At 73.1% G+C, this 222729-nt stretch carries 208 protein-coding genes, 4 tRNA genes, 1 other RNA gene and 1 pseudogene (2 of these 214 cut by a window edge); 108 read left to right on the forward strand and 106 right to left on the reverse strand.

The genetic code is table 11. The features are described 5' to 3' along the window. Window positions 1–883, reverse strand: the 5' portion of a protein-coding gene (locus ACZ6Z8_RS06555) for a PP2C family protein-serine/threonine phosphatase (RefSeq protein WP_465606923.1). Its footprint begins 251 nt before the window's first position; only the first 883 of its 1134 coding nucleotides appear in the window; the start codon lies at window positions 881–883; the stop codon falls past the left edge of the window. A gap of 172 nt (window positions 884–1055) precedes the next feature. Beyond that, entirely contained in the window at window positions 1056–2273 is a 1218-nt protein-coding gene (locus ACZ6Z8_RS06560) for a cytochrome P450 (protein ID WP_465606925.1), read from the reverse strand. Between the two features lie 140 nt (window positions 2274–2413). Between ACZ6Z8_RS06560 and ACZ6Z8_RS06565 the strand changes: the two genes are divergently transcribed. Next, window positions 2414–2770: an arsenate reductase family protein gene (locus ACZ6Z8_RS06565; RefSeq protein ID WP_465606927.1), complete on the forward strand. Its 357-nt coding sequence runs from the start codon at window positions 2414–2416 to the stop codon at window positions 2768–2770. 60 nt (window positions 2771–2830) lie between these two features. On the opposite strand, the gene ACZ6Z8_RS06570 is transcribed toward ACZ6Z8_RS06565, so the two are convergent. Continuing rightward, window positions 2831–3301, reverse strand: coding sequence for a pyridoxamine 5'-phosphate oxidase family protein (locus tag ACZ6Z8_RS06570; RefSeq protein ID WP_465606929.1), 471 nt, complete (start codon window positions 3299–3301; stop codon window positions 2831–2833). A 139-nt stretch (window positions 3302–3440) separates the two neighbouring features. On the opposite strand from ACZ6Z8_RS06570, the gene ACZ6Z8_RS06575 reads away from it, so the two are divergent. Together ACZ6Z8_RS06575 and ACZ6Z8_RS06580 are read left to right on the forward strand one after the other, a co-directional pair. After that, window positions 3441–3989: a DUF1697 domain-containing protein gene (locus ACZ6Z8_RS06575; RefSeq protein ID WP_465606931.1), complete on the forward strand. Its 549-nt coding sequence runs from the start codon at window positions 3441–3443 to the stop codon at window positions 3987–3989. 148 nt (window positions 3990–4137) lie between these two features. Then, on the forward strand, window positions 4138–4683 hold the full coding sequence (locus ACZ6Z8_RS06580; RefSeq protein ID WP_465606932.1) for an FHA domain-containing protein: 546 nt from the start codon (window positions 4138–4140) through the stop codon (window positions 4681–4683). A gap of 14 nt (window positions 4684–4697) precedes the next feature. Here ACZ6Z8_RS06580 and ACZ6Z8_RS06585 read toward each other — a convergent pair whose 3' ends face one another. Then, on the reverse strand, window positions 4698–5660 hold the full coding sequence (locus ACZ6Z8_RS06585) for a DUF1152 domain-containing protein (RefSeq protein WP_465606933.1): 963 nt from the start codon (window positions 5658–5660) through the stop codon (window positions 4698–4700). 69 nt (window positions 5661–5729) lie between these two features. On the opposite strand from ACZ6Z8_RS06585, the gene ACZ6Z8_RS06590 reads away from it, so the two are divergent. Beyond that, the gene (locus ACZ6Z8_RS06590) at window positions 5730–6365 is read left to right on the forward strand and encodes a DUF6891 domain-containing protein (protein WP_465606935.1); all 636 of its coding nucleotides are present in this window, start codon (window positions 5730–5732) and stop codon (window positions 6363–6365) included. A gap of 89 nt (window positions 6366–6454) precedes the next feature. On the opposite strand, the gene ACZ6Z8_RS06595 is transcribed toward ACZ6Z8_RS06590, so the two are convergent. Next, window positions 6455–7252, reverse strand: a complete 798-nt coding sequence (locus tag ACZ6Z8_RS06595; RefSeq protein WP_465606937.1) for a hemerythrin domain-containing protein — start codon at window positions 7250–7252, stop codon at window positions 6455–6457. Between the two features lie 174 nt (window positions 7253–7426). After that, window positions 7427–8488 (reverse strand): alpha/beta hydrolase, encoded by a 1062-nt coding sequence (locus tag ACZ6Z8_RS06600; protein WP_465606939.1) that lies wholly within the window; start codon window positions 8486–8488, stop codon window positions 7427–7429. A gap of 432 nt (window positions 8489–8920) precedes the next feature. On the opposite strand from ACZ6Z8_RS06600, the gene ACZ6Z8_RS06605 reads away from it, so the two are divergent. Beyond that, a complete protein-coding gene (locus ACZ6Z8_RS06605) occupies window positions 8921–9673 on the forward strand; it encodes an SDR family oxidoreductase (protein WP_465606941.1) in 753 nt (250 codons plus the stop codon). A gap of 82 nt (window positions 9674–9755) precedes the next feature. On the opposite strand, the gene ACZ6Z8_RS06610 is transcribed toward ACZ6Z8_RS06605, so the two are convergent. The 4 genes from ACZ6Z8_RS06610 to pulA all read right to left on the reverse strand — a co-directional run bounded on the left by ACZ6Z8_RS06610 (window position 9756) and on the right by pulA (window position 20548). Beyond that, window positions 9756–9980: a hypothetical protein gene (locus ACZ6Z8_RS06610; protein ID WP_465606943.1), complete on the reverse strand. Its 225-nt coding sequence runs from the start codon at window positions 9978–9980 to the stop codon at window positions 9756–9758. Between the two features lie 112 nt (window positions 9981–10092). Continuing rightward, a complete protein-coding gene (locus ACZ6Z8_RS06615; protein ID WP_465606945.1) occupies window positions 10093–11841 on the reverse strand; it encodes a carbohydrate-binding module family 20 domain-containing protein in 1749 nt (582 codons plus the stop codon). A gap of 247 nt (window positions 11842–12088) precedes the next feature. Continuing rightward, complete coding sequence (locus ACZ6Z8_RS06620; protein WP_465606947.1) at window positions 12089–14419, reverse strand: M4 family metallopeptidase; 2331 nt, start codon at window positions 14417–14419, stop codon at window positions 12089–12091. Window positions 14420–14992: 573 nt separating this feature from the next. Then, entirely contained in the window at window positions 14993–20548 is a 5556-nt protein-coding gene (gene pulA / locus ACZ6Z8_RS06625) for a pullulanase-type alpha-1,6-glucosidase (RefSeq protein ID WP_465606949.1), read from the reverse strand. 317 nt (window positions 20549–20865) lie between these two features. Between pulA and ACZ6Z8_RS06630 the strand changes: the two genes are divergently transcribed. Beyond that, window positions 20866–21831 (forward strand): phosphatase PAP2 family protein, encoded by a 966-nt coding sequence (locus tag ACZ6Z8_RS06630; RefSeq protein ID WP_465606951.1) that lies wholly within the window; start codon window positions 20866–20868, stop codon window positions 21829–21831. Between the two features lie 89 nt (window positions 21832–21920). On the opposite strand, the gene ACZ6Z8_RS06635 is transcribed toward ACZ6Z8_RS06630, so the two are convergent. Together ACZ6Z8_RS06635 and ACZ6Z8_RS06640 are read right to left on the reverse strand one after the other, a co-directional pair. Continuing rightward, window positions 21921–24947 (reverse strand): bifunctional [glutamine synthetase] adenylyltransferase/[glutamine synthetase]-adenylyl-L-tyrosine phosphorylase, encoded by a 3027-nt coding sequence (locus ACZ6Z8_RS06635; protein ID WP_465606953.1) that lies wholly within the window; start codon window positions 24945–24947, stop codon window positions 21921–21923. 112 nt (window positions 24948–25059) lie between these two features. Next, window positions 25060–26301 carry a glycosyltransferase family 2 protein gene (locus tag ACZ6Z8_RS06640; RefSeq protein ID WP_465606955.1) on the reverse strand — a complete coding sequence of 414 codons (1242 nt, stop codon included), beginning with the start codon at window positions 26299–26301 and terminating at the stop codon, window positions 25060–25062. Window positions 26302–26621: 320 nt separating this feature from the next. Between ACZ6Z8_RS06640 and ACZ6Z8_RS06645 the strand changes: the two genes are divergently transcribed. Beyond that, window positions 26622–27413 (forward strand): LamG domain-containing protein, encoded by a 792-nt coding sequence (locus ACZ6Z8_RS06645; protein ID WP_465606957.1) that lies wholly within the window; start codon window positions 26622–26624, stop codon window positions 27411–27413. Window positions 27414–27446: 33 nt separating this feature from the next. Here ACZ6Z8_RS06645 and ACZ6Z8_RS06650 read toward each other — a convergent pair whose 3' ends face one another. Continuing rightward, window positions 27447–28154: a class E sortase gene (locus ACZ6Z8_RS06650; protein WP_465606959.1), complete on the reverse strand. Its 708-nt coding sequence runs from the start codon at window positions 28152–28154 to the stop codon at window positions 27447–27449. A gap of 179 nt (window positions 28155–28333) precedes the next feature. Continuing rightward, on the reverse strand, window positions 28334–29695 hold the full coding sequence (glnA, locus tag ACZ6Z8_RS06655; RefSeq protein WP_380419757.1) for a type I glutamate--ammonia ligase: 1362 nt from the start codon (window positions 29693–29695) through the stop codon (window positions 28334–28336). A gap of 176 nt (window positions 29696–29871) precedes the next feature. Between glnA and ACZ6Z8_RS06660 the strand changes: the two genes are divergently transcribed. After that, window positions 29872–31626 carry an NAD+ synthase gene (locus ACZ6Z8_RS06660; protein ID WP_465606961.1) on the forward strand — a complete coding sequence of 585 codons (1755 nt, stop codon included), beginning with the start codon at window positions 29872–29874 and terminating at the stop codon, window positions 31624–31626. 1 nt (window position 31627) lies between these two features. On the opposite strand, the gene ACZ6Z8_RS06665 is transcribed toward ACZ6Z8_RS06660, so the two are convergent. From ACZ6Z8_RS06665 to ACZ6Z8_RS06675, 3 genes are all read right to left on the reverse strand, one after another. Continuing rightward, the gene (locus ACZ6Z8_RS06665) at window positions 31628–32674 is read right to left on the reverse strand and encodes an endonuclease/exonuclease/phosphatase family protein (protein ID WP_465606963.1); all 1047 of its coding nucleotides are present in this window, start codon (window positions 32672–32674) and stop codon (window positions 31628–31630) included. A 228-nt stretch (window positions 32675–32902) separates the two neighbouring features. Further along, complete coding sequence (locus ACZ6Z8_RS06670; RefSeq protein WP_465606965.1) at window positions 32903–33532, reverse strand: TetR/AcrR family transcriptional regulator; 630 nt, start codon at window positions 33530–33532, stop codon at window positions 32903–32905. Window positions 33533–33761: 229 nt separating this feature from the next. Continuing rightward, complete coding sequence (locus ACZ6Z8_RS06675) at window positions 33762–35384, reverse strand: DHA2 family efflux MFS transporter permease subunit (RefSeq protein WP_465606967.1); 1623 nt, start codon at window positions 35382–35384, stop codon at window positions 33762–33764. 278 nt (window positions 35385–35662) lie between these two features. Here ACZ6Z8_RS06675 and panB point away from each other — a divergent pair, with 278 nt between their 5' ends. The 3 genes from panB (at window position 35663) to ACZ6Z8_RS06690 (ending at window position 38528) form a co-directional block, all read left to right on the forward strand. Continuing rightward, complete coding sequence (panB, locus tag ACZ6Z8_RS06680) at window positions 35663–36532, forward strand: 3-methyl-2-oxobutanoate hydroxymethyltransferase (protein WP_391489652.1); 870 nt, start codon at window positions 35663–35665, stop codon at window positions 36530–36532. Window positions 36533–36684: 152 nt separating this feature from the next. Next, window positions 36685–37710 (forward strand): ATP-binding cassette domain-containing protein, encoded by a 1026-nt coding sequence (locus ACZ6Z8_RS06685; RefSeq protein ID WP_465606970.1) that lies wholly within the window; start codon window positions 36685–36687, stop codon window positions 37708–37710. Then, window positions 37707–38528: an ABC transporter permease gene (locus ACZ6Z8_RS06690; protein ID WP_465606972.1), complete on the forward strand. Its 822-nt coding sequence runs from the start codon at window positions 37707–37709 to the stop codon at window positions 38526–38528. Before ACZ6Z8_RS06685 ends, ACZ6Z8_RS06690 begins: the two co-directional genes overlap by 4 nt. Window positions 38529–38647: 119 nt before the next feature. Here the strand turns inward: ACZ6Z8_RS06690 and ACZ6Z8_RS06695 are convergent, their stop codons facing one another. Next, entirely contained in the window at window positions 38648–42040 is a 3393-nt protein-coding gene (locus ACZ6Z8_RS06695; RefSeq protein ID WP_465606974.1) for an AfsR/SARP family transcriptional regulator, read from the reverse strand. Window positions 42041–42257: 217 nt separating this feature from the next. On the opposite strand from ACZ6Z8_RS06695, the gene ACZ6Z8_RS06700 reads away from it, so the two are divergent. Beyond that, the gene (locus ACZ6Z8_RS06700; protein WP_465606976.1) at window positions 42258–43073 is read left to right on the forward strand and encodes a site-2 protease family protein; all 816 of its coding nucleotides are present in this window, start codon (window positions 42258–42260) and stop codon (window positions 43071–43073) included. 7 nt (window positions 43074–43080) lie between these two features. Here the strand turns inward: ACZ6Z8_RS06700 and ACZ6Z8_RS06705 are convergent, their stop codons facing one another. Both ACZ6Z8_RS06705 and npdG read right to left on the reverse strand, forming a co-directional pair. Next, complete coding sequence (locus ACZ6Z8_RS06705; RefSeq protein ID WP_030282548.1) at window positions 43081–43263, reverse strand: hypothetical protein; 183 nt, start codon at window positions 43261–43263, stop codon at window positions 43081–43083. Window positions 43264–43376: 113 nt separating this feature from the next. After that, the gene (gene npdG, locus ACZ6Z8_RS06710) at window positions 43377–44069 is read right to left on the reverse strand and encodes an NADPH-dependent F420 reductase (RefSeq protein ID WP_465606978.1); all 693 of its coding nucleotides are present in this window, start codon (window positions 44067–44069) and stop codon (window positions 43377–43379) included. Between the two features lie 47 nt (window positions 44070–44116). On the opposite strand from npdG, the gene ACZ6Z8_RS06715 reads away from it, so the two are divergent. Continuing rightward, a complete protein-coding gene (locus ACZ6Z8_RS06715) occupies window positions 44117–44737 on the forward strand; it encodes a hypothetical protein (protein ID WP_465606979.1) in 621 nt (206 codons plus the stop codon). 198 nt (window positions 44738–44935) lie between these two features. Here the strand turns inward: ACZ6Z8_RS06715 and ACZ6Z8_RS06720 are convergent, their stop codons facing one another. Next, a complete protein-coding gene (locus ACZ6Z8_RS06720; protein WP_465606981.1) occupies window positions 44936–45169 on the reverse strand; it encodes a hypothetical protein in 234 nt (77 codons plus the stop codon). A gap of 104 nt (window positions 45170–45273) precedes the next feature. Here ACZ6Z8_RS06720 and map point away from each other — a divergent pair, with 104 nt between their 5' ends. Then, the gene (gene map, locus ACZ6Z8_RS06725; RefSeq protein ID WP_465606983.1) at window positions 45274–46119 is read left to right on the forward strand and encodes a type I methionyl aminopeptidase; all 846 of its coding nucleotides are present in this window, start codon (window positions 45274–45276) and stop codon (window positions 46117–46119) included. Between the two features lie 45 nt (window positions 46120–46164). Here the strand turns inward: map and ACZ6Z8_RS06730 are convergent, their stop codons facing one another. After that, on the reverse strand, window positions 46165–46863 hold the full coding sequence (locus ACZ6Z8_RS06730; protein ID WP_465606984.1) for a bifunctional DNA primase/polymerase: 699 nt from the start codon (window positions 46861–46863) through the stop codon (window positions 46165–46167). Window positions 46864–47293: 430 nt separating this feature from the next. On the opposite strand from ACZ6Z8_RS06730, the gene ACZ6Z8_RS06735 reads away from it, so the two are divergent. Continuing rightward, entirely contained in the window at window positions 47294–47512 is a 219-nt protein-coding gene (locus tag ACZ6Z8_RS06735) for a hypothetical protein (protein ID WP_402815906.1), read from the forward strand. A 44-nt stretch (window positions 47513–47556) separates the two neighbouring features. Then, window positions 47557–47766, forward strand: a complete 210-nt coding sequence (locus ACZ6Z8_RS06740; protein ID WP_402815907.1) for a hypothetical protein — start codon at window positions 47557–47559, stop codon at window positions 47764–47766. A gap of 57 nt (window positions 47767–47823) precedes the next feature. On the opposite strand, the gene ACZ6Z8_RS06745 is transcribed toward ACZ6Z8_RS06740, so the two are convergent. Then, window positions 47824–48501 (reverse strand): PadR family transcriptional regulator, encoded by a 678-nt coding sequence (locus ACZ6Z8_RS06745; RefSeq protein WP_465606986.1) that lies wholly within the window; start codon window positions 48499–48501, stop codon window positions 47824–47826. A 156-nt stretch (window positions 48502–48657) separates the two neighbouring features. On the opposite strand from ACZ6Z8_RS06745, the gene ACZ6Z8_RS06750 reads away from it, so the two are divergent. Together ACZ6Z8_RS06750 and ACZ6Z8_RS06755 are read left to right on the forward strand one after the other, a co-directional pair. Further along, window positions 48658–49056, forward strand: a complete 399-nt coding sequence (locus tag ACZ6Z8_RS06750) for an ACT domain-containing protein (RefSeq protein ID WP_402815909.1) — start codon at window positions 48658–48660, stop codon at window positions 49054–49056. A gap of 120 nt (window positions 49057–49176) precedes the next feature. Then, entirely contained in the window at window positions 49177–49434 is a 258-nt protein-coding gene (locus tag ACZ6Z8_RS06755) for a Prokaryotic metallothionein (RefSeq protein ID WP_465606989.1), read from the forward strand. Window positions 49435–50137: 703 nt separating this feature from the next. On the opposite strand, the gene ACZ6Z8_RS06760 is transcribed toward ACZ6Z8_RS06755, so the two are convergent. Genes ACZ6Z8_RS06760 through ACZ6Z8_RS06770 form a run of 3 tightly spaced genes read right to left on the reverse strand, consistent with a single transcriptional unit; the run spans window position 50138 to window position 52811 of the window. Next, window positions 50138–50572 (reverse strand): NUDIX hydrolase, encoded by a 435-nt coding sequence (locus ACZ6Z8_RS06760; RefSeq protein WP_465606991.1) that lies wholly within the window; start codon window positions 50570–50572, stop codon window positions 50138–50140. Beyond that, window positions 50569–51822 (reverse strand): DegT/DnrJ/EryC1/StrS family aminotransferase, encoded by a 1254-nt coding sequence (locus ACZ6Z8_RS06765; protein ID WP_465606992.1) that lies wholly within the window; start codon window positions 51820–51822, stop codon window positions 50569–50571. The genes ACZ6Z8_RS06760 and ACZ6Z8_RS06765 overlap by 4 nt, the downstream gene beginning before the upstream one ends. Further along, window positions 51819–52811 carry a Gfo/Idh/MocA family protein gene (locus tag ACZ6Z8_RS06770; protein WP_465606994.1) on the reverse strand — a complete coding sequence of 331 codons (993 nt, stop codon included), beginning with the start codon at window positions 52809–52811 and terminating at the stop codon, window positions 51819–51821. Before ACZ6Z8_RS06770 ends, ACZ6Z8_RS06765 begins: the two co-directional genes overlap by 4 nt. A 155-nt stretch (window positions 52812–52966) precedes the next feature. On the opposite strand from ACZ6Z8_RS06770, the gene ACZ6Z8_RS06775 reads away from it, so the two are divergent. Next, the gene (locus ACZ6Z8_RS06775) at window positions 52967–54292 is read left to right on the forward strand and encodes a helix-turn-helix transcriptional regulator (RefSeq protein WP_465606996.1); all 1326 of its coding nucleotides are present in this window, start codon (window positions 52967–52969) and stop codon (window positions 54290–54292) included. A gap of 599 nt (window positions 54293–54891) precedes the next feature. On the opposite strand, the gene rnpB is transcribed toward ACZ6Z8_RS06775, so the two are convergent. The 4 genes from rnpB to ACZ6Z8_RS06795 all read right to left on the reverse strand — a co-directional run bounded on the left by rnpB (window position 54892) and on the right by ACZ6Z8_RS06795 (window position 58831). Further along, window positions 54892–55289: RNase P RNA component class A (gene rnpB / locus ACZ6Z8_RS06780), an RNA gene on the reverse strand. A gap of 13 nt (window positions 55290–55302) precedes the next feature. Further along, the gene (locus ACZ6Z8_RS06785; RefSeq protein ID WP_465606998.1) at window positions 55303–56811 is read right to left on the reverse strand and encodes an MFS transporter; all 1509 of its coding nucleotides are present in this window, start codon (window positions 56809–56811) and stop codon (window positions 55303–55305) included. A 127-nt stretch (window positions 56812–56938) separates the two neighbouring features. Next, on the reverse strand, window positions 56939–58417 hold the full coding sequence (locus ACZ6Z8_RS06790) for an RNB domain-containing ribonuclease (RefSeq protein WP_465607000.1): 1479 nt from the start codon (window positions 58415–58417) through the stop codon (window positions 56939–56941). A gap of 78 nt (window positions 58418–58495) precedes the next feature. After that, window positions 58496–58831, reverse strand: a complete 336-nt coding sequence (locus ACZ6Z8_RS06795; protein WP_465607002.1) for a type II toxin-antitoxin system death-on-curing family toxin — start codon at window positions 58829–58831, stop codon at window positions 58496–58498. A gap of 94 nt (window positions 58832–58925) precedes the next feature. On the opposite strand from ACZ6Z8_RS06795, the gene yaaA reads away from it, so the two are divergent. Next, the gene (yaaA, locus tag ACZ6Z8_RS06800) at window positions 58926–59711 is read left to right on the forward strand and encodes a peroxide stress protein YaaA (RefSeq protein ID WP_465607004.1); all 786 of its coding nucleotides are present in this window, start codon (window positions 58926–58928) and stop codon (window positions 59709–59711) included. A gap of 31 nt (window positions 59712–59742) precedes the next feature. Here yaaA and ACZ6Z8_RS06805 read toward each other — a convergent pair whose 3' ends face one another. The 3 genes from ACZ6Z8_RS06805 to ACZ6Z8_RS06815 are packed head-to-tail and all read right to left on the reverse strand — an operon-like array spanning window position 59743 to window position 62511. Next, a complete protein-coding gene (locus tag ACZ6Z8_RS06805) occupies window positions 59743–60903 on the reverse strand; it encodes a bifunctional RNase H/acid phosphatase (RefSeq protein ID WP_465607006.1) in 1161 nt (386 codons plus the stop codon). Between the two features lie 4 nt (window positions 60904–60907). Further along, window positions 60908–61651 carry a zinc ribbon domain-containing protein gene (locus ACZ6Z8_RS06810; RefSeq protein WP_465607008.1) on the reverse strand — a complete coding sequence of 248 codons (744 nt, stop codon included), beginning with the start codon at window positions 61649–61651 and terminating at the stop codon, window positions 60908–60910. 23 nt (window positions 61652–61674) lie between these two features. Next, complete coding sequence (locus tag ACZ6Z8_RS06815) at window positions 61675–62511, reverse strand: Nif3-like dinuclear metal center hexameric protein (RefSeq protein WP_465607010.1); 837 nt, start codon at window positions 62509–62511, stop codon at window positions 61675–61677. Between the two features lie 412 nt (window positions 62512–62923). On the opposite strand from ACZ6Z8_RS06815, the gene ACZ6Z8_RS06820 reads away from it, so the two are divergent. Both ACZ6Z8_RS06820 and ACZ6Z8_RS06825 read left to right on the forward strand, forming a co-directional pair. Continuing rightward, complete coding sequence (locus tag ACZ6Z8_RS06820) at window positions 62924–64915, forward strand: alpha/beta hydrolase family protein (RefSeq protein ID WP_465607012.1); 1992 nt, start codon at window positions 62924–62926, stop codon at window positions 64913–64915. Window positions 64916–65118: 203 nt separating this feature from the next. Then, window positions 65119–65292 (forward strand): hypothetical protein, encoded by a 174-nt coding sequence (locus ACZ6Z8_RS06825; RefSeq protein ID WP_465607014.1) that lies wholly within the window; start codon window positions 65119–65121, stop codon window positions 65290–65292. A gap of 76 nt (window positions 65293–65368) precedes the next feature. Here the strand turns inward: ACZ6Z8_RS06825 and ACZ6Z8_RS06830 are convergent, their stop codons facing one another. Next, window positions 65369–66451: an alcohol dehydrogenase catalytic domain-containing protein gene (locus ACZ6Z8_RS06830; protein WP_465607016.1), complete on the reverse strand. Its 1083-nt coding sequence runs from the start codon at window positions 66449–66451 to the stop codon at window positions 65369–65371. A gap of 173 nt (window positions 66452–66624) precedes the next feature. On the opposite strand from ACZ6Z8_RS06830, the gene ACZ6Z8_RS06835 reads away from it, so the two are divergent. The 4 genes from ACZ6Z8_RS06835 to ACZ6Z8_RS06850 all read left to right on the forward strand — a co-directional run bounded on the left by ACZ6Z8_RS06835 (window position 66625) and on the right by ACZ6Z8_RS06850 (window position 70828). Further along, entirely contained in the window at window positions 66625–67278 is a 654-nt protein-coding gene (locus ACZ6Z8_RS06835) for a class I SAM-dependent methyltransferase (RefSeq protein WP_465607018.1), read from the forward strand. A 178-nt stretch (window positions 67279–67456) separates the two neighbouring features. After that, entirely contained in the window at window positions 67457–68734 is a 1278-nt protein-coding gene (locus tag ACZ6Z8_RS06840; RefSeq protein ID WP_465607020.1) for a hypothetical protein, read from the forward strand. A 7-nt stretch (window positions 68735–68741) separates the two neighbouring features. Beyond that, window positions 68742–69710, forward strand: coding sequence for an N-acetylmuramoyl-L-alanine amidase (locus ACZ6Z8_RS06845; protein WP_465607022.1), 969 nt, complete (start codon window positions 68742–68744; stop codon window positions 69708–69710). Between the two features lie 209 nt (window positions 69711–69919). Then, the gene (locus tag ACZ6Z8_RS06850; RefSeq protein WP_465607024.1) at window positions 69920–70828 is read left to right on the forward strand and encodes a hypothetical protein; all 909 of its coding nucleotides are present in this window, start codon (window positions 69920–69922) and stop codon (window positions 70826–70828) included. Window positions 70829–70925: 97 nt separating this feature from the next. Here ACZ6Z8_RS06850 and ACZ6Z8_RS06855 read toward each other — a convergent pair whose 3' ends face one another. The 3 genes from ACZ6Z8_RS06855 to ACZ6Z8_RS06865 all read right to left on the reverse strand — a co-directional run bounded on the left by ACZ6Z8_RS06855 (window position 70926) and on the right by ACZ6Z8_RS06865 (window position 74164). After that, window positions 70926–71987: a prenyltransferase/squalene oxidase repeat-containing protein gene (locus ACZ6Z8_RS06855; RefSeq protein ID WP_465607026.1), complete on the reverse strand. Its 1062-nt coding sequence runs from the start codon at window positions 71985–71987 to the stop codon at window positions 70926–70928. Continuing rightward, window positions 71984–72733 (reverse strand): class I SAM-dependent methyltransferase, encoded by a 750-nt coding sequence (locus tag ACZ6Z8_RS06860; RefSeq protein WP_465607028.1) that lies wholly within the window; start codon window positions 72731–72733, stop codon window positions 71984–71986. The genes ACZ6Z8_RS06855 and ACZ6Z8_RS06860 overlap by 4 nt, the downstream gene beginning before the upstream one ends. Before the next feature lie 120 nt (window positions 72734–72853). Then, on the reverse strand, window positions 72854–74164 hold the full coding sequence (locus tag ACZ6Z8_RS06865; protein WP_465607030.1) for a glycosyltransferase family 4 protein: 1311 nt from the start codon (window positions 74162–74164) through the stop codon (window positions 72854–72856). 273 nt (window positions 74165–74437) lie between these two features. Between ACZ6Z8_RS06865 and ACZ6Z8_RS06870 the strand changes: the two genes are divergently transcribed. The 8 genes from ACZ6Z8_RS06870 to ACZ6Z8_RS06905 all read left to right on the forward strand — a co-directional run bounded on the left by ACZ6Z8_RS06870 (window position 74438) and on the right by ACZ6Z8_RS06905 (window position 84792). Then, window positions 74438–75073, forward strand: coding sequence for a TetR family transcriptional regulator (locus ACZ6Z8_RS06870; protein ID WP_465607494.1), 636 nt, complete (start codon window positions 74438–74440; stop codon window positions 75071–75073). 118 nt (window positions 75074–75191) lie between these two features. After that, complete coding sequence (locus tag ACZ6Z8_RS06875; protein ID WP_465607031.1) at window positions 75192–76454, forward strand: prenyltransferase/squalene oxidase repeat-containing protein; 1263 nt, start codon at window positions 75192–75194, stop codon at window positions 76452–76454. Next, window positions 76454–77179, forward strand: a complete 726-nt coding sequence (locus tag ACZ6Z8_RS06880; RefSeq protein WP_465607033.1) for an SCO2322 family protein — start codon at window positions 76454–76456, stop codon at window positions 77177–77179. The genes ACZ6Z8_RS06875 and ACZ6Z8_RS06880 overlap by 1 nt, the downstream gene beginning before the upstream one ends. Next, the gene (locus tag ACZ6Z8_RS06885; RefSeq protein ID WP_465607035.1) at window positions 77160–78260 is read left to right on the forward strand and encodes an energy-coupling factor transporter transmembrane component T; all 1101 of its coding nucleotides are present in this window, start codon (window positions 77160–77162) and stop codon (window positions 78258–78260) included. The genes ACZ6Z8_RS06880 and ACZ6Z8_RS06885 overlap by 20 nt, the downstream gene beginning before the upstream one ends. Next, window positions 78257–79858 (forward strand): ABC transporter ATP-binding protein, encoded by a 1602-nt coding sequence (locus ACZ6Z8_RS06890; RefSeq protein WP_465607037.1) that lies wholly within the window; start codon window positions 78257–78259, stop codon window positions 79856–79858. The genes ACZ6Z8_RS06885 and ACZ6Z8_RS06890 overlap by 4 nt, the downstream gene beginning before the upstream one ends. Next, window positions 79855–80712, forward strand: coding sequence for an ECF transporter S component (locus tag ACZ6Z8_RS06895; protein ID WP_465607039.1), 858 nt, complete (start codon window positions 79855–79857; stop codon window positions 80710–80712). The genes ACZ6Z8_RS06890 and ACZ6Z8_RS06895 overlap by 4 nt, the downstream gene beginning before the upstream one ends. Window positions 80713–80795: 83 nt before the next feature. Beyond that, a complete protein-coding gene (locus tag ACZ6Z8_RS06900; protein ID WP_465607041.1) occupies window positions 80796–81470 on the forward strand; it encodes a hypothetical protein in 675 nt (224 codons plus the stop codon). A 451-nt stretch (window positions 81471–81921) separates the two neighbouring features. Beyond that, a complete protein-coding gene (locus tag ACZ6Z8_RS06905; RefSeq protein ID WP_465607043.1) occupies window positions 81922–84792 on the forward strand; it encodes a glycoside hydrolase family 3 C-terminal domain-containing protein in 2871 nt (956 codons plus the stop codon). Between the two features lie 569 nt (window positions 84793–85361). Here ACZ6Z8_RS06905 and ACZ6Z8_RS06910 read toward each other — a convergent pair. Next, window positions 85362–85784 (reverse strand): putative T7SS-secreted protein, encoded by a 423-nt coding sequence (locus tag ACZ6Z8_RS06910; protein WP_465607496.1) that lies wholly within the window; start codon window positions 85782–85784, stop codon window positions 85362–85364. Window positions 85785–85935: 151 nt separating this feature from the next. On the opposite strand from ACZ6Z8_RS06910, the gene ACZ6Z8_RS06915 reads away from it, so the two are divergent. Further along, entirely contained in the window at window positions 85936–86598 is a 663-nt protein-coding gene (locus tag ACZ6Z8_RS06915; protein ID WP_465607497.1) for a creatininase family protein, read from the forward strand. 95 nt (window positions 86599–86693) lie between these two features. Here the strand turns inward: ACZ6Z8_RS06915 and ACZ6Z8_RS06920 are convergent, their stop codons facing one another. Both ACZ6Z8_RS06920 and ACZ6Z8_RS06925 read right to left on the reverse strand, forming a co-directional pair. Then, window positions 86694–87278 carry a hypothetical protein gene (locus ACZ6Z8_RS06920; protein WP_465607045.1) on the reverse strand — a complete coding sequence of 195 codons (585 nt, stop codon included), beginning with the start codon at window positions 87276–87278 and terminating at the stop codon, window positions 86694–86696. Continuing rightward, window positions 87275–88126: an alpha/beta hydrolase gene (locus tag ACZ6Z8_RS06925; RefSeq protein ID WP_465607047.1), complete on the reverse strand. Its 852-nt coding sequence runs from the start codon at window positions 88124–88126 to the stop codon at window positions 87275–87277. The genes ACZ6Z8_RS06920 and ACZ6Z8_RS06925 overlap by 4 nt, the downstream gene beginning before the upstream one ends. Here ACZ6Z8_RS06925 and ACZ6Z8_RS06930 point away from each other — a divergent pair. Beyond that, window positions 88115–88285 (forward strand): hypothetical protein, encoded by a 171-nt coding sequence (locus ACZ6Z8_RS06930; protein ID WP_465607049.1) that lies wholly within the window; start codon window positions 88115–88117, stop codon window positions 88283–88285. The genes ACZ6Z8_RS06925 and ACZ6Z8_RS06930 overlap by 12 nt on opposite strands. A 59-nt stretch (window positions 88286–88344) precedes the next feature. Here the strand turns inward: ACZ6Z8_RS06930 and ACZ6Z8_RS06935 are convergent, their stop codons facing one another. Further along, the gene (locus ACZ6Z8_RS06935; RefSeq protein WP_465607051.1) at window positions 88345–88662 is read right to left on the reverse strand and encodes a hypothetical protein; all 318 of its coding nucleotides are present in this window, start codon (window positions 88660–88662) and stop codon (window positions 88345–88347) included. Window positions 88663–88725: 63 nt separating this feature from the next. Between ACZ6Z8_RS06935 and ACZ6Z8_RS06940 the strand changes: the two genes are divergently transcribed. Further along, window positions 88726–89385 carry a creatininase family protein gene (locus tag ACZ6Z8_RS06940; protein WP_465607053.1) on the forward strand — a complete coding sequence of 220 codons (660 nt, stop codon included), beginning with the start codon at window positions 88726–88728 and terminating at the stop codon, window positions 89383–89385. 142 nt (window positions 89386–89527) lie between these two features. On the opposite strand, the gene ACZ6Z8_RS06945 is transcribed toward ACZ6Z8_RS06940, so the two are convergent. After that, a complete protein-coding gene (locus ACZ6Z8_RS06945; RefSeq protein ID WP_465607055.1) occupies window positions 89528–89857 on the reverse strand; it encodes an antibiotic biosynthesis monooxygenase family protein in 330 nt (109 codons plus the stop codon). Window positions 89858–89942: 85 nt separating this feature from the next. After that, window positions 89943–90353, reverse strand: coding sequence for a cupin domain-containing protein (locus ACZ6Z8_RS06950; protein WP_465607057.1), 411 nt, complete (start codon window positions 90351–90353; stop codon window positions 89943–89945). Window positions 90354–90415: 62 nt separating this feature from the next. Here ACZ6Z8_RS06950 and ACZ6Z8_RS06955 point away from each other — a divergent pair, with 62 nt between their 5' ends. Beyond that, a complete protein-coding gene (locus ACZ6Z8_RS06955; RefSeq protein WP_465607059.1) occupies window positions 90416–90892 on the forward strand; it encodes a MarR family winged helix-turn-helix transcriptional regulator in 477 nt (158 codons plus the stop codon). A gap of 40 nt (window positions 90893–90932) precedes the next feature. Continuing rightward, window positions 90933–91304 carry a hypothetical protein gene (locus ACZ6Z8_RS06960; RefSeq protein WP_465607061.1) on the forward strand — a complete coding sequence of 124 codons (372 nt, stop codon included), beginning with the start codon at window positions 90933–90935 and terminating at the stop codon, window positions 91302–91304. Here ACZ6Z8_RS06960 and ACZ6Z8_RS06965 read toward each other — a convergent pair. Further along, complete coding sequence (locus ACZ6Z8_RS06965; RefSeq protein WP_465607063.1) at window positions 91301–93403, reverse strand: MDR family MFS transporter; 2103 nt, start codon at window positions 93401–93403, stop codon at window positions 91301–91303. The two genes, ACZ6Z8_RS06960 and ACZ6Z8_RS06965, sit on opposite strands and share 4 nt — an antisense overlap. Before the next feature lie 286 nt (window positions 93404–93689). Here ACZ6Z8_RS06965 and ACZ6Z8_RS06970 point away from each other — a divergent pair, with 286 nt between their 5' ends. After that, window positions 93690–94793 (forward strand): peptidoglycan-binding domain-containing protein, encoded by a 1104-nt coding sequence (locus tag ACZ6Z8_RS06970; RefSeq protein WP_465607065.1) that lies wholly within the window; start codon window positions 93690–93692, stop codon window positions 94791–94793. A gap of 30 nt (window positions 94794–94823) precedes the next feature. Here ACZ6Z8_RS06970 and ACZ6Z8_RS06975 read toward each other — a convergent pair whose 3' ends face one another. The 3 genes from ACZ6Z8_RS06975 to ACZ6Z8_RS06985 form a co-directional block, all read right to left on the reverse strand. Next, window positions 94824–95408 carry a TMEM165/GDT1 family protein gene (locus ACZ6Z8_RS06975; RefSeq protein ID WP_465607067.1) on the reverse strand — a complete coding sequence of 195 codons (585 nt, stop codon included), beginning with the start codon at window positions 95406–95408 and terminating at the stop codon, window positions 94824–94826. A 234-nt stretch (window positions 95409–95642) separates the two neighbouring features. Further along, window positions 95643–97271: a dolichyl-phosphate-mannose--protein mannosyltransferase gene (locus ACZ6Z8_RS06980; protein ID WP_465607069.1), complete on the reverse strand. Its 1629-nt coding sequence runs from the start codon at window positions 97269–97271 to the stop codon at window positions 95643–95645. Between the two features lie 184 nt (window positions 97272–97455). Continuing rightward, complete coding sequence (locus ACZ6Z8_RS06985; RefSeq protein WP_465607071.1) at window positions 97456–98763, reverse strand: MFS transporter; 1308 nt, start codon at window positions 98761–98763, stop codon at window positions 97456–97458. A 143-nt stretch (window positions 98764–98906) separates the two neighbouring features. Between ACZ6Z8_RS06985 and ACZ6Z8_RS06990 the strand changes: the two genes are divergently transcribed. Then, on the forward strand, window positions 98907–99491 hold the full coding sequence (locus ACZ6Z8_RS06990; RefSeq protein ID WP_465607073.1) for a MarR family winged helix-turn-helix transcriptional regulator: 585 nt from the start codon (window positions 98907–98909) through the stop codon (window positions 99489–99491). 161 nt (window positions 99492–99652) lie between these two features. On the opposite strand, the gene ACZ6Z8_RS06995 is transcribed toward ACZ6Z8_RS06990, so the two are convergent. The 3 genes from ACZ6Z8_RS06995 to ACZ6Z8_RS07005 form a co-directional block, all read right to left on the reverse strand. After that, entirely contained in the window at window positions 99653–101470 is a 1818-nt protein-coding gene (locus ACZ6Z8_RS06995; RefSeq protein ID WP_465607075.1) for a glycosyl hydrolase family 18 protein, read from the reverse strand. A 322-nt stretch (window positions 101471–101792) separates the two neighbouring features. Further along, the gene (locus tag ACZ6Z8_RS07000) at window positions 101793–102386 is read right to left on the reverse strand and encodes an FxLYD domain-containing protein (RefSeq protein ID WP_465607077.1); all 594 of its coding nucleotides are present in this window, start codon (window positions 102384–102386) and stop codon (window positions 101793–101795) included. A 121-nt stretch (window positions 102387–102507) separates the two neighbouring features. Continuing rightward, window positions 102508–103068, reverse strand: coding sequence for a DoxX family protein (locus ACZ6Z8_RS07005; protein ID WP_465607078.1), 561 nt, complete (start codon window positions 103066–103068; stop codon window positions 102508–102510). 218 nt (window positions 103069–103286) lie between these two features. Here ACZ6Z8_RS07005 and ACZ6Z8_RS07010 point away from each other — a divergent pair, with 218 nt between their 5' ends. After that, on the forward strand, window positions 103287–103919 hold the full coding sequence (locus tag ACZ6Z8_RS07010) for a MarC family protein (protein WP_465607080.1): 633 nt from the start codon (window positions 103287–103289) through the stop codon (window positions 103917–103919). Window positions 103920–103932: 13 nt separating this feature from the next. Here the strand turns inward: ACZ6Z8_RS07010 and ACZ6Z8_RS07015 are convergent, their stop codons facing one another. Beyond that, on the reverse strand, window positions 103933–104472 hold the full coding sequence (locus ACZ6Z8_RS07015) for an NADPH-dependent FMN reductase (protein WP_465607082.1): 540 nt from the start codon (window positions 104470–104472) through the stop codon (window positions 103933–103935). Window positions 104473–104535: 63 nt separating this feature from the next. Next, entirely contained in the window at window positions 104536–104970 is a 435-nt protein-coding gene (locus ACZ6Z8_RS07020) for an Lrp/AsnC family transcriptional regulator (protein ID WP_465607084.1), read from the reverse strand. A 230-nt stretch (window positions 104971–105200) separates the two neighbouring features. Between ACZ6Z8_RS07020 and ACZ6Z8_RS07025 the strand changes: the two genes are divergently transcribed. Then, window positions 105201–106031 (forward strand): tryptophan 2,3-dioxygenase, encoded by an 831-nt coding sequence (locus ACZ6Z8_RS07025; protein ID WP_465607086.1) that lies wholly within the window; start codon window positions 105201–105203, stop codon window positions 106029–106031. 29 nt (window positions 106032–106060) lie between these two features. Further along, window positions 106061–107287: a kynureninase gene (kynU, locus tag ACZ6Z8_RS07030; protein ID WP_465607088.1), complete on the forward strand. Its 1227-nt coding sequence runs from the start codon at window positions 106061–106063 to the stop codon at window positions 107285–107287. A gap of 231 nt (window positions 107288–107518) precedes the next feature. On the opposite strand, the gene ACZ6Z8_RS07035 is transcribed toward kynU, so the two are convergent. Beyond that, a complete protein-coding gene (locus tag ACZ6Z8_RS07035) occupies window positions 107519–108469 on the reverse strand; it encodes a hypothetical protein (protein ID WP_465607089.1) in 951 nt (316 codons plus the stop codon). A 76-nt stretch (window positions 108470–108545) separates the two neighbouring features. Between ACZ6Z8_RS07035 and ACZ6Z8_RS07040 the strand changes: the two genes are divergently transcribed. Then, the gene (locus tag ACZ6Z8_RS07040) at window positions 108546–109175 is read left to right on the forward strand and encodes a TetR family transcriptional regulator (RefSeq protein ID WP_465607091.1); all 630 of its coding nucleotides are present in this window, start codon (window positions 108546–108548) and stop codon (window positions 109173–109175) included. 183 nt (window positions 109176–109358) lie between these two features. Here ACZ6Z8_RS07040 and ACZ6Z8_RS07045 read toward each other — a convergent pair whose 3' ends face one another. Beyond that, entirely contained in the window at window positions 109359–110741 is a 1383-nt protein-coding gene (locus ACZ6Z8_RS07045; protein WP_465607093.1) for a choice-of-anchor A family protein, read from the reverse strand. Between the two features lie 338 nt (window positions 110742–111079). Between ACZ6Z8_RS07045 and ACZ6Z8_RS07050 the strand changes: the two genes are divergently transcribed. The 3 genes from ACZ6Z8_RS07050 (at window position 111080) to ACZ6Z8_RS07060 (ending at window position 113488) form a co-directional block, all read left to right on the forward strand. Next, the gene (locus tag ACZ6Z8_RS07050; RefSeq protein WP_465607095.1) at window positions 111080–111787 is read left to right on the forward strand and encodes a 4'-phosphopantetheinyl transferase family protein; all 708 of its coding nucleotides are present in this window, start codon (window positions 111080–111082) and stop codon (window positions 111785–111787) included. A gap of 227 nt (window positions 111788–112014) precedes the next feature. Next, on the forward strand, window positions 112015–112497 hold the full coding sequence (locus tag ACZ6Z8_RS07055) for a DUF2269 family protein (protein ID WP_402815959.1): 483 nt from the start codon (window positions 112015–112017) through the stop codon (window positions 112495–112497). 166 nt (window positions 112498–112663) lie between these two features. Continuing rightward, window positions 112664–113488: a helix-turn-helix domain-containing protein gene (locus ACZ6Z8_RS07060; protein WP_465607097.1), complete on the forward strand. Its 825-nt coding sequence runs from the start codon at window positions 112664–112666 to the stop codon at window positions 113486–113488. Window positions 113489–113515: 27 nt separating this feature from the next. Here ACZ6Z8_RS07060 and ACZ6Z8_RS07065 read toward each other — a convergent pair whose 3' ends face one another. Next, window positions 113516–114505, reverse strand: coding sequence for an Lrp/AsnC family transcriptional regulator (locus ACZ6Z8_RS07065; protein WP_465607099.1), 990 nt, complete (start codon window positions 114503–114505; stop codon window positions 113516–113518). A gap of 131 nt (window positions 114506–114636) precedes the next feature. Here ACZ6Z8_RS07065 and ACZ6Z8_RS07070 point away from each other — a divergent pair, with 131 nt between their 5' ends. After that, window positions 114637–115512, forward strand: coding sequence for an inositol monophosphatase family protein (locus ACZ6Z8_RS07070; protein ID WP_465607100.1), 876 nt, complete (start codon window positions 114637–114639; stop codon window positions 115510–115512). An 80-nt stretch (window positions 115513–115592) separates the two neighbouring features. Here ACZ6Z8_RS07070 and ACZ6Z8_RS07075 read toward each other — a convergent pair whose 3' ends face one another. The 6 genes from ACZ6Z8_RS07075 to ACZ6Z8_RS07100 all read right to left on the reverse strand — a co-directional run bounded on the left by ACZ6Z8_RS07075 (window position 115593) and on the right by ACZ6Z8_RS07100 (window position 122372). Then, window positions 115593–116474, reverse strand: coding sequence for an amidohydrolase family protein (locus tag ACZ6Z8_RS07075; protein WP_465607102.1), 882 nt, complete (start codon window positions 116472–116474; stop codon window positions 115593–115595). Further along, entirely contained in the window at window positions 116471–118105 is a 1635-nt protein-coding gene (locus tag ACZ6Z8_RS07080) for an acyl-CoA dehydrogenase family protein (RefSeq protein WP_465607104.1), read from the reverse strand. The genes ACZ6Z8_RS07075 and ACZ6Z8_RS07080 overlap by 4 nt, the downstream gene beginning before the upstream one ends. Further along, window positions 118089–118715: a TetR/AcrR family transcriptional regulator gene (locus ACZ6Z8_RS07085; protein WP_465607106.1), complete on the reverse strand. Its 627-nt coding sequence runs from the start codon at window positions 118713–118715 to the stop codon at window positions 118089–118091. Before ACZ6Z8_RS07085 ends, ACZ6Z8_RS07080 begins: the two co-directional genes overlap by 17 nt. Window positions 118716–118894: 179 nt before the next feature. Next, the gene (locus tag ACZ6Z8_RS07090) at window positions 118895–120388 is read right to left on the reverse strand and encodes a S28 family serine protease (protein WP_465607108.1); all 1494 of its coding nucleotides are present in this window, start codon (window positions 120386–120388) and stop codon (window positions 118895–118897) included. A 314-nt stretch (window positions 120389–120702) separates the two neighbouring features. After that, a complete protein-coding gene (locus ACZ6Z8_RS07095; protein WP_465607110.1) occupies window positions 120703–121614 on the reverse strand; it encodes a S1 family peptidase in 912 nt (303 codons plus the stop codon). 128 nt (window positions 121615–121742) lie between these two features. Beyond that, a complete protein-coding gene (locus ACZ6Z8_RS07100; RefSeq protein ID WP_465607112.1) occupies window positions 121743–122372 on the reverse strand; it encodes a TetR family transcriptional regulator in 630 nt (209 codons plus the stop codon). Between the two features lie 120 nt (window positions 122373–122492). On the opposite strand from ACZ6Z8_RS07100, the gene ACZ6Z8_RS07105 reads away from it, so the two are divergent. The 3 genes from ACZ6Z8_RS07105 (at window position 122493) to ACZ6Z8_RS07115 (ending at window position 124061) form a co-directional block, all read left to right on the forward strand. Continuing rightward, window positions 122493–122648 (forward strand): hypothetical protein, encoded by a 156-nt coding sequence (locus ACZ6Z8_RS07105; protein WP_270151505.1) that lies wholly within the window; start codon window positions 122493–122495, stop codon window positions 122646–122648. 47 nt (window positions 122649–122695) lie between these two features. After that, window positions 122696–122974: a DUF4190 domain-containing protein gene (locus ACZ6Z8_RS07110; protein WP_465607114.1), complete on the forward strand. Its 279-nt coding sequence runs from the start codon at window positions 122696–122698 to the stop codon at window positions 122972–122974. 196 nt (window positions 122975–123170) lie between these two features. Then, window positions 123171–124061, forward strand: a complete 891-nt coding sequence (locus ACZ6Z8_RS07115; RefSeq protein WP_465607116.1) for a metallophosphoesterase family protein — start codon at window positions 123171–123173, stop codon at window positions 124059–124061. A gap of 80 nt (window positions 124062–124141) precedes the next feature. On the opposite strand, the gene ACZ6Z8_RS07120 is transcribed toward ACZ6Z8_RS07115, so the two are convergent. The 8 genes from ACZ6Z8_RS07120 to ACZ6Z8_RS07155 form a co-directional block, all read right to left on the reverse strand. Next, window positions 124142–126715, reverse strand: a complete 2574-nt coding sequence (locus ACZ6Z8_RS07120) for an ABC transporter permease (protein WP_465607118.1) — start codon at window positions 126713–126715, stop codon at window positions 124142–124144. After that, window positions 126712–127467, reverse strand: a complete 756-nt coding sequence (locus tag ACZ6Z8_RS07125) for an ABC transporter ATP-binding protein (RefSeq protein ID WP_465607120.1) — start codon at window positions 127465–127467, stop codon at window positions 126712–126714. The genes ACZ6Z8_RS07120 and ACZ6Z8_RS07125 overlap by 4 nt, the downstream gene beginning before the upstream one ends. Continuing rightward, the gene (locus ACZ6Z8_RS07130; protein ID WP_465607121.1) at window positions 127464–127778 is read right to left on the reverse strand and encodes an SHOCT domain-containing protein; all 315 of its coding nucleotides are present in this window, start codon (window positions 127776–127778) and stop codon (window positions 127464–127466) included. Before ACZ6Z8_RS07130 ends, ACZ6Z8_RS07125 begins: the two co-directional genes overlap by 4 nt. A 286-nt stretch (window positions 127779–128064) precedes the next feature. After that, window positions 128065–128742 (reverse strand): response regulator, encoded by a 678-nt coding sequence (locus ACZ6Z8_RS07135; RefSeq protein ID WP_465607123.1) that lies wholly within the window; start codon window positions 128740–128742, stop codon window positions 128065–128067. Next, window positions 128739–129905 (reverse strand): sensor histidine kinase, encoded by a 1167-nt coding sequence (locus ACZ6Z8_RS07140; RefSeq protein WP_465607125.1) that lies wholly within the window; start codon window positions 129903–129905, stop codon window positions 128739–128741. Before ACZ6Z8_RS07140 ends, ACZ6Z8_RS07135 begins: the two co-directional genes overlap by 4 nt. Window positions 129906–130203: 298 nt before the next feature. Further along, window positions 130204–132750: an ATP-dependent Clp protease ATP-binding subunit gene (locus tag ACZ6Z8_RS07145; RefSeq protein WP_465607126.1), complete on the reverse strand. Its 2547-nt coding sequence runs from the start codon at window positions 132748–132750 to the stop codon at window positions 130204–130206. A gap of 183 nt (window positions 132751–132933) precedes the next feature. Further along, window positions 132934–133638 (reverse strand): VIT1/CCC1 transporter family protein, encoded by a 705-nt coding sequence (locus ACZ6Z8_RS07150; RefSeq protein ID WP_465607128.1) that lies wholly within the window; start codon window positions 133636–133638, stop codon window positions 132934–132936. A gap of 15 nt (window positions 133639–133653) precedes the next feature. Then, window positions 133654–134223 (reverse strand): MarR family winged helix-turn-helix transcriptional regulator, encoded by a 570-nt coding sequence (locus ACZ6Z8_RS07155; RefSeq protein WP_465607129.1) that lies wholly within the window; start codon window positions 134221–134223, stop codon window positions 133654–133656. Window positions 134224–134276: 53 nt separating this feature from the next. Between ACZ6Z8_RS07155 and ACZ6Z8_RS07160 the strand changes: the two genes are divergently transcribed. After that, the gene (locus ACZ6Z8_RS07160) at window positions 134277–134993 is read left to right on the forward strand and encodes an SDR family NAD(P)-dependent oxidoreductase (protein ID WP_465607130.1); all 717 of its coding nucleotides are present in this window, start codon (window positions 134277–134279) and stop codon (window positions 134991–134993) included. 362 nt (window positions 134994–135355) lie between these two features. Here ACZ6Z8_RS07160 and ACZ6Z8_RS07165 read toward each other — a convergent pair whose 3' ends face one another. Together ACZ6Z8_RS07165 and ACZ6Z8_RS07170 are read right to left on the reverse strand one after the other, a co-directional pair. Continuing rightward, the gene (locus ACZ6Z8_RS07165; protein WP_465607131.1) at window positions 135356–135496 is read right to left on the reverse strand and encodes a hypothetical protein; all 141 of its coding nucleotides are present in this window, start codon (window positions 135494–135496) and stop codon (window positions 135356–135358) included. Between the two features lie 564 nt (window positions 135497–136060). Then, window positions 136061–137173: an MrcB family domain-containing protein gene (locus ACZ6Z8_RS07170; protein ID WP_465607133.1), complete on the reverse strand. Its 1113-nt coding sequence runs from the start codon at window positions 137171–137173 to the stop codon at window positions 136061–136063. A gap of 193 nt (window positions 137174–137366) precedes the next feature. On the opposite strand from ACZ6Z8_RS07170, the gene ACZ6Z8_RS07175 reads away from it, so the two are divergent. The 3 genes from ACZ6Z8_RS07175 to ACZ6Z8_RS07185 all read left to right on the forward strand — a co-directional run bounded on the left by ACZ6Z8_RS07175 (window position 137367) and on the right by ACZ6Z8_RS07185 (window position 140203). Then, a complete protein-coding gene (locus ACZ6Z8_RS07175) occupies window positions 137367–138254 on the forward strand; it encodes a hypothetical protein (RefSeq protein WP_465607135.1) in 888 nt (295 codons plus the stop codon). Between the two features lie 444 nt (window positions 138255–138698). Further along, window positions 138699–139358 carry an HAD family hydrolase gene (locus ACZ6Z8_RS07180; RefSeq protein WP_465607137.1) on the forward strand — a complete coding sequence of 220 codons (660 nt, stop codon included), beginning with the start codon at window positions 138699–138701 and terminating at the stop codon, window positions 139356–139358. Then, complete coding sequence (locus tag ACZ6Z8_RS07185) at window positions 139355–140203, forward strand: NAD(P)-dependent oxidoreductase (RefSeq protein WP_465607138.1); 849 nt, start codon at window positions 139355–139357, stop codon at window positions 140201–140203. The genes ACZ6Z8_RS07180 and ACZ6Z8_RS07185 overlap by 4 nt, the downstream gene beginning before the upstream one ends. 10 nt (window positions 140204–140213) lie before the next feature. Here the strand turns inward: ACZ6Z8_RS07185 and ACZ6Z8_RS07190 are convergent, their stop codons facing one another. The 3 genes from ACZ6Z8_RS07190 to ACZ6Z8_RS07200 all read right to left on the reverse strand — a co-directional run bounded on the left by ACZ6Z8_RS07190 (window position 140214) and on the right by ACZ6Z8_RS07200 (window position 142393). Continuing rightward, window positions 140214–140780 (reverse strand): phosphotransferase-like protein, encoded by a 567-nt coding sequence (locus ACZ6Z8_RS07190; protein WP_465607140.1) that lies wholly within the window; start codon window positions 140778–140780, stop codon window positions 140214–140216. Further along, window positions 140777–141781 (reverse strand): P-loop nucleotide/nucleoside kinase family protein, encoded by a 1005-nt coding sequence (locus tag ACZ6Z8_RS07195; RefSeq protein WP_465607142.1) that lies wholly within the window; start codon window positions 141779–141781, stop codon window positions 140777–140779. Before ACZ6Z8_RS07195 ends, ACZ6Z8_RS07190 begins: the two co-directional genes overlap by 4 nt. A 261-nt stretch (window positions 141782–142042) precedes the next feature. Then, window positions 142043–142393 carry a winged helix-turn-helix domain-containing protein gene (locus tag ACZ6Z8_RS07200; RefSeq protein WP_465607499.1) on the reverse strand — a complete coding sequence of 117 codons (351 nt, stop codon included), beginning with the start codon at window positions 142391–142393 and terminating at the stop codon, window positions 142043–142045. Between the two features lie 685 nt (window positions 142394–143078). Here ACZ6Z8_RS07200 and ACZ6Z8_RS07205 point away from each other — a divergent pair. The 23 genes and pseudogenes from ACZ6Z8_RS07205 (at window position 143079) to ACZ6Z8_RS07315 (ending at window position 158211) form a co-directional block, all read left to right on the forward strand. Further along, complete coding sequence (locus ACZ6Z8_RS07205; RefSeq protein WP_465607144.1) at window positions 143079–143327, forward strand: hypothetical protein; 249 nt, start codon at window positions 143079–143081, stop codon at window positions 143325–143327. Then, window positions 143327–143725 (forward strand): WhiB family transcriptional regulator, encoded by a 399-nt coding sequence (locus ACZ6Z8_RS07210; RefSeq protein WP_465607146.1) that lies wholly within the window; start codon window positions 143327–143329, stop codon window positions 143723–143725. Before ACZ6Z8_RS07205 ends, ACZ6Z8_RS07210 begins: the two co-directional genes overlap by 1 nt. Then, on the forward strand, window positions 143722–144756 hold the full coding sequence (locus ACZ6Z8_RS07215; RefSeq protein WP_465607147.1) for a hypothetical protein: 1035 nt from the start codon (window positions 143722–143724) through the stop codon (window positions 144754–144756). The genes ACZ6Z8_RS07210 and ACZ6Z8_RS07215 overlap by 4 nt, the downstream gene beginning before the upstream one ends. Window positions 144757–144776: 20 nt before the next feature. Further along, window positions 144777–144986 carry a hypothetical protein gene (locus ACZ6Z8_RS07220; RefSeq protein ID WP_465607149.1) on the forward strand — a complete coding sequence of 70 codons (210 nt, stop codon included), beginning with the start codon at window positions 144777–144779 and terminating at the stop codon, window positions 144984–144986. A 17-nt stretch (window positions 144987–145003) separates the two neighbouring features. After that, the gene (locus ACZ6Z8_RS07225) at window positions 145004–145393 is read left to right on the forward strand and encodes a RapZ C-terminal domain-containing protein (RefSeq protein WP_465607150.1); all 390 of its coding nucleotides are present in this window, start codon (window positions 145004–145006) and stop codon (window positions 145391–145393) included. 13 nt (window positions 145394–145406) lie between these two features. Beyond that, window positions 145407–145835 (forward strand): hypothetical protein, encoded by a 429-nt coding sequence (locus ACZ6Z8_RS07230; RefSeq protein WP_465607151.1) that lies wholly within the window; start codon window positions 145407–145409, stop codon window positions 145833–145835. A 30-nt stretch (window positions 145836–145865) separates the two neighbouring features. Beyond that, entirely contained in the window at window positions 145866–146111 is a 246-nt protein-coding gene (locus ACZ6Z8_RS07235; RefSeq protein WP_465607152.1) for a hypothetical protein, read from the forward strand. Between the two features lie 91 nt (window positions 146112–146202). Continuing rightward, the gene (locus tag ACZ6Z8_RS07240) at window positions 146203–147951 is read left to right on the forward strand and encodes a hypothetical protein (protein ID WP_465607154.1); all 1749 of its coding nucleotides are present in this window, start codon (window positions 146203–146205) and stop codon (window positions 147949–147951) included. A gap of 89 nt (window positions 147952–148040) precedes the next feature. Next, entirely contained in the window at window positions 148041–150170 is a 2130-nt protein-coding gene (locus ACZ6Z8_RS07245) for a hypothetical protein (RefSeq protein ID WP_465607156.1), read from the forward strand. 231 nt (window positions 150171–150401) lie between these two features. Continuing rightward, window positions 150402–150590, forward strand: a complete 189-nt coding sequence (locus tag ACZ6Z8_RS07250) for a hypothetical protein (protein ID WP_465607158.1) — start codon at window positions 150402–150404, stop codon at window positions 150588–150590. A gap of 27 nt (window positions 150591–150617) precedes the next feature. Next, a complete protein-coding gene (locus tag ACZ6Z8_RS07255; RefSeq protein WP_465607159.1) occupies window positions 150618–151052 on the forward strand; it encodes a hypothetical protein in 435 nt (144 codons plus the stop codon). Window positions 151053–151061: 9 nt separating this feature from the next. Beyond that, a complete protein-coding gene (locus ACZ6Z8_RS07260) occupies window positions 151062–151244 on the forward strand; it encodes a hypothetical protein (RefSeq protein WP_465607161.1) in 183 nt (60 codons plus the stop codon). 10 nt (window positions 151245–151254) lie between these two features. Next, the gene (locus ACZ6Z8_RS07265) at window positions 151255–151566 is read left to right on the forward strand and encodes a hypothetical protein (protein ID WP_465607163.1); all 312 of its coding nucleotides are present in this window, start codon (window positions 151255–151257) and stop codon (window positions 151564–151566) included. 118 nt (window positions 151567–151684) lie between these two features. After that, complete coding sequence (locus tag ACZ6Z8_RS07270; RefSeq protein WP_465607164.1) at window positions 151685–152167, forward strand: single-stranded DNA-binding protein; 483 nt, start codon at window positions 151685–151687, stop codon at window positions 152165–152167. Window positions 152168–152280: 113 nt separating this feature from the next. After that, entirely contained in the window at window positions 152281–152871 is a 591-nt protein-coding gene (locus ACZ6Z8_RS07275) for a hypothetical protein (protein ID WP_465607166.1), read from the forward strand. A gap of 47 nt (window positions 152872–152918) precedes the next feature. Then, window positions 152919–153374 (forward strand): annotated as a pseudogene (locus tag ACZ6Z8_RS07280) (DNA cytosine methyltransferase); the annotation flags it as partial. Between the two features lie 142 nt (window positions 153375–153516). Next, window positions 153517–153915, forward strand: coding sequence for a hypothetical protein (locus tag ACZ6Z8_RS07285; RefSeq protein ID WP_465607521.1), 399 nt, complete (start codon window positions 153517–153519; stop codon window positions 153913–153915). A 23-nt stretch (window positions 153916–153938) separates the two neighbouring features. Then, window positions 153939–154100: a hypothetical protein gene (locus ACZ6Z8_RS07290; RefSeq protein ID WP_465607523.1), complete on the forward strand. Its 162-nt coding sequence runs from the start codon at window positions 153939–153941 to the stop codon at window positions 154098–154100. Continuing rightward, on the forward strand, window positions 154097–154453 hold the full coding sequence (locus ACZ6Z8_RS07295) for a hypothetical protein (protein WP_465607168.1): 357 nt from the start codon (window positions 154097–154099) through the stop codon (window positions 154451–154453). The genes ACZ6Z8_RS07290 and ACZ6Z8_RS07295 overlap by 4 nt, the downstream gene beginning before the upstream one ends. 57 nt (window positions 154454–154510) lie before the next feature. Continuing rightward, complete coding sequence (locus ACZ6Z8_RS07300; protein WP_465607170.1) at window positions 154511–155380, forward strand: bifunctional DNA primase/polymerase; 870 nt, start codon at window positions 154511–154513, stop codon at window positions 155378–155380. Between the two features lie 83 nt (window positions 155381–155463). Next, the gene (locus tag ACZ6Z8_RS07305) at window positions 155464–156723 is read left to right on the forward strand and encodes a DUF3631 domain-containing protein (protein ID WP_465607172.1); all 1260 of its coding nucleotides are present in this window, start codon (window positions 155464–155466) and stop codon (window positions 156721–156723) included. 154 nt (window positions 156724–156877) lie between these two features. Beyond that, the gene (locus ACZ6Z8_RS07310) at window positions 156878–157069 is read left to right on the forward strand and encodes a helix-turn-helix domain-containing protein (protein ID WP_465607174.1); all 192 of its coding nucleotides are present in this window, start codon (window positions 156878–156880) and stop codon (window positions 157067–157069) included. Next, window positions 157069–158211 (forward strand): tyrosine-type recombinase/integrase, encoded by a 1143-nt coding sequence (locus ACZ6Z8_RS07315; protein ID WP_465607176.1) that lies wholly within the window; start codon window positions 157069–157071, stop codon window positions 158209–158211. The genes ACZ6Z8_RS07310 and ACZ6Z8_RS07315 overlap by 1 nt, the downstream gene beginning before the upstream one ends. 68 nt (window positions 158212–158279) lie before the next feature. Here ACZ6Z8_RS07315 and ACZ6Z8_RS07320 read toward each other — a convergent pair. After that, window positions 158280–158354: transfer RNA gene (locus ACZ6Z8_RS07320), tRNA-Val, on the reverse strand. Window positions 158355–158508: 154 nt separating this feature from the next. On the opposite strand from ACZ6Z8_RS07320, the gene ACZ6Z8_RS07325 reads away from it, so the two are divergent. Together ACZ6Z8_RS07325 and ACZ6Z8_RS07330 are read left to right on the forward strand one after the other, a co-directional pair. Continuing rightward, window positions 158509–159876, forward strand: a complete 1368-nt coding sequence (locus tag ACZ6Z8_RS07325) for a hypothetical protein (protein WP_465607501.1) — start codon at window positions 158509–158511, stop codon at window positions 159874–159876. Between the two features lie 22 nt (window positions 159877–159898). Then, window positions 159899–160114: an FmdB family zinc ribbon protein gene (locus ACZ6Z8_RS07330; protein WP_402815981.1), complete on the forward strand. Its 216-nt coding sequence runs from the start codon at window positions 159899–159901 to the stop codon at window positions 160112–160114. 130 nt (window positions 160115–160244) lie between these two features. Here the strand turns inward: ACZ6Z8_RS07330 and ACZ6Z8_RS07335 are convergent, their stop codons facing one another. The 3 genes from ACZ6Z8_RS07335 to ACZ6Z8_RS07345 all read right to left on the reverse strand — a co-directional run bounded on the left by ACZ6Z8_RS07335 (window position 160245) and on the right by ACZ6Z8_RS07345 (window position 165025). After that, the gene (locus ACZ6Z8_RS07335) at window positions 160245–161063 is read right to left on the reverse strand and encodes an HAD family hydrolase (RefSeq protein ID WP_465607178.1); all 819 of its coding nucleotides are present in this window, start codon (window positions 161061–161063) and stop codon (window positions 160245–160247) included. Then, window positions 161063–163627 (reverse strand): phosphoribosyltransferase, encoded by a 2565-nt coding sequence (locus ACZ6Z8_RS07340; RefSeq protein ID WP_465607180.1) that lies wholly within the window; start codon window positions 163625–163627, stop codon window positions 161063–161065. Before ACZ6Z8_RS07340 ends, ACZ6Z8_RS07335 begins: the two co-directional genes overlap by 1 nt. Before the next feature lie 204 nt (window positions 163628–163831). Next, on the reverse strand, window positions 163832–165025 hold the full coding sequence (locus ACZ6Z8_RS07345) for an HpcH/HpaI aldolase/citrate lyase family protein (protein WP_465607181.1): 1194 nt from the start codon (window positions 165023–165025) through the stop codon (window positions 163832–163834). 319 nt (window positions 165026–165344) lie between these two features. On the opposite strand from ACZ6Z8_RS07345, the gene ACZ6Z8_RS07350 reads away from it, so the two are divergent. Next, window positions 165345–166607, forward strand: a complete 1263-nt coding sequence (locus tag ACZ6Z8_RS07350; RefSeq protein ID WP_465607183.1) for a TerD family protein — start codon at window positions 165345–165347, stop codon at window positions 166605–166607. Between the two features lie 86 nt (window positions 166608–166693). On the opposite strand, the gene ACZ6Z8_RS07355 is transcribed toward ACZ6Z8_RS07350, so the two are convergent. Continuing rightward, window positions 166694–167470 carry a Tellurium resistance gene (locus ACZ6Z8_RS07355; RefSeq protein ID WP_465607185.1) on the reverse strand — a complete coding sequence of 259 codons (777 nt, stop codon included), beginning with the start codon at window positions 167468–167470 and terminating at the stop codon, window positions 166694–166696. Between the two features lie 417 nt (window positions 167471–167887). On the opposite strand from ACZ6Z8_RS07355, the gene ACZ6Z8_RS07360 reads away from it, so the two are divergent. Next, the gene (locus ACZ6Z8_RS07360) at window positions 167888–169063 is read left to right on the forward strand and encodes a DUF2637 domain-containing protein (protein WP_465607187.1); all 1176 of its coding nucleotides are present in this window, start codon (window positions 167888–167890) and stop codon (window positions 169061–169063) included. Window positions 169064–169153: 90 nt separating this feature from the next. On the opposite strand, the gene ACZ6Z8_RS07365 is transcribed toward ACZ6Z8_RS07360, so the two are convergent. From ACZ6Z8_RS07365 to ACZ6Z8_RS07385, 5 genes are all read right to left on the reverse strand, one after another. After that, window positions 169154–170248, reverse strand: coding sequence for a DUF475 domain-containing protein (locus ACZ6Z8_RS07365; protein WP_465607189.1), 1095 nt, complete (start codon window positions 170246–170248; stop codon window positions 169154–169156). 167 nt (window positions 170249–170415) lie between these two features. Next, on the reverse strand, window positions 170416–170994 hold the full coding sequence (locus tag ACZ6Z8_RS07370) for a TerD family protein (RefSeq protein WP_396236129.1): 579 nt from the start codon (window positions 170992–170994) through the stop codon (window positions 170416–170418). Window positions 170995–171201: 207 nt separating this feature from the next. Beyond that, window positions 171202–171777 (reverse strand): TerD family protein, encoded by a 576-nt coding sequence (locus tag ACZ6Z8_RS07375; protein ID WP_402815989.1) that lies wholly within the window; start codon window positions 171775–171777, stop codon window positions 171202–171204. 188 nt (window positions 171778–171965) lie between these two features. Beyond that, the gene (locus ACZ6Z8_RS07380; protein ID WP_465607190.1) at window positions 171966–172424 is read right to left on the reverse strand and encodes a peroxiredoxin; all 459 of its coding nucleotides are present in this window, start codon (window positions 172422–172424) and stop codon (window positions 171966–171968) included. Window positions 172425–172695: 271 nt separating this feature from the next. Beyond that, complete coding sequence (locus ACZ6Z8_RS07385; protein WP_465607192.1) at window positions 172696–173133, reverse strand: DUF3052 domain-containing protein; 438 nt, start codon at window positions 173131–173133, stop codon at window positions 172696–172698. Between the two features lie 517 nt (window positions 173134–173650). On the opposite strand from ACZ6Z8_RS07385, the gene aceE reads away from it, so the two are divergent. Then, window positions 173651–176401, forward strand: a complete 2751-nt coding sequence (gene aceE, locus ACZ6Z8_RS07390) for a pyruvate dehydrogenase (acetyl-transferring), homodimeric type (protein ID WP_465607194.1) — start codon at window positions 173651–173653, stop codon at window positions 176399–176401. A 71-nt stretch (window positions 176402–176472) separates the two neighbouring features. Here the strand turns inward: aceE and ACZ6Z8_RS07395 are convergent, their stop codons facing one another. Continuing rightward, window positions 176473–178077, reverse strand: coding sequence for an MFS transporter (locus ACZ6Z8_RS07395; protein ID WP_465607196.1), 1605 nt, complete (start codon window positions 178075–178077; stop codon window positions 176473–176475). A gap of 218 nt (window positions 178078–178295) precedes the next feature. On the opposite strand from ACZ6Z8_RS07395, the gene ACZ6Z8_RS07400 reads away from it, so the two are divergent. The 7 genes from ACZ6Z8_RS07400 (at window position 178296) to ACZ6Z8_RS07430 (ending at window position 185448) form a co-directional block, all read left to right on the forward strand. Next, a complete protein-coding gene (locus tag ACZ6Z8_RS07400; RefSeq protein WP_465607198.1) occupies window positions 178296–178976 on the forward strand; it encodes a TetR/AcrR family transcriptional regulator in 681 nt (226 codons plus the stop codon). 84 nt (window positions 178977–179060) lie between these two features. Beyond that, a complete protein-coding gene (locus ACZ6Z8_RS07405) occupies window positions 179061–180362 on the forward strand; it encodes a sensor histidine kinase (RefSeq protein ID WP_465607200.1) in 1302 nt (433 codons plus the stop codon). Continuing rightward, entirely contained in the window at window positions 180359–181033 is a 675-nt protein-coding gene (locus ACZ6Z8_RS07410) for a response regulator (protein ID WP_465607201.1), read from the forward strand. The genes ACZ6Z8_RS07405 and ACZ6Z8_RS07410 overlap by 4 nt, the downstream gene beginning before the upstream one ends. A 143-nt stretch (window positions 181034–181176) precedes the next feature. After that, window positions 181177–182298, forward strand: coding sequence for an alpha/beta hydrolase (locus tag ACZ6Z8_RS07415; protein WP_465607203.1), 1122 nt, complete (start codon window positions 181177–181179; stop codon window positions 182296–182298). Window positions 182299–182358: 60 nt separating this feature from the next. Then, window positions 182359–183588: an acyltransferase family protein gene (locus ACZ6Z8_RS07420; protein ID WP_465607205.1), complete on the forward strand. Its 1230-nt coding sequence runs from the start codon at window positions 182359–182361 to the stop codon at window positions 183586–183588. Between the two features lie 113 nt (window positions 183589–183701). Next, entirely contained in the window at window positions 183702–184049 is a 348-nt protein-coding gene (locus ACZ6Z8_RS07425) for an MmcQ/YjbR family DNA-binding protein (RefSeq protein WP_465607207.1), read from the forward strand. Window positions 184050–184233: 184 nt separating this feature from the next. Then, window positions 184234–185448 (forward strand): alpha/beta hydrolase, encoded by a 1215-nt coding sequence (locus ACZ6Z8_RS07430; protein ID WP_465607208.1) that lies wholly within the window; start codon window positions 184234–184236, stop codon window positions 185446–185448. Here ACZ6Z8_RS07430 and ACZ6Z8_RS07435 read toward each other — a convergent pair. After that, window positions 185433–186434, reverse strand: a complete 1002-nt coding sequence (locus ACZ6Z8_RS07435; protein WP_465607210.1) for a helix-turn-helix transcriptional regulator — start codon at window positions 186432–186434, stop codon at window positions 185433–185435. The genes ACZ6Z8_RS07430 and ACZ6Z8_RS07435 overlap by 16 nt on opposite strands. Window positions 186435–186547: 113 nt before the next feature. Between ACZ6Z8_RS07435 and ACZ6Z8_RS07440 the strand changes: the two genes are divergently transcribed. Continuing rightward, window positions 186548–187126 carry a TIGR03086 family metal-binding protein gene (locus tag ACZ6Z8_RS07440; RefSeq protein ID WP_465607212.1) on the forward strand — a complete coding sequence of 193 codons (579 nt, stop codon included), beginning with the start codon at window positions 186548–186550 and terminating at the stop codon, window positions 187124–187126. A 239-nt stretch (window positions 187127–187365) separates the two neighbouring features. On the opposite strand, the gene ACZ6Z8_RS07445 is transcribed toward ACZ6Z8_RS07440, so the two are convergent. Continuing rightward, window positions 187366–188379 carry an aldo/keto reductase gene (locus ACZ6Z8_RS07445; RefSeq protein WP_465607214.1) on the reverse strand — a complete coding sequence of 338 codons (1014 nt, stop codon included), beginning with the start codon at window positions 188377–188379 and terminating at the stop codon, window positions 187366–187368. Then, the gene (locus ACZ6Z8_RS07450; protein ID WP_465607215.1) at window positions 188376–188879 is read right to left on the reverse strand and encodes a MerR family transcriptional regulator; all 504 of its coding nucleotides are present in this window, start codon (window positions 188877–188879) and stop codon (window positions 188376–188378) included. The genes ACZ6Z8_RS07445 and ACZ6Z8_RS07450 overlap by 4 nt, the downstream gene beginning before the upstream one ends. 118 nt (window positions 188880–188997) lie before the next feature. Between ACZ6Z8_RS07450 and ACZ6Z8_RS07455 the strand changes: the two genes are divergently transcribed. Continuing rightward, entirely contained in the window at window positions 188998–189831 is an 834-nt protein-coding gene (locus ACZ6Z8_RS07455; RefSeq protein WP_465607216.1) for a serine hydrolase domain-containing protein, read from the forward strand. Window positions 189832–189845: 14 nt separating this feature from the next. Here ACZ6Z8_RS07455 and ACZ6Z8_RS07460 read toward each other — a convergent pair whose 3' ends face one another. Then, complete coding sequence (locus tag ACZ6Z8_RS07460; RefSeq protein WP_465607218.1) at window positions 189846–190622, reverse strand: pirin family protein; 777 nt, start codon at window positions 190620–190622, stop codon at window positions 189846–189848. Window positions 190623–190829: 207 nt separating this feature from the next. Between ACZ6Z8_RS07460 and ACZ6Z8_RS07465 the strand changes: the two genes are divergently transcribed. The 5 genes from ACZ6Z8_RS07465 to fabF all read left to right on the forward strand — a co-directional run bounded on the left by ACZ6Z8_RS07465 (window position 190830) and on the right by fabF (window position 195870). Then, a complete protein-coding gene (locus ACZ6Z8_RS07465; RefSeq protein ID WP_465607503.1) occupies window positions 190830–192038 on the forward strand; it encodes a PucR family transcriptional regulator in 1209 nt (402 codons plus the stop codon). Window positions 192039–192117: 79 nt separating this feature from the next. Further along, window positions 192118–193068: an ACP S-malonyltransferase gene (locus ACZ6Z8_RS07470; RefSeq protein ID WP_465607220.1), complete on the forward strand. Its 951-nt coding sequence runs from the start codon at window positions 192118–192120 to the stop codon at window positions 193066–193068. Next, on the forward strand, window positions 193065–194096 hold the full coding sequence (locus ACZ6Z8_RS07475; protein ID WP_465607222.1) for a beta-ketoacyl-ACP synthase III: 1032 nt from the start codon (window positions 193065–193067) through the stop codon (window positions 194094–194096). The genes ACZ6Z8_RS07470 and ACZ6Z8_RS07475 overlap by 4 nt, the downstream gene beginning before the upstream one ends. Before the next feature lie 80 nt (window positions 194097–194176). After that, on the forward strand, window positions 194177–194425 hold the full coding sequence (locus tag ACZ6Z8_RS07480; protein ID WP_465607224.1) for an acyl carrier protein: 249 nt from the start codon (window positions 194177–194179) through the stop codon (window positions 194423–194425). Window positions 194426–194607: 182 nt separating this feature from the next. Further along, window positions 194608–195870, forward strand: coding sequence for a beta-ketoacyl-ACP synthase II (gene fabF / locus ACZ6Z8_RS07485; protein WP_465607226.1), 1263 nt, complete (start codon window positions 194608–194610; stop codon window positions 195868–195870). A gap of 107 nt (window positions 195871–195977) precedes the next feature. Here fabF and ACZ6Z8_RS07490 read toward each other — a convergent pair whose 3' ends face one another. Both ACZ6Z8_RS07490 and ACZ6Z8_RS07495 read right to left on the reverse strand, forming a co-directional pair. Next, window positions 195978–196472, reverse strand: a complete 495-nt coding sequence (locus ACZ6Z8_RS07490) for a DUF3145 domain-containing protein (RefSeq protein WP_218197899.1) — start codon at window positions 196470–196472, stop codon at window positions 195978–195980. A gap of 354 nt (window positions 196473–196826) precedes the next feature. Beyond that, window positions 196827–197852 (reverse strand): NADP-dependent oxidoreductase, encoded by a 1026-nt coding sequence (locus ACZ6Z8_RS07495; protein ID WP_465607227.1) that lies wholly within the window; start codon window positions 197850–197852, stop codon window positions 196827–196829. A gap of 106 nt (window positions 197853–197958) precedes the next feature. Here ACZ6Z8_RS07495 and ACZ6Z8_RS07500 point away from each other — a divergent pair, with 106 nt between their 5' ends. Together ACZ6Z8_RS07500 and ACZ6Z8_RS07505 are read left to right on the forward strand one after the other, a co-directional pair. Continuing rightward, complete coding sequence (locus tag ACZ6Z8_RS07500) at window positions 197959–198423, forward strand: MarR family winged helix-turn-helix transcriptional regulator (RefSeq protein ID WP_465607229.1); 465 nt, start codon at window positions 197959–197961, stop codon at window positions 198421–198423. A gap of 118 nt (window positions 198424–198541) precedes the next feature. After that, window positions 198542–200044: an LCP family protein gene (locus tag ACZ6Z8_RS07505; RefSeq protein WP_465607231.1), complete on the forward strand. Its 1503-nt coding sequence runs from the start codon at window positions 198542–198544 to the stop codon at window positions 200042–200044. A 7-nt stretch (window positions 200045–200051) separates the two neighbouring features. On the opposite strand, the gene ACZ6Z8_RS07510 is transcribed toward ACZ6Z8_RS07505, so the two are convergent. From ACZ6Z8_RS07510 to ACZ6Z8_RS07530, 5 genes are all read right to left on the reverse strand, one after another. Beyond that, window positions 200052–200960, reverse strand: a complete 909-nt coding sequence (locus ACZ6Z8_RS07510; RefSeq protein WP_465607232.1) for a 1-aminocyclopropane-1-carboxylate deaminase/D-cysteine desulfhydrase — start codon at window positions 200958–200960, stop codon at window positions 200052–200054. A gap of 124 nt (window positions 200961–201084) precedes the next feature. Next, window positions 201085–201753: a GOLPH3/VPS74 family protein gene (locus ACZ6Z8_RS07515; RefSeq protein WP_465607234.1), complete on the reverse strand. Its 669-nt coding sequence runs from the start codon at window positions 201751–201753 to the stop codon at window positions 201085–201087. 60 nt (window positions 201754–201813) lie between these two features. After that, window positions 201814–202047, reverse strand: a complete 234-nt coding sequence (locus tag ACZ6Z8_RS07520) for a type II toxin-antitoxin system antitoxin (protein ID WP_465607236.1) — start codon at window positions 202045–202047, stop codon at window positions 201814–201816. Between the two features lie 4 nt (window positions 202048–202051). Further along, window positions 202052–202999: an SPFH domain-containing protein gene (locus ACZ6Z8_RS07525; RefSeq protein ID WP_465607238.1), complete on the reverse strand. Its 948-nt coding sequence runs from the start codon at window positions 202997–202999 to the stop codon at window positions 202052–202054. 288 nt (window positions 203000–203287) lie between these two features. Further along, window positions 203288–203361, reverse strand: a tRNA-Ile gene (locus tag ACZ6Z8_RS07530). A gap of 189 nt (window positions 203362–203550) precedes the next feature. Here ACZ6Z8_RS07530 and ACZ6Z8_RS07535 point away from each other — a divergent pair. After that, on the forward strand, window positions 203551–204399 hold the full coding sequence (locus ACZ6Z8_RS07535; protein ID WP_465607239.1) for a trypsin-like serine peptidase: 849 nt from the start codon (window positions 203551–203553) through the stop codon (window positions 204397–204399). Window positions 204400–204536: 137 nt separating this feature from the next. Further along, entirely contained in the window at window positions 204537–205286 is a 750-nt protein-coding gene (locus ACZ6Z8_RS07540) for a trypsin-like serine peptidase (RefSeq protein ID WP_465607240.1), read from the forward strand. Between the two features lie 158 nt (window positions 205287–205444). Here the strand turns inward: ACZ6Z8_RS07540 and ACZ6Z8_RS07545 are convergent. Both ACZ6Z8_RS07545 and ACZ6Z8_RS07550 read right to left on the reverse strand, forming a co-directional pair. Continuing rightward, a tRNA-Asn gene (locus tag ACZ6Z8_RS07545) sits at window positions 205445–205517 on the reverse strand. A gap of 63 nt (window positions 205518–205580) precedes the next feature. Next, a tRNA-Asn gene (locus tag ACZ6Z8_RS07550) sits at window positions 205581–205653 on the reverse strand. 243 nt (window positions 205654–205896) lie between these two features. On the opposite strand from ACZ6Z8_RS07550, the gene ACZ6Z8_RS07555 reads away from it, so the two are divergent. The 4 genes from ACZ6Z8_RS07555 (at window position 205897) to ACZ6Z8_RS07570 (ending at window position 210848) form a co-directional block, all read left to right on the forward strand. Then, the gene (locus tag ACZ6Z8_RS07555; RefSeq protein ID WP_465607242.1) at window positions 205897–206190 is read left to right on the forward strand and encodes a hypothetical protein; all 294 of its coding nucleotides are present in this window, start codon (window positions 205897–205899) and stop codon (window positions 206188–206190) included. A 126-nt stretch (window positions 206191–206316) separates the two neighbouring features. Beyond that, window positions 206317–207753: an FGGY family carbohydrate kinase gene (locus ACZ6Z8_RS07560; RefSeq protein WP_465607244.1), complete on the forward strand. Its 1437-nt coding sequence runs from the start codon at window positions 206317–206319 to the stop codon at window positions 207751–207753. 140 nt (window positions 207754–207893) lie between these two features. Continuing rightward, the gene (locus ACZ6Z8_RS07565; RefSeq protein ID WP_465607245.1) at window positions 207894–209297 is read left to right on the forward strand and encodes a glutamate decarboxylase; all 1404 of its coding nucleotides are present in this window, start codon (window positions 207894–207896) and stop codon (window positions 209295–209297) included. Window positions 209298–209714: 417 nt separating this feature from the next. Next, window positions 209715–210848, forward strand: coding sequence for a helix-turn-helix domain-containing protein (locus ACZ6Z8_RS07570; RefSeq protein ID WP_465607247.1), 1134 nt, complete (start codon window positions 209715–209717; stop codon window positions 210846–210848). A gap of 7 nt (window positions 210849–210855) precedes the next feature. On the opposite strand, the gene ACZ6Z8_RS07575 is transcribed toward ACZ6Z8_RS07570, so the two are convergent. From ACZ6Z8_RS07575 to ACZ6Z8_RS07595, 5 genes are all read right to left on the reverse strand, one after another. Next, entirely contained in the window at window positions 210856–212004 is a 1149-nt protein-coding gene (locus tag ACZ6Z8_RS07575) for an RNA polymerase sigma factor (RefSeq protein WP_465607249.1), read from the reverse strand. Window positions 212005–212158: 154 nt separating this feature from the next. Then, window positions 212159–214075 carry a DNA primase gene (gene dnaG, locus ACZ6Z8_RS07580; protein ID WP_465607250.1) on the reverse strand — a complete coding sequence of 639 codons (1917 nt, stop codon included), beginning with the start codon at window positions 214073–214075 and terminating at the stop codon, window positions 212159–212161. Window positions 214076–214152: 77 nt separating this feature from the next. Next, a complete protein-coding gene (locus tag ACZ6Z8_RS07585) occupies window positions 214153–215463 on the reverse strand; it encodes a deoxyguanosinetriphosphate triphosphohydrolase (RefSeq protein ID WP_465607252.1) in 1311 nt (436 codons plus the stop codon). Between the two features lie 159 nt (window positions 215464–215622). Next, complete coding sequence (locus tag ACZ6Z8_RS07590; RefSeq protein WP_465607254.1) at window positions 215623–216624, reverse strand: SGNH/GDSL hydrolase family protein; 1002 nt, start codon at window positions 216622–216624, stop codon at window positions 215623–215625. 133 nt (window positions 216625–216757) lie between these two features. Next, window positions 216758–217702 carry a PAC2 family protein gene (locus ACZ6Z8_RS07595; protein WP_402816108.1) on the reverse strand — a complete coding sequence of 315 codons (945 nt, stop codon included), beginning with the start codon at window positions 217700–217702 and terminating at the stop codon, window positions 216758–216760. Between the two features lie 676 nt (window positions 217703–218378). On the opposite strand from ACZ6Z8_RS07595, the gene ACZ6Z8_RS07600 reads away from it, so the two are divergent. Next, the gene (locus tag ACZ6Z8_RS07600; RefSeq protein ID WP_465607256.1) at window positions 218379–219113 is read left to right on the forward strand and encodes a GNAT family N-acetyltransferase; all 735 of its coding nucleotides are present in this window, start codon (window positions 218379–218381) and stop codon (window positions 219111–219113) included. Here the strand turns inward: ACZ6Z8_RS07600 and ACZ6Z8_RS07605 are convergent. Next, on the reverse strand, window positions 219103–220374 hold the full coding sequence (locus ACZ6Z8_RS07605; RefSeq protein ID WP_465607257.1) for an ADP-ribosylglycohydrolase family protein: 1272 nt from the start codon (window positions 220372–220374) through the stop codon (window positions 219103–219105). The genes ACZ6Z8_RS07600 and ACZ6Z8_RS07605 overlap by 11 nt on opposite strands. Window positions 220375–220498: 124 nt before the next feature. Between ACZ6Z8_RS07605 and ACZ6Z8_RS07610 the strand changes: the two genes are divergently transcribed. Then, window positions 220499–221494, forward strand: coding sequence for a hypothetical protein (locus tag ACZ6Z8_RS07610; protein WP_465607259.1), 996 nt, complete (start codon window positions 220499–220501; stop codon window positions 221492–221494). 121 nt (window positions 221495–221615) lie between these two features. On the opposite strand, the gene ACZ6Z8_RS07615 is transcribed toward ACZ6Z8_RS07610, so the two are convergent. Next, the gene (locus ACZ6Z8_RS07615; RefSeq protein WP_465607261.1) at window positions 221616–222137 is read right to left on the reverse strand and encodes a ribonuclease; all 522 of its coding nucleotides are present in this window, start codon (window positions 222135–222137) and stop codon (window positions 221616–221618) included. A 220-nt stretch (window positions 222138–222357) separates the two neighbouring features. Then, on the reverse strand, window positions 222358–222729 hold the 3' end of the coding sequence (gene ppdK, locus ACZ6Z8_RS07620) for a pyruvate, phosphate dikinase (protein WP_465607263.1). The gene runs 2337 nt beyond the window's last position; 372 of the gene's 2709 nt are visible here — the last part of the coding sequence; the start codon falls outside the window, past its right edge — the gene reads right to left on this strand; the stop codon is at window positions 222358–222360.

A 222729-nucleotide genomic window follows, 5' to 3' on the forward strand; every position in this document is an offset into this window, starting at 1 on the left:
GCAGGGCGACGGTGGTCGGCTTGGCGGGCGCGTCGTCGGGGCCGAGGTGGCCGAGGCCGAGCGGGAGTTCGTCGGCGCAGGCCACCGGCGTGATGGTGCCCCCGGAGAGCAGCAGCGGGGTGGTGTGGCCGCGGTTGACGACCTCCACGCAGTCGGCGCCCGGGCGGTACTGGAGCAGGACGGCGGTGGCGAAGAGCTCGTCGTCGCCGCGGTCGGCGGCGTCCCGCAGCACCGCGCGGTCCAGCTGGTCGGCCAGCTCGACCAGGCCCGGCGTGTCATGGGCGGCCGCCCGGAAGGCGCCGAGCACGTCGGCGACGGTGCGGACCGCGGCGAGGCCCTTGCCGCGGACGTCGCCGAGCAGCACCCGGACGCCGAAGCGGGTGTCGCACACCTCGTACAGGTCCCCGCCGACCAGCACGTCCGCCTGGGCCGGGCGGTAGAGCCCGGCGACCCGCAGGCCGCCGGCGTGTTCGGGCACCGGCCGCAGCACCGTGCGCTGGAGGGTCTCGGCGACCGTACGGGCCTGCAGCAGGTTGTGGTTCTGCCGGGTGCGCTGCCAGGACAGGGCGGTGCCCATCGCTCCGGAGAGCAGGGTGGCGATGTACACCCACACATGGTGCTGCTCGTTGATGTGGCCCGCGCGCAGGGCCAGCAGCAGCTGGAGGCCCAGGGCGCCGCCGGTGGCCCCGGCGGTCAGCACCGGACCGTAGCTGAACGCGGCCACCACGGGCAGGGCGGTCAACAGGAAGCCGGCGGCGACCACGTCCGGGACGACGGCCTCGGCGACCAGGTCCAGGACCAGCAGGATGACCGGCAACCAGGGCACCCAGCGCGGCACCCTGGGCTTCGCGACCGCGAGCTGCGGCGGGCGGGGTGCTGACATTTCGGCGGGGACCTCCTGGCTCACCGGACTGGGCGATTCGCGAGGAATGACCGGATTCGCCCCTCCATGCTCCCCCACGGAGGGCGCGGTCATGAAGGCCGAACGTCCCGGGTTCCGCGGCAGCGACAGCGACAGCGACAGCGACAGCGACAGCGACACGGAACAGCCGGTCTCATCGGACGGTCACCGGGAGCGTCTCGTAGCCGCGCAGCACCAGGCGGTCACGCCGGGTCGGAACACCGCCCTGGGCGAGCCGGGGGAAACGGTCCAGCAGGGCGGCCACCGCGACCTCGCCCTCCATCCGGGCCAGCTGGGAGCCCAGGCAGAAGTGGGTGCCGCCGCCGAAGCTGAGCGGCTGGCTGTCGGTTCGGGTCGGGTCGAACGCTCCGGGCCGCTCGTACCGGTCCGGGTCGTGGTTGGCCGCGCCGATCAGCAGGGTCAGCCCGCTGTCGGCCGGGACGGGCAGGCCCTCGATCGACAGGCCGTCCGCCAGCGCGACCCGGGCGGTGGCCTGGACCGGGGAGTCGAAGCGCAGCACCTCGTCGGTGAACCCGGCCGGGCCGAGTGCGCCGCTGCGCAGCCCGGCGGCCGCCTCGGGGTGGCGGAACAGCAGGGCGAGGCCGTTGCCGAGCAGGTTGGTGGTGGTCTCGAAGCCGGCCACCAGCAGGAGCACCAGGTTGGCCAGCAGCTCCTGGCCGGAGAGCCGCCCGCCGCCGTCGACCGCGATCCGGGCGAGGTCGCTGACCAGGTCGTCCTGCGGACGGGCCAGCCGCTCGGCGACCAGCTCGGTGAAGTACCCGGACAGCTCGTCGGCGGCCCGGTCGGCCTCGTCCAGGCCGTCGAGGCCCTGGACGATCTCCAGGGCGACGGTCAGGTCGGAGGCGAGGCCGCGGAAGCGGTAGCGGTCCCGCTCGGGAACGCCGAGCAGTTCGCAGATCACCCCGACCGGCAGCCGGAAGGCGAAGGCGTCCATGAAATCCACCGGGGAGCCCTCGGAGCCCTGCTCGGCCATCTCGTCCAGCAGCCGGCCGACCGCCGCCTCCACGGCCGGGCGCAGCGCGGCGACCCGGCGGGCGGTGAACACCGAGGCGATCAGCGAGCGGACCCGCGGCTGGTCGGGGGCGTTGCGCTGGAGGATCGAGCGGCCGAACAGGGCGAGCGAGGAGTGCTCGGCGAACTCGGGGGCGAGGCCGGCCATCATGTCGGCGGTCGCCACGCCGAAGGCGGACGTGCGCAGCACCTTGTTGACCGCCGCGTAGCCGTTCACCACGAACATCCCGTCCCCGGCCGGGAGCACCGGGCCGAGTTCGTGCGCCCTGGCGTAGAGGGGGTACGGGTCGGTCCTGACCTCGGTGGTCATCAACTGCTCGATGATCGCAGCGCCGTCCATGCGGTGCTCCCCTTCCGACGTGCCGACGTGACGGGCTCGCGACGCACCGACGTCCCGGCTCCCGGTTCGTGAACCACCGGTGGGCCCGGCGGAGTTCCCGCTACCGGGGAGCCCGCCGGAGCACCGATAGGCTGGCCGGCATGGAGATCTGGATCAATCCGCGCTGCGGCAAGTGCCGGACCGCGCTCACCGAACTGGACGCCGCCGGGGCCACGTACACCGTGCGGCGCTACCTGGAGGACACGCCGACCGCGGCCGAGCTGGAGCAGGTGCTGGAGCGGCTGGGCCTGGAACCCTGGGACATCACCCGCACCGACGAGCAGGTCGCGAAGGAGCTGGGGATGAAGGAGTGGCCGCGGGAGGCGGGCGACCGGGCGCGCTGGATCGCGGCGATGGCCGAGCACCCCGTGCTGATCCAGCGCCCGATCATCACCGCGGACGACGGGCACGCCGTCGTGGCCCGGACTCCCGAGGCGCTCAAGTCCGTTCTGCCGTAAGGCACGTCAGGCCAGTGGGGCCAGAACGGCCGACTCGACCCTTGCGGCCCGGCCGGCCGGTCAGTGGAGCTGGATCTTCTCCACCGGCCGGCCCGGGTGCCAGTTGAGGACCCACAGGGCATCCCCCTCCAGGGCGGTGTGGACCACCTGCTGGAGGTCCAGCCGGAACAGGTGGAACGGGGTGGGCGGCGGCTCGGGCAGGTCGGCCGCGAAGGCGGCGAGCTCGGCCTCGTCGGTCACCTCCACCGCGCGGCCGGAGAGCTTGGAGTCCCCGCCGGCCATGGTCTCGTCCGCCGGATGGGCGTGCAGCGCGAAGCGGCCGTCCCGCTGGAGGTCGCGTGCCTTGACCGCGCCGTACATCGACCCGAGCCAGGCGTCGGCGCCGACGAAGTCGACCTCCGTGCCGCTCACCCGGGGTGAACCGTCCCTGCGCAGCGTCGCCAGGACGTGGTGCTTCTCGGCCTCGAACCGGGCCCGTACCAGGGCCGCGAGTTCGGGTTCCTGCTGCTCGAAATCCTGCCAGGTAGCCATGGCGCCAGTCTGGCATCCGGCACCGACAACCGCCGGGCACGAACGGCGGCGTGCGCCGGGCGTCCCCGGCGGCCGGCCGACGGGCGCTGTCGGCGGCCGGCCGACGGGCGTTGTCGGCGGCCGGTGCCACACTGGCGGGGTGACCACCACGACCACGTACATCGCCTTCCTGCGAGCCATCAACGTCGGCGGCCGGACGGTGAGGATGGAGCGGCTGCGGGCGCACTTCGCCGAACTGGGGCTGGGGAACGTCCGCTCGTACATCCAGAGCGGGAACGTCTTCTTCACCACGGACGAACCGGACCGCGCCGCGCTGACGGCGCGGATCGAGGAGCACCTGGAGCGCTCGCTCGGCTACCAGGTGCCGGTGCTGCTGCGGACCGTCGACGAGGTGGCCGAACTGCTCGCCGCCGAGCCGTTCCGGGGCGTCGAGGTGACGCCGGACGTCCGGCTGTTGATCGCCTTCCTCTCCGAGCCGCTGCCGGCCGAACTCGCTCTCCCGCACCGCTCGGTGAAGGGCGACGTCGAGGTGCTCGGCGCCGATCCGGGGGCCGCGTACATCGTGGTGCACCTCCGGGACGGCAAGTGGGTCACCAAGGAGATGTTCGGCGGGAAGTACCGGGGCGCCGTGACCTCACGGTTCCTGCACACCACGGAGAAGATCCTGGCGGCCGCCCGGAAGGCCTGACGGCCTGTCCGCCGCGCCGGGAGGGTGATCGGCGGGTGCTGGAACCGCGCGGGCGGGGCGCGCGTCTGTCGCTCAGTGACGTACGAACCGTGCGCCGGACCGCGGCGTGATCTGGACAGTCCGAGCCGGTCGATCCGACAATCGGGCCATGACGCAGCCTGAGGTCCCCACCGGCGCTGTCCGGCCCTCCGACGCCGAACGGGACCAGGCGCTCGGGGTGCTGCGGGACGGCGCCGGCAGCGGCCGGCTGTCGCACGACACCTTCCTCGGCCGGATGGACATCGTCCTGCAGGCCACCAGCCGCGGCGAGTTGGACGCGGCGGTGGCCGGGCTGCCCACCGGCGGGCCGGTCGAGCGGTTCGTGCTGCGGACGGTCGGCCGGGTGTCCGCCTTCGGGGACCGGCTGAACCGGGCCTGGCGCAGCGAGCGGCTGCCGGGGCTGAGCCTGCCGCAGGCCGGGGCGGAGCTGTTGACGATCGGACGGATCCCCGGCTCGGGGCTGCGACTGCACGACGCCTCGGTCTCCCGGCACCACGCCGAGCTGCGGCGCGAGAACGGCGGTTGGGTGCTGTACGACCTCGGGTCGACCAACGGCACCCATGTGAACGGGCGGCGGATCGCGGGCGGGATCCCGGTGCGGCCGGGCGACCAGGTGCGGTTCGGCAACCTGGAGTTCCGGCTCGCCCCGCACTGACCTGCCGGGCCCCGTCAGTGCGGGAACTGCCGGGGCGGGCGCTGCCGGGGAAGCTCGTCCCGGAACTCCTCGATCACGGTGCTGATCTGCCGGGTCAGCACGGTGTGCTCCAGCCGGTCCAGGTAGCGGTTCTCGGCGGCCAGGGCCTCGACCGTGACGCCGAAGTAGAGCGTCATCAGCGGATTGACGAAGAGCTGGCCGCCCTTGGTCCGCTCGGTGAACTGCACGTCGCCGAACTCGCCGCGCAGCGCCGCCGCCACCGAGCCGTTGACGATGCTGGGGTGCTGCGGGAAGGCGGCCCGAGCGTGCTCGACGGCGTCCAGGTAGAGCGCCCCCTCCCGGCTGCCGCGCGGGATGGAGAAGGCGCCGAGGTAGCCGCCGGCCCGGTCGATCGCGGCGAGGTTCTCCAGCACCAGGGCGTGGTTGACGCCGTGGTGGGCGTCGATGCCGAAACCCAGGCAGGCGACCAGCCGTTCGGGCACCTCCGTCAGGCCCGCCACCGCGGCCAGGCTGGCCATGTCCTCCTCGGGGGTGCCCAGGCCGGCCTCGTCGCCGCGCATCAGGATGTCGGTGCCGCCGTCCACCAGGAGGATCGCGTCCACGCCCAGGTGGTCGACGAGTCTTCGGTAGGCCTCGCGCAGCAGTTTGACGCCGACCGTCGGGAAGGCCCACACGGTGTCGGGCATCCCGTGCAGCCGCAGCCAGCGGGCCAGCGTGCGTTCCGGGAAGTAGCCCTCGGGGGCGGCGGTGTCCGGCCGGATCCTGGCCACGTCGGGCTCCTGCCAGACCTCGCCGGGCAGGCCGTAGAGGTGGGTGAAGGAGAGGTTGGCCAGGTGCACCTCCTTGCCCGCGGCGCGCAGGGCGAGGGCGATCGGGAGTCCGGCGTACACGTCGAACCCGCCGCCGGCTCCGGCGACCAGAATGCGTTCGGCGGCCAGCAGCCTGGTGATCAGCGGGGGTTGCAGCAGAGAGGTCACCGGCGGACGGTAGCGCACCGGCGGGGCCCGCGGGTCCGAACTGTCAGTGGCGGGTGCGAGGATCCGGGCATGACCCAGGACACGGACCCGGCGCTCTCCCCCGACGTGCTGCTCGAAGCCCAGGAGCGGGCCCGCGAGCTGATCCGGTGCGGCTTCCAGGAGCCGGACGAGATAGCCGAGTCCCTGGTCGAGGTCCTCGACGACCAGGGACTGACGCAGGAGGAGGCGGAGCGGATCGTCGCTCCGCTGTGGGCCGAGCGGCTGGCCGAGCAGGCCGACTGGCCGGAGACCACGGACGTGGACCGGCTGGTGGACGCCTTCGACCTGCTGGAGGATCAGGGCATCGTCGCAGCGATGGACTTCACCTGCTGCGCAGGCTGCGGCTACGCGGAGATCGGCGGCGAGGCCGACGAGGACTCGCGGGGCTTCGTCTTCTTCCACCAGCAGGACACCGAGGCCGCCGCGGCCGGACGCGGACTGATGCTGCGCTACGGCACCTTCCGCAGCGCGGAGGAGCCGAGCGGGGGACCGGGCGAGGAGTCGGACGAGGAGCCGGAGGAGGACGCGGGGCGGCGGACGGCGGAGGTCGGCCGGGCCGTGGTGGCCGCGCTGGAGGCGGTGGGCCTTCCGGTGGAGTGGAACGGCTCGCCGCGGACGGCGATCCGGGTCGCTCCGCTGGAGTGGCTCAACCGCCTGCCGGAGTAGCGGAACCGCGGACAGCGGAAAGGGTCGGAGCCGGCAGCCGCGGCGAGCGGCGCCGGGCGGCTGACGGCTGACGCATAAGCGCCCGTCGCTCAGTCGACGAGGCTCCCCAGGCTGCCCTCGCTCGCACCGCCGTCCGACGGCCCCCACAGCGGCGCCGTGCAGCGCTGGTAGGTCGCCTGCCAGTGCGGCCAGTTGCGGGCCACGTCGTCGTCGCACTCGGCGAGCAGCCGCTCGACCTGCACCGGGTCGACCCCGTCCAGCAGCCAGGCCAGCGCGTCCGCCGTGCCCGGGCCGTCGGCCGAGCGCAGCACGTCGAGCAGTTCGCCGAGGCCGCCGAGCCGGGAGCTGTCGGTGACCACCCGCTCCATCCGGGGCAGCAACTGCCGCTCCTCGATCCGCAGGTGGGTCTCCAGCCGGGCCGCCAGGTCCTCCATCGCGTACGCGACCGGCCAGGCGCTGCCGGTGTCCCGGCTGGCGATCCGGACCAGCGTGGTGACCCGGGTGAACGAGTGGTCGAGGTTGTGGTGGTCGGCCTCCAGCCAGTTGAGCAGCAGCCGCAGTTCGGGCGCGAAGCGCCGCACGATCGGCCAGATCCGGGTGTCCTGCTGCTCGTGGTGGCAGGTCAGCATCGCGGTCATGAAGGTCCAGTGCCGAAGCAGCGCCTCGCCCTTCTCCTCCTCGTCGGGCTGGAGCAGCCGCAGGGCGTTGGGCAGCCGGGCGAGGTCCCGGCGCAGCGCGGCGTGCACCAGCCGCAGTCCGGCGAACCGGGCGGTGAACGGCTCCTCGCCGGAGGCCGGCCCGTACGCGTCCGCGCCCCGGGAGTCGGCCCCGGGCCCCGCCTGCGCGGGGACGGAGGGGGCGGGCTGGGGCAGCAGACGGATCGGCATGACACTCTTTTCACGACGTGGTGAGGCGGACGGGGCGGCCGGTGAGAACCGCCCCATCCAAGGTGCTCGCAGTCGATCAGAAGCGAATCAATGTCCGATTGACGCGCAGGTCACGGGCCTGCGCGCGGGCTCCGGGCCATCCGCCGGAGGACGGGAACCCGGTGCCGTTCCGGGTCAGTCCGAGGCCGGACCCGCCAGGTTGGCGCTGAGCCACTGCAGCGTGTCCGGGATCATCTTCTTGAAGTCCGAGGTCAGGTGCTTGCCACCGGGCTGCTCGTAGTACTGGATCGAGACCGGGGGGACGGCCTTGGCCACCCAGCTCTTGACCACTTCCTTCTCGTAGCCGTTGGCGCCGCCCGCGGTGACGTACATCTTCACGTCGGCCTTGCCCTGGGTGACCAGCAGGTTGGGGTTGTTGGCGGCCTTCTCGGCGTCGTGGCCCTTCCACAGCCCGGAGTCCGGGATGAAGTAGCCGTCGATCGGCACCGCGGCCTTGTAGACGTTCGGGTACTGCAGCGCGAGCTTGGCGCTGCAGAAGCCGCCGGTGGAGGCGCCCATGACGCCCCAGCTGTCGCGGCCCTGGAGGGTGCGGAAGTTGGCGCGCACCCAGGCCGGGATGTCCTCGGCCATCCAGGTGCCCATCTTGGGCTGGCCCGGGATGTCGGAGCAGTCCAGCGCGTTCTTCTCGTCGCTGTTGAAGTTCTGCACCGGCATGATCATGATGAACGGATGGGCCTTGCCCTGCTTGACCAGCTGCTCGTCCGCCTCCTGGATCGGCAGCTGGTTGTCGGTCCAGGTGTTGTAGCCGTTGCTCTGGCCGCCCGCGTAGAGGGTGAGCACGGGGAAGCCGGTCTTGGCGAACTTGGGGTCGTTGTACTCGGGCGGCAGCCAGACCCAGACCTGGCCGGTGACGCCGGACTTCGCGCCGGTCACCTTGGTCATCATGATCGGGCCGGCGGCGGTGTCCCGGACCTTGTTCAGGCTGGCCGCCGGGCCGGTCGGCATCAGCACCTTCCCGTTGGCCGGGGTGGGCTGCTCGGCGGGGGGCGTGCCCGGGGCCGAGCTGCCCGAGGCGGCCGGAGTGCCCGAGTCGGCGGTCGCCGCCGGGGTGCCGTCGGCCGAGGAGCTCTTGCCCTTGCCGTCGTCGGACCCCCCGCAGGCCGCCAGCGAGGCGGCCAGGGTGAGCACGGCGGCGCCGGTCAGGACGGCACGGGAACGGGACGACTGCCTAAGCACGGTGAGGACTCTCCGACCGAATGTCGCGCCCGGTCCGTCGGACCGGGCGGCGGCCCCCCGGTGGGGCCGGACAGGCCCGGGAGCGCGGGGCTGTGCGGCCCCCGGAACGTCGGCGCGCCGTCCCTCGCGGTGGGCGCACCTTCCTGCGATCTTATGACGTGGGCCGGGGTCGGCCGGTTGCGAGGCGGCCACCGGAAATCCAATGTTTGTTCGCGATCAGGTAAAGCCCTTCACCGCTCCCGTCGGACGGCGGGGGCCGGTCGGCGGGGTCCACGGCCACCGGCCCGCCCGGCCATCCGGTTTTTGGGTGCTTTGACCAGTGACGGCGGCCCGCCGCATCCGGAACGATCTCCTCGACACGCCTCCGGTGCCGGGCGGGAAGAGCGTGACCGTACCGGTACCGGGCCACCGCACCGACCCCAGGAGAGCGCCATGATCGAGCAGGTCGCCGTCGTCACCGGAGCCGGGAGCGGCGTCGGCCGGGCCGTCGCGGTCGAACTGGCCGCGGCCGGCTGGCGGCTGGTGCTGGCCGGACGCCGGGCCGAGCAGCTGCGGGAGACGGCCGGGGCGTTCCCCGCGGGTGCCCTGCCCGCCGAGGTGGTCCCCACCGACGTCACCGACCCGGCCGCGGTGGACGCGCTGTTCGCCACCGCGGCCGAGCGCCACGGCCGGGTGGACCTGCTGTTCAACAACGCCGGCACCTTCGGCCCGGCCGTCCCGGTGGAGGAGCTGGCGGTCGAGGACTGGCGGGCGGTGGTCGACCTCAACCTGACCGGCGCCTTCCTCTGCGCCCGCGCAGCCTTCCGGCAGATGAAGGGCCAGGACCCGCAGGGCGGCCGGATCATCAACAACGGCTCGGTCTCCGCACACGTCCCGCGCCCGCACTCGACCGCGTACACCGCGACCAAGCACGCGGTCACCGGCCTGACCAAGTCACTGTCACTGGACGGCCGGCCGTACCGGATCGCCTGCGGGCAGATCGACATCGGCAACGCGGCGACCGACATGACGGCCGCGATGGGCGCGGGGGTGCGGCAGGCGGACGGCCGGATCGCGCCCGAGCCGACCATGGACGTGGCGGACGTGGCGCGCACCGTCCGGCACATGGCCGCGCTGCCGCTGGAGGCCAACGTCCAGTTCGCCATGGTGATGGCGACGGCCATGCCGTACATCGGGCGGGGCTGACGGAAACGGCCCGGACCGGAACGGAGCGGAACGAATCGGAGCGGCCCCGGATCGGAGCGGCCCGGTCCGGTCCGGACGGTGCTCACTCGTCGTGGGAGTACCGGTACCTCAGCCCGGCGCCGTTCTCCTCGTCCAGCCGGTAGACGCTGGTGGTCGGCCAGTACTCGCCGTTCTCCGCGACGGGCAGTTCGGCGCGCAGCACCATCCGCAGCGCGGGCGGCGGCGCGGCGGCGTTGACGCGCTTGCGGTGGCCGTCCCAACGGCCGCCGCAGAGTTCGAGGTCCAGGACGAGAGGGGTGGTTCCCATCCCGTGATGGTGGCAGCGCCGCCCCCTTCCGGGGGGTTTGAAACGGCGCGGCCACTCCCACGGGTGACCCCCGTCAGTCCAGGGCTGACGGGGGTCACCGGGGCGGCGGGACCTACGGCCGCCAGGTGTCGTTCAGCGTGACGTTCCCCGAGGCCGGTGCGGTCGCCGTCCGGTTGGCACCGGACTCCCAGGTCACCGTCCCGCTCGCGTCCTTGATGACGTACTTGTACTGGAAGGACGTACCGCCCGGCAGCGAGAGCGCGAGCGACCAGACCGGGTAGCCGGCCGAGGACAGCGGCAGCGCCTTGGCCGGGTCCCAGCCGCCGAGCGCCGGGACGTCGCCGACCACGTAGACGTTCTGCCCGTACGCGGTGGTCGCGTTGACGTTGAAGGAGGCGCCCGAGACGGTCGCGCCCGGCTGGACGTACAGCGCGACCGCGTCGCCCGCGCCGACCGTCGCGGTGAACTGCCCGTTGGCGCCGACCTGGTACGTCGGGCCGGTGCAGCCGCCGCCCGGCTGCGGGTCGCCGTGCTGGACGTCGCAGTACGTCCCGGCCGGCAGTCCGGTCTGGAAGGTCCGGGTGATCGCGCCGCCCTCGTGGTTGATCGCGACGTAGCCCCGGTCGCCCCGGCCGAAGGCGATCGCGTTGTTGCCGTCGGACCACCAGTCGGTCACCCCGGTGCCCGCGACGGCGTTGCGGAAGCCGACCATGTTGGCGATCTGCCGCCAGGCGTGGGTGCAGTTCCAGCCGTCCTGGTAGCAGGCGTTGACGGTGCCGCCGTTCGGCGGGCCGTCGTCGTTGCTGGTGAAGCTGTAGCCGGAGTAGATGTTGGGCGAGCCGTAGGTCGAGGCCAGCAGGAAGACGTTGGCCAGCGTGTAGGTGTTGCCGTAGGTGTAGTTGAGGGTGGAGCCGTTGCGCTCGGTGTCCCAGTTGTCGACGAAGCTGCGCGCCTGGTTGCTCGGCAGGTAGCCCCAGGAGGCGCCCCAGTTGCTGAGGTTGGCGAGCTTGTCGCTGGTGAAGACGCGCTTGAGGTCGGTGCCGACCCGGAACTCGTCGACGTCGCCGTTGCCGGTGTACTCGGTGGGCTGGATCGGTTCGCCGGCGCCGTAGATGACCTCCTGCACCCAGTAGGCGTTGGGGTTGGCCATCCTGGCCTTGATGGCGGCGAGGTCGGTGGCGGCGATGTGCTTGGCGGCGTCGATCCGGTAGCCGTCGACGCCGAGCGAGCCGAGGTCGTCCAGGTAGTGGGCGATGGTGGTCTGGACGGAGGCGCTGCCGGTGTCCAGGTCCGCGAGGTTGACCAGTTCGCAGTTCTGCACGTTGGTGCGGTCCTGGTAGTTGGTGATCGGCTGGCGGCAGGTGTGGAAGTCCGCGTCCTGGTAGGTGCCGGGGTAGTTGTACTTGGTGTACACCGTGCCGCCGGTGCCGGTGCCGGAACCGGCCGACATGTGGTTGATCACCGCGTCGGCGATCACCTTGACCCCGGCCGCGTGGCAGGTGTCGACCATGTTCTTGAACGAGGTGCGGTCGCCGAGCCGCCCGGCGATCCGGTAGCTGACCGGCTGGTAGGAGGTCCACCACTGCGGGCCCTGGATGTGCTCCTGGGGCGGCGAGACCTCGACGAAGCCGTAGCCCTTCGGGCCGAGGGTCGTGGTGCAGGCCTGGGCGACCGAGTCGAAGCGCCACTCGAAGAGGGTGGCGGTGACGTCCTTGCCGTTGTTCGCGGGCGGGGAGGCCTGGGCGGCGGGGGCGCCGAGGCTCCCGGTGAGCGAGAGCGCGAGCGCCGCCGAGGCGGCGAGCGCACCGCCGGCGCGGGCGGACCGGCGGGCGGGCCGGCGGGTGGGGGCGGTGGTGACCACGTTGTCTCCTGGGGTGGCTGGGGTGGGGCAGCCGGGGTGAAACCTGCAGGAAGTTTCTGTAACTTGCCGGAAACTTGCAGCGCTGAACCTAGGGCGCCCTGGAGGGGCCGTCAAGGCTCCGGACTGAACGTTTCTGCAACACGTTCCGCACCGCCCGCGCCCGGGAGCACGGCAAGGGCCCGGCAGCCGTAGCCACCGGGCCCCTCACCTGTCCTGGTTCACCGGTCCCTCAGGAGCCGGTAAGGCCTCAGCCGGTCTGGACCGAGGTGTCGTCGATCACGAAGCTGGTCTGCAGCGAGGAGTCCTCGGTGCCGGTGAACTTCACGGTGACCGTCTGGCCCGCGTAGGCCGAGAGGTCGAAGGTGCGCTGCTGGTAGCCGGCCGCGGCGTCCACGTTGGAGTAGGTCTTCAGCGTGGTGCCGTTCACCGAGACGGTCAGCTTGTCGTACGCGGTCGAGCCGGTCTCGGCGGTGTCGATGTGCAGCCAGAAGCTCAGCGTCGCTTTGCAGCCCGCCGGGATGGTCACCGTCTGGGACAGCGTGTCGGTGTGGCTGCTGCCGTAGCCGTCCAGCCAGGCCTTCCAGCTGCCCCCGTGCGCCGCCTGCGAGGAGCTGTTGTCGACCACCCCGCTGGACGTGGTCCACGGCGCCGCCGAACCCGTCTCGAAGCCCGGGTTGCCGAGCAGCTGCGCCGGGGTGCAGGAACCGCCGCCACCGCCGGTGACCGTCCAGGTGAAGCTGGTGGAGCCGGTCTTGCCGGCCGAGTCCTTCACCGTGACCGTCACGTTGGAGCTGCCCGCGGTGGTCGGGGAGCCGGTGATCACGCCGGTGCCGGCGTTGATGGCCAGGCCGGCCGGCAGCCCGCTGGCCGAGTAGGACAGCGGGGCCGTCCCGCCCGAGGCCTTGATCTGCAGGTTGACCGAGCCGCCCACCGCGGTGGACTGGTTGCCCGGGTTGGTGACGCTGACCCCGCCCGGGTTGGGCAGCGAGCCGACGTTGACGGCGGCCCAGGCGGTGGCGACCGCGTTGTACTCGGCGCTGTTGGCGCCGTACAGGTCGGTGGCCGCGTTCAGGGTCGCGGTGCGGGCGGCGGCGTAGTCGGTGGTGGAGGTCATGTAGGCGGTGAGCGCCTTGTACCAGACCTGCAGCGCCTTGTCGCGGCCGATGCCGGTGACGGTGATGTTGTTGACCGTCGGGCTGTTGTAGTTGAAGCCGTTGATGGTCTTCGCGCCGCTGCCCTCGGACAGCAGGTAGAAGAAGTGGTTGGCCACGCCGGACGAGTAGTGGACGTCCAGGTTGCCGACGCCCGAGTACCAGGAGTCGGCCGAGGTGCCGTCCTTGGAGGGCTTGTCCATGTAGCGCAGCGGCGTGCCGTTGCCGTTCAGGTTGATCAGCTCGCCGATCCAGTAGTTCGGCGGGTTGGAGGGCAGGTTGGCGTAGAACTCGACGCCGGTGCCCATGATGTCGGAGGTCGCCTCGTTGAGGCCGCCGGACTCCCCCGAGTAGTTCAGGTTGGCGGTGGCCGAGGTGACGCCGTGGCTCATCTCGTGGCCGGAGACGTCGATCTCGGTGAGCGGGTGGGTGTCGCTCTGGCCATCGCCGTAGGTCATGCAGAAGCAGCTGTCGTCCCAGAAGGCGTTGACGTAGCCGGTGTCGTAGTGGACCCGGCTCATCGCGCCGACGCCGTCGTTCTTGATGCCGCTGCGGCCGAAGGTGTTCTTGTAGTAGTCCCAGGTGGCGGCGGCGCCGTACTGGGCGTCGACGGCGGCCGACTCGCGGTTGCTGGCCTGGCCGTTGCCCCAGGTGTCCGAGGACTTGGTGAACAGCGTGCCGTTGCCGGACGTGCCGTTGGCCATGTCGGTGGTGTACTGGCCGCCGCGGCTGCCGTCCTTGAGCTGGTACTGCGAGCCGCTCTGGGTGGTGGTCAGCGGGACGGTGCCGACGAACACGCCGGTGCCGGTGCCGCGCTTGATGCCGTCGGCCTTGCTGAGCACGGCACCGGTCTTGGCGTCGGTGACGACGTGCAGCTTGCTCGGGGTGCCGTCGGACTCGCGGCCGTCGATCACGGTCTCGTAGGCGAGCTTCGGGGTGCCGTCGGCGGCCCAGACGACCAGCCGGGGCGCGCCGTCGACGGAGCCCTGCTCGGCGGCGAGGGCGGCCTCCTGGGCCTTCGGCGCGGCCACGGCGGGGGTGGTGTCCACGCCCGTGAGGTTGGCCTCGCTGGCCTTGGTCACGCTCTTGGTGGCGCCGGCCGCGTCCTGGTGGACGATCAGGTCGCCGCCGAGGACCGGGAGCCCGGCGTAGGTGCGCTCGTAGCGCAGGTGGCGTCCGCCGTTGGCGTCCTGGACGACGTCCTTGGTGACCAGCTTCTCCTTGCCGTCCAGGCCGAGGGCCTGGGCGAGGGAGGCGGTCTGCTGGTTCGCCGAGGCGATCAGCGCGGCCCGGGTGGCCTGCTGGGAGGCGACGGCGGTCGGCGCGTCGGGAGCGGCCTGCGCGATGACCGGTATGCCGGTGACCAGCAGCGCGGTGGTGGCGGCCATGACAACGGCTGCCTTCCGGGCGTGAGCGTGACGTGACATGCGGACTCCTTATCCGACCGGCGCGCCGAGGGATCAACTCGACGTGCCCGGTGGAGAGAACCTGGGCCGCGGGGTTGCGGCGCAGTGGGGGCCCCCGCCGGGTGCAACGGGGGTGCGGGTTGCGGTGCTCACAAGTCGTGCAGGGATTCGTTGCAGGTCTGGACGCGCTGCACCTGAACTTGAGCAGCTGCACCGGGAGGTGGGGCCCCCTCGTCTGCAGCCGGAGGAATCGTGGCAGCAAACACGCCGTTAATGACAGATGCATGCCACCGATTGGCCGATTCATTACCGAAACCGTATGCACGACGGTTAGTCAGTTGTGTTACGGCATGACGAAGTCTTGAACACGGTTTTCATGCCACTCCTGAAGTTCGATCACCACCGGAGGTGACTGACCAGCGCTCAGACGCGGAGCCCGCCCGGCCGGGCCCCGGGCAGCGCCGCGCCGGAGCGGCACGTCACACTTCCGGCCGTGCCACCACCGGTTTCCGGCCATTCCCCGGCCGGAACGGAACCGGGTCCCGCACCGCCTCGACGGCGGTACGGGACCCGGGAATCGGATGTCGGCGGAAATCAGCCCTGCACGAACACCGCGACGGTACGGCCCGGCACGGTGAAGGTGCCGGTCGCGGCGTCGAAGCCGGACCGCTTCACCACCTGGTCCACCCCGCCCGCCTGGACCGGGTGCAGCGCCTGGTTCGTCCCCTTCAGGGCCGCCAGGGTCTGGGTCTGCGCGGTGGGCGTGGCGTTGAAGACCACGGTGATGCCCTTCTCCGCGCCGGCCAGCCCGGTGCCGTCCAGGTGCAGGGTGATCACCCCGGGCGTCTCACCGGGCGTGCCGGAGAGCGGGTACGACAACCGCTTCTGGACGTCGGCCAGGGTGGGCAGCGAGAACAGCGGCGAGGACTGCTTGATCCGCAGGAAGTCCTGGTACTGCGCGGCCGTCGCCCGGATGTCGGCCGCGCCCACGGTCAGCTTCGGGTCGGCCAGCAGGGACCGGGCCGTCGGCCAGAGCTCCTGGTTGTCCTTCGCCATCGGCAGGCCGCGGCCCCAGCCGTTGCCGTCGGAAGGGTTCCAGTGGATCGCGTTGAACCAGTCGCCCGAGTCGTAGGAGTTGGAGTCGAGCGACTTGGAGCGCAGCAGGTCGCTGCCGGCCTGGGCGAAGCCCGCGCCCTGGGTGAGCGCGGTCAGCGACAGCCCGAGCGCCTGCATCCGGGCCCGGTCGGCGGGCGCGGTGCCGGTGGGCAGCTTGTACGCCAGCGCGTCGAACAGGTCGGTGTTGTCGTGGGCGTCCACGTACTCCACCGCCTCGCCCGGCGCGGCCGCGTACCCCGTCGGGGAGCCGTTGTAGTCGACCTGGGCGCCGGTGACGGCCTTCCCCGAGCTGTCGGTGAAGGAGTAGCCGGCCAGGTTCCCGGCCAGCCCGACCTTCAGCTGGTCCATCTGGTGCAGCAGCCGGGCCTTCTGCTCCTGCGGACCGCCGTTCGCCGCCGAGCCGTTGGGGTCGGTGTACAGGCCCGAGGCGAAGCCCTGCTGGGGTGCGGAGCTCAGCATGAAGTTGCCGCCGCGCGCGGCGTCGCGGAGCCGGTCGTCGAAGGTGGCGATGCCGGTGCCGGCCATGTTGGCCTGGGTGGCCTGCACGAACCGGGCGTTGTTCGCGACGGTGCCGAAGTTCCAGCCCTCGCCGTAGAGGAAGACGTTCTTGCCGTCCACCCCGTCGGAGTCCGGTGTCATCTTCCGCAGCGCGGCCTGCACGTCCAGCATGGTGGACTTCGGGTCCAGGCCCATCAGGTCGAAGCGGAAGCCGTCGACCCGGTACTCCCGGGCCCACAGCGTCACCGAGTCGACCACCAGCCGGTTCATCATGGCGTGCTCGGGCGCGGTGTCGGCGCAGCAGCTGTCCGTCGTGACCTTGCCGTCCGCGTCCAGCCGCTGGTAGTAGCCGGGCACCACCTTGTCCAGCACCGAGTTGTCGGCCTGGCCGCTGGCGGCGGTGTGGTTGTAGACCACGTCCAGCACCACCCGCAGCCCGGCCGCGTGCATCGCCTGGACCATCTGCCGGAACTGCACGGTACGGGCGGTCCCTCCCCCAGCCTCCGGCCGGGAGGTGCCCCCAGGGTCCGTCGCAGCGGCATAAGAGCCCTCCGGCACGTTGTAGTGCAGCGGGTCGTAGCCCCAGTTGTACGCGTCGTCGGCGGCGACGGCCGCCACGCACTCCTGCTGCTTCGGCCCGTTCGGCGGAAGGGACTTGAGGTCGCAGGACGGCAGCTTCTGGTCCGCCCGGTTCTCGTGGACGGTGGCGATGTCGAAGGTCGGCAGCAGGTGGACGGTGGTGATCCCGGCCTTGGCGAGGTCCCGCAGGTGCCGCATCCCGGCCGAGCCGGACTCGGTGAACGCCAGGTAGGTGCCGCGCTCGGCGGCCGGGACGCCGGTGTCCTCCACCGAGAAGTCCCGGACGTGCAGTTCCTGGATCTGCTCCTTCCCGGGCGGTACGGCCGCCGGGTGCGGCTGGTCGTCCCAGCCCGCCGGCTTGAGCTCCTTGGCGTCCAGGTCCGCGACCAGGCTGCGCCTGGAGTCGGTGGACAGAGCCACCGAGTACGGGTCGGTGACGGTGTTGACCACCAGCCGCTGCACCGAGGGCGCCCAGACCTTCACCTGGTACAGGTAGTACTTGCCGTCCAACTCCTTCTTGTCGCGGACGAGTTCCCACACGCCGGTCTCGTCGTCCAGCGTCAGCGGCAGCGTCTTCGGGTCGCCCCCGGTGGCGCTGTCGAAGACCTGGACGGACACCTGCTGCGCGGTCGGCGCCCAGAGCGAGAGGGCGACCTTGCCGTCGTAGTAGGCCGGGCCGAAGTCCACCTTGCCGGTGCGGCCGGCGTACAGGTCGTCCAGCGCGCCCGGGGTCTGCACCCCGGTGGCGGCCAACGCCGCGCCGCTGGGCAGGTGTTCGGTGAACAGCAGCTGGCTGCGCAGCGCGGCCGGGACGCGCGCGGTGTCCCGGGCGTCCACGGTGAAGGCCCGGTAGCCCGCCAGGTGCGGGTACTTGGCCTTCTGGGCGCCGGTCAGCCCGCCCGCGACGGGGGTGAGCCGGATCCACTTGCCCGGCCCGGTCAGCACGCCCTTGTCGGCGCGGATGCCGCCCTCGGGATCGTAGACCAGCTGGGCGCTGGTGCCGCCGGCCAGGGCCTGGTCGGTGGCGCCGTAGTTCGCCGGGACGACGACGGTCCTGGCGTCGATCCACTGGGCCTTGGCGCTGCCCGGGTCCAACTGCGAGGAGGCGGCGGGGTTCTGCGGCAGCAGGTAGCCCTCACGGCCGCCGAGGATCCACACCTCCTTGCCGTCGACGGCGAAGTCCAGCGACTGGTCGGCGGGCAGGTCCTTGTCGTTGCCGTTGTGCAGGATGTAGCTCAGGCTGGTCGCCCCAGGGGCGAGCGGCACCTCGAAGACGGCGCCGAAGGCGTCGCGGCGCACCGGCATCAGCGGCTTGCCCCAGTCGGTGGGGGTGGCCGCGCCGGTCCAGTCGTGCAGGCCCCAGCCGTCGTAGTTGCCGTCGGCCCGGTTGTAGTGGATGACGGCGGTGTTCGCCTGCGGGGTGTTCGCCGGGCCGGGGTTCACCGTTGCGACGGCGGCGTCGCCCTGCTTGAGCCAGACCTCCCCGGTGGCCCCGACGTCGATGTGGCGGTCGGCGTCCACGTCCTTGACGCCGTTCTTCTCCACGATGAAGCCGACGTCCGAGGCGCCGGGCTTGAGCCGCACGTACGCGAAGGCGCCGTACGCGTCCCGCCCGCTGAAGGGGTGCCCGGCGGGCCACTGGGTGCCCTCGCCGTCGGCGAGGTCGCCCCAGGCGTAGAGGTTCCAGCCGTCGTAGTCGCCGTCCGGCCGGTTGTAGTGGACGACGGCGTACGGGCGGGCGCCGGCGGTGGGCACCGGCTTGGGCGCGGGGGCGCCGGTGGTGAAGCTCGCGGTGGCCGAGCGCAGGTGGCCGCTGGAGTCCTGCAGGACGGCCTTGTAGCGCACGACCGTGCCGGGGGCGACCGCACTCAGGTCCTGGGTGACCGCGTACTTCCCGGTGTCGGCCGTCCCCAGCGTCTGCCAGGGTCCGTTGCCGACCTGGGCGGCGAAGCCGACCCGGTTGAATCCGCCGTCCGCCTCGGCGCCGACCGTGACCAGCCCGGTGGACCCGTCCGCGGGCGGCCGCACCGAGAGCTGCGGCGCGGCCGCGACCGGGGCGAGCCTGCCGGCGGCCTTGAACACCACGGAGGACAGCGCCGGGACGGTGACGGTCACCTTGCGGTCGCCACCGCTGGTGATCCGCTCCCCCGCCGACGGGTAGATCCGGTCGAAGCCCATGCCCGCCGAGAAGGTGTCCAGGGTGACGGTCTTCGCCTCGGTGGCGTTGTTGACCGCCACCAGGTACTCGACCTGCTGGCCCGCGTCGATCCGGGAGAAGGCGTACACGCCCGCGCCGTCGGCGGCGTAGCGCTCGATCTGCGCGCCGTCGGCCAGCGCCGGGTTGTCGCGGCGCAGCTCGGCCAGGCCCGCGATGCCCCGGTAGAGCTCGCCGCCCTGCCCGTACCGGTCGGCCGGTCCGGAGGGGCCGCCGAGCACCCGGTCGCTGTTGTAGGAGGCGGTCCTGGAGGCGAACACGTCCTGCCGGGCGTCCTTGTCGCCGCCCGCGCCGGTGAAGCCCTGCTCGTCGCCGTAGTAGACGACGGGCTGGCCGCGGGTGAGGAACTGGAGCTCGCTGCCGAGCCGGTCCTTCTTCAGCAGGGTCGCGTCGTCGGCGCCCGGGTTGTCGGCGAGCAGGAAGGAGCCGAAGCGGCCCATGTCGTGGTTGCCGAGGAAGGTCGGCAGCTCGTACGCGTCGGTGTCGGCGCTGGTGTAGCGGTAGTCCTGGCCGTAGAGGTCGGCGAGGTTCTTCGCCGAGCCGCCCTGGGAGACGTAGGAGCGGGCCGCGCCCTGGAACGGGAAGTCCAGGGTGGCCTGCAGCCTGCCCTTGGTGACGTAGGGCGAGGTGACGGCCGGGTCGCCGGAGTAGACCTCGCCGAACATGAAGAACTTCTTGTTGCCCTGCTTGGCGGCGAAGTCCTTGAGCGCGGGAGCCCACTGCTGCCAGAAGGCCATGTCGACGTGCTTGACGGTGTCGATCCGGAAACCGTCCACCCCGGTGTCCTTGACCCACTGCTGGTAGACCTGCTCGAAGCCCTTGACCACCCGGGGGTTCTGGGTGTCGAGGTCGTCCAGGCCGTTGAAGTCGCCCTCGGTGGCGGACTCGCCGACGAAGGTCGAGTCGCCCCGGTTGTGGTAGAGCGCCGGGTCGTTGAGCCAGGAGGGGTTCTTGGCCTTGGCGTCGGCCGGATTTCGGAAGACCGGGGTGTAGGGGAAGGAGTTCTTGGTGATCTTCGGCCAGGGCGCCTTAGCGTCGGCGACCGCGGTCTCGTCGACCGGGTTGCCGTCCGCGTCGAGCGTCGGGTAGGCGCCGGTCGAGCGGTAGCCGTGCTGCTGCTCGGCATCGTCGATGATGTCGGCGGTGTGGTTGGTGATGACGTCGAAGAAGACCTTGATGCCGCGGGCGTGCGCCTTGGCTATCAGCTCCTTGAGCTGCTCGTTGGTGCCGAAGTGCGGGTCGACCTGGGTGAAGTCGGTGATCCAGTACCCGTGGTAGCCGGCCGAAGTGTCGGCTCCGCTGCCCTGCACCGGCTTGTTCTTGAAGATCGGGGCCATCCAGATCGCGGTGGTGCCGAGGTTCTGGATGTAGTCGAGCTTCTGGATGAGGCCGGCCAGGTCGCCGCCGTGGTAGAAGCCCTTGTCGCTCGGGTCGAAGCCGTTGTCGAGCCGCCCGCCGGTGATGCCGCCGGTGTCGTTGGCGGTGTCGCCGTTGGCGAAGCGGTCGGGCAGGACGAAGTAGAACTGCTCCCGGGTGAGGTCATGTCGCCCGGCGGTGGCCGCCAGCGCGGCGTCGGAGGGCGGGGGCGGCGGGGCGGCGGCGAGGGCCGCGGGGGCGCCGCCGAGGGTGGCGGCGGTCAGCGCGGCGGCCAGCAGGACGGCCGTGCGGCCGGGTCTGGTCCGTGCGGCGCGGGCGCCGGGGCGAGGACGGCTCCGTCGGGGGCGGAGCGGCGTATCGGCCACTGAGGGGCTCCCTTAGGGGAAGGGGCGATCGAGTTCCCAGGAAGCTAGCGGCCTGCAATATGTTTCAGCAAGATGCAGAAACGGTTTCGTGGCGGAAAAATCCAGGTCGGCGGGCCCGCCGCCGACCCCGGTTACGTCCCAACGGCGTACGGCGTGACAATGGGACGTATGTCCGCCCCACCGGTAAGCACCAGATCCGCCCGCACCCCCTACCCCGGTGGTATCCGCCCCCTACCCCTGGAGGGGGACAACCGGTGAAGAATCCACTTCCGGAGGATGAGCAGACGGCTACGAGTGGTCTGGCAGACTTCTCGTCCATGGGGGAACCGACCGAGATCCAGCAAGGCGACGCCGCGCGCGCCGACGCGGCCCACGACGGCGGTTCCGAGGCAGCCCGGGCCGGCACGGCCCGGCAGCCCGAAGGAGCCACCCGCGCCGCCCAGTCCCGTACCGCCGCCCTGCGCGACCGCATCCGCGACCAGCGCCGCTCCCCGGCCCGCCCGCGGATCTGGATCGAGCTGGCCCTGATCGGGATCAGCTACTGGCTCTACTCGCTCGTGCGCAACGCCGTCCCCGAGCAGGAGGCGGTGGCGCAGCGGAACGCCCGCTGGATCTGGGACCTGGAGCGCCACCTCGGCATCGCCGTCGAGCGCTCGGTCAACCACGCCATGGACAGCGTCGGGTGGCTCATCACGGGGATGAACTACTACTACGCGACGCTGCACTTCATCATCACCATCGGCGTGCTGGTCTGGCTCTACCGCAGCCACCCGGGCCGCTACGTCGCCGCCCGTACGGTGCTGTTCGTCACCACCGGGATCGCCCTGGTCGGCTTCTACTTCTTCCCGCTGGCCCCGCCCCGGCTGATGACCGACGGCGGCTTCATCGACACCGTCCAGACCCACCACACCTGGGGTTCCTTCGCCTCGGGTCCCGCCGCGCACGTCTCCAACCTGTACGCGGCGATGCCCTCGATGCACATCGGCTGGTCGATGTGGTGCGGTCTGGCGATCTTCTTCCTGGCCCGCCGGACCTGGATCCGGGTGCTCGGCCTGCTGTACCCGCTGGCCACCCTGACGGTCATCATCTCGACCGCCAACCACTTCTGGATGGACGCCGTCGGCGGCGAGATCTGCCTCACCGTGGGCTTCCTCACCGCCCGCTGGCTCTACCACGAGTGGGTCTACAAGCTGCCGCAGGTGCCCGCCCGGGAGACGGCCGACCGGCCGGTCACCGTCCCCGAGCAGTGGAGCGAACCGGCGGTCAGCAGCGCACGGCGCTAGCGACACGAAGACGCGAGAACGCGAGAACGCGAAGACGCGAGGACATGGAAAGGGCCCCTCCCGAGGGGCCCTTTCCCGTGCGCGAGGCCTCAGCCGGCCCCGTAGAACAGCCGGTCCACCACCGCCCGGGCCCGCCGGGTGGTGCGCCGGTAGTCGTCCACCAGCTCCCCGCTGTGCCCGGCACCGTACCCGAGGTAGCGGGCCACCCCGCTCAGCTCCCGGGCGTCCCCGGGGAAACTGTCCCCCGGCCGTCCGCGCACCAGCATCACCGCCGAGCGCACCCGCGAGGCCAGCACCCACGCCGCCTCCAGCACCTCCGCGTCGGCCCGCTCCACCAGCCCGGCCTCGGCGGCGGCCGCCAGCGCGGCCCTGGTCCGGGTGGTGCGCAGGTCGGGCACCTCGTGCCCGTGCTGGAGCTGGAGCAGCTGCACCGTCCACTCGACGTCCGCCAGTCCGCCCCGGCCGATCTTGGTGTGGGTGGTCGGGTCGGCGCCGCGCGGCAGCCGCTCGGCCTCGATCCGCGCCTTGATCCGGCGGATCTCCACCAGGTCCCGCTCCGGCACCCCGGCGCCCGGGTAGCGCAGCGGGTCGATCAGCTGCCGGAACCGGGCGCCCAGCTCCTCGTCCCCGGCCACCGGCTCGGCCCGCAGCAGCGCCTGGCTCTCCCAGGCGTGCGACCAGCGCCGGTAGTACGCCGCGTACGAGGCCAGGGTGCGCACCAGCGGACCGCTGCGCCCCTCCGGCCGCAGGTCGGCGTCGACCAGCAGCGGCGGCTCGGTGGACGGCGCGGCCAGCAGGGTGCGCAGCTCGTTGCAGACCGCCTGGGCCGCCCGGGCCGCCTCCTGCTCCAGCGAGCCGAGCAGCGGCTCGTGGACGAAGAGCACGTCGGCGTCCGAGCCGTAGCCCAGCTCGTGCCCGCCGAAGCGACCCATCGCGATCACCGCGATCCGGGTCGGCAGGTCCCCGTGCTCGGCCTCCCAGCCGGCCGTGCAGGCGCGCAGCGCGCCCTGCAGGGTGGCGGCGTTGAGCGCGGTCAGCGCCTCCCCCGCGGCGTCCAGCGCCTCGGCCGGGTCCTCGCCGAGCCGGCCGAGCACGTCCGCGGCGGCGGTGCGGAACAGCTCCCGGCGGCGCACCGAGCGGGCGGCGGCCACGGCGGCGGAGGCGGACCCGGCCCGGCCGACGGCGGCCAGCACCTCCGACTGCAGGGCCGCCCGGCCGCGCGGCGCCAGGCCCTGCGGGTCGCCCAGCATGGCCACCGCCTCGGGGGCGCGCAGCAGCAGGTCGGGGGCGAGCCGGCCGGCCGACAGCACCCGGGCCAGCTGTTCGGCGGCGGCGCTCTCGTCCCGCAGCAGCCGCAGGTACCAGGGGGTGCGGCCGAGCGCGTCGGAGACCTGGCGGAAGTTGAGCAGCCCGGCGTCCGGGTCGGCGGACTCGGCGAACCAGCCGAGCAGCACGGGCAGCAGGGTGCGCTGGATCGCGGCCTTGCGGCTCACCCCGGAGGCGAGCGCGCTGATGTGCCGCAGGGCAGCGGCCGGGTCCGCGTAGCCGAGCGCCTCCAGCCGGGCCCGGGCCGCGTCCGGGGTCAACCCGGCGGCGCCGGGCGGCAGTTCGGCGACCGCGTCGAGCAGCGGGCGGTAGAACAGCTTCTCGTGCAGCCGCCGGACCTCCACCGCGTGCCGCTTCCACTCCCGCTGCAGCGCGGCCACCGGGTCGGAGCGGGTGTCGTCGTTGATCAGCGCGGCGAGCGAACGGGCGAGGCGGCGCTGGTCCTCCTCGGCGGTGGGCATCAGGTGGGTGCGGCGCAGCCGGTGCAGCTGGATGCGGTGCTCCAGCGAGCGCAGGAAGCGGTACGCGGCGTCCAGCGAGGCGGCGTCCGCCCGGCCGACGTACCCGCCGCGGGAGAGCGCGGCCAGCGCCTCCAGGGTGTTGCCGCTGCGCAGCGCCGGGTCGGTGCGCCCGTGCACCAGCTGGAGCAGCTGGACGGAGAACTCGACGTCGCGCAGCCCGCCGGGGCCCAGCTTGAGCTGGCGGTCCAGTTCGGTGGCCGGAATGGAGTCGATCACCCGGCGGCGCATCTGCTGCACGTCGGCGACGAAGTTCTCCCGGGCGGCGGCCTGCCAGACCATCGGGGCGAGCGCCTCGACGTACGCGGCGCCGAGCTCGGCGTCCCCGGCGACCGGGCGGGCCTTGAGCAGCGCCTGGAACTCCCAGGTCTTGGCCCAGCGCTGGTAGTAGGCGAGGTGGCTGGCCAGGGTGCGCACCAGCGGGCCGTTGCGGCCCTCGGGGCGCAGGTTGGCGTCCACCGGCCAGATGGTGCCCTCGCCGGTGGTGTCCGAGCAGAGCCGGGTGAGCGCGGCGGCCAGCCGGGTGGCGGCCTTGACCGCCTCGTGCTCGTCCACGCCCTCGCGCGGCTCGGCGACGAAGATGACGTCCACGTCCGAGACGTAGTTGAGTTCGCGGCCGCCGCACTTGCCCATGCCGATCACCGCGAGCCGACAGGCCGCGGCGGCCTCCGGGTCCTGCTCGGCGGCGAGGTCCAGGGCGGTCTGCAGGGTGGCGCCGGCCAGGTCGGCGAGTTCGGCGGCGGTCTGGGCGAGGTCGGTGGTGCCGGTGAGGTCGCGGGCGGCGATCGCCAGCAGGCAGCGGCGGTAGGCGACCCGCAGCGCGTTGGCCGGACCGAGGGCGTCGTCCTTGACGCCCTCGGCGAGGGCGCGGCGGAAGTCCTGCGGGCCGGGGTGCATGTCGCGCAGTTCGAAGGTGACCAGCGCGTGCCAGTCGTGGGGGTACCGGGCCAGGTGGTCGCCGAGCGCGGTGGAGACGCCGAGCACCCCGAGCAGCCGGTCGCGCAGCGGCTTGGAGGTGGTGAGGGTGTCGCGCAGGGTGTGCCGCTCGGACTCGTCGGCGGCCTCCAGCAGCCGGGCCAGGCCCAGCAGCGCGAGGTCGGGGTCGGCGGTGGCGCCGAGCGCGTCCAGCAGCACGGGATCGTCGGCCAGGCCCTCCAGGCCGGGCCCGTCCAGCAGCCGCACGGCCTTCGCGGGATCGGTGAACCCGCGCCGGACCAACCTGATCTCGGGCCGGCTGACCCGGCTCCCGGCCCGCTGTTCCTCCACCGCCATCGCTCTCCCGGAACGCCCAGTGGCCCACGCGGTCACGCGGCCCTGGACCTACCTTCCCAGGAGCCGGTCCGCCCGCGCCACGGGGCGCGTGGCGCGGGCGGTGGTTCCGGTGTCAGGCCCGTTCCGGCATCCGGTTCACCAGGTGCCAGAGCAGGGCCGACAGCAGTACCGAACCGGTCGCGGCGGCGCCGATCAGGAAGAGGTACTCCCGGTCGAGAACGCGGCCGGAAAACACGCCGACGAGCCCCGCGCCCGCACCCGTCAGAGCGAGAACGAGCCGCCGCCGCTCCGACATCCGGGTGATCTCCACCCGGCGCCCCTGACGGCCCGTCCAGGAGATCAGATGTCGGCCCAGGACCCATTCCCGGAACATCACCCAGAGGGAGACGACGGTGCCCATGGTGCCCACGACGAGATACGCCGGATAGCAACTGAGCGTCCGCCGGATCCCGATTTGCAGGGCGGCCGTCCCGAAAGTCAGGGCCACCATCATGAGGAACCAAACACCCATCCACCGGAATGCGTCGAAATGGGTGAACCTGGTGGCCAGCTGATAAAGCAGCGAGATGTATCCGGAAGCCATCAGGACGCTGTCCACGAGCATCGCGCCGAATACCCGGGTAAATCCCCAGCTGTGGAGGAACAGACCGCGGTGCTTCTGCAGCGCCTGCGCCCAGCCGGCCGCCCACCGGTGGGTCTGCGCCCAGTAGACGGACCAGCTACCCGGGTCGCGGACGCACACGAACGCGCCGGGCACGAAGCCCGCCTTCAGCCCGGCGCGGTTCATCTTGAGCGCCAGTTCGACGTCCTCGCAGAGGCTGTCGGTGGACCAGCCGCCCACCGCGCGGACCGCCTCGGTGCGGTACACGCCCGCACAGCCGGAGAGCACGGCGACCCAGCCGTGCCACGACTCGACCGTCCGGGACATCCGGTGGGCCGCGGCCCACTCGATCACGCGCGAGCGCTGGAACACGCCCTTCACGCTGTGCGGCGTGACCGACATGCAGACGCCCCCGAATCCCTTGGCGCGCATCCGTTCCAGGCACATCTCCAGCGCCCGGTCGGAGGCGAAGTAGCCGTCCGCGTCGAGCAGGGCGACGAACTCGGTGGTCACCTCCGCGAGGGCGAGGTTGAGCGATTCCGGCTTGCTCCTGCAGTCGACCTCCAGCACCTCGGCGCCGCACCGCCGGGCAATCTCCGCCGTGTCGTCGGTGCAGGAGTCCGCGAGGACCAGCACGGTGCGCGGCCGCACCGTCTGGCCGAAGGCGGACCTCACCGCGTCCGCGATGAAGTCCGCCTCGTCGTGTGCCGGGATCAGCACGGTCAGTGAATCGGTCACCGCCGGGCGAGCCACTTCACGGCCGCGCCGATCGCGGCGGCGGCGCCGCCGGTCGCCAGGAGCGCCAGAGAAGCGACGCCGGTGTGAGCGAGTCCGTACATAACTGTTCCTCACTGACTGTTCCGAATTGCCGATCGGTGAATTCATGCCGAATTCGAGAGAATTCACGGACATCGGGCCACCGCCACAACCCGCATTTCTTCTATCACGAACCCGCCGACCGCCGCCCTTAACACGCCATTACGGGCCCCGCCAGTCGATGCGTCCGACCGGAATTCATCCGGTCGGCTCCGCCCGCGGCGCGGACGCGCCGCCGGGCGTGGATCGTGAACGGCATGGCTATCCGATTGCTGGTGGCGCTGGCGATGGCGGCTACGACCGCCGCGACGTCGGCCGCCGCCCCCGCCGCGGCGGTGGCCGTGGCTCCGCGGTCGCAGCACACCGTCCTCCTGGACCGCTTCACCGCGCTGGACCTGGGACCGGGCCGGCGGTGGGGCTGGCAGACCGCCGCCTACGCCAACTGCACCGACAACCCGCACAGCTGGAAACTCGACCGACTGACCACCGACGCGCTGTCCACGGCCGCCGGACACCTGACCGTCACCGCCCGGCACCGCGCCGACGGCAACTGGGACACCGGACTCCTAACCACCGGCGACTCCTGCAACTCCGGCGGCAGCGGGTTCCAGCTCCGCACCGGCGACCTGGTGGTGGTGCACGTCCGACTGCCCGCCGCGGGCACCGCCGCCTGGCCCTGCCTGTGGACCTGGCGGGACGGCGGCAACGAGCTCGACCTGTTCGAGTGGTACGCCGACCACCCGGACCGGATCGAGTTCGTCAACCACGTGCGCGAGAACAGCACCGTCTACTCCGGCCCGGACATCGGCCCCGAGCAGTGGGTGTACGTGGCCGTCAGGCTCGGCGCCGACGACGACACCTGGTACGTCGGACCGTCCCAGGACCAGCTGACCCCCGTGTGGTCCGACGGGACGGGCGTCGGGCCGGACTTCTCCGCCTACCTGATCCTCAACCTGTCGATCGGCGACGGGACGTTCCACCAACCGCCGACCCGCACCGACCCGGTCACCATGGAGGTCGACCTGCTGAGCGTCGAACGCCCCGGGTAGGAGCCCGGACCGTACGGCCCGGGCGGGCGCCGCTCAGCGCAGTTCCGCCGGCGGCACCCGCCCGGGCGCCATCGCCTCCTCCCGGACCAGGCTCCCCCACACCACCAGCCGGTACAGCGACGTGTACTCCGGGGTGCACGTCGTCAGCGTGATGTAGCGCCCCGGCGAACGGTACGGCGAACCGGTGGGGACGGGCGCGATCACGCCCACGTCGTCCGGGGAGGTCTCCGGCAGGACGCCGTCGACCCGGTAGACGTACCACCGGTTCCTGGTCTCGACCACCACGGCGTCGCCCGGGCCGACCTGGTCCAGGTCGTGGAACTTCGCGCCGTGGCCGTCGCGGTGCGCCGCGAGGGCGAAGTTGCCCTCGCCCTCCCAGGGCGGGACCGCGCGGTACGGCACGGTGTACGCACCGGCCACCCCGTCCGCCAGGGTCTCCTCATCCGTACCGGACCTGATCAGCACCTGGTAGTCCCGGCCCATCGCGGGCACGTGCAGGAAACCGAGGTCACCCCGGCCCAGCCCGGCCACCGGGGAGTCCGCGTCCGCAGCCGGCGGCGCGGCGACCGACCAGCTGTCGCGCAGCCGCCCGGCGGCCCGGTCCGCCGCCCGGTCCGAGACCACGTTGCTCCACCAGAGCACGTACACCGCGAAGAGCGCCACCAGCAGACCGAACGTCAACAGCCCGTCCCCGACCCACCGGGCCACCGCCCGCACCACCACGCCCCGTTCCCGCGCCATCCCGGGCTCCCGTCGCCGCCACCGAACCGGCCGCCACTCCAGCGCCCCGCCCCGCCCGACCGCAAGCGGACACACTCCGGGGCGACGCCCGTCCCCCGAACGCAGTAGTGCCGGGCCGCCTGGAAGGCGAGGAGGCCCGCCCGGCGACCGTCGCCGGGCGGGCCTCCCTCGGCAGTCCCTCAGAGCACCTGGAGGTTCTTCCGCAGCTCGAACGGGGTCACCTCGGAGCGGTACTCCTCCCACTCCTGGCGCTTGTTGCGCAGGAAGAAGTCGAAGACGTGCTCGCCCAGGGTCTCCGCGACCAGTTCGCTGCGCTGCATCAGGTCGATGGCCTCGCCGAGGTTCTGCGGCATCGGCTGGATGCCGAGGGCGCGGCGCTCGGAGTCGGACAGCGCCCACACGTCGTCGTCGGCGCCCGGCGGGAGCTCGTAGCCCTCCTCGATGCCCTTGAGGCCGGCCGCGAGGGTGACGGCGTAGGCGAGGTACGGGTTGCAGCCGGTGTCCAGCGAGCGGACCTCGATCCGGGTGGAGCCCTGCTTGCCCGGCTTGTACATCGGCACCCGGATCAGCGCCGAGCGGTTGTTGTGGCCCCAGCAGATGTAGGAGGGGGCCTCGCCGCCGGCGCCGGCGGTGCGCTGGGAGCCGCCCCAGATGCGCTTGTAGGAGTTCACCCACTGGTTGGTGACGGCGGCCGTCTCGGCGGCGTGCCGCAGCAGGCCGGCGATGAACGACCTGCCGACCTTGGAGAGCTGGTACTCGGCGCCGGACTCGTGGAAGGCGTTGCGGTCGCCCTCGAACAGCGAGACGTGGGTGTGCATGCCGCTGCCGGGGTGCTCGGAGAACGGCTTGGGCATGAAGCTCGCGTGCACGCCCTGCTCCAGCGCGACCTCCTTCATGACCAGCCGGAAGGTCATGATGTTGTCGGCGGTGGACAGCGCGTCGGCGTAGCGCAGGTCGATCTCCTGCTGGCCGGGGGCGCCCTCGTGGTGCGAGAACTCGACCGAGATGCCCATCGACTCCAGCATGGTGATCGCCTGGCGGCGGAAGTCGTGGCCCACCCCGCGCGGGGTGTGGTCGAAGTAGCCGGACTGGTCGGCCGGGATCGGCGCGGTGCCGTCGCCGGGCAGGTTCTTCAGCAGGAAGAACTCGATCTCGGGGTGGGTGTAGAAGGTGAAGCCCAGGTCGGAGGCCTTCTCCAGGGTGCGCTTGAGGACGAACCGGGGGTCGGCGTAGGAGGGCGAGCCGTCCGGCATCAGGATGTCGCAGAACATCCGCGCGGTGCCCGGGGTCTCCGAGCGCCACGGCAGGATCTGGAAGGTGGTCGGATCCGGCTTGGCGATCATGTCGGACTCGTACACCCGGGCGAATCCCTCGATCGCCGAGCCGTCGAACCCGATGCCCTCCTCGAAGGCCTGCTCCAACTCGGCCGGCGCCACCGCGACCGACTTGAGGAACCCGAGCACATCGGTGAACCACAGCCGGACGAACCGGATGTCACGCTCTTCGAGCGTCCGAAGCACGAACTGCTGCTGCTTGCCCATGGGGACAGTCTCACCTCTGCTCTTTACGCTCGTGTTACGCCCGGGAGGACCCCGAGGGACCCCCGCGGAGCGACTGCCCCCATCATGGCCGATCACCGGGCGCCACGGCAGGGCCGACCCCCTCGGGCCTCGCCCTCGCAGCACATTGCGTCAGTTAGACGATTACACTTCGAGACATGCCCAATCTCCGTGTCGCCCTGTGCCAGATCGACCCCTGGGTCGGTGACCTCGCCCGCAACGGCGACGAGGTGGTGCGCTGGACGAAGCAGGCCGTGGAGGCCGGCGCCCAGCTGGTCGCGTTCCCCGAAATGGTCCTGACCGGCTACCCGGTCGAGGACCTCGCACTGCGCCACTCCTTCGTCGAGGCCTCGCGCGGCGCCCTGGTCGAGCTGGCCGGCCGGCTGGCCGCCGACGGGCTGGGCGAGGTGCCGGTGGTGGTCGGCTACCTCGGGCGCTCCGAGCACGCCTCGCCACGCTTCGGCCGGCCCGCCGGGTCACCCCAGAACTGCGCCGCGGTGCTGCACCGGGGCGAGGTGGTCACCCGCTTCGCCAAGCACCACCTGCCCAACTACGGCGTCTTCGACGAGTTCCGCTGGTTCGTCCCCGGCGACCAGCTGCCGGTGCTGCGGCTGCACGGGGTGGACGTCGCGCTGGCGATCTGCGAGGACATCTGGCAGGACGGCGGGCGGGTCACCGCCGCCCGGGAGGCCGGCGCCGGGCTGCTGCTGGTGGTCAACGGCTCGCCGTACGAGCGGAACAAGGACGACCAGCGGCTGGAACTGGTGCGCCGCCGCGCGGTCGAGGCGGGCTGCGCCCTGGCGTACGTCAACATGGTCGGCGGCCAGGACGAGCTGGTCTTCGACGGCGACTCGATCGTGGTCGACGCGGAAGGCCGGGTGCTGGCCCGCTCCCCGCAGTTCGAGGAGCACCTGCTGGTCCTGGACCTCGACCTGCCGGCCGCGAGCAGCGACCACACCGACGGCCTGCTGCTGAGCGACGGGCTGCACCTCGTCCGCACCGAGCTGGGTGACGAACCGTCACCGGCCCCCGCCGACAGGCTCACCGCCGGGATCGCGCCGCGGCTGTCCGACGAGGCGGAGATCTGGGCCGCGCTGGTCTCCGGCACCCGGGCGTACGTCGAGAAGAACGGCTTCCGGTCGGTACTGATCGGCCTCTCCGGCGGCATCGACTCGGCGCTGGTGGCCGCGATCGCGGTGGACGCGGTCGGCGCCGGGAACGTGCACTGCGTCTCGCTGCCGAGCCGCTACTCCTCCCAGCACTCCCGGGACGACGCGGCCGAACTGGCCCGCCGCACCGGGCTGCACTTCCGGACCGTCTCCATCGCCCCGATGTTCGACGCCTACCTGGGCGCCACCGAACTGACCGGGCTGGCCGAGGAGAACCTGCAGTCCCGGCTGCGCGGCACCCTGCTGATGGCGATCTCCAACCAGGAGGGGCACATCGTGCTCGCGCCCGGCAACAAGAGCGAGCTGGCGGTCGGCTACTCGACCCTGTACGGCGACTCGGTGGGCGCGTACGGCCCGATCAAGGACGTCTACAAGTCGCTGGTCTTCCGCCTCGCCCGCTGGCGCAACGAGGAGGCGGAACGGCGCGGCGAGGTGCCGCCGATCCCGGAGAACACCATCAGCAAGCCGCCGTCCGCCGAACTGCGGCCGGACCAGGTGGACACCGACTCGCTGCCGGACTACGACCTGCTGGACAGCGTGCTGGACCGTTACATCGAGGGCGACGAGGGCCGGGACGCGATCGTCGCGGCCGGCTTCGACCCGGCGGTCGTCGACCGGGTGGTCCGGCTGGTCGACACCGCCGAGTACAAGCGGCGCCAGTACCCGCCGGGCCCGAAGATCTCGGTGAAGAACTTCGGCCGGGACCGCCGCCTGCCGATCACCAACCGCTGGCGGCGCGGCTGACCTACGCCGAGTACCGGTAGGTGGCGGCCACCGCGAGGTGGTCGCTGCCGTCCCGGGGCAGGGTGCGGGAGTCCACCGGCTTGAGGCCGCCCTTGCTCATGATCTGGTCGATCCGCGCCATCGGGAACGCCGCGGGCCAGCTGAAGCCGAAGCCGTCCCCGGCGGCGCCCTGGGCCGAGCGCATCTGCGAGGTGACCGGCGCCAGGCTGCGGTCGTTCATGGTGCCGTTGAGGTCGCCGAGCAGCAGGACCTTCTTCACCGGCTCGGCCTGGACGGCGTCGCCGAGCGCCTGCGCGCTGACGTCCCGCTGGTGGACGGTGAAGCCGCTCTCGGCCTTGAGCCGGACGGACGGCAGGTGCGCGACGTACACCGCGACCGGGCCCTGCGGGGTGGCGACCCGGGCCCGGAAGGCCCTGGTCCAGCCGATCTTCAGGTCGACCGGGGAGACATCGCTGATCGGGTACTTCGACCAGAGCCCGACCGTCCCCTCGACCGTGTGGTACGGGTACGCCCCGGCGAGCCCGGTCTCGTACGAGCGCAGCTGGTTCCCGGCCAGCTCCTGCAGGGCCACGATCTGGGCGTCCGAGGCCACCAGGCCGCGGACGGTGGCCGGCACGTCGGTGTTCCCCGCCTCGACGTTGTGGCTGACCACCGTCCAGTCGCCCTTGCCGCCGCTCTTGTCGGACACCAGCCCGCCGAACAGGTTGGCCCACAGCACCGCGGGCACCAGCAGGGCGAGCAGGGCGGTGGCGGAGCGGCGCAGCAGGGCGGGCACCAGCAGCACCGGAACGGCCAGGCCGACCCAGGGCAGGAAGGTCTCCAGCAGGCTGCCGAGGTTGCCGACGCTGTTCGGCACCTCGGCGTGGAAGGCCAGCAGCACGGCGGTGAGCAGGGCCAGCAGGGCGATCACCAGTCCGCGCCGCCAGGTGCTGCTGCCACGGGCGTCCCGGCCCCAGTGCCGCAGGCCGAGGAAGCCGCCGGTCCGGTCGGCGGGCGCGCCCGCACCCCCGGGGACCGCGGTCCGCTCGGTGCTGTCCGCCTGCGCCATGCGTGGCTCCCGTCGCTCGTGCCGTCGCCGGTCCGGTGTCCGGTCCGTGGGCGTACGGGCGCGGCGCCGGACTGGTGCCGGTTTGATCGGATACCCGGCTCAGCCTATGCCGGGACAGACGCACGCCCCCGGGACCGGGTTCCGGCGTGGCCCGGTTTGGTGAGCCAGGCCACGTCGGGCACGAAGCGTGCGCTCCGGCGCGCGGCGGGAGTCCGGGACGACGGACGACTAGCGCGGCGCGACGCCGTCCAGGACGGAGTCGACCAGTCTGCGGGACAGCTCCGGGTCCTCCAGGTCGGAGTCCTCCGACAGGATGCTGCGGTAGAGGATCGGCCCCATCAGCAGGTCGCCGAGCAGTTCCACGTCGAGGTCGTCGCGGATCACGCCCTCGGCGACGGCCTGGCGGATCAGGTGCAGTCCGACCTCCCGGCGCGGCCTGATCACCCGCTCCCGGTAGGCGGTGTACAGCTCGGGCAGGGTCTGCATCTGCCCGAGCGCCGCCTTGAGCACCCAGCGGGTGCGCTTGGCGAGGCCGCGGCGGCGGATGTAGTCGACCATCGCGATCAGGTCCTCGCGGGCGCCGCCGCCGGTGGGGGCCGGGATCGGTTCCTCCAGTCGGCTGACGACGTCGACCAGCAGGGCCTCCTTGTTGGGCCAGCGCCGGTAGATGGTGGCCTTGCCGACGCCGGCGGCGGTGGCGATGCCCTCGATGGTGAGCTCGGACAGCGTGTTGCCGTCCGCCATCAGGTCCTCGACGGCGGTGAAGATGGCCTGCTCGGCGGCCTCGCTGCGGGGCCGGCCGCGGCGTACCGCCGCGCAGGGCTGCCCGGTGTCGGCGCTCGGCGTGTCCGTCCTCATCCCGGCTGTCTCTCCCTCGCTGGGTCCCGGGCCCGCGGGCGCCGTGGTGTGTCGGTCGATCCGGCCCACGGGCGGGGTCGCCCCCCACCCTGGACCGAGGCCCTGCCGACCGGACGCACCGGTCGGCAGGGCCATTGTCGCTCAGTCGACTCGCAGGTCGGTCGACCCGCTGGTCGGCGCCCGTGGGCGGCCTCCGCGGGTCGGGCCCGCGGGTCGGCCGGCCGCGGGGTCACGCCTCCGCGGTCGCGGCCTCCCGGGCCCGGTCCTGCTGCTCGGGGCCACGGCCACCGGGACCGCCCGGGCCGGCCGGGGCCGCGGCGCGGCGCGGCAGCAGGAACCAGGCGACCAGCGCGCCGACCAGCGAGATGCCGACGGACAGCGAGGCCACCACGTGCATGGCGTGGATGAAGGCGTCGTTCGCCGGGGCGACCAGCGCCTTGCCCGCGCCGTTGGGGAGCCGGTCGGCGATGGCCAGGGTGGCCTCCAGCGACTCGCCCGCCTTGTCGCGCAGCCCCTCGGGCAGGTGGGTGAGGGTGTCGGACATCCCGTCGCGGTAGACGGTGGAGAGCACCGCGCCGAGCACCGCGACCCCGAGCGAGCCGCCGACCTGGCGGAAGGTGTTGTTGACGGCCGAGCCGGCGCCGGCCTTCTCGCGGGGCAGCGAGCCCATGATCGCGACGGTGACCGGCGGCATGACGTGCGCCATGCCCGTCCCCATCACCAGACCGAGCACGATCAGCACCCAGATCGGGCTGGTCGCGGTCAGCACGGTGTAGCCGACGAAGCCGAGCGCGACCAGCACCATGCCGCCCGCGGCGGTGGCGGCGACGCCGAGGCGCTCGACCACCAGCCGGGCCCGGGGGGCGAACAGCAGCTGGGCGACGGCCAGCGGCAGCATCAGCAGACCGGCCTGGAGCGCGCTGTAGCCGCGCACGCTCTGGATGTAGAAGACGCCGAAGAAGGAGACGCCCATCAGCGCGAAGAAGATCACGCCGACCACGACCACGGAGGCGCTGAACACCTTGTTGCGGAACCAGGTGACGTCCAGCGCGGGGAACGGGATGCGGCGCTCGTAGACGACGAACGCGGCCAGCGCGACCACGCCGAGCAGGGTCGGCCCCCAGGCGGCGAAGGCGGTGAAGTCGGCCAGCTCGCCGCCCTTGATGATGCCGTAGATCAGCGCGACCAGGCCGATGATCGACAGCAGCACGCCGACCGGGTCGAGCGCGCCCGGGTTGGGGTCCTTGGACTCGGGCACCAGGATCGCCATCGCGATCACCGCGACGATCACGATCGGGACGTTGATCAGGAAGACCGAGCCCCACCAGAAGTGCTCGATCAGCAGGCCGCCGGTGATCGGGCCGATGGCGATGGCCAGACCGACCGCGCCGGCCCAGATGCCGATCGCCTTGGGCTGCTCCTCGCGCTCGAAGACGTTCATGATGATCGCCAGCGTGGCGGGCATCGCGAGCGCGGCGCCGACGCCCATCAGGCCGCGGTAGCCGATGAGTTCACCCGGCGAACCGGACATCGAGGACAGCAGCGAGGCGATGCCGAAGACCACCATGCCGGTCAGCAGCGCGAGCTTGCGGCCGAAGCGGTCGCCGAGCAGGCCCGAGGTGAAGAGCAGCCCGGCGAACACCAGGGTGTAGGAGTTGATCGCCCATTCCAGGTCGCTCTGGGTGGCGCCCAGTCCGACCGGGGCGGGGGTCGCGATGGTCTTCATCGCGACGTTGAGGATCGAGTTGTCGAGCACGACGACGAGCAGGGCGAGCACCAGGGTGCACAGGATCGCCCAGCGCCTGCGGTGGATGGCTTCCGGCACACGGGGTGGCGCGGCTGCGGTGGTCATTGGTCTTCCCGTCCGTGTTGGCGTGGCACTGGCGGGCATTTGCGAGTCGCGGACGTCTCGTAACCCCCCGGAACAGAGTAGCGCGCAATACGATACGAGACGAGCCCGTTTCGTAACGATGCGGCAAAGCCCGGCGCGCGCGCCGGGGCCGGTGTGGCGTGGATCGCACCCCGCCGACGGCACCCCTCTTTGCGCTCACGCCGGGGCGTGCAAGCATGGAGGTGATCCGGGGACGCCGTACGGCGCCACGAGACGACAACCCTTCAGGAGTCCGTTCGATGAACGCTTCTTCGCCTTCGCCTGCCCAGAACCAGGCGGCGAACGCCACCCTCTACGGCGGGGTCACCAACCGCCGCGTCACCGTCCGCGACCTCGCCGCCGCCAAGCAGCGCGGCGAGAAGTGGGCGATGCTCACCGCCTACGACGCCCTCACCGCGGGCGTGTTCGACGAGGCCGGGATCCCCGTCCTGCTGGTCGGCGACTCGGCCGGCAACTGCCACCTCGGCTACGAGACCACCGTGCCGGTGACCATGGATCAGATGGTGATGCTCTCCGCCGCCGTCGTCCGCGGCACCCAGCGCGCCATGATCGTCGCCGACCTGCCCTTCGGCTCCTACCAGGAGTCGCCCGCGCAGGCCATGCGCAACGCGGCCCGGCTGATGAAGGAGGCCGGGGTCGGCGCGGTCAAGCTGGAGGGCGGCGAGCGCAGCGCCCGCTCGATCGAGCTGCTGGTCGAGGCCGGCATCCCGGTGATGGCCCACATCGGCCTCACCCCGCAGTCGGTGCACGCCTTCGGCGGCTACCCGGTCCAGGGCCGCGGCGACGAGGCGGCCCACCAGCTGCTGCGCGACGCCAAGGCCGTGCAGCAGGCCGGCGCCTTCTCGGTGGTGCTGGAGGCCGTCCCGGCCGAACTCGCCGCCCAGGTCACCGAGCAGCTGGCGATCCCGACCGTCGGCATCGGCGGCGGCCCGGAGACCGACGCCCAGGTGCTGGTCTGGACCGACATGGCCGGCATGACGGCCGGCCGGGTGCCCAAGTTCGTCAAGAAGTACGCCGACCTGCGCGGCGTCCTCGGCGAGGCCGCCCGCGAGTTCGCGGCCGACGTCCGCACCGGCGCCTTCCCGGCGGCGGAGCACAGCTTCCACTGACGCCCGCCACCGCCCGCGAGTGAGCGGACAGCGGCCCCGTTCCCCGGTGGGAGCGGGGCCGCTGTCATGTCCGGACGGGCGGTGACAGCGGGCTGACAGCGGTGGCGGGCGGGCGACAGGGAGCTGACAGCCGGGGCGGACAACCTGGGGGCATGACAGGAATCGCCACCGCCCCGAACACGCGGGGAGCAGCCGGGAACGCCGTCGAGGTGCACGGCATCGTCAAGCACTACGGCACCACCAAGGCCCTCGACGGCGTGGACCTCACCGTCCGCGAGGGCACCGTCCTCGCCCTGCTCGGTCCCAACGGCGCCGGGAAGACCACGCTGGTCCGCGTCCTCTCCACGCTGATCAAGCCGGACGCCGGCAGCGCGTTCGTCGGCGGCTACGACGTCCTGCGCCAGCCCAAGCAACTGCGCCGCACCATCGGCCTGACCGGCCAGTACGCCTCCGTGGACGAGCTGCTCTCCGGCTACGAGAACCTCTACCTGATCGGCCGGCTGCTCGACCTCTCCAGCCGCGAGGCCAAGGCCCGGGCCGCCGAACTGCTGGAGCGCTTCTCGCTCACCGAGGCCGCCAAGCGGACCGCCAAGACCTACTCCGGCGGCATGCGCCGCCGCCTCGACCTGGCCGCCAGCATGATGGGCCGCCCCCGGGTGCTCTACCTGGACGAGCCCACCACCGGCCTGGACCCGCGCACCCGCAACGAGGTCTGGGACGAGGTGCAGCGGATGGTCGCCGAGGGCAGCACCGTGCTGCTGACCACCCAGTACATGGAGGAGGCCGAGCAGCTCGCCGACGAACTGACCGTCATCGACCGGGGCAAGGTGATCGCCAACGGCGGCGTCACCGAGCTCAAGGCCAAGGTCGGCGGCCAGATCCTCCAGGTCCGCCCCGCCCACCCGGCCGAACTGCCGGAGATGGCCCGCTGCCTGCACGAGAGCGGGATCGCCTCCGCCACCATCTCCCCCGACGACGGACTGCTCGCGGTGCCGCTGGTCGACGAGGAGCAGCTCACCGCCGTGATCGGGGTGCTCGGCGGACGCGGCTTCGCCATCGCCGCCATCGACACCAAGGTGCCCAGCCTGGACGAGGTCTTCCTCGCCATCACCGGCAAGCCCACCGCCGACGCGGCCACCGCGCCCGCCGACGTCCTCGTCAAGGAGCCCGTCGCATGACCACCGCCACGCTCACCCCTGCCCGGGTCGACTCCGGGGCCGACACCCGGATCGGGCTGGCCGGCACCCTGCGCCACATCGGCGCGCTGACCCGCCGCAACCTGATGCGGATCAAGGCCGACCCGGAGTCGATGTTCGACGCCGTGCTGATGCCGATCGTCTTCACCCTGCTGTTCGTCTACGTCTTCGGCGGCGCGATCGCGGGCGGTCAGGACGCCTACGTCCAACGCCTGGTCCCCGGTCTGCTCGGGCAGACCGGCATGACGCTGGCGCTGGCCGTCGGCACCGGCCTGAACAGCGACTTCCAGACCGGGGTGATGGACCGCTTCCGCACCCTGCCGATCGGACGGGCCTCGGTGCTGCTGTCCAAGCTCGCGGCGGAGTCGCTGCGGGCGCTGCTCTCCTCCGCGATCCTGCTGGGCTTCGCGTTCGTCCTCGGCTTCGAGCTGAAGACCGGCCTGCCTGAGCTGCTGGCCGCGGTCGGCCTGTCGCTGATGTTCGGCATGTCGATCGTCTGGATCTCGATGCTGCTGGGCATGTCGCTGCGCAGCGCCCAGGCCGTCCAGGGCGTCTCCATGCTGGTCCTGATGCCGATGCAGTTCGGCAGCTCGATCTTCGCGCCGACCGACACCATGCCGGGCTGGCTGCAGTCCTTCACCAAGGTCAACCCGCTGTCCGCGCTGGCCGACGCCTCCCGCGGACTGCTCAACGGCGAGGGGGCGGTGGCCCACCCGGTGATGATCGTGCTGATCTGGTCCGCCGTCTCGACCGCGGTCTTCGCCCCGCTCGCGGTGGCCCGCTTCCGCAAGCGGACCTGAGCGAGCCGGGGTGGGGCCGGCCGACGGCCAGGGACAGGACGCCGGCCGGGGTACGGGCCGGTCGGGCGGTGACCAGGGGACGGGCACCGGCCGACCGGCCCGAAGCCGCGATCCGACGGCTAGTCGAGCAACTCCGAGAGCACGGCCTGGATCTGTTCCCTGGTCATCTCCGCGCCGACCGCGTGGGCCGCCTCGTAGGCCTCGTCCCCCAGCAGCGCCCGCAGCGCGACGGCCGACCGTTCGCGCTCCACCCGTTCCAGGAAGCCGCCCTTCGGGCCGCTCAGCCCCTTGTGCGCCCCGAGCAGCACCGCCGCCCGCCGGGCGCGCTCCAGGTCCCCGTCCCGCTCCGCGAAGGCGCGCAGCACGCCGACCACGGCGGGCACCACCATGACCGTCATCTGCTCGGCGAAACCGCTCGCGGCCGTCATCTCCACCAGCCGGCGGCGGCCCTCGCGCATCAGGGCGAGACCCTGCTCGGGCTCACCGGACCGGGCCGTCACCCAGCCGCGGGTGCTGAGCAGCAGCCCGCTGACGATGCCCGGCACGAACCCGCCCTCGGTGATCGCGTCGAGCTCGTCCAGCCCGGCCAGGGCCTCCTGGTAGTCACCGCGGTGGGCCTGCAGGCCACAGAGCGTCAGGTGGCCGATCAGCACGGCACCGGTGGTGGCCTGGTTGAGCGCCGGGGAGTCGATGGCCGCCAGCGCCTCCCGGACGACCCGCTCACCGCGTTCCATGTCCCGCTCCAGCAGGACACTGCCGAGGTTCACCTTCAGCATCGGCACCTCGTGCGGCGCGCCCAGTTCCTCGGCCAGTCCGATCGCCCGCTCGTACGCGGCGGCGGCGCCCTCGGTGTCGCCCCGGTTGGCCAGCGACTCGCCCCAGGCCGACAGCGCCTGGGACACCCCCCAGAGGTCCCCGGCCTGCTCGAACAGCTCCAGGGAGCGCCGGCCGTCCCGCAGGCTCTGCTCCTCGCCCTCCGGCCAGTCGTTCAGCATCCTGGCCCGGACCTGCAGGGCGAACGCCAGGTCGTTGGCGCCGCCGTGCCGCTCGCAGCCGCGGACGGCGTCGTCCATCAGGTCCTTCATCAGCTCCAGGCGGCCGGCCAGGAAGGCGCTGAACACCCGCATCAGCGCCGGGAACCGGTAGGACTGCGGCAGATCCTCGGTGTAGACGTCCAGCAGTCGTTCGGCGACCCTGACCGCCTCCGGGTTGCCGAGCACGTCCAGGTTCCCCTCGAACAGCCCGATCAGCCGGAATATCGCGACCAGCCGGCGGGCCTCCTCGACCACGCCCTCGGGCATCGGCAGGCCGTACGCCAGCACGTTGCGCTCCAGCGGCACCGGCGGCGGGGCGTCCGGGCGGAACGGGTCCGGGCCGAGCGCCGCGATCGCGGTGAACCAGCCGCGCGCCTCCATGCTGTAGCCGCGCACCGACCAGTACCAGCCCATCCCGAGGGCGAGGACCAGCGCCTGCTCCTCGTCCGCGAGGTCGATCGCGCGGCGCAGCGCGGTCCGGATGTTGTCCTGCTCCCGCTCCAGCACGGCCAGCCAGTGCAGTTGCCGGGGGCCGTGGATGTTCAGGTCCGCGGTGGCCACCAGCGCGCGGAAGTGCGCCAGGTGGCGGGCCTCGGTGGCGTCGCGCTCGGCGGGGGACTCGGCGAGGCGCTCGGTGGCGTACTCGTGGATGGTCTCCAGCATCCGGTAGCGCGGCTGGCCGCCGTCGTCGGCCAGGTCGGCCACCAGCAGGGACTTGTCGACCAGGGAGAGCAGCAGGTCGGCGACCTCCGCGCCGACCACCTCGGTGCCGTCGGCGCAGACCGCCTCGGCGTCCTCCAGCTGCCAGCCGCCCGCGAACACCGAGAGCCGGCGCAGTACCGCCCGTTCCCGCTTGCCCAGGAGGTCCCAGCTCCAGTCGACCACCGCGCGCAGGGTCTGCTGACGCGGCAGCAGGGTGCGGCTTCCCGCGGTGAGCAGCGCGAACCGGCCGTCCAGGCGGTCGGCGATCTGACGGGCCGTCATCACCCGCAGCCGGGCGGCGGCCAGTTCGATGGCCAGCGGCAGGCCGTCCAGGCGACGGCAGATCTCGGTGCAGGCCTGCGGGTCGCTCCGCGGGTCGAAGCCGGGACGGGCGGCGGCGGCGCGCTCGGTGAACAGGCGCACGGCCACCGGATCGGGCAGCGGCTCGACCGGCAGCACCGTCTCGCCGGGCACGCCGAGCGGCTCGCGGCTGGTGGCGAGCACGGTCAGCCCGGGGCATTCGGCGAGCAGGGTGTCGACCAGGTCGGCTGCGGCCTGCACCAGGTGCTCGCAGTTGTCGAGGACGAGCAGCATCCGGCGGTGGGCGCAGTGTTCGACCAGCCGGCGCACCGGATCCTCGGCGCGCTTCTCGATCACCTCGGCGACCATGCTCTTGCTGTGCAGCACGAGCTCGCGCATGCCGAGCGCGGAGACCACGGCGGCGGGGACGGCCTCCGGACTCTCCAGCGGGGCGAGTTCGGCCAGCCAGACGCCGTCCGGCCAGTGCCCGGTGGACTGCTCGGCGCGGCCGGCCTCGACCGACAGCCGGGTCTTGCCGGAGCCGCCGGGGCCGGTCAGGGTGACCAGCCGGCGGTCCGCCACCAGGAGGCGGCGCAGGGTGGCGAGATCGTCCTCCCGGCCGACGAAGCTGGTCAGCCGGCCGCGCAGGTTCCCTACGGCGCGCGGGAGGTGGGGGGCGGGGGTGGCCGGGCCGGCGGCGACCGGCGGCGCCGGCTCGGGCTTCACCCCCGGCTCCGCGGGTTCCGGCGCCGCCTGCGGCTCGGTGGACCTGAGCAACTCGGCGTGGAACGCCTGGAGTTGTCGGCCGGGATCGGCACCGAGCTCGTCCGCCAGGGCACGCCTGGTGCGCTCGTAGTGGCGCAGCGCCTCGGCCGTGCGGCCGCTCTCGTGCAGGGCCCGCAGCATCAGCAGCTGCAGGGGCTCGTCCAGCGGCTGGTGTTCGCACAACTCGGCCAGCTCGGCGACCAGGTCGGCGGCCCGCCCGAGTCCGAGGTCGGCGGTGATCCGGTGCCGGCGGGCCTCGTCCCGCTGGGCCTCCAGCCGGGCGGCCGGGCCGGCCCGGTCGGGCAGGTCGGCCAGGGCGGGGCCGCGCCACAGCGCCAGCGCGGCGCGGAGCCGGTCGGCGGCCAGCGCGTGGTCGCCGGCGTCGAGGGCGCGGCGGCCGTCGGCGCTCAGCCGCTGGAAGTCGGCCAGGTCGGTGGCCGGGCCGGTCAGCCAGTACCCGGCCGGTCCGGAGCCGATCCGCTCCCGGCCGATGGTGCGGCGCAGCCGGCCGACCAGGGTCTGCAGCGCCGCGGAGGAGTCCTGCGGCGGCTCGGCCTCCCACACCTCGTCCACCAGCAGGTCGGCCGGGACGGGCCGGCCCTGCCGCAGGGCGAGCGCGGTGAGCAGCGCCCGCAGCCGGGCACCGCCGAGCGGGACCGGCGTGCCGTCGTCGTGGTGGGCCGTGGTGGTCCCGAGGATGCCGTAGTGCACCGGTCCATTCTGGTCGATCGGCAGGAGTCCGGGCGCACAATTGTTCCGGGGGCGACCCCGCCCGCTGTTCCGGCGGCCACCCGCCCGTACACCCGACGGAACCGGGCGGCGCCCCTCGGACGTTCACCCGGAGCGGCTTGTCCGGTCACCGGCCCGCCCGGCATGATCGACCCCAGCCCGTGAGCACCCCCTTCCTCTGGACCCGGAGCACCCACAGATGACCTTCGCCGCCACGCCGCGCTCCCGCAGCGAGGACCGCCGGATCAGCCCGGTGTTCTGGGTGCTCCTCGCCACCCTGGGCACCTCCGCCTGGGCCGTGTACTCGGGCTACGGCAACGCCCGGTTCGGGGTGTTCCTGTTCGTGGTGTCGGGCTGGATGGTCTCCCTCTGCCTGCACGAGTACGCGCACGCGCGCACCGCGCTGCACGGCGGTGACATCACCGTCGGCGCCAAGGGGTACCTCACGCTCAACCCGCTGAAGTACACCAACGTGCTGCTCAGCTTCGTCCTGCCGATCGTCTTCGTGATCCTCGGTGGCATCGGCCTGCCCGGCGGCTCGGTGTGGATCGAGCGCCACCGGATCCAGGGGCGGCTCAAGCACAGTCTGATCTCGGCGGCCGGGCCGCTGGTGAACCTGGTGTTCGCGGCGGCGCTGCTGGTCCCGGTCGGCGCCGGCTGGCTGGACGGCTCGGACCTGCACGCCACCTTCTACGGCTACGACCTGAACGTCTCGCCGTTCGCCTGCGCCCTCGGCTTCCTCGGCCTGCTCCAGCTCAGCGCGGCCCTGCTGAACCTGCTGCCGGTGCCCGGCCTGGACGGCTACGGGATCATCGAGCCCTGGCTCTCCGCCAAGACCCGGCGCTCGGTCGAGCCGTTCGCCCCGTACGGGATGCTCGCGGTGTTCGCGCTGCTGTGGCAGCCCGAGGTGAACTCGTTCTTCTTCGGGATCGTCCACGACCTGATGGGCCTGTTCGGCGTGGACACCGACTACGCGACGGTCGGCCGGTACCTGTTCAGCTTCTGGAAGAGCTAGGCGGGAACTAGGCCTGCTCGGCGGCCTCCGCCAGCTTGGCCCGGCGCCGGTTCATCCACAGCACGTTGCTGGCCACCCCGGCCAGCGGCAGCCAGATCAGTCCGAGCCAGAAACCCTGGACCACCGAGACCACGGCGGCCGCCAGCGCGAGGACGACGACGAGCAGGGCGAAGAGGGACGTGCGAGGCATGGCGCGGGGCTCCTAGGACCGGGTACGGACGGCCGGGTGGCGGCCGCCCCCCATTGTCGCCGACCTCACCTCCGGACGGGTTCCAGGGGTGAGGTCGGCGCGGCGCTCCCGGGTCACACGTCGGTGACCCGCAGGCCCGCGTGGGCCTTGTAACGGCGGTTGACCGAGATCAGGTTGGCCACCAGAGCCTCCACCTGGTGGGCGTTGCGCAGCCGGCCGGAGTAGATGCCGCGCATGCCGGGGATCAGGCTCGCCAGCGCCCGCACCACGTCGGTGGCGGCCCGGTCGTCGCCGAGCACCATGACGTCGGTGTCGATCCGCTCCACCGACTCGTCCTGCAGCAGCACCGCCGAGAGGTGGTGGAAGGCGGCGGTGACCCGGGAGTCCGGCAGCAGCGCGGCGGCCTGCTGGGCGGCGCTGCCCTCCTCCGGCTTCAGCGCGTACGCGCCCTGCTTGTCGAAGCCGAGCGGGTTGACGCAGTCGACGACGATCTTTCCGGCCAGTTCCTCGCGCAGTGCGGTCAGGGTGGCGGCGTGGCCCTCCCACGGCACCGCGATGATCACCACGTCGCTCTCCCGGGCGACGGTGGCGTTGTCGGCACCGCGCACGCCGACGCCCAGCTCGGCGGCCGAGGCCTCGGCCCGGGCGCCGTCGCGGGAGCCGATGATCACCTGCTGGCCGGCCTTGGCCAGCCGCAGGGCGAGCCCGCGCCCCTGGTCACCGGTGCCGCCGAGGACGCCGACCACCAGCTGCGAGACGTCCGGCAGCTCGTGGGCCGGGTTTGTCGCTGAATCGAGGGAAGTCATGGGCCGATCTTCCCAAACCGGAGACCGGGCGCGACATCCTGGCCCGCATGGACGCTGTGAGAGTTTCGGCACTCCGGGAGCGGCTCGCGGGCACCGGCTGGCTGGAGGCGGTCGGCGGCTTCGCCGGTTCGCTGCGGCGCTCGGTGGAACGGCGCGGGGCGGGCGAGCTGCTGCTGGTCGGCACCGAGGCGTACGAGCCCTGGCATCTGGCCGCCCACCTGGAGGATGAGGCCGCCTGGTCGGCCGTCCCCCGGCTGGCCCCCACCCTGCTGCGGCACCGCCCGCCCACCGCCGCCCCGGCCCACCTGGCGCACGGCCTGCGACGGCTCACCGAGGCCGGGCGCGGCGCCACCGTGCTGGTGGTGTCCCCGGGGGCGGCGGGCGCCCCGCTGCTGGAGCGGGTGCGGGACGCCCGCCGGCACGGCGCGACCGTGCTCGCGCTGGACGGCGCCCTCGCCGATCCCACCGACCTCGCCGCCCCCACCGACCTCGCCGACCTCGCGCACGAGCGCCTCGCGGTCGGCACCGCCGCCGAGGAGCCCTTCGACCTCGCCCAGCACCTGGTCAGCGCCGCCGCCGGGCAGCCGGTCGGCCGCCGCTCCACCCTGGACCGGCTGGCGGAGCTCGCCGGGCGGCTGACCTCGGCGCCCTCGCTCAGCCGCTGGTGAATGACCCGTTGCGGGGAGTCGAGCAGCCGACCCAGGATGGTCGTTCGTGAACGACGACGAACCACCGCGATAGCGAAGGCCGCCCGTACCCCCAAGAGGGACGGACGGCTTGGCGTTTCGTCAGGTGCTGCAGAGCCCCGCGCCCGCGGTATGACGCCGGGGCGGGGCGGGCGCCGAGCGCAGGGGCACTGCGGCGGGCTACTCGGGAGGGCCGTCGTTCTCGGGCTTGTCGCTCCAGCGGGGGTCGTTCTGCCACTCGCGGTTGCGTTCGTCGGCGGTCTGGAGGGCGTGGGCGGCCTCGTCGGGGGTGGCGTAGGGGCCGAGTCGGTCCTTGGCGGGGCACTCGGGGCCCTCCTCGACCTTGCCGTGCTTGATGCAGTAGAACCACTCGCCCGGCCGGCCGGTCGGCTTGCGGTGGAATCCGAGGGGCATGGCGCTCTCCCGTCCAGAGATAGGGTCGGTACCGATCATTCCCCGGGTCGGGCCGGTCCGCACACCACCCGGGACGGCGGGGCCCGGCGGCTAGACTCGCCGCCATGGCTCTCGTACCCGGCATCCAGTCCCCCACCCGCAAGGTCCCGGCGCACATCGCGCGCCCCGAGTACGTCGGCAAGCCCGCGCCGACGCCGTACACCGGGCCCGAGGTGCAGACCGCCGAGACGATCGAGAAGATGCGGATCGCGGGCGGGATCGCCGCCCGGGCGATGGAGGAGGCCGCGAAGCTGATCGCCCCCGGCGTCACCACGGACGCGCTGGACGCCGTCGCCCACGCGTACATGTGCGACCACGGCGCCTACCCGTCCGACCTGGGCTACCGCGGCTTCCCCAAGTCCGTCTGCACCTCGATCAACGAGGTGATCTGCCACGGCATCCCGGACTCGACGGTGCTTCAGGACGGCGACATCGTCAACATCGACGCCACCGCGTACATCCACGGGGTGCACGGCGACCTCAACGCCACCTACCTGGTCGGCGACGTGGACGAGGAGTCCCGGCTGCTGGTCGAGCGCACCCGGGAGTCGCTCAACCGGGCGATCAAGGCGGTCAAGCCGGGCCGCCAGATCAACGTCATCGGACGGGTCATCGAGTCCTACGCCAAGCGCTTCGGTTACGGCGTGGTGCGGGACTTCACCGGACACGGCATCAACACGTCGTTCCACTCCGGCCTGATCATCCCGCACTACGACAGCGAGCGGGCCACCGAGGTCATCAAGCCCGGCATGACCTTCACCATCGAGCCGATGCTCACCCTGGGCACCTACGACTACGAGATCTGGCCGGACGGCTGGACGGTCGTCACCAAGGACCGCAAGCGCACCGCCCAGTTCGAGCACACCCTGGTGGTCACGGCGGACGGCGCGGAGATCCTCACCCTGCCGTGAGCCCTGCCGTGATCCCTGCCGGGACCGCGGCCGAAGGGGCAGCCGTCAGCCGATGAGCCACTGCTCCTCGGCGACGGCGCCCACCTCGGTACAGGCGTCGGTGAGCACGTCCAGCACCCGCAGCGGGTCCGGCAGCGGCAGTTCGGGCCCGCGCAGCCACCGCACCCGGGAGCCGTCCGGCAGCGCGGCCGGCGGGAGCAGGGTGTACGAGCCGCGGCAGTGCCACCGCAGACCGGGGTGCTCGGACATGGTGTCCGGGGTCGAGTCGAGCGCGCTGTCCCACCACTCGTCCTCGTCCTGCGGAGTGCCGCGGGTGGCGGTGAAGAACAGGTAGCGGTCCTCGCCGACGGCGGCGACCGGGCCCTCGACGCCCAGCGCGGTCAGCCGCTCCAGAGCCAGCCGGCCGGCCTCGGCCGGGACGTCCAGCACGTCGTGCACCCGCCCGGTGGCGGTGACGAAGTTGGCCCGGGGATCGCGGGAGAGCCAGCGGGAGAGCTGTTCGGGGTCGGTGGTGGCCTGGGTCTGCCAGGCGAAGGAAACCGGGTGCTGGGCCGGAGCCGGACAGGCCACCCGGTCGCACGAGCAGCGGTAGCCGGCCGGGTGGGCGGCGGGCGCGACGGGGAACCCGGCGCGCACGGCGCCGAGCAGCTGGTCCAGTCTGGCGGTCGGGTCCGCACCGTCGGGGCGGGCCCGCTGTCGGTCACGCTTCTGCCACCAGGTGGTCCACCTGCTGCCGGCTTCCATCGGGCCCCTTCCGCGCAACTGCCGTGCCTGGTGCGACACAGCGTTCGACGTACCACTCCGACGCAACGCACAGCGCCCCCCGCTGCTTCCCGGGGCGGTGCTCGGCCCTGCTGTCCGCGCCCTGCCGACCGCGGCCCGGGATCACCGGACGGCCGACGCCCGGGTCTCGGTACGCCTGTCGCGGCAGCAACGCTGTCCGCGCCGGTGACGGCCGGAGGGCACGCTGACTCGCGCCTCGCCCGGCCCGTACGGGGCCCGCTGACCCGGGGTGGAACCCGAGGGCGTAACAGGAAGGATAAGGGTGCGCGGGGCCTCCCGATGACCGGGGGCGGTGCCTCTCCGGTCACACTCCGGACACCCCGTGCTCACCTGGCCTCCGCCGCGGGGTGGTCCCGGCGTGGCCGCCGCGTGGAGGTGAGACCCTGGAGGGGTGAAGAGCGCGGACACCGAATTCGTCGGCGGCCCCCTGGACGGGACGGTCCTCCCGATCCCGCTGGGGCCGATGCTCGGCGTGCCCAAGAAGTACAAGGTCCCGGTCCCCGCGCACGGCGACTCCCCCGCGCGCACACTGGTGTACGTCCGGAGCAAGCAGGTGCGGGGGCTCAGCTGGTTCTGGCGCTACGAGTACGACGAGGCGGCCTCCGGCTGACGGCCCGCCCGCCCGTTCCCCCCTCGCCTCCCCGGGAGGTCGGCATGGCCAGGACGGTTCGGCACCCGGTACGGCACCGCAGGAGCCGCGCGCAGGCGGCCGCCCACCACAACCGGCAGGTCGCCGGGGTGACCGCGGCGCTGCTGCTGGTGGTGAGCCTCTACTCCGTGACGATCGGCCCGGACGGCTGGCTCTGGTTCGGCTGGGCGGTGCTGCTGCTCGCCTGCGCGGCCCTGTTCGTGGTCCGCCCCTGAGCGGCCGCACCGCCCGTGTCCACCGGCCCACCGGCGGAACCGGTCCCCCCGGGCCGGTCAGTCATCCTCGGCGAGGACGAGGTACAGCTTCTTGCGGGCCTCGGTCAGCACCGCCAGGCCCTTGGCGCGCTGCGCCTCGGTGCCCGTCCGCATGACCTGCTGGACGGCCTGTTCGACCGCGGCGAGCGCCTGGCCGACCTCCTGGACGGCCTCCCAGTCGACCTCCCGGCCGGCCTCGGCCCACGGCTCCGCGGGCCCGGACTCGGCCTCGGCCCGGCCCGCCTCGGTGAGCGAGACCAGCCGCTTGCCGCCCACCTCCTCCGCGGTGATCAGCCCCTCCTCCTCCAGCAGCTGGAGGTTGGGGTAGATCGAACCCGGGCTGGGCCGCCAGGCCCCGTTGGTCCGCTCGGTGATCTCGGCGATCATCTCGTAGCCGTGCATCGGCCGTTCCTTGAGCAGCGCCAGCAGCGAGGCCCGGACGTCACCGCGCCGGGCCCGGCCGCCGCGCCGCCCGTGCGGACCGCCGCGCCGACCGCCGTGCCCGCCGAAGCCGTGCCCGAACGGGCCGCCCATCGGCCGGCCGGGGCCGCCGCCGCCGAACGGCGGGCCGAAGCCGCCGAAGGCCGGCCGCCCCTCGAAGCCCTCCCCGGGCATCCCCCGGAACTCCGGACCCGGCCCGCGGCGTCGTCCGCCGCCGCGCGGGTCCTCTCCTCGAAATCGCATTCCTGAGCGCATGGCGCCCACCTCCTTGAGGTTCCATCCGATTCTCCGAAACAGTCGAGTCACTGTCTCGATAGTTCGACGATATATCGGTGACTGTCGCTCGTCAACGGATTCCGACACGGCCCCGGCGGACGGCATGACCGCGGGCGAGCGGATACGGTGACGGGCATGGCCGGTGAACGAGACCTTGCGACCCTGCTGCGCGGGATGCGCCCGCAGCTCAACCCGGGGCGGTACGTCTACTGCACCCTCCCCGCGAAGGTGCCCGCCGGGATGCGGCCGGTGGTGACCGTCGCCGAACCCGAAGGGGTCACGGTGGTCGTCGCCCAGGAGGAGGCGGACGCCCTCGGGCTGCGCTACGAGTACGTGGCGGCCTGGATCACCCTGCAGATCCACTCCGCGCTGGAGGCCGTCGGACTGACCGCGGCGGTGGCCGGGCGGCTCGCCGAGGAGGGGATCAGCTGCAACGTGGTGGCCGGCTTCCACCACGACCACCTGTTCGTCGCCGCCGACGACGCCGAGCGCGCCGTCCGGGCCCTGGAAGAGCTCTCCGCCCGCTCCGCCTGACCGGCCCCGTCCGGGCACTCCGCCCGACGGTCCCGCCGGGTGGCCGCCGCCGACCGACCCTTCGACACTGGAAGGGAGCCGCCCCGCCAGGGCCGGCCCCACCGGAAGGAGACGGCCGCCATGGCCATCTGCGTCACCTGCGGCAACGACTACTGGCTCGCCTTCGAGATCAAGACGGTCACCGGCGACACCTACACCTTCGACAGCTTCGAGTGCGCGATGGAGAAGCTCGCCCCCCGCTGCGAACAGTGCCACGTCCGCATCGTCGGCCACGGCGTCGAGGTGGCCGGAATGTTCTTCTGCTGCGCCAACTGCGCCCGCGTCAACGGCGGCCTCGGCGAACAGATCCGCGACGCCGTCGGCGCCCACCCGGCCTAGGAGGGCGTTCCCCGCCCCGCCTGACCAGCACGAAGCAGGAGGCGTCCGAGGTCGAGACCTACCGGCTCGACCTCACTGACGACGAGCAGACGGACTTCCTCGCCGACCCCGGGGTCCACCTGCGCTCCATCCCCCTCGACCCCCGTGACCGGGGGCGGGGCCACCGGCCGCCCACCCGTCCGGCCCCCGAACGCACGAAGGCCCCCCGGCCCGCGCCGTTCGAGCGCGGACCGGAGGGCCTCCTGCTGCACAGGGACGGAAGAGTCGCCCTGTACGCCGGGAACAGTCTCCGCACCAGCAGCCACCTGCGGAAACGCTCCTCCCGGCGGTCCGATCGCCACTTCATCGCCATACCCTCGGCGACCGCCACTCAGCTGCCGAAGGACACCTTGCGTCACATGACTCGCAGCATGGAGATCGTGGTCTTCGATTCGTTGCAGTTCGATCGGCGCTTGTCAGGCCGCAATCGGCACTTCGCTCACGGCCACGGTCTCCGGTGTTCGGCCGGATGAGTTGCCGGTACTACCAGGTTCCGATCGCGGCGGCACTTCAGTACGCGCACGCCTCAACAAGGTCACCCTCAGCTACGCGGGGCAAGCGAACAACTCCTGGCTGGAGGACGTGGCCACCGAGCGGCCGGCGTCGCGACCGTAGTGCGGCGGGGCCCTCGGGGAATCCGAGGGCCCCGCCACACTCGACCACCTCAGCGGGCGATTAGCTTGCGGACCGCGTCGCTCACCTCGGGCAACTCGCCGGGGAGTGCCCACTGGTGGGCGTCGTGCTCGGTGAGGACGACCGGTTCGGTCTTCTCCACCCTGACGGCGAAGTTGAACTGGCGGGTCGTACCGCCGCGGCTGTTCTGGTAGTCGAAGTGACCGATGTAGTCGGTGACCTGGTTGACGGTCAGGCCGGTCTCCTCAGCGGTCTCCCGGTAGAGGGCGTCCAGGATCGTCTCCCCGGTTTCGACCGTGCCGGAGGGGATCTCCCACATCCCGCCCATGTAGTCGTCGGGGTTGCGCCGTACGAGCAGGGTGCGGCCGTCGTGGTTGATCACGGCGGCGGCGACGAAGCCGGTGATGCCGGCGGCTTCGGCGTCGGCCGCCAGGCCGGCCACGAACTCGGGGGAGGTGACGATCATTGCAGCTCCTTGTGATGGTCGCTGATCTTGATGGCCGCGCGGACGTACTGCTCGGCCAGTTCGAGATCCTGCTCACGATGCCAGACGGGGAGCTTGATCGTGTGGGCGTGGGCGTGCTCGGCGACGGGGAAGTCCCCGGCCTGGTACCGGCGGTGGGAGTGCGGGTGGCCGGGGAACAGCGGGGTGGGCTGCTGGTACAGCGGCAGCTGGTTCATCGGGCAGGTGGAGCCGGGCCGGTCGAACTCGGTGGCGCCCTCCGCGATCAGCGCCTGGTGGAACCGCTCGATCGGCAGGCCGCCGAGCTCGTCGGGCCGGTAGGTGACCGTCAACCCGTACCAGGAAGGGACCACCCCTTCGGGCATGGCGGTGACCTCCAGGCCGGGTATCCCGCCCAGCTGGCCGGTGAGGTAGCGGGCGATCTCGGCCCGGCCGGCGAGGTAGCCGTCGAGGCGGGCGAGCTGGTCGTGGGCGATGGCGGCGGCGAGGGGGTGGATGCGGAGCTTGAGGCCGGCCCCGGTGACCGCGTACCGCGCGAGCGGATGGCCTTCCGGGATCTCGGTCTTGGCCCGCTTGTTGTAGTGCGCGAGCGTGATGACCCGGTGGTAGATGTCGTCGTCGTCCGTGAGGACAAAGCCGCCCTCGCCACCGGACAGGGGCTTCGGGCCGTTAAGGGAGAAGGCCGAGGCGAGGCCGAACGTGCCGACCTTCTGCCCGGCGATGCTGGCGCCGTGCGCGTGGGAGCCGTCCTCCAAGACCGTCAGGTCGTAGGCGTTCGCGACGGCCACCAGGTCGGTCATGTCGGCGGGCCTGCCCCACAGGTGGGTGACCATGACAGCGCGGGTGCGGGGGGTGATCAGCTCCTCGATGCGGTTCGGGTCGATGTTGCCGTCCGACCGGGTCTCGCACAGCACGGGCACGGCGCGGAGGTGGAAGAGCGGGGAGGCGGTGGCGTGGAAGGTCCAGGCCGGGACGATGACCTCGTCACCGGGCTTGATCCGGGCGGCCCAGTAGGTGGCGTGCAGGGCGGCGGTGCCGGAGCTGGTGGTGACCGCGTGCCGAACGCCGAAGTAGTCCTGCAGGCCGTCCTCCAGCTCGGCGACGATGCCGGACCGGCCGGGGATGGAGATCGCCTCCTCCAGCTGGGCGGCGACCTTGGCGCGGGTGGTGTCGTCGATCGGCGGCCAGGCGAAGTGCGGGCCTGCGGCGTTGACGGCGGGCTCGCCGCCGAGCAGGGCAAGGGTGCTGGTCACAGCATCTCCTTCGGATCGATGTAGCGCCCCGCTGCCTTGGACTGGTAGCAGGAGGCGATGAAGGCGGCGTGCGCGAGGTGCTGCTTCGGGCCGGAGGTGTTAGGTCGCTCGCCATCCAGGACCCGGCAGAAGTAGTCGATCTGCGCGGTCGCTGCCGAGGCGGGCGCGTGCGGTCGGGTCAGCTCCTCCACCACGGCGCCGTGCAGGTCGAGCCGCTGGACCTGGCCCTTGGCCAGCAGCACCGAGCCGCGGGTGCCGACCACGTGCAGGCGCTCGGTCTTCGGGGCCACCCACCTGGACAGCAGCACCGAGCCGTACAGGTCTGTGTCGTAACCGAGCTGGATGACGGCGGTGTCCTCCGCGTCGTACCCGCCACCGGGGACGGCGGCGGTGGAGAACTCGGCGATGACCCGGCTGGGCAAGCCGAAGTACCACAGCAGCAGGTCGATGAGGTGGTAGCCCATGTCGATGATGCAGCCACCGCCGGCCTGCCGGATGTCCCCGCGCCAGCCGGCGCCGGGGTCGTCGGTGTGGAAGGTGTACTGGCCGTCGATCAGGAACGGGATGCCGATCTGGTCCAGCAGTCCGGCGACACTCGCGTGGATCGGGTTGAAGCGCCGCTGGAGGGTGACCATCAGCTCGACCTGCCCGTCCTGGCAGATCTGGGCGAGATCCCGGGCCTCCCACACGGATGTGGCGAACGGCTTCTCCTTGAGGACGTGGACGCCCCGGGCGGCGCACTCCTGGACGACCTCGCGGCCGGCGTGGTGCGGGACGGCGACGACCACGAAGTCCGGGGCCACGGCGTCCAGCAGCTCACCGGCGCGGGTGAATCCCGGGACCTGGAGCTGTTCCTGCCGCTGCCGCAGGGTGTCGGGGTTGCTGTCGCAGATCGCGACGAGCTCGGCCCTGCTGGAGGCGAGCAGGCCGGGCAGGTGGTCCTCGATCGCCTGGTGACCGAGGCCGATGACCGCAGCGCGTCGTTTCATGCGCGGACTCCTTCCGCTTCGTGAAGGAACTTGCCGGTGCATGACGAGTAGAGCCCAACTCAGGGTCACCATCCAGGCGTTGTCTGTAGTCCCGAGGTTGTCCCGCCATCGCTCGCAGTAGGCTCACGGTCACCGTCGATGATGGGATTGGCCCCGTGGACGACCAGAGCAGGCACCCCCTCGCGTACGCCCGCGCGCTTCGCGGCTGGTCCCAGACCGACCTCGCGGCCCGCATCCACCACGCCGCCAGGAACAGACCCGAGGGTCTTCGCTCCGGTACCGACAAGGCCGCCGTCAGCAGGTGGGAGAACGGGCGCAAGACGCCCAGCATCGAGTCCCAGCTCCTGATCGCCGAAGCCTTCGACGTCCCGATCGCCGACCTGGAAGCCTTCGAGTGGCCTCACTGGCTGCCCGGCCAGGAACAGCCGGTGCCACTCGGATCGGCGTTCACCGTCCTCGCCCTTCGAGATGCACAGAGAGCCGCCATGGACCATCGCCGCCGCACCTTCATGACCTTCAGCGCGCTCGCGCTGGCCGGGCTCTCCACCCAGTGGGCCACCCTCGAACCCGGTCGGCTCACCACCGTCCTGAACGGTAGGCACGTCGATAACGAGCTGGTCGACTGGCTGGAGGACACCAGCGCCAAGCTGACCGCCCTGCCCACCGAACAGCGCCAGCACACAGCGAAGTTGATGGATGCCCAGCTGGACACGGTCACCGACCTCTTGGAACAAGGCCGGTACACCGAACCCATCGGCCGGCGCCTCCACCTGCTGGCCGCGTCCCTGGCCAGCACCTGCGGCTGGCACCGCTTCGACCAGGGCCACCACTTCGCGGCGGGCAAGCTCTGGAACGCGGCCCTGACCAACGCCCACGCCGCCCGCGACCGCGACCTCGGCGCCGGCATTCTCTCCGACTTCGCCTACCAGTCGATCTGGCTCATCCAGCCAGGCGCCGCCGTCGAACCGCTCAGCCAGGCCCTCATTCACACCCAGCACCCCACCGCCCGGTCCCTGCTCCACCTCCGCCGGGCCCGCGCGCACGCTGCCCTCGGAGCCACCGCCGACTGCCACCGCGACCTCGCCGCTGCCGAGGCCGCCCTGCTGACCGACAGCCCCGACCCAGCTCCGGCCTGGTGCCGATGGATGAGCACGGCCGACCTGGCCGTCGACTCCGGCCAGTGCATGCTCGACCTTGGCCGCACCGATGAGGCGCACGCCCGCATCGACGAGGGCATGAGCCTCCTGCCCCGCTCCCGCGACAAGACGCGCGGGATCTTCCTGACCTACGAGGCCCGAAGCCTCCTCCAGGCCCGCGAGGTCGAACACGCCCTCGCCGTCACGAACCAGTCGCTCGACCTCGCGACCCGGATCGGCGCCGTACGGTGCGTCACCCTGGTGCGCGAGCTCGCTCCGGCGTTCAAGCCCTACCGTCAGGTCGACGGTGTCGCCGACCTCATGGACCGCCTCAAGGCGAGCTGACGTTACGGCGGTGACCCCGGTCTTGATGACCACGGGCAGGGGCCTCCGGCGACCTCGATGGGGCCCGACGAGCAGTGGACGACGTGCGGAGTCCGGCGGAGCGCCTGGATGGCGCCGAGGCGGCTGACACCTGGTTCGGCTACCCCGAGCAGAAGCGCTCACGGATTCCGGTCAGTGATGGTGCACGCCCTGCTGGCAGTGGACACCGCCGTATGCCGGCGCGTCGACGGCGACCCGACGGGTGCTGCCGAAATGGCGTCCGGGGTGTTGGGAGCGGCTGCCAGCTGCCTACCGAGAGGGTCTTATCCGATCCCGCGCCGAGACGCTGCATCGCCAGTTCACCGGTCGGCCATACATGCTGCTCGGGGAGTCGCTGGCCAGCTGAGTCGCGCGAGCACAGCGAGCGCTGTCGTGACCGGCGCATGGACCTCGGAGGGTTGTTTCGACAATTCTCACCGCCACGCGATCGCCACAGCACACCCAGAAAGAGACCCGCAACTGACACAAAAAGTTAGCAAGTGGTTGCACGTCTCCGAGACATGGAAAGGCCCCCTGACCTGCTGTTTCGCAGGCCAGGGGGCCTTCCCCCAAGTCGGCGACGGAAGAGTCGACCTGTACGCCGGGTTCTGTCATCCGGGTTGCTTGCGCGGCCCGGAGAGACGGCCATCCATCTAGGGCTGCCGTTGCCGACAGCCTCGTGCGGTCTACCCGCGAGCTCGGGCGAGCAGCCCTCGAACACTCGCGCACGGCGCCCGGAGGCACCGATCTTGACCTTGCTCCAGGTGGGGTTTACCTAGCCGGCCGGGTCACCCCGGTCGCTGGTGGTCTCTTACACCACCGTTTCACCCTTACCCACGCGCCGTAGCGGTGGGCGGTCTGTTTTCTGTGGCACTGTCCCGCGGGTCACCCCGGGTGGGCGTTACCCACCACCCTGCTCTGTGGAGCCCGGACGTTCCTCGGCGGGTCAGGGACCCGTCGCGACCGCCCGGCCGGCTCTTCCGCCGTAGTGGTCATGGTAGCCGCTCGGGCGGGGCCTCCCGAACACCGGACCGGGCCACCGGGGGCTCGGCACCGAGGCGGGCGGCCACCCGGGCGGCGGTGCCGGTGGCCCAGGCACCGGTGGTGAGCAGGCCGAGGACGAGGACGGCGCCGCCCAGGCCGACCAGGATCCACCAGCCGGCGTGGCTGGCCGGGGCGAAGCCGGTGGCCATCGGGCCGACCACGGCCGAGGTGACGACCGTACCGATCACCGCGACGCCCAGGGACTGGCCGACCTGCCGGCTGGTCGAGGCGACGGCGGCGGCCACGCCCGCCTGGGAGCGCGGCATCCCGGAGACGGCGGCGTTGGTGATCGGCGCGTTGACCAGACCGAAGCCGAAGCCGAACAGCGCGTACGCGACCAGCAGCAGCGCGGCCGGGGAGTCCGCGGTCAGCCGGGTGAGCAGCAGGCCGCTGGCGGCCATGCCGAGCCCGGCCACCACCAGCGGCAGACGCGGGCCCCGGCTGCCGACGATCCGTCCGGACAGCGGCGCGCAGACCAGCATCAGCCCGGCCATCGGCAGCGTCCACAGGCCGGCCTCGACCGGGGCGTAGTGCCGGACGTCCTGGAGGTAGAGGGTGTTGAGGAAGAGGAAGCCGCCGAGCCCGGCGAATGCGCAGACCGCGGTGACGGTGGCCCCGGTGAACGGCGCGCTGGCGAAGAACCGCGGGTCCACCAGCGGCTCGGCGACCCGCCGTTCCCAGAGCGGGAAGGCGACCAGCGCGGCCACCGCGGCCGCGGCCAGGGCGAGGATCAGCGGGGAGGTCCAGCCGTTGCCCGGGCCCTCGATGATCGCCGCGGTGCCGCAGCCGAGCAGCACGATCATCAGCAGCTGCCCCACCGGGTCGAGCCGGCGCGGCCGCGGCGCGCGCGACTCGGGGACGTAACGGACGGTCAGCAGTATGGCGAGCAGGGCCACCGGAACGTTGATCAGGAAGATCGAGGGCCAGCCGGCGCCGTCCACCAGGAAGCCGCCGAGCAGCGGGCCGAGCGCCATCGAGATGCCGACCACGCCGCCCCAGACGCCGATCGCCTGGGCCCGTTCCCTCGGGTCGGTGAAGGTGTTGGTGATGATCGACATCGCCACCGGGTTCAGCATCGAGCCGCCCACCGCCTGCAGCGCCCGGAAGGCCACCAGCCACTCCAGGCTCGGCGCCAGGCTGCACAGCAGGGAGCCGAGCGCGAAGCAGGCCAGCCCGATCTGGAACACCCGGCGACGGCCGAAGCGGTCGGCCACCGAGCCGAACAGCATCAGCAGCGAGGCCAGCACCAGGGTGTAGGCGTCGATGATCCATTGCAGGCCGGAGGCCGGGGCGTCCAGGTCCTTCTGGATCACCGGCAGCGCGATGTTCACCACCGTGTTGTCCAGGCCGACGATGAACAGGCTCAGGCAGCAGATCGCGAGGACGAGCAGACGGCGGCGCCGCCCGGTGTCGGGGACACGGACGGCGGCGGGTGCGGAGGACGTGGGATCGGGCACGGACCGATCCTCCCACCCCCGGGCCGGGGGCGGGGTGCAACGACGGACCGTACGGGTGGCCGGCCGGCGGCCTTTCGGCCGGTGGCGGTCGGGCCGCCGGACTCGGGACCGTCCCGCCGACCGCGCGTCAGACGGCGGCGAAGCGGACCGTCCGGGTGGCCGGATCGGCCCTGGTCAGCCGGACGTCGATCACCCGGCCGAGTGGCAACCCGGCGGGGACCGCCCCGGGCGAGCCGTCCGGGGCGGCGGCGTCGCAGCGGGCCCGGACGGCGGGCTCGCGCAGCTGGACGGTGCCCGAGCCGGGGCGCTTCCCGTCCACCTCGACGACCACCGCGGAGAAGTCCTCGCCCTCCCGGCCGACCAGCAGCTCCGCCTCCACCAGGTCCACGCAGGCCCGTTCGACCTCGGACGCCCGCCGGTCCCCGCTCGCCATCAGCGCCGGCAGGTCCGGCAGCGCCTCGCGCGCCCAGTCCGGCACCTCCTCCCCCGCCGCCACCGCCGCGCACACCTCCTGGGCGAAGCGGTCGCCGAGCCTTCGCAGCGGCGCGGTGCAGTGCGCGTACGGGGCGGCCAGCGCGGCGTGCCCCGGATCGGCGGGGGCCGGCAGGCCGCGGGACTCGTCGAAGGCGTGGTACCCGGCGCCGCGGAGCAGTCCGGTGCAGGCGTTGAGGAAGGCGGCGTTCAGCGGCGCCTCCGGATCCAGCGAGCGGATCAGCTCCGGGTACGGGAGGGCCTGCGGCCAGTCGACGTCCAGGGCGGCGGCGATCCGGCGCAGCCGCTCGTACGCGGCGGCGGGAGCGGCGGGCAGGGTGCGCAGCAGGCCGACTCCCGCGTCCAGCATCAGCTCGGCCGCGGCCATGCCGGTGAGCAGCGAGATCTGGGCGTTCCAGCCGTCGGCGGGGCCGGGCGCGCGGTAGCCGAGGACGTAGCCGTGCAGGGTCTCCTCGACCTCCTGCTCGGGCACCGGCAGGCTGATCCCGCCCCGCGCGCGTTCCTGCTCCTCGCGGAGCCGGCCGACGGTGGCGAGCAGGGCGAGCTGCTCGTCGGCGCCGCCGAGGTCCACGGCGCGCTGGACGGCGGCGTAGTCCAGTCGGCGGTGGGAGCGCACCAGGGCGCGGCGCAGGTCGGCCAGCACGACGGCGCCGTCGGCGTCCAGGTCCAGCTGCCAGAGCAGGGCGGGGCGGGTCTCGCCGGGCAGCAGGCTGGCGGCGTCCTCGGAGATCCGGGCGGGGTGCAGCGGGACGCGGTGGTCGGGGAAGTAGATGGTCTCGACCCGGCGGCGGGCCTCGGTGTCGATGGCACCGCCGGGGTGGACGAAGGCGGCGACGTCGGCGATCGCGTAGTGCACCCGGTAGCCGCCGCCGGGGCGGTGGCTGAGGTGCATGGCCTGGTCGAGGTCGCGGGAGCCGGGCGGGTCGACGGTGAACAGCGGCAGGTCGGTGGCGTCGCACTCCGGCAGCCGGGGGCGCTCGGCCGCCTCCTCCGCCTCGGCGAGCACGGCCTCGGGCCACTCGGTGTGGATCTCCAGGCTGGTGCGGAGTTCGGCGAGCTCGGTGTTGATCCTGGCGGAGTCGGCGGCCTTGACGCGTAGTTTTCGGCGAGGCATGCACGCCAGCGTAGGGCGGAATCGGGTGATTCCGGACGGATGACCCGGGCGGACGCGCCGGAGGACCGCGCCCCGGCCTCACCGCCCCAGGAGGGACTTGAGGTCCTTGGCGGCGAGGGCGATCGCGTCGTCGTAGCCACCGGTGGCGAGCCGCAGCACGTAGGCCACGGCGTCGTCCGGCCGCGGGTCGGTGTAGGGCTCGGCGTTGTAGTCCAGGAACAGCAGCATCGCCTCGAAGGCGGTGCGCTTGTTCCGGTCGACCAGCGGGTGGTTGCGGGACAGGCTCTGGCCGAGGGCGGCGGCCTTGGTCCACAGGTCGGGGTAGGCCTCGGAGCCGAACAGGCCGGCCTGCGGACGGGCGATCGCCGAGAGCAGGCCGCCGAGGTCGCGGACGTGACATTGCCGCCGGGGCAACCGGCCCGGGCCCTTCGGAGGGCGGCTCCGGGGGGCGGGACGGGCGCAGTAGGGTTGCGGGGTCCGTCCGCCACAAAGTGTTGAGGAGTCCGCTGTGCTGGTGCTGTTGCCGCCGTCGGAGGGCAAGGCCGCGTCCGGGGACGGCGAGCCGGTCGCGCTGGAGCGGCTGTCGCTGCCGGGGCTGACGGCGGCGCGCGGTGCGGTGCTGGACGCGCTGGTCGGGCTGTGCCGGGGCGACGAGGACACCGCCGCCGAGGTGCTCGGACTCACCCCCGGTCTGCGCGGCGAGATCGCCAAGAACGCCGGCCTGCCCACCGCCGGGGCCCGTCCGGCCGCCGAGGTGTACACCGGGGTGCTGTTCGACAACCTGGGCCTGGCCACCCTGGACGCCGCCGCGTACGACCGCGCCGAGCGCTCGCTGCTGGTGTTCTCCGGGCTGTGGGGCGCGGTGCGGATCTCGGACCGGATCCCGTCCTACCGCTGCTCGATGGGTGTCAAACTGCCCGGGCCGGGGGCGCTCGGCGCGTACTGGCGAAGCGCAACGGCCGCCGTGCTCCCCGAGGTCGCGGACGGGCTGGTGCTGGATCTGCGCAGCTCCGCGTACGCGGCGGCCTGGAAGCCGGCCGGCGAGGTGGCCTCCCGCACCGCGACCGTCCGGGTGCTGCAGGAGCGGGACGGCAGGCGGACGGTGGTCAGCCACTTCAACAAGGCGACCAAGGGTCGGATCGTCCGGGACCTGCTGGTCGCCGGGGCGGAGCCGAAGACGCCCGCCGAGCTGCTGGACGCGCTGCTGGCACTGGGCCACCACGTCGAGCTGGCCGCGGAGGGCACGGCGCGCAAGCCGTGGCAGCTGGACGTGGTGGTCACCGAGGTGCACTGAGCGCCCGGCGCCGACTCCGCCGGAGCCGGGTTCAGCGCAGGTGCGAGCCGTCGTTGAGCAGCCGCAGCGAGGCGTTGCCGTCCGCGTAGTACTGAACGGCGCAGATCGAGGCGGCGGACAGCTCCATCCGGTACATCGAGTCGGGCGGGGCGCCGAGGGCGAGCCGGACCAGCGTCTTGATCGGGCTGACGTGCGAGACCACCAGCACCGTCTTCCCCGGGTACCGGGCGAGGATCTTGTCCCGGGCGACGCCGGCCCGGTGGGTGAGGGTGGTGAAGCTCTCGCTGCTGCCGGTCGGCCTGGCCTTGGCGGAGGCGAGCCAGGCCGACAGGTCGTCGGGGTAGCGTTCCTGCACCTCGGCGAAGGTCAGGCCCTCCCAGGCGCCGAAGTCGACCTCGCGCAGCCCGTCCTCGTACCGGACCTCCAGTCCGAGCCGGGCCGCGACGATCTCGGCGGTCTGCCGGGTCCGGCGCATCGGGGAGGCGACGACCGCCTGGATGCTGCCGCGGGCGGCCAGCGCCTCGGCGGCGCGCTCGGCCTGCCAGCGGCCCTTGTCGGACAGCTCCGGGTCGGTGCCGCCGCTGCCGGAGAAGCGCTTCTCGGGGGTGAGCGGGGTCTCGCCGTGGCGCAGCAGGACGAAGGTGGTCGGGGTGCCGAGGTCGGCGGGGGCGGCCCAGCCGGCCTTGGGGGCGCTCTTCTCCAGCGGCGGCTCGGCCGCGAGGGCCGCGGGGGCCGCGGCGTCGACGGTCCCGGCGGGCTTGCGGGGCTCCCACTGGCGCCCGTCGCGGCCGGCGTCCATCGCCTCGTTGGCCAGCCGGTCGGCGTCCTTGTTCCGGTCGCGCGGGATCCAGGTGTACGTGACCCGGCCGCGCGGGAAGACGGTGCGCGCCTCGGCGGCGAGCGGCTGCATGTCGGGGTGCTTGATCTTCCAGCGCCCGGACATCTGCTCGACGACCAGCTTGGAGTCCATCCGGACGTCCACCGAGGCGTCCGGGTCGAGCTCGCGGGCCGCCCTGAGTCCGGCGATCAGGCCCCGGTACTCGGCCACGTTGTTGGTGGCGTGGCCGATGAACTCGGCGGCCTCCGCGACGAGCTGCCCGGTGTCGCCGTCCCGGACCACCGCGCCGTAGCCGGCCGGCCCCGGGTTGCCCCGGGACCCGCCGTCCGCCTCGACGATGAAGCGCGCCGCCACCGGGTCAGACGCCCGAGTCGGCCGTGCGGACCAGGATGCGCGAGCAGTTCTCGCAGCGGACGACCTTGTCGGCCGGCTCGGCCTTGATGGCGTTCAGCTCGGTGATCGAGAACTCGGTGCGGCAGCCCTCGCAGCGGCGCTGGTAGAGGCGGGCCGCGCCGACGCCGCCCTGGGTCTCGCGCAGCTTGGCGTACACCTTCAGCAGGTCGGCCGGGATGACGGCGGCGACGGTCTCACGGTCGCGCCTGACCTTGTCGGCCTCGGCGTCGATCTCGGCGAAGGCGGCGTCGCGGCGGGCCTCGGCCTCCTTGAGGACCACGGTGGAGTGCTCCAGGCGGGCGCTCAGCTCCTCGACCCGGGAGTTGGCGCTCTCCTGGCGCTCCATGATCTCCAGCACGACCTCCTCCAGGTCGCCCTGGCGCTTGGCCAGCGAGCCGATCTCGTGCTGGAGGTTCTCCAGGTCCTTCGGCGAGGTGATCGCGCCGGAGTCCAGGCGCTGCTGGTTGCGGGCGGCGCGGGCGCGGACCTGCTCGACGTCCTGCTCGGCCTTGGTCAGCTCGCGGGCGGTGTCGCCCCTCTGGGCCTCGGCGGCGACGACGAGGTCCTTGAGCGCGGTGTGGTCGGCGGTGGCCTTCTCGATCTCGGCGTGCTCCGGCAGGCTCCGGCGCCGGTGGGCCAGCTGGTCGAGCTTCGAGTCGATGGCCTGGAGGTCGAGCAGGCGGATCTGGTCGGCGGGCGCGGCGTTCAAGGGGAAAGCTCCTGTGAATCGGGTCAGGCGGTGAAGGACATGGGGGCGTGCGCGGTCCACGGGTCGGTGACCCGGTGGGAGACCTTGGTCTCCACGGCCCAGCCGCGCTGGTCGGCGGCGGCCAGCAGGGCGCGCTCGGCCAGGCCGAGCCAGGGCCACTCGGTGGCCCAGTGGGCGGCGTCGACCAGCGCGACCGGCGCGGCCTCGGTGGCCTCGGAGGCCGGGTGGTGGCGCAGGTCGGCGGTCACGTAGGCGTCCACGCCGGCCGCCCGTGCGTCGGCGAAGAAGCTGTCGCCGGAGCCGCCGCACACCGCGACCCGGCTGATCAGCCGGTCCGGGTCGCCGGAGACGCGCACGCCCGCGGCGGTGGCGGGCAGGCCCTCGGCGACGCGGGCGGCGAAGGCGGACAGCGTCAGCGGGGGCTCCAGCAGGCCGATCCGGCCGGTGCCGCGACGGCCCAGCGGGTCCGTCGGGTCCGGCACGAGCGGGCCGGTGACCCGCAGGCCGACCGCCTCGGCCAGCGCGTCCGAGACACCGGGGTCGGCGTGGTCGGCGTTGGTGTGGGCGACGTGCAGCGCGATGCCGTTGGTGATCAGCGTGTGCACCACCCGGCCCTTGAAGGTGGTGGCGGCGACGCTGGTGGTGCCGCGCAGGTAGAGGGGGTGGTGGGTGACCACGAGGTCGGCGCCCCACTCCACGGCCTCGTCGACGACGGCCTGGACGGGGTCGACGGCGAACAGCACGCGGCCGACCTCGGCCTGAGGGTCCCCGCAGACCAGGCCGACGGCGTCCCAGGACTCCGCCCACTGCGGGGGGTAGACCTCTTCGAGGGCGGTGATGACGTCGGACAGTTTCGGCACCTGTCGAGACTACCGTGCGCGCGGGGGCGGTCGGGCCTCGGCCGATCGGGGGAAGGCCCGGCGCCCGTCCGGACCTCGCGCGGACGCCCGTCCGGGCCCCGGCGCGGTGGCCGTTCGGACGCCGGTGCCGCGGGCGCACGGATGCGCGTCAACCCTCTGCGGAGCGGCGTCAACCCGCACGGGGGCGCCCGTACGGGCCCGCGCGGACCGGGTGCGCCCGCACGCCCGGCGCCCGTGGCGCACAGGGGGCCCCCGAACGAATTCGAAACCGCCCCCTGCTCACCCTTACGGGTGAAGCGAGCGGCCAGGCGTTGGGCCTTCGGTTTTGTCGAAACTAACTTCATCCCTGCGAACGGGAGTTGCCCCGGCAACGGACGAAAGGGATGTGGTGGCGCATGAGGGTGAGCGGGGCGTGAACGCGGCCACCCGGACCACCACCCGGGCACTGCGCCGGCTGGGCTTCGCCTTCGCCGCCGACGGCAGCCACGCGGCCTGCCTGGCCTCGGCCGCCGACAGCGGCTGGTACGCGGAGGGCTGGCGGCTGCCGTCGGACGGCTCACCGGCCGCGCCCGCCGCGCTGCCGCTGTCCGGCAACCGGTCGGAGGACCCGCGCTCCCAGCTGGTCGCGCTGACCGACGGGTCGGTGCTGGTCTGCCGGCACGACGGCGAGCGGCACGACCTGGTCCGCCTCTCCCACGGGGAGGGCGGCACCGTGGAGCAGCCGGTGGCCTCGCTGCGGATGTCCGGGCTGCGGCTGCTGCCGCTCCCGGTGCCGCCCGGCGCCGGCCCGCGCACCCCGGTGGCGCTCGCCCTCGGCACCGACACCCGCCCGACGACCTCGGCCTGGCTGGTCCGGGCGGACGGCGGCGAGCCCGTGCAGGTCGCCGAGATCCCCGGCCTGCACGGCGGCGGCACCTGGCTGGACCGGGCGGGCGCGCTGCTCGCGCTGGACCGGGTGGCCGGCGGGCTGGTCCGCAGTGTGGTGCTGGACCTGCGCAGCGGCAGCGCCACCCCGCTGCTGGAGATCGGCGAGCACAGCAACGACCGGCTGGTGCTGTTCGACCCGGACAGCGGCTTCGCGATGGTGCGCAGCGACGCGCCCGGCACCGACCGGCTCGGCTGGGGCGTGCTGGGCGGCGGGGAGCCGCTGCGGTTCCCGGAGTGCCTGCACGTCACGGGCACGACCCTGCGGCCGGTCGCCCTGCGGCAGGGGCCGGACGGCCCCCGGGTGGCGGTGCAGATCGACCACGGCGCCGGGTCGGCGCTCGCCCTGTGGCGGCCCGCCGTCGGGCGGCTGGACCCGCTGCCGGTGCCGCCCGGACGGCTGGGTGCGGTCGGGCACTGGAGCGGAGCGGGCCTGCGGATCCCCTACTCCTCGCCCGACCAGCCGACGGCGCTGGCCACCCTGGACGTGGACGCCCTGCTGGCGCACGGACCGGCCCCGGCCGGAACCGCCCCGATGCCCTTGCCGCTCCAACTCGCGCCGCTGGGCTCGGGTTTGCCCGGTCCGTGGCGGGACACCGTGCCGCCCTGGCAGCCCGGCGGGCCGCGCGGCGCCCTCGCCCCGCCGGCCGGCTGGCGGCTGGACGGCAGCACCCCGCCCGGCGACGGCGGCCGCTGGCAGCCCGCGCAGAGCCTCGAACTCGCGGGCCCGGCAGGCCCGTTGGAGGCGGTGGTGTACGGCGGTGACGCCTGGCTGAGCAGCCCGCACCTGGTGCTGGCCCTGCACGGCGGGCCGGCGGACGCCTGGCGACTGGAGTTCGACCCGGCGCTGCAGCGGATGGCCGCCGAGGGCCTGGCGGTGGTCGCGCCCAACCAGCGCGGCTCCACCGGCTACGGGGTGCCGCACGCGCTGGCCGTCCGGGGCGCCTGGGGCGGCCCCGACCTGGACGACGTGCTGCACCTCCTGGAGGGCATCGCCCGCCAGCGCGCGGCGCTCGGGCTGGAGCCGCCCGCCCTGTTCGGGGTCAGCTACGGCGCGTTCCTGGCGCTGCTGGCGGCCGCGCACGCCCCGGCCGAGCAGGTCGCCCGCTGCGCGGTGGTCGCGCCGTTCCTGTCCGGTGCCCGGCTGCTGGCCGAAGCGGCGCCGCCGGTACGGGCGTTGACCGCCCGGCTCGGCGGCGGCGAGCCGATCCTGGACGCCCGCGGCCCGCGCGACGTGCTCCAGCTGGCGCACCGGCTGAGCGCGCCGCTGCTGGTGGTGCACGGCAACCGGGACGAGGTGGTGCCGGTGAGCCAGTCCCGGTCGCTGCGGCACGAGTTGCTGCGGATCGGTCGGGTCGAGGGCGCGGACTTCCGGTACGTGGAGGCGGCCGGTTCCGGGCACGAGGTGCTCGCCGAGGAGGGCGCCGCGGTGCTCCACGAGCTGCTGGCCGGCTTCCTGCGGACCGGCCGCCCGGGCTGATCACCGGTCCGCGGGCGGGGCGGGGACTCGCCCCATGAGGTCGATAGGATCTCGTCAGTCCCGGCCGTTATGGTGGCCGGGGCACGGGCCGCGATCACCGGCTGTGGGCGCGTACCGAGCGCCCGATCGGGGACCCGACCGTGTGCCGCAGGCGCCGGACGGGCGCCGATGACCCGCACCCTCCGCACGGAAGACGATTTCTCATGTCCGACACCCTCACCGACACCACCGGACCCGCGATGACCGGGACCGACGCCGACGAGAAGACGGCCGAGGACACCTCGTCGCACGGTCGCCACCGCGGTGGCTCCGCGCCCGACGACACCCCCGGGGCGGACCCGCACGGCCGCCACCGCGCGGCCGGCGCCCGGGGCTGACCCGAGGCAGGAACCGCAGGACCCCGCGAGGGCCCGCCGAGGACGTCCCGGCGGGCCCTCGCGCATGCCGCGGGAGCTATCCGAGCGAGACCACCGTCCGCAGCGCCTCGCCGCTGCGCATCTGCTCGATCGCCCGGTTCACGTCCGCCAGCCCGACCCTGTGGGTGATCATCCCGTCCAGGTCGATCCGCCCGGCCCGCCACAGGTCCACCACCAGGGCGACGGTGCCGGCCACCGGCGCCCCGCCGTACAGCGAGGGCAGCAGCCGCTTCTCGTTGAAGAACAGCTCCCCCATGGTGAACTGCGCGAGGTCGTCCTGCGCGCCCGCGCCGATCACCACGACCGCGCCGCCGCGCCGGGCGGCGTCGTAGCCGGCCCGGACGGTGGCCGCGCGGCCGACCGCCTCGAAGACGTGGTCGAAGCCGCCGCCGGGCAGGCCCTTGGCCGTCGCCTTCAGCTCCTCGGGAGCGATCGCCTCCGTGGCGCCGAAGGCCAGCGCCCGCTCGCGGCGCGAGGCCACCGGGTCGACGACGGTGATCCGGGCGGCGCCGCAGACCCGGGCGCCCTGGACGGCGGCCACCCCGACGCCGCCCGCCCCGATCACCGCGACGGCGGCGCCGGGCTCGACCCGGGCGGTGTTGACGGCGGCGCCGATGCCGGTGGTCACCCCGCAGCCGATCAGGGCGGCGGCCTCGTACGGGAGGTCGGCGGGCACCTTGATGACGGCGTCGGCGGCGACCACCACCTCCTCGGCGAAGGCGCCGGTGCCGTAGAAGCCGGAGGCTTCGGTGCCGCCCTCGGCCAGCCGGAAGCCGGGCGCGCCGAGCCGCCGCAGACTGGCGACGCACAGGTGGCCGCGGCCCCATTCGCAGTGGGCGCAGCGGCCGCAGGGGGCCATCCAGCAGAGCACCACCCGGTCCCCGGGGACGACGCCGGTCACGCCCTCGCCGACCTCGACGACGTCCCCGGCGCCCTCGTGGCCGGGGACGAACGGCGCGGGCTGCGGCAGCACGCCGCTCATCGCGGAGAGGTCGGAGTGGCAGAGGCTGGCGGCGCGCATCCGGACCCGTACGGTGCCCGGTCCGAAGCCGACCGCCGTGACGTCCTCGCGGACGTCGAGGGTGTCCTGGCCGGTCTTGTGCAGGACGGCTGCGCGCATGGGGCTGCTCCCGGTGTGCCTCGGGTCAAGGGTCGGGGCGATTCTGGCACGCCCGCCGGAACCCGACTGGAACGCGTTCCAGAACCGTCCGGCCACCCGCCACCGCCGCCCCGGCTACCTTCGAGTAGGGTCCGAGCACGTCCGCCCGCCGCCCGAACCACGAGGAGCACCGCATGTCCGACCTGCTGGAGGGCGCCCGCCCGGCGCCGGAGGTGCTGGCGGCGTTCGAGGCGGCCACCGGGTTCATGCCGGTGGACGAGGGCCTCGCGCTGTACGCGGCGGCGGTGGCGGCGGCCCGGCGCACCGGGCAGCCGGTGCTGGAGATCGGCACCTACTGCGGCCGCTCGGCGGTCCTGCTGGCGGCCGCGGCCCGGGAGACCGGGACGGTGGCGCTGACCGTGGACCACCACCGCGGCTCGGAGGAGCAGCAGCCCGGGTGGGAGTACCACGACCCGACGCTGGTGGACCCGGAGGTCGGGCGGATGGACACGCTGCCCCGGTTCCGCCGCACCCTGCACGCCGCCGGGCTGGAGGAGCACGTGGTCGCGCTGGTCGGCCGCTCGCCGCAGATCGCCGCGCTGTGGGGACGGCCGCTGGCCCTGGTCTTCATCGACGGCGGGCACACCGACGAGCACGCCACCGGCGACTACGAGGGCTGGGCGCCGCACCTGGCGCCGGAGGGCCTGCTGGTGGTGCACGACGTGTTCCCGGACCCGGCCGACGGCGGCCAGGCCCCGTACCGGGTGTACCTGCGGGCGCTCGCCGAGGGCTTCGAGGAGGTCTCGGTGACCGGCTCGCTGCGCGTCCTGCGCCGGACCGCCGCGTAGGCCTGTCCCCTACTCCCCCGACCACCCCGCTACTCCCCCGACCACCCCGCGAGATCACCCCCACAGCCCCGCCCCGATGCTCTAACGTCGTGCCGGGGCTGTCCGACGGGTGCTCGAACGGTACGGTGTCCGCGCAGCACCAGGCAGAGCATCGGCGGACGGTGGGGGCCAGCGGCACATGACGGACCAGCACAACACCGCTCCGGCGGTCTGGGACCCGACCGCGCGCGGCGGCGCGGGAGGCTGGGTCCGCAATCCGCAGCGCCAGGACGCCGAATCCACCCCCGCCGCAGCGCCGGAGCCCCCCACCGCGGGCGCGGTCGGCGACCAGGGCCCGCCGCTGGGCGCCCGCCCCTACCTGTCCACCGCCCCGGGCTTCGGCCCGCCGCCGGACATGTCGGCGCCGACTCCGGCCCCCGCGCAGCCCCCCGCCCCGACGGCCGCCCAGGATCCGGGCCCCGGGGCGCCCACCGCCGCGCTCCCCCGGATCACCCCGCCGCCCCCGGGCGCCCCGCCCGCGTCCACGCCGTTCCCCTCCCACGCGACCCCGCAGGACCGCGCGTCCCAGGGCGGGCAGCTCCCCGGCCCCGGCTACGTCTACCCGCCGCCGCCCACGGCCGGCCCGTACCAGCAGGGCCCCTACGGGCAGCCCCCGCAGCAGCCCGGGTACGCTGCCCAGCCCTACCCCGCCCAGCCGGACCACCCGAGCGCCCAGGCGCTCGACGACGAGGACGAGCGGGACCGCCCGGCCAACCGCAGGGCCCCGCTGCTGATCGGCTTCGCGCTGCTGCTGGTGGTGGCGGTCGGCGGCGGCCTGCTGTACGCGACCAAGAGCGGCGGCAAGGACGACCGGGCCGCGCCCGCCCCCTCGGCCGTCGGCGCGACCGGCTCCGGAAACCCGCAGCCCGCCCCGGCGCCCACCGGTACGGACGCCGCTCCCGGCACCACGGCCGCCCCCTCCGACACGCCGTCCCCGACCGCGTCCGGCGCCGGCCCCAAGGCCCAGTCCGAGGCCCAGGCGCTGGACGCCCTGCTCACCGAGGGCGGCAACGCCCGGACCCAGATCGGCAACGCGGTGGCCAAGGTGACCAGTTGCCCCGCGAAGACCGACATCGACAGCGCGGCGCAGGTCTTCGACAGCGGCGCCAAACAGCGTGACGGCCTGCTGACCAAGCTGTCCAAGCTGAGCGTCGCGGACCTGCCGGGCGGCGCGGACGCGGTGAACTCGCTCAAGTCCGCCTGGCAGTTGTCCTCCGACATCGACAAGGCGTACGCGAGCTGGGCCCGTGCGGTGGCCGCCCAGGGCTGCTCCGGCACCGCGCCGAACACGGCGGACAAGAAGAAGGCCGACGAACTCAACCCGCAGGCCACCCAGGCGAAGAACGACTTCCTGACCAAGTGGAAGCCGATCGCGAACGCCTACGGTCTCACCGCGCCCACCTCGGACAGGATCTGAACCGACCGTGACCGGCCCGACCTCCCGACCGCCCCGCCGCTCCGCCCTGCTGCGCACCACCACGGTGGTGGCCGCGGTCGTCCCGCTCTGCACGGCGGGCTGGTTCGGCTGGCGGGCCCTGGACCACTCCGACCCGGCGGCCGCCACGGCCGCCGCGACGTCGGGCGCGACGTCCGGCGCGGCGCAGTCCAGCTCCCCGGCGCCCGCCACCCCGCAGGCACCCCCGGCCACCAGTACCCCGACCGGCACTCCCACCGAGACGGCCGCGGCTCCCGCCGGCACGCCGTCCCCCACCGCGGCCGCCGACCTCACCGGCCGCACCGTGGTGCTCGACCCCGGCCACAACCCCGGCAACTTCTCCCACTCCACGGAGATCAACCGTCAGGTGGACGTCGGAAACGGCCACAAGGAGTGCGACACCACCGGCACCGAGACCGACGCCGGCTACACCGAGGCCGACTACACCCTGGACGTCACCCGCCGGGCCCGCGCCCTGCTGACCGCCCGGGGCGCGAAGGTGGTGTTCACCCAGGACGGTGACCGCCCCTGGGGCCCGTGCGTGGACGAGCGCGCCCGGGCGGGCGCCGACGCGCACGCCGACGTCGCGCTCTCGGTGCACGCCGACGGCGGTCCGGCGAGCGGCAGCGGCTTCCACGTGATCATGCCCGCCAAGGTGGTCGCCGGTAAGGCGGACAACTCCGCGATCGTCGAACCCTCGCACCGCCTCGGCCTGCTGCTGCGCGACGCCTTCCACGCCGCGACCGGCGAGCCGTACGCCGACTACATCGCGAACGAGGGCCTCGACACCCGCTCCGACCTGGGCGGCCTCAACCTCTCCGCGGTACCCAAGGTGTTCATCGAGTGCGGTAACATGCGCAACTCCGCGGACGCCCGACGGATGACGGACCCTCAGTGGCGGCAGCAGGCCGCCCAGGGGATCGCCGACGCGCTGACCGCCTTCCTGACCGCGCACTGAGCGGGCCCGGCACGGGAGTTGGGACGCGCGGACCCGGTGGGCGACCAACCACCGCGCCCGCGCGGTTTGCAACGACTTCGACCCGTTCCAGGTCCCGCCGTGCACCGGCAGGACGGTTGGCCCTAGGCTTCTGGTCCGTTCGGGAGTTTCGGCCGGTCAGCCCGACCGCGCGAAGCACCGTCCACGACACGTCAACGAGGGGAACGTAAGTGAATCTGCGCGCTCTCACCAGGGGAGACGCCGCCGTCGCAGGCGCGGCCGTCCTGCTGTTCATCGCCTCCTTCCTGCCTTACTGGACCGTGGACTGCAGCGGCCGGTGCTACCGGGACACCTCGCAGAACGCGTGGAGCACCGAGATGTTCCCCATCCTGCCCTCGGTCTTCCTGCTGGGCATCGCCGCCGCCGTCCTGATCCTGGTGCAGCGCTTCCAGGGCCCCGCCGCCGCCAACCGCCAGGTGCTCGGCCTGCGGCTGGACCAGTGGGGCATCGCGTTCGCCGTCGCGGCGCTCTGGACCTCGCTCTGGGCACTGGGCGGCGGCCCGGCGACCCCCGACTTCGGCCACGGCTTCGGCGCCTGGCTGGCCCTCATCTCGCTGATCGTGCTGGCCGGTGCGGCCGCGGCCGCTCCGCTGGTGCCCGCGCTGAAGGCCCCGCTGGTCACCGACCGCCCGGCCGCCGTCCCGTACCAGGGCGGCTACCCGATGCCGGGTCAGCCCGGTCACCCGGGTGCCCCCGGCCAGCCCGGCCAGTACGGCTACCCGGCCCAGGGCCACGACCCGGCCTTCGGCGCCCAGCCGGTCCCCGGCGGCTACGGCTACCCGGCCGCCGGCCAGCCGCAGCCCGGCCAGCCGGCGCAGCCGCAGGACGCGGGCGCCCCGGCCCCGGCCGCCGCGCAGCAGCCGGCCGCCCCGGCGGCGGACTTCCAGCCGTTCTGGTTCGCCGTCCCGGCCCCGCGCCAGCTGGCCCCGAAGGACAACCCGGCCGGCGCCCCGGTCGGCGAGATCGTGCCGGGCACCTGGTACCTGGCCGTCGAGCAGCGCGGCGCGGCCCTCGTCGCCCAGCTGCCGGACGGCACCCAGGGCGTGCTGGCCGACACCGCGGGCATCCAGCGCGGCTGACACCACCCCCGGCCCGCCGCAGGGCACGGCGAAGGGGCGGGACCGGATCACCGGTCCCGCCCCTTCGCCGTCAGTGGACCACCGTCCCGGACACGCCTCAGCAGCAGTCCTGGACCACCAGCCCGGCGGGCAGCTGCTCCCCGCCGAAGACCGCGACCGTCGCCGGGTCCCCGCCGAGCGCGGCCACCGCGAGCAGCAGCGCCCCGGCCGTCCAGGTGGTGCGCTCCTCGGGCCAGATCGCGTCGTCCTCGAAGACGTACCCGGTCCAGTACGAGCCGTCCTGGTGGCGCAGGTGCCGCTGGATCCAGCGCAGGATGTCCACCGCGCGGTCGGACTGGCCGATCGCCCAGAGCGCGAGGGCCAGTTCGGCGCTCTCGCCGCCGGTCACCCACGGGCGGTCGCTGACGCAGCGCACGCCGAGGCCGGGGACGACGAAGCGCTCCCAGTCCCGCTCGATCCGGGCCAGCGCCGCGTCGCCGCGCAGGCCGGTGCCGAGCACCGGGTAGTACCAGTCCATCGAGTAGCGGCCCTTGTCGAGGAACCGCTCCGGGTGGTGGGCGATGGCGTGCCGCAGCCGGCCGGCCGCGAGCTCCCAGTCGGGCTGGGGCTCCTCCAGGTAGTCGGCGATGGCCAGGCCGCAGCGCAGCGCGTGCAGGATGCTGGACGAGCCGGTGAGCAGCGCCTCCTCGGTGGCGGCGCCGTCCTCGTCGACCCGCCAGGCGATCGGGCCGCCGGGCAGCCGCAGGCGGACGATGAAGTCCAGTGCCCGCCGGACCACCGGCCAGATCCACTCCAGGAAGGCGTCGTCGCCGGCGCTGAGGTGGTGGTGCCAGACGCCGACCGCGATGTACGCGCAGAAGTTGCTCTCCTTGGCGTGGTCGGTGACCACGCCGTCGGTGTACGCGGCGTACCAGGAGCCGTCCGGGTTCTGCTGCGCGGCCAGCCAGCGGTAGGCGGCCTCGGCGGCGGCGTGCTCGCCGGCGGTGTCGAGGGCCATCGCGGCCTCGGTGTGGTCCCACGGGTCCAGGTGGTGGCCGGCGAACCACGGGATGGCGCCGTCGGGGCGCTGCTCGGCCAGGATGCTGCGGACGGTGTCGGCGGCCTGCTCGGCGTCCAGCACACCGTCGAGCAGCAGCACCTCGGGGACGGCGGCGGTCATGCGCCCGCCCGCCGGGGCTCCGCGCGGTTCGGCTTGGACGCGTAGGCGACGAAGCTCTTGCCGATGACCGGGTTGAGCGCCTTCTCGGCGGCCCTGGTGAGCTTGCTAATCACCGGGGTGCCGACGATGTCCCAGACCAGCAGCTGGTGGTAGGCCTTGACCGGCAGCGCCTTGTCGTTGTCCACGCCGACGGCGCACTTGATCCACCAGTACGGCGAGTGCAGCGCGTGCGCGTGGTGGGTGCCGTACGGCTCCAGGCCGGCGTCCTTGAGCTTGCCGAGCAGTTCGTCGCCCCGGTAGATCCGGATGTGGCCGCCCTCGACCTCGTGGTACTCGTCGGACAGCGCCCAGCAGATCTTCTCGGGCAGCCAGCGCGGCACGGTGACGGCGAGCAGGCCGCCCGGCTTGAGGACCCGGAACATCTCGTTGAGCACGCCCTTGTCATCGGGTATGTGCTCCATCACCTCGGAGATGATGATCTTGTCGAAGTAGTCGTCCTCGAACGGCAGCGCCAGTGCGTTGCCCTCCATCGCGACCGCCGACGCGCCCTCGGGGGCCTCACCGGCCAGCTCCATCGCGGCGAACCACTTCTTGACCTCGGCGATCTCCTCGGCGTTCTGGTCGAGGGCGATCACATTGGCACCGCGGCGGTAGCACTCGAACGCGTGCCGGCCCCCGCCGCAGCCCAGGTCGAGCACCCGGTCGCCGGGGGCGAGCGGGAAGCGCGAGAAATCGACGGTCAGCACTGCAGGGCTCCCATTCCTATTGCCACAAGCGTTTCTGACGTCTCGTCAGAACACTTCGCCAGAAAGCTTCGTGAGGTCACTCACCGGCGGCCCGGAGCGCGTCGCTCGCGAGCGCGCCGCTCAGGGCACGTACCGCCAGCCGGGCCCGGAGCGGGCCCGGGCGCCGACGCCGGTGGCGATCGCCGCGCGGTAGGCGTCCGCGGTCAGCTCGGCGGCCCGCTCCCAGGTGAACCGGGCCAGCACCCGCTCCCGGCCGGCCGCGCCGATCTCGGCGCGCAGCCGCGGGTCGTCCAGCAGCCGGCCGAGCGCCGCGGCCAGCGCGTCCGCCTCCCCCGGCGGCACGGCCAGGCAGGTCTCGCCGTCCGGTCCGGCCACCTCGGGGATCGCCCCTCCGGTGGTCGCGACCAGCGGGGTGCCGGTGGCCATCGCCTCGGCGGCGGGCAGCGAGAAGCCCTCGTACAGCGACGGGACGCAGGCCACCTCGGCGGAGCGGTACAGGTCGACCAGCTCGCCGTCGGTCAGGCCGGTGCGGAACTCGATGTGCTCCGCCAGGCCGAAGCGACGCACCGCCTCGGCCACCGGGCCGTCGTCCTTCTGCGGCTTGCCGACGACCACCAGGTGGGCGTCCCGCTCGGTGCGGACCTTGGCCAGCGCCTCGACCAGGAAGACCAGGCCCTTGAGCGGCACGTCCGCGCTGGAGGTGGTGACGATCCGGCCGGGAACCCGGGCGATCCGCTCGGAGGGCGACCAGAGCCGGGTGTCGGCGCCGATCGGCACCACCGAGACCGCGCCGGGGGCGGCGCCCAGGTGCTCGGCGATCTCGCGCTGCGAGGTGCCGGAGACGGTGATCACGTGGTCCAGCCGGGCCGCGACCCGGCGCTGCATCCGGGTGAAGGCGTACCAGCGGCGCAGCGACAGCCGCTTCACCCGCGTGGTGGCCGCGTCCAGCTCCAACCGGCGGTCCACGGTGATCGGGTGATGGATCGTGGTGACCAGCGGGAAGCCGTGCCGGGCCAGGCCCAGCAGGCCGTAGCCGAGGGTCTGGTTGTCGTGCACCACGTCGTAGCGGCCCTTGTGCCGGGCCAGGTACTGACGGGCGCGCAGCGAGAAGGTGAGTGGTTCCGGGAAGCCGCCGGTGCGCATGGTGGCGAACTCCAGCACGTCCACCGGCCCGCGGAACTCACCGCGGGCGGGTGTGCGGAAGGGGTCGTCGGCGCGGTAGAGGTCCAGGCTGGGCAGCTCGACCAGGCGCACCGATCCGGGGCCCTCGACCTCGTCCAGGACGGGGTAGGGCTGGGCGCCGATCACGTCCACGTGGTGGCCGAGCCTGGCCAGCTCCCGGGAGAGGTGCCGTACGTACACTCCCTGACCGCCGCAGAACGGGTCCCCGCGGTAGGACAGCAGGGCAATCCGCAGCGGCTGCGCGGTCATCCTCGGCCCTCATCTCTGGCTGCTATCGGTGCGAGCGGCCCCATCGGTGCCGCCGGTCGCTAAAGTAGATCAGGTTTCAGTGGCTGTGGAACTCGTCGTCGCCCGTGTGAACAATGAGAGACCTCGAAGATACCGGCCCGTAGCTTTCGCTCAGGAGCCAGGGCCGGTGATTCCCGCCACGCCCGCCCCGACCGACCGCGGGTCGCCTTCGGGCCGACCTTTCTGGAGCACGCCGCCACCCACGCGCCCCCGGGAGCACCCTTGCCGTCGCCGATCCCGTCCGTGAGCCCCACCGCGAGCCCCGCCGCCCCGGGCGCCCCGGCCGAGCCGCCGGCCGAGCCGCCGCTGTCCGCGCGCCAGGCCGAGCGGCGCCGCCGGATCCTGCGGGCCGCCACCGCGCTGGCCGCCCGCGGCGGGTACGAGGCGGTGCAGATGCGGGAGGTCGCGGAGAGCGCGCAGGTCGCCCTCGGCACGCTGTACCGGTACTTCCCGTCCAAGGTCCACCTGCTGGTCGCGGTCATGCTGGAGCAGTTGCAGGAGCTCCAGGAGCACATCCGGCGGCACCCGCCGACCGACCGGGAGCCGGCGCCCAGGGTCGCCGACACGCTCACCCGGGCCTTCCACGCGCTCCAGCGCGAGCCGTTGCTGGCCGAGGCGATGGTCCGCGCGATGTGCTTCGCGGACCGCTCGGTCGGCGCCGAGGTGGACCTCGTCAGCGCCGCCACCGGACAGCTCATCCTGGACGCGATCGGCCAGTCCGGCCCACCCAGCGACAGCCAGCGCGCGGCCGTCCGGGTGATCGAGCACACCTGGCACTCGGCCCTGGTCGCCTGGCTGTCCGGCCGCGCCTCGATCGCCGAGGTCCGGGCCGACCTGCACACCGCGGCGCGGCTGCTGGCCCTGCCGTGACGGCCCCGGTCACTGGAACCTGTTCCTGCTCCGGGAGGCCCGCGGGCCGCGGCCCGGCGGTTAGAGTCGAACGGCCCCGCCCGGGCCCCCGCCGCTCACCGAAAGGCACATCCGCACCATGCTGACCGCCGCCCGCCTGGGCGCCGCCGCCCTGTCCGCCGCGCTGCTCGCCGGCGTCGCCGCCGGACCGGCCCTCGCCGACAGCCCGTCGCCCGGCGCGACCGCCACCGCCGTCCCGGACGGCCTGTACGGCAAGGGCGACCCGACCTACGACGGCGTCTGGCGGCAGTCCCTCGCGCTCACCGCGCTGACGGCGGCGAAGGTCACCCCGGCCGACTCCGCGGTGGACTGGCTCACCGGGCAGCAGTGCGCGGACGGCGGCTGGCCCTCCTACCGGGCCGCCGGCGCGGCCTGCGACGCCAGGACCGAGGACAGCAACGCCACCGCCGTCGCCATCCAGGCCCTGGTCGCCCTCGGCGGGCACCAGCCGGCCGTCGACAAGGGCGTGCAGTGGCTCAAGGCCAACCAGAACGCCGACGGCAGCTGGCCGTACAACCCCGGCAACCCGGGCGACGCCAACTCCACCGGGCTCGCCGTCAACGCGCTGTTCGCCGCCCGCACCGACCCGGCCGGCGTCGCCAAGCCGGGCACCGGCGGAGCGGCGGGCAAGAACGCCTTCGACGGCCTCGCCCGCTTCCAGCTCGGCTGCACCGCCCCCGCCGACCAGCGCGGCGCCTTCGCCTACCAGCCGGACCCGGCCGCCGGCACCCTCACCCCCAACACCCTGGCCAGCGCCCAGGCCGCCCTCGCCGCCGCCGGCGGGCACCTGCCGGTCGCCACCTCGGTGCACGCCGACGCGACCCCCAAGGCCCTCGCCTGCGCCGACGGCTCCGCGCCCGCCACCATCCCGCACAACGAGTCCGGCGAGGCCGTCAGCGCCTACCTCGGTGCCCAGCTCTCGGTCGGCGACGAACACCTCACCCTCACCACCCCGGGCGCCGACCCCAAGCCCGACTACACCGCCACCGCCTGGGCCGCCCTCGCCCTGATCCAGAGCGGCCACCCCGAGCAGGCCACCGACGCCGTGGACTGGCTGGAGGGGCAGGGCACCACCTGGACCAAGAACGGCACCGACGCCGCCGCCACCGCCAGCCTCCTGCTGGTCTCCCAGGCCGCCCACCGCTCCACCGCCGACCTCACCGGCCGGCTCACCGCCCTCGGCCCGGCCCCCAAGGCCACCGCCGCCACCCCGGCGGACGCCGCCCCGGCGAAGAAGAGCGACGGCATGGGCCAGTTCTGGCTGATCGTCGTCGGCCTGCTCATCGGCATCGGCGGCGGCCTCCTGCTCAGCCTCCAGCGCAAGCGCAACCCGAACCTCTGATGCGCCCCGCCCCCGCCCCCGGCACCCGGACGGACCGGGCCGCCCTGGCCGCGCTGCTCCTGCCGCTCCTCGGGGCGCTGGTGCTGCTGGCCTCCGCCGCGCCCGCGCAGGCCGCCGGGTACCGGTACTGGTCGTTCTGGCGCGCCGGCGACGGCGGGGCCTGGGCCTACCAGTCGCAGGGGCCCGCGGTCGCCGTGCCGCCGGACGGCGCGGTGGACGGCTGGCGGTTCGCCGTCAGCCCGGACGGCGGGCGGGACGCCGCGAAGCCCCGGACGGCGGCCCCCTTCGACCAGGTCTGCGCCGCCACGCCCGCCCAGGACGGCCGCAAGCGGGTGGCCGTGGTGCTGGACTTCGGCACGGCCGAGGACGCCGGGACGTCCGCCGTACCGCCGCCCGGGCAGCGGACGGCCTGCGCCAGCGTCGCACCGCGGGCCACCTCGGCCGAGGTGCTGGCCGCCGTCGCCCCGCCGCTGCGCTACGACTCCAACGGCCTGCTGTGCGCCATCGCCGGCTACCCGAAGGCGGGCTGCGGCGACCAGGTGGACGCGGCCGGCGGCGCCGGGCCCGCCGAGCCCGCCGCCGACCACGGCAGCGGCCCGGACCTCGGCCCGGTCGCCGGTGGCGCGCTGGTCGCCGTCCTCGCCGGGGGCGCCGTCTGGCAGGCCCGCCGCCGCCGTCACTCCTCACCCTCCCCAGGACAGATCCGTGAGCAGCCCCGCCCGTAGCACCCCCACCGGCCCGCGCCAACTGCACCCCGGCGCCTGGTGGTTGTGGGCGCTCGGGCTGGGCGCGGCGGCGACCCGCACCACCAACCCGCTGGTCCTGCCGCTGCTCGCCGCGACCGCCGGCTACGTGGTCGCGGCGCGCCGCGGCGACGCGCCGTGGTCGCGCTCGTACGGGGCCTTCCTGCGGCTCGGGCTGCTGGTGCTCGGCATCCGGCTGGTCTTCGCGGCGCTGCTCGGCTCGCCGGTCCCCGGCACCCACGTGCTGTTCACCCTGCCCGAACTCCCGCTCCCCGACTGGGCGCAGGGGGTCCGGGTCGGCGGCCGGGTCACCCTCGAAGGCCTGCTGGCGGCGCTGTACGACGGGCTGCGCCTGGCCACCCTGCTGGTCTGCGTCGGCGCCGCCAACTCGCTGGCCAGCCCGGCCAGGCTGCTGCGCGCCCTGCCCGGCGCGCTCTACGAGGCGGGCGTGGCCGTGGTGGTGGCGATGACCTTCGCACCGAACCTGGTCGCCGACGTCCGCCGACTGCGCGCCGCCCGCCGCCTGCGGGGCCGCAACGACCGGGGCGTCGCGGCCGTGCTGAGCGTCGGACTGCCCGTCCTGGAAGGCGCGTTGGAGCGGTCGATCGCCCTGGCGGCGGCGATGGACACCCGCGGCTTCGGCCGGACCGCCGACGTCCCGCGCCGGCTCGCCCGGGTGACCGCGGCACTGACCCTGGCCGGGCTGCTCGGGGTCTGCCTGGCCGCCTACGGGCTGCTGACCGCGGGCGGCGCCGGCTGGGCACCGCCGGTGCTGCTGCTCGGCCTGGCCGCCGCCTTCGCCGGACTGCGGCTCGGCAGCCGACGTACCGTCAGAACGCGCTACCGGCCCGACCCCTGGGGGCTGCCCGAGTGGCTGACCGCCGGTTCCGGTGCCGCCGTCGCCGCCCTGGTCACCTGGCTCGCGTCCGGGGATCCGGCCGCCTTCGCCCCCACCGTCGTCCCGCCGACCGTCCCCGTGCTGCCGCTGGCCGCCGTGCCGGCCGTACTCCTCGGCCTGGTACCGGCGTTCGCCGCCCCGACCCCGCCCCGGAGGGCTTCGTGATCACCTTCGAGCAGGTCTCCGTCCGGTACGCGGACGCGGCCGAACCGGTGCTGAAGGGTGTCGACCTGACCGTCCCCGAGGGCGAACTCTGCCTGCTGGTGGGCCCGTCGGGCTCCGGCAAGTCCACCCTGCTCGGCACCGTCAGCGGCCTGGTGCCGCACTTCACCGGCGGGGTGCTGCACGGCCGGGTCACCGTCGGCGGCCGGGACACCCGCGAGCACCGGCCGCGTGAACTCGCCGACCTCGTCGGCACGGTGGGCCAGGACCCGTCGGCGCGGTTCGTCACCGACACCGTCGAGGACGAACTCGCCTACGGCATGGAGTCCCTGGGCCTGCCGGGCGACGTCATGCGGCGCCGGGTCGAGGAGACCCTCGACCTGCTCGGTCTCGCCGACCTGCGCGACCGCGCCCTCGGCTCCCTCTCCGGCGGTCAGCAACAGCGCGTCGCGATCGGCTCGGTGCTCACCGTGCACCCGCGCGTACTGGTCCTGGACGAGCCCACCTCGGCGCTCGACCCGGGCGCCGCCGAGGAGGTGCTGGCCGTCCTGCAGCGGCTGGTGCACGACCTCGGTACCACCGTGCTGATGGCCGAGCACCGGCTGGAGCGGGTCGTCCAGTACGCCGACCAGGTGCTGCTGCTGACCCCGGGCGCGGAACCGGTGCTGGGCGAACCCGCCGAGGTGATGGCGCACTCCCCCGTGCACCCGCCGGTGGTCGGCCTCGGCCGGCTCGCGGGCTGGCGGCCGCTGCCGCTGTCCGTCCGCGACGCCCGCCGCAAGGCCGCTCCGCTGCGGGCCCAACTGGACGGCCGGGCACCCGCCGCCGCCGGCACCCCGGACGGTGCGCCGATCGCCGCCACCGACCGCCTGGCCGTGCGACGCGGCCCGGTGCAGGCCCTACGCGGGGTCGACCTCACGCTGCGCCCCGGCGAGATCACCGCTCTGATGGGCCGCAACGGCGCCGGCAAGTCCACCCTGCTCGGCGGCCTGGTCGGCCTGCACGCCCCCGCCTCCGGCGGCGTCACCGTCGGCGGCCGCAGCCCGCACCGCACCCGCCCGGCCGAACTGATCCGGCACGTCGGCCTCGTCCCCCAGGACCCGCGCGACCTGCTGTACGGCGAGACCGTCGCCGCCGAGTGCGCCGCCGCGGACACCGACGCGGGCGCCGCCCCCGGCACCTGCCGCGCCCTGGTCGAGCGCCTGCTGCCCGGCATCGCCGACGCCACCCACCCCCGCGACCTCTCCGAGGGCCAGCGGCTCACCCTCGCCCTCGCCGTCGTCCTCACCGCCCGGCCCCCGCTGCTGCTCCTGGACGAGCCGACCCGCGGCCTGGACTACGCCGCCAAGGCCCGGCTGGTGGAGATCCTGCGCTCGCTGGCCACCGAGGGGCACGCCGTGCTGCTGGCGACCCACGACGTCGAGCTGGCCGCCGAGCTGGCACACCGGACGCTGATCCTGGCCGAGGGCGAGCTCGTCGCGGACGGGCCGACGGCCGAGGTCGTGGTCTCCTCCCCGGCCTTCGCGCCGCAGGTCGCCAAGGTGCTGGCACCGGGGCCGTGGCTCACCGTCCAGCAGGTCGCGAAGGCGCTGAGCGCGTGAGCGGCCGCCCCGTCCCGCCCGGGCGCCCCGTCCCGCTCGGGCGCCGGTCCGTCGCGGCGCTGTCCCTGGTATCCCTGGTGGGGGTGACGGCCTTCGGCTGGCCGCTGCTCGCCTCCACCCGGTCCGCCCTGGTCGGCCACTCCACCGACGCGCCCTGGCTGTTCGCCCTGCTGCTCCCGCTGCTCCTCGCGGTCGTCATCGCGCAGATCTCCGAAGGCCGTTCGTCGGGCGGCGGCGCGCCCGGGCTGGACGCCAAGTCCGTCGCCCTGCTGGGCGTGCTGGCGGCGGCCGGTGCGGCGCTGCGGCCGCTCGGGGCGGGGACGGCGGGCCTGGAACCGATGTTCTTCCTGATGGTGCTGTCGGGGCGGGTGCTCGGCCCGGGCTTCGGGTTCGTCCTCGGCTCGCTGTCGATGTTCGCCTCCGCGCTGCTCACCGGCGGGGTGGGGCCCTGGCTGCCGTTCCAGATGCTCGCCATGGGCTGGGTCTGCCTCGGCGCGGGCCTGCTGCCGGGCGCCGCCACGCTGCGCGGCCGCCGCGAACTGCTGCTGCTGGCGGGGTACGGGGCGGGGTCCGCCGTCCTCTACGGCACGGTCATGAACCTCCAGGGCTGGCCGTACATCGGCGGGATGGCCGGCTCCGTCTCCTTCGTCCCGGGCGACCCGCTGCCCGCCAACCTGGTCCGCTTCGCCGCCTACTGCCTCACCACCTCCCTGGGCTGGGACCTCCCGCGCGCGGCGCTGACCGTCGTGCTGTGCCTCACCCTCGGCACGCCCGTGCTGCGCGCCCTGCGCCGCACCACCCGCCGGGCCGCCTTCGACGCGCCGGTCGACTTCCGGCCGCCGCCGGGCGGGTGAACGCCTCCTTCCCGACGCCTCCGGTGGGCGCCCACCACTAGGGTGAACGTTCGATCCGCCAGCCAGAACGGGAGTTCAGCGCAGTGACCGACGAGCCCCTCGACAGCGACCCCGGCATCGACCTCGACGTGGACGTGGACGTGGACGACGAGGACGAGGACGAGGACGAGGACAACCCCTGGATCGTCTCGACCTGCCCGGTCGGTCCCGAACTGGCCGCGCAGATCGCCGGGATGCTGGACGTCGACTGGAAGGACTTCGACGCCGGAGAGCAGGCGATGACCACCGCCGGCTGGCACTCGACCGGCGACTACCTGGGCGAGCTCAACAACAAGGCCCACACGCCGGCCGGCCACTTCGTGTACGGCGACGACTGCCTCGCCATCCCGTTCGCGTACGAGTTCTACGTCCACCCCGACGGGGCGATCGCCGAGGACTTCTGGGCCACCGTCCCCGGCTGGCAGAGCCTCCCCGACCCGCCCACGGGTACCTTCGACGCCCAACTGGAGGCCGTGGTCGACCAGTTCACCACCATCCTCGGACCGCCCGACCACGACCTGACCCACGAACGCCGACCGGCCCTCGACCACCGCTGGCGCTACCGGATCTGGCGCCGGGGCGACAACGTCCTGGTGGTGGCCCCGGGACTGGACGACTTCTCGTACTCCCAGTTCGAGCACGCCTTCGTCCAGATCCGCCCCCTCCCGGCGAACGCACCCCTGCCACCCACCACCGAGCTCCCCGACTTCTTCTGGTGACCGCCGTGCGCCCCGGCCGGGCGGCCGGAGCGCCCGGGCGTGCCGCTCGAAGGCGGCCGGGGCGTCGTCGCGGCGACCGGGCCCGGTCCTGATCGTGGCGATGGCGACGGCGACGGCGACGGCGACGGCGACGGCGACGGCGATGGCGACGGGAACGTCCATGCCGCTCCAGGCCGTGGACCAGTTCCCGGCCTCGGCCCGGCCGCGCGTGGGCAGGTGGTCGAGCGCCGCGCGCAGCGATCGACCGTCCCCCGCCGATGTCTTCGCGATCCGGGAATCGACCCCACAGCTCGACGGGGGCGCCCAGGAGGCCGAGCGCGCTCCGAACGCGCCCGACACGCGCTGTGCACGCCACCTGACAACCCGTGTCCGTACACCGTAAATTTGATGGATCGTCATTTCTTCAGGCCGCCCGGCCAGGTACGACTCCCGTCGATCGGTGGTGGTTGCCATGCGACGTCTCCCCCTGCGGATGCGAATCCTCCGGCTCGGGCTCGGCGGCTGCCTGCTGGCCGCGGCCACGACCGGCAACGCCGCGGCCGCCCCGGCGGTCCCGGCGGCCACGACCGCGCCGAGGAGCGGCCCGAGCCCGTCGGAGCAGCGCGTCGAGAGCCTGCTGGCGCAGCTGACCACCGCCGAGAAGGTCACCCTGCTGCGCGGCCTGGACACCCCGGCCGGCGTGAACTCCGTCGGCTACGTCTCGGGCGTGCCCCGGCTCGGCATCCCACCGCTGCTGCTGTCCGACGGCCCGGCCGGGGTGCGGGACGGCCGGCCCGCGACCGCCCTGCCCGCGCCCGTCTCGCTGGCCGCCGCCTTCGACCCGGCCCTGGCCACCGCCTACGGCGACGTGCTGGGCCGCGAGGCACGGGCGCGCGGCTACCAGGTGCTGTACGCACCGATGGTGAACATCGTCCGGATCCCGCAGGGCGGACGGGACTTCGAGACGCTGGGCGAGGACCCGTACCTCGCCGGGCGGCTCGCCGCCGCCGAGGTGCGCGGCATCCAGGCCCAGCGCGTCGCCGCGCAGGTCAAGCACTACGCCGCCAACAACCAGGAGGACTACCGCGAGTCGTACAGCTCGGAGGTGGACGAGCGCACCCTCGCCGAGATCGAGCTGCCCGCCTTCCGGGCGGCCGTCCGGGACGGCCGGGCCTGGTCGGCGATGTGCGGCTACAACCCGGTCAACGGCATCTGGGCGTGCGAGAACTTCCCGCTGCTGCGCGACGTGCTGAAGGGCCGCTGGGGCTTCGACGGGGTGGTCGGCTCCGACTACCCCGCCACCCACTCCTCGGTCAACGCCGCGGCCGCGGGCCTGGACCAGGAGTTCGGCGGATCGACGTACTTCGCCGACCTGCCCGCCGCCGCGGCCGACGGGCGGCTCGCCCCGGCCGTGCTGGACGACCAGGTCCGGCGGGTGCTGCGGCTGATGGAGCGGACGGGGGCGCTCGACGGCGGCCAACCGCCCGCCTCCGACCCGGCCGCCGGCGCGCGCGACGCCCGCCGGGCCGCCGTTGCCGGAACGGTTCTGCTGCGCAACCAGAACTCCGCCCTCCCGCTCGACGCCACCCGGCTGAAGTCCGTCGCCGTGATCGGCCCGTGGGCGGACCGCGCCTACACCGGCGGGGGCGGCTCCTCCCGCGTCACCCCCTACCCCGACCGGACGGTGACGCCCCGCCAGGGCATCGCGGCGCGGGCCGGCTCGGCCACCGAGGTGCGCTACCACCTCGGCGACGACCCGAACGCGGCGGCCGCGGTGGCCACCGGGGCGGACGCCGCCGTGGTGGTCGTCGGCGACCAGGAGACCGAGGGCGCGGACCGCGGCTCGCTGGACCTCGCCCCGGCGGACGACGCCCTGATCCGGGCCGTCGCCAGGGCCAACCCGCACACCGTCGTGGTGCTGAACACCGGCGGGCCGGTCACCATGCCGTGGCTGGACTCGGTGCCCGCGGTCGTCGAGGCCTGGTACCCGGGTGAGCAGAGCGGCGCCGCGCTCGCCGACGTGCTGTTCGGCGACACCGACCCGGGCGGGCGGCTGCCCGTCACCTTCCCGACCTCGGCGAGCGCGACCCCGATCCAGGACCCGGCCCAGTACCCCGGCACGGACGGCGCCTACCACTACACCGAGCGGCTCGGCACCGGCTACCGCTGGTACGACGCCAGCGGCACCGCCCCGCTGTTCCCCTTCGGCCACGGCCTGTCCTACACGACCTTCGACTACGCCGGCCTCACCGTGACCGGCCCGGACCCGGCCGGCCGAGTGCGGGTCGGCTTCGACCTCACCAACCGCGGCACCCGCACCGGCACCGAGGTGCCCCAGCTGTACCTGACCTTCCCGTCGGCGGCCGGCGAGCCGCCGCAGCAGCTCAAGGCCTTCGACAAGGTCACGCTGGCGCCCGGCGGTTCGACCCATGTGGAACTGCCGCTGGACCGCTCCGCCTTCGCCGTCTGGGACCAGGGTGTCCACGGCTGGGGCGTCCCCGGCGGCCGGTACGGCCTCACCGTCAGCTCCTCCTCCCGCGCACCCCGGCTGCGCGGCACGGTGGATGCGCCGGCCTCCCCCGCCGTCTCCACCTGGTCCGGGCGGATCACCGGCTCCGACGGAACCTGCCTGGACGCCGAGGCCGCCGCGGCCGACCCCAACCAGGCCTTACTGACGGCGAGTTGCGCGGGCACGGCGGCCCAGGACGCCACGGTCGGCTCGGACGGCGGCATCGGCGTCCTCGGCGGCTGCCTCACCCCGGCCGGCTCCGCCGACGGCGCCGCCGTCCTGCTGCGGGACTGCCGCCCGGACCCCCGGGGCACCGAGCAGGTCTGGCGGCCGGGCCCGGACGCCTCGCTGCTGAACCCGGCCTCCAACCGCTGCCTCACCGCCGCCGACGGCCGCCTGCTGCTGCGCGACTGCTCAGGGGGCGCCGGGCAGCACTGGTCGACCCCCCGCCCGAGCGGCCCGCTGACCGGCGTCGCCGGACAGTGCGTGGACATCGCCCGGGCCGCGACGGTCAACGGCAGCGCCGTCCAGCTCTACCACTGCAACTCCACCGGCGCCCAGGACTGGTCCGTCCAACAGGACGGCTCGCTACGGGCCCTCGGCAAGTGCCTCGACGTCACCAACGGCTGGACCGCCGCCGGCACACCCGCCCAGCTCTACGACTGCAACGGCACCGGCGCCCAGCAGTGGCTGTCCCGCCCCGACGGCACCCTCCTCAACCCCGTCTCCAACCGCTGCCTGGACGCCCGGGACGGCAGCAGCGCCGACTGGACCAGGCTCCAGATCTGGGACTGCCAGGCCAGCCCCAACCAGCTCTGGAAACTGCCGGGTTGAGCCGGACGACCGCTCAGCGCCCGACCCGGCGCGCCGCACCAGCACGGCCGACAGCGCCCGCTCAGCGGCGCCACCGCCCTCACCCGCGCGGACCTGCCCGGCCGGCGCCCCCGGGTGAACGCCCCCGCCTGCTCCTCTGGCTCGCGGGCGAACGCCTGCTCGTCCCGCCGCCCCTCCGCCTCCGCCCGGTCCGGCGCGCCGACGGCGAGACCGTCCCCGGCCTGCGCGAGGTCCGCCACGCCGCCCCGGCCCGAAACGCCGCGTGCCCCGGGCTCGCGGAACCCGGGGCACGCCGTCCGACGTACAGGACGTACGGTCCGTCAGGCCTTCGGGCCCGCCGACTGGACGACCTCGAAGGACCACAGCGTCGACCCGGACGCGGCCACCGCCAGCGATGACGCTCAGGCCCGTCGCTGCCGTGCGGTGGCCAGGACGGGCGGCTCCACGGTTTTACCCACCTCCCCGGACACCCGTGGCGTCGAGGGCCGTCCCCAGCGCCTCGCCGCCGACACCGAGGGTCGCAAGTCCGATGCCCCCCAGCACCTCAAGTGTCGCGCCAGGGTCGTGGGTCATGGCGTTGCCGATAGAAGCCAGGTCTTCAACAGCGGTCTTGCCGACGTCCAGCAGGAAGTCGCCGGCGTCGGAGAAGAAGTCGCCGATATCGTCCAGCCAGTCCGGTTCCTCAGGCGCCTTGTCGCGAGCTTTGGCGATCTGTTGGCCGCGTTGTCGCCAGCCGTCTTGAGCTGGCTGCGCGCGTTGTCGAGGGTATTCCGGGCGGCTTCCCGTTTGCTGTCGCCGGGGTCGTTGAACAGTATGGAGTGGCCAGCGTTCTTCTCGGCTTCCTCATGCTCCGTCTTGGCCTTGTCTGTTGCCGTCTGAGCTTCGCTCCACTGCTTGATCGCGTCTGCCGCCTGCCCCTGCGCCCAGGTCAGGGCGTGCTGGTAGGAGGTCAGTGCATTGGCGGCGTCGTGAAAGCAGTCACCGGCCTCCAGCCATTATCCGGGTTCCCCCCTTGAACGCCTTCCGGAACGCTTCACCGGCCGGCCCCGACCAGCCCTCAGCGGTGTCGATCCGCTTCAACCCCATCCCGGCTGAATGAAGGGTGTCGCCGTAACCCTGTCCTGCTCCCACGAGCACGCCCATATGCCAGGCACCGTCAGCATCAGCGCCGCCACGCTCTACGCCGTGATCAACGACATCCGGAAGTCCCTCCAGGCGTCCGGCGTCCCCGACCTACTTATCGTGAACGGCCACGGCGGGAACTACGTCCTCTCGAACGTCGTCCAGGAGGCCAACACCACCGGCCCACAGGTCGCCCTCTTCCCCATCCGTGAGGACTGGCACCAGGCCCGCGAAGCTGCCGGTCTGGAGAGCACCGGCACCGAGGACATGCACGGCGGCGAACTGGAGGTGCCCCTACTTCTCCACGGCGCTCCCCCCTCGTCCGCGACGGCATCGAGGGCGACGACCACGACGCCCCGGAGCGTCCCCACCTCCTCACCCTGGGCATGGCCGGCTACACGCAGAACGGCATCATCGGCCGCCCGTCGCTCGGCCCGGCCGAGAAGGGCAACTCGAAGGTGGACGACTCCGACGAAGGTAACACCGTCCCGACACGCACAGTGCCCTCCCCGGCAGATCCGGGGAGGGCACTGTACTGGGCGAGTGTTGCGCTTCAGGTCGGCACGAGCCTGGTTGCAGGTCCGGGCAGTTGCCTGCTCAGCAGACCTGCCGAAGCGTGACATCCATCGATGCGGCCCAGGTCACGCCATCCGCGCTGAACTCGTCCGAGAGACCGTGAAGTAAGCCACACGGCTGGCTCGCCACGTCACCCACACCGCCGCCCGCTTCTGCTGGCCAGCTCCGCCGGCGACCGTCAGCGGCAGCATCGTCCTGCCGGATCAGTGTGACCAGTACGGGTCCTCGGTCAGCGTCACCGCTTCGGTGGTCGATCCGTCAGGGGCTCCACTTGGGCGGCTGAACGGGGAGAGATGCACATACGGGCCAAGGCTGACGCGCAGGGTTGCGCGCCCGTCCGACGAGATGTCCAGCTGGATCTCGCTGCCGTCCCCAGTCGTGGCCTTGGCAGTGGACGCTCCCTCGGTGGAACGAGTTGTCCGGTAGCCGAGGTGCTTCCATCGGGCCTCGACCTTGTCCGACAACTCGACGGCCTTGGAGGGGGAGATCCGGGTCACGATCTGGCCGGTCTCATTGATGTGATGCTTGTCGACTTCGTCGTTGAGCCCTGTGTCGTACTGTTTGCCCTCGATCGAGCCATAGGCCATCCGGACAGGCGGTTCGACGCCAGCAGTGGTTGCTTCCAGCATTCGGTCGAGCTTCGTCACCCCCTCGCGCATCGGCATGTCCGCGGGTTGACGTACGTCCCACCAGCCGTACGCAAGCCAGGCGACGAACCCCGCCACCACCAGCACACCCACCCCCAGCAGCCGCAGGCACCCGCGGCGCACACCGCCCTCCCCGCTCATCGGGGCGGCACCGTCACGACACGGTCGCCGTGACCGCTCACGACCTGGGCGATGGCCTGCAGGGACTCGTTCGGTTCGATCGTCCCGTCGGGGTGGCGGACAATCACCGAGGTCTTAGTACCGTCCGGGTTGTACGCCTCCACCTCGCGGGCGTCGAAGTAGAGGGAGTGCGCCGGGATGTCACCCCCCGCGGCTCCCCACCACCCCTTGTCCGGCCCGTCCGGAGCGCCGAACCGCTTCGCCCCGAACTCTCCACTGGCCGGATCCGTGCCGAACCACAGCGTGTTGGGGTCGGGGGTCAGGTCGGGGAGCTGCGCCACCCTGTCGTTCTTGGCCGCGGCCGCGAAGACGTGTCCGTCCTGGACACCGAGGTCGGAGGCCTTGTGGAGGTCCATCCCCGGGCTTCCGATGATCACCACGTCGTCGGAGTACAGGCCTCCAGGATGCTTGGACGCCTCGCCGACGGTCAGGGACCCGTAGCTGTGCGCCACCGTCGTGACATGGGCGGGTACCGCGCCCTCGTGCGTGGCGCGCAGGCTCTGCATGAACGCGTTGTACGCCTTGCCGCCCTCCTTCGCGTTGTCGGTCCCCGTGACCTTGAGGTCGTTTGTGGGGTCGTTGCCGTTGACGTTGATCTGGGGCGCGTCGTAGTCGAGCCAGACGATGGACGCGTTCTTCTTCGTGGGGTCGTTCTGGGTGGCCGCGTCGTAGATGTTGCGCGCACGTTGGACGTCGTTGTTGACGAAGTGCCCGTCGAGCATGGTGTTCAGACCTGGCACGTACGCCGACACGTTGTCGGCGGTGTCCGGATTGCCGTAGGAGACGATCGCCCGACCGTGGGACTCCATTGCATCGCCACGTACGAGCCGTCCAGCGAGTTGTTCGTCTGCTTCAGCTTGCTGCTCGCGGCCTTCCCGGCGGTCCCCGACCAGTTGGTGCCGACCCAGCGGGAGGTCTCCTTCACCGCCTCGAAATGGGCGTGGTTGGCCTTCCCGAGGGAGTCGTAGGCGGTGGCGAGAGCGGCCAGATGCGAGGGCTGCGCGTTTTCCAGCTGGTACAGGTCCATCTACCGGCCCCCGTAGACCAGGCTCTTGTGCACGGCCTCGTCCACGCCGTCATAGCCGTCCGCCGCGGTGATCATGTTGTTGCCGTTGTCACCGATGTCCTTGGCGAGTTGGCGCTGCCCCTTCTCCCACGCCTCCGTGCACGCCGTGATCGCGGCGCCGGAGAGCCAACCGCTCAGACCCGCCGCGGCCTCATCCGAGGGCTTATGCACCCGGGCCAACTCGGCCGGCATCTGCTCCGCGATGTCGTGGCACTGCTTTCCGACCTTCTTCAGGCCGTTGGTGTCCACCTTCAGCGCGTCGTCGCTCTTACCGCTCACTCGTCACATCCGGTACGTGTGGGATCGACTGCTCCGTTCGGAGTCGATCGAACCAGGAGCCGAGTGATCGCGCCTGAGTACGAATACTCAACTGCTCATGGCCGCCACCTCCGCAACGAACGCCGGCACGGCGCCAAGATCGCCGTACTGCCGGTCGGCAGCTTCGAGCAGCACGGCGATCACCTGCCCCTGACCACCGACACCATCGTCGCCAGCCTGATCGCCCAACGAATCGCCACCGACTACGACCTGGTCCTCCTACCGCCCATCACGCTCTCCTGCTCGCACGAGCACGCCCACATGCCGGGCACCGTCAGCATCAGCGCCGCCACGCTCTACGCCGTGATCAACGACATCCGGAAATCCCTCCAGGCCTCCGGCATCCCCGCCCTGTTGATCGTGAACGGCCACGGCGGCACCTACGTCCTCTCGAACGTCGTCCAGGAGGCCAACACCGACGGCCCGCGCGTCGCCCTCTTCCCCGTCCGCGAGGACTGGCACCGAGCCCGCGAAGCCGCCGCCCTGCAGAGCCCAGGTGCTGAGGACATGCACGGCGGCGAACTGGAGGTGTCGCTCCTCCTCCACGGCGCTCCGGAGCTCATCCGCGAAGGCATCGACCAGGACGACCACTCCGCCCCCGAGCGCCCCCACCTCCTCACCCCTGGGCATGGCCGGCTACACCCAGAACGGCGTCATCGGCCGCCCGTCGCTCGGAACCGCTGAGAAGGGCAAGGCCGTTCTGGAGAGCCTGTCCAAGTCTGCCGCCGCGCACCTCTCGATCATCGCGGGCAGCTGAGAAACACTTCGGGCCCCGCCCCGTCAGGGGAAGGGCCCGAAGCACGAAAGGGAGAGCAGTGGCAGTGACTTAGGCGTTCTTGGGACCGGCCGACTGGACGACCTCGAAGGACCACAGCGTCGACCCGGACGCGGCCGGCCGCTTCGGCGCCTCGCCGCCCTCGCCGCCACCCTGGTGCGCCGCCTTCATCGGGCCCTCCATCCAGGCCTTGAAGTCCTCCTCGCTGCGCCACCGGGTGTAGACCAGGTACTGGTCGGTCCCCTCGACCGGGCGCAGCAGCTCGAACCACTCGAAGCCGTCGGAGTTCTCCACCGCGCCGGCCCGCGAGGCGAAGCGCTGCTCCAGCACCTCGCGCTGCTCGGCGGGCACCGTCAGTACGTTGATCTTGACGACGGACATGCCGCTCCTCACTGATCCGCCGGGGCCCGTACGGCCGTCGGCTCGGTTGCTCACGAGCAGTCTGCTACACCTCACGCGCCGCGGCTCAGGCGATCCACGCCGGGAGGACGCGTTCGGCGTCGCGCGGGGCGAGGGCGCAGGCGCCGTCGGGGGTGCGGGCGTCGGGGTTGTAGGCGTGGGACGGGGAGGGTGAGGCGACGACGGCGGTGAAGCCTTCGGCGGTGGCGATCCGGCGCGGGGTGTCGGCGGGGAGGACGAGGGTGTCGCCGGCGGCGATCGTGACGGTGTCCCCGGCCAGGTCGACCTCCGCCGAGCCGGTGAGGAAGGTCCAGATCTGCTCGGTGTCCATCGCGTGCAGCGGGCCCCGCCGGTCGGCGGGCATCTCGACGCGCCACTGGGCGAGGGCGGCCGAGCCCTGGGTGGGCGAGGCGTGGGTGGTCATCACGGCGTTCGGGGTCTCGGTGCGGCGGGCGTCGGCGGAACGGATCACGGGCATGGCGGAGGAACCCCCTAAGATGGACAATGACGTTGTCTATATGGTCAATGAGGTTGTCTATCGTGTCAAGCGAACCCGCCCCGCCCGGCTTCGAGCTGCCGCTGCGCCTGCTGCTCGCCTTCCGGACGATCATCGACGAGCTGCACGAGCGCATCGCCCGCGAGGGGCATCCCGACCTGCGGCCGATGCACGGCTTCGTCTTCCAGGCCATCGGCCCGCAGGGCACCACCGCCGTCGAGCTCGGCCGTCGGCTCGGCGTCTCCAAGCAGGCGGCGGGCAAGACCGTCGAGAACCTGGAGCAGCTCGGCTACGTCGAGCGCGGCAGCGACCCGGCCGACGCCCGCCGCAAGGTGGTCCGGCTCACCGAGCGGGGGGTGGACTGCCTGGTCCGCTCGGCGCGGATCTTCGACGAGCTGCGCGCGGAGTGGTCGGAGGCCCTCGGCGAGGAGCAGCTCCGCCGGATCGAGGACGGCCTGCGGCAGCTCGCCCCCGGAGACCCGTTCCGGCTCGACACCCCTCGCTGGTTCGGCGGTCCGTGAGCAAAGATCAGGGCCGGCGCGGATCACCGGAGGAAGGCGGATGAGAGCACGTACGGCCGTCGCGGCGGCCGGCGTTCTGCTGCTCGCGCTGCGCTCCTCGGCGGCTTGCCCGTCGACCGGCTCGGACTCGGGACGGATGTCGCCGGAGGCCCGCAGCTACCTGTCCGAGACGCTGGGCCTGATCCAGCGGCACTCCCTGAACGCCGCGAAGGTGAACTGGCCGACGGTCCGCGGCCAGGCCTTCGCCCAGGCGGCCGCGGCCCGCACCCCGGCCGACACCTACGCCGCGATCCGCACCGCCGTGGCCGCCCTCGGCGACCGGCACAGCCGGTTCTACCCGGCCGGGCAGGCGGCCGGGCTCACTGCCGACCCGGCGACCGTCGACGCCCCGGCGATCGCCCGACTGCCCTAGAACGACCGCCCCTCACCGTGGTAGGGCGGCTGGGGGCCGGCGGGCGGGTCGGGGCGGTCGCGCCGGTCGGCGCAGAGGGCGGCGCTGAGCCGGGTGAGGAGTTCGGCGAGGTCGTCGTACTGCTGCTCGTCCCAGTCGCCGAGCAGTTCCGCCAGCTGGGTGCGCCGGGCGTCGACCAGGCGCAGCGCGGCCTCATGGCCCGGCTCGGTGAGGCGCAGCGGCAGTCCGCCGGTGCGGGCGGCGAGGCCCCGGCTCTCCACCTCTCGGACGGCCTCCTCGACGACCGCGATCGGGACGATCCGCTGCTCGGCGAGTTCGGCGGGCTCCACCGAGCCGTGGTGGTGCATCTGGAGGAGCAGCCAGCTGGAGGCGGGCCGCAGGTCGAGTCCGGCGGTGGCGGTGATCCGCCGGAACAGGTCGCGGCGGGCTTCGCGGGTGCTCAGTACGGACAGCGCGCGGGCGATCTCGTCCAGGGAGGAGCGCTCGACCGGATTGATCCCGATGGACTCGCTCAGGTCGGGCGCGGTCACGGTGGAGCGCAGCTTCTGCTCCCGCAGGAACAGTGACAGCACGAAGGCGACCAGCGTGACGGGCACCGCGTACAGGAACACCCGGGTGATCGACTCGGCGTAGGCGTGGTGGACCCCGGCCTGGGCGGCGGCGGGCAGCTGGGTGATCAGCCGGGGGTCGGCGCCGATCCGGTCGGCCTGGAAGCCCGGCGGCAGCGGCTGCCCGGCCAGGGCGTCGGCGAGCCGGGAGCGCAGGCCGCTGGCGAAGAGAGTCCCGAAGATGGACACGCCGAAGGAGGCGCCGATGGAACGGAAGAAGGTGGCGCCGGCGGTGGCCACGCCGAGGTCCTGGTAGCCGACCGAGTTCTGCACGATCAGCACCAGCACCTGCATCACCAGGCCCAGCCCGAGGCCGAAGACCAGGAAGTAGAGGCTCATCTCGGCCGTGCCGCTGTGCTCGTCCAGCCGGGAGAGCAGCACCAGTCCGATGGTGGTCACGGCCGTCCCGGCGATCGGGAAGACCCGGTAGCGGCCGGTGCGGGCGACGATCTGACCGGAGCCGATCGAGGTGAGCAGCATCCCGAGCACCATCGGCAGCATGTGGATGCCGGACATGGTGGGCGAGACCTGCTGGACGACCTGGAGGAAGGTCGGCAGGTAGGTGAGCGCGCCGAACATCGCGAAACCGACCACGAAGGAGATCGCCGCGACCAGGCTGAAGGTCTGCGAACGGAACAGCCGCAGCGGCAGCACGGGTTCGACGGCCGTCCGTTCCACCTGGACGAAGGCGAGCAGCAGCGCCACCCCGAGCACTCCGAGGCCGGCGACCTGCCAGGAGTCCCAGGCCCAGGTGGTGCCGCCGAGCGAGGTCATCAGCACCAGGCAGGTGGCGACCGAGGCGATCAGCACGGTGCCCAGGTAGTCGATCCGGTGCTCGCGCCGGACCTCCAGTCCGTGCAGCACCGCGGCGATCACCACCAGGGCGACCACGCCGATCGGCAGGTTGACGTAGAAGACCCAGCGCCAGCTGAGGTGGTCGACGAACAGGCCGCCGAGCAGCGGTCCGAGCACGCTGGTCACACCGAAGACGGCGCCGAAGACGCCCTGGTACTTGCCGCGGTCCCGGGGCGCGACGAGGTCGCCGACGATCGCCTGGGAGAGCACCATCAGGCCGCCGCCGCCCAGGCCCTGGAGCGCCCGGAAGGCGATCAGCTCGCCCATGTTCTCGGCGAGTCCGCAGAGCACCGAGCCGATCAGGAAGATCACGATGGAGGCCTGGAAGAACCGCTTCCGGCCGTACATGTCGCCGAGCTTGCCCCACAGCGGGGTGGCGGCGGTGGAGGCCAGCAGATAGGCGGTGACCACCCAGGACAGGTGCTCCAGGCCGCCGAGGTCGCTGACGATGGTGGGCAGCGCGGTGGAGACGATGGTCTGGTCGAGGGCGGCGAGCAGCATCGCCAGCAGCAGGGCGCCGATCGGTACCCAGAGGTTGGGGACGGGGACCTCGGGCGGGCCGGGCTCGGGCGCCGGGGTCCGCCCGGACGCGGCATCGGGTTCCCCCCGGCCGGAGGTTGGGGGAGGGTCCGTCATGGCGTCTCCGTGGGGTCGCGGGGTTGCGGGGCCGGACGACCGGACGCCCGGTGGATGATCACTCCCAGTTCCCCATGCTGGCAGATGTGTCCTGGTTTGCGCCGCTCGGTTGAGCCGAACGTAAGCAACGGGCCCGCCGCGCGCGTTCCGGCGGTTTCCCCGGGGCCCAACCACCACCAACCGGCACAACACCCCCGCCGGGGGCCGGACGCCCCTGTCCACCCTCCGGGACGTCCTGCATAATCAGGCCCGATCGCGAGACCCGAGAACCGAGGAGGACCGGCCGATGCCGGACCAGCACTGCCCGACGTGCGGCACCGCCCGCTCCACCGGGTGCGGCTGCCTCCCCGACCGGAGCCTCGACGACCGGAGCCTCGACGAGACCGCGGTCCTCCCCCACCTGGAGGGCCCGCCGCTGGTGCGCCCGTACGTGCCGCAGGCGCCCGGGCAGGTCGTGGACGAGGCCCCTCCGACCACCGACCCGTTCGCGACCACGGTCCTGCCGCCGGTGCAGTCGGGCCAGCAGGGCCAGCCGGTGCAGTCGGGCCCGCCCCCGCTGGGGCCGGACGCGGACGCCTACGCGACGACCGTGCTGCCGCCCGTCCCCGGCCCGGCGCCGGACGCGTACGCCGCCGGTGCCACCGCCGTGCTCCCAGCGGTCCAGCCGCAGCCGCCCGTCCAGCTCGGCGCCGGGGACGACCTCGGCTACTTCCCGTTCGGCAACGGAGCCGCCGAGCCCGACCCGGCTTCCGCCGGTGGACGGGCCGCCCGGCGGGCCGCCGAACAGACGGAGCGGAGCCCGTTCGCCGGGCGCAAGGCGCTGATCGCGGGCGTCGGTGCCGGCCTGCTGGCACTGACCGTGGGCCTCGCGTACGCCGTGACGCCCTCCTCCGGGCCGACCCGCCAGGCGGAGCCGGTGCCCGTCACCACGCTCGCGCCCGCCCCGGTGGATCCGCCGACCCTGGCCGCTCCGACGACCGGCGCCCCGGCGCCGACCACCGAGGCGCCGAGCCCCACCCCGACCAGGACGGCCAGACCCACACCGACCAGGACGCCCACCCCCACCCCGACCCACTCGGCGGCGCCGACCCCCACCCCGACGCCGACGCCCAGCCCGACGCCCACGCCCACGCCCACCCCGACGCCGACCCCGACCCCGACCCCGCGGCTGCTCCAGCTCGGGATGAGCGGGCCGGACGTCCGGGCGATGCAGCAGCAGTTGGTCAACGCCGAATGCGGATTCGTCGACAGGTCGATCGTCACCGGCACCTTCGACGACTGGACCCGGACGGCGCTGCAGCAGTACCAGCGCGAGAACCGCATCAAGGGCGAGAACGGCGTCTACGGCCCCAGGACCCAGGCCGTGCTCACCGCCGACCCCGGCTGCTGAGCACCGCGCTGCAGGGCGGGACCGCCGCCGTCAGCCGGTGATCGCCCCGAAGATGCTGACCCCGGCGAGCACCACCATGATCGCCGCCGCCACCCGGATGATCAGCTTCATCGGCACGTGCTTGAGCAGCTTCTGCCCGCCCACGATGGCGATCCCGCCGACCGCGCACAGCGCCAGCCAGGAGCCGAGGCCGACGGCCAGCGGATCGTCGTACTTGGCGGCCAGGTTGGCGGTCATGATCTGGGTCAGGTCACCGAACTCGGCGACCGCGACGACCGCGAAACTGGTCCCGGCCACCTTCCAGAAGCGGTTCGAGGACGGCTCCTTGGCCGCGTGCTCGTCCTCGTCCTCGCCGCCGTGGAACAGCAGCATCGCCGCGCCGACCAGGAACAGCGTGCCGGTGATGCCCTCCACCCAGCGGTGCGGCAGCAGCGAGAGCAGGTGTCCGGCGACCAGCGCCAGCACCACCTGGACCAGCATGGCGGCGGCGACGCCCGCGAAGACGTAGCTCGCCCGGTACTTGGTGCCGAGCACCAGGCTGGCCAGCGCGGTCTTGTCCGGCAGCTCCGCCAGGAAGATGATGCCGAACGTCAACGCGGCAATGGTCAGACTCATCGGAGGAAATCCCTCGGTCGGGCTGCCCGGCCTCCGCAGGTCCGTCAGGGGACGCCTCGGCCCGACAGCACTGGAAACGGTCACAGCACTGCGGCCGAAGGTCTCGCCGGCAGCCGCCAACCGAGCGGTGCCCCGGGCGCCGGGCCCGTGGGGGCCAGTATGTCGACGGTCCGGTGGAGGGCTACTCCCCTTCAACGCGCTCCAGAGTACCGGACGCCGCCGGGGGCACCGGCCTCAGATCCAGCTGGTGAACCACATCCGGTCCTGCCAGGAGGACATCGGGATGACCTGCGCCGTGTACAGCGGATAGAAGAAGGCGAAGCAGCCGACGATCGCGAGCACGATCAGCCCGGCCCCGATCGCCCCGTACCGGCGGCGCTCCGGGCTGCACCCCGCCGGGCCGAGGATCGCGCCGAGCATCTGGGCGACGGCCAGGCACAGGAAGGGCACCAGCACGACCATGTAGAAGGAGAAGATCGTCCGTTCCTGGTACTGGAACCAGGGCAGGTAGATCCCGGCCACCGCGCACAGCACGGCGCCCGAGCGCCAGTCCCGGCGGAAGAACCAGCGCCACAGCAGGTAGACCAGCGCGAAGCAGGCCGCCCACCACAGGAACGGGGTGCCGAGGCCCAGGATCTGCGCCGCGCAGCCGCCGGAGGAGGTGCAGCCGCGCGTCCCGGTCGGGATCTGCTCCCAGTACATCGAGACCGGGCGGCCGTCGACCAGCCAGGCGAAGGGGTTGGACTGGTAGGTGTGCGGGGTGCTCAGACCGGTGTTGAAGTCGTACATCTGCGAGTGGTAGTGCCACAGGCTGCGCAGCGCCGCCGGCACCCAGCTCATCGGGACCTGCGGCAGCGGGATGCCGAGGACGTGGTCCGGGGAGAGCCCGGCCCGGCCGTCCGCCCAGTGCCGGTCGTAGCCGCCGTCGCCGTTCGCGCCGCTGGCCAGCCAGCCGCTCCAGGAGCCGACGTACACCACCACGGCGGAGCCGACCATGGCGAGGAAGGCGGGTACGGCGTCCCGGCGCAGCATCGACCGCCAGGGGTGGCGGGCGCCGGCGCCGCGGCGGCCGGACTGGTCCCACAGCACGGTCAGAACGCCGAAGGCGGCGAGGATCGGGGCGCCGTTCCACTTGACCGCGCAGGCGGCGCCGATGAGCACCCCGGCGGCGATCCGCCAGGGGCGCAGCCCGAGCCGCACCGTGTCGCCGTCCTCGCCGGCGTCGACGGCGAGGGCCAGCCGGGCGCGGACGTGGTCGCGGTCGATCAGCAGGGCGCCGAAGGAGGCGAGCACGAAGAACATCTGGATGCCGTCGAGCAGGCCGACCCGGCTCATCACCAGCTGGAGGCCGTCGACGGACATCAGCAGGGCGGCGGTGCAGCCGACCAGCGTGGAGCCGAAGAGCCGGCGGCCGATCCGGGCCAGCATCAGCACGGTGACGGTGCCGAGCAGGGCGGTCATGAACCGCCAGCCGAACGGGTGCAGTCCGAACAGCTGCTCACCGATCGTCATCACCCATTTGCCGAGCGGCGGGTGGGCGATGAACTCGGGCGCCGAACCGAGCGGGACGGACTGGGGGACGGCCAGGATGTCGGTGTTGGCGTGGTCGGGCCAGGTGCCCTCGTAGCCCTGCTGGAGCAGGGACCAGGCGTCCTTGGGGTAGTACGTCTCGTCGAAGACGAAGGCGTTGGGGTACCCGAGGTGCCAGAACCGCAGCAGGCCGGCGAAGATCGCGATGCCGATCGGGCCGAGCCAGCCGGAGTGGTCGGCGGCCCGGCGCAGCAGCCCGCGCGGGGCCGGGGCCGGGTCCGGTTCGGCGGTGGCCGGGGCCGCCGGGGGGTGCGTGAGCGCCGCTTGCGTCATAGCCTCGCCGATTCGCCTGTCTGCGGGGCCCGCGGAGGGTGCCGGGCCCGGGTCCGCTGCCCGGGCCGGGCCGGGCGGTCAACAGCCACTGACACTATGTGGCGGTGCCCGGGGAAGCCAAGCGCGACGGGCGCCGACCAGGTGACCTGGTCGGCGCCCGTCGCGAACACCGTTGCGAGTGCCGTCACGCGGCGGTCTGCAGCTCCCGGACCGGGGCCGGGGTCCGGACCACGGCCGGGGCCGCGTTGTCCTGCTCCGCCGAGAGGTACGGGCGCAGCCGCACCGCCAGCAGGACGATCAGCAGGGTCGAGCCCGCCATGGCCGCGAGGTAGAGCGGCCAGGTGCCGGAGCCGACCAGCAGCACGCCGACGGCCGGGCCGACCGCGATCGCGATCTGCTTCACCAGGGCGTACCCGGCGTTGTAGGTGCCGAGCAGCCGGGCCGGGGCGAGGTCCGCGACGATCGGGCCCATGGTGGGTGCCAGCAGCGACTCACCGACGCCGAACAGCGCGTAGATCGAGACGATCGCGACCGTGGCGGCCATGGTCTCGGTCCGGATCAGGCCGGCCACCAGGGCCATCGCCCAGGCGCCGAGCCAGACCACGCCGGCCGCGGCCATCGCGGTGGTGCGGCGGCGGCGCGCGGTGATCCGCACCATGAACATCTGCAGCACCACGATGGTCACCGCGTTGGCGCCGATCGCGAAGCCCAGGGTGGACGGCGCGGTGCCGACGGTGTCGGTGGCGAAGGCCGCGACACCGGACTCGAACTGGCCGTAGCAGGTGAAGAAGATCAGCCCGGCGAGGATGCTGAGCCGCACCATCGCCTTGTCGGCGAACAGGGCGCGCAGGCCGGTCGGGCCGCCGTTCTTCTCCTGGACGACGCTCAGGTGGGCCTTCGGTATCCGAGCGGTGCCGGTGACCAGGGCCAGGCCGAGGAAGGTGGCCGCCTCGATGGTGAACAGCCGGGTGAGGCTGGCCGGGTCGGCGACGTCGACGATCTGCCCGCCGACCAGCGCGCCGATGCCCATGCCCAGGTTGACCAGGGTGAACTGCAGCGCGAAGGCGTGCGAGCGGGTCGCCGCCGTCGAGCAGCGGACGATCATCGTGGCGAGCGCCGGCTGGCAGGTGGTGACACCCGCGCCGAACAGGAACGAGGAGACCAGCAGGGCCGGCGTGCCGGAGGCGTGGCCGAAGGCGAACGCGCCGGTGGCGGCCAGGCCCGCGCCCGCCAGCAGCACCGGACGGGGACCGTAGCGGTCGATGCCGCGCCCGGTGAACGGGAGGACGGCGAGCGCCGCCAGCGCGAAGACGGTGAACACCATCCCGGCCGCCAACGAACCCAGCCCGCGCACCTGGTCCACGTACACGAACATGTACGGCATCGTGAACCCGCTGCCGAACGCACTGAGCGCGTTGCCGATCTGGACGCGGCGCAGCGGGCCGCCCGCTCCACGCCGCTGCTGCCTCTGCTGCTTCACCGTGCCGGTCACCGTGCACATCCCTTCCTGGTTTCGACTGGAACTCTTGAGCCCAGAAGATTTCAGACCTAAACTCTGACGATATAAAGTCTTAGCACCGGAAGAGTGCGGAGTCAAAGGCTTAAGGAGTGCAGGCCCGTGCGACACTGGTCCGCATGACTACGGACAAGCCGGCGCCGGCTGCCGACAAGCCTCCGCGGGCCACCCCGCTGGAGTTCGGCATCGCCGAGCAAGTGGCCCTGTACCAGCGGGAGTTCCCCACCGTCGACCCACAGGTCGAGACGATCGTGCAGACCCTCAACCGGGTCTCCCGGCGGATGGGCGTGGCGTACGACCGGCAGCTGACTGTGCTCGGAATCACCTCCGCCGAGTGGGAGGTGCTCAAGGCGCTGGTGGTGAGCGGCAGCCCGTACCGGCTGGGGCCGGGCGAGCTGGCCAAGCGGCTGGGGCTCACCCCGGCCGCGATGACCCACCGGATCGACCGGATGCTGGCCGACGGCCTGGTGACCCGGGAGCGGGACGAGTCGAACCGGGTGCGGGTGATCATCGAGCTGACCGAGAACGGCCGCGACAAGTGGCTGGAGTCGATGCGGATGGCAGCGGTGTTCGAGGAGGAGCTGCTGCAGGACCTCGCGGGCGAGGAGCGCGCCGCGCTGTCCGGCCTGCTGGCCCGGATGCTGCGGCGGATCGAGGAGAGCCAGCCGGACGCCCTCGGGCGCACGGCCGACCTGGCGCCGTAGGGCGCGTCCGGGACGCCCGGGCCGGGCGCGTCCGGGACGCCCTGGCGGCCGGGGACGACGGAACGCACGGGTCCGGCCCGCTGGGGGTGCTCCCCCGGCGGGCCGGACCCGTGCGCGTTCAGGTGCCGCGGGGTCCGTCAGGCCCCGGTGCGGTCAGCCGCTCAGCAGGGACCGTTGTCGGCCCACACGCCCCACTGGCCGCTCTGGGACGGGTCCTCGCCCTTGGTCCACCACTTGTTGGTGTAGTAGTGGCCCTTCCACGAGACCTTGGTGCCGCCGGCCGCGTAGGTGGTGTTCGGGTCCCAGCTCGGCGCGGCCGAGCAGGTGGCCGGCGAGGTCGGGGTGCCGGTCGGGGTCCCGGTGGGCGTGCCGGTCGGGGTGCCCGTCGGCGTCCCGGTGGGCGTGCCGGTCGGGGTCTGGGTCGGCGTCGGGGTGCCGGTCGGCGGGGCCGGGCAGCCGGCCGCGGAGCCGTTGGTGGCGTTCACCATCTTGTCGAACAGCGTGGTGTTGGTGCCCAGGTCGTACAGCGAGAAGGCGAAGGAGCCGCCGAGGCCGTTGCAGTGCGCGTAGTCCAGCTTGGCCTGGATGGACCGGGCGTCCTCACCGCTCCAGAAGGTGTTGCCGTCGTAGAAGTAGGTCGCCTTGGCGTCGTCGTCCCAGAAGGTCTTGGACGGGTTGTCGACGAAGCCGGCCAGCTCCTTGTACATCTGGATGCCCGCGACGTTGCCGGACATCGCGGCGCCGGTCGCCGGGGCGGTGGCGGGCTGGAAGAGGCCGTTCCTGCCGTTGTTCTGGACGCCGGTCCAGCCGCGGTAGTAGAACGGCACACCCATGTTGATCTTGTTGGCCGGGAAGCCGCCGGGGATGCCGTACTGCGCGTCGCCGACCGTCCACGCCTTGACGGCGTTGTCGATCGAGTACTTGCCGTTGCCCGGCTTGGCCGGGGACGACGGGTCGTTCGGGCCGGAGTACAGCGGCGCCTGGTGGTTGGTCGGACCCTGCGGGTCCCAACCGCCGTGCATGTCGTAGGTCATGACGTCCATGAACGTCAGGTACTGACCGATCTTGTCGGTCTCGACGTTCATGATCTTGTCCTGGCCGGCCCCGACCGCCGCCGACAGGGCGTAGGTCTTGTTGTCGGCCTTGCCCTGGGCGTCCAGCTGGCTGCGGAACTCCTTGAGCAGCAGGGTGAAGTTCTGCTTGTCGGCCGGGCTGGAGATGTTGCCGGTGTGGCCCCCGCCGCCCGGGTACTCCCAGTCGATGTCGATGCCGTCGAAGATGCCGGCGCCGCTGCCCGGGCCGCCGTAGCCCGCGTCGGACGGCAGGTTGCCCTTGATGAACATGTCGATGCAGGACGACACCAGGTGCTTGCGCGAGGCGTCCGAGGCGGCCGCCGACGAGAAGTACTTGGAGTAGGTCCAACCACCCAGCGAGAGCAGGACCTTGAGGTTGGGGTTCTTCGCCTTCAGCTTCTTCAGCTGGTTGAAGTTGCCCGCGATCGGCTGGTTCCAGACGTCGCCGACGCCGTCCACCGAGATGTCCGCGCCGAAGCTCTTCTGGTAGTCGGCGAACGCGTCGGCCGCGCCGTCACCGGCGTTGGGGTTGTTGTCGTTGGTGTCGGCGGCCTTGGTCGCCTCGAAACAGCCCAGGTCGGTCGGGGAGATGTTGGCGAAGTCGTAGATCAGGTAGTCCAGCTTCCCGGCGACGCCGGTGTCCTGGATCGTCTTCGGGTAGTACGCGTTCGCGTAGATCGACCACTGGTCGTAGTAGGCGACCTTGAGGCCACCGCTGGTGGCGGGCGCGCCGGTGGAGTTGGTGGTCGCGGCGTTGGCCGCACCGCCGCCGGACAGCGCGAGGCCCGCGCCGAGCAGCAGGGAGGCGGCGGTGCCGGCCGCGACGGCGGCCAGGCTCTTCGGGCGGCGCCGGCGGGGCCCGTCCGGAGCCGGGGTCCCGGCCCTTTCAATGCGTGAGCGCAGCATGGGTGCGTGACTCCTGGGTGTGGGGGTTCCGTCGCCCGGTGGGGTCGCACGTCCGGGATGGGGCCGGACGACCGGGACATGACAGATCAGGGGTGGGGATCGAGCGGGCAGGCCTGGAGGGACACTGACGGACACCGGGATGTGCCGAACCGGCGCCCCCGGCACGAGGCCGGTGACGCCGGTTCAGGGGCTCCCTGCACCTGGGCAACAAAATGGACTAGACCAACTCCCCCGTCAAGGGGTGCCGTTGGCCCTTGAGACCCGCTTAAGGTTGCGCGCCCGCCGCCACACCCGCCCGGCACCCGGCCCGAGCTGCGCGGCTTCAGTAGCGGACGGCGTTGGCGACCTCCGCCTTGACCGTGCCCGAGAGGGTCAGGTGGCTTCGCGCGGTGGCCTGGACGCTCTGGCCCGCGGCCAGGTCCTGGACGGTCGTCGCGGTCGCGTCCAGCACCTTGCCGTTCCCGTCGGTGAAGTTCACCTGGATCACGTACCGGTAGGACTGCTCGCCGTGGTTGGTGACGGTCAGTTGCGCCAGCGTCTTGCCGTCCGTCCCGGTGGTCACCGCCCCGACCGTCACGTCCCCCTTCGCGTCCAGGCCGCCCTTGATGCCGGCGACCGCCGAGGAGGCGGCGGAGACCGCCTCCGAGGCCCGGGCCTCCGCCGAGGCGAGCGCCGAGCCCGCCTGGCTCGCCGCCGAGGCCAGCGCGGAGCCGGCGGAGGCGGCGACACTCAGCGCCGAGGAGGCCGAACTGCTCGCACTCTTGCCCGACGACGAGCAGCCCACCAGCACCGACGCGCCGACGACGGCCACCACCAGTGCCCCGGCGACCAGGGATGGTCGACGGCTCTCCGGTGGGTCCTGGCGTCGGGTGACGCGCGGGGCCGGGGTGGCGCGGGTGAGCGGCTGGCGGTCCATGGGGTCCTCGATTCTGGTCGGCGCCGGGCTGCCCGACGCCTTCCCTGCAAACCCTCCGAAGGCTCGGGAGCCGCCGCCAGCAGGGGTGCTGCCTCCGGGTGACGCGACCGTGGGACGTCGGTCAGGACAGCCCTGAGCCCTCCTGCTGTTCCGCCTCGACCGCCGCCCGCTCCTCGCGCAGCCGCACCAGGTGGCGGCGTCGCGCCACCACGCCGTACGCGCCCGCCGCGCTCGCCACGAAGCTCAGCAGGCCGACCCACGACCGGTCGAAGGCGTGCCCGGTCAGATGGTCCAGCGAGTACCGCCCCGGGCCGGCCAGGCCGATCGCCAGACCGGCCGCGCCGAGGAAGGCCGGGTACTCGTAGCCGCCGGACATCGCGAAGAAGCCCGCCGGGGCGTGCACCGCCACCGCGCCCGCCATCGTCCCGGCCACCACCGCGCCGGCCGCCGGGGTGGCCAGCCCGGCCACCAGCAGCGCGCCGCCGCCCGCCTCGCCGACGCCCGCCGCGATCGCGCTCTCCCGGGCCGGGTGGAAGCCCATGTGGTCCATCGCCTGGGTGGTGGCCTCCAGGCCGCCACCGCCGAACCAGCCGAACAGCTTCTGGGTGCCGTGCGCGATCAGCACTCCGCCGACCGCGCTGCGCAGGGCCAGCAGGCCCAGGTCCTTACGGTTCAGGCACATGTCGCATCCTCGTTTCCGCCACGGAGTGGTCGTACCGCCAAGGTGTGGACGTACGTACCTCCATGGCACCCGAGAGCGCCCACCCGTTCGACCCGGGACCGCCATCCGGGCGAATGCAGCGACGGCCGGGAATAACGGGCGGACCGGGGATCAACGCCACGCCCGACAGCGGGGCGTGGCGGACCGGTCGTCCCGGCCACCGCGGCCATGCTGGGCCCATGTTCGTCTTCAACCTGAGCAGTGCCTTCATCACCTTCTTCGCCGTGGTCGGCCCGCCGAAGACCCTGCTGGCCTTCGCCCGGCTGTCCCGCACCCGCAGCGACCGGGAGCTGCGGCGGCTGGCGGCGTGGAGCACGGTGATCTCGGCGCTGATCGGCCTGGTGCTCGGCTTCGGGGCCGACGAGGTCACCACCCTGTTCCACATCAGCGACCAGTCGCTGCGGCTCGCCGGCGGAGCGATCTTCTTCGTCTACGCGGTCGCGCTGGTCCTCGGCATCCACCTCGGCGCCGACGGCGACGACAACGAGCACCTGACGAACCCGCTGGCCGACGGCATCCGCGAACTGCTGCTGCCGTACATCGCCAGCCCGCTCGCGATCAGCGCCGTCCTGGTGGCCTCGCTCAACCGCGACGACTGGACCTGGAAGGCCGCGATCTCCGGCGCCTACGTGGGCGTGGTGGTGCTCAACTACCTCTGCGTGGCCGTGCTCGCGCCGCTGATGCGGCGCACCCACAGCACCTCGCTGGAGGTGCTGTCCCGGCTGCTCGGGCTGCTGCTGGCGGCCGTCGGCGTGGAGCTCTTCCTGGAGGGCCTGGCCGGGCTCGGGGCGCCCGTGCCCTTGGCGCACTGAGCCCCCGGGAACGTCAGGCCGCCGCCAGGCGGGCCAGCACCTCGGCGATCCGCCCGCGCACCAGCGGGTCGGCGACCAGCCCGTCCGCGCCGACCGCGCCGCGCTCCAGCGGGATCCGGACGCAGGCCTCGGCCAGCACGGCCGCCCCGGTGTAGCCGAGGACGGTGCCCAGGGTGGCCTCGGCGCCCTGCCCCCGGCCCGGGGCGGCGCAGTTGATCCAGGCGGCGCGCTTGTCCGAGATCTCGACCCCGCCGACCGTCCAGTCCAGCAGGTTCTTGAACGCGCCCGGCAGCGTCCCGGCGTACTCGGGGGTGCAGAACAGCAGCGCGTCGGCCGCCCCGATCGCCGCCCGCAGCCCGGCCACCGGCTCCGGCAGCGGGTCGGTGTCGTGGTCCGGGTTGAAGTGCGGCAGCTCGGCCAGCCCGGCGTAGTAGGTGGTCCGGACGCCCGGCAGGTCGTCGGCGACCGCGGCGGCGGTGCGCAGCACGGCCTCGTTCGAGGAACCGGCCCGCAGGCTCCCGGGCAGCAGCAGGATGTGGCGCTCGTTCGGCATGACGGGGAACCTACTCCTTGACGTCCGCGTCAAGGCCAGCCGGCGGGCGGTCGGCGGAAGCCGTCAGTTCGGCAGCAGCGGCCGCCAGGGCACCGGGCTGGAGAGGATCATCGAGCTGGCCGGCGGGCCGTACCCGCCGAGCCGGTCGCAGAGCGCCTCGAACTCGGCCATCGTGGCCACCGCGACCAGCAGCACGCAGCAGGCGCCGCCGGTGACCCGGTGCAGCTGGAGCACCTCCGGCCAGGTCGCCACGTCGGGGTCGCGCAGCACGCAGCGCGGGCCGTAGCACTGGACCTGGACCAGCGCGGTGATCGGCAGCCCGGCCCGGGTGGGGTCGACGTGGGCGTGGTAACCGCTGATCACCCCGTCCGCCTCCAGGCGCCGGACCCGTTCGGCCACCGCGGGTGCGGACAGGCTCACCCGGCGGGAGAGTTCGTTGTACGAGAGCCTGGCGTCGGCCTGCAGCTCGGCCAGCAGGCGGCGGTCGACGGCGTCCATGGCGGCTCCCCGGAGCGGTGGTGAACAGCGGATTTCCCGCCACTTTTCGTTCGTAAAGCGGATCGACCGAACGCCTCGCGAACAACAGCTCGAAACGCGGTTGCGGTGCCCGTCGACCATTCAAGCGGGGGGCACCACCGCCGCACAATGGGCACCCCGGTGGAACCAGGACGTCCGTCCGCTCCGCCGGCCCCGGGCGACGCGGCCCGGACGGATCAGGAGGGATCGGGATGGGGCACGACACGGTGGAGACACCCAACCTGTCATTCGGTCGGGGCGGCCAGCCGGGTCGGGGCACCCCGTACGCGCAGTACGCGCGCCTGGAGGAGCTGCACAGCCTCCAGCACCCGCGCAGCAAAGAGCCGGCCGAGCTGTCGTTCATCGTCACCACGCAGGTGATGGAGCTGCTCTTCGACCTGCTGCGGCACGAGTGGACGATCGCCCGGCAGGCGCTGCGCGAGGACGACCTGAACGCCGCGCTGGCCGCGCTGCGCCGCGGCACCCACGTGCAGGACGTGCTGGTGGAGTCCTGGGACCTGCTGGCCACCATGACCCCGGAGGAGTTCAACTCCTTCCGCTCGCTGTTCGGCGAGGCCTCCGGCTTCCAGTCCTCGGCCTTCCTGCACCTGGAGTTCCTGATCGGCAACAAGAACGCCGCGCTGCTGAACATGTACGACGGGATGCCGCAGACCCAGGCCGAGCTGGCCGAGGCGCTGCGCTCCCCCGGCCTGTACGACGAGGCGATCGGCCTGCTGGCCCGGCGCGGCCTGACCGGGCACAAGGAGCCCTCGGAGCAGCGCTACCGGCCCTCCGAGGAGGTCGCGGCGGCCTGGCGCCGGGTCTACACCGAGCCCGAGTTCGCGGACCTGCAGCCGCTCGGCGAGGCGCTGCTGGACGTGGCCGAGCGGGTCACCCGCTGGCGCCAGCGCCACCTGAGCTCGGTCAAGCGGACGATGGGCGCCAAGCCCGGCTCGGGCGGCTCCAGCGGGCTGACCTGGCTGCGCAAGGCGGCCGAGCAGGACGTGTTCCCTGAGCTGTGGACGATCCGGGACGAGCTGTGACCGAGCCGGTGACGGAGGAGAGGACGGGCATGATCACGCGCGAGGAGTGCGCGGCGCTGGACGCCGTCGACCCGCTGGCGGCGTTCCGCAAGGAGTTCGCCCTGCCCGACGGGGTGATCTACCTGGACGGCAACTCGCTGGGCGCGCTGCCGGTGCGCACGCCGGAGCGGGTGGCGCAGGTGGTCGAGCGGGAGTGGGGCCGGGAGCTGATCCGCAGCTGGAACGACGCCGGCTGGTTCGAGCAGCCGTACCGGCTGGGGCGGCGGATCGCGCCGCTGATCGGCGCCGATCCGGCGGAGGTGGTCGTCTGCGACACCACCTCGGTGAACCTGTTCAAGGTGCTCTCGGCGGCGCTGGAGCTCCGCCCGGGGCGGCGGACGGTGCTGGGCGACGCCGAGGCCTTCCCCACCGACCTGTACATCGCCGAGGGCGTGACCGGTCCGGTCGAGGGCGGCCGCAGCGTGCTGATCCGCCCCGAGGAGCTGGACCGGCACCTGGACGGCGACGTCGCCGCCGTGGTGCTGTCGCACGTGGACTACCGCACCGGCGAGCTGCTGGACATGCCCGGGATCACCGCCCGGGTGCAGGCCGCGGGCGCCCTGATGATCTGGGACGTGTGCCACTCGGTGGGCGCGCTGCCGGTCGAACTCGGCGCCGCCGGAGCGGACTTCGCGGTCGGCTGCACCTACAAGTACCTGAACTCGGGCCCCGGCGCTCCGGCCTTCCTGTACGTCGCCGAGCGGCACCTGGCGGCCGGACCGCGGCAGCCGCTGAGCGGCTGGTTCGGGCACGCCCGCCCGTTCGCCTTCGAGCCCGGGTACGACCCGAAGCCGGGCATCGGGCGCTTCCTGACCAGTTCGCCCTCGCTGCTCGGCCAGGCCGCCCTGGACGCCTCGCTGGACATCTGGGAGCGCGCCGACCTGGCCGCCGTACGGGCGAAGAGCCTGGCCCTGACCGACCTGTTCGTCTCCCTGGTCGAGGGCCTGGACGGGGTCGAGGTGGTGACCCCGCGCGAGCACGCCCGGCGGGGCAGCCAGGTCGCGCTGCGGCACGCCGACGGCTACCCGGTGGTGCAGGCGCTGATCGCGCGCGGGGTGATCGGGGACTTCCGCGCGCCGGACCTGATGCGTTTCGGCTTCACGCCGCTGTACCTCTCGTACACCGAGGTGTGGGACGCGGCCCGGCAGCTGGCCGAGGTGCTGGCGAGCGGCGAGTGGCGGGACGAGCGCTTCTCCCGCCGGGGCGAGGTGACGTAACCCGGGCACCGGGGAGGGTGGACGGGGCCGCGGATCTCCGCTCAGGTCAGCCACAGCAGCGGGGTCCGCACCCGGACCCCGCACCCGGCCCCCGCATCCGGACCCCGGCACCCGGCCCCCGGATCCGGGTCACTCGGTGACACGGCACGGCGGCCGGGTGCTCGGCGAACCGGTGTACGCCGTCGCCGCCGAGCGCCGCACGGTGGAGCGCTTCCTCGCGCCACCGCTCGACTAACGGACCGTCAGTTCGGCTACCAGCTCGCGGTAGACGTCGAAGGCGGGCTTGGGCGTCCAGTCGTCCCGCAGCAGACCGAAGTGGTGGAACGGTCCCGGGCCGGCACTGTCCGCGTCCCGGAGGGCGAAGAGAGAGTAGCTCCGGACGCCGAGCCGCCCGGCCAGGCCGGCCACCGTCCGGACCACCCGCTCCACCACCTCGGCCTGCCGCTCCTCGCTGCGCCCCGGACCGGTGGGCCAGCCGTTCTCGCAGATCCGCAGCGGGACGGCCGACCCGATCCCGGCCCGGGGAAGCGCCTCCTCGCGGAATCCGGTGACCACCGCCTCGACCGCGTCGGCGAGTTGACCGTCCGGGACGGGGCGGAAGACGTCCGGAAAGAAGTCCAGGCCGACGTAGTCCAGGGAGCGGTGGAAGCGCTCGTCGGCGAGTTCGCCGAGTTCCGGCCAGAAGGTGTCGGCCGGATCGAAGGACGGCACCGCGTTGAAGCCGACCGCGAGCTGCCGGTAACCGAGGGCCAGTGCCTCCTCCTTGGCCGCGATGACGCCCTCGACCAGCGCCCGGCGCACGTTCGGGATGCTGCCGTCGAGGACGGGGAGGTCCAGGTTGGGTTCCTCGCAGATCTGCAGGACGGCGAGGTGGGGGCCCTCGGTGCGGACGACCTGCCGGACGTAGTCCGTCCAGCCGTCCAACTCGCCGCTGCGCACGCCGAATTGCAGCACCAGGTCGAGCTTCCGCCCGTCCGTCGCGTACTGCTCGGGCCGCTCGGGGGTGCGGTGCTCGTCGGCCGCGTACGAGCGGTAGGCGCGGACCAGGAACTCCGGTGCGCTGCCCTGCAGTTCGCGCAGCGCGGCGGCGATCCGCGCGGGTTCGTCGGGGCGGACGGGCTCGATCAGTCCGGTCTCGTCGCCGAGCGAGCCGCCGGGGTAGATGCCGAAGGTGAAAGTCATGCGGACACCGTAGCGGATATTTTTGGTGTCACTTCAAGTTTTAAGTGACACCATGATCTGGCGGTACGATTCCGCCATGGGACTTCGCGAACTCAAGAAGCAGCAGACCCGGGAGCTCCTCGCCGACACCGCGATGGGCCTGTTCGCCGAGCGCGGCTTCGAGCAGGTCACGGTGGTCGAGGTGGCCCGGGCCGCCGGGGTCTCGCCCAACACGGTCTTCAACTACTTCCCGACCAAGGAGGACCTGTTCTTCGACCGGCAGGACGAGGTGGTCGCCCACCTGGCCGAGGTGGTCCGCCGGCGGCCGGCCGGCAGCTCTGCCGTGGACGCCGTACGGGCCGACCTGCTGGCGGGCGTCGCCGGCGGGGACCCGACGGTCGGACTGAACCCCGAGGTCAGCGCGTTCTGGCGGATCATCGCGGACAGCCCGGCGCTGCGCGCCCGGCTGCTGGAACTCGGCGAGCGCGCCGAAGCCGCGCTGGCGACCGTCCTCGCCGAGGAGTCGGGGGCCGACCCGGAGGACCCGCTCCCCCGGATCGTCGCGGGTGCCGTCGCCGGGGCCCACCGGGCGGTGCTGGGCGAGATCCGGCGGGCCATGGTCGCCGGGGAGCCGGCCGGGGCCGTGCGGGAGCGGATCGAGGCGGCGGTGGAACGGGCCTTCGGGCTGCTCGGCTCGGGGCTCGCGGGATACCCGGCGAGGCGCTGAACCGGCGGGGCGTCCAACGGCGGGCGTCGAACTGCTTGCGTCGAACTGCTTGCGTCGAAACTGCGGGCGGGCGGAGTCGAGACTCGGGAACAGGGCACGGGAACAGGGCTCGAAGCACTTGGCGGACGCGGCGAGGCCGCCCGGGTCGGTGGACCCGGGCGGCCTCGGCCGTCAGTGGAACCGTCAGCTGTGGCGGCCGCGACGGCGGGCGGCCAGGACGGCGAGCGCGCCGAGGCCCACCAGTCCGGCGCCGGCCAGCCCGAAGACCAGCGGGGCACTGCCCGCACCGGTCGACGGCAGCTCACCGCCGCCACCGGGGTGGTGGCCGGTCGGGCGCTTGGACGGGTGGTGGCTGGTCGGGGCGGGGCCGGCGCTCGACGTGGAGGCGCTGGCCGACGGCGAGGAGGCGCTCGCGCTCGGGGACGTCGGTGACGGGGATGTCGGTGACGGGGACGTCGGGCTCGGCAACGTCGGGGAGGGCGAGGTCGGGGAGGGGGAAGTCGGCGACGGAGAGGGCGAGACGGAGGTCGGCGACGGGCTCGGCGTCACCCTGCAGTCCGGCAGGTCCCCGTCGAACGGGTAGCTGTGGATCTCGTAGCCGCCCGTTCCGGTGTGGATCAGGCTGCCCGCGAGGTAGACCCGGCCGTTCATGCCCGCCTGGGCGATGGTCGTGGTGCTGCCCGGGTTGCCGGCCATGACCGAGCCCTGGAACTGGGCGCTGCCGAGGATCCTCGGCGCGGTCGCGGTCGGGAAGTTGTACATCAGCTTCGAGCGCATCGCGGTGGTCTGGTCCCCCGCCAGACCGGTGCCGGTGTAGGTGTTGATGATCGGGCTGTCGCCGAGCATGTTCACCACGACGGTGGCCCCGGCCGGGATGTTCGCGAAGACCAGGCCGATCTGGCCGCCGCTCGGCGAGGCGAGGTCCTGGGAGACGTTGAAGACCTGCTTCGTACTGACGCCGTCGCCGGTGAAGGTGGCCTGACCGGAGGAGATGGCGACGGTACCGGTCGCGGTGGCCCGGCCGACGCAGTCGGAGACCTCCTCGATCCGGGCCAGCACGTCCTGGTACGGCGCGGCCGCGTTCGGGTCCTGGATCGACTTGCCGGTGGGGTCGATGGCGACGGTGCCGGTGACGCCGCCCGCGTGGCGCAGGTTGCCGAAGGCCGTGCCGTGGGAGTCGCTGCCGCCGATCAGGATCGAGTTGCCGGTCCTGACGTCGACGCTGCCGCCGGTGGTGACGAAGTCGCTGCCGTTGGGCGGCACGACGCGCGAGCCGACACCGACGACGCCCATGTTGTAGACGCCGCCGCCGTTCTTGTCGACGGTCAGGTTCCCCAGCGCGACGATCTTGCCCTCGGCCTCGGCCGCGCGGCCGGTCACGGTGTAGTCGCCGCCGGTGAAGACGTTGATCGAGGCGTCCCGCCCGGTGAAGTCGCCGTTGTTGGGCGGCGGCCAGGTCGCGGGGCAGCCGGGACCGGAACAGGCCCCCAGCGGCGGGGCCAGCGGAGCGGCCGAGCCGACCGTCAGCACGGCGACCATCGGCACGGCGGCGACGGCGGTCGCCACGGCGGCCCGGACGGCCCGACGACGCCCGGTGGCGGGCGCTCTCCTCGCCGCGGGCGCTCTCCTTGCGGCGGTCGTTCTGCGATCCGGTGAACCGGTGGCCTGACCCATCGACAATTCCTCCGCACATGGAAAAAGGGCAGGCCCGGATGACCTGCCGCATTCCGTCGTATTTGCTGCTGATCCCACAGATTCGGAACGTCCAAGCGCAAAACAGACTATTCACCCCCTACGCACCCTCAGATCGGATACGACAGTCCTTCGAACAGCGCAAGGACCCGGGCCGCACCCCCGTGGTCCCGGCTCCCCGCCCGGCCACGGGGCGGGCTAGGTTGGACGGCATGACCACCGAGGCCCAGGAGCAGGGCGCGCCGCTCGTCGCCGTCGCGTCCGCCGACGCCGTACTGCGGCACCCCGAGGCGGGCGAGCACCTGCTCACCGAGATCGAGCGGGCGCGCGCCGCACGCTTCCGGCAGGAGTCCGGACGGACCGACTTCGTCGCCGGGCACGTCCTGGTCCGGCTCTGCGCCGCCCGGCTGCTCGGCGTCCCGGCGGCCGGGCTGGTCCTCGCCCAGGAGTGCCCGGACTGTGGCCTGGCCGACCACGGCCGGCCCTACCTGCCGGACCACCCCGGGGTTCAGGTGAGCCTGTCCCACACCCGGGGCGTGGTCGCGGCCGGAGCGGGCTACCGGCCCGTCGGCGTGGACGTCGAACTGGCCGGCCGGGGCGGCTCGCTGGGCGCGGTCGCCCGCCGGGTGCTCGCCCCGGCCGAACTGGCCCTGGTCGAGGCCGCCCCGGAGCCGGACCGGGCCTTCCTGCGGCAGTGGGTGCGCAAGGAGTCGCTGATCAAGATCGGCCGGGCCACCCTGGACACCCTCGGGCGGGTCGACATGTCCGCCCTGCCGCTGGACGTCCTGCCCGGCGCCCCGCTGCACAGCCGGTTCGAGGACCTCCACCTGCTCGACTGGACCGACCCCGAGCACGGCGCCGCCGTCGCGGCCGTCAGCACCGCCCCGCCGCGCATCGTGGAGCTGGTCCCGGCGGGCTGAGCGGAGCCGGGTGCGGCGGCCCGAGCGGAGTCGGGGCGGCGGCCGGCCCGAGCGGGGCCGGTTGCGGCAGGGAGAACGGAACGGCTTGCGGCGGCCCGAGCCGGGCCGGGCGGGGCACCCGAGCGCGGGGCCGGTGAATAAGCGGTGTTAGCGTGCCTGGTCGTGGGCACGCCGACCGCGCACGCCCGCCGACCCCCAGCTGCCCACGGATCAAAGGGTGCCCCGCCATGGCCAAGTTCCTGCTGAGCCTGCACGTCCTCGCCTCGGTCCTGTTCATAGGCCCGGTCGCGGTGGCCGTCAGCATGTTCCCGCGCCGGGCGAAGGCCGCCCTGGCCGGCGGGCCGGACCAGGCCTCGGACGCGGGCGTGCTGCGCGTCCTGCACCGGATCACCCAGGTTTACGCGCTGCTCGGCGTCGCGGTGCCGGTGCTGGGCATCGGCCTGGCCCAGATGATGGACGTGCTCGGCCAGTCCTGGCTGATCGCCTCGATGGTGGTCACCGCCGTGGCCGCGCTCTCGCTGCTGCTCTTCGTCCTGCCCGGCCAGCAGGCCGCGGTGGACGCGCTCGCCCTCGACCCGGAGGACGAGCAGCGCACCAAGGCCGTCGGCGGCCTGCGGATGCTGCCGATGACCGCCGGGGTGTTCAACCTGCTGTGGGCCGTGGTCGTGGTGCTGATGATCGTCCGCCCGGGCTCGACCACCGGCGTCTGAGGACCGCGCGGCTACGACCGCGCCCGACGCCCCGCCCGACACCCCCGCCTGATCGGTACCGCCCGACGCCGACGCCCCCGCCTGATCGGTACCGCCCGACGCCGGCGCCCCCTGATCGGTACCGCCCTCTCCCGCGGGCCGGGCCGTTCGAGTACCGTCCTCGATCATGACGATCATGGCGGGCATGGGCAGCCCGACGGGAACCGGTGTCGGCCCGCTGCTGCGCGGCTGGCGGGAACGGCGACAGCTCAGCCAACAACACCTGGCGCTGCGCGCGGACTGCTCGGCCCGGCACCTCAGCTTCGTCGAGAACAGCCGCTCCCACCCGAGCCGGGAACTGGTGCTGCGGCTGGCCGAACAGCTGGACGTCCCGGTGCGCGAACGCAACACCCTGCTGCTCGCGGCCGGGTACGCCCCGCACTACCCCGAGACGCCGTTGGACGACCCGTCGATGGACGCCCTGCGCGGCGGCATCGAGCGGCTGCTCGCCGCCCACGACCCGTACCCGGCGCTGGTCCTGGACGGGGACTTCCGGGTCCTGGCGGCCAACCGCGCGTTCGCCCTGCTGCTCGACGGCGTCGCCCCGCACCTGCTGCGGCCACCGTTCAACGCCGTCCGGATCGCCCTCCACCCGGACGGGCTGGCGCCGAGGATCCTCAACCACCGGCAGTGGCGCGGGCACCTGCTGGAACGGCTGGACCAGCAGCTGGAGTTGGTCGGCACCGAACAGCTGCGGCGGCTGCGTGAGGAGGTCGGCGGCTACCCCGAGCCGGCCGGCGTGCCGGCGGAGGACCTCACGGAGGGCGGCCGTCCGGTCGCACTGCCGCTGAGGCTCCGGCACGAGGGACAGGTGCTGTCCTTCCTCTCCACGGTCACGACCTTCGGCACCCCGCTGGACGTGACCGTCTCCGAGCTGGCCCTGGAGACCTTCCTGCCGGCCGACGCCGAGACGGACCGCTTCCTGCGGTCCGCGGTGGACCCGGAGCTCTGAGGCCCCCGTACGGCCGGGACCGACGGCTCACGGGCGGCGCGGTCGGTGCAGCAGCACGCCCGCCCGCTTCACCGCGCGGGCGGTGATCGTGGTCTCGGCCCGGGTGACCCCGAGCGGGCCGAGGGTGTCGGTGAGGAAGCGGTAGAGGCCGCCGTGGTCCGGGCAGAACAGCGTGGCCAGCAGGTTGGTCGGGCCGCTGGTGGCGAAGACACCGTGCACCTGCGGGTGGCGGGCCAGTTCGGCGCCGACCTCGGCCAGCCGGCCGGGCGGCACGTCCAGCCAGAGGTTGGCGTCCACGGCCATGCCGAGCAGCCGGGGGTCCACGGTCGCGTGGGTGCGCAGCAGGCCGAGCCGGTCCAGCCGCTGCAGGCGCCTGCGGACGGTCGACTCGGGTGCGTCGACCGCCCCGGCCAGTACGGCGTGCGACTGCCGGGCGTCCTCGCCCAGGCGTTCCAGCAGGGCGCGGTCGAGCTCGTCCAGCGGCGGGGGCGTGGCGGGGCGCGGCACCTGAGGCCTGGCGAGAGCGGCGGCCTCCTGGTCGGTCAGCCAGCCGGCCTGCCACTGGCCGGCGTCGGCGAAGGCGTGCAGCACGGCATGGGTGGTGGTCTCCGTCACGGCGCCGGTCGCGGGCAGCTGGCCGTAGAGCAGGCGGTCGCGGCCCCCGGCATCGCTCATCATCACGGCGCCGACCTCGTGCCCGCCGAGCATCACGTCGACGAAGGGGACGTCGGAACGGTCGGCCAGCGCCTGGGCGATGGCGTCCACCCGGCCGCGCAGCACCCGGACCCGCAGCAGCAGCGCGCCCACGGCGGCGTCCTCGACGTCGGGCATCCGGACCACCCGCAGCACCCCGGCCCGGCGCATCCGGCCGAGCCGGCGGGTGACCGTCCGGGCGGAGACGCCCAGCACCTCGGCGATCCGGCCGGGCTCGGCCCGTCCGTCCACCTGGAGCGCGCAGACCAGACGGCGGTCGAGCGGGTCCAGCACGCTGTCCGGATCGGTCGTGGCGAGGTCCATGGGTGTCCGATCTCCGTCGTTTCCAGCCGTTCGAGCGTCCTGTTCAGCAGCCCTGACGGTACCCCTTGTCCTGTTCGGCCGGAACGGACCGGCCGGCGGACGCGATCGATCGAGTCGAGGAGCACGAGTTGGTGGGGTACGGCACGGCGGGGTACGGCGTGACGCGGCACGGCGCTGCGGGGCACGACGGGGTGGGGTACGACGGGGAGCTCTGGACGCTGGCGGAGGGCGTGGAGGCGGCGGTGCGCGAGATCGGCGCCGGGCTCGCCGCCGGTCGCCCCACCGAGCCCACCCCGGGACGGACGGCCGAGGAGGCAATGGCGCGGTTCGCGGAGCTGGACGGCCCGGCCGCCGCCGCACTGCGCGACCGGCTGGCCGCGCTGCGCCCGCAGGCCGGGTGGGTGCCGGAGGAACTGGACGGACCGGTGCCCGCCGAAGGCGAGTGGTGGGTCTGCGACGCGACCGACGGCGCGGTGCAGTACCTGCTCGGGCAGCCGCACTGGGCGGTGACCGCGACGCTGGTGCGCGACGGCACGGCGGTGCTGGCCGTGGTGCACGCCCCGGAACTGTTCGGTGCGGGCCGGACCTACCGGGCGGTGCTGGGCGGCGGGGCGCAGCTGGACGGTCGGCCGATCGCTCCGCTGGAACGCGAGTTGGCGGCCTCCGTGGCCGCGACCAGCCAGCCGCCCCTGGTGGCCGCCGATCCGGTGGCGGTGCGGCGGGCCGGCGAGTCGCTGTCCGCGATGGTCGGCGCGGTGCTGGCGGTGCGCAATCTCGGCCCGACCGCACTCCAGGTGGCCCAGGTCGGCTCGGGGCACCTGGCGCTGTTCTGGCAGTACGGGCAGGACGCGGGCAACCTGCTGCCCGGGGCGCTGATCGCGAGCGAGGCGGGCGCGGCGGTGACGGACGCCGCCGGAGCGGCCTGGACGGCCACCTCGGACAGCTTCCTGGTCGCCGCGCCCGGCCTGCACGCGGACGCGGTGGGCGTGCTGCGGGCGGTCGGCTGAGGTGCGTGCAGTCCTGGGCGGCTGAGGTGCGAGCGGTGGGCTCAGGTGCGTTCGGTCGCAGTCGGCTGAGGTACGTGCGGTCAGCTGAGGCGGAAGAGGGCGGCCGCGTTGTCGTGGCAGACCGCCCGCAGCCACTCCTCCCCCAGCCCCAGCCCGGCCAACGCCTCCAGCTGGTGGAGGTACCGGTACGGGATGTTGGGGAAGTCGCTGCCCAGCAGGACGCGCTCGCCCAGCTCGCGCAGGCGCGGCAGTTCGTCGCGCGGGAACGGGGTGTCGGCCTCGGCGAAGTCGGTGAACGCGATGGTGGTGTCCAGCCGGACGGCCGGGTGGCGCTCGGCCAGGTCGAGGAAGTCGCGGTACTCGGGCATGCCGAGGTGGGCGACCACCAGGACCAGACCGGGGTGCCGGTCCAGCACCGCGCCGATCGGCCCCGGGCCGGTGAACTTGCCCGCCACCGGCCCGGATCCGCAGTGGGTGACCACCGGCGTGCCGGTATCGGCCAGCAGGCCCCAGACCTCGTCCAGCCGGGCGTCCGCCGGATCGTAGCCGCCGACCTGGAGGTGGGCCTTGAACACCCGGGCGCCGTCCTCGATCGCCCGTGCCACGTAGCCGGCCGCCCCGGGTTCGGGGAAGAAGGTCGCGGTGTGCGGGCAGTCCGGGGTGCGGGCGGCGAAGTCGGCGGCCCAGGCGTTCAGCCAGCTCGCCATGCCCGGCTTGTGCGGGTACAGCATGGACGTGAACGCCCGCACGCCGAAGTCCCGCAGCCGCTGGACGCGTTGCTCCTCGGCCTCGCGGTAGGTGATCGGCCAGGGCCGGTTCACCAGCGGGCCGGCCGCGTCGAAGTACGCCCACACCTTGTCGAGGACGTTCTTCGGCATGAAGTGGGTGTGCACGTCGACCAGCCCGGGCAGGCCCAGGGACTGCCAGAACTCGCGTACGCCCGTGGCCTCTTCGCTCCTCACGCGGACACCGGGCGGGCACGGTCGAGGATCTCCCCGGTGTCGACGCCGGCCGGCAGGGTGCCGAAGGCGGCGCCGTGGTCGCCGCCGAGCCGGCTGGCGCAGAAGGCGTCGGCCACCGCCGGGTTGCCGTACCGGACCAGCAGCGAACCCTGGAAGGCCAGCGCCATCGACTCCACCAGCCGCCGGGTGCGGTACTCCAGGTCGGTCAGGTCGCTGAGCTGCTTGCGCAGTTCGGCGACGGCGGCGTCCAGTCGGCGGTCCGCGCCGGCGGCCGCGTCGAGTTCGCCGAGGAAGGCCTCGACCGTCTCCGGGCGCTTGGCCATGGCGCGCAGGGCGTCCAGGGCGGCGACGTTGCCGGAGCCCTCCCAGATCGACACCAGCGGCGCCTCCCGGTAGAGCCGGGGCATCCCGGACTCCTCGACGTAGCCGTTGCCGCCCAGGCATTCCAGCGCCTCGGCGGAGTGCGCCGGACCGCGCTTGCACACCCAGTACTTGGCCACCGCCAGGCCCAACCGCCGTACCAGCGCCTCGGTTTCGTCCCCGGCGAGGGCGAGGTCGGTGGACTGCGCCAGCCGCATCGCGACCGTGGTGGCCGCCTCGGACTCCACCACCAGGTCGGCCAGCACGTTGCGCATCAGCGGCTGGTCGACCAGCGCCTTGCCGAACGCCCGCCGGTGCAGGGCGTGGTGGACGGCCCTGGTGGTGCCGTAGCGCATGCCGGAGGCGGCACCGATGGTGCAGTCCAGACGGGTCATGTTGACCATCTCGATGATGGTCGGCACGCCCCGGCCCTCCTCGCCGACCAGCAGGCCGACCGCGCCGTCGTACTCCAGCTCGGCGGAGGCGTTGGACTTGTTGCCGAGCTTGTCCTTGAGCCGCATCAGGTGCAGCCGGTTGCGGCTGCCGTCCGGGAGGATGCGCGGCAGGACGAAGCAGCTCAGGCCGCCGGGCGCCTGGGCGAGGGTCAGGAAGAGGTCGGACATCGGCGCCGAGGTGAACCACTTGTGCCCGGTGAGCCGGTAGGTGCCGTCGGCGTGCGGGGCGGCCGTGGTGGTGTTGGTGCGGACGTCCGAGCCGCCCTGCTTCTCGGTCATCGACATGCCGGCGATCAGCCCGCGCTTGGTGCGCGGCTCGCGCAGTCCGAAGTCGTACTCGGTGGCGGCCAGCAGCGGCTCCAACTCGGCGGCGAGGGAGGGGTTCTGGCGCAGGGCGGGGACAGCGGCGTAGGTCATCGAGATCGGACAGGTGTGACCCGCCTCCACCTGGCCCCAGACGAAGAACTTGGCGGCGCGGGCGGAGTGGGCGCCGGGCCGCCCGTCCCGCCAGGGCGCGGCGTGCAGGCCGTACGAGACGGCGGTGCGCATCAGCTCGTGCCAGTAGGGGTGGAACTCGACCTCGTCGATCCGGTGGCCGAAGCGGTCGTGGGTGCGCAGCACCGGCGGGTTCTCGTTGGCCAGCCGGCCCCACTCGGCGGCCTGCTCGGAGCCCGCCAGGCGGCCGAGTTCGCGCAGTTCGGGCTCGGCCCAGCCGGCGCCGGCCCGGTGCAGGGCAGCGAGCAGGGTCGGGTCGGCGGCGGTGTCGTGGCCGTACGGCAGGGGCACCTGGTTGGTGACCTCATGCGTCGCTGTCATCGCGTCCTCCCAGGGCACGCAGGGTGAAGGAGACCAGGGCGGGGACCACCTGCGCGGTGGCCCGCCCGGGATCGGAGGGTTCGGCCGCGAGGGGGCCGGCCAGGGCCTCGCCGACCGCGCCGACCAGGGCGGCGGCGGTCAGCACCGGGTCCTGCTCGGGGAGATCGCCGGCCGCCACGGCGGAGGCGATCTCGGTGGCGATCACGTCCCGGAACGCCCGCCGGAAGACCAGGCGCTCGCCGTCCACCACCGCGTCGGCGGGCTCGACCAGCAGCGCGTAGGCCAGCCGGGGGGCGCGCAGGGCGCGGGCGGCGAAGGTCTCGACCACGGCGGCGATCCGCTCCTGCGGGGCGTCCCGGTGGGCGACGGCGGCGTTCACGGCGGCGATCTCGCGGGTGACCACCCGGCGGAACAGCTCCACCGAGAGCTCGGCCTTGTTGGCGAAGTGCTGGTAGAGGCTGCCGGTGGCGATCCCGGCGCGGTCCGCCACGGCGGCCATGGTGCAGCCGCCGTAGCCGCGCTCGGCGAGCAGGCCGACCGCCGACTGCAGCACCGCCTCGCGCTGGGCGTCCAGGCGGGCTTGGACTGCGGGGGTGCGTCGGTAGGCCATGGAAGCATTGAAGCACTGATTCACTGCTTCGGGGAGGGGTTCGGCGGGGCCAGGCGGGGGCCGGCGGGGGGCGAGCGGGGGCCGGCAGGGCCACCGGGGGACCGGCGGGACCGGGTATGACGACGGGAGGCCGCCCCGGGCGGGGCGGCCTCCTGGTGCTGCGGGACTGCTACCGGCGGTTACAGCGGGCGGCGCTCCTGCTCCAGCCGCTGGCCCTCGACGTCGAGCGGGCCGAACGGCGCACCCACCTGCGGCGACTTGGTGAGCGAGCGGGCGGAGGCGGCCTGGTCGCCCAGTCCGGCCCACTCCAGCACCTTGGCGGTGGCCTCCGCCGACTGGTCGGCCGGCAGCTTGCCGATGTTGGAGCTGTGGTTGCCACCGGGAACGACGTAGACGTAGCTGTCGTCACTGCCCCAACCGAGGTGGAACGGCTTGGCGCGCCACGGGTCGTTGCCGCCGTAGACGAACATGATCCGCTCGCCCTCGCGCTTCACCCAGCGGTCGATGTCGGGCATCGCGTACGGGTTGAAGACGGTCGGGATCTCCTTCGGCACGTAGGAACGGGCCGAGTAGAGCTCCTTGTAGTCGTAGTGCAGCTGGTCCTTCAGGTACGAGACGTCGAAGAACGGCGCACCCAACTCGGTCGCGGCCTGGTAGTAGTACGCGGTGTACTTCGCCAGCGACTGGTCGCTGTTGCCGGTGATGCCCGACTGCGCGTCGTACCAGGCGTACAGCTCGTCGTCGGTCGCGGTGGCGGCCACCGGGACCTTCGCGCAGTCCGACTCCAGGCTGTACTGCCAGAACGCCCAGACCACGTCGAGCGCACCGGCCTCGTAGGCGCGGTCCGGGCTGCCGAGGGTGTTGAAGGTGGAGCCCGCGGCCTTGTTGTCGGCGATGTAGCGGGGCTCCAGGCGGTCGCGGCGCACCAGCAGTTCGCGCTGGGCCGCGTTCAGCTTGGCGCGGCACTCGGGGGTGCCGACCTTGCGGAAGAAGTCGGTGTAGGCCGAGTAGTCGTTGACGTCGGTGTTGTTCGGTGCGACATAGGCGATCGTGCCCGCCACGTCGTCCGGGTAGAACCGGCGGTAGAAGGTGGAGGACATGCCACCCTTGCTGGCGCCCGTGGAGAGCCACTCCTGCTGGTAGATCCGCTTGAGCGCGGTCACCAGCCTGTGCGAGTCGGCGGCCTGCTGGCGGATGCCCGCCTTGGACCAGTCGGCCGGCTCGGGGCGGGACGGGGTGAAGAAGCGGTACTCGATGGAGACCTGGTTGCCGTCCACCAGCCGGGTCGGCTCGGTGCGGGACGGGGCGGTGCCCAGCGTGTAGCCGTTGGTGTAGAAGACGGTCGGGCGGTCGTAGCCGCGGTGCAGCACGCTGAAGCGCTGCTGGAAGGTGCCCAGCCACGGGCGGAAGTGGTCGATCGGCTGGGTGTAGGTGGCCAGGAGGTAGCGGTGGCCGGTGGTGGTGGACTGCTCCTCGGTGATGGTCACCCCGGGGATCGCCGCCAGCCGGTCCTTGATGTCGGCGCTCGGGTCGTCGGCGGGGCTACGGCCGTGCGCGGCCGCGGCCGCCTCGCTCCCCTGCCCGGCGGCTGCGGCCGGGCTGGCCAGGCCGGTGATCGCGAACATCGGTATCAGCAGGACGGAAACCAACAGCCTCTTCAGCTTGGTGGTCATCAACTCTCCATCTGGTCAACGGACATGACAGCTGCCTCGTCGGCATCACTCTGCGGTGCGGGTGGTGCGGCGGCCGCCCGGGGACGGCCGAATGGGCCACCCGCCTGGTGGCGGGTGGCCCATCGGGGGAAGGTGCTGGTCAGTGGGTTGCCTCGGGTTCCGTCGGCTGCTCGGGCGGCCGCCCGCCGAAGGGGGTGCGGTGCGGGCGGGGCCGTTGGTGGGTCGGGGGTGGCTCCGGAAAGGTCGGAGCGGAGCGGGGCGGGTCGGGTCGGGGCGGGTCGGAGCGGGTGGGCCGTGGTCGGCGGTCGGCGACCTTACGGGCGGGGCAGGGTGCAGCCCGCGAGGGTGAGGTCGAGGCGGTTGCCGGGGCCGAAGCAGGCGGGGATGCCGTACGTCTCCTGGGCGTAGCCGATGCCCTGGTGGACCGTGACCGCGCCGCTCTCGTCGACCTCGCACGGGTTGTCGAGGGTGCAGGACTCGCCGTTCTCGTTGATCGTGTTGTTCACCGCGACGAGCTGACCGGTCGAGGTGTCGACCACCGGCGAACCGGAGGTGCCGCCGATGACGTTGCAGCCGGAGGTGTAGCGGACCGAGTCCTTGAAGGTCCAGTCGGCCTCGTTCAACTGGTAGGCGAAGCCGTCGATCGAGCAGGAGTAGATCTTCTTCCAGTAGCCGGAGACGACCCGGATGTCCGCACCCTGGCTGGGGTGGGTGTCGGCGATGGTCAGCGGCGAGATCCCGTACTTCGACTTGATCGAGGCGTAGTTGGTGTTCAGCTGGTAGATCGACACATCGGTGTCGGTCATGGCGCCGTAGACCACCTTGGTCGCCCGTAGCGACGCGAGCCGGCCGCCGGTGGCACTGAGCAGCGTGAAGGTCCGACTGGAGGCCTGGTCGAGCACCACTTCGCCGGGGCCGGGCATGCCGGACTCCAGGCAGTGACCGTTGGAGAGCACCAGGGCCGGGTCGGTCGCGGCCGAGTTCGGCATCCGCACCAGCGAGCCGGAGCAGTTGCTGAGCGCGACCGTCCCGGCGAAGTTGACGGTGACCGCCTTGGCCGCCGCGACGGAGCCCTGGTCCGGGGAGGAGACCTGGGCAGAAGAGGATGCCTGAGCCGGGGAGGAGGCCTGAGCCGGGGAGGAGGCCTGGGCCGGGGCGACCCCGACGAGGGCGGAGGTGCCGGTGGCGAGGAGCGTGGCGAGCACGCCTATGAGCGGCTTCTTCATGAGAGACCTCTCGGTGTGGGGGTCCCTCAAAGCTGTCGCGGACATGACTTACTGTCAAGAGTCAAAATCAGACCAAGAAAACCTCCCTGATCGGGTCGATCGGGCAGCCCGTCACCGACCCGAGGTGCTCAACTCCCCTGCCAGTGACGCCGTCCGAGGCTGATCAGTCGCAGCTGCAGCCGGGCGGTGGCGGCGATCCGCTGCTCGCGGACGGGGTCGGCCTCCTGGGCCTCCAGGAACGCGGAGGCCGTCGACACCATGTGGTCCACGTACAACTCGGCGAGCATCCGCAGGTCCTGCTCGCTCCAGCCGCGCGAGACCGGCTGGAGCGCCAGGGCGGAGCCGACCTCGGCGGCGAAGCGGCCCAGCTCGGCGTCGATCGCCTCGCGGACCTGCCGGACCCCGCCGTGCCGCTCGCGCGCCAGGAAGCGCACATGCGGCCGGTGCTCACGGACGTGCTGCTGGATCACCTCCACCGCACGGTCGATCAGTTCCTCGGCACCGCCGGCCTCGGTGAGCACCGAGCGGATCATGACGTGCAGGCTGGCCAGCGACTCCTCGACCAGTGCCACGCCGAGCGCGGCCAGGTCGGGGAAGTGCCGGTAGAAGGCGGCCGGGGACAGCCCGGCCTCCCGGGTGACCTCGCGGACGCCCAGGCTCGCCAGGTTCTGATCGGCCAGCAGGTGCAGCCCCGCGTCCATCAGGGCCCGGCGACTCTGCTGCTTCTGGGCCTGCCTGGCCCCCACGATGTGATTCACGCCATTCAGTAAACAGTCGTTTGCCGAACTTGGCCAGCCGGCGTACAGTGGGACTCGAAGTCAGTGAACACTTGTCAACCGAAATCGGCGCAGCACCAGCCTCAGCTGAAGGAGCCAGCCGTGATCCTGTTCTCCGCACTGGTCGCCATGGGAGTCCTGATCGGCACCGCCGCCCACCTCCCCCTCCCGGTGTTCCTCGCCGCCTCCGCCGCCATCACCGCGTGGCTGCTCGCCTTCGGCGCCCGCGAGGGCATCGCCCGCCTGCGGCACCGCTGACCCGGGCCGCTGACCCGTCCACTCCTCCTGAGAGGACCACCATCACCATGAGTACCGCCGCCGACCGCGCCGGCACCGACCGCCGGCTCACCACCGAGGCCGACAACCTGGCCATCGCCTCCTTTCTCCTCGGCCTCCCGGGCCTGTTGCTCTTCAACATCGTCCTGGGGCCGATCGCCATCACCCTGGCCACGCTGGCCCTGGTCCGCGGCACCAACCGCCGCGGCCGCGCCTTCCTCGGACTGGCCCTCGGCATCGCCTCGCTGGCCATCCTCGCCGTCACCACCGCCACCTCCCACGGTGTGCTCATCGACGTCAGTTCCTGATCCGAACTCAGCTCACTTCGCCTGCCGACTCCTCGACTCCCGACTCCTGGCCTGCCGACTCCTCGTTCCTCGGATCCTCGACTCCCGCGAGACTCCACGATCCCCGCGTCGAACAGCTGATCGCGTCAACCCGGCCCACGACCCCCGCCCGCCACGTAGGGTGGCCGCATCGACCGGGTGAACCCAGGGGGCAGGAGTGAGTACCGAGATCCGCAGCGACGCAGAGTCGACGCCCAGCGGGGCCAGCGGTGGCGGGCGACTGCTCGCGGTGAGCGATCTGCACATCTCCTACCAGGAGAACCGCGACCTGGTGGAGAAGCTCCAGCCCACCCACCCCGACGACTGGCTGCTCGTCGCCGGGGACGTCGCTGAGCTCACCACCAGCATCGAGTGGGCGCTCGGCCTGCTCGCCGAACGCTTCGCCCGCGTGGTGTGGGCGCCCGGCAACCATGAGCTGTGGACCCACCCCCAGGACCCGGTCCAGCTCCGCGGCGTGGCCCGCTACGACCACCTGGTGGAACTGTGCCGCGCCCTCGGCGTCGTCACCCCCGAGGACCCGTACCCGCTCTGGCAGGGCGCCGGCGGACCGGTCCGGATCGCCCCGCTCTTCCTCCTGTACGACTACTCCTTCCGTGCTCCCGGCACGACCACCAAGGAGGAGTCCCTGGCGGCCGCCTACGAGAGCGGGATCGTGTGCGCGGACGAGCGGATGCTCCACCCGGACCCGTTCCCGGACCTCGACTCCTGGTGCCGCGAGCGCGTCCGGCTGACCGAGCAGCGGCTCGCGGCCTGCGACCCGGACGTCCCGCTCGTCCTGGTCAACCACTACCCGCTGGTCCGCCACCCCACCGAGGTCCTCTGGTACCCCGAGTTCGCCCAGTGGTGCGGCACCGAGCTGACCGCCGACTGGCACCGCCGCTTCAACACCGCCGCGATGATCTACGGCCACCTGCACATCCCGCGCAAGACCAGCTACGACGGCGTCCCGTTCCAGGAGGTCTCGCTCGGCTACCCGCGCGAGTGGCGCAAGCGCGGGCTGCCGGACCCGCTCCTGCGGGAGGTGTTCCCGCAGGCCGTGAGGTCCTGAGCGAAGCGGGTCCGGGTCACCGGGGTCTCCCCCTCCGAGTCCTCCGGGCTCTCCTGCTCCGGGCTGCCCTCCGGTTTCTCCTAGTCGGCCACGATCGCCCGCAGGATGTCCAGCCGCGCCGCCCGGCCCGCCGGGCGGAGCCCGGCCACCGCGCCCGCCAGCAGTCCGGCCAGCAGGACCACGGCCAGCTGCTCAGGCGGTATCGCGAACGATCCCGTCCCGGCGCTGTCCGAGGCCTTCACCAGCGCCCAGCCGAGGAAGGTACCGAGCCCCAGGCCGCCGACCGTCCCGAAGGCCGCCACCAGCACCGACTCCCAGCGGACCATCCCGCGCAGCTGCGCCCTCGTCTGGCCGACCGCCCGCAGCAGCCCGAGTTCCCTGGTCCGCTCGTGCACCGCCAGCGTCAGCGTGTTGGCGATGCCCAGCAGCGCGATCAGCACCGCCAGCGCCAACAGCGCGTAGACCACCGAGAGCATCATGTCGACGCCGGAGGCCGCGCTCTTGGCGTACTCGGCCCGGTCCTGCACCTGGGGATTGCCGAACGGGACCAGCGCCTTGGTCACCGCCGCCTTGCCTGCGCTCAGCGGGACGCCGCCGCGCAGCCCGACCGCGACCATGGTGTCCGCGTCCTGCACCCGGTGCGGGGCCCAGGCCTGCCTGGTTATCAGGTAGTCCCCGGCCAGCCCGCCGCCCTCGTACAGCGCGCGGATGGTGAACGGCCCGCCGGCTCCGTCGGTGAAGCCCACGATGACGGTCTGTCCGAGCTTCCAGCCGTTCTGCTGGGCCTCGCTGCGGGAGACCGCGAGCCCGTCCGTGCCGAGTGCGTCGAGCGAGCCGTCGATCCGGCCGAGGTCGACGATCCCGGACAGCCGGGCCGGGTCGGTGACGTCCAGCGTGCGGCCGTGCCCGTCGATCCGGGCGACACCGCGACCGAGCCCGACCGTCTGCCGCACCTCCGGCAGGGCCGCCAGGGCATCCGCCACCTTGGGGCTGATCCCGCTGCCGCCCGCCCCGAACGAGGCGGTGGTGACGGCCAGATCACCCGCGAAGGACTTACTCACCGTGTCGTCCAGGGTCGCCTTGATCGAGGCGCCGAAGACGGTGAACAGGGTGACCACCGCGACGCCGATCATCAGCGCGCTCGCCGTGGCCGCCGTCCGGCGGGGGTTGCGGCCCGCGTTGCGCCGGGCCAGTACGCCGGACACCCCGCGCAGTCGGGGCAGCGGCGCGCCCAGCGTGCGGACCGCGAGGGCCGCGGCCACCGGGCCGAGCACCACTGTGCCGGCCAGCACCGCCAGCGCCCCGCACGCCGTCAGCAGGACCGACGGACCGTCGGTCGCGCCGAGGACGGCCACCGGCACTCCGCCGGCCAGCAGCACCGTGCCGAGCACCGCCCGGACGACGCCCGCCCTGCCCTGCGCCGCCCGGTCGACCCCCGTCTCCCGCAGGGCGGCCAGCGGAGCCGTCCGCCCGGCCCGGAGGGCCGGCAGCAGCGCCGAGCCGACCGTGACCAGCGTCCCGACCAGCAGCGGCAGGAGTACGGCGGCCGCGCTGATCACCATGCCGCCGGTCGGGAGGGCGAAGCCGAGCGTCGAGAACAGCGCCTTGAGCCCGGTCGCCACCCCGACCCCGCCGAGCAGCCCGCCGAGCGAGGCCAGCAGTCCGACCGCCGAGGCCTCGGCGAGCGTCGCACCCAGCACCTGGCCGCGCACCGCGCCCAGCGCCCGCAGCAGCGCGTTCTCCCTGGTGCGTTGGGCGACCACGATGGCGAAGGTGTTGTGGATGGTGAAGGTCGCCACCAGCAGCGCGATCCCGGCGAAGACCAGCAGCAGCGTGGTGAACATGCTCAGGAAGCGCCCGGACAGCTGCTGGGTGCTCTCCTGGGTGGCCGCCGCACCGGTGATCGCCTGGACGCCGGAGGGCAGTTGCGCGCCGATCCGGTCGGCCAGCTCCCGCTGGGAGACCCCACTCGCCGCGCGGACCTGGACCGAGCTGGCCTGCCCCGCGCCCTTGGGCGTGAGGTGGCGTTCGGCGTCCGCGAAGGTCATCGCGGTGAAGGTGCTCGGCCCCATGCCGTCCGCGCTCGCCCCGAAGGTGGAGATGCCGACGACGGTGACCGGCACCGGGTCGGGGGTGCGCAGCACGGTGGTCGAGCCGAGGTGCAGCCCGCCCGTCTTCGCCGCACCGCGGTTGATCACCACCTCGCCCGGGGCGGCCGGTGCCCGGCCCTCGGCCAGCCGGTACGGGTTCAGCCGGCTGTCGGTCAGCCAGTTGCCCGCCAGGGTGGGCGGGCCCTGGCCGCCGATGGGTTTGCCGTCGCCGCCGACGAGTTGGCCCGCGCCCTGGACGGACGGCTCGGCGGCCGCCACCCCGGGGATCGTGCGCAGCCGGTCGGCGAGCGCGGCGTCGACCGGGGCCCGTACCCCGCCGGCCGTCCCCGGGGAGTCCAGGACGTCGGCGCTGCGGACCACCACATCGGTGCCGGCGTTGGCATCGGCGAACAGGGTGTCGAAGTTGGCCCGCAGGGTGTCCCCGAGCACCATCGTGCCGGTCAGGAAACTGACCCCGAGCAGGATCGAGAGCAGGGTGCCGGCCAGCCGACGCTTGTGGGCACGCAGCGAGCGCAGGCTGAGCCGAAGGGTCACCGACGTCATGGCCGCCCCCGTTCGAGGGCCTTCATCCGGTCCAGCACCGAGGCGACGGTCGGCCGCTCCATCCGGTCCACCAGTCGGCCGTCGGCGAGGAACAGCGCCTCGTCGGCGAAGCCGGCCGCCGTCGGGTCGTGGGTGACCATGACCACGGCCTGCCCCATCTCGTCCACCGCGCGGCGCAGTAGGCCGAGGACCTCGCCGCCGGTGCGGGAGTCGAGGTTGCCGGTCGGCTCGTCGGCGAAGACCACCTGGGGCCGACCGGCCAGCGCCCGGGCCACGGCGACCCGCTGCTGCTGGCCCCCGGAGAGCTCGCTGGGACGGTGCCCCAGCCGGTCGCCGAGGCCGACGACCTCGATCAGCGCTTCCAGCCAGGCCTGGTCGGGGGCGGCCCCGGCGAGGTCCAGCGGGAGGGTGATGTTCTCCCGGACGGTGAGTGTGGGCACCAGGTTGAAGGCCTGGAACACGAAGCCGATCCGCTCCCGTCGCAGCAGGGTGAGCCGCCGGTCGCTCAGCGGGCCGAGTTCGGTGTCGCCGATCCAGGCGCTGCCGGCGGTGAGGGTGTCCAGCCCGGCCGCGCAGTGCATCAGGGTGGACTTGCCCGAGCCGGACGGCCCCATGATCGCGGTGAACCGCCCGGCCGGGAACTCCACCGTCACGTGGTCCAGCGCCCGGACCTCGGTGCCGCCGATGCCGTAGATCTTCACGGCGTCGGCAACCCGGGCGGCGGTGCCGCGCACGACGTCGAGGGTGGTCACTTGGCGCCACCGCCCCCGACGACGTCCCTCGTCGACTCCGCGAGCACGGCCCGCCTGGCGCGGTACTCCTCGGCGTCGATGTCGCCCTCGGCGTAGCGGCGGCCCAGAACGGCGAGCGGGTGCTCCACCGCGCCCGGGGCCCCGGCGCCGAAGCCGGCGCCCATCCCTGCCCCGAACCCGCAGGCGCCGCGCCGCCGCCACACCGTCCGGCGCAGCAGCGTGATCACCAGGACCACCACGGCGATCCAGAACAGGGGCACCAGCAGGATCCAGGCGCCCGGCCCGTGCCAATCGGCCAGTTGCGTGTACATCGTGGTTCATCTCCTCGCGGTCGGCTGCACGACCCCGGGGGTTCCCGAGGTGGCTTGAGCGTCCCGCCGAGGGGTCTCATCACGCGTCCTACCAGCAGCGGTAGTTGGGATACTCCCGGGAGAGTACGGCCGCCCCGCGACACGCCGGACCGGGAGTAGCCGCAGGGCACCAGCTCAGCCAGACCACCAGCAGCCCCGACCACCAGCAGCCCCGGCCGGCCCCACCGGCTCCACCGGCCCCGGCACCCCGGCGAGGTCCGGCGACCCCGTCAGCCCAGCCAGCCCGTCAGCCCAGCCAGCCCGGCCGCACCAGCCCCGACTCGTAGGCCAGCACCACCAGTTGCGCGCGGTCCCGGGCCCCGAGCTTCAGCATCGCCCGGCTGACGTGGGTCTTCGCCGTCAACGGACTGACCACCAGCCGCCGGGCGATCTCCTCGTTGGACAGCCCCATCCCGACCAGCGCCAGCACCTCGCGTTCCCGCTCGGTCAGCATCGAGACGTCCGAGAGCCCCTCCGGGGCCGCCTCGGGCCCCTTGGAGCGAGCCGCGAACTCGCCGATCAGCCGCCTGGTCACGCCCGGCGAGAGCAGCGCGTCCCCGGCCACCGCGACCCGCACCGCCCGCAGCAGGTCGGCCGGTTCGGTGTCCTTGACCAGGAAGCCCGTCGCGCCCGAGCGCAGCGCCTCGAAGACGTACTCGTCCAACTCGAAGGTGGTCAGCACGACCACCCGTACGGAGGACAGCGACGGGTCCCCGGCGATCCTCCTGGTCGCCTCCAGCCCGTCCATCCGGGGCATCCTGATGTCCATCAGCACGACGTCCGGCACCAGTTCGCGGGCGAGCCGCACCGCCGCCTCGCCGTCGTCCGCCTCACCGACCACGGTGAGGTCGTCCTGGAGGTCCAGCAGGGCCCGGAAGCCCGCCCGGACCAGCAGTTGGTCATCCGCCAGCAGTACTCGGATCAATCGCTCTCCGCCTTCGGTGTCGGCAGTTCCGCCCGGACCCGGAAGCCGCCGCCCGGCAACGGTCCCGCCGTGATGGTGCCACCGAACGCGCCCGCCCGTTCCCGCATCCCGACCAGCCCGCTGCCGGACCCGCCGGCGTCGCCGACCACCGCGGGCCCCGGGTCCTCGACCCGGACCACCAGCACCGTGGCGTCCCGCCAGTCCAGCACCACGACCGCCTCCCGGGCCACCGAGTGCCGGATGATGTTGGTCAGCGCCTCCTGGACGATCCGGAAGGCGGTGAGGTCGACGGTCGCGGAGAGCGGCCGGCGCTCGCCGTCCTCCAGCACCTCGACGGCCAGGCCCATCCGGTCGGCCTGCTCGGTGAGTTCGTCCAGCCTCCCCAGCCCCGGGGCCGGCCCGCGCGGCGCCTCGCCGGGCCCGCGCAGCGTGGCGAGCACCTGGCGGACCTCGCCGAGCGCCTCCTTGCTGGTCGACTTGATGGTGACCAGCGCGGTGCGGGCCTCCTCCGGCCGCCGGTCGAGCAGCGCCAGCGCGACCCCGGCCTGGATGTTGATCAGCGACAGGCTGTGCGCCAGGATGTCGTGCAACTCCCGGGCCATCTTCAGCCGTTCCTCGTTGGCCCGGCGCTGCTCCAGCTGCTGGCGGTAGGCCCGGTGGGCGGCGATCCGCTCGCGCCGGAAGCGGATCACCTCGGCGATCGCCAGCACCAGCAACAGCCAGGCCAGCAATCCGAGTTCCGCCTGCCAGACGAACGTCGACCGCGGCGCGCGCTGCCAGCTGTCCGGCAGGACGAAGGTGACCAACACATGCACCAGGTACACCCCGCCGACCCCCGCCCAGGCCGCCCGACGGTGCCCGCGGCCGATCGCCGAGCAGCAGGCGATCACCCAGCTCGCGAACACCGGCCCGTACGGGTACCCGGCGGCCAGGTACACCGCGGTGACCACCGATGTCCCCGCCACCACCGCGACCGGACGGCGGCCGCGCAGCACCAGCAGGGCCGGCCCGATCAGCAGCAGCAGGTAGCCGAAGGCGTCCAGCGGGACCCGTCCACCCTGGTGCCGCGCGGCGAAGCCGGAGCCGACCACCTGGACCAGCGCGACCACCGCCGCCAGGGCCACCGCCAGGCCCGTCGGCAGGCCCGCCCGGGCGGCGCGCACCCACGGCGGGCGCCACGGCTCGGGCGGCAGCCCGCCCGGCGACGGCGGCGGCGTCCCGGACGGCGGCCCCGACGACGGCCCCGCCGGAGGCCACGGCGACGACTCCGGCGGCGGCCCCGACGACGGCTCTGACGGGGAACCCGACGACGGCTCCGGCGACGGCTCCGGGGGCTGTGACGTGGGCGGCATCATGCCCGGAAGGCTAGACCCGCGCCCCGCCGCCGCGCGTCCTCCACCAGTGGCGTTCGGGCGTACTCCCGCTGGAGTACGCCCGAACCGAAGGGCAGCACGGAAGGGCTCAGCCCTCGGCCCCGGTCGCGGCGGCCTGTGCCCGCTCCTCCGCCTGCTCGAAGGTCGCCGAGGGCTCCGGCCGCGCGAGCGTCACCGCCAGCTCGCCGTCACTGACGTCCGCGATCAGCGTGTCCCCCTCCCGCACGGTGCCCTCCAGCAGCAGGTTGGAGATCCGGTTGTCCAGCTCGGACTGGATCGTCCGACGCAGCGGCCGCGCCCCGAACTCCGGTTGGTAGCCGCGGTTGACCAGGTACTCCTTGGCCGCCTCGGTGACGTCCAGCTGCACACCCTGCGCCCGCAGCCGCCGCCGGCTGCGCTCCAGCAGCAGGTCGACCACGGACACCAGGTCCTCGCGGGTGAGCGCGTGGAAGACGATCACCTCGTCGATCCGGTTGAGGAACTCCGGCCGGAACTGCCGGCGCAGGTCCCGCATCAGGTCGTCCCGGATCTGTTCGACGTCCCCGGAGTGGTCCAGGATCCGCTGCGACCCGATGTTGCTGGTCATGATCACCACGGTGTTGCGGAAGTCGACCGTACGCCCCTGGGCGTCGGTCAGCCGCCCGTCGTCCAGCACCTGGAGCAGCAGGTTGAAGACGTCCGGGTGCGCCTTCTCGACCTCGTCGAAGAGCAGCACGCTGTACGGCTTGCGGCGCACCGCCTCGGTCAGCTGCCCGGCCTCCTCGTAGCCGACGTACCCGGGCGGGGAGCCGACCAGCCGGGAGACGGTGTGCTTCTCCTGGAACTCGCTCATGTCGAAGCGGATCATCCGGTCCGGGTCTCCGAACAGCAGCGCGGCCAGTGCCTTCGCCAGCTCGGTCTTGCCGACGCCGGTCGGCCCGAGGAAGAGGAAGGAGCCGGTCGGCCGCTCCGGGTCGCCCATCCCGGCCCGGCCGCGGCGCACCGCCTGGGCGACGGCGGTGACCGCCTCGTCCTGGCCGATCACCTTCTGGTGCAGGTGCTCCTCCAGCTTGAGCAGCCGCTCCTTCTCGGTCGCGTTCAGCTCCGCGACCGGGATGCCGGTCCGGGAGGACAGCACCTGCGCGATGTCGTCGGCCGTCACGTCGACGACCTCCTCGCGGGACTCGGCGATCGCCGCCAGCTCGTCCTCGGTCTGCCGCAGTTCGGTCTTCAGGTTGGCGGCCCGCACGAACTCCTCGTCCGCCACTGCTTCGTCCAACTCCCGCTTCAGCTTGGTGATCCGGTCCTGCACCGAGCTCGCCGCGGTGGAGCCGGTGAGGCTGCGCAGCCGCACCCGGGCGCCGGCCTGGTCCAGCAGGTCGATCGCCTTGTCGGGCAGGAAGCGGTCGCTGACGTACCGGTCGGAGAGCGTCGCCGCCGCGTCCAGCGCCTCGTCGCTGAAGCGCACCTGGTGGTGCGCCTCGTACGCGTCGCGCAGCCCGTGGAGGATCTCGATCGTCTCCTCGACGCTCGGCTCCGGCACCAGCACCGGCTGGAAGCGGCGTTCCAGCGCGGCGTCCTTCTCCACGTGCTTGCGGTACTCGTCCAGCGTGGTGGCGCCGACCACGCTCAACTCGCCGCGTGCCAGGGCGGGTTTGAGGATGTTGCCGGCGTCCATCGAGCCCTCGCCGCCACCGCCCGCACCGACCACGGTGTGCAGCTCGTCCAGGAAGAGGATCACGCTCTTCTCGGCCGCCGTGACCTCGTCGATCACGCTCTTCAGCCGCTCCTCGAACTCGCCCCGGTACTTGGAGCCGGCCACCAGCGCGGTCAGGTCCAGGGTGACCACCCGCTTGTCCTTGAGGCTCTGCGGGACGTCCCCGGAGACGATCCGCTGCGCCAGTCCCTCGACGATCGCGGTCTTGCCGACACCCGGCTCGCCGATCAGCACCGGGTTGTTCTTGGTCCGCCGGGAGAGGATCTCGACGGTCTGCTCGATCTCCTCGGCCCGCCCGACCACCGGGTCCAGCCGGCCCGAGCGCGCCGCCTCGGTGAGGTCCTGCCCGTACTCGTCCAGCGTCGGCGTCTCGCTCGGGTGCGCCCCCGCACTGCTGCGCTCACCGCCGGTGCCGCGCTCCTCCAGTACCGACTTCAGCGACTCCTGCGAGGGCGCCGCGTTGCGCAGCGCCGTTCCCGCGCCGGAACGTTCCTGCTCCAGCAGCGCGCCGAGGATGTGCTCCGGGCCGATGTACGAGGCGCCGACCTCCTGGGAACGGGCGTGCGCGGCGAGCAGCGCGCGCTTGGCCGAGGGAGTGAGCGCGGGCCGGCCGTCCTGCGAGGACTGGCCCCCGGTCGGCAGCGCGTTCTCCAGATCGTCGGACAAGCGGTCCGGGTCGATGCCCGCCCGCTCCAGCATCCGCCGCGACGGCTCCACCCGGGTGGCCGCCCAGGCCAGGTGGGCGGTGTCGAGGTCACTGCTCCCGTCCTCGGAAGCGCGCCGCGCGGCGAGCCCCAGCAGCTCCTGGGAGGACTCGCTGAGCAACCGCCCGATCGGCACCCGCTGCACGGCGGGCGGGGAGGCCATCGGACTCATCCCGAAGAACCGGCTGAGCAGATCGGAGAACGGGTCGCTCGATCCGAACGGGGGCATGGTCACGGCACTTCACCTCTCCCAAGCGGTTTGCAGCCACACAAACACAGGGCGCGAACGCCCGCCTCCCAAGCGCACCCGACCCGCCGGGCGGTCCCGCCTGCGGCCGGCCTGCGCGGCCGTCCCACAGGCATCCGCTTCGCGCACCCCCGCACCGAGCGTCCCTCCCGACCTACCCGCCGGCGGACCTCACCCGCTGACGTACTGCAGCAGCACGCCGCCGCTGTACGTCACCGCCATCGCCAGCAACCCGCCCGCGACGTTGCGGGCCACCGCCCGCCCCGGCCCGGCCCCGCCCAACCGCGCACTGGCCCACCCGCAGAGGGTCAGCGCGAGCACCACCGCGACGACCGTGACCCCCAGCCGCCACGACTCCGGCGGCAGCATCACCGCCAGCAACGGCACCAGCGCACCCAGCGTGAACGCGGCCGCGCTGGCCAGCGCCGCCTCCCAGGGACTGGTCAACGCCTCGGGGTCGATGCCCAGTTCGGTCTGCGCGTGCGCCGCCAGCGCGTCCCGCTCGGTCAGCGCCGCCGCCACCTCCCGGGCCAGACCGGCGGTGAGCCCGCTGTCCCGGTAGTAGTCGGTGAGTTCGTCGAGCTCGCCCTCCGGGTCCTCGGTCAGCTCGCGCCGCTCCTTCTCCAACGCGGCCCGCTCGGTGTCCCGTTGGGTGCTGACCGAGACGTACTCCCCGGCCGCCATCGACATCGCCCCCGCCAGCAGCCCGGCCACGCCCGCCGCGAGCAGCGCCGTACGGGAACCCGACGCGCCCGCCACCCCGGTCACGATCCCGGCCGTCGACACCACGCCGTCATTGGCGCCCAGCACGGCCGCCCGCAGCCAGTTCAGGCGCGCCGACAGCTCCCCCCGGGTCTCCCCCGTCTGCTCCGCCATCCGCGTCCACCGCCCTCAGAGGTCCGTACGGTCCCCCCGATCCTCGCCCGCACCCTCCTGCGCCGCCACCCGCCCCGCCACCTGCCGCCGGACGTCGGCCAGCAGCTTGTCCAGCAGGCCGACCAGGGTCTCCCGCTCCGCCTCGGACAGTCCGCCGACCAGCCGGGCCTCCCGGCCGAGCACCACGTCCACCGACTGCTCGACCAGCTCGTGCCCGGCCGTCGTCAGCGACACCAGCACCGTCCGGGACCCGTGCCCGGCCGCTTCCCCGGCCTCCCGGACCACCAGCCCCTGCGTCTCCGCCCGGGCCACCCGCTGCGAGATCGCGCCCGCTGTGACGAGCGTGCGCCGGGCCAGCTCGCGGGTGGTCAGCGCGTACGGCTCACCCGATCGGCGCAGCACGGAGAGCAGGTCGAGCGTCGCGGAGTCGATCCCGGCGGCGCGCAGGGCCCGGGCTCGGTCGTCGGTGAACAGCTTGGCGAGCCACCAGACCGGGGTGACGACCTCGATCGAGTCGGTCGGCGTCCCCGGCCGCTCGCGTTGCCAGGCCCGCGCGATCTGGGCTGCCGTCACTTCCGTTGCCACGGTCGACCACCTCCGTTACGTTTAGGCCTAAACATACCTCCGGAGAGGATCACATGTCTCGCACCGTCCTGATCACCGGCGGCAGCAGCGGCATCGGCCGGGCCACTGCCGAACTCTTCGCCGCCGACGGCCACCGCGTCCTGATCACCGGCCGCCATCGCGACACCGTGCAGCGCACCGCCGCCGAACTGGCCGTCGAGGGCGTGGTGTGCGATGCCACCGACCCCGGCCAGGTCGCCGAACTAGCCAGCCGAATCAGCGAGTTGCACGTACTGGTGAACGCCTCCGGCGGACTGCCCGGCCCGGCCCCCGCCGACCTCCCCCCGCTCGACGCCCTGCTCGCCACCTGGCAGGCCAACCTCGCCCAGAACCTGCTCGGCGCCGTCCTCACCACCACCGCCCTGCGGCCCGCCCTCGCCCCCGGCGGCACCGTGATCAGCATCGGCTCGATCGGCGCCGAACGCCGCGGCGGCGCCTACGGCGCATCAAAGGCGGCGCTGGCCGCCTGGAACGCCGCCCTCTCCGCCGAACTCGGCCCGCTCGACGTGACCGCCAACGTCATCTCCCCCGGCTACATCGAGGACACCGGCTTCTTCCAGGGCGCAATGACCCCCGAGCGCCGCGCCGCCCTCATCGCCGAAACCCACACCAACCGCCCCGGCACCCCCGCCGACGTCGCCCGCACCGCCCACTTCCTCGCCTCCCCCGGCGCCCGCCACCTCACCGGCCAGACCCTCCACCTCAACGGCGGCGCCCACACCACCCGTTAGCCGAGCACCGACGCCGGAACCTGCGAACTCGCCGTGATCGTTCAGGGGGATCTCGGGAGGAGCGACCGTGTGGCGAGACTGTAGAGAGACCGTTCGAGATTGTAGCGAGATCGCAGGAACGACTGCGGCCCAGGTCGGGATCATGCTCCCGACCTGGGCCGTAGTGTGCGTTTCAGCTGTTCACGGGGTGGGCGCGGACGGTTTCGAACCGCCGACATCTGCTTTGTAAGCTCGTTCGACCTTTCAGGCAGGCTCAGCGAAGCCGCACGCGCCTCCCAGCAGCCGGGCGCTGGCAGCCTTCCTTGCCGTCTCATGTCCGTCGGTGTTGCCGTCAGAATCCGCCGTCAGCGACTCCAGTGGTGTCAGCTGGCCATGCCGCGAGGCGTGATTGCTGGGCGCTGTTCCTTGAGGAGGAGCGCAACAAGGCCGGCCACCGCCGAAAGCACAGAGGGAAGCCTTTCAGTCGATGTCTTGAGGATCAACACGATGACGATCACCGTCACCGGCCAGATCTGAGGACCCGAGCTTGACACCGACAGTGAGAAAGACGAGAGACTCACGTAGTACCTCCGAGAGGTGCTCACAGCCCGCCATGCCGTACTTGGTTGCACCCACAACGGCGTTGGCGGGCTTGTCCATTGGGTTAGCCGACCGTAACAGCGCGGCCCCGCTGGGGCGGTGGCACCAACCTTGTGACCGATGACTCTCGGATGGGGACTTTTCCTCACTCAGTGAGAAAACCACGCTGGGTAGTCAATCCTGCCTGTTCCCCCGCTACGCTCCCGCCCGACCTAACTACGGTTTCGCCCCTTCGCGCGGACGGTGGTCGCGGGCAGTGACCGAGGGATTCTTGGCCGATTTCAACCGCTCCAGTCTCCGAGCCGTTCCCTCCCACAACCTACGCATCACGAGACCGGGCGCCTGACCGGCCCCGCATCCTGTCGGACCACTACGAGGGCGGACAGCCCGGAAGCTGGCAGCCCTCCCCCGGAATCGTTCATCCAACGTCGTTGATGTTGGCAGCTGACGTCGGAATCAGGGGTTGGAGCCACCGCGCCCCGCGCGCCTTAGAGACCGGTCGCGTAGAGGTAGGAGACGACCGTCAGGTCGTTCTCCTCGATCGTCCAGGGGGACGTACAGCTCAGAACCCCGCCCTTTGCTACCGCTGGCACGGACGTACGGTCAAGGTCGATGGAGTGCACAACGACCAGGGCGTTGTGAGGTGCCAAGGCCCGCTGGCGCTCAACCTCAGCCCTCGTCAGGACGACCTGGCCGCCCTCGGAAGTGGTGCCCTTGACCTCCACATGGAGCCTCTCCTCGCCCCGGCTGAGGAGCAGATCGAAGGACTCCTTGGCGCCAACGTCCTTGACCTCCCAGCCCTGGGCGTCGAAGTAGTCCGTGGCCATCTGCACCGCCCTCAGCTCGACAGCGCGCCGCTCATCGACGGTCAGCCGGAAGCCCTGGCCCCTCGCGCCCTTCGACGGGCGGGTACGGCGGCCAGCTGCCCGAGCAGCCACCTCGACGGTCTCCAGGACCTCCGGCGCGGCCTCTCCAGGGATGTGCAACGCGGTCGCCTCACCCCGGTACACCTCGGCCAGGAGAGAGGTCATGAAGAGGACATCGGCGATGAGGATCTCCTGGTCGGGGATGCGATCGCGCAGGTACTCGATCGCCACCACGTTGCCGGCCTCGTACCCAGCGCCAAGGTGGGACTTCCGGGCTTGCAGATCAATGTTCTGGACGAGGTCGCTTCTGGTGGCAGAGCGGGCCGCGATCAAGGGGCGAGCCCACGCGACACGGGCCCGCAACTCGTCCGGCTTCCGGGGCGCGAAGTCCGTGCCGGTCCAGACCGTTGTGCCCTGGTTCAGCGAGAGGTAGACCCGGTCACCCGAGGAGCTGAAGAGGTAGACGATGTACCAACCGGTCGTCGCGCTCGGCGATCTGTCCTGCGAAAAGACCCGGGTCCAGGGGATCTCCGTCTTCAGGCCGGTACCGTCCCGCCCCTCGATCCCCACGTCCTCAACCGACATGCCCAAGGTCTCAGCTATCGCCTCGACATGAGCTGCCAGCCGGGCCGACAGCTCCTTCCGGACTACCACGCCGCGGCGCTTCATCTCGGTCGTGTTCTGCGCCGACCACACCCGCTGGAGGTCAAGGACCTCTCCCATCAGGACATCCACACACGGCAGCGTAGCTACGCCCGCTGACAGCGCCTTCGGGCGATTACCCCAATTCCGCACTGCCACTGGCAGATCAAGCCGACTCCAGAGTGACGGGCGTCACACATTCTCTCTCGGAAAACTTTGATGGATCGCCGCTCTGCCGGTCCTTGTGGGTGGAAGCTGCCGTCCAGAGCGCAAGGAGCACCCGTTCGTGTCCACCACCCCTCCCCCTTCGGCGCGGAAGCCGTCGACCGAACTCGTCCCGGTCACCGCTGGCTTGAAGCCGGTGTTGGCCAGCCTTTCGGCGGACGAGCTCGCCCGGCTGCTCAAGGAGCTGGGAGGCGAACTTGTCCCTATGCAGGGGAAGGTTATCGATGGCGCCCCCGGGGCGTTCTCCGGCGATTGGCTGCCAGTACGGCGTGACCCTGCGGAGATGGAGCGCTGGGCCCGTGGCCGCCTGCGGAGCCTGATCAGAGTGCTCAAGGCGTGGCGCGGGCAGTCCGCGCTGTACGCCGCACTGGGAGCCCGGCGGGCTGCGATCGAGGGCCGACACGAGGCGGTCGACTCCTTCGCGCGCCACTGGCTGAGTATTCCGAACGTGACCCCGGACTGGCGAGAGGCCGTGTCGGCCGCGTTGATGGACGACTGGGAGGACGGCCTGGACGTCGAGGACGACGGCCTGGTCGCCACACTGCGGAAGAACAGCCACACGGTCCACCGGCAGTTGCAGCCGGTCTGGGAACGCAAGGCCAATGGTCGGCGCGTGGCTCTCCTCGACGCCCCGGTATACGGCGGCCACGACTTGACGCTGCGCGATGTGCTCTCCGACCGCCGACACCCTCAGGACGAGGTACTGCCCTGGGAGCCCGACGAACCGCGCGCTCTTGTGGTCTTCGCCAGCTTGTCGTCTGAGGAGCAAGCGCTAGCCCGGGTGTGGTCGCAGAGCCCGGGAACATCCTGGGAGGAGGCCGCCCTGCTTACCGGCGCTTCCAATCCGTACGCCTTCGGACAGCGGGTGCGCGCCAAGCTCAAGCGGCTCGGCAAGCAGTACAACGACCGGGCCCAAGCCGCCGCCGTGACCGTGGGAGGCATGCGGTGAACGTTCACCTGACCGGTCACGAGTCGGAGGACCAACAGCACCGTGGAGTTCTGGTTCGCGTGGTCGCGCCGAGCATGCCGACGTGCGCTGCCGTACTGAGCAGCGGCTCGGTCGGCACCATCCTGATCAGCGGCACCGTTCCGCCCGACTCCCCGTTGGTGTGGCCGCTCGTTGTTCTCGCCCTCGGTTCCATGGCCTACGACCTGGGGGTCCGTGCACTCCGGCACTAGGTTGCGGTGGGCCTGACTGCCCCGTCCGACGGGCTGGTCAGGCCCGAGGCATGCCCTCGATCCGAGGACACTGGCCGTCCGAACAAAGCGCGAGCTACTTGAACGCCTTGACCTTCTGGACGTGAGCGCCGGAGGCAGTGCTCTGCCCCGGCCAGGGGCCGAGCCCGGTTGGGTGCCCGGGGCTTGATCTGGCTTACCCGGTAGGGTCGCCGCCATGGGCAGGCTCGTCCTTATGGATCTTGATGACACACTGATCAACCGGCGCGAAGCGGTAGCCGCCTGGGTGAGCGACTTCTGCACCGCTCGACGCCTATCAGCCGAGGCCGAAGCGACCCTGTTCGATGCGCTGCGCGAGCGCGCAGTTCCGGAGACCTTCGAGGTTCCGCGGCAGACCCTCGGCCTGGTCGAGTCCGCCGTGGAGCTGTGGGACGCCTATGTGGTCGGGCTGGCCGCGAAGGTCAGGTGCGATCCGGCGGTCCTCGCCCGCCTCGACCTGCTCCGGGCTGCCGGGTGGTCGGTGGGCGTGCTGACGAACGGTGCGACGGACATCCAACGGGCCAAGCTGATCGCTGCGGGCATCCTCGATCACGTGGACGCGGTGTGCATCTCCGAGGAGGCCGGGGCCCGCAAGCCGGATCCCGAGGTCTTTCGGACGGCCGCCGCACGCTGTGGGTTCATGCTTCCAGCCGATGCCTGGATGGTCGGGGACAACCCGATGACGGATATCGCCGGGGCCAGCGCCGCTGGCCTGCGAACGATCTGGGTCTCGGCAGGCAGCACCTGGGCCACGTCCGGACTCGCCCCAGATCACATCTCGCCCACCGCCGTGGGAGCGGTGGACTTCCTGCTCGGACGACCGGAGAGCACCCGATGACCATCAAGCCGATCGTCGGCATCCTCCACCCCGGAAGCATGGGTGCGGCGGTCGCAGCTTGCGCCCGACCGAACGCAGCGAGGGTTCTCTGGTGCCCGGCGGGCCGAAGTGCGGCCACCGTGGCCCGGGCTGAGCGGGCCGGCCTGGAGTCCGTAGGCAGCCTGGACATTCTCGTGGAGCAGGCTCACGTCATCCTCAGCCTCTGCCCGCCGGCGGCCGCCGAGCAACTGGCCCATACCGTCGCCGAGCGTAGGTTCGCTGGCGTCTACGTGGAGGCCAACGCCATCAACCCGGAGCGGATGACTCGCATTGCCGAGGTGCTGGGCCGGTCTGCTGACGCGGTGGTCGACGGCGCGGTCATCGGCTCACCGCCGATCAAGGGAAAGAGGACTCGGCTGTACCTTTCCGGTTCGCGAGATGCCGTCTCGCTGGTGGAAGAGTTGTTTGCTGGTAGTGCAGTGGCAACTCCCGTGCTAGGCGCGGACGTCGGTCAGGCATCGGCCCTGAAGCTGGCGTACAGCTCGTACCAGAAGGCATCCCGTGTGCTCGCGGCGGTTGCCTTCGGAGCGGCACGCGCGCACGGCGTGGATGATGCGCTGCTCGACGTCGCCGGCAAGCGGCAGGGCAGTTACCTGGTGGAGACCGGGTACATCGCCAAGACTGCCGCGCGAGCGTGGCGTTGGGGCCCCGAGATGGACGAGGCCGCCGACATGCTATCCGCCGTCGGGTTGCCCGACGAGGTGCTGCGGGCCGTGTCGCAAACCCTCGCTCGGTGGGAGAACAGCAAAGACCTCGCCGAGCTGACGCCCGACGAGGCCCTTGACCGTCTGTCCCGGCCGCACTGAGCGCAGGCCGCTACCGGTCTCCGCCAGCACGGTCACGCGACAAGAGGTCGTTGATCAGCCGCGCTGCCTCAGCCGGTTCGACGGTGCCCGTGTCCACCGTGAGGTCCCATGCCTGCCCAGGGTGAGCGTCGACATCGGCCTGCGTGGCGTCCCATGCGGAGAGCCGATCCGCAGTGTCGGCGTCGCCCCGTCCGGCTGAGCGGGACGCCGTCGCCTCGCGCGAGCACAAGAGCAGTACGACGGCCCAGTCGGCCGGGTAGCCCTTGATGAGGGCGTTGATGCCCTCGACCTGACCCAGGTGAACGACCGGAATGCCCGCCATGAACGCCTCGTCCATCCCGGGACGGTCGATCACGTACGTGTTGCCGTACCGCCGGTTCAGGTAGATGACATCGCCAGCGGCCTCCAGCTCGGCCAGTTGCTCAGCAGTGCCCATCCGGTAGCCGGTGGACTTCCCGGAACCGACCTTGAGCCGAGCGAAGGGCCGGTATTCCGGGCTGATCTCCTGGAGGACCCGGGTGACGGTGTCCTTCCCGGCGGCCGGCGGGCCGTACAGGACGAGGCCGCGCGATGTCACAGCCCGCCTCCGCTCAGTACGTCGCGGGCCTGGTCGGCAGCGGCGATCGCCGCACCGAGGCGGTTGTCCACCACGAAGTGCGGGCCTTGGGGCCGGAGCTTGAGGTCAATCGTCGCCAGGTACTCCTCCCACGACTCCATCTTCCAGATGTCCCGGGCCGCGCCTCGGAACTCGATGTACTCCCTCATCGAGTCGGGGTCGCACTCGACCCAGATAGCGGCCACGGTGGCTCGCTTCGCCTTGCAGCGGTTGTAGAAGCGCTGCATCCAGTCGGCCTGTGAGAACTCCGCCAGGAACGGCGCGTCGAGGATCACGGACGTGCCGCAGTCGACGTTGTCCCACGCGGCCTCCATGAGGCAGCGGTATTCGAGCGGCCGGACCTTCTCGCGGTAGAGCGCAGAACTCCGGTCGTTCACCTCTCCGCCGAGCGCCGTCAAGAGCTGATCGACCAGCGGGCGCGTCAAGGAATCCTTGTCGAGCACCGGCCACCCGGTGAGGCGGCCGATGAATTTGGCGAACTCACTTTTCCCGGAACCGGCATATCCGCCGACGAGGAGAACCATCGGGCCGGAATTCTCGCCGCCATTCCGACGCTTCCACTCGTTAATGACCCGACTGCGGAACGCTCCGGCGTCGACATTGTCCGCGCCCTCGCGGATGCTGCTGAGAGCCTCGCGGATCGCCTGGTCCAGGTTGGGGACAGTTTCTGCTGCTGGACGCTGGTTGGGCACCGTGGTGACCTCTCCGGGGAGCGGTCGGCGAAAGCCCAGTTCCGCCTCGTTCATGCGGTAGAGAAGGCAGTAGGCCCGGCGGTAGTCGGGGCGCGGGTACGAGGAGCCCGCCTCGTGCGCCCAGACCGTCTGAAAGTTGGCAGCAAGGTTGAACTTGTGCCGCTCGCCGATTTCCCGAAGCTTCTCGCCGACTTCCTCAAGGGTCAGTTCGTGGGATTCCCTGACCTGCTTGAGAATTGCCGGATTCCATCCTGGGCGTTGCCGAGCCATATTCCCCTCCTAGGAAACTGCTCGTGCCGCGAGTGTAGCGGCTCGTTGAGTCACCCGAAAATCGCGATAGAAGTCGTGATAGTAGTCATGTAAGGATCTGCTACCGAATGCCAGTAAGGCTCCGTGATACAGATGCCGCTCCGATGGGTGTGAACTGATTCCTGTCCACCCCAGGAGGCATCAGTGAAGCGTCGCCCGCCCCGATATACAGCCGGGGGACCGCAGCACAGCCGCGATCCCCCGGTCCCCCCCATCCGCCCGTCACCGGGCCTCAAGCTCCGCGACCCGGGCTTGCAGGTCGCGAAGTTCCCCGCGAACCTCCGCGAGCTCGCGCCGGAGCTGCCCAGCCTCGCTGCCGGCGACGGCCGCGGCCTTCGACTCCGCACCCTCGGTCAGGAAGGCCGCCTTGCCTTGGTGGCTCACGACGAGCCCGGTCTCCCGCAGGTGGCCGACGGCGGCGCGCGCAACGGTTGGGCTCACGTCGTAGTAGGCCTGAAGCTTCGCCAGTGACGGGATCTTCCCGTCGACGGCGAACTCGCCCTTCGCGATCCGTGCGCAAAGGTCATCGGCCACCTGCCGGTAGGCGGACTTCTCGCCGGTCCACTCGACCATCACCACTCCACATCCCTCTGCGTCTCTGCCTCATAGTGCCGCACTCTCCGGCCGGAACCAATGCTTCCGCATCTTGCCCGGCCGGTGGACTTGCCAACTCTGCTTCTCTGCCTCACAGTGTTCTGTGTGGCAGAGAGAACAAAGTTCTCGCAAGCCTTGCTATTCCTGCACGTCAACGGCCTTTTGGGGCCGGAACTGTCGCCTGAGCGAGACAAGGCGACACAGAGGGGCCTTCTTAAGGCTGCTCTGAACTGCGCAAAAGGCGCCCTGAAAAGCGGTGAAGCAACCGCTTGAAGGGTCGCCAGTGCTGAGGCGGAGGACGCTGCAATCTCCGCAAAGGCCAGGGGACAGGGGCTTCGGCCCCGACTGGCGAGGTGGCCCGGTGACCGCGAGCAACGGCCGGAGAGTGGGGGCGCGCCCCCCTTGCAGTGAGTTTCCCTGCCCGCTCAACCAAAGGAGGTGTCCCGATGAAACCGATCGACCGCAAGAGACATAGGCCGCCTCACCGCGCCACTGGCCGGTGAGGCGTCGACCAGCGATCACGGTTCCCGGCGTCCCTCCGCCTCGGCGGAGGGACGCCGGGTCCGCGCGGACGCTCGTCGATCGTCCGGCCCCAACACGGCTGCGGTCCCGGTGCTGCAACACCGGGACCGCTCAGGGCCGTCCGAGTGAAGGAACACGACCCATGAAACTGATTGTCGCAGGCCAGGACGCCGCGACGCCGGACGAGTTCGCGGAACTCGCCCTCGGCGTCGGCATCGACGCCGAGCTGTTCACCGGTAGCGAGGACGAATCCGCCGACGACAGGCGGGCCCGGCTCGACGCCGCGCGGGACATCCTGCGGGACCTGGACCCGCCGGCCGCCCGCTTTGCCTCGGCGCTGATGCGCACCGCCGAGCGCCGCCGAGTGCTGACCTGGAAGGCGGCCGCCTGATGAGCCCTCGCCGCATCCTGGTTCTCACCGGCACCCGTGCCCCGCACCGGCCCGGCCGCCCGTTGGCCACCCGGCTCGCCGAGTATCAGCCCGACCCGGACGGCGCCCTGCCCGGCGCCGCCTGCGTCGGCGCCGACCCCAGCCTCTTCTACCCGGAGCCCGACGAGGACACCGAGGTCACGGAGGACGTCGTCGCGAAGGCCTGGTGGGCCGAGCGGCGCGCCAAGATGATCTGCGCTGGGTGCCCGGTCCGGCTGGTGTGCCTGGAACTGGCGATGGAGCGGCACGAGAAGCACGGCATCGCCGGCGGGATGACCCCCGCCGAGCGCGCCGCGCTGTACAAGCGCCGCTCCCGGGCCGCCCTCCGCGAACGGCGCGCCGCCGGGGGTGCCGGATGAACGTTCACCACTCCGCCGGGGGTGTTCACCGACCGCTCACCGAGGTGCCCACCGAGGACCAGATCCGCCGGACCTCCTGGGTGATCAGCGCCGGCACATGGGTGCTGACGGGAGCGGTGGTCGCGGTGAGCATGTCCACCGCCGCCCCGTTCATCGACGCCCATTCACCCGGCTACGGCACCGGCCCCGTCATGGCGGTCGCCTCGGACGGATGCTTCATCCTGAGCCTCCAGGCGGACAGCACCCTCTCCCGCTTCGGCGTGAAGCCCGGACGCTGGCCGGCCCTCTTCCGATGGGTCACCGGCCTGGCCACAGTCTGGCTCAACATCGGGGCCGCCGCACTGGCAAAGGACCTGGTCGGGGTCGTGATCCACCTGATCCCGCCGCTTCTGCTGCTGCTCGTCGCCGAGGCCGGACCGGCCTACCGCCGAGCTCTGGCCCGCCTCGTGGCCCGGCGCCAACCGCCGCTCCGCACCCGGCCAGCGACGTTCCCGCAGGCCGCCCGACAGGTGGTGAACCTGCCCCTGTTCACCCTCCCGACGGCGCCGTTCACCCTCGCCCCGCAGCCCGCCCCGACCCTGCCGTCCAGCCCCTCCCCGGATGCCCGGGACGCGCTCTCGGCGGGTCCGGCGGACACGGTGAACACCGAGTCCGTTCACCCGGCACTCACCCCCGTTCACCCCGAACCGGAAGAGGCCACCAGCCCCACCGCCGTCGAGGCCACGGACGCCGCCGAGGATGTGATCGACGGCCCGGTGTACCCGGCTGGCCCCGACCCGGTGAACACCCCGGAGCCCGAGGCGTTCACCGCCGAGGACGAGGTGAACACCGACGCCGAGGACAACGACCGGGAAGAACCGGCCGCCGTCCGCCTGGACGAGGCCGAGGCCGCCCGCGTGATCGAGGACTGCTGGCGCGACAAGGTTCCCCAGCGCGAAGCCGCGCGCCGCGCCACCCGCTCCGCCTCCTACGTCAACACCGTCTACAAGCGGCTCAACGAGCAGCGCGCCGCCGCGCTCGCCGCCGCCTAAACCTTCCGGGAGTAACCGTCATGAGCACCGACCGCATCCCGGCCGCCGAGCCGGAGTTCGAGCAGACCCGTGTCGTCGACATCTTTCCCTTCCACGGCTTCACCTGCGCCCAGACCAGCAACGAGGACGACAGCGTCCGCTGGTGGCACCTCTTCACCTCCGCCGGCGTCTCGCTCGGCTCCACCAACCGGCCCGAGCTGCTCGGCTCCCTGACCCAGCAGACCCGCTGAGCCCGGAGGACCCGCTCATGTCCATCACCGACGTCCGCTTGGTCAGCTTCGGCTACCTCCACGGCGACCCGCCCGCCTTCGCTCACCTCGTGCTCGACCTGCGGCGCCACTTCCGCGACCCGCACGTCGACCCGACCCTTCGCCACATGACCGCCGAGGACCTGCCGGTGCGCCGGACGGTGCTGCAGACCCCTGGCATCCAGGAGCTGATCGGCGCGACCGCGCTGCTGGCCGAGGCGTTCGACGCCGGCCCGGCCGAGTCGCCGCTGAACATCGTCGTCGGCTGCGCGGGCGGTCGGCACCGCGCCCCCACCGTGGCCATTGCGCTCGCCAAGCGCCTCGGCAAGACCGGCATCACCGTCCACCTCGGCCACCGCGACCTCTACAAGCCGGTCGTCGACCGCTGAAATGGAGCCTCCCTTGACCAGCGCTCGTGCTACCAGGTTCGCCGCCTCATACGCCCTGCTGCGGGCCTCGGCGGACGTCGCGGACCACTGGGTCCAGAGCGACCACCAGGCCACGACCAAGGGCCAGGCCGGAACGGCCGGTCGCAGGGCCTGCGCGGCGCACGTCGCCTCCTACACCGCGGTCCAGGCCGCCGTCCTACTGGGCGGCGCCCGCCTGCTGGGGGTGGGGCTGCGTCCCGGCCTGGTGGCCGCCGCGCTCGCGCTCAGCGCGGCCACCCACTACGTCGCCGACCGGCGCGAGCCGCTGCGGCGCCTGGCGGACGCCACCGGCAAGGGCCGTTTCGTGCGGCTCGCCGACCACGGCATGAACGGCGCCTACGCGCTGGACCAGGCCTGGCACCACGCCTTCGAGACCGCGGCCGCCCTCATCGCCTCCATCTGACAACTCATCCGAGCAGAAAGAGAGTTCACCGTGACCGTCCCCGCCACCGCGCACCGCCCGGCTCCGGTCCAGCCCACGCACGCCTGGCTGATCACCCTCCAGAAGCCCATCGACCGCGGCTTCGCCACGTTCACCATGGACGGGACCTACACCGCCCTGCCCGGGGCCACCCGCCAGCAGGCCTACAAGGACATCCGGACCTGGGTCGACCAGCAGAAGCCCGAGATGGCCAACGCGACCGTCACGTTCTTCTCGCTGGAGTCAAACCAGCTCTGACCAGCCGTAACGGCCCGGAACCACCGCCCTGCTGGCGAGCTGCCGATGGTTCCGGGCCCTCCGTCCTCCTCAGAGAACCGGAGCGCCCATCATGTCCGAACCGGTGGCCTCGACGCTGGTCGAGGTCGTCCCCGCACCCCAGAACCAGCCACCCCCCGCCGCGTCGCCGACCCCGAAGCCCGAGCCAGCGCCCGCCCCACCCGGTGCGGTGCCGGGTGTCCCAATCGCGGTGGCCGCCGCCAACGCCCTCGGCACCGCCGGGGCCGGTGCCGCCTCCCTCGGCGGCCCGGCCGCCACCCTCGCCGCGGTCGGCGCCGTCGCCGGAGCCGCCGCGATCGGCGGCCTGGCCCGCAGGATGCGCAACCGCCGCACCGCCTTCCCGCGCACCACCGCCCGTACGGCCGTCGGTCCCCGCTCGGCCGGGGCCGGGGGTGGCCTCTTCTCCCCGCCCGCCCGCCGCTCCACCGGCTGGACGCCCGCTGCCAACCACTCGACGCCGCAGACCCGTTACGGCCGTACCGGCGCTCCCGGCACCGCCTCCGGGCCCACGCCCGACGCGGCCCGGCACCCGGGCGGCGCCACAGCTCCGCTCGACAACCCCGCCCCCCGGAAGGGACAGCACGTGTCGCGAACGGCCGGAACCATGCCCCCCGCCGCTCACCGCGGCACCACCGACCACCCCGCCAACGGCGTGCCCCAGCAGGCCGGACGCGGCTCCGCTCCGGCGGACCGCGCCAGCGGCCCCCGCCACCGCCCCGCCAGCACCGGGGCGCACACCCTGGCCAAGGCCGCCTCCCGGCTGCCCGGCGGCGAGCACTGGTCGGGCGGGGAACGGGCCGAGCGCCGCGCGGCCCGGCAGAACCAGCGCCTTGAACGGGTCGCCGAGCGCACCGCCCGCCGGGTCGCCAAGGGCCAGGCCAAGGCCGAGCGGCTGGCCGGCATCGACCCCGCCACCGGCGCCGCCGCCCGCGCCGCCAGCGGCTCGGACGGGCGGATCACCCCGGTGCAGACGAAGGCGCTTCACCGCTCCGCCATGCGCTACCGGGCCCGGATGGGCGGCGCCGTCCTCGCGACCGCCCTGGTCGGCCTCGGCTCAGCGCTGGTCGGCAACTGGCGCCACCGCGGCCGGGTGAGCGGCCACATGCGGCGCGTCTGGCAGCGCATGTCCGAGCGCGCCCGCGCCGTGCGCGAGGCCCGCGACGCCGCGATCCTCGGCCGCCCTGACCCCAACGCCACCGCCCCCGGTGCCGCGGGGGTGCCGGTGCCCGCCGAGACCGTCAACATCCCCGGCCGCCCCAGCCCGACCCCCGCCGCCGCCGACGGCGGTGCCGGTCCGTGGACCGCCGACACGGCCAGCCCCTTCGCCCGCATCGGCGCCGCGCCCGACTGCTTCGGCGGCCGCGCGAAGCCCGGCGAGACCGCGACCACCCAGCCCGTCACCCTCGGCAAGCCCACCGCGAAGGAGAACGCCACCGTGACCACGCCCGCCGGTACCACCCCCACGTTCAGCCTCACCTCCGCCGCCGACGTCCTCTTGCAGGCCGCGACCACCTTCGACCCCGAGAACATGGTCCAGTTCGGGGCCTTCGCCGATGAGCTGCCCGTCGCCTACGGCACCATCCAGGAAGTCCTTCGGGTCCTCACCGAGAAGGGCACCGAGCAGCTGCCCCTGGACAAGGTCGTGGTTGAGGAGATCGCCCAGGGCTACCAGGCCATGGGTCGCGTCGTGAGCGCCCTGGAGCAGGTCGGCCCGACGTTCCGCCAGGCCCACGCAGAGGACCTGGAGCGCCACGAGAACCCGCGCAACGGCCTTGAGGCCGAGCGGAAGTGGAACGTCTGACCGTCCCACCCATCCCCAGCACCCACACCCCCGACGGGCCGTCCACACCCTGTGGACGGCCCGCCCCGTTCCGGCTGGAGACCGCCGCCATGACCAAGAACACCAAGAACACCGCGCCGCGCGTGAACTGGCAGGCCGGCCACGGCCTGCTGACCGGCACCATGAACGGCACCCTCGGTGCCCTGTCGACCACCGCGCTCGGCCACGCCACCGGCCTGCCCGCCGGATGGGCGCTCGCCGCCGGTGCCGCCGGAGCCATTGGCACCATCGGCGCCGGGCTGCGCAAGCGCCTGACCGGCGCCACGCTCGCCTTCCGCAGCACCTGCTGGATGGCCGCTGGCGGCTGGTCGTCCTGGGCCCTCGCCCACGGCGGCCCCTGGCAGTGGGGCGAACTCGGCTCGCTCGCCGTCGCCGGGATCGCCGCCGGCACGCTCGGCGCCGCGTTCGCCGCGCACGAGGAAGTCGAGCAGGCCAAGCGCTCCCACCTGCTGCTGATCGGCGCCCGCCGCCAGCTCGCCACTGAATGGACCGACCGCATCCGCCGCGTCTGCAACGTCGAGGTGACCGTCCTCGGGATCGAGCACTGGCCCTCCGGCGCCGGCTACACCCTGGAGCTGGAGCTGCCCGAGGGTGGCACCACCCGCCGCGCGATCGCGGATCGCGCCGAGGCGCTCGGCTCCGACCTCGACCTGCCCGACGGCTGCGGCCTCCAGGTCATGCCCGGCATCTCCCGCCGGCGCGTCCTCATCCAGGTCACCACCAAGGTCATCACCGCCGAACTCATCTTCCCCATCGAAGAGATGGCCGAGGTGACCACGGTGAACAACCCGATCCCGGTCTCGCTGCTGTCGGACGGGGCGCGGGCGGAGATGGACCTGCGGCAGTCCTCCACGATCGTCACCGGCCCCACCGGCAGCGGCAAGACGAACTGGCTCCACACCCTGATCGCCCGGCTCAACCAGACCAACGACGTGCTGGTGTGGGTGATCGACCTCAACGCCGGCTCCATCGGCCTGCCGTGGCTCAACGCCTGGCGCGACGCCCAGCTCGGCCGCCCTGGCTCGCCCTGGGCCGACGCCGACATCCCCGTTCCCGGCGTCGACTGGGTCGCCTCCACCCCCGATGAGGCCACCCGCATGCTGGCCGCCGCCGTCCGGATCGCCAAGCACCGCAAGGCCGCCTACCAGGACGCCATGCGCGACGCCAACGACGACAAGCTGCCCGTCGGCCCGACCATTCCGGAGATCGTCATCGTCATGGACGAGGGCGCCGAGGTCGCAGCCACCCGCGAGGCCCGCGCCGTCCTGGCCGGAGTCTCCGAGGTCATCCGCATCGCCCGCGCCATGGCGATCCGCGCCGTCGTCTCCGTCCTGCGCGTCACTCAGGACGTCATGCCCGACCCGCTCGTGCGCAAGATGGCCTCCAACCGGCTCGCCACCGGCGCGTTCGAGGACTCGGAGCTGGGCCACCTCTTCGGCTGGCGGGCCCTACGCGCCGAAGACAGCTTCTCGGGCCCGGGGTCGGTGCTGGCCGGCACCGAGGGCAAGCAGCCCGCTAAGGCCCGCCAGTGGCGCATCACCCCCGACATGATCGAGGAGATCAGCGCCCTCACCGCCAACCGCCGCCCTGCCCTCGACGCCCCCTCCCTGGAGGCCGCCGGCGCCGACTACACCGACCGCTGGACCATGGAGCGCTGCGGCCACCTCTGGGCGGGGAACGAGCCCGTCACCGCCGGGGCGTCCTCGGCGGCGCCGAGCACCTCGGCCACTCCGGCATCCGGTGGCCCGGCCGCCGGGCAGAGCAAGGGCGCCGCCGCGGTCGGCGGCTGGAAGGCCACCGCCGGTTGGGACACGCCCGCCGAGCCGGCCGGGCTGGACGACCTGGAGTCGATCTGGCTGCTGCCCGCCGCCCCCGAGCCGGGGACCGCCACCCCGGAGGGCACCGACTGGGCCGACCCGTCCACCTGGTCCACCGGGCGGGAGGACACCGCACCGGAGACCCCGGACGCGAGGGACGCCGCGCTCGCGCTGCTGCGCGACGCCGGGCCCGAGGGCACCGGAGCCTCCGCCATGGAGAAGGTGCTCCAGCCCCGATTCGGCACCCGCCGCCAGGCCATCGCCGGATGGCTCAAGGCCTGGGCCGAGAGCGGTGAAGCGGTGCGCGTCGGCGAGGGCAGCAAGGCCCGCTACGTCCACCGCGACCACGCCCCCGACGCCTGACCCCACCGCCTGTCCTGTCGCCTGTCTCCACCCCCGGAGAAGGGGGTCATCCACCTGTCGCGCAGCCTGTATCCCCCCTCTGACCTGCGGACGACAGGCGACAGGACAGACGACAGGACAGGCACGCGACAGGACAGGCGACAGGCCGCACGACAGGCGAACCACCCCGCCCCGGCCGCGCGCCGGGGCGGGCCCCAGACACCCGCCCGCACCCTCCCGGAAGGCTCCGCCGTGATCGTCTCGCTCAGCATCACCGTCCTCTTCGCGATCCTCTCCGTCGTCCTCATCCGCGGCCGCCGCGTCTCCCTGCCCACCGCGGTCGTGCTCTGGCTCTCGGGCTTCACCCTCGCCTCCACCGGCATGGCCGACCCCGTGAACACCTTCCTCGCCGCCGTCACCCGGATCGTCTCCGGCCACTGACCACCCACCCTCGACAGGAGACGCACCGTGGACCGCACCCCGTACCCGCAACCCGCCCCGGTGCTCTACACCGCCGAGGGCCAACCCCTCTACGCCACCGCCCCGCTCACCGCACCGCCCGCCCTCTACCAACCCACCGCACCGCAGCCCGTCCCGCTCTACGCACACCCGCCGATGCCGCAGCAGCCAGCCGTCCTCATACCGGCCACCGTCCCGGCCGCGCAGCCCGCTGCGGCGCGGGACCCGTGGCCCGCTCGCCTCGCCGCTGGCGGCATCGGCCTCGGTGCCGCTGGGTTCGGCATCGGCTACGCCCTCCAGGCCGTGGCCGCAGCCGGCAGCAGCCTCGGCGGACTCGCCGTCATCGGCGCTGGCGCCTACTGCCTCGCCAAGACCCGCGGGGGCGGCGGGAGTAGGCACGGCGCCGTGAACGTGCAGGTCACCGTCTCCAACCGCAACCGCTGAACGGACCCCATGACCCACCCCCTCGACAGCACCGACGTACACGACGCCGGCCACTACGGACTCGCCCAGGTCTACGCCAAGTACGGCTCCCTGCCGCCTACCGACCACGCCCACCTGCTCGCCCTGCTCGCCATCGCCGACGCCCTGCGCGCCCTCACCGACCAGCCCAAGCCCGCCGTGCCGAACGCCTGAGAGGCCGCCCATGGACGACGACTTCGCCATGCACGACTGCACCGACTACCCGACCCCCGAGGAGGAGCAGGCCGCCGAGATCGCCCTCGACGTCGCCGACGAACAGCGCCGGATCGAGGAGGAGCAGGCCAACCCCCGCCCCGGTCACACCGAGCCGTGCGAGGGCTGCCACGGGACCGGCGGCGGCTACGAGGACGAGGCATGGGACGACGAGGCCCAGGACTACGTCCCCATCGACTGGGAGCACTGCCCCGAGTGCGGGGGCTGCGGCTACTACGACTGCGACGGCAACTGCGAGTTCGCCCGGAACCCCGAGGTCTGACGGACCTGTGCCGACCGCCGTGCCACCCGGACCACCGCCGTAGCTGGCGGCGCGGGTCCGGGTGGTGCGGGGGACGGGCAGACCCGCTCCCGACACCACCGATGCCCTGGGAGGCACCGTGTCCGTGGGAGAGACCCCGATCACCGTCGTCGGCAACCTCACCGACGACCCCGAACTGCGCTTCACCCCGCAGGGCGTGGCCATGGCCCGCTTCACCGTCGCCTCCACCCCCCGCACCTACGACAAGTCCACCGGGCAGTGGCGCGACGGCACCGCGCTGTTCCTGCGCGCCACCGCCTGGCGCGAGATCGCCACGAACGTCGCCGAGTCCCTGGTCAAGGGCATGCGCGTGGTCGTCACCGGTCGCCTGGTGCAGCACAACTGGAAGACCGAGCAGGGTGAGAACCGCTCCATGCTCGGCCTCGACGTCGACGAGGTCGGCCCCAGCCTGCGCTTCGCCACCGCCAAGGTCACCAAGACCCAGCGCACCGGTGCCTCCGCCGCGCAGGCGGCCGACCAGTGGTCCACCGCCGCCCCGGCCGCGCCCGGCGGCGAGTGGGGCGGCGCCCCGGCCGGCGGCTCCGACGAGCCGCCGTTCTAGCCGGACCCGCTCCCTAGCAGCAAAAACGCCCCGCAGCGGCCGCCGAATCTTGGCAGAGAGACGGCTGCTGCGGGGCCGATCCGATCCCTTCGCAGAGACCAGAGGACTCCAGCATGCCCCAGTTCACCGACGGCACGCTCGCCATCGTCGATGACATCTACGACCGGGAGCAGGCCTCCGACGGCCGGTCGCGCTACGGCACCTACCTGGCCCGCAACGCGCGCCTGCTGCACGACGACGGACAGCCCCTCACCGCCGCCGAGTTCGCGTGCAGCGCCTGGCAGATCGCCACCGGTCCGATCATGTCGCCCGGCTACGTGCGCGTGCGCCCCGACCTGCACGCCATCACGCTCGTCTCCGCCACCGGCGACAGCCGCGACGTCGCCCTGCGCATCGAGGTGCCCGTGCGGCACTCCGTCCTCGCCCACCGGCCCGACCGGCGGCTCGGCGACTGGCAGCCGGACCTGTGGGGCGCCGACCGCGGCCCGTTCCGGCGCCTCTTCGAGCCCGACGCCGACAAGGCCCTGCTCCTGACCACCGCCACCCTGCTCCTGCCCGTCCCGGACCACCTCCTGACCGAGCCCGGCTCCGCCGACCCCGGAAGCATCATGACGATCGAGGCCAAGTCCGTGGTCAAGGAACTGGTCGTCTGGGCCAACGCCCACGCCCACCTGGTCAACGACCTGAACGGCGCGGCGTCGTGACCGGCCCGGTCATCGGGTCGTTGTGCAGCGGGTACGGCGGCCTGGACATGGCCGTCCGCTCCCTCCTGGGCGGGGAGTTGGCGTGGGTGGCCGACCCGGACCCCGGGGCGGCCGCGATCCTGGCCCACCACCACCCGCACGTACCGAACCTCGGCGACATCCGCGCCGTCGACTGGTCGACGGTGGAGCCAGTGGACGTGCTGACCGCCGGTTTTCCCTGCCAGTCCGTCAGCCTGGCCGGCCTGCGGGCCGGGATCGTCCCCGGCGCCGCCTCCGGCCTGTGGGTCGAGGTCGCCCGCGCCGCCCGTGAACTCCGGCCCTCCCTGGTGGTGATCGAGAATGTCCAAGGCCTCCTCTCGGCGAAAGCCGACCGCGGCGACGCTGCTGGAGTGGGATCCGGAACGCCGGATCTGGACCCGGCAACCGGACGGCCCCTCGCTCTTCGCGCTCTCGGCGCCGTTCTGGGAGACCTGGCCGGCCTCGGGTTCGATGCGGAATGGACGAGCGTGCGAGCGTCCGACGTCGGCGCCGCTCACCAGCGCAACAGGGTCTTCCTCCTCGCCTGGCCAGCCGAACGAGGGGGAGCTGCTGCCGACCCCGACCGTCTCGGAGGCGACCGGGACCGGGCACGCCAGCCGGGGCGGAATGAACCTGCGGACCATCGTCAGTCTCCTGCCCACCCCGACCGTGGCGGACTCCCGGAACACGGCGACCTTCCGTCCGGACGGGACACCGTACGGCGCGGGCTACGGTCAGACGCTGGTCGACGCGACAAGGCTGCTGCCGACCCCGACCGCCGCCGACGGCGACCGCACCAGCCCGACGTTCAGCCGGGGCAACCCGACCTTGGTCGGGGCACTGCTGCCGACGCCCAGGGCGACGGACGGCACGAAGGGCGGGCCGAACCAGCGCGGGAGCCGGGGCGACCTGACGCTGCCCTCGGCAGCGGCCCGGATTGGGGCCCGTACGGCCCGGCCGTCCACCGGTGGGAAGCGCGCCTCGGCCGACCCGCACCCGGGCCAACTGACGATCGGGGACGCCTGAACCCCGTCTTCGTCGAGTGGCTGATGGGCCTTCCAGCCGGGCACGTCACCGCCGTCCCCGGCCTGTCCCGCACCGCCCAGCTCAAGGCCTTGGGCAACGGCGTCCTGCCCGACCAGGCCGCCGCTGCCCTCCGTCTCCTGCTCGACCGCGCCACCACCGGCGGCGGGTTGGGGGCGGCCGCATGAGCCCCCGGGTTCCGCCGCTCGGCGACAACCAGGGCCTGTGGCTGGTCGTCCTCGCCGCCGCAGCGGGCCGCTGCCAGTGCCGCGGCACCTGCGGCAAGAAGCACGACAAGGACGGCGGGCGCTGCAAGACCGTCAACGGCGGCTACGGCCGCCGCCACGGCACCGGCCCCGTCCGCCTGCTCGCCGCCCCCGCCCAACCGGCCGACCTGCTCCTCCCCACGCACAAGGCCGCCGCCCTGCCGAAGACCGCACTCATCGCGTGGTGCCCGGAGTGCCACGACGCCACCCTCCGTGCAGCCGACAAGGCCCGCCAGGCGAGCGCCCCGGCCGCCGAGCCGGACTCCCTGTTCTGACTCACGTCTCGCCCCCCGGGGCGGCCCTGCCCGCCCCGGCCCACCCCGGAGGGACGCATGAGCAGCACCCACCTCCAACTCGCCCTCGAACTATCCCGGATGGGCCTGCCGGTCCTGCCGCTGCGGGCCGGGAAGCGCCCTCTGGGCAACTGCCCGGCCTGCAAGGACAACGCCTGCGGCGGCCGGCCGAACATGAAGGATCCGGGCCCGTGCGCCTGCCCGGCGCCCTGCCACGCGTGGGCCGCCGCGACGACAGATCCCGCCGTCCTGGCCAGCCCGCCGTGGCTGCGGGCCTGGCGGGAGGCCGAAGCGGTGGCCTACCACCCCGGTGGCGCCGGGCTGACCGTGGTCGACCTCGACCACGCCGATGCCGTCGCCTGGGCCCGCACCGCCCTGCCCGCCACGCTGACCGTGCCCACCACCCGGGGCGAGCACTGGATCTACCGGGGCACCATGGCCTCCGCCAACAAGGTCCGCCCCAACGTGGACGTCAAGTCGACCATGCAGTACGCCCGTTGGCTCGGCTACGGCACCGGCACCATGGCCCCGCTGCCCGACGCCGTCCGCGCCCTGGTCGCCAAGGAAGAGGCCACCCCGCCGCGCGGGGCGCGGGTGGCCTCTTCACCCCCGGCACCGTGGACCCGCACCGTTGGCAGCGGCTGCCGCCACACCGACCGCTACATCCGCACCGGCCTGCACCGAGGCCTCGCCAAAATCGCGGACTGCCCCGAGAACGGCGCGGGGAGCCAGACGTTCGGCGTCGCCCGCTTCCTCGCCGCCCAGCACACCCGCTGCCCCGGCCCATGCGGCCTCGGCACCATCGCCCAACAGCTCATCGACGCCGCCGTCAACGTCGGCGTCCCCCACGACTACGCCACCCGCGCCGTCGACCGCGGCTTCACCGCCGCCGGCGCCCACCTGCCCTGACCCGTCCGGAGACGCCGAAGCGGCCGCCCACTCACCAAAGCCGGCGGCCGCTTCAACCAGCCCAACAGACTGGAGACCTAAGCATGACCGATCCCACCCCGGCCGTCACCACCACCGAGGACGGCACCGCCCTGCTCGACGAGGTCGAGCGGCACCACCGCCGCTTCAACATCTTCCCCAGCGAGCACGCCTACGTCGCCGTCACGCTGTGGGACGCCCACACCCACCTCATGGACTGCTTCGAGACCACCCCCCGCCTGGCGTTCCTCTCCCCGGAACCCGAGAGCGGCAAGACCCGTGCGCTGGAAATCGTCCAGACCCTCACGCCCAACCCGCTGGTCACCAACGACATCAGCGCCAGCGCCCTGTTCCGCTCCATCTCCGGCGGCGACGACGGCCTGCCCACGATCCTCTTCGACGAAGTCGACACGGTCTTCGGCCCCAAGGCGGCCGGGAACGAAGACCTGCGCGGCCTCATCAACTCCGGCTACCGCCGCACCGGCGGTGTCACCCGCAGCGTCCGCGAGGGCGACAACCACAAGGTGGTCAAGTTCCCCGTCTACGCCGCCCTCGCCCTCGCAGGCCTCGGCGACCTCCCCGACACGATCATGGGCCGCTCCGTCGTCATCCGCATGCGACGCCGGGCCCCCAACGAGACGGCCGAGTCGTTCCGCCAGCGGATCCACGAGCCCGAGGGGCACGTGCTGCGCGACCGGCTCGCCACCTGGGCCGAGTCCGTGCGCGAGAACGTCGACGGGGCCTGGCCCGAGATGCCCGAAGGCGTCTCGGACCGGCCCGCCGACGTCTGGGAACCCCTGCTCGCCGTCGCCGACGCCGCAGGCGGACACTGGCCCAAGCGAGCCCGCGCCGCCTGCGTCCACCTGGTCAAAGCCGCCAGGGCCGACGACAGCGGATCCCTCGGCATCCGACTGCTGACCGACCTGCGGACCATCTTCGACGGCGCCGAGCGCATGCTCAGCAACGCACTCGTCGAGCGGCTCAACGACCTCGACGACGCACCCTGGGCCGACCTCGACGGCCGCCCGTTCACCACCCGGACCCTGTCCCAGATGCTCGGCGGGTACGTCACCGCCGCCGGCAAGCCGATCCGCCCCCGCAACATCAAGACCGGCAAGACCGCGCTCAAGGGCTACTACGCCGAAGACCTCGCCGACGCGTGGCTGCGGTACTGCCCGGCCATCTCCGAAACGTCCGCTACCGCCGCTACCGCCGCTACCGCGCAGGTCAGGACCCTCTTTCCGGTAGCGGATGAGGTAGCGGTAGCGGCTACCTCCCCGGCCGCCGCCACCGAAACCCCGGCCGACCTCACCACGGTCGGCTGACCCGCCCCATCCGCTACCGCTACCGCATCCGCTACCACCACGCCCCATCTGACCAGGGCGGTAGCGGGGTAGCGGCGGTAGCGGCACCTCAGAGAACTAAGGGGTGGAGCCCACACGGGCTCCACCCCTTTCCCATGCCTCCGGGAGTCGCCCAATGGCTACCGCCATCCCCGAAGCCCTGACCGTGCCCGAGGTCATGGCCGCCCTCCGGATGAGCCGCAGCAAGGTCTACGACCTCATCCGCTCCAAGACGCTCGTCAGCTTCACCGAAGGCCGCTGCCGACGGATCGCCGTCGACAGCCTCTCGGACTACATCCGCACCAAGACCGAGGAGAACCGTCCCTGATGGCCCGAAAGAACCCGAACGGCGCCGGCAGCATCTGGCAGCGCAAGGACGGCCGTTACGAAGGGCGCGTGTACGTGCCGCAGCCCGACGGCACCCGCAAGCGCAAGACCGTCTACGGCGACACGTGGGAGGAGTGCGACGCCAAGCGCCAGGAGCTGGTGAAGCGCGCCCGGGACGGCGTCCCCACCCCGACGCGCTCGCAGAAGCTGTCCGAGTGGCTCCCCTACTGGCTGGAGGAGTTCATCCGACCGGAGCGCAAGAAGACGACATACGCCAAGTACGAGACCCACGTTCGGCGTTACTTGGTCCCGCACATCGGGACCAAGCGCCTGGAGTCGCTGAGCGTCCCCGACGTGCGCCGCCTCGTCGGCGCCGTGGCGCGAGAGGCATCCGCCGCCACGGCGAAGGAGTCGCACCGCGTGTTGCGCACGGCCCTCACGGCAGCCTGTCGCGAGGAACTGATCAGTCGAAACGTGGCCACCCTGGTCCCGGCCCCACGCGTGGAGGTACGCGAGATGAAGACGTGGACGCTGGACGAGACGATCACCTTCCTGGAGGCCGCGCGCCCGGACCCGCTGTACACCGCGTTCGTGCTGGCCATCACGCTGGGCCTGCGGCGCGGCGAGATCCTGGGCCTGCGTTGGAGCGACATCGACCTGGACGGCCGCAAGCTCACCGTTCGGACCCAGCTCCAGCGCGTGCAGAAAGAGCTGTACGCCGACAGCACGAAGAACCGCCGGACGCGGGCGATTCCGCTGCCGGCGATGTGCATCGCCCCCCTGCGCTGGCGGCGGTTCCAGCAGACGAAGCAGTGGGAGAACGCCGGCCAGGAATGGGAGGAGACCGGGTACGTGTTCACCACCCGGACCGGCCGTCCGATCGAGCCCCGGAACCTCAGCCGGTCCTTCGAGCGGATCGGCGCCGACGCCGGTCTGCCGCGCATCCGCCTCCACGACACCCGGCACGGCTGCGCGACCATCCTGTTCGCCGCCGGCGTCGCCCCGCGGGTGGTGATGGAGATCCTGGGACACTCCCAGATCGCCGTGACCATGAACGTCTACACGCACGTCTCGGAGGAGACCCGGCGCGAGGCCCTCGGACACATGGACCGCCTCCTCAAGAGGCGCCGCAAGACCGATTGACATCAGCGGTTGCCGTCAATCAGTGCAGTCAAAAGGCCCGCAGCATGATCGCTGCGGGCCTTTTGTGCTGGTGGGCGCGGACGGTTTCGAACCGCCGACATCTGCTTTGTAAGAGCAGCGCTCTACCACTGAGCTACGCGCCCCCGGTCGTGGCCCGGTGGGCGCACGACGAGAGCTTAGGGTACCTGGTCCGGAGGGGTGGTGTGGTGCGGGGCGGGCCCCGGGGTGCCGCGGGGTGGGGTGGATCGGCGAGAATGGGCGCGGATCAGCGGTCGGAGCAGGGAGCGCGCAGTGGCGGTGGCCGGCGGGAGCGGGCGGCGGGGGTGGCGCCGGGCGGGGAGTGCGCTGGGCGACGCGCTGGTGTTGCCGGTGGTGCTGGCGGGTGCGTTGGGGGCCGTGGGGCTGGCGTCGGCGGGCAGTGGCGGCTGGTGGGGTCGGCGCGGGGCCGGGGAGGGCGTGCGGGCGGAGGCCAGGGAGGCCCGGGCCGCGGCGCAGGAGGCGTTCTACGAGCTGGACGAGACGCAGCGCGAGGTGCGGCTCGCGGTGGAGACCGTCCGGGCCGTGGAGGAGGGCGCGGGGGCGCAGCGGGTGCTGGGCGAGCTGTCGGCGATCTCCGGCCGGGTCGAGCAGGTCACGGTGAACTACCTGGCCGCCCTCGACGCCCACGACCTGGACAACGAGGCCCTGGACGCCGGTTCCGTCGCCCAGGCGCGGCGCCTGATGGAGGACGTGAAGGGTCAGCTGCACTCCGCCCGCGCGGAGCTGAACGACTTCCTGCGCCGCCTCCAGCCCAGCGTCCAGCACGCCGAGCAGCAGCTGATGCGGGTCACCCCGGCCGTCGAGCAGGCCAAGCGCGCGCTGCTGCAGGCCACCAGCACGCTGGACGAGGTGCGCGGCGCCGGGTTGCGGGCCGACGACCTGGCGGCCCGGCTGGCCGAGCTGGCGCCCGAGTTGGGGCGGCTGAACGAGGGCGCGGCACGGCACGGCGTGGCCGCCACGTTGCAGCGGGCGGAGGACGTGAAGCGGCGGGCGGAGGCGATCAGCGCGGACGCCGCCCAGCTGCCCGAGCGGGCCCGCGAGCTGGACCGGCGGGTGTCCAGTCTGCGGACCAGGATCCAGGCGCTGGAGACCAAGGCGGCGACGGTCGACCCGGCACTGAGCGAGCTGCGCCGCCGGTTCAGCACCGCCTGCTGGCAGGACCTCCAGCCGGTGCCGGAGCAGGTCGCCGAGGCCGGTCGGGCCGCGGAGCGCAAGCTCGCCGAGGCCGCTCGGGCCCGGGACGAGCAGCGCTGGGCGGACGCCACGGCCGCGATCGGTACGGTCCGCGCGCTGCTGGACACCGCGGACGGTTCGGTGCAGGCGGTGAACGAGCGGCTACGGCAGCTGAACGAGGTGCAGCACGACCCGAACCGGGAGGTGGAGCGGGCCCGCTTCGCCGTACGCGACGCCCAGCGCCTGGCGATGGCGGGCCGCAGCGCGCCGGACCCGCGGCACGCCGCCCCGCTGGACGAGGCGGTGGCCCGCCTGGACCGGGCGGTGGCGACGCTCCAGGCGGCCGGCCGGCACCCCGACTACTGGTACTTCCTGACCGAGCTGGCGGCGGTGCGGGAGACGGCGTCGCGGGTGATCGGCCTGATCCGCGGGGATCTGGGCCAGCACCGCTGAACGCGGTCGGTACCCTGCCGGTATGCCACGCTACGACTTCCGCTGCCGCTCCTGCGGCGCCACCTTCGAGCTCAGCCGCCCGATGGCTCAGGCCAACGACCCCGCCGCTTGCCCGCAGGGCCACCAGGACACCGTGAAGCTGCTGTCCACCGTCGCCGTCACCGGCGCGGCGGCCGGCGGCGCGCCGCAGCAGGCCCCGAGCGGGGGCGGCTGCTGCGGTGGCGGGTGCTGCGGCTGACCGACCCGGTGGCGGGTGCTGCGGCTGACCGACCCGGCGGCGGGTACTGCGGCCAGGACCTGCCCGGCACGCCCCGGCCGACCGCCGCCCGCCACCGCCGCCTCAGCCACCGCCGCCCGCCACCACCGCCTCAGCCACCGCCGGCAGGAACCGCCGACAGGAACCGACGGACGATCTCCTCCCCCGCCGCCACCCCCACCTCCGCGAGGGCGGTGACGCCGGGGGCCGTCCACCTCTGGTCGGCCAGTTCGCCGTGCCCGGGCCGCCACCCGGCGTCGGCGGCGAGCAGCAGCTCGGCGTCCAGCAGCGAGTCCCCCGCCGCCAGCACGGTGCCCGCGCCGCTGCGGCGGACGACCTCGGCCAACGCCGCGCTCTTGCACAGCGGCTGCGGCACGGCGTACACCTTGCGGCCCTGCAGCGAGACCCGCCAGCCGCGTTCGGCGCACCAGCCGGTCAGCTCGGCCAGCCATCCCTCGGGCAGCCGGTCACGCTCGACGACCAGGTAGACGAACAGCTCGTCGGCGACCCGCCGTTTGCGGGTCCACTCCGGGTCGGCGCGGAGCGCGAGCTGCCGGACCACCTCCTCCGTCGGCGCCGAGCCGGCCGCGATCCGGCCGGTGATCTCGCGGCGCCATTCCCGGTCCGGCTCGCCGTCCACCAGCAGCTGCCCGCCGTTCGCGCAGATCGCGTAAGCCGGGCGCGGGCCGGGCAGGTTGACCCGCCGGTACTGCTCGACGGTCCTGGTGGTGGCGGGCACGAAGTCGGCCGTGCGGCCCAGTTCAGCCAGCAGCGCGGCCGCCCGCTCGGTCAGGTAGGACAGCGGCCGCCCGTCCAGCACCTCGACGCAGAGCAGCCGCGGCGCCTCCCGGTCGGGGCCGTCCAGCGCCAGCGCCCGCTCGGAGTAGATCAGCGTACGGTCGAGATCGCTGGCCACCAGCGCACCGCTCATCAGGACTCCCTCCCCCGCACGGCCAGCCCGCTGGCCCCCGTCGCGCCCCGACTGTAGCGGGGGTGGATGAGGCCCACACAGCTGTACGGCAGCCCGTCCACCTCCTCGACCGGGACGTTGCGCTGCGCGGCGAGAAGGCGCACGTGGTCGAGGTCGGCGCCGGCGCCGCGCCGGGCCAGCACCCGCCAGGGGACGCGGCGCAGCAGCACCCGGGTGGTCTCGCCGACCCCGGGCTTCACCAGGTTGACGTCTTCGATTCCGTACTCGGCGCTGATCCGCTCGACGGCGGCCCAGCCGGCCCAGTCGGGGGTGCGGTCCGGGTCGGCGGCCAGCCGCTCGGCGCTCTCGACCGCCTCCGCGCGCACCTCGCCGAAGCAGGCGGCCACCGTGGCCAGGAAGGCCTCCGACACGTCGCCGCCGGCCAGTTCGGCGTAATGCTTGGCACCGTGGAAGTCGTCCGGCCCGATCAGCCCGGTGCGCAGCACGGTGCGCGAAACCAGCCCGGACACCGTGGAGTTGAGGCAGGCGGAGGGGATCAGGAAGTCGTCCCGGGTGCCGTACGTGCGCACGCAGCGGCCGGGGTCGGCGAGCACCGCGAGGTCCGGGTCGAAGCCGGTGCCGGCCAGCGCGTCGGCGAGTTCGCGGGTGATCGCGCCCTTGCCGGTCCAGCCGTCGACGAACACCACGTCCGCCGCCCGGTGGTGGGCCGCCAGGTAGCGCAGGGCGACCCGGTCGACGCCCCGGCCGCGGACGATCGACACCGCGTAGTGCGGTACGTCCAGGCCGTGAGCGAAGGCCAGCCAGCGGCGGACCAGGATGCCGACGGGCGTCCCGGCCCGGGCCAGCGAGGCCAGCACCAGTCCGGGCCCGCGCTCGCGCAGCAGCGTCTCGGCGACGGTGCCGACGGCGAGCGCGATCCGGCGGGCGGAGCCGCGCAGCGCCTGGTGGAACAGCTCCTGGTACTCGGGACTGGGCCGGTACTCGACCGGCAGCGACTCGGCGTAGTGCGCGCCGCCGTTCTGGACGGCCTCCTCGCGCTCCTCGGTGGGGGCCTCCAGCCGGACGCCGGAGAGGTCCTTGAGCAGCCAGGCCACCTCCTCCGGGCGGTACGAGGAGAACGCCGGACCGTACAACGGCTCGGGCAGCGGAGCGGGCACCGGAGTGGGCGGGGCCGACGACGGAGCCGGCGACTGGGCCGGCGACGGGGTCGGCGACGGGGCCGGCCGGTGCGAGGGCAGCACCGCGAGGACCACCCGGTCGGTGACCTGCCGCAGCTGGCGCAGCAGCGCGTACTCCCCCTGGTGCAGGGCCGGGGTGTCGGCCACGTCGTCCACCACCAGCACCACGGCGTCGAAGCGGCGGGCCCCGTTGACGCCGGGGGCGACGTTGTAGACGTAGCGCTCGCGCGAGCCGCCGTCCTGCGGGTCGTCGTGGGCGGGGAAGACCAACCGGGTACGGATGGCGTAGCCGGGGTCGTCCACGGCGAGGACGGGCGAGCGGGTGGTGGTGGAGTACCGGACGCGGTCGCCGCCGAGCCGCTGGGCGAGCGCCTCGGCGAGCCGCAGCGGCGCGTACATCAGCTCCTCGAAGCCGAGCACCAGCACCCGCTCCGGCACACCGGACGAAGGCTCCGCGCCGCCCGCAACCGAGGCCCCCGCCAAGGCGGACGCCAACTGCCCGGCCAGCGAGGGCAGTACGGCATCCAGCCGCTCGCGGTCACGGGGGGTGAAGCCGTGCCGGCCGCCGTCCGGCAGCCCGGCGGGCCAGTCCAGCTCGACCCGGACCAGCGGGGCCGGGTCGACGGCCGGGGGCGCGGCAGCCGGGGGCACGGCGGCGATCAGCCGCTCGGCCCGCGCCACGATGTCCTCGGGCAGGTCGACGCCACCGGTCGCGGTGGCCACCACGTCCAGCCGGGCGCCGAGTTCGGCGGCGGCCGCGGCGAGCCGGTGCCGGTCCCCGTCCGGGCGCAGGTCGACCAGGGCGACCACCACGTAGTGGTCGCGCGGGTGGCGGCCGTGCAGTTCGCGAATGGTGTTGAGGACCGTCCGGCCGGTCGACAGCTCGTCGTCCACCAGAACCAACGGGCCTTCGCCGCCGAGCAGTTCGGGATCGGTGGGGAGCAGCAGGTGCTCGGTGGCGTGCGAGTGCTCCTCCTCGAAGCCGCCGAACGGGGGGATCCCGGGGACGGGGCGGCGGGTGGAGTGCAGGTAGGGCGCGTCGAGGCCGTCGGCGACGCTGTGGCCCAGACCGGTGGCCGTCTCCGCGTAGCCGAGTACGACGGCCCGCCCGGCCGCCTCCTCGCCGAGCAGCACGCGGACCCGGCGGCCGAGTTCGAGCCCGGCGCCGTGCACCACGGCGGGCCGCTGCGGGACGTGCTTGCCGAGCACGCTGGAGACCAGCAGGTGGGCGCGCTTGGGGTTGCCGGAGCGCAGGGCCAGGCCGACGAGTTCGGGCAGCCGCTCCGATCCGGTCAGCGCCACCCCGGCCCGCTCGGCGACCCAGCGTCCGGTCCACTCGCCGCGCCGCACGTCGCGCCGCACGCCCTGCTGTTCTGCTGCCGTCACTTCCGGTCCCGCCTTCGATGGTGCTCGTTCACTGGTACTCGTTCGCTGCCGTTCCTTCGCAGCCACTCGTTCACCGCCGTTCGTCCGCGGCTGCTCGTCCGCTGGTGCTGACGCGACGCCGCCGACCGGCTCACGCCCGACGGCCGGCTCACGCCCGACGGCCGGCTCAGGCCCGCTGACCGGCTCACGCCCAACGGCCGGCTGTCAGCCGCACAGGCAGGCCGACAGCAGCTCCGCGAAGCTCACGTCCTCGCGGGCCACCCCGAAAACCTCCGCCCGCAGCAGCACCCGCTCCGCCCAGGCGCGGTGCGGCCGGGCCTCGTTCATCTTGTTCGTGTACGCCGAGCGCAGTACCCCGCCGCCGCCCTGCTCCTGCTGGAGGATGTCGCGGGCGTCGCAGTACTCCTCGTGCGTGACCACCGAGAGCGCGTGCACCGCGGGGACGTGGCTGGGATGGATGCAGGTCTTGCCCAACAGGCCGTTGGTGCGGTCGAGTTCGACCTCACGGATGAGCCCGTCCAGGTCGTGCTCGATGATCCGACGGCGAACCTCCTCCCCGGAGGCCCGGGCCGTCCCCGCACTCTCCGCGAACGGGGTGCGGCGCAGTTGCGGCTTGAACATCCGCTCCTGCACCGGGAAGTACTCCCAGACCGGTCCGGTCACGGTGTACCCGGTGCCGTCCGCCCGCCCGAGCACGTTGACCACGTCCCCGATCGCCGCCGCGACCAGCGCCACGTCGTACGCGGTGAGGTCGGGCGAGCGCCGCAGCCCGTAGGCGGAGCACAGGTCGGTGACGCCGAGCCGGACGGCGAGCACCCGGTCGCGGTGGGCGGCGAGCAGTTCGGCGATGCCGAAGAGCTGCTCGCGCCTGGTCTCCAGGTGGGCGAGTTCGGGCGATTCCAGGACGGGCATGGCGAACAGCCGCCGCCCGGTGGCGGCCTCGGCGGCGGCGAGGGCGGTCAGGTAGGCGCCGCCGTCCTCGGCCGTGAACTTGGGCAGCACGAAGCCGCTCAGCAGCCCGACGGCCGGGCCGAGCCGTTCGGCCAGGTCGAGGATCTGCTCGGCGGTGCGAACCCTGATGAAGAGAAGTGGATGATCCTGTGTACAGTCGGTGAAATCATTGACCAGGTCGGTGATCTGCTCGACCAGGTTCCGCTCGCCCGCGTCCACCTCGTGGTCGGCGATCGCGTCCTCCAGGCAGAGCACCATCGAAACCACGCCCCGAGCAGCCTGTTTGCGGATGTCGGCGGCCAGCGCGGGCCTGGTGGCGGGGCTGTAGAGGGTGCCGCCGAGGGCGGTGGCGAGCACCGCGGGCTCGCTCTGCGCGGTGAAGGTCCGCGGCTGCTCCAGGAACAGCCGGGCGCGGACGTCGTCAGCGAGGTGGCCGAAATGGCGCAAGGTGCTCTCCTCGGGGGTGGACGGCCTCCGGCCCGCGGTTTCACCTGGACGCACTGCCGGCGGACTCCCTCCCGCCGACCCCACGGGGGCCTGTTCGAACGCCCATCGTACGGACGGATTCCGGCCGTTCCCGGCGCCGGGGCACTGAACTCCCGGAACATCCGGCGCCCTCGACGTCCGCGGGGAGGATCATCCGACGATCGCGGCGCCGCCACCCGGCAAACCTCGGCCAAACGCAAGTCTTGGCAAAGTCCGGCCCCGTGCGGGCACTCCCGGTCACGTTGTCCGAAGCGGTGGCGAACAGGCAGGATGGTCCGCTATGACGCACGTGATGGCCAAGGGCGCCAACATCGCACTGCCGGCGGCGGCGGTCCGCGCCGTGCTGCGCTGGAGCGCCACGCCCGGTGCGCCGGACGTGGACGCGTCCGCGCTGCTGCTCGGCGCCAACGGCAAGGTCCGTTCGGACGCCGACTTCGTCTTCTACAACCAGCCGCGGCACCCCTCCGGGCTGGTGCGCCACCTGCCCAAGCAGCACACCTCCGGCGGCGCCGAGATCATCGACACGGTCGAGGTCGAACTCGCCAAGCTGCCCGTCGAGGTGGACCGGGTGGTGCTGGCCGGCTCCTCCGAGGGCGGGCCGTTCCGCGCCGTCCCCGGACTGCGGCTGCTGCTGTTCGACGCCGCGACCGGTGAGGGCGCGGTGCCGCTCGCCGAGTTCGCGATCGAGGACGCCGAGAGCGTCACCGCCCTCGTCGCGGCCGAGCTCTACCGGCGCAACGGCAGCTGGAAGCTCCGGGCGATCGGCCAGGGCTACACCTCCGGCCTGATCGGTCTGGCCACCGACTTCGGCATCACCGTCGACGACGCGGCGGAGGAGGCCACGGCGGCGCCCACCCCGGCGCCCGCGTCCACCGCCAACCCGACCGGTGCCGTCGACCCGCGCGCCACCCCACACCCCGACCCCCGCTCCGAGGCCCGGCCCGAGGCTCGGCCCGAGCCCGGCACCTTCACCCTGAGCCCGGCCGTCCCCCACCCCCAGCCCCCGGCGCAGCCCACCAGCGCCCCGGCCCCGACCAACGCCCACGCCGCTGCCGCGAACGGCCCGGCGACCCCGCCGCCCGCCGCACCGCCGACCCCTCCGCCGCCGCCCACGGCCCCGCCGGCCATGACGCCTCCGCCGGTGGCCCCGCCCACCGTGCCCCCGAACGTGCCCCCGGCCCCGCCCGCACCACCGACGACCCACCCGGGCGCCCAGCCCGGTGGCTACGGCTACCCCCAGCAGCAGCCCGGTACGGGGTACGGCTACCCGCAGCAGCCGCCGCCCGCGGCCGGTTACGGCTACCCCCAGCCCAACCAGCCGTACCCGCCCCAGCCCCAGCCGGGCACCGGCTACGGCTACCCCCAGCCGAACCCGCCCATCCCCTCGCAGCAGCACCCCGGCAGCTACGGCTACCCGCACCAGCAGCAGCCCGGCACCGGCCAGCAGCCGCCCGTCCCGCCGCAGCCCCCGGCACCGGCCCAGGCCCCGGCCGGCGAGGAGTTCGCCCTGCCCCCGCAGGGCCCGCAGTTCCAACCCCACTGAGCCGCCCCGGCCGCGCACCCGCCCGCCGGACCCGCCCGCCGGAGCACCGCGGGGCCGCCGCAGCACCACCGCGGCCCCGCCGGAGCTCAGTCCCCGCGCGTCGGCTGCTGCCCCTTGTACCCGCGCTGCCACTGCATCCCGAAGCCGTACAACCGGTCGATGTCCGCCTGGAACCCGTTGACGTAGCGCACCTCCCGGCGCACCATCAGCTGGTTGTCCCCGGCGTTCTCGATCAGCACCACCGCACAGGAGCGCGCCGCCCGGGCCCGCTCGTCCAGCTTGATCTCGATCCGCGGCCCGCTCTGCGGGACGATCGTTATCACCGCGTGGGTCTGTTCGAAGGCCGGGGTGCCGTCGTAGATGTAGACGAAGATCAGCAGCCGCTTGAACTTCTCCTTCTTCTCCAGGTTGACGTACATCGTCTCGCCGGACGGCGCCCCGTACTGGTCGTCACCGCTGAGCTTGATGTACGGCGGTTCCCGCAGGTCGCCGAAGAGTTCGCCGAGCGGCTGCACCACGCCCCGGGTGCCGTCGGAGAGTTCGTACATGCAGGCCAGGTCGAGGTCGACGTTCAGCGGCTCGTTGCCGCCAGGTGAGTCCGGCTCCAGCGGGCTCAGGATGCGCGGGCTGAAGAAGCGTTTGACGGTCTCCCGGGTGCTCGGCCGGGTCGCGCCCGAGCGCATGGTCCAGTGCAGGTTGACGTAGAGGTAGCCGGTGGTGGCGGCCGAGCCGGTGAGCGCGTGCTGCGGCGCCGACTTGGTGAGCGTGACCTTGTGCTGGGCGCCCGGATTGTCGAAGGTGTAGCTCCTGTCCCCGCGCAGGTACTCCCAGATCGAGACCATCCAGTCCTCTCCCCCTGCCATCGTCAGACGATCTGACGCACCGACGCTCCGGCCGCTCCGGCCGGCCGATCCGCTCGGCGGTCCACCCGGCGCTCCGCTCGGTGACCCGCTCGGCGCTCCGCCGGTCCATGATCGGGCATCGACCCGGCCGACGGATACCGAACTCCCCCTTTCCCTACCCCGTCCGGCCGTTCACGCCCATCCGTGACGCGAACCGGTGGGTCGATTGGCCCGGGGAAGCCGCCCTCCCGTAACATGCCGCCCCTTCGGACGCGATATCGTCTAGCCGCACAGGTGTCCCGTCCGCCCCTGCGCGGGCGCGGTGGGCACACCGTGCGGCGACGAACGAACCGTCAGGCACTGCCCGCACGGCGGGCCTTGATCGCCTGTGTCGCACCGTGAACCTGTCCCCTGCGGAAACCCGAGGCCCGACCCGCAATGAACCTGACCTCCATACAGCTGGTCTGGACCGTCATCGGCGGCGCAGCCCTGCTGTTCGTCGCCGTCCTGTTGGCGACGCTGCGATTCAAGAGCTCGAAGAAGGACGAGTCCACCGACTCCTGGGAGCGCAGCGAGGACCGTCGCCGCCGCAAGGAGATGATCTACGGCATCTCCTCGTACACCCTGTTGTTCTGCTGCGCCGGCGTCGCGGCCGCGCTGTCGTTCCACGGCCTGGTGGGCTTCGGCATCGAGAACCTCGGCCTGTCCAACGGCTGGGAGTACCTCGTCCCGTTCGGCCTGGACGGCGCCGCGATGTTCTGCTCGGTGCTCGCCGTCCGCGAGGCCAGCCACGGCGACGCCGCGCTCGGTTCCCGCCTGCTGGTCTGGGTGTTCGCGATCGCCTCGGCCTGGTTCAACTGGGTGCACGCCCCGCGCGGCCTGGGCCACGCCGGCGCCCCCCAGTTCTTCTCCGGCATGTCGATCTCGGCCGCGATCCTGTTCGACCGGGCGCTGAAGCAGACCCGCAAGGCCGCGCTGCGCGAGCAGGGCCTGGTGCCGCGTCCGCTGCCGCAGATCCGCATCGTCCGCTGGCTGCGCGCCCCGCGCGAGACCTACGCGGCCTGGTCGCTGATGCTGCTGGAGAACGTCCGCAGCCTGGACGAGGCGGTGGAGGAGGTGCGCGAGGAGCGCCAGGCGAAGCTGGACGCCAAGGTGCGCGCCCGTTCCGCCGACCGCCGCGAGCGGGCCGAGCTGAAGGCCATCTCCCGCCAGGGCGGCATGCTCGCCCGGGCCCGCGGCGGGCGTCAGGTGCCCGCGCTCACGGCGGCCGGAGACGGCCCGAGCGCTACGGAGCCTGCCCTAGCCGCCGGGAGCGACCACGCCACCCCGACCGCGCAGGACCCGTTCGCCCCGATGACCACGCGCAGCTCGTCCGCCTCGGCGAGCCCGCTGGAGCCGACCGCCCTGGACGCCGGCCGGCCCCGCGCCGCCGTCGGTTCGTCCTACTCCTTCTCCTCCTCGACGAGCAGCAGCGCCCTGACCGGCAGCTCGTCCTCGTCCTCGTCCTCCCTCCGCTCGACGATCGACCTGACGGCCGACGACGACACCCTGTCGATGCCGAAGCTGGACTCGCTGGAGCGCAAGCTGCGCGCGATCGAGCAGCAGCTGGGCTGACCCGGCACCGCGGGAACGAAGCGCGACGGCCGCCACCGGGATTCCCGGGGGCGGCCGTCGCGCTGTGCCGAAACCGAAACCTTTCGCGAACTACTGCCCGCTGCCGACCAGTTCCTTCTCCTCCGTCGCGGCCTCGCGCCGGTTGCGCACCATCGAGGAGGCCAGGGCCAGCCCGATGAAGGCGACGCCGATCAGCCCGGTGACGATCTCCGGGATGTGGTACTTGATCCCGACCAGCAGGATCACCGCGAGCGCGCCGATCGCGTAGTGGGCGCCGTGCTCCAGGTAGACGTAGTCGTCCAGGGTGCCCTTGCGGACCAGGAAGACGGTCAGCGAGCGGATGTACATCGCGCCGATGCCGAGGCCCAGGGTGATCTGGAAGATGTCGCTGGAGATCGCGAAGGCGCCGACGACGCCGTCGAAGGAGAACGAGGCGTCCAGCACTTCCAGGTAGAGGAACAGGAAGAAGGCGGCCTTGCCGGCCACCTGGACGACCGACTTGCCGGACTTCTCCGCCTCCTCCTCGCGCTCGGCCTCCTCCTCCAGACCCGATTCGAAGATCGAGGAGAGGCCGCCGACCACGAGGTAGGTGATCAGGCCGAGCACACCGGCCAGCAGAACGGTTTCAGCGTGCTCCGCCGCGAAGAAGCGCGAGGCGAGCACCAGCGCGATCAGGGCGACGACGATGGAGAGGGCGTCCAGCTTGCCGACCTTCTCCAGCGGGCGCTCCAGCCAGCCCAGCCAGTTGTGCTCCTTCTCCTCGAACACGAAGTCCAGGAAGATCATGAGCAGGAAGACGCCACCGAAGGCCGCGATGGCCGGGTTGGCCGCCTCCAGGTACTGACCGTAGGTCAGGCCGTTGTGGGTCTTGTCCGAGTGCAGGGCGAGGTCGATGACCGTCGCCGGGTTGAGCTTCGCGGTGAGGCCCACGACCAGCAGCGGGAAGACCAGCCGCATCCCGAAGACGGCGATCAGCACACCGACCGTCAGGAAGATCTTCTGCCAGTACGGGTTCATCCGCTTCAACACCGTGGCGTTGACCACCGCGTTGTCGAAGGACAGGGAGATCTCCAGGATGGAGAGGATCAGCACGATGCCGAAGCCTTGGGCTCCCCAGAGCAGTCCGGCCGCGATCAGGCCTACTGCGGTGATCGCGAATGACCAGCCGAATGTGCGGAGGAACACGGGAGTTGGCTACCTTTCGGGTTCTGGCCGTGCCGGGGGCGGCCCGGTCCCGAGGCGCCCGACCGGGCCGGGCCCGGTCAGGTCACCCCCGCACTGCCCTCAGTTCTCATGATCGTGATCGTTGATCGTTGACCGTTGATCGGGTGCGATAAGTCCGATTTACGCCCTCACTGTACGTTGACGCCGAAGTCGAGAGCGATTCCGCGCAGGCCGGAGGCGTAGCCCTGGCCCACCGCGCGGAACTTCCACTCGCCCGCGTACCGGTACAGCTCGCCGAAGATCATCGCGGTCTCGCTGGACGCGTCCTCGGACAGGTCGTAGCGCGCGATCTCCTGGCCGTCGACGGAGTTGACGACCCGGATGTAGGCGTTGCGGACCTGACCGAAGTTCTGCAGCCGGGCCTCGGCCTCGTAGATCGAGACCGCGAAGACCACCTTGTCCGCCTGGGCCGGGACCAGCTCCAGGTTGACCAGGACCAGCTCGTCGTCACCCGTGTCGTCGCCGCCCACGAGATTGTCGCCCTGGTGCTCCACCGAGCCCTCGGGGCTCTTGAGGTTGTTGTAGAAGACGAAGTACTCGTCGCCGAGCACCCGCCCGCCACCACAGATCAGGGCACTCGCGTCGAGGTCGAACGGTGCGCCCGTGGTCGAACGGGCGGACCAGCCGAGACCGATCTGGACCTGCGTCAGGTTCGGCGCGGCCTTGGTGAGCGAGACGTTCCCGCCCTTGGCGAGCGTGACCACCATGCTGTTCTTCCTCCCTTGCTTCTCCCGGGGCGCCTTACAGGTGTAGTCCCCCGCGGCCCCGGCCGGCCCGCTTCGGCCGGCTGAACTTCCTGAACTCACATCCTCGCAGCGCGGCGGACCCCGACGAAGCCGGGGCGGCCCCGGACCGCGAGAGGTCCGGGGCCGCCCCGGGGAATCCGGCGCAGAACCCTTGCGCCGCAGGAGGAATCAGACGTTGACGCCGAAGTCCTGGGCGATGCCGCGCAGGCCGGAGGCGTAACCCTGGCCGATGGCGCGGAACTTCCACTCGGCGCCGTTGCGGTACAGCTCGCCGAAGACCATCGCGGTCTCGGTGGAGGCGTCCTCGGACAGGTCGTAGCGCGCGAGCTCCGCGTTGTTCTCCTGGTTCACCACCCGGATGAACGCGTTGCGCACCTGGCCGAAGTTCTGGCCCCGGTTCTCGGCGTCGTAGATCGACACCGGGAAGACGATCTTCTGCACGTCCGCCGGGACGCCGGCCAGGTTGACCTTGATCGCCTCGTCGTCGCCCTCGCCCTCACCCGTCCGGTTGTCACCGGTGTGCTCCACGGAGCCGTCCGGGCTCTTCAGGTTGTTGAAGAAGACGAAGTTGCCGTCCGAACCGACCTTGCCCTGCTCGTTGCAGAGCAGCGCGCTGGCATCCAGGTCGAAGTCCGTCCCGGTGGTGGTCCGGACGTCCCAGCCCAGGCCGACCACGACGGCCTGGAGCCCGGGGGCCTCCTTGGTGAGCGAGACGTTTCCGCCCTTGCTGAGGCTGACTCCCACGTGTCCTCCAAGAATCGGGAGGCACCGGCCGGTGCCCCCGGTGGTGCGGTTCGGGGGCGCCGACCGCCGAAAACGGACGTACGCCCCACTCCGCCAACGGCCCGAGCGTAGTACCGGGTTCCCGCACGTACGCCCGAACGGGCGACGCGGACGCGTCGCGCCGGCCCCGCGGGGCGGTCCCGCGCGCCTCAGAGGCCGGCCAGGACCTTCAGGTACTCCTGCTCGTCCCGGGCCTCCGGGAGCCCGTTCACGACGCTCCAGCGCACCGTGCCGGCCTTGTCGATCACGAAGGTGCCGCGCAGCGGGCAGCCCTTCTCCTCGTCCAGGACGCCGTACGCCCGGGCGACCGCGCCGTGCGGCCAGAAGTCGGCCAGCAGCGGGAACTCCAGGCCCTCCCGGTCGGCGAACACCCGCTGGCCGAACTGCGAGTCGCAGGAGACGCCGAGCACCTGGACGTCGTCGTTCTGCAGCCCGGCCAGCTCGCGCTGGATCGCGCCCAGCTCACCGGTGCACACGCCGGTGAAGGCGAAGGGGTAGAAGACCAGGACGACGTGCTTGCGGCCGCGGAAGTCGGCCAGCCGGACCGTCTCGCCGTGCTGGGTGCGGAGTTCGAAGTCCGGAGCCGGGGTGCCGACCTCGATGGCCATGAGCGGGACCTTTCTGACGCGACCGGGCCGCGCGGCGGGCACGGCCGCCGCCATCCTCGCATCCGTTCACCCGCGTTGGGCCGAACGGATGACCCGCTCCGCCGGGCGGGCCGTTCCTTCCGCCCTGAGCGAACGCACGAGCGGGCCCGGGAGGTACCGGATCCGTGCCGCACCGCCCCGGAGAGGTGCGCCGCGGAACGCCCCGGGAAATGCGCCGGGCCCCGCCGGAGGAGATCTCCGGCGGGGCCCGGCGCGGGGCTCGGGGACCCGCTCAGCGCTTGGGCTGCTTCGTCGCCGACTTGGTCGCCAAGCGGGTCGCCGCCCAGTCCTTGGCGATCGCGATCGAGCTGGTCTGCGAGAGGCCCGCGGTCTTCGCCGCGTCCGCGATGTCGGAGGCCTCGATGTGGCCGTCCCGCCCGGTCTTGGGCGTCAGCAGCCAGATCAGACCGCCCTCGGCCAGGTACTCCAGGGCGTCGACGAGGGCGTCGGTGAGGTCCCCGTCGTCGTCGCGGTGCCACAGCAGGACGGCGTCAGCGACGTCGTCGTAGTCCTCGTCGACGAGATCCGTCCCGGTGATCTCCTCGATGCCCTCGCGGAGATCCTGGTCAGTGTCGTCGTCGTACCCCAGCTCCTGGACGATCTGGCCCTCTTCGAAGCCGAGACGGGTCGCCGGGTTGGACTTGTCCGCGGGGTCCGCGGTCGCGCTCACGGGAATAACCTCCAGTATTCGGCTCGGCGTCCATGCCGAGGCTGTGGCCGTAGTCCACACGGGCGCGGCGGTTCGCGCAAGTACCCGACCGCCGATCCCCTCCAAAGGTTGACGTGTCAGCGCGGGACACGCCGGTCGACGTGTCGGGAATCACACCGATTTGCCCTTCTCTGCATGGGACAAGGATGCTTCGGGTGGTCCCGGCCCACAGGCCGTACGTGTGCCCGAGATGCGAACGGCATTCGGGGTCCGCACGTGCGCGGGCGTAGAGTCTCCTGTTGGCCCTCACCCCGGCCACCCGCCATCGGGTGGCGGGGACACCAGGTCGGACCACCTCTTTTCGTAACACCCGGGGGTGTTCGGAGCGGACGAAGACGCCCGCGACGCGCGCCACCAAGCCGCTCCGCCCACCAGGCGGAACGGTTACCGATCGGTAGAGATGACGGATCTCCGAGCGCGGTAGCACGATGGAGGCGGCGCGACACACCTCAGTTTCGACCGACAGTGAAGGAACAGCGTGGCTTCCGGATCCGATCGCAACCCGATCATCATTGGCGGCCTTCCGAGTCAGGTCCCGGACTTCGATCCCGAGGAGACCGCGGAATGGCTGGAGTCGCTCGATGCGGCCATCGACGAGCGGGGGCGTGAGCGTGCCCGTTACCTGATGCTGCGGCTGATCGAGCGCGCCCGCGAGAAGCGTGTCGCCGTGCCCGAGATGCGCAGCACGGACTACGTCAACACCATCGCGACCAAGGACGAGCCGTTCTTCCCCGGCAACGAGGAGATCGAGCGCAAGATCCTCAACGCGACCCGCTGGAACGCGGCCGTGATGGTCTCCCGGGCGCAGCGCCCGGGCATCGGCGTCGGTGGCCACATCGCCACCTTCGCCTCCTCCGCGTCGCTGTACGACGTGGGCTTCAACTACTTCTTCCGCGGCAAGGACGCCGAGGGCGAGTCCGGCGACCAGGTCTTCTTCCAGGGCCACGCCTCCCCCGGCATCTACGCCCGCGCCTTCCTGCTGGACCGACTCACCGAGCAGCAGCTCGACGCGTTCCGCCAGGAGAAGTCGAAGGCCCCGTACGGCCTGTCCAGCTACCCGCACCCGCGGCTGATGCCGGACTTCTGGGAGTTCCCGACCGTCTCGATGGGCCTCGGCCCGCTCGGCGCGATCTACCAGGCCCGGATGAACCGCTACCTGGAGCACCGGGGCATCAAGGACACCTCCGACTCGCACGTCTACGCCTTCCTCGGCGACGGCGAGATGGACGAGCCCGAGTCGCTGGGCCAGCTCTCGCTGGCCGCCCGCGAGGGCCTGGACAACCTGACCTTCGTGGTCAACTGCAACCTGCAGCGCCTCGACGGCCCGGTCCGCGGCAACGGAAAGATCATCCAGGAGCTGGAGTCCCAGTTCCGGGGCGCCGGCTGGAACGTGATCAAGCTCATCTGGGACCGCAGCTGGGACCCGCTGCTCGCGCAGGACCGCGACGGCGTCCTGGTGAACAAGATGAACACCACGCCGGACGGCCAGTTCCAGACCTACGCCACCGAGACCGGCGACTACATCCGCGAGCACTTCTTCGGCGGCGACCTGCGCCTGCGCGCCATGGTCGAGAACATGACCGACCAGCAGATCCAGCACCTGGGTCGCGGCGGCCACGACCACAAGAAGATCTACGCGGCGTTCAAGGCGGCCCGTGAGCACAAGGGCCAGCCGACGGTCATCCTGGCCCAGACGGTCAAGGGCTGGACGCTGGGCCCCAACTTCGAGGGCCGCAACGCCACGCACCAGATGAAGAAGCTGACGGTCGACGACCTGAAGCGCTTCCGCGACCGGCTGCACCTGCCGATCACCGACAAGCAGCTGGACGAGGGCTACCCGCCCTACTACCACCCGGGCCGGAACTCGGAAGAGATCCAGTACATGCACGACCGCCGCCAGGGCCTCGGCGGCTTCGTGCCGACCCGCAAGGTGCGTCCGCGCCAGCTGACGCTGCCCGGCGACGACGCCTACAAGGCGGTCAAGAAGGGTTCCGGCAACCAGACCATCGCCACCACCATGGCGTTCGTCCGGCTGCTCAAGGACCTCATGCGGGACAAGGGCATCGGCAACCGCTTCGTGCCGATCGCCCCGGACGAGTACCGCACCTTCGGCATGGACTCGCTGTTCCCGTCGGCCAAGATCTACAACCCGATGGGCCAGACCTACGAGTCGGTCGACCGCGACCTGCTGCTGGCCTACAAGGAGTCGCCGACCGGCCAGATGCTGCACGACGGCATCTCCGAGGCCGGCTGCACCGCCTCGCTGATCGCCGCCGGTTCGTCCTACGCGACCCACGGCGAGCCGCTGATCCCGGTGTACGTCTTCTACTCGATGTTCGGGTTCCAGCGCACCGGTGACCAGTTCTGGCAGATGGCCGACCAGCTGGCCCGCGGCTTCGTGCTCGGCGCCACCGCCGGTCGCACCACCCTGACCGGTGAGGGCCTGCAGCACGCCGACGGCCACTCGCACCTGCTGGCCTCCACCAACCCCGGCGTCGTCGCGTACGACCCGGCGTACGGCTTCGAGATCGCGCACATCGTCCAGGACGGTCTGCGCCGGATGTACGGCTCCACGGCCGAGCACCCGCACGGCGAGGACGTGTTCTACTACCTCACCGTCTACAACGAGCCGATCAAGATGCCGGCCGAGCCCGAGAACGTGGACGTCGAGGGCATCCTCAAGGGTCTGCACAAGTACGCGCCGGGCACCGCCGGCCAGATCCCGGCCCAGATCCTCGCCTCCGGCGTGGCCGTGCCGTGGGCCCTGGAGGCCCAGCGCATCCTCGCCGAGGAGTGGAACGTCAAGGCCGACGTCTGGTCCGCGACCTCCTGGAACGAGCTGCGCCGCGACGCGGTGGAGGCCGAGGAGTTCAACCTGCTGCACCCCGAGGAGCAGCAGCGCGTGCCGTACGTCACCCAGAAGCTCCAGGGCGCCGAGGGCCCGGTCGTCGCGGTGTCCGACTGGATGCGCGCGGTTCCGGACCAGATCGCCCGCTGGGTGCCGGGCCAGTACCAGTCGCTGGGCGCCGACGGCTTCGGCTTCGCCGACACCCGTGGCGCGGCCCGTCGCTTCTTCCACATCGACGCCCAGTCGATCGTGCTGGGGGTGCTCACCGAGCTCGCCAAGCAGGGCAAGGTGGAGCGCTCGGCGCTGAAGGACGCGATCGACCGCTACCAGCTGCTGGACGTGGCCGCGGCCGACCCGGGTGCCGCCGGCGGCGACGCCTGATCACCCGCTGACGCCTGAAAGGGCCGGACCCCACGGGGTCCGGCCCTTTCGGCTTCCTCCGCCGGGGCGGATCAGATGTGCACGGCCGGGCCCGCGTCGGTCTCGCCGCGGCGGGTCAGCAGGGCGAGCAGGGCGGCGGCGAAGGCCACCACGGCGGCGACCGCGAAGGCCAGCGACATGCCGCTGACGAAGGACTGGTGCACGGCGCCGGCCATCGCGTCCACCACCTGCTGCGGCATGCCGGGCTGGGCGGGCGGGGCGATGCCCAGCTGGGCGCCCTGCTTGAGCAGTTCGGCCTGCTGCGGGTCGGCGACCGGCGGCAGGCCCGCCTTCGCCCAGTTGCCCGGCAGCACGTCGCCGACCTTGGCGGCCATCAGGGCGCCCAGCACGGCGGTGCCGAGGCTGCCGCCGACCTGCATCGCGGCCTGCTGGAGGCCGCCGGCCACGCCGGACAGCTCCAGCGGGGCGTTGCCGACGATGACCTCGGTGGCGCCGACCATGACCGGGCTGATGCCGAGGCCCATCAGGACGAACCAGAGCGACATCACGCCGGTGCCCGAGCCGGTGTCCAGGGTGGACATGCCGAACATCGCGGCGGTGGTGATCAGCATCCCGGCCATGATCGGGATGCGCGGGCCGAGCTTGCCGATCGCGATGCCGGCCAGCGGCGAGCCGACGATCATCATGCCGGTCATCGGCAGCAGGTGGACGCCGGCGTCGACCGGCTTCATCCCGTGCACGTTCTGCAGGTAGAAGGTCACGAAGAAGATCGCGCCGAAGAACGCGAAGGCCATCAGCACCATCAGCAGCACGCCCGCCGACAGCGGCACCGAGCGGAACAGGCTGAGCGGGATCAGCGGCTCCTTCGCCCGGCCCTGCCAGAGCGCGAAGAGCACCATCAGCGCCACGGCGCCGCCCAGGAACAGCAGCGTCCGCCCGTCGCCCCAGCCCCACTCGGGGGCCTTGATGATGCCGAAGACCAGGGCGAACATCCCGACCGAGAGCAGTCCGATGCCCGGCAGGTCGAAGGACCTGACGGCGTTCTCGGCCCGCACGTCGCGCAGGATCCACAGGCCGAGGGCGAGCGCGATCAGGCCGACCGGGATGTTGATGAAGAACACCGACTCCCAGCTGACGTGCTCGACGAGCAGGCCGCCGACGATCGGACCGGCCGCGGTGGAGGCGCCGATCACGCCGCCCCAGATGCCGATCGCCATGTTGAGCCGCTCGGCCGGGAAGGCCCCGCGCAGCAGACCGAGCGCGGCCGGCTGGAGCAGCGCGCCGAACAGGCCCTGGAGCACCCGGAAGGCGATCACGGTCTGGATGTTGCCCGCGAAGCCGATCGCGGCCGAGGTGGCGGCGAAGCCGACCGCGCCGACCAGGAAGGTGCTCTTGTGGCCGAAGCGGTCGCCGATCTTGCCCGCGGTGATCAGGAAGACGGCGAGCGCCAGCAGGTAGCCGCTGGTGACCCACTGGATCTCCGAGGGCGCGGCCCCCAGCTTCTCCTGGATCACCGGGTTGGCGATGGCGACGATGGTGCCGTCCAGGGCGACCATCATGACGCCGACCGCGACGGTCAGCAGGGTGAGCCAGGGGTGCCCCTTGAGCCCTCCCCCGGACGAAGGATTCGGCGGCGGTGCGTCCGCCTCGTAGTTCTTGACGACGGACTGACTCATCTGGGCCCTCCGGTGGCCGTGACAGAGACCGGACATGACGGTGGCGCCGCGACGACCCACCCGTCCCCACGAGTGCCCGGCCGACGAGCGCCACTCCGGCAGATTATGTCAGCTGCTGACATTCGGCAAACAATGACTTCTGACCTGAACTGACATTTGTCAGGCGGCTAAGGTTGTCCTCCCACCCCCCGCCCCAGCGCCCCCGGAAGGCCCCCGCCATGGCCGCTCGCACCCCCCACCCCGTCGGTACCCCGGAGGACCTCGGCCGGGCCCCCGGCCTGCGGGAGCGCAAGAAGCAGCAGACCCGGGACGCCCTGGTGCAGGCCGCCCACACGCTCTTCCTCGGGCAGGGCTTCGCCCGGACGACCGTCGACGAGATCGCCTCCGCCGTCGACGTCTCCCAGCGCACCTTCTTCCGGTACTTCGCCAACAAGGACGAGGTCGCCCTCGCCGTGATGGCCGACGCCGAGGACTACTTCATCCACTGCCTGCGCCACCGCCCGGCCGAGGAGACCCCGCTCCAGGCCCTGCGCGCCTCGATCGTCAAGGCCTGGCGCGACCTCGGGAACGCCCGGACCTCCGGCCCCGGCTCGATCAGCAGCGCCCTCGAACTGCTGCGGATCATCGAGGAGACGCCGGCGCTGCTCGCCGCCCACCTGCGCCGGGTCACCGAGCAGGAGCGGCTGGTCGGCCAGGTGCTCGCCGAGCGCGAGGGGCTGGACCCGGCCCGGGACCTGCGCCCGGTCGTGCTCGCCGCCGTCTTCGGCAGCCTGCTGCGCGCCGCCCACCTGTCCTGGACCGCCGAACAGGAACCGGCCGGGCCCGAGGGCATGGTCGTGGTGATCGAGCGCTACTTCGACCAGCTCGGCCCCGCCCTGGCCGGGCACTGGCGGCCCTGAGCCCGCGGGTCATACCCGGGTACCAGGCCGGATCCCGGTCCCCGGTAGGACGCCCGGCCGCCGCCGCGCCCCTAGTCTGACCGGATGATCAAGTCGACCGCCGGGTCCGGCACCGTCGGCACGCTGCGGGCCCTGCTCGGCACGCTCGCCCGGCCGTCCTCCGACCACACCCCGCTGCTGGCCCAGTCCCCCCGCCCGTGGCTCCGCCACCTCCCGTACGTCCTCGCGGTGGCCGCGATCGCCTCGCTGCTGCCCAGCGGGATCAACGTGATGACCAACGACTACGGGCTCGGCGAAGGGGTCGCCGGCGCCCTGGCCGTCGCGCAGACCGCGCCGCTGCTGCTCGCCGTGAGCCGGCCGCTGGCCGCCTGGTGGATGATCGGAACCACCGACCTGCTGGCCTCCCTGCTGGTCCTCACCAGCGGGAGCGGGGGCGGCGGCCCCTGGCCGTGGATCCCCACCAGCCTGGTCGGCTACCTGTTCCTGATGGTGCCGCTCTCCCTCCGCGAGCCGAGGCGCACCCTGGTCGCGGTCTGGCTGGTGACCGCCGGTACCGGGATCGCCCTGTCGGTCGCCGGAACGGGCTCCCACTACACCGGCGACAACGTCGTCCTCGCGATCGCCCTGACCGGCGCCGTCCTGGTGCTCGGCGGAGCCCTGCGGGAACGCGCCGAGGTCCGCCGGCTGCTCACCGAGCAGGAGCAGATCAGCGAGGTGGAGCGCGAGCGGCGCACCCTGCTGGAGGAACGCGCCCGGATCGCCCGGGAGTTGCACGACGTGGTGGCCCACCACATGTCGGTGATCGCGGTGCAGGCCGCCAGCGCGCCGTACCGGATCGAGGGCGTCCCGGCCGCCGCCGCCGAGGAGTTCACCGCGATCGCCGGCACCGCGCGCGAGTCGCTGGCCGAGATGCGCCGGCTGCTCGGCGTGCTGCGCAGCGAGGAGTCCGCCGGGGAGACCGCCCCGCAGCCGGGGGTCGGCCAACTCGCCCAGCTGGTCGAGACGGTGGGGCGGGCCGGGGTGCCCGCCGAGCTGACCGTGGACGAGGGGCTGGCCGAACGGGTGCCGCAGGCCGTCGGCCTCTCCGCGTACCGGATCGTCCAGGAGGCGCTGGCCAACGTGGTCCGGCACGCCCCGGGCGCGCGGACCTGGGTGTCGCTGTCGGCGGACGGCCCGGAACTGCGGCTCACCGTCGTCAACGCCGCCCCGCCGCGGCGCACCGAGTCGCTGGAGGCCTCGGTCGAGGGCACCGGTCACGGTCTGGTCGGAATGCGGGAACGCGTCCGGCTGGTCGATGGCAGGCTGGACACCGGCCCGCTGCCGGACGGCGGCTTCAAGGTGGCCGCCGTCCTGCCCCTCGACCTTCCTCTGGAGAAGCCCGCATGACCATCCGCGTGATCATCGTCGACGACCAGGCCATGGTGCGGGCCGGCTTCGCCGCCCTGCTCAACGCCCAGAGCGACATCGACGTGGTGGGGGACGCGGCGGACGGCGCCCAGGCCCTGGAGGTCACCGGCCGCACCCACCCGGACGTGGTGCTCATGGACGTCCGGATGCCCGTCATGGACGGCCTGGAAGCCGCCCGGAAGCTGCTCGACCCCGCCGTCCCGGGTGCGCACCGCCCCAAGGTGCTGATGCTGACCACCTTCGACGTGGACGACTACGTGTACGAGGCGCTGCGCGCGGGGGCCAGCGGCTTCCTGCTCAAGGACGCCCCGCCCGCCGACCTGATCGCCGCGGTCCGGGTGGTCGCGGCCGGCGAGGCGCTGCTCGCCCCCTCCGTCACCCGCCGGCTGATCGCGGACTTCGCCCGCAACCGGCCCGCCAGGCGCCGCGACCCCAAGCTGCGCCTCAACGGCCTGACCCCGCGCGAGACCGAGGTCCTGGAGCTGATCGCCCGGGGCCTGTCCAACCAGGAGATCGCCGCCCGACTGGTGCTGGCCGAACAGACCGTCAAGACCCACATCGGGCGCATTCTCGGCAAGCTCGACCTGCGCGACCGGGCCCAGGCCGTGGTGCTGGCGTACGAGTCGGGGCTGGTGACCCCCGGCGAGTAAGGGGGGACATCCCCCTCATACCCGGGTAGCACCCGGGAGTTGGCCCCGCGGTGTGACGTCCGCGGGGCCGTCGCGTTCCTACCTTCCTCCCCGTCGGCAACCGAATCCGGTCGCCGGCCCAACGGGCAAGGGAAGGCAGGGACATGCGCAAGTTCCGGACCAGGCGGGCGATCGCCGCCACCGCGGTGGCACTGGCGGCCGTGCTCGGCGCGGGCGGCTGGGCCGCCGACACCCAGACCGCCGTCACCGGTCCGCCGCCCGGCAGCGCCGCCTGGACCGCCGACACCGCGCTCGGCCTCCACCTGCCCGACCCGGCCTCCGGCACACCGGCCCAAGTCGCCGCCTTCTTCGCCGGGTTGACGCCCGCGCAACAGGAGACCCTGGCCGCCCGGCACCCCCTGGTGGTCGGCAACCTGGACGGCGCCCCGGTCCGACTCCGGTACCGCGCCAACACCCTGGCCCTCACCGCCGAACGCACCCGGGAACTCGCCCGGGCCACCGACCCCGCCCTCACCCCGCAGGACCAGCAGGCCGCCCGCACCCGCGCCGAGCGCTACCGCACCCTGCTGGCCGGCGACCGGCAGATCCTCGCCTTCGACCCGCGCGGCCGCGGTCAGGTCGCCGAGGTGTTCGGCGACCTCGCCACCGCCGCCCGCACCGCCGTCATCGTCCCCGGCTCGGACATCGACCTGCGGACCTTCGACCGCGCCACCGACCCGTACGGCACCCCGGCCGGTATGGCCCGCGCCCTGCGGCAGGCCACCGACGGCGGGACGGCGGTGATCGCCTGGGCCGGCTACACCACCCCGGTCGGCGTCGGTGTCGACGCCGCCACCGAGGACCTCGCCCGGGCCGGCGCCACCCGCCTCACCCGGCTGCTCGACGGACTCGCCGTCAGCACCCGTCCGCAGGCGCCGCCCACGGTGTTCTGCCACAGCTACGGCTCGGTGGTCTGCGGCCTGGCCCGCCCCACCCCGGCCCTCGCCTCCGCCCTGGTGGTGCTCGGCTCGCCCGGCATGGGCGTCGGCTCGGCCGCCGACCTCGACCCGGGCGTCCCGCTCTGGGCCACCACCCGCAACGGCTCCGACTGGATCGGCAACGTGCCCAACGTCCGGCTGTTCGGCCTCGGCCACGGCGCCGACCCGACCGACCCGGGCTTCGGCGCCCGCCCGCTGCCCTCCACCGGATCCCACGGCCACACCGGCTACTTCACCCCCGGCACCGCCTCGCTCGCCGCCTACGCCGCCGTCGCCCTCGGGCGCTGAGCGCCCTCCGGCACCCGAACCGCTCTGCGCCCCGACACCCGCACCGGAAGGAGCACCGCCATGGCCCACCCGCTCGCCACCCTGCGCCGCGCCGCCGAGAAGGTCGACGCCAGGACCCCCGCGACCCGCGACCGCGCCCTGGACGGGCTGCGCGCCCTCGCCCTGCTCTCCGTCCCCATCGGCCACTGGATGCTCGGCGGCCTGACCCTCTCCTCCGACGGCGCCCTGCACAACGCCAGCCCGCTCTCCTCGCTCGGCTTCTTCGCCCCGGTCAGCTGGGTGCTCCAGATGCTCGGGGTGTTCTTCCTGGTCGGCGGCCACTCCTCGGTCCGTTCGCTGGAACGGTCCAGGGAGAAGGGCCTGACCTACGGCAGTTGGCTGCGCGCCCGGACCGTCCGGCTGCTGCGGCCGGTGCTCGGGGTGACGGCGGTGTGGGCGCTGATGATCCCGCTGCTGCCCCGGCTCGGCGTGCCCGCCGACACCCTGCGCACCGGCGCGACGCTGGTGGTGCAGCCGCTCTGGTACATCGGGGTGTACCTGGCGCTGACCGCGCTCACCCCGCTCTGCCTGGCCTTCGGGCGCCGGCTCGGCCTGTGGTCGGCGGGCCTGCTGGTGGCCTCGGTCGCGGCGGTCGACCTGCTGCGGTACGGGCCGTGGGCCGAGGCGGTGCCGTCCTGGGTCGGGCTGCTGAACCTGCTGCCGGGCTGGATGTTCGGCTACCAGCTGGGTGTGCTGTGGGCGCGGGGCACGCTCGGCCGTCCGGCGGCCCGGGCCCTGCTGCTCGGCGGCGGCGCGCTGTTCGCGGTGCTGCTGGTCGTGTTCCACTACCCGGCCAGCATGGTGGGCGTGCCGGGCGTCGAGCGGACCAACTCGCACCCGCCGTCCCTGCTGGTGCTCGCCCTGGCGGCGGTGCAGTGCGGCGCCGCGGTGCTGCTGCGGGAGCGGCTGGGCCGGCTGCTGAGCCGCCGTCCGCTGCTCTGGCTGCCGGTGGTGGTGGTCAACCTGTCGGCGATGACGATCTTCTGCTGGCACCAGAGCGCGATGCTCGCGGTGGCGGTGCCCGGTGCGGCCGGCCTCGGCGCCCTGCCCGGGCTGACCACCGCGCCGGACTCGCTCGGCTGGGTCGCCGCCCGACTGGCCCTGCTGCCGCTGTTCGGCGCCGCCCTGGTGGCGATCGGGTGGGTCACCCGGCGCTTCGACGGCCCCTGGACGGGCTTCTCCCGGGCCGGCAAGGCACTGGCCGGTGGCGCGGCGGCGCTCTTCGCGGCGTACGCGCTGGGGATGGTGTGACGCACGCCGTCGACCACGGCACGGGAGGGGCGCGGACCAGCCGGTCCGCGCCCCCGGTGCGCCACCGCCCGCACCGAGGACGCGCTGTCGGCACTCTGCTCTAACCTGCCGTCATGGTGACGTTCGACGAGTTCCGCGTGATGGCCCTGGCCCTGCCGGAGGCCGCCCAGCAGCCGACCTGGGGCATCGAGACCCTGCGGGTCCGCGGCAAGGTCTTCGCGATGGGCGCGCCCGAGGGCGACAGCGTCACCGTCAAGGCCTCGCACGAGGACCAGGCCGAGCTGATCGCCGCCGAGCCCGAGGTGTTCTCCTTCGCCCGGTACGTCGGGCGGCACGGCTGGGTGAGCGTCCGGCTGGACCTGGTCGACCCGGAGGAGCTGCACGACCTGGTCACCGAGGCCTGGCGGCGGACGGCCCCGCGGCGACTGGTCCGCGAATTCGACGCCCGGCCCTCCGCCTAGCACCCTCCGAGGACCCCACGGGGACGCCGGCAGGACACGCGCGGTTCATGTGATCCATTCCACAGTTTAGGCGGGTCCGTCACCCTCTCGTGACCTCTACGCTTGCGCAGGGAAGTTCAGCAGTCCAATCGCACCCTCCGGGCACCGCCCGAGAAACGGTGACGGGCCCGAGGGAGTTGGTGCGGTGCGCAAGCGTCGACGCTGGAAGCGGGTACTGATCGGGGCGTTCGCGGGTTGTGCCGTGCTCGCCGACGCCGGCGCCTCGGCGGCCGCGGCAGCGGTCTCCTCCGAGCAGCTGGCGATCTCCACGCCCCCGGCCGGCAGCGCCGCCTGGGTGCAGGACCACTCCTTCGGCCGCTCCCTGCCCGACCCGGCCACCACCAGCCCGGCCGACGCCGCCGCCTTCTTCGCCTCGCTCGCCCCCACCGAGCTGGACCGGCTGATCAAGCAGTACCCGCTGGTCGTCGGCAACTACGACGGCGCCCCGCTGGACCTGCGCTACCGCGCCAACCGGATCGCCCTGGCCGACGAGCGCGACGCCGCCCGGCTCCGCGCGGCCGACCGGAAGCTGGACGCCGACACCCGCGCGCTGGCCGTCTCCCGCGCCAACGACGTCGACCACCTGCTCGCCCCCGGCCGGCAGGTCCTCGCCTTCGACCCGCGCGGCCGCGGCCTGGTCACCGAGGTCTGGGGCGACCTCGCCGACGCCGAGCGGATCTCCGTGATCGTCCCCGGCTCGGACGCCGACCTCGGCCACTTCGACCAGGCGGCCGAGCCGTTGCGCGGAGCCGCCGGCATGGCCCGCGCCCTGTACGCCGAGGAGCAGCGCCAGGCCCCGGGCACCCGCACCGCCGTGATCGCCTGGACCGGGTACGTCACCCCCTCCGGCCTCGGCCCGGACGCGGCCACCTCCCGGCTCGCCGACGTGGCCGCGCCCCGGCTGCAGCGCCTGCTGGCCGGCCTCAAGGAGACCACCCGGCCGGACGCGCCCCCCGCGCTGCTCTGCCACTCCTACGGCTCGGTGGTCTGCGGCACCGCCGGCCCGAAGATCCCGCGCGCGGCCGCCTCGCCGTCCGACACCTCGGGCATCACCGACATGATGGTGTTCGGCAGCCCCGGCATGGGCGTCCAGTCCGCCGGCGAACTCGGCGGCGGCGTGCACGTGTGGGCCACCCGCAACCCCAGCGACTGGATCGGCAACGTCCCGTTCCTGGAGGTCGGCAAGCTCGGCCACGGCGCCGACCCGACCGGCAGCGGCTTCGGCGCCGAGCAGATCTCCTCCGCCCGGGCCTCCGGCCACAACGGCTACTTCACCGAGGGCACCGACAGCCTGCACAACTTCGCGGCCATCTCCCTCGGGGACTACGGCGACGTGGTCCGGGCTCAGCCCAACTCCTGAGACACCTCGTCCTGGTAGAGCCGCAGGGCCTCCGCCGCCGCCCGGGCCAGCTCGCGCCGGGCGGCCGACGGGGCCAGCACCTCGACGTCCGCGCCGAAGGCCAGCAGTGAGCGGACGGCCGCCGCGGCCGGGAAGGCCAGCGCCAGCTCGACCCACTCCTCGGCCGGGCCGGCCCCCGGGTCCGGCGGCTGCGCCGTGACCCGGCCGCCGTGGATGCGCAGGAACATGTCCAGCCGCCCGCGCCGGACCCGCACCCGGACCGGTACGTCCTTCGGCAGCCGCTCGACCTGCTCGCGCAGCACCGCCCACACCTCGCCGAGCGCCACCCCGGCCCGGCGGCGCACCGTCTCCTCCGTGGTCCCGGCGGTCAGCACCCGGTCGACCCGGAACAGCCTCGGTTCGCCGTGCAGATCGGCCACCAGGTACCAGACCGCGGCCTTGTTCACCAGGCCGTACGGGTCGACGGTGTACTCCACCGGCGCGGGCGTGCCGCTGTGCCGGTAGCGCAGCCGCAGCCGCCGGTCGGCGAACACGGCGTACTGCAGCTCGCCCAGGTCCGGCCCGGCCGCGGCGCCCGCCTGGGAGTTCTGCATCCAGCGGGCCGGGTCGACCAGGATGCGCTCGCTGACCCGCTCGGCGGCCGGGCGGTGCGGGGCGGGCAGCGCCGCCATCACCTTGCGCAGCGCCGAGCCGAGCGCGCCGTCCAGCCCGAGGTCGCTGTGTGCGCCCTGGGCGGAGAGCACGAACAGCGCCCGGGCCTCGTCGGCGGTCAGCCCGGTGACGTCGGTGCGGTAGCCGGGCAGCAGGTTGATGCCGCCGTGCCGGCCGCGTTCGGTGAACACCGGCACCCCGGCGGCGGACAGCGACTCGACGTCCCGGTAGATGGTGCGGACGGACACCTCCAGCCGTTCGGCCAGTTCGGTGGCGGGCACCCGGCCGCGGGTCTGGAGCAGGAGCAGGATCGAGAGCAGGCGGTCGGCCTTCATGACACCAGGATCTCAACAATCCTGACGGCCGTTGTCAGGTTTTACTGGGAGATTGCGTTCCGGGCCCGCAAGGGCGGCCCGAACCACCGCACCGCACAAGGGAGCTGACCCATATGAGCGCCGTCCAGGACGCCCGCCCGCAGTACCGGACCGCCCTCGCCCAGCTGGACCGGCTGTTCGCCACCGTCACGCCCGCCGACCTCGACCGGCCCACTCCCTGCGAGGAGTACACGCTGCGTCAGCTGATGAACCACGTGATCGGCGGCATCCACCGCTTCGCCTACATGGGCGAGGGAGGTCACGCCGAGGATGTCGTGGCCGCCATCGACGACCCGTCGGACGACGGCTGGACCGCCGTGCTGGACCGCGCCCGCGCCCGGGTGACCGCCGCCTGGGCCGACGACAGCAAGCTGGGCCGCCCGACCTTCGCCCCCTGGGGCGAGGTGCCCGGAGCGGTCGCGGTCGGCGGCTACGTGATGGAACTCGCCACCCACTGCTGGGACATCGCCACCGCCCTCGACAAGGGCTTCGTGCTGGACGACGGGGTGGCCCGCACCGCGCTGGCCGTCGCCGAACTGGTGCTGCCGCCGGAGAGCCGGGTCGAGGGCGTCCCGTTCGGCCCGGTGCAGCCGGTCGCCGAGGACGCCGACGTCCACACCCGGCTGGCCGCCTGGACGGGGCGCAAGGCCTGAACGACCCGGGGCCCAGGGGCCGGGGGGCCGGGGGGGCCCCCCCCCCCCCCCCCCCCCCCCCGACCCCCCCCCCCCCCCCCGGGGGGGCCGGGGCCCCCCCCGGGGGCCCCCCCCCCCCCCCCCCCCCCGCCCCCCCCCCCCCCCCGCGGGGGGGGGGGGGGGGGGGGCCCCCGCCCCCCCCCCCGGGGGGGGGGGGGGGGGGGGGGGGGGGGCCCCCCCCCCCCCCCCCCCCGCCGGCACTACTCCCGCCCGACCGAGGTGTTGCGCATGTCCGCGTAGCGGTCGCCCGCCACCTGACCGGCCAGCGTCTCCAGCAGCGCCAGCTCCTCGGCGCTCAGCCGCAGGGTCGCCGCGGCGGTGTTCTCGGCCAGCCGGCTGCGCTTGCGGGTGCCCGGGATCGGCACCACGGTCAGCCCGTGCACCTCGGCCCGCTGGTGCACCCAGGCCAGCGCGACCTGGGCGAGCGTCGCCTCGTGGGCCTCGGCGATCTTCCGCATCGGGACGAGGAGTTCGCCGTTGGCGACGGCGTTCTCACCGGTGTACCGCGGGTGGGTGCGGCGGAAGTCGTCCGCCGCCAGCGCCGCGGCGTCCTGGAACGCGCCGGTCAGGAAGCCGCGCCCGAGCGGCGAGTACGGCACGAAGGCGACACCCAGCTCGGCCGCGGCCGGCACCGCCGAGCGCTCGACGTCACGGGCGAACACCGACCACTCGGACTGCACCGCGGCGATCGGGTGGACGGCGTGCGCCTCGCGCAGCTCGGCCCCGGTCACCTCGGACAGGCCCAGGTGGCGCACCTTCCCGGCCTGGACCAACTCGGCCATGGCGCCGACCGATTCGGCCAGCGGGACGGCCGGGTCGCGGCGGTGCATGTAGTAGAGGTCGATCACGTCCACGCCGAGGCGGCGCAGCGAACCCTCGACGGCGGTGCGGATGTACTCCGGGTCGTTGCGGATGGCGCGCTTGGTCGGGTCGGCCGGGTCGCGCTCGATGGCGAACTTGGTGGCGAGCACCACCTTGTCCCGGTTGGCCCGGACGAACGGGCCGATGAACTCCTCGTTGCGGCCGGCACCGTACATGTCCGCGGTGTCGAACAGCGTGACACCGGCCTCCAGGGCGGCGTCCAGCGTGGCGAGCGCCTCGTCGGAGTCGGTCGGGCCGTAGAACTCGCTCATGCCCATGCAGCCGAGGCCCTGGATGCCCACCAGCGGGCCGTCGGTGCCGAGGGGGGCGGTGGGAAGGAGGGGGTGGGTCATGCGCTCTGCTCTTCCTCTGCTCGGTGGTACTGGCATTGGACCGGGGCACCGGCGGCGTCGGTGATCCTCCCGGCGTAGAGATCGATCTTGTGGTCCAGGACGGCCAGGGTGGCCTGGAGGTCGACGATCCTCTGCCGGACCTCCTCGCGCTGCGCCTCCAGCAGCTGTCGGCGCTCGACGTAGGTCTGTTCGCCGCGGCGGACCATGTCCACGTACTTGAGCATGTCCGCCACCGACATCCCGGTCAGCCGCAGCCGGCCCAGGAAGGCCAGCCGGTGCAGGTCGCCGTCGCTGTAGCGGCGTTGGCCGCCGACCGCGCGGTCGACCGGGTCGAGCAGGCCGATCCGCTCGTACCAGCGCAGGGTGTGGGCGGTCAGCCCGCTGGCCGCCGCGACCTCGCTGATGGTGTGCCGTGCGGTCCGGTCCGGGTCGCCGACCGGGCGGTTGAAGACCTCGGCGCAACTGCGCAGACCGGCCTGGGCACGCGCGGGTGTGGCCATGATCGATTCCCCCTGTCCTGTGACGAGCACGACGCTACCGAGTTGGAGTGCACTCCAAGCAAGCCGCACAGCCGGGTGGCCCCACCACCCCCCTCCGGCCCCGGCTAGCATCGACCGCATGGAGAGCTTGCGGATGATCGAGAACTGGCCCGTGCCCCACGCCGCCGCGGCGGTCGTCCGGGGGTCGGACGGCGCGGTGCTGGGCGCCCACGGGCCCCAGCAGCACCTCTTCCCGCTGGCCTCGGTGACCAAGCTGCTCACCTCCTACGCGGCGCTGGTCGCCCTGGAGGAGGGAGTGTTCGAGCTGGACGACCCGGCCGGCCCGCCCGGCTCGACCGTCCGCCACCTGCTCGCCCACACCTCGGGCCTCGGCTTCGACGAGCACCGGCCGTTCGCCGAGCCCGGCAAGCGCCGGCTCTACTCCAACGCCGGTTTCGACGTGCTCGCCCTGACCCTGGCCGAGGCCGCCGGGATCGCCTTCCACCAGTACGTGGCCGAGGCGGTGTTCGAGCCGCTGGGCATGCACGACACCCTGATCAACACCGCGAGCAAGTCCCCGGCCGGCGCCGGCGGCCTGTCCACGGCAGCCGACCTCACCCGGTTCGCCGCCGAGCTCCAGTCCCCGAAGCTGCTGGACCCGTCGACCGTCCACCGGGCCACCCGCGAGGTCGCCTTCCCGGGCACCGGCGGCGTGCTGCCCGGCTACGGCCACCAGCGCCCGAACGACTGGGGCCTCGGCTTCGAGATCCGCGACGGCAAGAGCCCGCACTGGACCGGCACCGCCAACTCCCCCGGGACCTTCGGCCACTTCGGCCAGTCCGGCACCTTCCTCTGGGTCGACCCCGAGGCCGGCGTGGCCTGCCTCGCGCTCACCGACCGGGACTTCGGCCCCTGGTCGGTCGACGCCTGGCCGCCGCTGTCCGACGCCGTCCTGGCCGAGCTCAACAGCTGACGGCCCTGGCCGAGCTAGCCGTACGAGACCGGCGAGTGCATCTCCCAGAGCAGGAGTTCGGCGCCGGTCTCGCCCGCCGTCGGGTCGGCGAAGGCGTCCCCGGTGATCCGCACGCTGTCGCCGGGCACCATCGAACGGCCGCCGCCCTTGGGCCCGGGGACCGTCCGGTACCCCAACGAGCCGGCCGTCAGGTGCGCGTACCGCCACGGCGCCGCGGGCAGCTGCGGCAGCGGCTGCCACGGGCCGGCGGTGGCCAGCCAGAGCGCGGCGTCGCGGCGGCGCAGCCGCAGGGCGTCCGTCCCGGCGTCCCGCTCCAGCCCGGAGGCCAGCAGCGTCAACCCGCCGTCCGCAGGTTCCACCCTGCGCAGCCCGTACCCGGGGGCGACGTCGAACTCGTCCGGCTGCAACCACATCTGGACGAAGCGCACCGGCCCGGTGGCGCCGCCGAGGTTGCGCTCGGTGTGGGTGACCCCGGAGCCCGCGCTGAGGTGCTGGATCATGCCCGGGCGCACCACGCCGCTGTGGCCGTGCGAGTCCCGGTGGGACAGCGCGCCCTCCAGCACCCAGGTGAGGATCTCGGTGTCCCGGTGCTTGTGCTCCTCGAACCCGGCGCCGGGGGCGAGGAGTTCCTCGTTGCACGCGAGCAGCGCGCCGAAGTGGGTGTTCTTCGGGTCGTAGTGGCCGGAGAAGGAGAAGGCGTGTCGGGTCTCGATGCCCTCGGCGGGGGTGGAGCGGTAGCGCTCGCCGGTGCGGCGCAGGTCCGCGCGGGGGCGTTCAGGGGCGTCGGTCACGCCCCTCACCGTAACCGGTGTGACCGGGACCACCGCGCCCCGGCGCCGGGGGGTGTGCACGAGCAGTCACTCGCGTGAGGCAGTCTTGTCCTTGTGCCAGCCGCTTCCTCGAACCCCAAGAGCGAACCCAGTCCCGCAGCCGAACCCACCGGGAAGAGCCCCGCTCCCCGGGCCGGCCGCGACCGTCCCGGTCGCCCGGCGCCCCGCCTGACGGCGCAGGAGCGCAGAAACGCCGCCGAGCGGGCCGAGCGCCGGGCGGCGACCCTCAAGCGGCTGGAGAAGTCCTCGGGGAAGCTGGCCACCGCCGCGATCGCGCGGATGGACGACCAGCTCGGCTGGTACCGGCGGATGCCGCCGGAGCACCGCTCCTGGATCGGCCTGGTCGCCCAGGCCGGCATCGCCGCCTTCACCGAGTGGTACCGCCACCCCGAGGCCGCCCGGGCGATCTCCACCGACGTCTTCGGCACCGCCCCGCGCGAGCTGACCAGGGCGATCACGCTGCGCCAGACCGTCGAGCTGATCCGTACCACGATCGAGGTGATGGAGGAGGCCATCGAGGAGGTGGCCGCCCCCGGCGACGAGGCGGACATGCGCGAGTCCGTGCTGGTGTACGCCCGGGAGATCGCCTTCGCCACCGCCCAGGTGTACGCCCAGGCGGCCGAGGCGCGAGGCGCCTGGGACGCCCGGCTGGAAGCGCTGGTGGTCAACTCCCTGCTGTCCGGCGACGCCGACGAGGGCGTGCTGTCCCGCGCCGCCGCGCTCGGCTGGGGGCAGCCCAGCCAGGTGCGGGTGGTGATGGGCAGCGCCCCGGACGGCGACAGCGAGCTGGTGGTCGAGGCGATCCGCCGGGCCGCCCGGTACGCCAAGCTGAACGTGCTGACCGGGGTGCTGGGCAAGCGCCTGGTGGTCGTGGTCGGCGGCGACAAGGAGCCGGTGCACGCCGCCCGGGCGCTGATCGGCCAGTTCGCGCCGGGCCCGGTGGTGATCGGCCCGACCGTGCCGGACCTGCTCTCGGCGACCCGCTCGGCACACGCCGCCGCGGCCGGCCTGCGCGCCTGCGCCGCCTGGCCGGACGCTCCGCGCCCGGTGCTCGCCGACGACCTGCTGCCCGAACGGGCGCTGGCCGGGGACCACGCGGCCCGCCGCCAGTTGGTGGAGGAGATCTACACACCTCTGGACGAGGCCGGCTCCGCCCTGCTGGAGACGCTGAGCGTCTACCTGGAGCAGGCGTCCTCGCTGGAGGGCGCGGCCCGGATGCTCTTCGTGCACCCCAACACGGTGCGCTACCGGCTGCGACGTGTGACCGACGTCACGGGGTACGCCCCCTCCGACGTACGTTCGGCATTCACCCTGCGGATCGCACTGGCCCTCGGTCGGCTGACCTCCGCCGCCGAGCCCGGTCGGGCCGGGGTGTAGGGACCATACAATCCCGGATGGTTTTCTTCGTTACCGTCGCCTACCCGCCCCTGGGCGCCTGGCGAGAGAGGGTTGAACCGTGCTCGTAATCGTCGCCCCTGGACAGGGTGCCCAGTCCCCCGGTTTCCTCAGCTCCTGGCTGGAGCTCGACGGTGTCGCCGACCGCCTGCGCGGCTGGTCGGAGGTCGCCGGGCTCGACCTGGTGCACGCCGGAACCGAGGCGTCCGCCGAGGAGATCAAGGACACCGCCGTCGCCCAGCCGCTGCTGGTCGCGGCCGGTCTGGTGACCGCCCGTGAGCTGTTCCCGGACGAGGCGGACGCCCGCAAGCTGGTCGGCGCCGTCGCCGGCCACAGCGTCGGCGAGATCACCGCCGCGGCCGGTGCCGGGGTGCTCAGCGCCCACGACGCGCTCGCCTTCGTCCGCGAGCGCGGCCGGGCCATGGCCGAGGCCGCCACCGTCACCGAGACCGGCATGACCGCCGTGCTCGGCGGCGACCCGGAGGCCGTCGCGGCCAAGCTGGCCGAGCACGGCCTGACCGCGGCCAACAACAACGGCGGCGGCCAGATCGTCGCGGCCGGCACGCTGGCCCAGCTGGAGGCGCTGAAGGCGGACCCGCCGGCCGGCGCCAAGCTGATCGCCCTCAAGGTCGCCGGTGCCTTCCACACCGAGCACATGGCCCCCGGTGTCGAGCGGCTGGCCGCGCTGGCCCCCAGCCTGACCGTGGCCGACCCGCAGGTCCGCTACGTGTCCAACAAGGACGGCGGGGTCGTCGACTCCGGCGCCGAAGTGCTGGCGCGCCTGGTGTCGCAGGTCTCCAACCCGGTCCGCTGGGACCTCTGCATGGAGACCCTCGGCCGGCTGGGCGCGACCGCCGTGATCGAGCTCTCCCCCGCGGGCACGCTCACCGGGCTGCTCAAGCGCAACCTCAAGGGTGTGGCCACGCTCGCCCTGAAGACCCCGGCCGATCTGGACAAGGCCCGCGAGCTCGTCGCCGAGCACGGCGGTCAGGACCAGGAGGAGCAGGCATGACCAAGCCGCAGATCCGCCCCACCACCGGCGCGCAGTACTCCCGTATCCACGGCGTCGGCGGCTACCGTCCGGTCCGGGTCATCCCCAACTCCGAGGTCCTGGAGTGGATCGACTCCTCGGACGAGTGGATCCGCACCCGCAGCGGGATCGCCGAGCGCCGCTGGGCGGGCCCGGAGGAGAGCGTCGCCGAGATGTCGGTGCAGGCCGCCGGCAAGGCCATCGCCCAGGCGGGCATCGCTCCGGAGCAGATCGGCGGCGTGATCGTCTCGACCGTCTCGCACCTCAAGCAGACCCCCGCGATCGCCACCGAGATCGCCCAGCGGCTCGGCTGCGGCACGGCCCCGGCCTTCGACATCTCGGCCGCCTGCGCCGGCTTCGGCTACGGCCTGGGCCTGGCCGACGGCATGGTCCGCGGCGGCAGCGCCGAGTACGTGCTGGTGATCGGCGTCGAGCGGCTCAGCGACCTGACCGACACGTCGGACCGTTCGACCGCCTTCATCTTCGGCGACGGCGCCGGCGCCGCGATCGTCGGCCCGTCGGACACGCCGGGCATCGGCAAGCTGATCTGGGGTTCGGACGGCTCGCAGGCCGACGTCATCACCCAGACCCAGGCCTGGGACACCGCCTTCGCCAAGCCCGACGCCATCAACGGCCAGGGCGAGGAGCAGAAGTGGCCGGCCCTGCGGATGGACGGCCAGCCGGTCTTCCGCTGGGCGGTCTGGGAGATGGCCAAGGTGGCCCAGCAGGCGCTGGACGCCGCCGGGATCACCGCCGACCAGCTCGGCGCCTTCATCCCGCATCAGGCCAACATGCGGATCACCGACGCCATGATCAAGGCGCTCAAGCTGCCGGAGTCGGTGCCGGTCGCCCGTGACATCGCCGAGACCGGCAACACCTCCGCCGCCTCCATCCCGCTGGCGATGGAACGCATGCTGGAGTCCGGCGAGGCCCACAGCGGCGACCTCGCGCTGATCATCGGGTTCGGGGCGGGTCTCGTCTACGCCGCGGCAGTCGTTACGCTCCCCTAGGCGCGTTTCGCCCCATCCATCCACAAGCCCGTGTTCGGCCGAGGGTCGGACACGTTCAACACCGAAGAGGAGCAGCCAGTATGGCTACGCAGAACGAGGTCCAGGAAGGTCTCGCCGAGATCGTCAACGAGATCGCCGGCATCCCGGTCGAGGACGTCCAGCTGGACAAGTCCTTCACCGACGACCTGGACGTCGACTCGCTGTCCATGGTCGAGGTCGTCGTTGCCGCCGAGGAGCGCTTCGACGTCAAGATCCCGGACGACGAGGTCAAGAACCTCAAGACCGTCGGCGACGCGGTGAACTACATCCTCACCCACTCCGCCGCCTGAGCGACCGACTCGATCGAGTCGCCCAGTCCGTCCGGCGTGAGCCACGCCTCGGACGGCTGACCCGTCGGTCCGGCTCCCCCGAGCCAGGCCGACCCGCCGGCCGGGACGCCCCACCGGGCGCCCGGCCGGGCCCTTCTTCGGCTCGCCGCCGACCTCGCACGAACGTGAAAGAAGAGAAACCAGTGACCGCTGAGAACCGAGCCGTGGTCGTCACGGGTATCGGCGCCTTCACGCCGCTGGGCGGCGACGCCGCCACGACCTGGGAGAACCTGGTCGCCGGGCGCTCCGGCGTGGCGGCCCTGACCGAGGAGTGGGCCCAGGACCTGCCGGTCCGGATCGCCGCGCGCACCGCCGTCGAACCGGGCGAGATCCTGCCCCGCCCGCTGGCCCGCAAGCTGGACCGCTCCGCGCAGTTCGCGCTGATCGCCGCCCGAGAGGCCTGGTCCGACGCCGGCTTCGAGACCCCGGCCACCGACGAGTCCTCCAAGCTCGTCCCCGAGCGCCTGGGCGCCGTGATCGCCTCCGGCATCGGCGGCGTCACCACCCTCCTCGACCAGTACGACGTGCTGAAGGAGAAGGGCGCCCGCAAGGTCTCCCCGCACACCGTCCCGATGCTGATGCCCAACTCCCCGGCGGCCAACGTCGGCCTGGAGGTCGGCGCCCGCGCGGGTGTGCACACCCCCGTCTCCGCCTGCGCCTCCGGCGCCGAGGCGATCGGCTACGCGATCGAGATGATCCGCAGCGGCCGCGCCGACGTCGTGGTGGCCGGCGGCACCGAGGCGGCGATCCACCCGCTGCCGATCGCGGCGTTCGCCAACATGATGGCGATGTCCAAGAACAACGACGACCCCGAGCGCGCCTCGCGCCCGTACGACAAGGCCCGCGACGGCTTCGTGCTGGGCGAGGGCGCCGGCGTGGTCGTGCTGGAGTCGCTGGAGCACGCGGAGGCCCGGGGCGCCCGGATCTACTGCGAGGCGGTCGGCCAGGGCCTGTCCTCGGACGCCCACCACATCGCCCAGCCCGAGCCGACCGGCGCCGGCGTGGCCCGCGCGCTGGCCGACCTGTTCGAGCGCAACGAGCTGGACAAGTCCGAGATCGTGCACGTCAACGCGCACGCCACCTCGACCCCCCAGGGCGACACCGCCGAGCTGAAGGCGCTGCGCAAGGAGCTGGGCGAGGACCTCGACCACATCCTGGTCTCGGCCACCAAGTCGATGACCGGCCACCTGCTGGGCGGCGCCGGCGGCATCGAGACCGTCGCCACCGTGCAGGCGCTGTACCACCGGGTCGCCCCGCCGACCATCAACGTCGAGGAGCTCGACGACGAGGTGGACGCGAAGATCGTCACCGAGGCGACCCCGCTGCCCGAGGGCCGGATCGCCGCGCTGAACAACTCGTTCGGCTTCGGCGGCCACAACGTGGTGCTGGCCTTCCGCACCCGCTGACGCCCGAACCGAAGGGGCCGGCGCTCTCCGTGAGCACCGGCCCCTTCGTCGTACCCGTCGTACGCGTCGGCCGCGTCGTACCCGTCGGCCCTCGGGACCGCCCGGGTTCAGACCACCTGGTGCAGCCAGCGCACCGGGGCGCCCTCGCCCGCGTACCGGAACGGCTCCAGCTCGTCGTCCCAGGGCTTGCCGAGCAGCCTGGAGATCTCGGCCTCCAGGTCGGCCCCCTCGCTGCGGGCGCGCAGCAGGACGGCCCGCAGCCGGTCCTCGGGGATCAGGATGTCGCCGTGGATGCCCGTGACGGCGTGGAAGATGCCGAGCGAGGGCGTGCTGCTGTACCGCTCCCCCTCCGCCGTGGCGCAGGGCTCGCTGGTCACCTCGTACCGCATGAGCTGCCAGCCGCGCAGCGCGGAGGCGAGCTTCGAGGCGGTGCCGGGCTCCCCCTGCCAGGAGAGCTCGGCGCGCCAGTGCCCGGGTGCGGCCGGCTGGCGGATCCAGTCCAGGCTCACCCGTACACCGAGCACCCCCGCGACGGCCCACTCGACGTGCGGGCACAGCGCGCGGGGCGCGGAGTGGATGTACAGAACTCCACGTGTCGTCACCGGGACCTCCAGGCTGTGGACGAGGGTCGCCTTCCCCAGCTGCCTCGTGCCTGCAGTTGATCCACAGTTACCCACGTTAGCCGACATTAAGCTACTAAATTGAGCAAAACGGACAGGCTTTCGCTCAATGCTAGTCGAATCCTCAACGAGGTCTACCCCTCGGCCGGATCTCTCCCCCGAACGGCCCCATCGCCAGGCGGGACCACCGTACCGCGCGGCGCGGCGGGATGGATGACGCTCTTTCGGATCCGACCGGAATGCGGTAGTGCGACCGGATCCTCTGCGCCGTGCACGCGAACCGCCCCGCGCGCCCGGTCGGGGGCGGGCGGGGCGGCCAGGGCTCCTGACGGAGCGTCAGCCGTCCAGGCGGACGACCATCTTGCCGGTGTTGACGCCGCGCAGCAGGTCGATGAAGGCCTGGGCGGCGTTCTCGAAGCCGTCCACCACGGTCTCCTCGGTGCGCAGTTCGCCGGACTTCAGCCAGCCGGCCACCTCGGTGACGAACTGCGGCTGGAGGTCGGCGTGGTCGCGCACCAGCATGCCCTCCAGGCGCAGCCGCTTGCCGATGGCCAGCGCCAGGTTGCGCGGGGCGGCGGGCGCGGTGGTCTCGTTGTACTGGGCGATCGCGCCGCAGAGCACCGCCCGGCCGTGGACGCCGAGGGCGCCGATAGCGGCCTCCAGGTGGTCGCCGCCGACGTTGTCGAAGTAGAGGTCGATGCCCTCCGGGGCGGCCTTGGCGAGCTGCTCGGCGACCGGGGCGTCCTTGTAGTTGAACGCGGCGTCGAAGCCGTACTCGTCCACCAGCTTGGCGACCTTCTCCGCGGAACCGGCCGAACCGACCACCAGCGACGCGCCCTTGAGCTTCGCGATCTGGCCGACCAGCGAACCGACCGCGCCGGCCGCGCCGGAGACGAAGACCTTGTCGCCCTCCTTGAGGCCGCCGACGGCGAGCAGTCCGGCGTAGGCGGTCAGGCCGGGCATGCCGAGCACGCCGAGGTAGGCGGAGAGCGGGGCGGCCTCCGGGTCGACCTTGACCGCGTGCTTGGCGTCGAGGGTGGCGTACTCGCGCCAGCCGAGCCCGTGCAGCACGGCGTCGCCCGGGGCGAAGCCCTCCGCCTCCGAGGCGACCACGTAGCCGACGGCGCCGCCCTCCATGGCCTGGCCGAGCTGGAACGGGGGCACGTACGACTTCACGTCGTTCATCCGGCCGCGCATGTACGGGTCCACCGAGAGGTGGGTGTTGCGGACCAGGATCTCGCCCGGGCCCGGGGTCCGGACCGGGGCCTCGACCAGGGCGAAGTCGGCGGGAACCGGCCAGCCCTGGGGGCGGGCGGCGAGGTGCCATTCACGGGCGGTGGCGGGGGCGGCCTGCTCTGCCATGGCGGTGCTCCTTGGATGGGGTTTCGGCAGGTGAAAGGTTGAGCAACTGAAGTAACGATGGGCATGAAAGGTTCAGGTTGTCAACTTTTCAGGTAGACTCTGGGACATGGACACTCAGCCGACCGAGGTCGCCACGCCGCAGTCCGACGAGATCACCCGAGAGGTCGTCGACCTGATGGCCAACCTGGTCGCGCTCTTCCACCGCGAGTACGAGGAGGCCGCCGCCGCCCGCTCGCTCACCGGCGCCCAGGCCAAGGTGCTCGCCCTGCTGCGGCGCGGCCCGCTGCCCATGCGGCACATCGCCCAGACGCTCAGCTGCGAGCCCTCCAACATCACCGGCATCGTCGACCGGCTGGAGGCCCGGGGCTTCGTCACCCGGCAGGCCGACCAGCAGGACCGCCGGGTCAAGCTGGTCGCCGCCACCGAGACCGGCTCGGCCGCCTCCGAGGAGCTGCGCGAGTCGCTCAACTTCGCCCGCGAGCCGCTCGCCGCGCTCGGCCCGGAGGAGCGCACGGTGCTGCGGGACCTGCTCCGCCGGATGCTCACCGGCGCCTCCGGCCCGGGGGCGTGACCAGCATCACAGCCCCGTAGCCCGATTCCCCTCCCCTTCGGAGGTAACCGAACAGCCTTCCGGAACGTCTAACGTTCGAAACTCGAACGCTGGAAACTGAAGACGGGGGGCACGGAGGATGAGCAGCAGCACGCGTCGGCGCCGCTACCTGCGGACCGCCATCGGCCTGGCCGCCGTTCTGGTGCTGTCGGTCGTGGGCGCCGGGGCCTGGTTCTACCACCGGCTGGACAACAACATCACCACCTTCTCCGCGGCCGGCGTCGCCACCGAGCGCCCGCCGGCGCCCGTCCCGGCCAGCCCCGGTGCCCAGGTGCCGGTCAACGTGCTGCTGCTGGGCTCCGACACCCGGGACGACGGCAACAACTCGCTGGGGGGCGGCGACGAGGGCGTCGGCAACTCGGACACCGCGATCCTGGTGCACGTCTACGCCGACCACAAGCACGCCGTCGGCGTCTCCATCCCCCGTGACACCCTGGTCACCATCCCGTCCTGCAAGCTGGCGGACGGCACCTGGAGCAAGCCGCGCAACGACCAGATGTTCAACTCGGCGTTCAGCCTCGGCGAGCTCGCCAAGGGCAACCCGGCCTGCACCCAGAACACCGTGGAGAAGCTCACCGGGCTGCGCGTCGACCACACGATCGTGGTCGACTTCAAGGGCGCCGCCGCGATGACCGAAGCCATCGGCGGCGTGGAGGCCTGCGTGCCCAACGACGTCAACGAGTACGGCATACAGCTCAAGAAGGGGATGCAGAACCTCTCCGGGAAGTCGGCGGTGGACTACCTGCGGGCGCGCCACGGCATCGGCGACAACTCCGACATAGGCCGGATGAAGCGCCAGCAGGCCTTCCTCTCCTCCATGATCAAGAAGGTCCAGGACCAGGGCTTCTCGCTGCCCACCCTGCTGCCGCTGGCCGACGCCGCCACCAAGTCGCTCACCGTGGACGAGGGGCTCGGCACCGCGATGAAGCTCGTCGACTTCGCCCGTTCCCTGGAGGACATCAAGCTCTCCGACGTCACCTTCGTGACCGCCCCCTGGCGCTTCGCCGGGGACCGGGTGCGGCTGGTCCAGCCGGACGCCGACGACCTGTGGAAGCTGCTGCGCGAGGACCGCACCCTGGACGGGCGGAGCACCTCCGGCACCGGCGCGGCCACCGCCGCCGCCTCCGCGTCCGCCTCGCCCAGCGCGAACGTGCCGCTCAGCCCCGACCAGGCCGCGGCCCCGATCACCGTGGTCAACGGCGTCGGCACCGCCGGGCTGGCCGGCTCCGCCGCCGAGACCCTTAAGGGACGCGGCTTCCAGAACGTCGTGCTGGGCGCCAACCAGCCCGGCCAGCAGCACACCGAGGTCTCCTACGACCCGGCCCTGAAGGCCACCGCCGAGCAGGTCGCGGCGCTCTTCCCCGGAGCCCGCACGGTCGAGGCGGCCGGCTCGGGCGCCGTCACCGTCACCCTCGGCGCCGACTACCAGGCCGCCGGCACCCAGCTGAACTCCGTCTCCTCGCCCTCGGCGACCCCGGGCGGCACGCCGAGCACCGCGCCGAGCGGGGTTCCGACCGGCATTGCGGAGAACACCAGGAACGCCGACACCGACCCGTGCGCCGACCTGACCTTCGGGTCGTAGGGGCGTCCTACTCCGGGTCCGGCAGGCCCGTGACCACGGCCGTCAGGCGGGTGCCGCGCGGGAAGGCACCCGCCCCGGCCAGGTCGGCCAGTGCGGCGAGCAGCTTGGCGACGTACCGGCGCTCCACCGGGATGCCATGGCGGAGCTCGAACTCCCGCGCGAAGGAAGCCAGTTCGGCCGGGACCTTGCCGTAGCCGCCGCCGTGGTGGGCGTGGTCGATCCGCCAGTTGGCGAACTCGCGCCCGAACCCGTCCCGGTGCAGCCGGGCGACCTCCGCCTCCAGGTAGCCCTCGCCCCCGCGCAGCACGGCCACCCCGAGCGCCCGCGCGCCCGGCGGCAGGCCCGCCGCGATGCCGGCCAGGGTGCCACCGGTGCCGACCGGGCAGCAGACCACGTCGCGCCCGTCCAGGTCGGGGAGTTCGGCCGGGATCGCCGCCGCGCCGACCGCGGCCAGGGCGTTGGAGCCGCCCTCCGGGAGCACCAGGCAGGGGCCCCAGCGGCGCCGCAGCTCCGCGCCGTCCCCGGCGCCGGCCCGGCCGGTCGCCTCCCGGTAGGCGGCCCGGGTCAGGAACTCCAGCCGCATGCCGGACTCCTCGGCGGCCCGCAGCGACCAGTTGCGCGGCCGGTCGGCCAGCTCCTCGCCGCGCACCAGCCCGACGCTCTCCAGCCCGAGCACCCCGGCGGCGGCCGCGACCGCCCGCAGGTGGGTGGAGTAGGCCCCGCCGAAGGTCAGCAGCCGGGTGTGGCCCTGCTCGACGGCGGCGGCCAGGTTGGGAGCGAGCTTGCGCCACTTGTTTCCGGGGACGCTCGGGTGCAGCAGGTCGTCCCGCTTGAGCCGCAGCTCCACCCCGGCCCGGACGAAGGCCTCGTCGGTGCAGTCCACCAGCGGGGTCGGCAACAGGGCGGGTTCGAGCACCCGGCCAGCTTAGGGCGTCTCCCGCGGACCTCCGCCGGGCCCCGGACGGACGGGAGCCCGGCCGCCTGTCCGGCGACCGGGCTCCGCTGCCCCGGGACGGGCCGTCACCCCCGTGGACGGCCCGTCACCCCGCGGCCGCGCTCTGCGCCGCGTGGCCCGCCATCTGCCAGGCCAGCGCCTTGCCGAGGGCGCGCGGGACCGGGCCGGCCGCGGGGGCCAGCTTCGCGATCCGGGCGCGGTGCTCCCGGCGCTGCCGGGCGTTCAGGACGGAGCACAGCCGCCCGGCCGCGACCAGGGCGGTCAGCGCCGCGTCGGCGGGGTCGACCCGGCTGAGCGGGCCCTTCAGGGCCCCGGCGACGGCGGCCGCCACGGCCTCGCGCACCCCGGGGTCGTCCAGGGTGGCCAGGGTCACCGGGAACAGCCCGGCCACCCGGTGCTGCCGCAAGGCGATCCGGCCGGCGTCCGCCAGGCCGTCCCGGACCCAGCGGACGGGCTGGTCGCGCCCGGTGCTCCTGGCGCGGCCGACCCAGGTGCTCCAGCTGTGCGGCCGGGTGGCCCTGATCTGTTCCAACAGCCGGGCGCTGTACGGGTCGAGGCCCGCCTCGGCGGCCCCGCCGCGGACCCTGGCGACCGCCTTGCGGCCCTCCTCGTACAGCAGGCCCCGGCGCAGCAGTTCGGTCAGCGCCGCCGCCTGGAGCAGCAGGTTGAGCGAGGAGTGCCGGGTGGTCCGCCCGCGGCGCGGGTCGAGGGCGAGCAGGTAGAGCTTCTCGGGCAGGTTGACGGGCAGGTCCATCTCGTTCTCCGAAAGATCTCGACGATCCAACAGATCGGTGGGGCGGCCCGGCCGGTGCGGTCAGTCCCCTCCGGGACCGCCGCTCCCCGGGTCCTCCTTGGGCGGTCGGCCACGGCGGGGAAGGCCGGCCGCGCCACTGGGCATCCGGCCGGCGTCGGTGAGGGCGCGTCGGAGCACGAACTCGATCTGCGCGTTGGTGCTGCGCAGTTCGTCCGAGGCCCACCTGGCCAGTGCGTCGTGAACTGAAGGGTCCAGTCGCAGCAGGAGCTTCTTCCGTTCCGTCGCCAACGCCACGCCCTTACTGGTAGAGGGAGCCCGTGTTCACTACGGGCTGGGTGCCCCGGTCGCCGCAGAGCACCACCAGGAGGTTGCTCACCATGGCGGCCTTGCGCTCCTCGTCCAACTCCACCACGTCCCGCTCGGCGAGCCGGTCCAGCGCCTCCTCGACCATACCGACGGCGCCCTCGACGATCAGCCGCCGGGCGGCCACCACGGCCCCGGCCTGCTGCCGCTGGAGCATCACCTGGGCGACCTCGGGCGCGTAGGCGAGCCGGGTGATCCGCGACTCGATGACCCGCACACCGGCCGAGGCGACCCGGGCGGCGATCTCGGCGGAGAGCTTGCGGGCGACCTCGTCCGCGCCGTCGCGCAGCGACAACTGCCCCTCGTGGTGGGCGTCGTACGGATAGCTGGTGGCGATGTGCCGTACGGCCGTCTCGGTCTGGATGGCGACGAAGTCGACGTAGTCGTCCACCTCGAACACCGCCATCGCGGTGTCCTCGACCTGCCAGACCACCACGGCGGCCATCTCGATCGGGTTGCCGTCCGCGTCGTTGACCTTGGTGGTCTCGGTCTCGTGGTTGCGGATCCGGGTGGAGATCCGCCGGCGGCTGGTGAACGGGTTCACCCAGGTCAGCCCGGCGGCGCGGATGGTGCCGCGGTAGCGGCCGAGCAGCTGTACCACCCGGGCCTGCCCGGGCGAGACGACCGTCAGCCCGCACAGCAGCAGCAGCGAGCCGAGCGCCAACAGCGGCCCGACGACCACCAGCGGAATCCCCACCCCCTTGCTGCCCCCACCGATCTGCACCCCTCCGGCGATCAGCGACCCGAACCCGGCGAGCAGGCCGAGCAGCGCCCCGCCGAGCACGGGCAACCCGGCGGCGCCGGTGATGACCCGTTCGGTGATCTTCGGAGCCGGAAGGTCGATGGCAGGGCCGTCCTCGACGGCGAAACGCGGTGTGGTCATGTGACCGTCCCCCAGTGCGAGTGTCCGCTTGAGCTGTCAAAGTGATATCACTTTTTTCGCGCAGAGCACCAGGGGTCATCACATGATCCGTACGCAAGGGGGGTCCGCAGGGGCGGGAGGCGGCCGCCCGGCGGCTCCGGGCCGATGCCCACGGGCGGGTGAATTCCGGCGCGCCACGGGCCGGGAGAAGGCGGCCGGGCTCTAGACTTCCGTCGTCACGGACGGCGGAGCTCCAGCTCAGGAGCCGTCCGCGGGCGGTCTGACGACACTCGTCACGCGTCGCAGAGGTGGGGCGGGTGGGACTCGAACCCACGACCAAGGGATTATGAGTCCCCTGCTCTAACCGGCTGAGCTACCGCCCCGGTTCGCCGCGCGCGCCGGTTCCCGGCCACGGCAGCAGCAGACGGCCCCGCGAGGCCGTCCCGGGCAGCATAGCCGGTCGATCACCCGTGGTGCGCGCCGGGGGCGCACCTGGGTGCCGAGTGCGCGGGCCGCTCCGGGCGGCGGACCCCGGGTGGCGGGCGAGGGGCCCGGCAGGGCAGCCTGGGCTGATGACGATGCGTGGGACGGCAGCGGCGGCCGGGGCCCTGGTACTGGCGCTCGCGGCGGCGGGCTGCACCACCGCGACGCGGCCCGGCAGCATCGCCCCGATCGTCACCTCGGCACCGCCGACCGGCACCGCGAGCGGCCACGGCTGGACCAAGCAGCGCTTCCGGGGCGCGGCCGGCCGGCACGCCGGGGTCACCCGCACCGCCAAGCCCACCGTGCTCAACGGCCTGGTCGGCGCGGTGTTCACCCGCAACGCGGACGGCGACCACTTCTGCACCGCCAGCGTGGTGGACAGCGCCGGGCTCAATCTCATCGTCACCGCCGCCCACTGCGTCTGGGACCCGAAGATCGGCCGGCGCAGCGACCTGGTCTTCGTCCCCGGCTACCGCAACGGCGACACCCCGAGCGGCGTGTGGCCGCTGGTGGCCGTCACCGTGGACGACGGCTGGAAGGACCATGCCGACCCGGACGTGGACGTCGCCTTCGCGGTCGTCCAGGCCCAGAACGGGCAGCAGGTGCAGCAGGTGCTGGGCGCCAACAAGCTGGGCGTCAACCGCGGCTACCGGCTGCCGGTGCGGATCACCGGCTACCCGGGCAGCAGCGACGTCCCGATCGCCTGCTCCAACACCACGACCGAGCAGAGCGCCACCCAGCTGCGGATCGACTGCCCCGACTACACCGGCGGCACCAGTGGCAGCCCGTGGGTCACCGACTTCGACCCGGCCACCAGGACCGGCACCGTGGTCGGCGTCATCGGCGGCTACCAGGAGGGCGGCGACAGCCCGAACACCTCGTACAGCAGCTACTTCGGCGACCGGGTCCAGGCCCTGTACGACCGGGCCACCGGCTGAGGGAGCGCGGCGGACCCGGGGCGGACCCGGCCGGGCAGCCGGCAGTGGCGCCGCCGGGCACGGCCTGGTAGATCTTCCTCTCGAACGGCGGAACGCACGGCCCGGATGCCCGCCCCGAGGAACGAGACGGAGCGCCGATGGCCCCCCGCCCGGTGCCGCCCCCGCGCGCGGCCGGAGCGACCGCGCTGGCCGCCCTGCTGCTGGCCTCCGGCACCGCGTGCGGCGGCGGGTCGGACGCCCCGCCGAACGCCGAGATCGCCCAGCAGAGCCCGGTCCGCGACCGGATCGGCACCCTGTCCGTCCGCGGCCCGCAGGGCTCCCGGGCCTGCACCGCGAGCGTGGTGCACAGCCCCGGGCACAACCTGCTGGTCACCGCCGCGCACTGCGTGCAGAACCAGCGGATCGGCCTGCTGGACGGCCTGGTGTTCACCCCCGGCTACCGCAACGGGTACTCCCCGTACGGGAGTTGGCAGGTGGAGTCGATCACCGTCGATCCGCGCTGGGCCTCGGACGACGACCCCGACTACGACGTGGCCTTCGTCACGGTCAGCCCGACCGACGGCCGGCAGGTCGAGGACGCGGTCGGCGGCAACCCGCTCGGCACCGGCCGGGGCGTCGGGCTTGCGGTCTCGGTGACCGGCTACCCCAACGAGAGCGACGAGCCGATCACCTGCTCGGTCCGCACCAGCTCGCAGAGCGCCACCCAGGAGCGCTTCGACTGCGGCGGCTACACCGACGGCACCAGCGGCAGCCCATGGGTGGCCGGCGACGGCGCGGTGGTCGGCGTGATCGGCGGCTACCAGGAGGGCGGGGCGACCCCGGGCACCTCGTACAGCGTCGCCTTCGACCAGCGGGTCTCCGACCTCTACCGGAGGGCGACCAGCTGATCCCGCCCGGGGCGCCCCGGGATGACCCGCCCCAGGGTGACCCGCCCCGGACGATCCGCCCGGGGTGACGCACACGACACCGGCCCGGGCAACACGAAGGCCCCCCGGTCGTCCGAGGGGCCTTCGCTCTGAGCAGTCACCGGGCGGACCCGGTGCAGCTCCCGCAATTGGACTCGAACCAATAACCTGCCGGTTAACAGCCGGCTGCTCTGCCAATTGAGCTATGCGGGATCGCGGTACTCAACTTCCGTACCAGACACAGGAGACGGGCTCCCGAAGAGCACTCCTCCTGAGCTCCCCCAATTGGACTCGAACCAATAACCTGCCGATTAACAGTCGGCTGCTCTGCCAATTGAGCTATGGGGGATCGGCTTCCGCCTCGGTTCCCGTGACCCGGGCTCCTCGGCGCTCGCTGCGGGACATACATTAGCGCACTCGGGGGGGTGGTCCGCCAATCGCTTTCCCCGGCCACCCCCGGACCGCCGGTCCGGCGTGCCCCGCGCGCGCCCGCGACGGCACCCGGGGATGCTGGGGGCGCGGACGGTTCGCCGTCCCGTTCAACGGGTAGGGCAATGCGGCAGAAGGCCGCCAGGAGAGGGTGGGTCCGATCATGTGGAAGCTGTCGTTGGCCGTGGGTTTCGCGGCCGGCTACGTCCTCGGCTCGAAGGCCGGGCGCCAGCGCTACGAACAGATCGCCAAGGTCACCCGGCAGATCGCCCAGACCCCTGCGGTGCAGGGGGCGGCCGACCGGGCGCGGCAGCAGGCCGGCGCGGTGGCCGGGAAGGCGGCCGGCGCCGTCGCGGACCGGGTCGGGGACCGGCTGCCGAGCGCGGTCACCGACCGGCTGCCGTACTTCAGCCGGTCCCGGCCGGAGGACGACGGCTGGGGCACCTTCCGCCCGTGACGGGGTGGTGATCCGGGGGCCTGCTGACGGGCCCCGGGCAAAGGAGACCCCAACCAGGGGTCCCGAACCGGCAACGGCTCACCCGGCCCGGACGCGTACCGGGCCGGGCTGAGGCATGATCTCGACATGGCCATCGTCGCGGGGATAGACAGCTCGACCAGCCGCACCAGGATCGTCGCGTGCGACACCGACACCGGCGCCGTCCTTCGCTCCGGCAAAGCGCCGCACCCCGTCCCCGAGGACCAGGACCTGCGCCCCGGCGAGACCGACCCGCAGGTCTGGCTGCACTCGCTCGGCGACGCCGCGGCCGGCGGCCTGCTGGAGGGTGTCCGGGCGATCGGCGTCAGCGCGCAGCAGCACGGCATGATCGGCCTGGACGCGGGCGGCGTGCTGGTCCGGCCCGCGATCCTGTGGAACGACCCGCGCTCCAGCGGCGCCGCCGCCAAGCTGCTGGACGCCCTCGGCGGACCGGCCGCCTGGACCGCCGCGATCGGCGCGGTGCCCAGCCCGACGTACACCATCGCCAAGCTGCGCTGGCTGGCCGAGTTCGAGCCGGTCAACGCCCGCCGGGTCGCCGAGGTGCTGCTGCCGCACGACTGGCTGGTCTGGCAGCTGCTCGGCCACCCCAAGCGCCGCACCACCGACCGCGGCGACGCCTCCGGCACCGGCTACTGGTCCCCGATCACCGGCGAGTACCGGCAGGACCTGGTCGAGCTGGCGCTCGGCCACGAGCTCAGGCTGCCGGACGTGCTCGGCCCGGCCGAACCCGCCGGGCACACCCCCGAGGGCCTGCTGATCTCGGCCGGCACCGGCGACAACATGGCCGCCGCACTGGGCCTCGGCCTCGGCCCGGGCGACGCGGTGGTCTCGCTCGGCAGCGCCGGGACGATCTTCGCGGTGCACGAGAAGGCCGTGGTGGACGCCACCGGCCTGGTCTCCTCCTTCGCCGACGCGAGCGGCCGCCACCTGCCGATGGTCGCCACCCTCAACGCCGCCCAGGTGCTGCGCTCCACCGCCGCCATGCTCGGCGCGGACCTGGACGGGCTGAGCGACCTCGCCCTGCACTCCTCCCCCGGCGCCTACGGCCTGGTGCTGCTCCCGTACCTGGACGGCGAGCGCACCCCCGCGCTGCCGCACGCCGCCGGCACCCTGACCGGCCTGCGGGCCGAGGCGATGACCCCTCAGCACCTGGCCCGGGCCGCCGTCGAGGGCATGCTGTGCAACATCGCCGACGCCCTGGACGTGCTGCGCGCGCAGGGCGTCGAGATCAAGCGGGTGTTCCTGCTCGGCACGGCCGGCCGGCTGCCGGCCGTACGGCACGTCGCCCCGATGCTGTTCGGCGTCCCGGTCGTGGTGCCCCCGCCGGGTGCCCACGCCGCCCGCGGCGCCGCCCGGCAGGCCGCCTGGGCGCTGGCCGGCACCGCCGAGCCGCCGGAGTGGGAGCTGCCGGACGCCGAGACGGTGGAGCCCGAGGGCGAGCAGGACCTGGCGATCGGTTCGGCGGTGCGCCAGCAGTACCGCGCCGCCCGGGACCAGATCCACCCGGAAGCCGCCTCCGCGTAGGGCCCTGCCGTGCGGACCGGCCGCCACTCGCCCCCCGGACAGGGCACCGGCCGGGGGGCGACGCTGAAGATGCGTCACCCCGCGCACGGTGGCAGCGTGGGTCGGGACACGGCCACCGAGGCGAAGGGCGGCAGGATCCCATGGCCCTGCACAAGGGGACCGGCAGCGACCGCCGGCTGAGCGTCAATCCGTTGCTCGGCATCGCCGACCCGCTGGGCGCGATGGAACTCGCCCCACCGGTGCACCGGCTCGGCGAGGGCCCGGTCGCCGCCGACACCGCGTACCAGCTGATCCGCGACGAGCTGATGCTGGACGGCAGCGCCAAGCTCAACCTGGCGACCTTCGTCACCACCTCGATGGAGGTGCAGGCCACCCGGCTGATGACCGAGTGCCTGGACAAGAACATGATCGACAAGGACGAGTACCCGCAGACCGCCGAGCTGGAGCGGCGCTGCGTGGCCATCCTCGCCGACCTCTGGCACGCCCCCGACCCGGACACCGCGGTCGGCTGCTCCACCACCGGCTCCAGCGAGGCCTGCATGCTCGCCGGCATGGCGCTCAAGCGCCGCTGGATGCTCCGCAACGCCGAGCGCTACGCGGCCGGCGCCCGGCCCAACCTGGTGATGGGCGTCAACGTGCAGGTGTGCTGGGACAAGTTCTGCACCTTCTGGGAGATCGAGGCCCGCACCGCGCCGATGGAGGGCGAGCGCTTCCACCTCGGCGCCGAGCAGGCGGCCGCGCTGTGCGACGAGAACACCATCGGCGTGGTCGGCATCCTCGGCTCGACCTTCGACGGGTCGTACGAGCCGATCGCGGAGATCTGCGCGGCCCTGGACGAGCTCCAGGAGCGCACCGGCCTGGACATCCCGGTACACGTGGACGGCGCCTCCGGCGGCATGGTGGCGCCCTTCCTCGACCCGGACCTGGTCTGGGACTTCCGGCTCCCCCGGGTGCAGTCGATCAACACCTCCGGCCACAAGTACGGGCTGGTCTACCCCGGCGTCGGCTGGGCGCTGTGGCGGGACCACCAGGCGCTGCCCGAGGAGCTGGTGTTCAAGGTCAACTACCTGGGCGGCGAGATGCCGACCTTCGCGCTCAACTTCTCCCGGCCCGGCGCGCAGGTCGCGGCGCAGTACTACGTCTTCCTGCGGCTCGGCCGGGCGGGCTTCGAGGCGGTCCAGGGTGCCTGCCGGGAGGTCGCCACCTACCTGGCCGGGGAGATCGGGAAGCTGGACTGCTTCCGGCTGCTGACCCGCGGCGACCAGGTCCCGGTGTTCGCCTTCACCACCACCGAGGACGTGCCCTTCGACGTGTTCGACGTCTCGCGGCGGCTGCGCGAGCGCGGCTGGCAGGTGCCCGCGTACACCTTCCCGCCGGACCGGCAGGACCTGTCGGTGCTCCGGATCGTCTGCCGCAACGCCTTCACCCGGGACCTCGCCGACCTGCTGCTGGCCGACCTCCACCGGCTGCTGCCGGAGCTGCGGCGCCAGCCCGTCCCGCTCAAGGAGCTGGGGGTGCCGGCCAGCGCGGGCTTCCACCACTGAGCTGCGAGGCCGGGAGGACGGCCCGGGAACGCCGCGACGGGAGGGCGCAGGGAAAGCGCCCTCCCGCCGGGTGGTCCCGGTCGGTCGGGGCAGCCTCCCCCCGCGAGGCTGCCCCGACCGGTGGGGGTGTCCGGGACCCCGTGTCGGGCCGGCCCGGCCGACCGGCCGGTGCCCGAACGAAGCGGCCGGGGCTGCGAAAACGCCCGGCGAGGAGAACTCTGCACGACGAACAGGTGACTCTTCGACGATCCGGGGGGTTGTGAGACACTTCCGTCCGTCTCAACGCCATGACCTGGAGTTTGGGACACCGGGCCGCTGAGGTTGGAGAAGGGGAGACACCGAACGGCCGGACCGGGCGCGCGCACCCTCCCGCCCCCGTCCACCGTCGTCCCGTCTCGCGAGTCATGGAGGGCCGCATTGGCTTCCGCCTGGAAGGACCTGCCCGAGGAGCTGCCAGAGCCCGCCCGGCTGCTGGCGCAGGAGCTCCGGACGATCAAGGACGCCGCCGGACTCTCGCTCTCCGAACTGGCCGGCCGCACCCACTACAGCCGGGCCTCCTGGGAGCGCTGGCTGAACGGCAAGCGCGTGGTCACCGAGCAGGCGCTGGAAGCGCTGATCGGGGCGGTGGACTGCGACGCGGCGGCGCTGCGGCGGCTGTGGCGGCAGGCGACGGAGCGCGCCGCCGAGGCGAGCACCGTTGGGGCGAGCACCGCCGGGCCGGCCCTCACCGGGGCGCCCGCCGCCGCTGAGACCCCCGAAGAGGCGGCCACCGTCGAAGAGCCGGCCGCCGAGCCCGCCGACGGGGCGGTGTCCGGGGAGCCGGCGCCGACGGCCGAGGAGACTTCCGGCCCCGCCCCGGCCGAGCCCGCCCTCGTGTGGTGGCGGCGCCCGGTGGCGCTGGTCTCCGGCGCCGTGGTGCTGGCGTTGCTGCTGGCGCTGGTCGGCCTGCGGGTCAGCCGGCACGACGACGAGGCCTCGGCGGCCGACGCACCCACCCCGACCGCCCCGGCCGTGGCCAGGCCCGCCCCCTCCGACCCGCCGTGCCGGGCCGTCGGCTGCGCCCACAAGGACCCCAAGAGCACCGGCTGCGGCAAGGACGCCCGGACCCTGCAGACCCAGGTCATCGGCAAGGTCGTCGTCTACCTGCGGTACAGCCGGACCTGTCAGGCCGCCTGGGCGGCGATCACCGAGGGCGAGCCCAAGGACTACGCGGTGATCACCGACAGCACCGGGGACAGCGAGACCGCGATGATCCACTGGGGCTACGACAACTACTCGGCGATGCTGAACGCGGCCGACCCGTCGATCGGCTTCCAGGTCTGCGGCTTCCAGCCCGCCGGGCACGACTGCACCGCGACCGTCACCGACCTGGCCTCGGTGGTGGCCTCCACCCCGATCCCGATCGGCCCGGCCTCCCCGCCCCCGGGCGCCGGGGCCGCGGCGGCGACGCCCGGCGACTCGGCCACCCCCTCGCAGGCCACCCCCTCGCAGGCCGCGCCCTCGTCGGCACCGCCCAGCGACCAGCCGTCGCCCGGCCCGTCCACTCCGTAGGGCTCCTCTAGTCCAGATAGCCGCGCAGCTGCGCGGCGTAGGCGTGGTCGCGGAGCTTGACCAGCGTCTTGGACTCGATCTGGCGGATCCGCTCCCGCGTCACGCCGAACACCGCCCCGATCTCCTCCAGGGTGCGCGGGCGGCCGTCGTCCAGGCCGTAGCGGAGCTGGACGACCTGGCGCTCCCGCTCGCCCAGGGTGGCCAGCACCGCCTCCAGGTGCTGGCGCAGCAGCAGGAAGGTCGCGGACTCGGCGGGCGAGGCGGCGTCGGCGTCCTCGATCAGGTCGCCGAGCGCGACGTCGTCCTCCTCCCCCACCGGGGTGTGCAGCGAGATCGGCTCCTGGGCCAGCCGGAGCAGTTCGCGCACCCGCGCCTCGGTGAGCTCCAGGACGGCGGCGATGTCGGCCGGAGTCGGTTCCACGCCGCGTTCCTGCAGCAGGGCGCGCTGCACCCGGACCACCCGGTTGATCAGTTCGACCACGTGCACCGGCACCCGGATCGTCCGGGCCTGGTCGGCCAGCGCCCGGCTCATCGCCTGCCGGATCCACCAGGTCGCGTACGTCGAGAACTTGTAGCCGCGGGCGTAGTCGAACTTCTCCACCGCCCGGATCAGGCCGAGGTTGCCCTCCTGGACCAGGTCCAGCAGGGTCAGCCCGCGGCCGACGTAGCGCTTGGCGACGGACACCACCAGCCGCAGGTTCGCCTCGATCAGGCGGCGTTTGGCGATCCGGCCGAGGACCACCAGGGTGTCCAGCTCGCGGGCCAGCGGGTCGAGCGGCGGCGGATCGCCGTTCAGGCGCTCCTCGGCGAACAGGCCGGCCTCGATCCGGCGGGCCAGTTCGACCTCCTCGGCGGCGGTGAGGAGTCTGATCCGGCCGATCTCGCGCAGGTACTGGCGCAGCAGGTCGGCGGCCGGGCCGCCGCCCTCGGCGGGTACGGGCGGATCGTCGCCGCCTTCGTCGGCCTCCGGCCCGGCCTCCGGCTCCGGACTGTCGGGGTGGCCTTCCGGCAGCCCCTGGGCGGGGATCCGCGCGCCGTCCGGGGGCGTGGCCCCGGCCCGGCCGTGGTCCGTCCCCTGCTCCCGGGCCGGCGGTCCGGCGGGATCGGTTCCTCTGGTGGCGGTGGTCGCTGCGGCAGGGCCTCGGTCCACGGGCATCCCCTCGGGGCGGGCGCGACTCTGGCGGACCCGCGCTGTACGGAGGTGGGACGCCCTCCAGTGTGGGGTACGCCACGCTCCGTGGCCGAGACTCGTGCGCCGACTTTCTGCGCAGGACTTCCGTCGCTCCCCGGCACCACCGGGCCCGGCGGGCCTACAGCGCCGCCGCGCCCCGGCTGCGGAGCTGCTGCCCGTACTGCTGGAGCTGCCACAGTTCGGTCTGCACCGCGTGCAGCTGCTCGGCGTCGGCGCGGTGGCCGAGCCGCTGGAGGTAGCCGCGGACCTCGGTGATCCGGCGGTCGACGGCCAGCAGGCGCAGCTTGACCAGGAACTCGCCCGCGTAGACCGCGTCCGCCTTGCGCAGTGAGCGCACCGGCTCGACGGTCAGCTCGGTCACCAGCGAGCGCACCTGGTCGTCCGGGGCCGCCTCGCGCACCGCGCTGATGAAATCGGGCAGGGTCGCCCCGTACGCGGCGCCGCCGGCCTTGGCGATGGCCTGCCGGACGGCGGTGTACGGCGGCGTCGGGAACTCGTCCTCGCCGTAGTGGTCGAAGGCCGGGCTGACCAGGTCCGGGTGCTGGAGCGCCAGCTTGAGCAGCTCGCGCTCGACGAACTGGGCCGGGTCGCGCGGGTTGAGCCGGAACGCGGGCCGGGCCGGGCGCGCCACCGCGGCGGGCTGCTCGGGGCGCCGCTGCTGGCCGTTGCCGCGGGGGTTCTGCTGCTTCTCGCGCTCCCAGCGGGCCAGCTGGGAGATCCGGCGGACCACGAACTGCTCGTCACCGGGGTTCACGCCGAGCATGCCGGCCAGCCGGATCGCGTAGCCGTGGCGGATCGACGGGTCCTTGATCTTGGCGACGATCAGGGCCGCCTCCTCCATCGCGGCGGCCTGCCCCTCGGGCGTCTCCACCCGGTGCTTCGACACCGCCGTGTTCAGCGCGAACTCGAACAGCGGGACCGGGTTGTCGATCAGCTGCCGGACCGCCTCGTCGCCCTGGGCCAGCCGCAGCTCGCAGGGGTCCATGCCGCCCGGAGTGACCGCGATGGAGGTCTTGGCGGCGAACTTCTGGTCGTCCTCGAAGGCGCGCAGAGCGGCCTTCTGGCCGGCCGCGTCGCCGTCGAAGGTGAAGACCGTCTCGCCCCGGTACTGCGAGGTGTCCATCAGCAGCCGGCGGATGATCTTGATGTGGTCCTCGGCGAAGGCGGTGCCGCAGGTGGCCACCGCCGAGGTGACTCCGGCCAGGTGGCAGGCCATCACGTCGGTGTAGCCCTCGACCACCACCGCGCGGCCCGACTTGGCGATCTCCTTCTTCGCCAGGTCGATCCCGTACAGCACGTGGGACTTCTTGTAGATCGGCGTCTCGGGGGTGTTCAGGTACTTCGGACCGTTGTCGTCCTCGCGCAGCCGGCGGGCACCGAAGCCGACCACCTCGCCCGCGATGTCCCGGATCGGCCAGACCAGCCGGCCCCGGAAGCGGTCGATCAGACCGCCGCGCTGGCCCTGCGAGGCCAGGCCGCCCTGGAGGATCTCCTTGTCGGTGAAGCCCTTGCCGCGAAGGAAGCGGACCAGGTGCTCCCACCCCGCCGGGGCGTAGCCGACGCCGAAGGCCTTGGCGGCCTCCTCGTCGAAGCCGCGCTCCGCCAGGAAGCGGCGGCCGATCTCCGCCTCCGGCGAGGCCAGCTGCTCCTGGTACCAGGCCGCCGCCACCTTGTGCGCCTCGACCAGGCGGGTGCGCTCGCCCTGCTGGTGGCGGGGGCTGTAGCCACCCTCCTCGTAGCGCAGGGTGATGCCGGCCTGGGCGGCCATCCGCTCGACGGCCTCGGCGAAGGTGAAGTGCTCGATCTTCATCAGGAAGGCGATGGTGTCGCCGTTCTCCTGGCAGCCGAAGCAGTGGAAGACGCCCTTGGCGGGGTTGACGTAGAAGGAGGCGGACTTCTCGTCGTGGAAGGGGCAGACGCCCTTGTACTCGCCGCCGCCACCGTTGGTCAGCTGTACGTAGTCGCCGACCACCGCGTCGATCGGCAGTGCGCTGCGCACCGCCTGTACGTCTTCGTCCCTGATCCGCCCGGCCACCCCGGAAGTCTACTGGGGCGGCCGGGGTTTCGAGCCGGGGTCCGGGCCGGGGTCCGGGCCGGGGTCCGAACCGCGGGCTACGCCCAGGCGGCGCCGACCAGTCTGGCGTGCAGGGCGAGGGCCGAGGCGTCCGTGAGGGTGGCGATCTGGTCGACGACCGTACGCAGGGCGGCGCGGTCGTCCTCGGCCTCGTGGTACATCGCGGCGAACACCGGGTCCAGCCCCTCGGGCGCGCGCTGGGTCAGGACGTACGCCAGCTCGGCGATCACGATCCGCTGGCGGGCCCGCAGCTGGGCCTGCTCGTCGCGCATCATCACGAAGCGGACGGCGACCGCCTTGAGGACCGCGCACTCCAGCCGGACGCCCCTCGGCACCACCAGCTCGGCGGCGTAGCGGGTGAGCCGGCCGGGGCCGTAGCGGGCCCGGGTGGCCTGCTCGGCGGCCAGGCAGAAGCGGCCGATCAGCTGGCTGGTGAGGTCCTTGAGCCCGGCCCGGGCGCGCGCCGTGCCGTCGTAGGCCTGCGGCCACCAGTCCTGGGCGAGCAGCCGGTCCAGCGCGGCGGCCAGCTCCTCCGGCTCGGCGTCGGGGGCGTAGCGCTCGGCGACCTTGAACAGTTCCGCGCGCTCGCTGGGGGCGCGCAGCGCGGCCGGGTCGATGTGGCCGGCCTGGAGGCCGTCCTCGACGTCGTGGGTGGAGTAGGCCACGTCGTCGGACCAGTCCATGACGGTGGCCTCGAAGCACTTGCGACCGGTCGGGGAGCCGGCCCGCAGCCAGCGGAAGACCGGCAGGTCGTCGGCGTAGACGCCGTACTTGGGCGAGGCCGGGTCGACGGGGTGGGCGCCCTTGGTCCACGGGTACTTGGTGGCGGCGTCCAGGGCGGCCCTGGTCAGGTTGAGGCCGACGCTGCGGCCGGGCCAGGGGGCGAGCCGGGCGGCGGGCCGGTCCTCCTGGGGCGCGAAGCGCTTGGGTTCGAGCCGGGTGAGGATGCGCAGCGACTGGGCGTTGCCCTCGAAGCCGCCGCAGGCCTCGGCGGCCTGGTCGAGGGCCTCCTCGCCGGTGTGGCCGAAGGGCGGGTGGCCGATGTCGTGGGCCAGGCAGCCGGTCTCCACCAGGTCCGGGTCGCAGCCCAGCGCGGCGCCCAGTTCCCGCCCGACCTGGGCGCATTCGAGCGAGTGGGTCAGCCGGGTGCGCGGGAAGTCGCTGCGCATCGGGGCGACCACCTGGGTGGTGCCGGCCAGTCGGCGCAGCGCGGCGGAGTGCAGCACCCGGGCACGGTCGCGCTGGAAGGCGGTGCGGCCGGGGCGCTTGTCCGGTTCGGGGACCCAGCGGGCCTCGGCGGCGTGGTCGTACGGGATCGGGGCGGCGAGGCGGTGCGTGGTGTCATCCATATGGGGCTCACGGTACGCCGCGCCCCCGACACGCGGGGGGTGCCGCGCGCGAAGGAGTGCGGACCGGGGCGTGAACCGTGGGAGGCGCGCCGGTGTCCGCCGCAGCGAACCGCTCGTACCCGGACGGCCCCCTCCCGGAGCCGGAGCCGGAGCCGCCCGTCAGCTCCGGACGGCCTTCAGCACGACGCCGGCCACCGCCTCCTCGCCCTTGGCGTTGGGGTGGATCGGGGTGAGCCCGTGGGCCGGGAAGGGCGGCTCGATCCAGCGGGAGTCCTCCCCCGCGCACATGTCGTGCCCGGCCGAGGGCCCGGCGGTGTCCACGAACACCGCCCCGGCGGCCTCCGCGCGCTGCTTGAGCATCCCGTTGAGCTGCTGCTCCTTCTCGGCGAGGAAGCCGAGGTCCGCCGCCGCGATCGTGGTGCCCAGCACCGGTCGGCAGCTCACCGGGTCGGCCGGGAGCAGCGCCGGGTAGCCGACGACGTACACCCGGGCCTGCGGGGAACGGCGCTTGATCTCCCGGAGGACGTCGGCGACCTTGCCGCCGGCCTCGTCCACCCGGGCCCGCAGCTGGTCGGAGCCGCCCGAGGCGTAGCGTCCCCGGCAGGGCGCGACCGAGGCGCCCTCGCCGACCAGGTCCTTCACCGCGCCCACCAGGGTGTCCTTGGCACAGTCGGTGACGACCTGCATGAAGCCCGCGTCGTTACCGCCGATGCCCAGGGTGACCAGCCGGGTGGCCGGGGTCAGCGCGTCCAGCTGGGCCGGATTGGACCCGTCGGCGGTGCTCTGCGCGGCCTTCAGGTCCCCGGTGCGGGCGCCGCTGCAGCTGACGTCCCGGAACTGCCCGGGTGCCAGGGCGAGCGCCTTCGCCACCAGGGCGGGGTAGTTGATCCCGGAGCGGCCGCAGCCGCCCGGCTCGCCGACCTGCGGATCGATCTTCGGCCCGGCGGTGTAGGAGTCGCCGAGGGCCACGTACGGGCCGCTGGGCGGGGTGGGGGTCGGCGTCGGGGTGGCGGCCGCCGGGGCCCGGCCGGGCAGGGCGCCCGCGAAACCCCGGTCCGAACCGTCCGACCCGCCCCCGCCGCTGCACCCGGCCAGTCCGGCCAGCAGCAGGGCGGCGAGCCCGGCCGTCACGACGACGGTCGGGCGTGTGGTCCTCGGCATGGCATCCCCCCGGGGGTGCGAGTCACGGGCAGCTCCCTACGGCGACCCGTCCCCCGGGCACCGCCGGGTCCAACGTACGGGCGGCGCCGATGACTCCCGCCGGCGCCGCGCCTCTCGGGGAAACCGGCGCCCGCTACTCCGCGCCGCGCTCGTGCTCGGCCAGGAACTCCTCGAAGCGGCGCCCCAGCTCGTCGGCCGACGGCAGGTCCGCCGGCTCGGCCAGCAGGCTCTCCCGGCCCTCGGAGCCCGCAACCGCGTCGTACTGCCCCTCCATGCCGCGGATCGCCGAGCGCAACTCGCCGTCCCCCTGGGCCAGCTGCTCCTCGATGTCGGCGTACACCTCGCCGACCCGCTCGCGCAGCCGGGTGCCGGGCAGGACGAGGCCGGTCGCGGACTGCACCGCCTCCAGGATCAGCACGGCGGCGGCCGGGTAGGCCGAACGGGCCACGTAGTGCGGGACGTGCACGGCGAAGCCCAGCACGTCGTGCCCGGCCTCGGCGAGCCGGTACTCCAGCAGTGCCTGGGCGCTGCCCGGGACCTGCGCCTGCTCGAACCACTGCGGGTAGCCCGGCGCGAGGTCGAGCCGGTTACCGTGCGGCGTCAGCCCGACCGGGCGGGTGTGCGGCACGCCCATCGGGATGCCGTGGAAGTCCAGGCTGAGCCGGACCTCGAAGCGCTCGACCAGCGCGCGGACGGCGCGCGCGAAGCGCTCCCACTCGACGTCCGGCTCGGGGCCGGTGAGCAGCAGGAACGGGGCCCCGGCGGCGTCGCGGACCAGCTGCAGCAGGATCTCCGGCGGGTCGTAGGCCGTCCAGTGGTCGTGGTCGAAGACCATCGCGGGGCGGCGGGCCCGGTAGTCGACCAGCCGGTCGTGGTCGAAGCGGGCCACCACCTGCGGCGAGCCCGTCTCCAGCAGGTGGGCCACCACCTGGCCGCCGGCCTCGCCAGCGTCCATGAACCCCTCGAAGTGGTGGAGCAGCACCAGACCGGCGCCGGTGTCACGCAGCTCCGCGTTCGCCTCGGCGACGGCTGCCACGCCCCGCTCATCCAGCTCGTACAGCGCCTGGAAGTCTCGCACCGCGAACCCAACCCCGTTCTCTGCTCGTCCCGATCCGACCGGCTTCTCGTCCTGTCCAGCGTGCCGGGGCGCGCCGGAATTCCCGTTCCGGCCGACCGCTCGGCGCGCGACCCGCCCGACGACGCGGCCGGAGGCCGTCGCCGACCGCTCCGGACCATGATCGCACCGGAAGGAAAAGCCCCTGGTCACGGGTGTTCAACAGCCCGGTCCGGAGCGCGCGGTGGCGGCCCGCGCCGCCATTCGCGTGCCGCGAAGTGACGCACCGCGTTCTGGCGGGTATCGTCCTCTCGCTGCCTCGCATCGTCGCGTCGTCGTCACGTCGTCCGTAACGCCGTCGACCACGACCCGGATCGCTGCTCGGACAGCCACCCACGACGCATCTTGCCTTCACCTGGCCGCCTGCTTCCCTTCGCGCTCTCGTTTCCTCCTCGGCCATTTCGCGGACGCACACTGTCCCCTCGCTCTCCCCGCCGGACCGGTCCGAGGACCCGTGTCCGTTCCGGCACCACGCGCCGCCCGTTCCGGGCCGCCGCCCCCGCCCCGCCCGACCGGAATCCTCCGGCGCGCACGGGTACCCGGAGGCGGAAACCGGGCCGGGGCGAAGCCAGTCCCCCGCAGCCCGCGCCGCACCCCGGCGCGGGCCGCGCCCTACGACCGATGAAGGACCGAAGGTTCCGTGCCCGTACCTGTCATCCTCACCGGCCGCACCGTGCGGCTGGAGCCCCTCGCCGCGCACCACGCCGAGGCCATCGCCGAGGCCGGCGCCGAGGACCGTACGACCTACGCCTTCACCACCGTCCCGCACGGCCTGGAAGCGGCTCGCGACTACGTCGCGCGGGCCCTCGCCGACCAGGCCGCCGGACGGTCGATGGCGTTCGCGACGGTGAACGTCGCCGACGGCCGGGTGGTGGGCTCCACCCGGTTCCTGGAACTCGACTACTGGCAGGGCCCGCTGGTGTGGCCGCCCACGCCCGGCGTGCCGTTCGGCGATCCGGCGACGGCCGTCCCGGACGCCGCCGAGATCGGCAACACCTGGCTCTCGCCGCGCGCCCAGGGCACCGGCATCAACACCGAGGCCAAGCTGCTGATGCTCCGGCACGCCTTCGAGACCTGGGGCGTACAGCGGATCTCGCTGCGCGCGGACGCCCGCAACCTGCGCTCCCGGGCCGCGATCGAGCGGCTCGGCGCGACCTCCGAGGGGGTCCGCCGGGCGCACTCGCGCGGGCTGGACGGCGTGGTGCGCTCGACCGCGTTCTACTCGATCCTGGACTCCGAGTGGCCCGCCGTCCGGGACATCATCGAGCTGCGGATCGCCGCCGCCACCTCGCCGAGCGCCCCGGATCCGGCGATCAACCAGGAGTGTCTTAGACAGGGCGGCAGCGGCGCCGGGCAGCTGATGATCACGGCCTGAGGGGGGATCGTTCGCCGGTCGCGGCGGTCCTCAGGATCCAGCTCAGTGTGGTCAGGCCGTGGGGGTCCGTGGGCAGCACGGACCACCGGGGGTGGCTCGTTTCGACGGCCGCCGAAACCGGACGCCAGCCACCCCGGACCCTGGTGACCGCCACCTCCCAGACCGGGTGGCCGTCCCCGGGGCGGCAGATCCTGACCGAACCCTCGTGGGTGTGCACCGCCCAGCGGTGGTCCAGCGTGTCCGTGTGCCTCCCGGCCCGGATGCGCTGCCACTGTTCGTCGGTCCACTCCACGTCGGGGATGGGATGCGGGCGCGGAACCAGCATGTCCGCGCGACCCCGGCCGCCGGTGACGCCGCCCGGCTCCGGGAACGCCCAGCCGGGCAGCGGCTCGCGGGCGGCCATCCACCCGGCCGGGACGCCGCGCGTGCCGGTGCACGAGGCGACGACTCCCCCGGTGATCGCGGCCACGGTGTCCATGTCGCCACCGGGCGCGATCGCCTCCCACACGGCCGCCCGGTAGTCGGTCAGGTGGCGGGCCGCGCACCAGAGGGCGTACGGGACGGTGTCGACGGCGGAGGTCCGGCTGCCGTTGCCGAGCACCTCCGCGGCGGCCAGCGGGTCCGGTTCGGCGATCAGCAGGCGGACCGCTTCGTCCAGGCCGTCGTGGACGGCACCGGACGGAGTGAAGTGCCGGACCCGTTCGAGGAAGGTGACCGGCGTCATCCGCGTTCCCCGGCCCACCTGGACGGCGAAGGCCGCCGCCACGGCGACGGCGATCGCGCCGTCCACGGCCTGCGGGTGGGTATGGGTGATCACCGCCGTACGGGCGGCCAGCCGGACGACCTCGTCCAGGTCGTCCGCGTACGCCGCCCCCAGCGGGGCGACCCGCATCGCGGCGCCGTTGCCGTACGAGCCCCGGCCGTCGAAGAGACCGGCGGCCAGCGTCTCCGCGTCGCCGCCCTCGCGGATCAGCCGGAGCATCCGGTTGGCGGCCGGACCGTAGCCGCGGTCGAAGTCGTGGCGGAGGGCGAAGGCGTGGGTGAGGTCGAAGGTGTCGATGCTGCCGCGCTCGCGCTGGGCGGCGTACACCGAGCAGGCCATCTCGGTGTCGTCGGTCCACGGCCAGGGGCCGGGCGGGTCGGTGCGGGTGGTGAAGTGGGCCCGGGCGGTTTCCGGGACGAAGAACTGGGCGCCGAGGGCGTCACCGACGGAGAGGCCGTTGAGCGCGTCGAGCGCCGGGCCGTTGGGTTCGGTCATCATGTGGGATCGAGTTCAGCCGGTCGGCGGCGGTCCCGTCAACCTGCGCAGCGTCAACCTCCGCGCCGAGGGGCCCCTGACGAGGGACGTTTCGCATACCGCCGATCCGGGCGGGCAGCACCCGGGTATGACCCGCGCGAACCCGCTCGACCCCGTCGCCCTGCTCGGCGCCGACCAGCAGCACATCGCCACCCGGGCGCAGCTGCGCCGGCTCGGCGTGCCCTCCGGCACGATCGCCCACCGGCTGCGGCCGGGCGGGCCCTGGCAGCAGGTGCTGCCGCGGGTGATCTGCCTGCAGAGCGGAAGATTGACGGTGCATCAGAAACTGCGGGCCGCCCTCGCGTACGCGAGCCCGAAGGGGCGGCAGCCGCAGCCCGGTGAGGTGCTGCTGACCGGGTTCACGGTGCTGGCGGAGGCCGGGCTGCCGAGCGCCGGGCACCCGGCCGACCTGACCGAGGTCGATGTACTGATCCCGACCCAACGCCGGGTCGGGAACCGGGAGTTCGTCCGGGTGCACCGGGCGTCCGGGGCGATGCCGGGCGGCTTCGAGCGGGACGACGGGCTGTGGAGCGCCACGGTCGCACGGGCACTGGCGGACGTGGCGCCGCGGGAGACCGGGCCGCGCCGGTTCCGGGCGCTGTGCGCCGAGGCGGTGCAGCGGCGGCACTGCGAACTCGGCGAACTGCTGGACCAGTTGCTCGCCCGGCCGGGGGCGCTGGCGCAGCCGCAGGTGGCCCGGGTGGTGGAGGACCTGACCGCCGGGGTGCGCTCGGTGGTCGAGGGCGAGGCCCGCGAGGTGCTCGCCCACGCGGGCCTGCCGGAGCCGCTGTGGAACCCGGTGCTCTTCCTGGACGGCCGGTTCCTCGCCGTACCGGACGCCTACTGGCCGCACGCGTGCGTGGCCCTGGAGATCGACTCCCGCGCCTACCACCTGCGCCCGGCCGACCACGAACGCGGCCTGGCCCGCGCCAACCGCCTCACCGCCGCCGGCCTGCCGGTGGTGCGCACCACGCCGGTCCAGCTCCGACGCGACCCGGCACCGGTGCTGCACGAGCTGACCGCCCTGGTCACCACCGGCCCGCACGGCCCGCACGGCCGGATCAGCTGGCGCCGGGCGCGGTGAACTCACCGCAGTGTCAGGCGTGCTGGGCCCCGGCCGCCTCGGCGGCGGCCACCACCCGCTGGAGTTCGGCGAGGTGGGCGGCGAGCGCGGCGCGACCCTCCCGGGTGGCGGGCCTGCCGGTTCAGCAGCGCGGGTCGATCTCCTGGAAGGTCGCGTAGTGGTCCGGGGACCAGTACTGCTCGCCGGAGCCGCCGGTGACGACCCGGCGGGTGCCGCGGTCGTTGGAGCCCGGGGTGACCACGGTGAACTCGTGGTAGTAGCCGTTGCCCTTCTTCGGCAGGCGGCTCTCGCGGTTCTCGAAGACGATGCCGTCCCGGTTGTACGGGTAGGGGCCGTTCTTGGCGATCAGGGCGAGGGTGTCCTGGGCCTGGCTGGGCAGTTTGGTGCGGCAGACGTCGGCCAGCGCCGGGTCGGCGGGCGTCCAGGCGCCGCTCGGGGAGTTCGGGGCGGAGGGGCCTGCGGCCGGCGCGGACGGCTTGGGGGCCGAGGGCTTGGGGGCCGAGGAGCCCGCGGCGGCGGTGGAGCTCGCGGCGGCCTTGGGGTGGCTGCTGCCGCCCTTGCCGGCGAGCAGGTACCCGACCCCGGCGAGCACGGCCAGGATCAGGACGGCCACGACGACGAGCGGGCTCTTGCTTCTGGTCATGCGGTCCAGCTTGGCAGGCGCCCGGGCCCGGACGGCCGTGGCACACACATGACGGACGCCACAACGACGTACGGCCGGGCGGGAACGGACGCCGTTGTCCGTTCCCGCCCGGCCGTGTCACGTACGCCGGTTCTCCTGCGCCGAGCTCCGGTGTACGCCCTCCCGACGGGAGGGGAAGCGGTCAGTCGTACCCGCGCGTGAGTAGGGGATGCCTACCCTCTCAACGCGAGTCGCTGCCCGCCGACTCGATGGCGGCGCGGCCTGCCTCCAGGCGCGCCACCGGGATGCGGAAGGGGGAGCAGGAGACGTAGTCCAGCCCCACCTCGTGGAAGAAGTGGACCGAGTCCGGGTCACCGCCGTGCTCGCCGCAGACGCCGAGCTTGAGGTCCGGGCGGGTGGCCCGGCCGGCCTCGACGGCGTGCCTGACGAGCGAGCCGACGCCGTCGCGGTCGATGGTCTCGAACGGGGAGACCCCGAAGATGCCCTTCTCCAGGTAGGCGGTGAAGAACGAGGCCTCCACGTCGTCCCGGGAGAAGCCCCAGACCGTCTGGGTCAGGTCGTTGGTGCCGAAGGAGAAGAACTCGGCGGCCTC

This window comes from Kitasatospora sp. NPDC101108 (genome assembly GCF_055584725.1).

Excerpts from the sequence above, each read along its gene's own strand:
- ACZ6Z8_RS06560 (WP_465606925.1), bottom strand. The coding sequence starts at position 2,273 with ATGGACGGCGCTGCGATCATCGAGCAGTTGATGACCACCGAGGTCAGG.
- ACZ6Z8_RS06565 (WP_465606927.1), top strand. The coding sequence starts at position 2,414 with ATGGAGATCTGGATCAATCCGCGCTGCGGCAAGTGCCGGACCGCGCTC.
- ACZ6Z8_RS06570 (WP_465606929.1), bottom strand. The coding sequence starts at position 3,301 with ATGGCTACCTGGCAGGATTTCGAGCAGCAGGAACCCGAACTCGCGGCC.
- ACZ6Z8_RS06580 (WP_465606932.1), top strand. The coding sequence starts at position 4,138 with ATGACGCAGCCTGAGGTCCCCACCGGCGCTGTCCGGCCCTCCGACGCC.
- ACZ6Z8_RS06590 (WP_465606935.1), top strand. The coding sequence starts at position 5,730 with ATGACCCAGGACACGGACCCGGCGCTCTCCCCCGACGTGCTGCTCGAA.
- ACZ6Z8_RS06595 (WP_465606937.1), bottom strand. The coding sequence starts at position 7,252 with ATGCCGATCCGTCTGCTGCCCCAGCCCGCCCCCTCCGTCCCCGCGCAG.
- ACZ6Z8_RS06605 (WP_465606941.1), top strand. The coding sequence starts at position 8,921 with ATGATCGAGCAGGTCGCCGTCGTCACCGGAGCCGGGAGCGGCGTCGGC.
- ACZ6Z8_RS06610 (WP_465606943.1), bottom strand. The coding sequence starts at position 9,980 with ATGGGAACCACCCCTCTCGTCCTGGACCTCGAACTCTGCGGCGGCCGT.
- ACZ6Z8_RS06620 (WP_465606947.1), bottom strand. The coding sequence starts at position 14,419 with ATGTCACGTCACGCTCACGCCCGGAAGGCAGCCGTTGTCATGGCCGCC.
- ACZ6Z8_RS06630 (WP_465606951.1), top strand. The coding sequence starts at position 20,866 with ATGGGGGAACCGACCGAGATCCAGCAAGGCGACGCCGCGCGCGCCGAC.
- ACZ6Z8_RS06635 (WP_465606953.1), bottom strand. The coding sequence starts at position 24,947 with ATGGCGGTGGAGGAACAGCGGGCCGGGAGCCGGGTCAGCCGGCCCGAG.
- ACZ6Z8_RS06645 (WP_465606957.1), top strand. The coding sequence starts at position 26,622 with ATGGCTATCCGATTGCTGGTGGCGCTGGCGATGGCGGCTACGACCGCC.
- ACZ6Z8_RS06650 (WP_465606959.1), bottom strand. The coding sequence starts at position 28,154 with ATGGCGCGGGAACGGGGCGTGGTGGTGCGGGCGGTGGCCCGGTGGGTC.
- glnA (WP_380419757.1), bottom strand. The coding sequence starts at position 29,695 with ATGGGCAAGCAGCAGCAGTTCGTGCTTCGGACGCTCGAAGAGCGTGAC.
- ACZ6Z8_RS06660 (WP_465606961.1), top strand. The coding sequence starts at position 29,872 with ATGCCCAATCTCCGTGTCGCCCTGTGCCAGATCGACCCCTGGGTCGGT.
- ACZ6Z8_RS06665 (WP_465606963.1), bottom strand. The coding sequence starts at position 32,674 with ATGGCGCAGGCGGACAGCACCGAGCGGACCGCGGTCCCCGGGGGTGCG.
- ACZ6Z8_RS06670 (WP_465606965.1), bottom strand. The coding sequence starts at position 33,532 with ATGAGGACGGACACGCCGAGCGCCGACACCGGGCAGCCCTGCGCGGCG.
- ACZ6Z8_RS06675 (WP_465606967.1), bottom strand. The coding sequence starts at position 35,384 with ATGACCACCGCAGCCGCGCCACCCCGTGTGCCGGAAGCCATCCACCGC.
- panB (WP_391489652.1), top strand. The coding sequence starts at position 35,663 with ATGAACGCTTCTTCGCCTTCGCCTGCCCAGAACCAGGCGGCGAACGCC.
- ACZ6Z8_RS06685 (WP_465606970.1), top strand. The coding sequence starts at position 36,685 with ATGACAGGAATCGCCACCGCCCCGAACACGCGGGGAGCAGCCGGGAAC.
- ACZ6Z8_RS06690 (WP_465606972.1), top strand. The coding sequence starts at position 37,707 with ATGACCACCGCCACGCTCACCCCTGCCCGGGTCGACTCCGGGGCCGAC.
- ACZ6Z8_RS06700 (WP_465606976.1), top strand. The coding sequence starts at position 42,258 with ATGACCTTCGCCGCCACGCCGCGCTCCCGCAGCGAGGACCGCCGGATC.
- ACZ6Z8_RS06705 (WP_030282548.1), bottom strand. The coding sequence starts at position 43,263 with ATGCCTCGCACGTCCCTCTTCGCCCTGCTCGTCGTCGTCCTCGCGCTG.
- npdG (WP_465606978.1), bottom strand. The coding sequence starts at position 44,069 with ATGACTTCCCTCGATTCAGCGACAAACCCGGCCCACGAGCTGCCGGAC.
- ACZ6Z8_RS06715 (WP_465606979.1), top strand. The coding sequence starts at position 44,117 with ATGGACGCTGTGAGAGTTTCGGCACTCCGGGAGCGGCTCGCGGGCACC.
- ACZ6Z8_RS06720 (WP_465606981.1), bottom strand. The coding sequence starts at position 45,169 with ATGCCCCTCGGATTCCACCGCAAGCCGACCGGCCGGCCGGGCGAGTGG.
- map (WP_465606983.1), top strand. The coding sequence starts at position 45,274 with ATGGCTCTCGTACCCGGCATCCAGTCCCCCACCCGCAAGGTCCCGGCG.
- ACZ6Z8_RS06730 (WP_465606984.1), bottom strand. The coding sequence starts at position 46,863 with ATGGAAGCCGGCAGCAGGTGGACCACCTGGTGGCAGAAGCGTGACCGA.
- ACZ6Z8_RS06740 (WP_402815907.1), top strand. The coding sequence starts at position 47,557 with ATGGCCAGGACGGTTCGGCACCCGGTACGGCACCGCAGGAGCCGCGCG.
- ACZ6Z8_RS06745 (WP_465606986.1), bottom strand. The coding sequence starts at position 48,501 with ATGCGCTCAGGAATGCGATTTCGAGGAGAGGACCCGCGCGGCGGCGGA.
- ACZ6Z8_RS06750 (WP_402815909.1), top strand. The coding sequence starts at position 48,658 with ATGGCCGGTGAACGAGACCTTGCGACCCTGCTGCGCGGGATGCGCCCG.
- ACZ6Z8_RS06755 (WP_465606989.1), top strand. The coding sequence starts at position 49,177 with ATGGCCATCTGCGTCACCTGCGGCAACGACTACTGGCTCGCCTTCGAG.
- ACZ6Z8_RS06760 (WP_465606991.1), bottom strand. The coding sequence starts at position 50,572 with ATGATCGTCACCTCCCCCGAGTTCGTGGCCGGCCTGGCGGCCGACGCC.
- ACZ6Z8_RS06770 (WP_465606994.1), bottom strand. The coding sequence starts at position 52,811 with ATGAAACGACGCGCTGCGGTCATCGGCCTCGGTCACCAGGCGATCGAG.
- ACZ6Z8_RS06790 (WP_465607000.1), bottom strand. The coding sequence starts at position 58,417 with ATGCCTCGCCGAAAACTACGCGTCAAGGCCGCCGACTCCGCCAGGATC.
- ACZ6Z8_RS06825 (WP_465607014.1), top strand. The coding sequence starts at position 65,119 with ATGTCCGACACCCTCACCGACACCACCGGACCCGCGATGACCGGGACC.
- ACZ6Z8_RS06830 (WP_465607016.1), bottom strand. The coding sequence starts at position 66,451 with ATGCGCGCAGCCGTCCTGCACAAGACCGGCCAGGACACCCTCGACGTC.
- ACZ6Z8_RS06835 (WP_465607018.1), top strand. The coding sequence starts at position 66,625 with ATGTCCGACCTGCTGGAGGGCGCCCGCCCGGCGCCGGAGGTGCTGGCG.
- ACZ6Z8_RS06840 (WP_465607020.1), top strand. The coding sequence starts at position 67,457 with ATGACGGACCAGCACAACACCGCTCCGGCGGTCTGGGACCCGACCGCG.
- ACZ6Z8_RS06855 (WP_465607026.1), bottom strand. The coding sequence starts at position 71,987 with ATGACCGCCGCCGTCCCCGAGGTGCTGCTGCTCGACGGTGTGCTGGAC.
- ACZ6Z8_RS06865 (WP_465607030.1), bottom strand. The coding sequence starts at position 74,164 with ATGACCGCGCAGCCGCTGCGGATTGCCCTGCTGTCCTACCGCGGGGAC.
- ACZ6Z8_RS06875 (WP_465607031.1), top strand. The coding sequence starts at position 75,192 with ATGCTGACCGCCGCCCGCCTGGGCGCCGCCGCCCTGTCCGCCGCGCTG.
- ACZ6Z8_RS06880 (WP_465607033.1), top strand. The coding sequence starts at position 76,454 with ATGCGCCCCGCCCCCGCCCCCGGCACCCGGACGGACCGGGCCGCCCTG.
- ACZ6Z8_RS06905 (WP_465607043.1), top strand. The coding sequence starts at position 81,922 with ATGCGACGTCTCCCCCTGCGGATGCGAATCCTCCGGCTCGGGCTCGGC.
- ACZ6Z8_RS06915 (WP_465607497.1), top strand. The coding sequence starts at position 85,936 with ATGCCAGGCACCGTCAGCATCAGCGCCGCCACGCTCTACGCCGTGATC.
- ACZ6Z8_RS06920 (WP_465607045.1), bottom strand. The coding sequence starts at position 87,278 with ATGAGCGGGGAGGGCGGTGTGCGCCGCGGGTGCCTGCGGCTGCTGGGG.
- ACZ6Z8_RS06925 (WP_465607047.1), bottom strand. The coding sequence starts at position 88,126 with ATGGAGTCCCACGGTCGGGCGATCGTCTCCTACGGCAATCCGGACACC.
- ACZ6Z8_RS06945 (WP_465607055.1), bottom strand. The coding sequence starts at position 89,857 with ATGTCCGTCGTCAAGATCAACGTACTGACGGTGCCCGCCGAGCAGCGC.
- ACZ6Z8_RS06950 (WP_465607057.1), bottom strand. The coding sequence starts at position 90,353 with ATGCCCGTGATCCGTTCCGCCGACGCCCGCCGCACCGAGACCCCGAAC.
- ACZ6Z8_RS06960 (WP_465607061.1), top strand. The coding sequence starts at position 90,933 with ATGAGAGCACGTACGGCCGTCGCGGCGGCCGGCGTTCTGCTGCTCGCG.
- ACZ6Z8_RS06965 (WP_465607063.1), bottom strand. The coding sequence starts at position 93,403 with ATGACGGACCCTCCCCCAACCTCCGGCCGGGGGGAACCCGATGCCGCG.
- ACZ6Z8_RS06970 (WP_465607065.1), top strand. The coding sequence starts at position 93,690 with ATGCCGGACCAGCACTGCCCGACGTGCGGCACCGCCCGCTCCACCGGG.
- ACZ6Z8_RS06975 (WP_465607067.1), bottom strand. The coding sequence starts at position 95,408 with ATGAGTCTGACCATTGCCGCGTTGACGTTCGGCATCATCTTCCTGGCG.
- ACZ6Z8_RS06980 (WP_465607069.1), bottom strand. The coding sequence starts at position 97,271 with ATGACGCAAGCGGCGCTCACGCACCCCCCGGCGGCCCCGGCCACCGCC.
- ACZ6Z8_RS06990 (WP_465607073.1), top strand. The coding sequence starts at position 98,907 with ATGACTACGGACAAGCCGGCGCCGGCTGCCGACAAGCCTCCGCGGGCC.
- ACZ6Z8_RS06995 (WP_465607075.1), bottom strand. The coding sequence starts at position 101,470 with ATGCTGCGCTCACGCATTGAAAGGGCCGGGACCCCGGCTCCGGACGGG.
- ACZ6Z8_RS07000 (WP_465607077.1), bottom strand. The coding sequence starts at position 102,386 with ATGGACCGCCAGCCGCTCACCCGCGCCACCCCGGCCCCGCGCGTCACC.
- ACZ6Z8_RS07005 (WP_465607078.1), bottom strand. The coding sequence starts at position 103,068 with ATGTGCCTGAACCGTAAGGACCTGGGCCTGCTGGCCCTGCGCAGCGCG.
- ACZ6Z8_RS07010 (WP_465607080.1), top strand. The coding sequence starts at position 103,287 with ATGTTCGTCTTCAACCTGAGCAGTGCCTTCATCACCTTCTTCGCCGTG.
- ACZ6Z8_RS07015 (WP_465607082.1), bottom strand. The coding sequence starts at position 104,472 with ATGCCGAACGAGCGCCACATCCTGCTGCTGCCCGGGAGCCTGCGGGCC.
- ACZ6Z8_RS07020 (WP_465607084.1), bottom strand. The coding sequence starts at position 104,970 with ATGGACGCCGTCGACCGCCGCCTGCTGGCCGAGCTGCAGGCCGACGCC.
- ACZ6Z8_RS07025 (WP_465607086.1), top strand. The coding sequence starts at position 105,201 with ATGGGGCACGACACGGTGGAGACACCCAACCTGTCATTCGGTCGGGGC.
- kynU (WP_465607088.1), top strand. The coding sequence starts at position 106,061 with ATGATCACGCGCGAGGAGTGCGCGGCGCTGGACGCCGTCGACCCGCTG.
- ACZ6Z8_RS07035 (WP_465607089.1), bottom strand. The coding sequence starts at position 108,469 with ATGACTTTCACCTTCGGCATCTACCCCGGCGGCTCGCTCGGCGACGAG.
- ACZ6Z8_RS07040 (WP_465607091.1), top strand. The coding sequence starts at position 108,546 with ATGGGACTTCGCGAACTCAAGAAGCAGCAGACCCGGGAGCTCCTCGCC.
- ACZ6Z8_RS07050 (WP_465607095.1), top strand. The coding sequence starts at position 111,080 with ATGACCACCGAGGCCCAGGAGCAGGGCGCGCCGCTCGTCGCCGTCGCG.
- ACZ6Z8_RS07055 (WP_402815959.1), top strand. The coding sequence starts at position 112,015 with ATGGCCAAGTTCCTGCTGAGCCTGCACGTCCTCGCCTCGGTCCTGTTC.
- ACZ6Z8_RS07060 (WP_465607097.1), top strand. The coding sequence starts at position 112,664 with ATGACGATCATGGCGGGCATGGGCAGCCCGACGGGAACCGGTGTCGGC.
- ACZ6Z8_RS07065 (WP_465607099.1), bottom strand. The coding sequence starts at position 114,505 with ATGGACCTCGCCACGACCGATCCGGACAGCGTGCTGGACCCGCTCGAC.
- ACZ6Z8_RS07080 (WP_465607104.1), bottom strand. The coding sequence starts at position 118,105 with ATGACAGCGACGCATGAGGTCACCAACCAGGTGCCCCTGCCGTACGGC.
- ACZ6Z8_RS07085 (WP_465607106.1), bottom strand. The coding sequence starts at position 118,715 with ATGGCCTACCGACGCACCCCCGCAGTCCAAGCCCGCCTGGACGCCCAG.
- ACZ6Z8_RS07090 (WP_465607108.1), bottom strand. The coding sequence starts at position 120,388 with ATGACCACCAAGCTGAAGAGGCTGTTGGTTTCCGTCCTGCTGATACCG.
- ACZ6Z8_RS07095 (WP_465607110.1), bottom strand. The coding sequence starts at position 121,614 with ATGAAGAAGCCGCTCATAGGCGTGCTCGCCACGCTCCTCGCCACCGGC.
- ACZ6Z8_RS07110 (WP_465607114.1), top strand. The coding sequence starts at position 122,696 with ATGAGTACCGCCGCCGACCGCGCCGGCACCGACCGCCGGCTCACCACC.
- ACZ6Z8_RS07120 (WP_465607118.1), bottom strand. The coding sequence starts at position 126,715 with ATGACGTCGGTGACCCTTCGGCTCAGCCTGCGCTCGCTGCGTGCCCAC.
- ACZ6Z8_RS07130 (WP_465607121.1), bottom strand. The coding sequence starts at position 127,778 with ATGTACACGCAACTGGCCGATTGGCACGGGCCGGGCGCCTGGATCCTG.
- ACZ6Z8_RS07150 (WP_465607128.1), bottom strand. The coding sequence starts at position 133,638 with ATGGCGGAGCAGACGGGGGAGACCCGGGGGGAGCTGTCGGCGCGCCTG.
- ACZ6Z8_RS07160 (WP_465607130.1), top strand. The coding sequence starts at position 134,277 with ATGTCTCGCACCGTCCTGATCACCGGCGGCAGCAGCGGCATCGGCCGG.
- ACZ6Z8_RS07180 (WP_465607137.1), top strand. The coding sequence starts at position 138,699 with ATGGGCAGGCTCGTCCTTATGGATCTTGATGACACACTGATCAACCGG.
- ACZ6Z8_RS07185 (WP_465607138.1), top strand. The coding sequence starts at position 139,355 with ATGACCATCAAGCCGATCGTCGGCATCCTCCACCCCGGAAGCATGGGT.
- ACZ6Z8_RS07195 (WP_465607142.1), bottom strand. The coding sequence starts at position 141,781 with ATGGCTCGGCAACGCCCAGGATGGAATCCGGCAATTCTCAAGCAGGTC.
- ACZ6Z8_RS07200 (WP_465607499.1), bottom strand. The coding sequence starts at position 142,393 with ATGGTCGAGTGGACCGGCGAGAAGTCCGCCTACCGGCAGGTGGCCGAT.
- ACZ6Z8_RS07205 (WP_465607144.1), top strand. The coding sequence starts at position 143,079 with ATGAAACTGATTGTCGCAGGCCAGGACGCCGCGACGCCGGACGAGTTC.
- ACZ6Z8_RS07210 (WP_465607146.1), top strand. The coding sequence starts at position 143,327 with ATGAGCCCTCGCCGCATCCTGGTTCTCACCGGCACCCGTGCCCCGCAC.
- ACZ6Z8_RS07215 (WP_465607147.1), top strand. The coding sequence starts at position 143,722 with ATGAACGTTCACCACTCCGCCGGGGGTGTTCACCGACCGCTCACCGAG.
- ACZ6Z8_RS07220 (WP_465607149.1), top strand. The coding sequence starts at position 144,777 with ATGAGCACCGACCGCATCCCGGCCGCCGAGCCGGAGTTCGAGCAGACC.
- ACZ6Z8_RS07225 (WP_465607150.1), top strand. The coding sequence starts at position 145,004 with ATGTCCATCACCGACGTCCGCTTGGTCAGCTTCGGCTACCTCCACGGC.
- ACZ6Z8_RS07240 (WP_465607154.1), top strand. The coding sequence starts at position 146,203 with ATGTCCGAACCGGTGGCCTCGACGCTGGTCGAGGTCGTCCCCGCACCC.
- ACZ6Z8_RS07245 (WP_465607156.1), top strand. The coding sequence starts at position 148,041 with ATGACCAAGAACACCAAGAACACCGCGCCGCGCGTGAACTGGCAGGCC.
- ACZ6Z8_RS07260 (WP_465607161.1), top strand. The coding sequence starts at position 151,062 with ATGACCCACCCCCTCGACAGCACCGACGTACACGACGCCGGCCACTAC.
- ACZ6Z8_RS07265 (WP_465607163.1), top strand. The coding sequence starts at position 151,255 with ATGGACGACGACTTCGCCATGCACGACTGCACCGACTACCCGACCCCC.
- ACZ6Z8_RS07275 (WP_465607166.1), top strand. The coding sequence starts at position 152,281 with ATGCCCCAGTTCACCGACGGCACGCTCGCCATCGTCGATGACATCTAC.
- ACZ6Z8_RS07285 (WP_465607521.1), top strand. The coding sequence starts at position 153,517 with ATGAACCTGCGGACCATCGTCAGTCTCCTGCCCACCCCGACCGTGGCG.
- ACZ6Z8_RS07290 (WP_465607523.1), top strand. The coding sequence starts at position 153,939 with ATGGGCCTTCCAGCCGGGCACGTCACCGCCGTCCCCGGCCTGTCCCGC.
- ACZ6Z8_RS07295 (WP_465607168.1), top strand. The coding sequence starts at position 154,097 with ATGAGCCCCCGGGTTCCGCCGCTCGGCGACAACCAGGGCCTGTGGCTG.
- ACZ6Z8_RS07300 (WP_465607170.1), top strand. The coding sequence starts at position 154,511 with ATGAGCAGCACCCACCTCCAACTCGCCCTCGAACTATCCCGGATGGGC.
- ACZ6Z8_RS07305 (WP_465607172.1), top strand. The coding sequence starts at position 155,464 with ATGACCGATCCCACCCCGGCCGTCACCACCACCGAGGACGGCACCGCC.
- ACZ6Z8_RS07310 (WP_465607174.1), top strand. The coding sequence starts at position 156,878 with ATGGCTACCGCCATCCCCGAAGCCCTGACCGTGCCCGAGGTCATGGCC.
- ACZ6Z8_RS07315 (WP_465607176.1), top strand. The coding sequence starts at position 157,069 with ATGGCCCGAAAGAACCCGAACGGCGCCGGCAGCATCTGGCAGCGCAAG.
- ACZ6Z8_RS07330 (WP_402815981.1), top strand. The coding sequence starts at position 159,899 with ATGCCACGCTACGACTTCCGCTGCCGCTCCTGCGGCGCCACCTTCGAG.
- ACZ6Z8_RS07335 (WP_465607178.1), bottom strand. The coding sequence starts at position 161,063 with ATGAGCGGTGCGCTGGTGGCCAGCGATCTCGACCGTACGCTGATCTAC.
- ACZ6Z8_RS07350 (WP_465607183.1), top strand. The coding sequence starts at position 165,345 with ATGACGCACGTGATGGCCAAGGGCGCCAACATCGCACTGCCGGCGGCG.
- ACZ6Z8_RS07355 (WP_465607185.1), bottom strand. The coding sequence starts at position 167,470 with ATGGCAGGGGGAGAGGACTGGATGGTCTCGATCTGGGAGTACCTGCGC.
- ACZ6Z8_RS07360 (WP_465607187.1), top strand. The coding sequence starts at position 167,888 with ATGAACCTGACCTCCATACAGCTGGTCTGGACCGTCATCGGCGGCGCA.
- ACZ6Z8_RS07370 (WP_396236129.1), bottom strand. The coding sequence starts at position 170,994 with ATGGTGGTCACGCTCGCCAAGGGCGGGAACGTCTCGCTCACCAAGGCC.
- ACZ6Z8_RS07380 (WP_465607190.1), bottom strand. The coding sequence starts at position 172,424 with ATGGCCATCGAGGTCGGCACCCCGGCTCCGGACTTCGAACTCCGCACC.
- ACZ6Z8_RS07395 (WP_465607196.1), bottom strand. The coding sequence starts at position 178,077 with ATGAGTCAGTCCGTCGTCAAGAACTACGAGGCGGACGCACCGCCGCCG.
- ACZ6Z8_RS07400 (WP_465607198.1), top strand. The coding sequence starts at position 178,296 with ATGGCCGCTCGCACCCCCCACCCCGTCGGTACCCCGGAGGACCTCGGC.
- ACZ6Z8_RS07405 (WP_465607200.1), top strand. The coding sequence starts at position 179,061 with ATGATCAAGTCGACCGCCGGGTCCGGCACCGTCGGCACGCTGCGGGCC.
- ACZ6Z8_RS07410 (WP_465607201.1), top strand. The coding sequence starts at position 180,359 with ATGACCATCCGCGTGATCATCGTCGACGACCAGGCCATGGTGCGGGCC.
- ACZ6Z8_RS07415 (WP_465607203.1), top strand. The coding sequence starts at position 181,177 with ATGCGCAAGTTCCGGACCAGGCGGGCGATCGCCGCCACCGCGGTGGCA.
- ACZ6Z8_RS07420 (WP_465607205.1), top strand. The coding sequence starts at position 182,359 with ATGGCCCACCCGCTCGCCACCCTGCGCCGCGCCGCCGAGAAGGTCGAC.
- ACZ6Z8_RS07425 (WP_465607207.1), top strand. The coding sequence starts at position 183,702 with ATGGTGACGTTCGACGAGTTCCGCGTGATGGCCCTGGCCCTGCCGGAG.
- ACZ6Z8_RS07435 (WP_465607210.1), bottom strand. The coding sequence starts at position 186,434 with ATGAAGGCCGACCGCCTGCTCTCGATCCTGCTCCTGCTCCAGACCCGC.
- ACZ6Z8_RS07440 (WP_465607212.1), top strand. The coding sequence starts at position 186,548 with ATGAGCGCCGTCCAGGACGCCCGCCCGCAGTACCGGACCGCCCTCGCC.
- ACZ6Z8_RS07445 (WP_465607214.1), bottom strand. The coding sequence starts at position 188,379 with ATGACCCACCCCCTCCTTCCCACCGCCCCCCTCGGCACCGACGGCCCG.
- ACZ6Z8_RS07450 (WP_465607215.1), bottom strand. The coding sequence starts at position 188,879 with ATGGCCACACCCGCGCGTGCCCAGGCCGGTCTGCGCAGTTGCGCCGAG.
- ACZ6Z8_RS07455 (WP_465607216.1), top strand. The coding sequence starts at position 188,998 with ATGGAGAGCTTGCGGATGATCGAGAACTGGCCCGTGCCCCACGCCGCC.
- ACZ6Z8_RS07475 (WP_465607222.1), top strand. The coding sequence starts at position 193,065 with ATGACCAAGCCGCAGATCCGCCCCACCACCGGCGCGCAGTACTCCCGT.
- ACZ6Z8_RS07480 (WP_465607224.1), top strand. The coding sequence starts at position 194,177 with ATGGCTACGCAGAACGAGGTCCAGGAAGGTCTCGCCGAGATCGTCAAC.
- ACZ6Z8_RS07495 (WP_465607227.1), bottom strand. The coding sequence starts at position 197,852 with ATGGCAGAGCAGGCCGCCCCCGCCACCGCCCGTGAATGGCACCTCGCC.
- ACZ6Z8_RS07500 (WP_465607229.1), top strand. The coding sequence starts at position 197,959 with ATGGACACTCAGCCGACCGAGGTCGCCACGCCGCAGTCCGACGAGATC.
- ACZ6Z8_RS07505 (WP_465607231.1), top strand. The coding sequence starts at position 198,542 with ATGAGCAGCAGCACGCGTCGGCGCCGCTACCTGCGGACCGCCATCGGC.
- ACZ6Z8_RS07515 (WP_465607234.1), bottom strand. The coding sequence starts at position 201,753 with ATGGACCTGCCCGTCAACCTGCCCGAGAAGCTCTACCTGCTCGCCCTC.
- ACZ6Z8_RS07525 (WP_465607238.1), bottom strand. The coding sequence starts at position 202,999 with ATGACCACACCGCGTTTCGCCGTCGAGGACGGCCCTGCCATCGACCTT.
- ACZ6Z8_RS07535 (WP_465607239.1), top strand. The coding sequence starts at position 203,551 with ATGACGATGCGTGGGACGGCAGCGGCGGCCGGGGCCCTGGTACTGGCG.
- ACZ6Z8_RS07540 (WP_465607240.1), top strand. The coding sequence starts at position 204,537 with ATGGCCCCCCGCCCGGTGCCGCCCCCGCGCGCGGCCGGAGCGACCGCG.
- ACZ6Z8_RS07555 (WP_465607242.1), top strand. The coding sequence starts at position 205,897 with ATGTGGAAGCTGTCGTTGGCCGTGGGTTTCGCGGCCGGCTACGTCCTC.
- ACZ6Z8_RS07560 (WP_465607244.1), top strand. The coding sequence starts at position 206,317 with ATGGCCATCGTCGCGGGGATAGACAGCTCGACCAGCCGCACCAGGATC.
- ACZ6Z8_RS07565 (WP_465607245.1), top strand. The coding sequence starts at position 207,894 with ATGGCCCTGCACAAGGGGACCGGCAGCGACCGCCGGCTGAGCGTCAAT.
- ACZ6Z8_RS07575 (WP_465607249.1), bottom strand. The coding sequence starts at position 212,004 with ATGCCCGTGGACCGAGGCCCTGCCGCAGCGACCACCGCCACCAGAGGA.
- ACZ6Z8_RS07585 (WP_465607252.1), bottom strand. The coding sequence starts at position 215,463 with ATGGATGACACCACGCACCGCCTCGCCGCCCCGATCCCGTACGACCAC.
- ACZ6Z8_RS07590 (WP_465607254.1), bottom strand. The coding sequence starts at position 216,624 with ATGCCGAGGACCACACGCCCGACCGTCGTCGTGACGGCCGGGCTCGCC.
- ACZ6Z8_RS07605 (WP_465607257.1), bottom strand. The coding sequence starts at position 220,374 with ATGATGACCGAACCCAACGGCCCGGCGCTCGACGCGCTCAACGGCCTC.
- ACZ6Z8_RS07610 (WP_465607259.1), top strand. The coding sequence starts at position 220,499 with ATGACCCGCGCGAACCCGCTCGACCCCGTCGCCCTGCTCGGCGCCGAC.
- ACZ6Z8_RS07615 (WP_465607261.1), bottom strand. The coding sequence starts at position 222,137 with ATGACCAGAAGCAAGAGCCCGCTCGTCGTCGTGGCCGTCCTGATCCTG.